This is a genomic window from Flavobacterium selenitireducens, assembly GCF_014748335.1.
GTDB lineage: Bacteria > Bacteroidota > Bacteroidia > Flavobacteriales > Flavobacteriaceae > Flavobacterium > Flavobacterium selenitireducens.
Map to the genome: position 1 here is coordinate 288,357 of NZ_JAAVIY010000001.1, position 230,686 is coordinate 519,042.

183 protein-coding genes, 1 tRNA gene and 2 other RNA genes (1 of these 186 running past the window's edge) are annotated in these 230,686 nt (G+C 49.5%); 104 read left to right on the forward strand and 82 right to left on the reverse strand.

Going from position 1 to position 230,686, the window contains the following annotated elements:
• Positions 1–138: 138 nt before the first annotated feature.
• From HC229_RS01335 to HC229_RS01345, 3 genes are read right to left on the reverse strand one after another with little or no spacing between them, the layout of a single operon-like run.
• A complete protein-coding gene (locus tag HC229_RS01335; RefSeq protein ID WP_191018634.1) occupies positions 139–1,044 on the reverse strand; it encodes a tetratricopeptide repeat protein in 906 nt (301 codons plus the stop codon).
• Positions 1,041–1,457 (reverse strand): hypothetical protein, encoded by a 417-nt coding sequence (locus tag HC229_RS01340; RefSeq protein ID WP_191018635.1) that lies wholly within the window; start codon positions 1,455–1,457, stop codon positions 1,041–1,043. The genes HC229_RS01335 and HC229_RS01340 overlap by 4 nt, the downstream gene beginning before the upstream one ends.
• 2 nt (positions 1,458–1,459) lie before the next feature.
• Positions 1,460–3,796 carry an ATP-dependent helicase gene (locus HC229_RS01345; protein WP_191019075.1) on the reverse strand — a complete coding sequence of 779 codons (2,337 nt, stop codon included), beginning with the start codon at positions 3,794–3,796 and terminating at the stop codon, positions 1,460–1,462.
• 253 nt (positions 3,797–4,049) lie between these two features.
• On the opposite strand from HC229_RS01345, the gene HC229_RS01350 reads away from it, so the two are divergent.
• On the forward strand, positions 4,050–4,571 hold the full coding sequence (locus HC229_RS01350) for a DUF7935 family protein (protein WP_191018636.1): 522 nt from the start codon (positions 4,050–4,052) through the stop codon (positions 4,569–4,571).
• 348 nt (positions 4,572–4,919) lie between these two features.
• Here HC229_RS01350 and HC229_RS01355 read toward each other — a convergent pair whose 3' ends face one another.
• From HC229_RS01355 to HC229_RS01365, 3 genes are all read right to left on the reverse strand, one after another.
• Positions 4,920–6,671 carry a hypothetical protein gene (locus HC229_RS01355; RefSeq protein ID WP_191018637.1) on the reverse strand — a complete coding sequence of 584 codons (1,752 nt, stop codon included), beginning with the start codon at positions 6,669–6,671 and terminating at the stop codon, positions 4,920–4,922.
• A 159-nt stretch (positions 6,672–6,830) separates the two neighbouring features.
• A complete protein-coding gene (locus HC229_RS01360; protein ID WP_191018638.1) occupies positions 6,831–7,736 on the reverse strand; it encodes a patatin-like phospholipase family protein in 906 nt (301 codons plus the stop codon).
• Entirely contained in the window at positions 7,733–9,796 is a 2,064-nt protein-coding gene (locus tag HC229_RS01365; protein ID WP_191018639.1) for a M1 family metallopeptidase, read from the reverse strand. The genes HC229_RS01360 and HC229_RS01365 overlap by 4 nt, the downstream gene beginning before the upstream one ends.
• A gap of 286 nt (positions 9,797–10,082) precedes the next feature.
• Between HC229_RS01365 and recG the strand changes: the two genes are divergently transcribed.
• The 6 genes from recG to pheT all read left to right on the forward strand — a co-directional run bounded on the left by recG (position 10,083) and on the right by pheT (position 22,978).
• Positions 10,083–12,182 (forward strand): ATP-dependent DNA helicase RecG, encoded by a 2,100-nt coding sequence (gene recG / locus HC229_RS01370; protein ID WP_191018640.1) that lies wholly within the window; start codon positions 10,083–10,085, stop codon positions 12,180–12,182.
• 1,585 nt (positions 12,183–13,767) lie between these two features.
• On the forward strand, positions 13,768–14,832 hold the full coding sequence (locus tag HC229_RS01375) for an efflux RND transporter periplasmic adaptor subunit (RefSeq protein ID WP_191018641.1): 1,065 nt from the start codon (positions 13,768–13,770) through the stop codon (positions 14,830–14,832).
• The gene (locus HC229_RS01380) at positions 14,829–17,936 is read left to right on the forward strand and encodes an efflux RND transporter permease subunit (protein ID WP_191018642.1); all 3,108 of its coding nucleotides are present in this window, start codon (positions 14,829–14,831) and stop codon (positions 17,934–17,936) included. Before HC229_RS01375 ends, HC229_RS01380 begins: the two co-directional genes overlap by 4 nt.
• Positions 17,933–19,231: a TolC family protein gene (locus tag HC229_RS01385; protein WP_191018643.1), complete on the forward strand. Its 1,299-nt coding sequence runs from the start codon at positions 17,933–17,935 to the stop codon at positions 19,229–19,231. The genes HC229_RS01380 and HC229_RS01385 overlap by 4 nt, the downstream gene beginning before the upstream one ends.
• Positions 19,232–19,319: 88 nt before the next feature.
• Positions 19,320–20,183: a bestrophin family protein gene (locus HC229_RS01390; protein ID WP_191018644.1), complete on the forward strand. Its 864-nt coding sequence runs from the start codon at positions 19,320–19,322 to the stop codon at positions 20,181–20,183.
• Between the two features lie 368 nt (positions 20,184–20,551).
• Positions 20,552–22,978, forward strand: coding sequence for a phenylalanine--tRNA ligase subunit beta (gene pheT / locus HC229_RS01395; protein WP_191018645.1), 2,427 nt, complete (start codon positions 20,552–20,554; stop codon positions 22,976–22,978).
• A gap of 237 nt (positions 22,979–23,215) precedes the next feature.
• On the opposite strand, the gene HC229_RS01400 is transcribed toward pheT, so the two are convergent.
• Both HC229_RS01400 and HC229_RS01405 read right to left on the reverse strand, forming a co-directional pair.
• On the reverse strand, positions 23,216–23,776 hold the full coding sequence (locus HC229_RS01400; RefSeq protein WP_191018646.1) for a fasciclin domain-containing protein: 561 nt from the start codon (positions 23,774–23,776) through the stop codon (positions 23,216–23,218).
• Positions 23,777–24,114: 338 nt separating this feature from the next.
• Complete coding sequence (locus HC229_RS01405; protein ID WP_191018647.1) at positions 24,115–25,098, reverse strand: phosphotransferase; 984 nt, start codon at positions 25,096–25,098, stop codon at positions 24,115–24,117.
• 370 nt (positions 25,099–25,468) lie between these two features.
• Between HC229_RS01405 and HC229_RS01410 the strand changes: the two genes are divergently transcribed.
• Positions 25,469–26,452 (forward strand): endo alpha-1,4 polygalactosaminidase, encoded by a 984-nt coding sequence (locus HC229_RS01410; RefSeq protein ID WP_191018648.1) that lies wholly within the window; start codon positions 25,469–25,471, stop codon positions 26,450–26,452.
• A gap of 67 nt (positions 26,453–26,519) precedes the next feature.
• Here the strand turns inward: HC229_RS01410 and kdsB are convergent, their stop codons facing one another.
• The 3 genes from kdsB to HC229_RS01425 are packed head-to-tail and all read right to left on the reverse strand — an operon-like array spanning position 26,520 to position 29,245.
• Positions 26,520–27,251, reverse strand: a complete 732-nt coding sequence (kdsB, locus tag HC229_RS01415; RefSeq protein ID WP_191018649.1) for a 3-deoxy-manno-octulosonate cytidylyltransferase — start codon at positions 27,249–27,251, stop codon at positions 26,520–26,522.
• 45 nt (positions 27,252–27,296) lie between these two features.
• Entirely contained in the window at positions 27,297–27,818 is a 522-nt protein-coding gene (locus HC229_RS01420; protein WP_191018650.1) for a MepB family protein, read from the reverse strand.
• A 2-nt stretch (positions 27,819–27,820) separates the two neighbouring features.
• Positions 27,821–29,245: an ATP-dependent DNA helicase gene (locus tag HC229_RS01425; protein ID WP_191019076.1), complete on the reverse strand. Its 1,425-nt coding sequence runs from the start codon at positions 29,243–29,245 to the stop codon at positions 27,821–27,823.
• A 146-nt stretch (positions 29,246–29,391) separates the two neighbouring features.
• Here HC229_RS01425 and HC229_RS01430 point away from each other — a divergent pair, with 146 nt between their 5' ends.
• Together HC229_RS01430 and rsmD are read left to right on the forward strand one after the other, a co-directional pair.
• The gene (locus tag HC229_RS01430; RefSeq protein ID WP_191018651.1) at positions 29,392–30,213 is read left to right on the forward strand and encodes a DUF3822 family protein; all 822 of its coding nucleotides are present in this window, start codon (positions 29,392–29,394) and stop codon (positions 30,211–30,213) included.
• Positions 30,210–30,773 (forward strand): 16S rRNA (guanine(966)-N(2))-methyltransferase RsmD, encoded by a 564-nt coding sequence (gene rsmD, locus HC229_RS01435; protein ID WP_191018652.1) that lies wholly within the window; start codon positions 30,210–30,212, stop codon positions 30,771–30,773. Before HC229_RS01430 ends, rsmD begins: the two co-directional genes overlap by 4 nt.
• A 159-nt stretch (positions 30,774–30,932) precedes the next feature.
• On the opposite strand, the gene rnpB is transcribed toward rsmD, so the two are convergent.
• Positions 30,933–31,241: RNase P RNA component class A (rnpB, locus tag HC229_RS01440), an RNA gene on the reverse strand.
• Between the two features lie 216 nt (positions 31,242–31,457).
• Here rnpB and HC229_RS01445 point away from each other — a divergent pair.
• The 3 genes from HC229_RS01445 to HC229_RS01455 all read left to right on the forward strand — a co-directional run bounded on the left by HC229_RS01445 (position 31,458) and on the right by HC229_RS01455 (position 33,582).
• Entirely contained in the window at positions 31,458–31,769 is a 312-nt protein-coding gene (locus HC229_RS01445; protein ID WP_191018653.1) for a hypothetical protein, read from the forward strand.
• Positions 31,770–32,846: a DNA topoisomerase IB gene (locus HC229_RS01450; RefSeq protein WP_191018654.1), complete on the forward strand. Its 1,077-nt coding sequence runs from the start codon at positions 31,770–31,772 to the stop codon at positions 32,844–32,846. It begins immediately after the preceding gene.
• A gap of 106 nt (positions 32,847–32,952) precedes the next feature.
• Positions 32,953–33,582, forward strand: coding sequence for a hypothetical protein (locus HC229_RS01455; protein ID WP_191018655.1), 630 nt, complete (start codon positions 32,953–32,955; stop codon positions 33,580–33,582).
• Between the two features lie 103 nt (positions 33,583–33,685).
• Here HC229_RS01455 and HC229_RS01460 read toward each other — a convergent pair whose 3' ends face one another.
• Positions 33,686–35,296, reverse strand: a complete 1,611-nt coding sequence (locus tag HC229_RS01460) for a Na+/H+ antiporter (RefSeq protein ID WP_191018656.1) — start codon at positions 35,294–35,296, stop codon at positions 33,686–33,688.
• Positions 35,297–35,453: 157 nt separating this feature from the next.
• On the opposite strand from HC229_RS01460, the gene dnaX reads away from it, so the two are divergent.
• Together dnaX and HC229_RS16560 are read left to right on the forward strand one after the other, a co-directional pair.
• A complete protein-coding gene (gene dnaX / locus HC229_RS01465) occupies positions 35,454–36,539 on the forward strand; it encodes a DNA polymerase III subunit gamma/tau (RefSeq protein WP_191018657.1) in 1,086 nt (361 codons plus the stop codon).
• Positions 36,476–37,183, forward strand: coding sequence for a DNA polymerase III subunit gamma/tau (locus HC229_RS16560; protein WP_223845489.1), 708 nt, complete (start codon positions 36,476–36,478; stop codon positions 37,181–37,183). The genes dnaX and HC229_RS16560 overlap by 64 nt, the downstream gene beginning before the upstream one ends.
• A 9-nt stretch (positions 37,184–37,192) precedes the next feature.
• Here HC229_RS16560 and HC229_RS01475 read toward each other — a convergent pair whose 3' ends face one another.
• The 5 genes from HC229_RS01475 to HC229_RS01495 form a co-directional block, all read right to left on the reverse strand.
• Positions 37,193–37,744 carry a hypothetical protein gene (locus tag HC229_RS01475; RefSeq protein WP_191018658.1) on the reverse strand — a complete coding sequence of 184 codons (552 nt, stop codon included), beginning with the start codon at positions 37,742–37,744 and terminating at the stop codon, positions 37,193–37,195.
• Positions 37,745–37,852: 108 nt separating this feature from the next.
• The gene (locus tag HC229_RS01480; RefSeq protein WP_191018659.1) at positions 37,853–38,875 is read right to left on the reverse strand and encodes a proline iminopeptidase-family hydrolase; all 1,023 of its coding nucleotides are present in this window, start codon (positions 38,873–38,875) and stop codon (positions 37,853–37,855) included.
• A 9-nt stretch (positions 38,876–38,884) separates the two neighbouring features.
• Positions 38,885–39,775 carry a Ppx/GppA phosphatase family protein gene (locus tag HC229_RS01485; RefSeq protein ID WP_191018660.1) on the reverse strand — a complete coding sequence of 297 codons (891 nt, stop codon included), beginning with the start codon at positions 39,773–39,775 and terminating at the stop codon, positions 38,885–38,887.
• 91 nt (positions 39,776–39,866) lie between these two features.
• Positions 39,867–41,987: a polyphosphate kinase 1 gene (gene ppk1, locus HC229_RS01490; protein ID WP_191018661.1), complete on the reverse strand. Its 2,121-nt coding sequence runs from the start codon at positions 41,985–41,987 to the stop codon at positions 39,867–39,869.
• Complete coding sequence (locus HC229_RS01495) at positions 41,968–42,471, reverse strand: SixA phosphatase family protein (protein ID WP_191018662.1); 504 nt, start codon at positions 42,469–42,471, stop codon at positions 41,968–41,970. The genes ppk1 and HC229_RS01495 overlap by 20 nt, the downstream gene beginning before the upstream one ends.
• A gap of 745 nt (positions 42,472–43,216) precedes the next feature.
• Between HC229_RS01495 and HC229_RS01500 the strand changes: the two genes are divergently transcribed.
• Genes HC229_RS01500 through HC229_RS01515 form a run of 4 tightly spaced genes read left to right on the forward strand, consistent with a single transcriptional unit; the run spans position 43,217 to position 57,504 of the window.
• A complete protein-coding gene (locus HC229_RS01500) occupies positions 43,217–43,729 on the forward strand; it encodes a hypothetical protein (protein ID WP_191018663.1) in 513 nt (170 codons plus the stop codon).
• A gap of 24 nt (positions 43,730–43,753) precedes the next feature.
• A complete protein-coding gene (locus HC229_RS01505; protein ID WP_191018664.1) occupies positions 43,754–54,574 on the forward strand; it encodes an HYR-like domain-containing protein in 10,821 nt (3,606 codons plus the stop codon).
• 56 nt (positions 54,575–54,630) lie between these two features.
• Complete coding sequence (locus HC229_RS01510) at positions 54,631–55,542, forward strand: PorP/SprF family type IX secretion system membrane protein (RefSeq protein ID WP_191018665.1); 912 nt, start codon at positions 54,631–54,633, stop codon at positions 55,540–55,542.
• Between the two features lie 12 nt (positions 55,543–55,554).
• Complete coding sequence (locus HC229_RS01515) at positions 55,555–57,504, forward strand: OmpA family protein (RefSeq protein WP_191018666.1); 1,950 nt, start codon at positions 55,555–55,557, stop codon at positions 57,502–57,504.
• Between the two features lie 57 nt (positions 57,505–57,561).
• Here HC229_RS01515 and HC229_RS01520 read toward each other — a convergent pair whose 3' ends face one another.
• From HC229_RS01520 to pyrR, 7 genes are all read right to left on the reverse strand, one after another.
• On the reverse strand, positions 57,562–58,080 hold the full coding sequence (locus HC229_RS01520; RefSeq protein ID WP_191018667.1) for a CAP domain-containing protein: 519 nt from the start codon (positions 58,078–58,080) through the stop codon (positions 57,562–57,564).
• Positions 58,081–58,415: 335 nt separating this feature from the next.
• The gene (locus HC229_RS01525; protein ID WP_191018668.1) at positions 58,416–58,916 is read right to left on the reverse strand and encodes a CAP domain-containing protein; all 501 of its coding nucleotides are present in this window, start codon (positions 58,914–58,916) and stop codon (positions 58,416–58,418) included.
• 280 nt (positions 58,917–59,196) lie between these two features.
• Positions 59,197–59,841: a pyridoxamine 5'-phosphate oxidase gene (gene pdxH, locus HC229_RS01530; RefSeq protein WP_191018669.1), complete on the reverse strand. Its 645-nt coding sequence runs from the start codon at positions 59,839–59,841 to the stop codon at positions 59,197–59,199.
• A gap of 3 nt (positions 59,842–59,844) precedes the next feature.
• On the reverse strand, positions 59,845–60,750 hold the full coding sequence (locus HC229_RS01535; protein ID WP_191018670.1) for a ribonuclease Z: 906 nt from the start codon (positions 60,748–60,750) through the stop codon (positions 59,845–59,847).
• A 145-nt stretch (positions 60,751–60,895) separates the two neighbouring features.
• Positions 60,896–61,225 (reverse strand): ribonuclease Z, encoded by a 330-nt coding sequence (locus tag HC229_RS01540; protein WP_191018671.1) that lies wholly within the window; start codon positions 61,223–61,225, stop codon positions 60,896–60,898.
• A 145-nt stretch (positions 61,226–61,370) separates the two neighbouring features.
• Positions 61,371–62,309: an aspartate carbamoyltransferase catalytic subunit gene (locus HC229_RS01545; protein ID WP_191018672.1), complete on the reverse strand. Its 939-nt coding sequence runs from the start codon at positions 62,307–62,309 to the stop codon at positions 61,371–61,373.
• Between the two features lies 1 nt (position 62,310).
• A complete protein-coding gene (pyrR, locus tag HC229_RS01550) occupies positions 62,311–62,856 on the reverse strand; it encodes a bifunctional pyr operon transcriptional regulator/uracil phosphoribosyltransferase PyrR (RefSeq protein WP_191018673.1) in 546 nt (181 codons plus the stop codon).
• A gap of 164 nt (positions 62,857–63,020) precedes the next feature.
• Between pyrR and HC229_RS01555 the strand changes: the two genes are divergently transcribed.
• From HC229_RS01555 to HC229_RS01565, 3 genes are all read left to right on the forward strand, one after another.
• The gene (locus HC229_RS01555; RefSeq protein WP_191018674.1) at positions 63,021–64,451 is read left to right on the forward strand and encodes a sensor histidine kinase; all 1,431 of its coding nucleotides are present in this window, start codon (positions 63,021–63,023) and stop codon (positions 64,449–64,451) included.
• Positions 64,452–64,536: 85 nt separating this feature from the next.
• Entirely contained in the window at positions 64,537–64,704 is a 168-nt protein-coding gene (locus HC229_RS01560; protein WP_191018675.1) for a hypothetical protein, read from the forward strand.
• Positions 64,705–64,761: 57 nt separating this feature from the next.
• Positions 64,762–67,539 carry a T9SS type A sorting domain-containing protein gene (locus tag HC229_RS01565; protein ID WP_191018676.1) on the forward strand — a complete coding sequence of 926 codons (2,778 nt, stop codon included), beginning with the start codon at positions 64,762–64,764 and terminating at the stop codon, positions 67,537–67,539.
• A 158-nt stretch (positions 67,540–67,697) separates the two neighbouring features.
• Here HC229_RS01565 and HC229_RS01570 read toward each other — a convergent pair whose 3' ends face one another.
• The gene (locus HC229_RS01570; protein ID WP_191018677.1) at positions 67,698–69,314 is read right to left on the reverse strand and encodes an ABC-F family ATP-binding cassette domain-containing protein; all 1,617 of its coding nucleotides are present in this window, start codon (positions 69,312–69,314) and stop codon (positions 67,698–67,700) included.
• A gap of 158 nt (positions 69,315–69,472) precedes the next feature.
• On the opposite strand from HC229_RS01570, the gene HC229_RS01575 reads away from it, so the two are divergent.
• On the forward strand, positions 69,473–70,918 hold the full coding sequence (locus HC229_RS01575) for a TlpA family protein disulfide reductase (protein ID WP_223845490.1): 1,446 nt from the start codon (positions 69,473–69,475) through the stop codon (positions 70,916–70,918).
• 86 nt (positions 70,919–71,004) lie between these two features.
• A complete protein-coding gene (locus HC229_RS01580; RefSeq protein ID WP_191018678.1) occupies positions 71,005–71,322 on the forward strand; it encodes a hypothetical protein in 318 nt (105 codons plus the stop codon).
• 130 nt (positions 71,323–71,452) lie between these two features.
• Here HC229_RS01580 and fsa read toward each other — a convergent pair whose 3' ends face one another.
• Both fsa and HC229_RS01590 read right to left on the reverse strand, forming a co-directional pair.
• Positions 71,453–72,112 (reverse strand): fructose-6-phosphate aldolase, encoded by a 660-nt coding sequence (gene fsa / locus HC229_RS01585; protein ID WP_191018679.1) that lies wholly within the window; start codon positions 72,110–72,112, stop codon positions 71,453–71,455.
• 238 nt (positions 72,113–72,350) lie between these two features.
• Positions 72,351–73,151, reverse strand: coding sequence for an SDR family oxidoreductase (locus HC229_RS01590; RefSeq protein WP_191018680.1), 801 nt, complete (start codon positions 73,149–73,151; stop codon positions 72,351–72,353).
• 165 nt (positions 73,152–73,316) lie between these two features.
• Here HC229_RS01590 and HC229_RS01595 point away from each other — a divergent pair, with 165 nt between their 5' ends.
• Complete coding sequence (locus tag HC229_RS01595; protein ID WP_191018681.1) at positions 73,317–73,562, forward strand: DUF3276 family protein; 246 nt, start codon at positions 73,317–73,319, stop codon at positions 73,560–73,562.
• A gap of 404 nt (positions 73,563–73,966) precedes the next feature.
• Here HC229_RS01595 and ffs read toward each other — a convergent pair.
• Positions 73,967–74,065, reverse strand: an RNA gene (gene ffs, locus HC229_RS01600) — signal recognition particle sRNA small type.
• An 89-nt stretch (positions 74,066–74,154) separates the two neighbouring features.
• On the opposite strand from ffs, the gene HC229_RS01605 reads away from it, so the two are divergent.
• From HC229_RS01605 to HC229_RS01615, 3 genes are all read left to right on the forward strand, one after another.
• Complete coding sequence (locus HC229_RS01605) at positions 74,155–75,204, forward strand: glutaminyl-peptide cyclotransferase (RefSeq protein WP_191018682.1); 1,050 nt, start codon at positions 74,155–74,157, stop codon at positions 75,202–75,204.
• A gap of 149 nt (positions 75,205–75,353) precedes the next feature.
• Positions 75,354–76,205, forward strand: coding sequence for an alpha/beta hydrolase (locus HC229_RS01610; RefSeq protein ID WP_191018683.1), 852 nt, complete (start codon positions 75,354–75,356; stop codon positions 76,203–76,205).
• 171 nt (positions 76,206–76,376) lie between these two features.
• Positions 76,377–77,084, forward strand: coding sequence for a carboxypeptidase-like regulatory domain-containing protein (locus HC229_RS01615; RefSeq protein WP_191018684.1), 708 nt, complete (start codon positions 76,377–76,379; stop codon positions 77,082–77,084).
• Between the two features lie 92 nt (positions 77,085–77,176).
• Here the strand turns inward: HC229_RS01615 and HC229_RS01620 are convergent, their stop codons facing one another.
• A complete protein-coding gene (locus HC229_RS01620; RefSeq protein WP_191018685.1) occupies positions 77,177–77,770 on the reverse strand; it encodes a hypothetical protein in 594 nt (197 codons plus the stop codon).
• 99 nt (positions 77,771–77,869) lie between these two features.
• Between HC229_RS01620 and HC229_RS01625 the strand changes: the two genes are divergently transcribed.
• A complete protein-coding gene (locus HC229_RS01625) occupies positions 77,870–78,460 on the forward strand; it encodes a hypothetical protein (RefSeq protein WP_191018686.1) in 591 nt (196 codons plus the stop codon).
• The gene (locus tag HC229_RS01630; protein WP_191018687.1) at positions 78,457–78,969 is read left to right on the forward strand and encodes a PsbP-related protein; all 513 of its coding nucleotides are present in this window, start codon (positions 78,457–78,459) and stop codon (positions 78,967–78,969) included. Before HC229_RS01625 ends, HC229_RS01630 begins: the two co-directional genes overlap by 4 nt.
• Positions 78,970–79,185: 216 nt before the next feature.
• Here the strand turns inward: HC229_RS01630 and dnaK are convergent, their stop codons facing one another.
• Positions 79,186–81,081: a molecular chaperone DnaK gene (dnaK, locus tag HC229_RS01635; protein WP_191018688.1), complete on the reverse strand. Its 1,896-nt coding sequence runs from the start codon at positions 81,079–81,081 to the stop codon at positions 79,186–79,188.
• Between the two features lie 292 nt (positions 81,082–81,373).
• On the opposite strand from dnaK, the gene HC229_RS01640 reads away from it, so the two are divergent.
• The 3 genes from HC229_RS01640 (at position 81,374) to HC229_RS01650 (ending at position 84,940) form a co-directional block, all read left to right on the forward strand.
• The gene (locus tag HC229_RS01640; protein ID WP_191018689.1) at positions 81,374–81,865 is read left to right on the forward strand and encodes a hypothetical protein; all 492 of its coding nucleotides are present in this window, start codon (positions 81,374–81,376) and stop codon (positions 81,863–81,865) included.
• Between the two features lie 150 nt (positions 81,866–82,015).
• Positions 82,016–83,440, forward strand: a complete 1,425-nt coding sequence (locus tag HC229_RS01645; RefSeq protein WP_191018690.1) for an L-serine ammonia-lyase — start codon at positions 82,016–82,018, stop codon at positions 83,438–83,440.
• A gap of 153 nt (positions 83,441–83,593) precedes the next feature.
• Positions 83,594–84,940: a GH1 family beta-glucosidase gene (locus HC229_RS01650; RefSeq protein WP_408610239.1), complete on the forward strand. Its 1,347-nt coding sequence runs from the start codon at positions 83,594–83,596 to the stop codon at positions 84,938–84,940.
• Here the strand turns inward: HC229_RS01650 and HC229_RS01655 are convergent.
• Positions 84,932–86,182 carry a flavin monoamine oxidase family protein gene (locus HC229_RS01655; RefSeq protein WP_223845491.1) on the reverse strand — a complete coding sequence of 417 codons (1,251 nt, stop codon included), beginning with the start codon at positions 86,180–86,182 and terminating at the stop codon, positions 84,932–84,934. The genes HC229_RS01650 and HC229_RS01655 overlap by 9 nt on opposite strands.
• Before the next feature lie 78 nt (positions 86,183–86,260).
• A complete protein-coding gene (locus HC229_RS01660; RefSeq protein WP_191018693.1) occupies positions 86,261–86,704 on the reverse strand; it encodes a glycine zipper 2TM domain-containing protein in 444 nt (147 codons plus the stop codon).
• Between the two features lie 195 nt (positions 86,705–86,899).
• Between HC229_RS01660 and HC229_RS01665 the strand changes: the two genes are divergently transcribed.
• The gene (locus tag HC229_RS01665; RefSeq protein ID WP_191018694.1) at positions 86,900–87,352 is read left to right on the forward strand and encodes an NUDIX domain-containing protein; all 453 of its coding nucleotides are present in this window, start codon (positions 86,900–86,902) and stop codon (positions 87,350–87,352) included.
• 14 nt (positions 87,353–87,366) lie between these two features.
• Here the strand turns inward: HC229_RS01665 and HC229_RS01670 are convergent, their stop codons facing one another.
• The 6 genes from HC229_RS01670 to kdpA all read right to left on the reverse strand — a co-directional run bounded on the left by HC229_RS01670 (position 87,367) and on the right by kdpA (position 95,987).
• Positions 87,367–89,076, reverse strand: a complete 1,710-nt coding sequence (locus HC229_RS01670) for a HAMP domain-containing sensor histidine kinase (protein ID WP_191018695.1) — start codon at positions 89,074–89,076, stop codon at positions 87,367–87,369.
• Positions 89,073–90,188: a sensor protein KdpD gene (locus HC229_RS01675; protein WP_191018696.1), complete on the reverse strand. Its 1,116-nt coding sequence runs from the start codon at positions 90,186–90,188 to the stop codon at positions 89,073–89,075. Before HC229_RS01675 ends, HC229_RS01670 begins: the two co-directional genes overlap by 4 nt.
• 74 nt (positions 90,189–90,262) lie before the next feature.
• Positions 90,263–91,579 (reverse strand): outer membrane beta-barrel protein, encoded by a 1,317-nt coding sequence (locus tag HC229_RS01680; RefSeq protein ID WP_191018697.1) that lies wholly within the window; start codon positions 91,577–91,579, stop codon positions 90,263–90,265.
• A gap of 36 nt (positions 91,580–91,615) precedes the next feature.
• Positions 91,616–92,170: a K(+)-transporting ATPase subunit C gene (locus HC229_RS01685; RefSeq protein WP_191018698.1), complete on the reverse strand. Its 555-nt coding sequence runs from the start codon at positions 92,168–92,170 to the stop codon at positions 91,616–91,618.
• 42 nt (positions 92,171–92,212) lie between these two features.
• Positions 92,213–94,261 (reverse strand): potassium-transporting ATPase subunit KdpB, encoded by a 2,049-nt coding sequence (gene kdpB / locus HC229_RS01690; protein ID WP_191018699.1) that lies wholly within the window; start codon positions 94,259–94,261, stop codon positions 92,213–92,215.
• A 1-nt stretch (position 94,262) separates the two neighbouring features.
• Positions 94,263–95,987, reverse strand: a complete 1,725-nt coding sequence (gene kdpA, locus HC229_RS01695) for a potassium-transporting ATPase subunit KdpA (protein ID WP_191018700.1) — start codon at positions 95,985–95,987, stop codon at positions 94,263–94,265.
• Positions 95,988–95,991: 4 nt separating this feature from the next.
• On the opposite strand from kdpA, the gene HC229_RS16785 reads away from it, so the two are divergent.
• Entirely contained in the window at positions 95,992–96,147 is a 156-nt protein-coding gene (locus HC229_RS16785) for a hypothetical protein (protein WP_456298487.1), read from the forward strand.
• 14 nt (positions 96,148–96,161) lie between these two features.
• Here the strand turns inward: HC229_RS16785 and HC229_RS01705 are convergent, their stop codons facing one another.
• Positions 96,162–96,443: a DUF7674 family protein gene (locus HC229_RS01705; RefSeq protein ID WP_191018701.1), complete on the reverse strand. Its 282-nt coding sequence runs from the start codon at positions 96,441–96,443 to the stop codon at positions 96,162–96,164.
• A 246-nt stretch (positions 96,444–96,689) separates the two neighbouring features.
• Between HC229_RS01705 and HC229_RS01710 the strand changes: the two genes are divergently transcribed.
• On the forward strand, positions 96,690–97,025 hold the full coding sequence (locus HC229_RS01710; RefSeq protein ID WP_191018702.1) for a potassium transporter KefB: 336 nt from the start codon (positions 96,690–96,692) through the stop codon (positions 97,023–97,025).
• A gap of 37 nt (positions 97,026–97,062) precedes the next feature.
• On the opposite strand, the gene HC229_RS01715 is transcribed toward HC229_RS01710, so the two are convergent.
• Entirely contained in the window at positions 97,063–98,406 is a 1,344-nt protein-coding gene (locus HC229_RS01715; protein WP_191018703.1) for a sigma-54-dependent transcriptional regulator, read from the reverse strand.
• Between the two features lie 56 nt (positions 98,407–98,462).
• Positions 98,463–98,897, reverse strand: a complete 435-nt coding sequence (locus HC229_RS01720) for a Cif family virulence factor (protein WP_191018704.1) — start codon at positions 98,895–98,897, stop codon at positions 98,463–98,465.
• 288 nt (positions 98,898–99,185) lie between these two features.
• Here HC229_RS01720 and panB point away from each other — a divergent pair, with 288 nt between their 5' ends.
• The 7 genes from panB (at position 99,186) to ypfJ (ending at position 109,485) form a co-directional block, all read left to right on the forward strand.
• Positions 99,186–100,004 carry a 3-methyl-2-oxobutanoate hydroxymethyltransferase gene (gene panB / locus HC229_RS01725; RefSeq protein ID WP_191018705.1) on the forward strand — a complete coding sequence of 273 codons (819 nt, stop codon included), beginning with the start codon at positions 99,186–99,188 and terminating at the stop codon, positions 100,002–100,004.
• Between the two features lie 117 nt (positions 100,005–100,121).
• Positions 100,122–100,811, forward strand: a complete 690-nt coding sequence (locus tag HC229_RS01730) for an RluA family pseudouridine synthase (protein WP_191018706.1) — start codon at positions 100,122–100,124, stop codon at positions 100,809–100,811.
• Between the two features lie 86 nt (positions 100,812–100,897).
• Positions 100,898–102,244, forward strand: coding sequence for a hypothetical protein (locus HC229_RS01735; RefSeq protein WP_223845492.1), 1,347 nt, complete (start codon positions 100,898–100,900; stop codon positions 102,242–102,244).
• 39 nt (positions 102,245–102,283) lie between these two features.
• Entirely contained in the window at positions 102,284–103,612 is a 1,329-nt protein-coding gene (locus tag HC229_RS01740) for an aldehyde dehydrogenase (RefSeq protein ID WP_191018707.1), read from the forward strand.
• Between the two features lie 45 nt (positions 103,613–103,657).
• Positions 103,658–104,452 carry a DUF2189 domain-containing protein gene (locus HC229_RS01745; protein WP_191018708.1) on the forward strand — a complete coding sequence of 265 codons (795 nt, stop codon included), beginning with the start codon at positions 103,658–103,660 and terminating at the stop codon, positions 104,450–104,452.
• 144 nt (positions 104,453–104,596) lie between these two features.
• A complete protein-coding gene (locus HC229_RS01750) occupies positions 104,597–108,607 on the forward strand; it encodes a PAS domain S-box protein (protein ID WP_191018709.1) in 4,011 nt (1,336 codons plus the stop codon).
• A 20-nt stretch (positions 108,608–108,627) separates the two neighbouring features.
• Positions 108,628–109,485 carry a KPN_02809 family neutral zinc metallopeptidase gene (gene ypfJ, locus HC229_RS01755; protein WP_191018710.1) on the forward strand — a complete coding sequence of 286 codons (858 nt, stop codon included), beginning with the start codon at positions 108,628–108,630 and terminating at the stop codon, positions 109,483–109,485.
• Here the strand turns inward: ypfJ and HC229_RS01760 are convergent, their stop codons facing one another.
• Positions 109,486–111,018, reverse strand: a complete 1,533-nt coding sequence (locus tag HC229_RS01760; protein WP_191018711.1) for a YifB family Mg chelatase-like AAA ATPase — start codon at positions 111,016–111,018, stop codon at positions 109,486–109,488.
• A gap of 240 nt (positions 111,019–111,258) precedes the next feature.
• Here HC229_RS01760 and HC229_RS01765 point away from each other — a divergent pair, with 240 nt between their 5' ends.
• The 4 genes from HC229_RS01765 to HC229_RS01780 all read left to right on the forward strand — a co-directional run bounded on the left by HC229_RS01765 (position 111,259) and on the right by HC229_RS01780 (position 113,885).
• On the forward strand, positions 111,259–112,458 hold the full coding sequence (locus tag HC229_RS01765) for a sensor histidine kinase (RefSeq protein WP_191018712.1): 1,200 nt from the start codon (positions 111,259–111,261) through the stop codon (positions 112,456–112,458).
• A 90-nt stretch (positions 112,459–112,548) separates the two neighbouring features.
• Positions 112,549–112,926 (forward strand): PH domain-containing protein, encoded by a 378-nt coding sequence (locus HC229_RS01770; RefSeq protein ID WP_191018713.1) that lies wholly within the window; start codon positions 112,549–112,551, stop codon positions 112,924–112,926.
• 289 nt (positions 112,927–113,215) lie between these two features.
• Positions 113,216–113,695, forward strand: a complete 480-nt coding sequence (locus tag HC229_RS01775; protein WP_191018714.1) for a hypothetical protein — start codon at positions 113,216–113,218, stop codon at positions 113,693–113,695.
• On the forward strand, positions 113,685–113,885 hold the full coding sequence (locus HC229_RS01780) for a helix-turn-helix transcriptional regulator (RefSeq protein WP_191018715.1): 201 nt from the start codon (positions 113,685–113,687) through the stop codon (positions 113,883–113,885). Before HC229_RS01775 ends, HC229_RS01780 begins: the two co-directional genes overlap by 11 nt.
• A 74-nt stretch (positions 113,886–113,959) precedes the next feature.
• Here HC229_RS01780 and HC229_RS01785 read toward each other — a convergent pair whose 3' ends face one another.
• From HC229_RS01785 to HC229_RS01795, 3 genes are all read right to left on the reverse strand, one after another.
• The gene (locus HC229_RS01785) at positions 113,960–115,984 is read right to left on the reverse strand and encodes a protein-disulfide reductase DsbD family protein (RefSeq protein WP_191018716.1); all 2,025 of its coding nucleotides are present in this window, start codon (positions 115,982–115,984) and stop codon (positions 113,960–113,962) included.
• Positions 115,981–117,294, reverse strand: a complete 1,314-nt coding sequence (gene tilS / locus HC229_RS01790) for a tRNA lysidine(34) synthetase TilS (protein ID WP_191018717.1) — start codon at positions 117,292–117,294, stop codon at positions 115,981–115,983. The genes HC229_RS01785 and tilS overlap by 4 nt, the downstream gene beginning before the upstream one ends.
• Positions 117,295–117,539: 245 nt before the next feature.
• Positions 117,540–118,844, reverse strand: coding sequence for an anthranilate synthase component I family protein (locus tag HC229_RS01795; RefSeq protein WP_191018718.1), 1,305 nt, complete (start codon positions 118,842–118,844; stop codon positions 117,540–117,542).
• 196 nt (positions 118,845–119,040) lie between these two features.
• Here HC229_RS01795 and HC229_RS01800 point away from each other — a divergent pair, with 196 nt between their 5' ends.
• Positions 119,041–119,994 (forward strand): DUF4349 domain-containing protein, encoded by a 954-nt coding sequence (locus tag HC229_RS01800; protein WP_191018719.1) that lies wholly within the window; start codon positions 119,041–119,043, stop codon positions 119,992–119,994.
• A 277-nt stretch (positions 119,995–120,271) separates the two neighbouring features.
• Here the strand turns inward: HC229_RS01800 and lpdA are convergent, their stop codons facing one another.
• Positions 120,272–121,678 (reverse strand): dihydrolipoyl dehydrogenase, encoded by a 1,407-nt coding sequence (gene lpdA / locus HC229_RS01805; RefSeq protein ID WP_191018720.1) that lies wholly within the window; start codon positions 121,676–121,678, stop codon positions 120,272–120,274.
• 327 nt (positions 121,679–122,005) lie between these two features.
• Here lpdA and HC229_RS01810 point away from each other — a divergent pair, with 327 nt between their 5' ends.
• The 7 genes from HC229_RS01810 to HC229_RS01840 all read left to right on the forward strand — a co-directional run bounded on the left by HC229_RS01810 (position 122,006) and on the right by HC229_RS01840 (position 126,681).
• Positions 122,006–122,617 carry a hypothetical protein gene (locus HC229_RS01810; RefSeq protein ID WP_191018721.1) on the forward strand — a complete coding sequence of 204 codons (612 nt, stop codon included), beginning with the start codon at positions 122,006–122,008 and terminating at the stop codon, positions 122,615–122,617.
• A 42-nt stretch (positions 122,618–122,659) separates the two neighbouring features.
• On the forward strand, positions 122,660–122,956 hold the full coding sequence (locus HC229_RS01815; RefSeq protein ID WP_191018722.1) for a winged helix-turn-helix domain-containing protein: 297 nt from the start codon (positions 122,660–122,662) through the stop codon (positions 122,954–122,956).
• Between the two features lie 43 nt (positions 122,957–122,999).
• The gene (locus tag HC229_RS01820) at positions 123,000–123,638 is read left to right on the forward strand and encodes a DUF1361 domain-containing protein (protein WP_191018723.1); all 639 of its coding nucleotides are present in this window, start codon (positions 123,000–123,002) and stop codon (positions 123,636–123,638) included.
• 2 nt (positions 123,639–123,640) lie between these two features.
• The gene (locus tag HC229_RS01825) at positions 123,641–123,967 is read left to right on the forward strand and encodes a hypothetical protein (RefSeq protein WP_191018724.1); all 327 of its coding nucleotides are present in this window, start codon (positions 123,641–123,643) and stop codon (positions 123,965–123,967) included.
• Between the two features lie 48 nt (positions 123,968–124,015).
• Positions 124,016–125,350 carry a cell envelope integrity protein CreD gene (gene creD, locus HC229_RS01830; RefSeq protein ID WP_191018725.1) on the forward strand — a complete coding sequence of 445 codons (1,335 nt, stop codon included), beginning with the start codon at positions 124,016–124,018 and terminating at the stop codon, positions 125,348–125,350.
• A 148-nt stretch (positions 125,351–125,498) separates the two neighbouring features.
• Positions 125,499–126,251 (forward strand): ferritin-like domain-containing protein, encoded by a 753-nt coding sequence (locus HC229_RS01835; protein ID WP_191018726.1) that lies wholly within the window; start codon positions 125,499–125,501, stop codon positions 126,249–126,251.
• Positions 126,252–126,333: 82 nt separating this feature from the next.
• Positions 126,334–126,681: a hypothetical protein gene (locus HC229_RS01840; RefSeq protein ID WP_191018727.1), complete on the forward strand. Its 348-nt coding sequence runs from the start codon at positions 126,334–126,336 to the stop codon at positions 126,679–126,681.
• On the opposite strand, the gene HC229_RS01845 is transcribed toward HC229_RS01840, so the two are convergent.
• Positions 126,682–127,140: an Lrp/AsnC family transcriptional regulator gene (locus tag HC229_RS01845; protein ID WP_191018728.1), complete on the reverse strand. Its 459-nt coding sequence runs from the start codon at positions 127,138–127,140 to the stop codon at positions 126,682–126,684. It lies immediately after the preceding gene.
• 155 nt (positions 127,141–127,295) lie between these two features.
• On the opposite strand from HC229_RS01845, the gene HC229_RS01850 reads away from it, so the two are divergent.
• Positions 127,296–128,510: an aminotransferase class I/II-fold pyridoxal phosphate-dependent enzyme gene (locus HC229_RS01850; protein WP_191018729.1), complete on the forward strand. Its 1,215-nt coding sequence runs from the start codon at positions 127,296–127,298 to the stop codon at positions 128,508–128,510.
• 192 nt (positions 128,511–128,702) lie between these two features.
• Here HC229_RS01850 and HC229_RS01855 read toward each other — a convergent pair whose 3' ends face one another.
• The gene (locus HC229_RS01855) at positions 128,703–130,391 is read right to left on the reverse strand and encodes an amino acid permease (RefSeq protein WP_191018730.1); all 1,689 of its coding nucleotides are present in this window, start codon (positions 130,389–130,391) and stop codon (positions 128,703–128,705) included.
• A 256-nt stretch (positions 130,392–130,647) separates the two neighbouring features.
• Between HC229_RS01855 and HC229_RS01860 the strand changes: the two genes are divergently transcribed.
• The 10 genes from HC229_RS01860 (at position 130,648) to ribB (ending at position 139,719) form a co-directional block, all read left to right on the forward strand.
• Entirely contained in the window at positions 130,648–131,283 is a 636-nt protein-coding gene (locus HC229_RS01860) for a peroxiredoxin (protein ID WP_191018731.1), read from the forward strand.
• A gap of 162 nt (positions 131,284–131,445) precedes the next feature.
• Positions 131,446–131,760, forward strand: a complete 315-nt coding sequence (locus HC229_RS01865) for a thioredoxin family protein (protein WP_191018732.1) — start codon at positions 131,446–131,448, stop codon at positions 131,758–131,760.
• Positions 131,760–132,017 (forward strand): DUF6952 family protein, encoded by a 258-nt coding sequence (locus tag HC229_RS01870; protein ID WP_191018733.1) that lies wholly within the window; start codon positions 131,760–131,762, stop codon positions 132,015–132,017. Before HC229_RS01865 ends, HC229_RS01870 begins: the two co-directional genes overlap by 1 nt.
• Before the next feature lie 392 nt (positions 132,018–132,409).
• Positions 132,410–133,006, forward strand: coding sequence for a hypothetical protein (locus HC229_RS01875; RefSeq protein WP_191018734.1), 597 nt, complete (start codon positions 132,410–132,412; stop codon positions 133,004–133,006).
• A gap of 71 nt (positions 133,007–133,077) precedes the next feature.
• Positions 133,078–133,575, forward strand: a complete 498-nt coding sequence (gene tpx, locus HC229_RS01880) for a thiol peroxidase (RefSeq protein WP_191018735.1) — start codon at positions 133,078–133,080, stop codon at positions 133,573–133,575.
• A 2-nt stretch (positions 133,576–133,577) separates the two neighbouring features.
• Entirely contained in the window at positions 133,578–133,952 is a 375-nt protein-coding gene (locus tag HC229_RS01885) for a diacylglycerol kinase (protein WP_191018736.1), read from the forward strand.
• Positions 133,953–133,973: 21 nt separating this feature from the next.
• Complete coding sequence (locus HC229_RS01890) at positions 133,974–136,466, forward strand: DNA translocase FtsK (protein WP_191018737.1); 2,493 nt, start codon at positions 133,974–133,976, stop codon at positions 136,464–136,466.
• A gap of 1 nt (position 136,467) precedes the next feature.
• Positions 136,468–137,109, forward strand: a complete 642-nt coding sequence (locus HC229_RS01895; protein WP_223845493.1) for a LolA family protein — start codon at positions 136,468–136,470, stop codon at positions 137,107–137,109.
• A gap of 8 nt (positions 137,110–137,117) precedes the next feature.
• Complete coding sequence (locus HC229_RS01900; protein ID WP_191018739.1) at positions 137,118–138,611, forward strand: LptF/LptG family permease; 1,494 nt, start codon at positions 137,118–137,120, stop codon at positions 138,609–138,611.
• Positions 138,595–139,719: a 3,4-dihydroxy-2-butanone-4-phosphate synthase gene (gene ribB, locus HC229_RS01905; RefSeq protein WP_191018740.1), complete on the forward strand. Its 1,125-nt coding sequence runs from the start codon at positions 138,595–138,597 to the stop codon at positions 139,717–139,719. The genes HC229_RS01900 and ribB overlap by 17 nt, the downstream gene beginning before the upstream one ends.
• Before the next feature lie 147 nt (positions 139,720–139,866).
• On the opposite strand, the gene HC229_RS01910 is transcribed toward ribB, so the two are convergent.
• From HC229_RS01910 to HC229_RS01930, 5 genes are all read right to left on the reverse strand, one after another.
• A complete protein-coding gene (locus tag HC229_RS01910; RefSeq protein ID WP_191018741.1) occupies positions 139,867–141,276 on the reverse strand; it encodes a glycoside hydrolase family 125 protein in 1,410 nt (469 codons plus the stop codon).
• 205 nt (positions 141,277–141,481) lie between these two features.
• On the reverse strand, positions 141,482–143,992 hold the full coding sequence (locus HC229_RS01915) for a T9SS type A sorting domain-containing protein (protein WP_191018742.1): 2,511 nt from the start codon (positions 143,990–143,992) through the stop codon (positions 141,482–141,484).
• 405 nt (positions 143,993–144,397) lie between these two features.
• On the reverse strand, positions 144,398–149,884 hold the full coding sequence (locus HC229_RS01920; protein WP_191018743.1) for a YDG domain-containing protein: 5,487 nt from the start codon (positions 149,882–149,884) through the stop codon (positions 144,398–144,400).
• A gap of 142 nt (positions 149,885–150,026) precedes the next feature.
• Positions 150,027–153,362, reverse strand: a complete 3,336-nt coding sequence (locus tag HC229_RS01925) for a hypothetical protein (RefSeq protein ID WP_191018744.1) — start codon at positions 153,360–153,362, stop codon at positions 150,027–150,029.
• Positions 153,363–153,479: 117 nt separating this feature from the next.
• Complete coding sequence (locus HC229_RS01930; RefSeq protein ID WP_191018745.1) at positions 153,480–154,106, reverse strand: MCP four helix bundle domain-containing protein; 627 nt, start codon at positions 154,104–154,106, stop codon at positions 153,480–153,482.
• A 196-nt stretch (positions 154,107–154,302) separates the two neighbouring features.
• On the opposite strand from HC229_RS01930, the gene HC229_RS01935 reads away from it, so the two are divergent.
• The 6 genes from HC229_RS01935 (at position 154,303) to HC229_RS01960 (ending at position 160,161) form a co-directional block, all read left to right on the forward strand.
• Entirely contained in the window at positions 154,303–155,295 is a 993-nt protein-coding gene (locus HC229_RS01935) for a TerC/Alx family metal homeostasis membrane protein (protein WP_191018746.1), read from the forward strand.
• 4 nt (positions 155,296–155,299) lie between these two features.
• Positions 155,300–156,391 carry a sensor histidine kinase gene (locus HC229_RS01940; protein ID WP_191018747.1) on the forward strand — a complete coding sequence of 364 codons (1,092 nt, stop codon included), beginning with the start codon at positions 155,300–155,302 and terminating at the stop codon, positions 156,389–156,391.
• Between the two features lie 5 nt (positions 156,392–156,396).
• Positions 156,397–157,728 (forward strand): sigma-54-dependent transcriptional regulator, encoded by a 1,332-nt coding sequence (locus HC229_RS01945; protein WP_191018748.1) that lies wholly within the window; start codon positions 156,397–156,399, stop codon positions 157,726–157,728.
• A 339-nt stretch (positions 157,729–158,067) separates the two neighbouring features.
• Complete coding sequence (locus tag HC229_RS01950; RefSeq protein WP_191018749.1) at positions 158,068–159,357, forward strand: Glu/Leu/Phe/Val family dehydrogenase; 1,290 nt, start codon at positions 158,068–158,070, stop codon at positions 159,355–159,357.
• Between the two features lie 10 nt (positions 159,358–159,367).
• Positions 159,368–159,772: a GreA/GreB family elongation factor gene (locus HC229_RS01955; protein WP_191018750.1), complete on the forward strand. Its 405-nt coding sequence runs from the start codon at positions 159,368–159,370 to the stop codon at positions 159,770–159,772.
• Positions 159,769–160,161, forward strand: a complete 393-nt coding sequence (locus HC229_RS01960) for a hypothetical protein (RefSeq protein WP_191018751.1) — start codon at positions 159,769–159,771, stop codon at positions 160,159–160,161. The genes HC229_RS01955 and HC229_RS01960 overlap by 4 nt, the downstream gene beginning before the upstream one ends.
• Positions 160,162–160,394: 233 nt before the next feature.
• Here HC229_RS01960 and HC229_RS01965 read toward each other — a convergent pair whose 3' ends face one another.
• On the reverse strand, positions 160,395–161,534 hold the full coding sequence (locus tag HC229_RS01965) for an alpha/beta hydrolase (RefSeq protein ID WP_223845494.1): 1,140 nt from the start codon (positions 161,532–161,534) through the stop codon (positions 160,395–160,397).
• A gap of 172 nt (positions 161,535–161,706) precedes the next feature.
• On the opposite strand from HC229_RS01965, the gene HC229_RS01970 reads away from it, so the two are divergent.
• Positions 161,707–162,237, forward strand: a complete 531-nt coding sequence (locus HC229_RS01970; RefSeq protein WP_191018752.1) for a DUF421 domain-containing protein — start codon at positions 161,707–161,709, stop codon at positions 162,235–162,237.
• Between the two features lie 39 nt (positions 162,238–162,276).
• Here HC229_RS01970 and HC229_RS01975 read toward each other — a convergent pair whose 3' ends face one another.
• Positions 162,277–162,711 carry a hypothetical protein gene (locus HC229_RS01975; protein WP_191018753.1) on the reverse strand — a complete coding sequence of 145 codons (435 nt, stop codon included), beginning with the start codon at positions 162,709–162,711 and terminating at the stop codon, positions 162,277–162,279.
• Between the two features lie 192 nt (positions 162,712–162,903).
• Here HC229_RS01975 and HC229_RS01980 point away from each other — a divergent pair, with 192 nt between their 5' ends.
• Positions 162,904–163,212: a hypothetical protein gene (locus HC229_RS01980; RefSeq protein WP_191018754.1), complete on the forward strand. Its 309-nt coding sequence runs from the start codon at positions 162,904–162,906 to the stop codon at positions 163,210–163,212.
• A 6-nt stretch (positions 163,213–163,218) separates the two neighbouring features.
• On the opposite strand, the gene HC229_RS16750 is transcribed toward HC229_RS01980, so the two are convergent.
• Entirely contained in the window at positions 163,219–163,584 is a 366-nt protein-coding gene (locus tag HC229_RS16750) for a GNAT family N-acetyltransferase (protein ID WP_191019082.1), read from the reverse strand.
• 90 nt (positions 163,585–163,674) lie between these two features.
• On the reverse strand, positions 163,675–164,580 hold the full coding sequence (locus tag HC229_RS01990) for an EamA family transporter (RefSeq protein ID WP_191018755.1): 906 nt from the start codon (positions 164,578–164,580) through the stop codon (positions 163,675–163,677).
• 83 nt (positions 164,581–164,663) lie between these two features.
• Here HC229_RS01990 and HC229_RS01995 point away from each other — a divergent pair, with 83 nt between their 5' ends.
• Entirely contained in the window at positions 164,664–166,094 is a 1,431-nt protein-coding gene (locus HC229_RS01995) for an aminotransferase-like domain-containing protein (RefSeq protein WP_191018756.1), read from the forward strand.
• Positions 166,095–166,154: 60 nt separating this feature from the next.
• On the opposite strand, the gene HC229_RS02000 is transcribed toward HC229_RS01995, so the two are convergent.
• The 3 genes from HC229_RS02000 to HC229_RS02010 form a co-directional block, all read right to left on the reverse strand.
• Positions 166,155–166,574 (reverse strand): Ohr family peroxiredoxin, encoded by a 420-nt coding sequence (locus HC229_RS02000; protein ID WP_191018757.1) that lies wholly within the window; start codon positions 166,572–166,574, stop codon positions 166,155–166,157.
• A gap of 30 nt (positions 166,575–166,604) precedes the next feature.
• On the reverse strand, positions 166,605–167,003 hold the full coding sequence (locus HC229_RS02005) for a cupin domain-containing protein (RefSeq protein WP_191018758.1): 399 nt from the start codon (positions 167,001–167,003) through the stop codon (positions 166,605–166,607).
• Positions 167,004–167,269: 266 nt separating this feature from the next.
• Positions 167,270–167,725 carry a hypothetical protein gene (locus HC229_RS02010; protein ID WP_191018759.1) on the reverse strand — a complete coding sequence of 152 codons (456 nt, stop codon included), beginning with the start codon at positions 167,723–167,725 and terminating at the stop codon, positions 167,270–167,272.
• A gap of 184 nt (positions 167,726–167,909) precedes the next feature.
• Between HC229_RS02010 and HC229_RS02015 the strand changes: the two genes are divergently transcribed.
• The 11 genes from HC229_RS02015 to HC229_RS02065 all read left to right on the forward strand — a co-directional run bounded on the left by HC229_RS02015 (position 167,910) and on the right by HC229_RS02065 (position 179,974).
• Positions 167,910–168,185 (forward strand): hypothetical protein, encoded by a 276-nt coding sequence (locus HC229_RS02015; RefSeq protein ID WP_191018760.1) that lies wholly within the window; start codon positions 167,910–167,912, stop codon positions 168,183–168,185.
• A gap of 103 nt (positions 168,186–168,288) precedes the next feature.
• Positions 168,289–168,792, forward strand: a complete 504-nt coding sequence (locus HC229_RS02020) for a peptide-methionine (S)-S-oxide reductase (RefSeq protein WP_191018761.1) — start codon at positions 168,289–168,291, stop codon at positions 168,790–168,792.
• Positions 168,793–168,817: 25 nt separating this feature from the next.
• Positions 168,818–169,264 (forward strand): peptide-methionine (R)-S-oxide reductase MsrB, encoded by a 447-nt coding sequence (gene msrB, locus HC229_RS02025; protein ID WP_191018762.1) that lies wholly within the window; start codon positions 168,818–168,820, stop codon positions 169,262–169,264.
• Positions 169,265–169,308: 44 nt separating this feature from the next.
• On the forward strand, positions 169,309–169,800 hold the full coding sequence (gene msrA, locus HC229_RS02030) for a peptide-methionine (S)-S-oxide reductase MsrA (protein ID WP_191018763.1): 492 nt from the start codon (positions 169,309–169,311) through the stop codon (positions 169,798–169,800).
• A 187-nt stretch (positions 169,801–169,987) separates the two neighbouring features.
• Entirely contained in the window at positions 169,988–170,800 is an 813-nt protein-coding gene (locus HC229_RS02035) for a mechanosensitive ion channel family protein (protein WP_191018764.1), read from the forward strand.
• A gap of 291 nt (positions 170,801–171,091) precedes the next feature.
• Entirely contained in the window at positions 171,092–174,229 is a 3,138-nt protein-coding gene (locus HC229_RS02040) for a T9SS type A sorting domain-containing protein (RefSeq protein WP_191018765.1), read from the forward strand.
• 79 nt (positions 174,230–174,308) lie between these two features.
• Entirely contained in the window at positions 174,309–175,823 is a 1,515-nt protein-coding gene (locus HC229_RS02045; protein ID WP_191018766.1) for a tetratricopeptide repeat protein, read from the forward strand.
• Positions 175,824–176,084: 261 nt separating this feature from the next.
• The gene (locus HC229_RS02050) at positions 176,085–177,224 is read left to right on the forward strand and encodes a glycosyltransferase (protein ID WP_191018767.1); all 1,140 of its coding nucleotides are present in this window, start codon (positions 176,085–176,087) and stop codon (positions 177,222–177,224) included.
• The gene (gene glf, locus HC229_RS02055; RefSeq protein ID WP_191018768.1) at positions 177,221–178,369 is read left to right on the forward strand and encodes a UDP-galactopyranose mutase; all 1,149 of its coding nucleotides are present in this window, start codon (positions 177,221–177,223) and stop codon (positions 178,367–178,369) included. Before HC229_RS02050 ends, glf begins: the two co-directional genes overlap by 4 nt.
• Entirely contained in the window at positions 178,369–179,580 is a 1,212-nt protein-coding gene (locus HC229_RS02060; RefSeq protein WP_191018769.1) for a glycoside hydrolase family 1 protein, read from the forward strand. The genes glf and HC229_RS02060 overlap by 1 nt, the downstream gene beginning before the upstream one ends.
• Positions 179,534–179,974 carry an adenylyltransferase/cytidyltransferase family protein gene (locus tag HC229_RS02065; protein ID WP_191018770.1) on the forward strand — a complete coding sequence of 147 codons (441 nt, stop codon included), beginning with the start codon at positions 179,534–179,536 and terminating at the stop codon, positions 179,972–179,974. Before HC229_RS02060 ends, HC229_RS02065 begins: the two co-directional genes overlap by 47 nt.
• A gap of 38 nt (positions 179,975–180,012) precedes the next feature.
• On the opposite strand, the gene pgl is transcribed toward HC229_RS02065, so the two are convergent.
• Genes pgl through tkt form a run of 5 tightly spaced genes read right to left on the reverse strand, consistent with a single transcriptional unit; the run spans position 180,013 to position 186,190 of the window.
• On the reverse strand, positions 180,013–180,753 hold the full coding sequence (gene pgl, locus HC229_RS02070) for a 6-phosphogluconolactonase (protein WP_191018771.1): 741 nt from the start codon (positions 180,751–180,753) through the stop codon (positions 180,013–180,015).
• A gap of 1 nt (position 180,754) precedes the next feature.
• Positions 180,755–182,275 carry a glucose-6-phosphate dehydrogenase gene (gene zwf, locus HC229_RS02075; protein WP_191018772.1) on the reverse strand — a complete coding sequence of 507 codons (1,521 nt, stop codon included), beginning with the start codon at positions 182,273–182,275 and terminating at the stop codon, positions 180,755–180,757.
• A gap of 30 nt (positions 182,276–182,305) precedes the next feature.
• Complete coding sequence (gene gndA / locus HC229_RS02080; protein WP_191018773.1) at positions 182,306–183,715, reverse strand: NADP-dependent phosphogluconate dehydrogenase; 1,410 nt, start codon at positions 183,713–183,715, stop codon at positions 182,306–182,308.
• Positions 183,716–183,725: 10 nt separating this feature from the next.
• Complete coding sequence (locus HC229_RS02085; RefSeq protein WP_191018774.1) at positions 183,726–184,187, reverse strand: RpiB/LacA/LacB family sugar-phosphate isomerase; 462 nt, start codon at positions 184,185–184,187, stop codon at positions 183,726–183,728.
• Between the two features lie 2 nt (positions 184,188–184,189).
• Positions 184,190–186,190, reverse strand: a complete 2,001-nt coding sequence (gene tkt, locus HC229_RS02090) for a transketolase (RefSeq protein ID WP_191018775.1) — start codon at positions 186,188–186,190, stop codon at positions 184,190–184,192.
• Positions 186,191–186,520: 330 nt separating this feature from the next.
• Here tkt and HC229_RS02095 point away from each other — a divergent pair, with 330 nt between their 5' ends.
• From HC229_RS02095 to ligD, 3 genes are read left to right on the forward strand one after another with little or no spacing between them, the layout of a single operon-like run.
• A complete protein-coding gene (locus HC229_RS02095) occupies positions 186,521–186,712 on the forward strand; it encodes a DUF3606 domain-containing protein (protein WP_191018776.1) in 192 nt (63 codons plus the stop codon).
• Between the two features lie 16 nt (positions 186,713–186,728).
• Positions 186,729–188,318 carry an FAD-dependent oxidoreductase gene (locus tag HC229_RS02100; RefSeq protein WP_191018777.1) on the forward strand — a complete coding sequence of 530 codons (1,590 nt, stop codon included), beginning with the start codon at positions 186,729–186,731 and terminating at the stop codon, positions 188,316–188,318.
• Positions 188,308–190,362: a DNA ligase D gene (gene ligD / locus HC229_RS02105; RefSeq protein WP_191018778.1), complete on the forward strand. Its 2,055-nt coding sequence runs from the start codon at positions 188,308–188,310 to the stop codon at positions 190,360–190,362. Before HC229_RS02100 ends, ligD begins: the two co-directional genes overlap by 11 nt.
• A gap of 101 nt (positions 190,363–190,463) precedes the next feature.
• Here ligD and HC229_RS02110 read toward each other — a convergent pair whose 3' ends face one another.
• The 4 genes from HC229_RS02110 to HC229_RS02125 all read right to left on the reverse strand — a co-directional run bounded on the left by HC229_RS02110 (position 190,464) and on the right by HC229_RS02125 (position 195,983).
• Positions 190,464–191,264 (reverse strand): SDR family NAD(P)-dependent oxidoreductase, encoded by an 801-nt coding sequence (locus tag HC229_RS02110; RefSeq protein ID WP_191018779.1) that lies wholly within the window; start codon positions 191,262–191,264, stop codon positions 190,464–190,466.
• A 193-nt stretch (positions 191,265–191,457) separates the two neighbouring features.
• Positions 191,458–193,137, reverse strand: a complete 1,680-nt coding sequence (locus HC229_RS02115) for an FAD/NAD(P)-binding protein (RefSeq protein ID WP_191018780.1) — start codon at positions 193,135–193,137, stop codon at positions 191,458–191,460.
• A 322-nt stretch (positions 193,138–193,459) separates the two neighbouring features.
• The gene (locus HC229_RS02120) at positions 193,460–194,782 is read right to left on the reverse strand and encodes a hypothetical protein (protein ID WP_191018781.1); all 1,323 of its coding nucleotides are present in this window, start codon (positions 194,780–194,782) and stop codon (positions 193,460–193,462) included.
• A gap of 193 nt (positions 194,783–194,975) precedes the next feature.
• Positions 194,976–195,983, reverse strand: coding sequence for an SDR family oxidoreductase (locus tag HC229_RS02125; RefSeq protein WP_191018782.1), 1,008 nt, complete (start codon positions 195,981–195,983; stop codon positions 194,976–194,978).
• 415 nt (positions 195,984–196,398) lie between these two features.
• On the opposite strand from HC229_RS02125, the gene HC229_RS02130 reads away from it, so the two are divergent.
• The 4 genes from HC229_RS02130 to HC229_RS02140 all read left to right on the forward strand — a co-directional run bounded on the left by HC229_RS02130 (position 196,399) and on the right by HC229_RS02140 (position 199,222).
• A complete protein-coding gene (locus HC229_RS02130; protein WP_191018783.1) occupies positions 196,399–197,235 on the forward strand; it encodes a helix-turn-helix transcriptional regulator in 837 nt (278 codons plus the stop codon).
• A gap of 102 nt (positions 197,236–197,337) precedes the next feature.
• Complete coding sequence (locus HC229_RS16755) at positions 197,338–197,796, forward strand: MauE/DoxX family redox-associated membrane protein (RefSeq protein WP_408610240.1); 459 nt, start codon at positions 197,338–197,340, stop codon at positions 197,794–197,796.
• A gap of 16 nt (positions 197,797–197,812) precedes the next feature.
• Entirely contained in the window at positions 197,813–198,865 is a 1,053-nt protein-coding gene (locus HC229_RS02135; protein ID WP_191018784.1) for a hypothetical protein, read from the forward strand.
• 81 nt (positions 198,866–198,946) lie between these two features.
• A complete protein-coding gene (locus HC229_RS02140; RefSeq protein ID WP_191018785.1) occupies positions 198,947–199,222 on the forward strand; it encodes a DUF6520 family protein in 276 nt (91 codons plus the stop codon).
• Positions 199,223–199,275: 53 nt separating this feature from the next.
• Here the strand turns inward: HC229_RS02140 and HC229_RS02145 are convergent, their stop codons facing one another.
• The 4 genes from HC229_RS02145 to HC229_RS02160 all read right to left on the reverse strand — a co-directional run bounded on the left by HC229_RS02145 (position 199,276) and on the right by HC229_RS02160 (position 208,761).
• Positions 199,276–201,792 (reverse strand): alpha/beta hydrolase family protein, encoded by a 2,517-nt coding sequence (locus tag HC229_RS02145; protein ID WP_223845512.1) that lies wholly within the window; start codon positions 201,790–201,792, stop codon positions 199,276–199,278.
• 5 nt (positions 201,793–201,797) lie between these two features.
• Positions 201,798–203,222 (reverse strand): RagB/SusD family nutrient uptake outer membrane protein, encoded by a 1,425-nt coding sequence (locus HC229_RS02150; protein WP_191018787.1) that lies wholly within the window; start codon positions 203,220–203,222, stop codon positions 201,798–201,800.
• Between the two features lie 11 nt (positions 203,223–203,233).
• Complete coding sequence (locus tag HC229_RS02155; RefSeq protein WP_191018788.1) at positions 203,234–206,257, reverse strand: SusC/RagA family TonB-linked outer membrane protein; 3,024 nt, start codon at positions 206,255–206,257, stop codon at positions 203,234–203,236.
• Positions 206,258–207,066: 809 nt separating this feature from the next.
• Positions 207,067–208,761 carry a tetratricopeptide repeat protein gene (locus HC229_RS02160; RefSeq protein WP_191018789.1) on the reverse strand — a complete coding sequence of 565 codons (1,695 nt, stop codon included), beginning with the start codon at positions 208,759–208,761 and terminating at the stop codon, positions 207,067–207,069.
• A 292-nt stretch (positions 208,762–209,053) separates the two neighbouring features.
• Here HC229_RS02160 and HC229_RS02165 point away from each other — a divergent pair, with 292 nt between their 5' ends.
• The 8 genes from HC229_RS02165 (at position 209,054) to HC229_RS02200 (ending at position 216,861) form a co-directional block, all read left to right on the forward strand.
• Positions 209,054–209,767, forward strand: a complete 714-nt coding sequence (locus HC229_RS02165; RefSeq protein ID WP_191018790.1) for a hypothetical protein — start codon at positions 209,054–209,056, stop codon at positions 209,765–209,767.
• 282 nt (positions 209,768–210,049) lie between these two features.
• Positions 210,050–210,586, forward strand: a complete 537-nt coding sequence (locus HC229_RS02170; protein WP_191018791.1) for a helix-turn-helix transcriptional regulator — start codon at positions 210,050–210,052, stop codon at positions 210,584–210,586.
• Positions 210,587–210,766 (forward strand): helix-turn-helix domain-containing protein, encoded by a 180-nt coding sequence (locus HC229_RS02175; protein ID WP_191018792.1) that lies wholly within the window; start codon positions 210,587–210,589, stop codon positions 210,764–210,766.
• A gap of 924 nt (positions 210,767–211,690) precedes the next feature.
• Positions 211,691–212,341 carry a GIN domain-containing protein gene (locus tag HC229_RS02180; RefSeq protein ID WP_191018793.1) on the forward strand — a complete coding sequence of 217 codons (651 nt, stop codon included), beginning with the start codon at positions 211,691–211,693 and terminating at the stop codon, positions 212,339–212,341.
• A 528-nt stretch (positions 212,342–212,869) separates the two neighbouring features.
• Positions 212,870–213,778, forward strand: a complete 909-nt coding sequence (locus tag HC229_RS02185; protein ID WP_191018794.1) for a helix-turn-helix domain-containing protein — start codon at positions 212,870–212,872, stop codon at positions 213,776–213,778.
• Positions 213,779–214,237: 459 nt separating this feature from the next.
• Positions 214,238–215,758: a T9SS type A sorting domain-containing protein gene (locus HC229_RS02190; RefSeq protein WP_191018795.1), complete on the forward strand. Its 1,521-nt coding sequence runs from the start codon at positions 214,238–214,240 to the stop codon at positions 215,756–215,758.
• A 59-nt stretch (positions 215,759–215,817) separates the two neighbouring features.
• Positions 215,818–216,264 carry a GNAT family N-acetyltransferase gene (locus HC229_RS02195; protein WP_191018796.1) on the forward strand — a complete coding sequence of 149 codons (447 nt, stop codon included), beginning with the start codon at positions 215,818–215,820 and terminating at the stop codon, positions 216,262–216,264.
• A gap of 72 nt (positions 216,265–216,336) precedes the next feature.
• Positions 216,337–216,861, forward strand: a complete 525-nt coding sequence (locus tag HC229_RS02200; RefSeq protein WP_191018797.1) for a dihydrofolate reductase family protein — start codon at positions 216,337–216,339, stop codon at positions 216,859–216,861.
• Positions 216,862–217,040: 179 nt separating this feature from the next.
• On the opposite strand, the gene HC229_RS02205 is transcribed toward HC229_RS02200, so the two are convergent.
• The 4 genes from HC229_RS02205 to HC229_RS02220 are packed head-to-tail and all read right to left on the reverse strand — an operon-like array spanning position 217,041 to position 219,868.
• A complete protein-coding gene (locus tag HC229_RS02205; protein ID WP_191018798.1) occupies positions 217,041–217,409 on the reverse strand; it encodes a DUF4406 domain-containing protein in 369 nt (122 codons plus the stop codon).
• A 22-nt stretch (positions 217,410–217,431) separates the two neighbouring features.
• Positions 217,432–218,403, reverse strand: a complete 972-nt coding sequence (locus tag HC229_RS02210) for a nitrilase family protein (RefSeq protein ID WP_191018799.1) — start codon at positions 218,401–218,403, stop codon at positions 217,432–217,434.
• Between the two features lie 22 nt (positions 218,404–218,425).
• Complete coding sequence (locus HC229_RS02215; RefSeq protein WP_191018800.1) at positions 218,426–219,244, reverse strand: AraC family transcriptional regulator; 819 nt, start codon at positions 219,242–219,244, stop codon at positions 218,426–218,428.
• A 42-nt stretch (positions 219,245–219,286) separates the two neighbouring features.
• Entirely contained in the window at positions 219,287–219,868 is a 582-nt protein-coding gene (locus HC229_RS02220) for a GrpB family protein (protein WP_191018801.1), read from the reverse strand.
• 448 nt (positions 219,869–220,316) lie between these two features.
• Between HC229_RS02220 and HC229_RS02225 the strand changes: the two genes are divergently transcribed.
• Together HC229_RS02225 and HC229_RS02230 are read left to right on the forward strand one after the other, a co-directional pair.
• The gene (locus tag HC229_RS02225) at positions 220,317–220,787 is read left to right on the forward strand and encodes a DUF1572 domain-containing protein (protein ID WP_191018802.1); all 471 of its coding nucleotides are present in this window, start codon (positions 220,317–220,319) and stop codon (positions 220,785–220,787) included.
• 239 nt (positions 220,788–221,026) lie between these two features.
• The gene (locus HC229_RS02230) at positions 221,027–222,640 is read left to right on the forward strand and encodes a T9SS type A sorting domain-containing protein (protein ID WP_191018803.1); all 1,614 of its coding nucleotides are present in this window, start codon (positions 221,027–221,029) and stop codon (positions 222,638–222,640) included.
• Positions 222,641–222,712: 72 nt separating this feature from the next.
• On the opposite strand, the gene HC229_RS02235 is transcribed toward HC229_RS02230, so the two are convergent.
• The 4 genes from HC229_RS02235 to HC229_RS02250 all read right to left on the reverse strand — a co-directional run bounded on the left by HC229_RS02235 (position 222,713) and on the right by HC229_RS02250 (position 225,114).
• The gene (locus HC229_RS02235; RefSeq protein WP_191018804.1) at positions 222,713–223,072 is read right to left on the reverse strand and encodes a site-specific integrase; all 360 of its coding nucleotides are present in this window, start codon (positions 223,070–223,072) and stop codon (positions 222,713–222,715) included.
• Positions 223,073–223,090: 18 nt separating this feature from the next.
• Complete coding sequence (locus HC229_RS02240) at positions 223,091–223,726, reverse strand: phage integrase SAM-like domain and Arm DNA-binding domain-containing protein (protein ID WP_191018805.1); 636 nt, start codon at positions 223,724–223,726, stop codon at positions 223,091–223,093.
• A 423-nt stretch (positions 223,727–224,149) separates the two neighbouring features.
• Positions 224,150–224,234, reverse strand: a tRNA-Ser gene (locus HC229_RS02245).
• Positions 224,235–224,397: 163 nt separating this feature from the next.
• Positions 224,398–225,114 carry a LexA family transcriptional regulator gene (locus HC229_RS02250; RefSeq protein WP_191018806.1) on the reverse strand — a complete coding sequence of 239 codons (717 nt, stop codon included), beginning with the start codon at positions 225,112–225,114 and terminating at the stop codon, positions 224,398–224,400.
• A gap of 373 nt (positions 225,115–225,487) precedes the next feature.
• Here HC229_RS02250 and HC229_RS02255 point away from each other — a divergent pair, with 373 nt between their 5' ends.
• A protein-coding gene (locus HC229_RS02255) for an Ig-like domain-containing protein (RefSeq protein WP_191018807.1) crosses the window boundary here: on the forward strand, positions 225,488–230,686 show its 5' portion. Its footprint extends 1,827 nt past the window's final position; only the first 5,199 of its 7,026 coding nucleotides appear in the window; its start codon is at positions 225,488–225,490; the stop codon falls past the right edge of the window.

Genomic DNA, 230,686 nt, shown 5'->3' on the forward strand with positions numbered 1-230,686 from the left:
CTGTCCGCATTAGTCCTCGCCTCAAATCCCATTTTGCAGGCTTTTGGGGCGCTTCCTGCGGTCGCGCCCCAAAAACGGCAAAATCAGGTCTTTTCGGCTGCGGGCTAATTGGCTCCCATCCGGGCCGCACGCGCGCCATTATTGCCCTGATTTCAGCTTTTCGATACGCGTCTCTGCGTAGGCTTTCGTCTCGTCATTTCCTGCGTCCGCCATTTTTTGATAATAGGCGATCGCGTTCTCCTTTTGCCCTTTTTCGGTATAAACCAACGCGAGATTTCCCAATATTACCGTATCGGCGGGAGCGAGTTTCTCGGCTTTTTTCAGCAAAACGAGCGCTTCGTCATATCGTTTTCCGATCACTTTCAGAATCGAAAGGTTCGACAAGTTCATCACGTCATCGGGATAATGCCGCAGGACGGCTTCGGCAATGCGCTCCATATTTTCCAAAAGGCCGTCGTCACCGGTTTCATACAATTGGTTAAAATAACCCTGAATGCTGCCGAGCATGAAATTCTTGGCGTCGTCTGCAGGTTTGCCGTCTGTCCATTGCCATTTGTTACCGATCTTATGGGATTGATCGATCGTCGAGATAATTTCCTCGGTAAAGCGCCGCCAGTCGTGCATCTCGCCAAGGGCATAGATTTTCCCGAACCTCATATCGAGCCGCTTCGGAAACCTGGAGATCGCCCCGTCGATGATCCTGATGGCGCGTTCGGCTTTCGCAACGTCAAAACCCACTTCGCCCTGGCTCAAAAAACTCACGGAATTTCCCGCTGAGTCCCTTACGACCAATGCATCTTTCCCTTCGGGATTTTCGCCGAGGTGCAACGTCTCCACCTTCGCATTGAAAAAAAAATGGTTGAACCAGGCGATCGAAAGCTCGGGATCTCCGCTTTTCGTCTTCTCCCATTCTCTCAGCAATTTCAGTTGGGCAACCGTGTCGCGGCTTTGGAGGGATTCGTTAAAGCGTTGGCGAAGGTCCTGGGCGAACCCTCCGTTTATCCAAAACAGCAAAATCAGTAAACCCACTACCTGAGGCTTCATTCCGATGGGGAGTTTTGGAGTTTCGATGTTACCTGGAGCGTTTCTATGAAATTCCGCAAAACCGGCAGCGATCGCGCGTCGACCCAATTCGGGTTCACGTAGGCTTCTTTGTCCCTGTTGTATTTGATGATCCAATCGCCTGCGAAATACTTGATTTCGTTTATCTCTGAAAACCTGATCGTCTTCGACAAAGGCGCATCGTATATCTTGAGGAAGTCATTTCCAACAGCGATGTAGCCAAAAAAATATTTGTGGAGCCCGATGCCCATCCAAATCAACCCTATCCCAAACAATCCGACCAACTGGTTGTGCCCGAAAATCCACGACAGGACGGCGCAACTCATCGTAAGCCCGCCGACACCCAAGTTCAGGTACAATTGACTCTTTTTAAAGCGAATTAGGGTATTTTCCATAACTATCCGATTACGTCGAGCTTGGCGAAACGCAACAGCAGCTTTTTGATGCCGCCCACCTCAAACCGTATCTCGGCCTTGCGGTCACCTCCCACTCCTTCGAGATTTAGGATTTCGCCTTTTCCGAAGCGCTCGTGCATCACGACATTGCCGGGAACAAGTTTCCCATCGAACAGATTGGCGCCGTCGTTTCCGGGTTTGTTCGTTCCGACAGACTTGAGTTTCCGGATGTTGATGTCCGGCTTCGGTTCGTTATCGGTTACCCATTTTGGCGGTTTCCCTGCAACCGGCTTCGTTTGCCTGAGCCTCGATTTGTCGACGTCGCCAAAAATGTCAATGTCGATCATCGGTTTGTATCGGTAGCCGCTTTCCGGCTGCGTCAGGTATTCTATATATTCGGCTTTTATTTCTTCGATGAAACGCGAAGGGTCGCTGTCGGTAAGTTTTCCCCAGCGATAACGCGATTGGGCGTACGTCAGGTAGGCTTGTTTTTCGGCCCTGGTCAACGCTACGTAAAACAGTCGCCTTTCTTCCTCGAGCTCGCTTCTCGTGTTCATGCTCATCGCGCTCGGGAACAAGTCTTCTTCCATCCCAACTATAAAAACGTAAGGAAATTCAAGCCCTTTGGCGAGGTGTATCGTCATGAGTGCCACGCGGTCGTCGTCTCCGGTGTCTTTGTCGAGATCGGTAGCGAGCGCGACGTCTTCGAGGAATTCCGATAAGGCGCCTCTCGCTCCATCCACTTCTTTCTGGCCCTCGATGAAATCCTTGATTCCGTTGAGGAGTTCTTCTATGTTCTCAATGCGCGCAATCCCTTCCGGTGTCGCATCCTTCTTGAGTTCCATGACCAAGCCGGTCTTCTTGGTGACGTGCTCGGCAAGGTAAAATGCATCCTGGGTTTCGTTGATGACCTGGAAACTCTTGATCATCGTCACGAAATCGTCGAGTTTTTTCCTGGTTCCGGCGTTGAGCTTCAAGTCGATTTTGCCGATGTTCTCCATGACCTCGAAAATCGAGCGCTTGTAGTGATTGGCAGCGACGGTTAGTTTTTCCACGGTAGAATCTCCGATGCCGCGCGCCGGATAATTGATCACGCGTATCAGGGCTTCCTCATCCTTCGGGTTGATGACGAGCCTCAGGTAACTCAGAACGTCCTTGATTTCCTTGCGTTGGTAGAACGACAGGCCGCCGTAAATGCGGTACGGGATGTCGCGTTTGCGCAAGGCATCTTCCATGGCGCGCGATTGGGCGTTCGTGCGATAGAGGATCGCAAAATCCCCGTTGTTCATTTGCTGGGACATTTTCTGTTCCCAGATTTCTCCGGCTACGAAACGGCCTTCTTCCCCATCTGTGACCGACCGGTGCACCTTTATCTTCGCGCCGTCCTCGTTGGCCGTCCAGACGACTTTGTCGAGCTTGGTCTTATTCTTGTCGATAATGGAATTCGCAGCTTCGACGATGTTGCGCGTCGAGCGGTAATTCTGTTCGAGGCGGTACATCTGGACGCCTTCGTAATCTTTTTGGAAGTTGAGGATGTTGTTGATGTTGGCGCCTCGAAACGCATAAATCGACTGGGCGTCATCTCCTACCACGCAAATGTTCTGGAAACGATCCGATAGGGCACGCACGATAAGATATTGCGAATGGTTCGTGTCCTGGTACTCATCGACGAGAATGTACCGAAAGCGATCCTGATATTTGGACAACACTTCGGGAAACCGGGCCAAAAGCTCGTTCGTCTTTAACAATAGGTCGTCGAAATCCATCGCGCCCGCCTTGAAACAACGGTCGACGTAATTCTGGTAAACTTCCCCGAGACGCGGCTTCTTCGACATAGCATCGGCTTCCTGCAACTCTGGATTGTTAAAATATGCCTTTACGGTAATGAGGCTGTTCTTGTAAGACGAGATCCTTCCCAAAACCTGCTTGGGTTTGTAAATGTCCTTATCGAGCTGCATCTCCTTGATGATCGCGCCGATGAGCCTTACGGAATCCTGTGTATCGTAAATCGTAAAGTTCGACGGATAGCCGAGTTTGTCCGATTCGGCTCGCAAAATCCTGGCGAAGATCGAGTGAAAGGTTCCCATCCAGAGATTCTTGGCTTCGTTGCTGCCGACGATTCCAGCTATTCGCGATTTCATCTCGCGCGCGGCCTTGTTCGTGAAAGTGAGCGCCAGGATGTTGAACGCATCGACGCCAAGCGACATCAGGTAAGCGATCCTGATGGTGAGTACGCGCGTCTTTCCTGAGCCCGCGCCGGCTATGATGATCATGGGGCCGTCTTTGTGCAACGTCGGGGCGCGTTGGGCGTCGTTAAGTCCGGAGATGTATTTTTCTATGGGTTCCAAGTGCGCAAAATTAGAGTTCATACGGGCAATATCCAAGCGGTAAAGTGCTAAAAGAATTCAATTCGTGAAAAGATTCGGGTTTGTTTTTATCAACAATCCGGATTTCAATTAATAATTAATAATGAACATGACGTGTGGAAGGTGATCGAGGAATTGTGGCCGCAGCAGGAAATGCCGCGCTGAATAATAGAATTTGCAGATTCGCGTTTAATTCCGACTTTTGCTACCTAACTTTTACAGCGCCATGAACGAGGACAAACTTTTCGAACTGCTTTTTTACTGCCTTCCGGCCGCCATCACGGCAATCGTGGTCTACGGAATTTTCAGCAAATTTTCACAAAACGAGGACAACAAACGTCGCTTTTCGCTGTTGAGGCAAAACCGCCAGGATGCGCTTCCGCTGAAGTTACAGGCCTACGAGCGCATGACGTTGTTTTTGGAGCGCATCGATCCTGCGAAGATCTTGATTCGCGTTGCGCCCATTTCCGATAAGAAAGAAGATTACGCCAATTACGTCGCGGCCCAGATCGAACAGGAATTCGAGCATAACCTGACGCAGCAGATCTACATGAGCGACGAATGTTGGGGCGTGGTCTCCACCGCAAAAAATGCCACCGTCCAATTGTTGAGGCGGTATGCGTCACAACCGGAGGTCACAGATGCGGACAACCTGCGCGAGAGCGTCATCAAGGACTCGTTCGACAACCCTAGCCCGAGTACGGCGGCTCTGGCGTTTATCAGGAACGAGGTGAGGAGTTTGATTTGATGTTCATTTGTTTATTCGTTTAACTTTTTATCGAGGTTGTTCATTGGTCAGTTGAATAGGCACAAAAGTCCGAATTGTTGCGTGTACTTAAATTCGCTAATTCACTTTTAGCCTTTATTATTGATTTTTGTTGAGTCGATTAATCGTCGAGTGTTTATTTGAGGATGCTTGTTCATGTGTCCCTTTTGAACAGCGGATCGGGAAATTTCACGTCTGATTTTCTAATCATCCAATTATTTCATTCGCTAATTCGCTAATTCGCTAATTGTCTAATTCGCTAATTCGCTAATTATCTAATCATAAAAAAAGCCCCACCAACAGGCGAGGCTTCTTCCGGACTCTTTTTCACTAATTCGCCCTAATGGCATGCGCTACACCAGTAATGGTACGCGTTACGCCGTCAAAATCTTCGTATGTCCCACTGAATGTCAGGTCGATATATTCGCCAATCGCACCTACGCTCGTGACGGTAAATACCAAATCGTTCGTAACGCCCGACGTCACGTATCCTAGCGAGCCCTCGAGCGCAAATTGAGCCGTTGTGTAAACTCCGGGCGCGGTAACGCCGTTGCCCCAGATGTGAAGCGATTCCCCATTCGACGTTCCCCCATCGTTCCAGCCGCTGACGGCCAATCCGCCCTGAGCGGTCGAGCCGGAAACTTCCTGGATCAGCATAACGGTAGGCTGATTGTCGATCTGGTACGAAATGAACTCATCAATCGCGTTACAGGCTTGCAGGTTTCCGACATTGGTTACCGGAGTGGTGAACGTATAGGTTATCGAATCGGTTTGCTGAAGGCTGTCGTAATCGCCTCCTTCCAGTGTAAAGGTTTGGCCGGGAGTACAGACCAACGCGGAGAAACTGAAACTTCCGTTGGTTACCTCCGCGAAATTATAGACGCCGCCGAAATGCATCAACACATAGCCGTCGGTCACATTCGAGCCGTCGCAGGTGAGCAAAGTCCCTTGCACGAGAGCCGTTTGCGCGGAGCCACCTGAAGCGGTGATTGCGATATTGGAATCTGACGTGAACGGTCCTTGTGTCGAAGTGGAAACCACTTGGTGGCACATATTGTAGACGTTGATCGTAAGGGTTTCGTTGGACGGAACCAATCCGCTGACGACGCCATCGGCATTCGTGTAGCCCATCGTCGGCCAGTTCGAGCCTGAGAATGAAATGCCGATCCCGGTATGTCCGATCGGATTCCCGTCAGCATCGGTCAACGTGATCGTAAGTTGTACAAGCGGGAACGGCGCATCGCAGTTCCACCATGAAAAATGAGAAGCTTGCCCAACGTATTTGTTGCCTTGGCGGATGGCCACACCGTCTTCTTTCCACCATCCTTTTTCAGCGTCGAAATGCCAAAGCGGAATGGTTGCGGGAGCAGTGCCTGATTGTGTTGCATCGATGGCAACTTCGATTCCGGCAGGATGCCCTTCAGCAGGCTGGAGTTTCTGTCCACCGCTGCCGCGAAGCTCCACGTTGATCATACCGAAGGTTTCGAGTGCGGCCTCATTTCCGTTTTCGCGCTCTGCATAAAGCATTCCCGGCATCAGTTGGGAGATGTTGACATCCGATGGTTTCAAATGAAAAACCGATACCGCGACGTCTCCCGAGTAGGCGTTTCCGTTCTCGTCTTCAAACGACCCGTCGAATAGCAACTTGGTTCCCGAATCGGTTGTGACCTCACTTGTCTGCCCTGAAGAGACGGTCGCCGTTGGCGTGTTCGGGACAAGCATGATTTTTACGCTGTTTTTCCCCGAGGTAGGCACAAGCGAGCGCGAGCCCTGGAAATATCCCATTTTGTCGACCGTGACATAAGCGAATTTCTGCTTGACCGATGCGTCGTTCACGAAAAACATTCCGTTGGAATCCGTCTGTACGGTAGATGATCCGATCTTTACAGTCGCGCCCTGAACCGGCTGGTTGCCCATGTCGACCACTTGTCCGATGAAATCGCGGGAAACCGATGAACCGAAGTTTTGTTCGAAATTGGAATCAGACGGGCCGTTGCCGCCGCCATTGTTGTCGTCTTCATTACATCCGACGAAAAGCCCCGCGGCGCAAAGTAAGGTTAAGAGTAATTTGGTCTTTTTCATACTGTATGGTTTTAGTTGATGTAACCGAAACAGTTGAAAATGCAAATACCCTACTTTTAGCTATTTCATTCACTGGCGCTGCTCATAATTCGGCGCTCCGCGTGTTGATTTACCGACTTGGCTTGGCCCATCGGCTTTGCCCTTTTGACCGTCTCCCGACTAAAAATCGTGCACCTCACTCATGATCTCACTCTTGTTCTGCGCGTATTCGTAGCCCTGTTCCCACCATTTTTTCATTGCCTCTTTATTGAAGACCAGCGCATTTGTGGTAAGTGACGTGGGCGTATAATACATATTGAGCTTGACGTTTTTGTTCTTGGCGGCGAGTTTTCCTATCGTAATGTCGTGTTTTTCGACCTGGTCGAGCAGCGTCCCGAAAAGGTCGAGCATCAGTGAAAACGGGTTTTTCCCGACCGCGCGGGGCGAAGTCAGGGTTTCGGTTTCGAGCACGACAACATCTACTTCGGTGGCGCCTCGCTGTATGGCCTCGCGTATAGGTACAAGTGCCGAGAATCCGCCGTCGCCGAATACCGATTTTCCTTTTTTGACCAGACTCATGAACGGTACGTAATTACACGAAATCCATATCCAGTCGCAAAACTCATCATAGGTAAAGTCGCGCAGGCATTTGTATTCGCACTCGTTCCTCGAAAGGTTGGTGACCGTGACCACGATGTCGCATTTCGACGATTTGAGTTCGTCGAATTCCTCGTGGGTAAAGTTCTTGCGGATGTATTTCCTGAGTTTTTTGCTTTCGCCGAAGGTTTTCCGTCCGCGCAAAAACTGCCAGATCACGTTCAGATGATTGATGGCCACCGATTCTATCCCGTTGCGCTTCTTGACCACGAACGGGTTCACGTTGAATATTCTGTCCATTGAGACATTCGTATAAATGCCGTGGATCTTTTCGACTTTTCCCAACGCAAGATGCGGGATCAGCAAACTTCCCGTGGAAGTTCCGAGCAACAAGTCATATTTGCAGCCCTTGACCTCCATTAAATATTGGGCAACTCCACCTGCGAATGCCCCTTTGCTCCCACCTCCGGATATGACGAGCGCCCTCATTTCTCGTCGAGCAGTCGTTGGAGTTGGGTCTTTTCGTTTTCGGGCAATTTCGGGATCAGGTCCTCGAAAAATTTGCGATGGTTCGGCAACTTCAGTTTTTCGCGTATGCGATCGCGTCCGAATTTTGAAAACTGCCATTTGTGGTGCACCGTCGCATTGATGAGCAACGGCAGTATGTTCTGGTCGCCTTTGTCCAGGAAAAGCAGTTTTTCGATGGCGTTCTGCCGAACCGAAGCTTCCTCTCCGGCTTGGGCGTAAGCCAGCAATTCGTCGTAATATGCGGCCTTTTTTTCCAGTCGGTAATCGCGTGAGGATAATGCCAGGGCAAGCCACAACAGCCGGATGTTCTTGTCGTTCATGCCGATGCGTCCGTCCATTTTGTCAAGGTATTTGTGGCGGTTTTCCTGGAAATCACGGCATAGTGCATTTAACGCGATTTCCTGGGTAATGTAGGATTTGTCGTCGAGCAGCGTCTCGTACTGGCTCTTGAATTCAACGGGAATTTTTTTCGTGGTACGCGCCACGGCCTGCCTCACATCGGGCTGGTCCGTTTTCATGGCTAGGTCGATCAATTCGGCTTTGTCGGCGTAAGCCACATTTCCGGCGAGATAGACGATTTGCTCTTTTATGGGGAAATACGCCTCGGACTTCATGAGGTTTTCAAATGCCGATTTAGTGTCGGCGAAAGCCTTGTCGCCCATTTCGGCGGTCTCGAAAAATTGCTTCATGAATTCGCTCTTTCGCAACAGACCGATCGCCTCCTCGACCTCGAACTTTGCACTTTCGAGCCAGCGTTTTTTATAGGCTTTGACGTCGAATTTCGAAAGTTTGGTGATTTCGTCGAGGAAGTCGTCTGTCTCGACATTTTTGAACTGGTGTTTTTCGAGATAGGTTTTGACGGCTTGGCGAAAGACATCGGGACCGACATTTTCGCGCAAAATGTGGAGCGCCCAGGCTCCTTTCTGGTAAAAACTCAGCGAGCTCGCCTTTTCGTTGAGTATCGGGATCGTATCGGTTTTGGACGCCTGTTGCAGGTTGATGGCCATGTCGTACAGTTTATAGTGAAAATAGTCGTCCCCGAACACTTCCCTCTCGGCCAACAACGCATAGTAGGTCGCGAAACCTTCCTGCAGCCAGTGATGTTTCCCGGTTTTTGCCGTGACCAGGTCGCCAAACCACTGATGGGCAAGTTCATGGCCGTTGACGTTGACATAATTGCGGTCGTTAAAGGCAATTTCGTCACATACATAATCGCGCGTGAAAAGTGTCGCCGTGGTGTTTTCCATGCCTCCGTAAAGGAAATCACGCACCGGGACCTGCTGGTAGACTTCCCACGGATACGCCACTTGAATTTCCCGCTCGAGGTAGTCGAAAATTTCTTTGGAATACCGATAGGTCGCTTCGAATTTATGGGTGTCCTCGGGTTCGATGTACAAATGTTGGGGAACGCCCGAGGCGGCCTTTAACTCATGTTTTTCGAACTTTCCGATGGCGAGCATGAGCAGGTAGGAACTCATGGGGCGTTTCATCTGGTAATTCCATTTTTCAGCGCTGGCCGAATTGGACTTCGACTGCAGGACGCCATTTGAGATGACGTGGTATCCTTTATCGTAACTGACCGACAAACCGAAAATTACCTTTTCGTTGACATCGTCGAAGCTCGGGAACCAGTGGCTCGTGTATTTGCCCTGTCCCTGCGTCCAGATTTGTTGGTCGTTCCCGTCGGTGACAAAATACAGCGTTTGCTTTGGTTTGGCCGAATATGAAAATTCAAGTTTGTTTTTGCCTTTTTTGTAGCCTTCGAAGAGCTTTAATTCCTTGGCGGATGTCTTGAACTTTACCGGTTTACCGTTGATTTTAACATCAGAAAACTGCATGTGATGGGCGTCGAGACGTATCGTATCGGGTTTTTTAAGGACGTCGAATTCGTAAGCCGCCGAACCCGAAATCGAGCGGTTCGCATAATCAGGAACGAGATCGCCATGGGCAGTTCTGAAGTCGACAAATTGGGCTTGTTGTGCAAAACAAAACCCGGAAAGCAAAAGGAAAACGTATTTCATGTTAAGGCAGGTAGGCGCCCAAATATACGAAAATCAAATTTTGGAGTCTTGGATTAATGCGGGTTTTGGAAACGCAGAAAGCATTTTGCCGGGCGTTTGGCGGCTCCGCTTCGCTGCGCCTCTCCTTCCTAAAAAAGTCTCAGCCCTTCGCTCCGTCCGCATTGAATTGAAATTTGACCCGATTGAAAAAGTACACTTTTCCTGTAACAGTTCCAAAAATAGATTTCCGAAATTGGGCATTTCGCCATTTTTGCAATAACCCTTATATTCGCGTACAATTCCCGCCATGTCGTCCATCCTGCAAACACCAATCGAATTCCTGAAAGGCGTCGGCCCGTCCCGCGCCCAGCTTTTGCGCAAGGAATTGGGAATTGCGACCTACGCGGACCTCGCCAATTTTTTCCCGAATCGCTACATCGACCGCACGCGATATTACAAAATAGGCGAACTCAACCAAAGCAGCGCAGAAGTCCAAGTAATCGGTAAAATCATACACGTCAAAACCGTAGAAGGCAAGGGAAAGCGTCTTGTGGCGACATTTGCCGACGAGACCGGCCAAATGGACCTTGTGTGGTTCCAGGGCATCAAATGGATTCGCGAAAGCATCAAGATAGGCGTTCCAATCGTCGTTTTTGGCAAAGCTGCCGCGTTCGGAAATATGCACAGCATGGCGCATCCGGAAATCGAGTTGTTGTCCGAACACGAGCAAAGCCTGCGAACGGTGCTGCAACCGGTGTATCCGTCTACCGAAATGCTTTCGAACCGCGGTATCAGCAACCGTGTCCTGGTTCGCATGGTCCATCAGCTGTTTGTCGAAACACAGGCAAATTTTGCGGAAACGCTGCCGCCAGACCTGATTCGGAATGCCAACCTGATCCCTAAGAAAGCGGCCATGTTCAACATTCATTTCCCAAAAAGTTCGGAAGCGCTTGCCGTGGCCCAATTCCGGCTGAAATTCGAGGAATTGTTCTTCATCCAACTGCAACTGATCTCGAAGAATCTCATTCGGAAGCACAAGATCAAAGGGCATCCGTTTAAACAGGTCGGGCGGTATTTCAACGATTTTTACCAGAACCACCTCCCGTTTGAGCTGACGGGCGCGCAAAAACGGGTAATCAAGGAAATCCGCAACGATATGGGCAGCGAAGCCCAGATGAACCGAATGCTCCAGGGTGATGTCGGATCGGGTAAGACGATGGTCGCGCTGATGTCGATGCTGATCGCCCTCGACAACGGTTTCCAAAGCTGCCTCATGGCTCCTACCGAAATCCTGGCCAGCCAACACTTTAAAGGATTGAGCGAGATGGCAAAAGGTTTGGGCGTCAATATCAGGATCTTGACGGGATCGGTCAGGCCGAACGAGCGCAAAGTGATACACGAGGAACTCGAAAACGGGACGCTTCACATTTTGATCGGGACGCACGCACTTTTGGAAGACAAGGTAAGGTTCCACAACCTCGGGCTGGCCGTTATCGACGAGCAGCACCGCTTCGGCGTGGAGCAGCGTTCCAAACTTTGGAAGAAAAACGACATACCGCCCCACGTTTTGGTCATGACCGCCACGCCTATCCCAAGGACGCTGGCGATGAGTCTTTACGGCGACCTCGACGTCTCGGTAATAGACGAGCTTCCGCCGGGCCGCAAACCCATACAAACCGTCCACCGATTGGATTCCAACCGCCTCAAAGTCTGGAAATTCATCAGGGACGAAATCGCGAAAGGCCGCCAAATTTACATCGTCTATCCGCTTATCGAGGAATCCGCCAAGCTGGATTACAAGGACCTGATGGACGGTTATGAAAGCATCTCACGCGATTTCCCGTTGCCCCAATATTCGGTTTCTATCGTACACGGCAAAATGAAACCCGCTGACAAAGATGCCGAGATGGAGCGTTTCTCGAAAGGCAAAACCAATATTATGGTGGCCACTACCGTGATTGAAGTGGGTGTCAACGTCCCGAATGCCTCGGTAATGGTAATCGAGTCGGCCGAAAGGTTCGGACTGTCCCAATTGCACCAGCTTCGAGGTCGCGTCGGGCGTGGTGCCGAACAGAGCTACTGCATCCTGATGACAGGCCACAAGCTTTCACCCGATTCCAAAACCCGTATGGACACGATGGTGCGCACGAACGACGGCTTCGAGATTGCCGAGGTCGACCTTAAGCTGCGCGGGCCGGGCGATCTTATGGGAACCCAACAAAGCGGCGTGCTCAACCTTCGCATCGCCGATATTGTACGCGACCGCGATATCCTGGCCCACGCGCGGGCTTTTGCCATCCAGGTGCTACGCGAAGATCCCACGATGGAAAAACCGGAAAATGCCGCGATGCGTCACGTCTACATTGAAATGACCCGAAAGCAGAATATCTGGAATTACATCAGTTGACGGCCGGAATTCTTTGTTGACTTCGAATCGGGAATTCTTGGAATGGGGAAATTAAACGCAAATTAAACCCGATATTTCTACACCTTGACAGAGTTATAAACCCTGTCACCCGTTTAAGTGACAGGCTCGCTTTAGCGAATGCCAAAAACTTAATCGTCGAAAATATAGATCTTGCGGTTACCGAAATCCATCAAATTCGAGAATTCGCGGCGATAACCTTCTGTTTAAAAAGACCGAAAATTCGCGAATTCGCGGCAATAACCTTTTTACTCGCTTTAAAGAAGAAAAACTCTCGAATTCGTGGCAAATAGTAGCTTCACCGAAAATCCATCAAATTCGCGAATTCGCGGCAATAACTTTCTGTTTAAAAAGACCGGAAATTCCCGAATTCGAGGCAATAACCTTCTGTTTAAACAGCCCAAAAATTCCCGAATTCGAGGCAATAACCTTCTGTTTAAACAGCCCAAAAATTCCCGAATTCGCAGCATAACCTTCTGTCTAAAAAGACCGAAAATTTCCAAATTCGCGGCAATAACCTTCTGTCTAAAAAGCCCGAAAATTCGCGAATTCGCGGCAATAACCTTTTTACTCGCTTTAAAGAAGAAAAACTCTCGAATTCGTGGCAAATAGTAGCTTCACCGAAAATCCATCAAATTCGCGAATTCGCGGCAATAATATTCTGATTAAAAAGCTCTAAAATTCGCGAATTCGCGGCAATAACGTTCTGCTTAAAAAGCCTGAAAATTCCCGATTCGCAGCAATAACCTTCTGTTTAAAAATCACGAAAATTCCAGGATTCGCGGCAATAACCTTCCGTTTAAAAAGACCGAAAATTCGAATTCGCGGCAATAACCTTTTTAATCGCTTCAAAGTACCAGAAATAAAGAAAAACTCTCGAATTCGTGGCAAAATAGTAAGCGTCAAAAAACCAACTACTTCGCCTTACTGGGTTATAAACCTGTTACCCTTTTAGAAAGAACAAAGTTCGTTTTAGCGAATGCCGAAAACCTCGAAAATGCGTAAAACATCGCAAATTTAGATCTTGCGGTTACCGAAAAGCCCTAAAATTCGCAAATTCGCGGCAATAACCTTCTGTTTAAAAAGCCTGAAAATTCGCGAATTCGCGGAAATAACTTCTTTATTCGCTCAAAGTACCAAAAATCAAGAAAAAACTCTCGAATTCCACGTAAAAAGTACCATCCAAACCCGAATTTCGGCACCCTGACAAAGTTATCCCACATTATTTTTTGCGTCCCATACTTCCCATCCCATAACATTATATCTCCTTCCCCGAAAATACTCCATCAATTTTAGCTATCGATAAACGTTAAAAATCCACAGAACGCACCCGCGCCACGCTTTATTTTTGCGTTAAAAGACAAATTCCGTTTAAACCTTTTCCATTGCATTGATTCCATCCGAAACATTATTGACCAATCCAGCAAAATACGCTACTCTTCGTCCAATTAATCCCTGATTTTTTGCACGGTAAAATCGTTGTTTGGACGGTTGTTAAATAAAAATTAACAGTTCCGGAAACCACTGCGCATTCACTTAGATTTGCAGCTACCCATTCGCTCAAAAAATGAAAATAAAATATATAGTTTACGGTCTTTTGGCTCTTGGCATCGGGGCGCTCGTCTTTTATCGGATATCTGCCAACAAGGAAGCGAAAAAAGACGATAAAGGCCCTAAAAAAGCCCAGGTGGTTTCGGGTATCGTCGCCCAGCCGCAGGATTTTGAAAACAACTTGTCGTTGTCGGGCTCGATTGAAGCCAACGAATCCGTAGATATCAGGAGCGAAGTTTCAGGGATCGTCGAAAAAATCTTTTTTAACGAAGGCACGGTCGTGAGTAAAGGCCAGGTGCTTTTTAAGGTTAACGACGTCGAACTGCGCGCCCAGCTTTCCAAAGCCAAGACCGCTCAACAGCTCGCCAGCGAGAACGAGAGACGCGCCAAGCTGTTGCTCGAAAAAGAAGCCATCAGCCGGGAGGAATACGACATCGCGAGTGCCGATTTCAAATCTGCGAAAGCCGAAAGCCAGCTGATCCAGGCGCAATTGGGCAAAACCGCCGTACGGGCTCCGTTTTCAGGCAAGATCGGACTGCGCAACATTTCCCCGGGAACCTACCTGACAGCCGAAACCATTGTCGCCAAACTCGTCAACAGCGCTGAAGTCAAGATCACCTTTTCGGTTCCGGAAAAATATGCTCCCCAAATGAAAATCGGCTCGATCATCAACTTTACCGTTGCCGGGACAACCGATGAATTCTCTGCAAAAATTTACGCCATAGAGCCCGAAATTACCGTCGATACGAGAACACTTCGCATGCGCGCCCTCGCCCGCAATCCCAACGGCCGACTGTTGCCGGGCACATTTGCGAACGTCGGGCTTCCGCTGCAAAAGATCGAAAACGCGATCGTCATTCCGACCGAGGCCGTGATCCCGGTCCAGGACGGTAAAAAAGTATTTGTCTCCGATGGCGGGAAAGCCAAGGAAGTCAAAGTGGAAACCGCCACGAGAACAGCCTCCGAAATCCTGATCTTGTCCGGACTTAAAGCCGGGGACACCGTGATTACGACCGGCGTGATGTCGCTCAAGGCGGATGCGCCCGTAAAAGTCAAAATCCAAAAAGCCGCCAAATCATGAGTTTGTCCACGCTCAGCATCAAGCGCCCCGTGCTGACGATCGTCATGAACCTGGCGATCATACTTTTTGGCGTGGTAGGATTTACCTATCTCGGCATACGCGAATTCCCTTCGATCGACCCGGCCCAAATCTCGGTCAGGACAAGTTACACGGGCGCTAACGCCGACATCATCGAATCCCAGATAACCGAGCCGCTCGAGAAAGCCATCAACCAGATCGACGGCATCCGCAACATTACCTCTTCGAGCAACCAGGGCTCGAGCAACATTACCGTAGAATTCGAACTTGAGAAAAACCTCGAGGAAGCGGCCAATGACGTGCGCGACAAAGTTTCTCAGGCGGTTCGCAGTTTGCCCCAGGACATCGACGCTCCGCCGGTGGTTTCCAAAGCCGACGCGGATTCCGAACCGATCATCACGATGACCGTGCAAAGCGATTCCCGCGATCCGCTTGAGCTCAGCGATTATGCCGAGAATGTGATCGCAGAACGCTTGCAGACGATCCCCGGCGTTTCGTCGGTCCAGATTTGGGGACAGAAACGCTATGCAATGCGCATTTGGCTCGATCCGATAAAACTTACCTCTTACGGCGTTACGGTCTCGGACGTGAGAAACGCGTTGGATGCACAAAACATTGAACTTCCGTCAGGAAAACTGACCGGAAAAAACACCGAATTGCTCGTCAAGACGATGGGAAATCTCTCCGAACCGGAACAATTCAACAACATCATCATTTTGGCGGCCGGCGAACGCATCGTGCGCCTTAGCGACGTCGGTTACGCCGAACTCGGTCCTGAAAACCTCGAGACAAAAATGACCTCTTCCGGGTTGCCGCTCGTCGGTTTGGCCATCGTTCCGCAACCGGGAACGAATTACATCGACATAGCCGACGAATTCTACAAGGAATACGACCAGCTCAAAAACACGCTTCCGAAAGATCTGCAACTCAACATCGCCATCGACAACACGGTCTTCATCAAGAAATCGGTTATCGAAGTCGTCGAGACCCTGGCGATCGCGCTCGTGCTCGTGATCCTGATCATCTATTTGTTTTTCCGCGATTGGGCCATAGCGTTCCGTCCGCTCATCGACATTCCGGTTTCGCTTATCGGGACGTTTTTCATTATGTACTTGCTCGGATTTTCAGTAAACGTATTGACGTTGCTGGCCATCGTCCTGGCTACCGGGCTCGTCGTCGATGACGGTATCGTCGTGACCGAAAACATTTTCAAGAAAGTCGAGGAAGGCATGTCGCCCATCGAAGCGGCGATTCGCGGATCAAACGAGATCTTCTTCGCGGTAATTTCCATTTCCGTTACGCTCGCTGCGGTTTTCCTTCCGATCATTTTCCTCGAAGGCTTTGTCGGGCGGCTCTTCCGGGAGTTTGGCGTCGTGATCGGGGCGGCGGTGCTCATATCGGCATTCGTATCGCTGACGCTTACGCCGATGCTCAACGCATATCTGATGAAGGCGGATTCGGCTCACAACAAATCGAAGTTCTATACGTGGTCTGAGCCGTATTTCGTCAAAATGAACGAAGGTTACGCCTCATCCTTAAAGAAATTCATGGGCCGCCGCTGGTTGAGTTTTCCGATCATCATCATCTGCCTCGGGTTCATCGTGCTTTTCTTCTCGATCCTGCCCAAAGAAACCGCGCCTTATGACGACCGCAGTTTTGTCGGCGTCAACGTCACAGGACCTGAAGGTGCGACGTACCAATATATGGATCGCTTCATGACCGAAATGTCCGAGCTCATTGACGATTCCATTCCCGAAAAGAAAGTTTCGCTCGTGATCACTTCGCCCGGTTTTGGTTCGGCAGCCGTTAACAGCGGACGCATCCGGATCGCGCTCGTCGAACCAGAAGATCGCGACCGCGCACAAAAAGACATAGCCGCTGACCTTACCAAATGGACCAAGCGCTATCCCGAAGCCCGCGTCAATGTGTCGGAATCGCCAACGATTGCCGTCAACCGTCGCGGCGGATTCCCGATACAATATATCATCCAGGCCCAGAATTTCGAGCAATTGCAGGAAAAGATTCCGCAGTTCATGGAAGAAGTCGGCAATGACGAAACGTTTTCGAATTCCGACGTCAACCTCAAATTCAACAAGCCGGAAATCAACATTACGATCGATCGCGAAAAGGCGGAAAGCCTCGGCATCTCGGTCATGGATATCGCCCAGACATTGCAACTTTCGCTTTCCGGACAACGTTTCGGCTATTTCATGCGGAATGGAAAGCAATATCAGGTCATGGGACAATTCGAGGAAGTCGACCGCTCGAAACCGCTCGACCTCACCTCTATGTTCGTCAAAAACGCAAGCGGTCAACTGATCCAGCTCGACAACGTGGTAAGTGTGAACGAACAGAGCAATCCGCCTCAGCTTTACCACAACAACCGCTATATGTCGGCGACGGTTTCGGCCGGACTCGCACCCGGAAATTCGATCAGCGACGGCATTGCGGCCATGGATCGCATCAAGGCCAAAGTGCTCGACGATACCTTTACTACCGATTTGGGAGGAGAATCGCGCGATTTCGTGGAAAGTTCCTCCAATACGTTGTTCGCCTTCGGATTGGCGCTGTTGCTGATTTACCTGATCCTGGCCGCCCAGTTCGAAAGCTTCCTCGATCCGTTGATCATCATCCTGACGGTTCCCATGGCGGTTGCCGGTGCGTTGCTTTCGCTTTGGCTTTTCGGACAGACGTGGAACATTTTTAGCCAGATCGGGACGGTGATGCTCATTGGGCTCGTGACCAAGAACGGTATCCTAATCGTCGAATTCGCCAACCAGTTGCGGGAGCAGGGACGCGATAAGACCGAGGCGATCCTCGAGGCTTCCGAAGCCCGTTTGCGCCCGATCCTGATGACGAGTCTTGCGATCGCGCTCGGCGCCCTGCCTATCGCGATGTCGCTCGGAGCTGCGGCCACAAGCCGTATGGGCATGGGAATCGTGATCGTCGGCGGAACGGTTTTTTCGTTGGTGCTCACGCTTTATGTCATCCCGGCGATCTATTCGCTCTGGTCGAGACAGCGCGTCCACAGACCCGAACTCGACAACGCCGAACAATACGAAAAAGAAAGCCAGTCTTCATTATGAGAATACTATTTTGCTTGCTTGGGATTTCATTTGCTTTGGCGGCCAACGCCCAGGATTTGCTTACGCCAGACGAGGCCGTCAAGATTGCGATCGAAAACAATTACGACATCCGGATCGCGAAAAACGACCTAAAGGTCGACCAAACCAATAAAACAATAGGGAACGCCGGAATGTTGCCGAGCGTCACGGCCAGCGTCATCGACAACAACAGCATCCAGAGCAGCGAACAGATCCGCAACGACGGCACACAGCAATCGTTGGACAACGCCCGAAATTCCAACCTCAATTACGGGGCTGCACTCGAATGGACAGTATTTGACGGCTTGGGAATGTTCGCCCGTTACGACCAGCTCAAGGAGATCGAGAAACAAGGTCAGGCCGAATTCCAGCTGATGGTGATGACGCGTGCCTCAGACGTGCTCACGGCTTATTACGATCTTGTACAGCAAAAACAGCAGCTCGCAGCGCTTGACACCACGTTGATCATTTCGCGTTCCAGGGTCGATCTGGCCCAGAACCGGTTTACGATCGGAAAATCGAGCAAGCTGGAAGTGCTCAACGCAGAGGTCGATTTCAATACCGACCAGACCAACCTGTTGCGCGCCAAGGAAACCTATGCAAACTCCAAGATTGCGCTAAACGAACTGATGGCGCGCGACACCAAGACGGAATTTGACGTGATTGACGAAATAACTGCCGACAACACCTTGTTGCTGCCGGATCTGGAAACACTCGCCCAAAAACAGAATCCGGCGTTGCAGGTCCAACTGATCAACAAGCGCATAGCCGAATACAACCTTCGGGCAGTGAAGGCCCAGCGTTATCCGGTGGTCAGCGTCAGTACGGGCTATAACTTCGTCGAGACGCAAAACAGCCTTGGGTTTACCCAGCGTACTTCGTCCAATGGTTTGGCATATGGATTTTCGGCCAACCTGAACATTTTCAACGGTTTCAACCAAAACCGCAACGAGAAAGTCGCGAAATTGCAAATAGAGAACTCCAAGCTGCTGATCGACCAGCAAAGCCAGGCCATAATGTCCCAATTGGGTTCGGCTTACCAGACGTACCTGACGAACATCAGCCTGATCGACCTCGAGTCGCAAAATGAAGAAATCGCCAAAGAGAACCTCTACATCACGATGGAAAAATACCGCATCGGAACGATTCCCACGATCGAATACCGCACGGCCCAGCTCAACTACGTAAACGCCCAATTGCGACACAGCGTAGCCAAATACAACGCAAAGATCTCGGAAATCACGCTTCGGGAACTAGCGGGGAATTTGTCGTTTTAGTTTATTTTTGTTCAACGTTTACTGTTCCGCCAACTTTAAACTTTAAACTTTAAACCTTAAACTTTAAACTCCACCAACACCTCCAAAAATGCGTTCCTACAATACCAAAGACTGGTTTTCGTTCATTTTCCTCGTCCAGCGTTCGGACACGTTCCACAAACTTTGGCCGCTGATGCTCGGCATTGGGCTGTATTCCGGCTTTATCGGATGGTTGGAGGTCGAGTATTGGAAGCTGGCGGAGTCGAATTACATCCGGAATATCAACACGATGCACAGCATGTTGGGCTTCGTGATCTCGCTTTTGCTCGTCTTTCGCACCAATACTGCATACGATCGTTGGTGGGAAGGGCGAAAACACTGGGGATCGTTGGTCAACAACAGCCGCAACTTAGCGTTAAAACTGCGGTCGATTTTGAAATCTGAAGAGGACCATGCCTTTTTTCGCAAACTGATTCCCGATTACGCCGCGGTGTTGGCCACCCATCTTAACGACAAGGAAACCGGCCAACAACTCTTTGACGACCTCGACCTCGCGATCGACCACCACAAACACAAGCCCAACCAAATCGCCGCCCAGCTCTTCGATCGCGTGAATTCGCTTTACGGGCAAGGGAAAATCACGGGCGACCAACTCATCATCATCAATGCCGAAGTACAGTCCTTTACCGACATTTGCGGCGCCTGCGAACGCATCAAAAACACTCCTATTCCCTACTCCTACAGCGCTTTCATCAAGAAATTCATTTTTATCTATGTGCTGACACTGCCGTTTGGGTATGCGTTCAGCCTCGGATATTATGTCGCGCCCGTCGTGGTTTTCATCTTTTACGTGCTGGCGAGCCTTGAGCTTATCGCCGAAGAAATCGAGGAACCGTTCGGGGATGACGAAAATGATTTGCCGACCCGGAAAATATCCGAAAATATCCGCCGCCACGTCTCGGAGCTTATCTGATCGCGTTTACCGATTTCATGCGTGAGGGATCGCAGCATTGTTTGAGCTCTTTTCAACAACCTCAAAAGTTTTCACGCCGATGCCGCTTCGTGCGGGAATTCATATGGGATTGGCGGCCATGCAATGAACCTTTGAGGTTTGGAAAAAGCGAGTGCGAGAGCCCGACGGCGGCCTTCGAAGTTGCCTGAATCCCAAACTGGTTCCAAGCTGGCGAAATCACGATTGGAACCTGCCGCCGGCACGCCCAAAAAATACGCTTATTTAGACGAATTCGGGCAACATTTGACTTTTGACATTCGGCCAACCTTAGTATCTTTGCCGCTTATCTGAGGCGACATGCCGAATTGAACGAAGTTAAAATTTCCCATATGAAGATCTCTTACAACTGGCTAAAGCAATTCATCAAAACCGACTGGACGAGCGAGGAAACCTCTGCACTGCTCACTGACCTCGGGCTTGAAGTGGAAGTCGTTGACAAATACCAAACCGTCAAAGGCGGCTTGCAGGGCGTCGTGGTCGGGCATGTATTAACGTGCGAACAACACCCGAATGCCGACAGGCTCAAAGTTACCACCGTAGACCTTGGCGACGGCAATCCCGCCGTACAGATCGTTTGCGGAGCCGCCAATGTCGCCGCCGGACAAAAGGTGGCCGTAGCGACCATAGGAACGACGTTGTACACAAAAGACGGAGAATCTTTCGTCATCAAAAAAGGCAAGATACGCGACCAGGAAAGCTGGGGCATGATTTGCGCCGAGGACGAACTCGGCCTTGGGGAAAGCCACGACGGGATCATGGTGCTCGACGAAAGCCTCAAACCGGGAACGCCGGCTGCACAGGTGTTTAAAGTTGAGAACGATGAGATTTTTGAGATCGGGCTCACGCCGAACCGGGCCGATGCGATGAGCCATTGGGGCGTCGCACGCGATTTGCGCGCCGGGTTGCTGCAGCGCAACGTACATGTGGAGATGATCACGCCATCTGTGTCGGCGTTCCGTATAGACAAACGCATACTGAAAATTGACGCGGTCGTAGCCGATGCGAAACTCGCCCCGCGATATTGCGGCGTGACCATGTCCGGGCTTACCGTAAAGGCGTCACCCGAATGGTTGCAGAATCGATTGAAGGCGATCGGGCTTACGCCGAAAAACAACATTGTCGACGTCACCAATTACGTATTGCACGAGCTAGGTCAGCCGTTGCACGCGTTCGACGCCGCCAAGATAAACGGCAAGGTATGCGTGAAAACGCTCGAAGCCGGGACAAAATTTACGACGCTTGACGCAATCGAGCGCACGCTTCACGAAGAAGACCTGATGATTTGCGACGACAAAGGCCCAATGTGCATAGCGGGTGTATTTGGCGGACAAAATTCGGGCGTGAGCGAAACCACGACTTCAATTTTCCTTGAAAGTGCCTATTTCAACCCGGTTTCGGTGCGAAAGACGGCCAAGCGGCACAATCTCAATACCGATGCTTCTTTCCGTTTTGAACGCGGCATCGATCCCACGATCACCGAATATGCATTGAAACGCGCGGCCTTGCTGATCAAGGAAGTAGCCGGAGGCGAAGTGACATCGGACGTGATCGATTTGTATCCGAAAAAAATCGAGGACTTCCAGGTCGTGTTGAATTTCGGAAAAGCAACGAAACTGATCGGACAGGAATTGCCGAAGGAGACGATCAAGAAAATACTGGCTTCGCTCGACATCAAGGTCAACAGTTCATCGGACGCGAACCTCGGGCTTACGATCCCGTCGTACCGTGTCGACGTGACGCGCGAAATCGATGTGATCGAGGAAATCCTTCGCGTCTATGGTTACAACAACATCAATTTTACCAAAAAGCTCAACGCCACGGTTTCGAATTCCGCCCGTACCGAAGACCATAAACTGCAAAACATCATCGCTTCCCAATTGACGTCCCAGGGCTTCAATGAGATGATGGCTAATTCGCTGACGACGCCGGAATACATTCAATTGTCGGATTTGTTGAAGGATGAAGCCAACGTGACGATGCTCAACCCGCTTTCGAACGATTTGGCCGTAATGCGGCAATCGCTGCTTTTCTCGGCGCTCGAGGCAGTCTCGTATAACGTGAACCGCCGGAATGCGGACTTAAAATTGTTCGAGTTCGGAAAGAGCTATCACAAAGTCCTGTTGGGCTATGACGAAAAAAAGCACCTGACCCTGACGATTTCAGGGAACCGCTCGGCCGAAAGCTGGACTGCGGCACAAAGGCCTACGGATTTTTTCGTGTTCAAAGGATATGTCGGCGCCATATTGTCCCGACTCGGAATCGAGAAAGCCCAGACGAAGCCGGTTGTTTCGGACATGTTTTCTGAAGGGATTTCGCTTGCCATAGGAGAAGACGTGATCGTGGAATTCGGAATCGTTAAAAAATCGGTGCTCAAACATTTCGACATCAAGCAGGAAGTGCTTTTCGCCGATTTCAATTGGGATGCCGTGCTCAAATACGTGACGAACAAAATCAAATTCACCGACATACCGAAATATCCGGAAGTCAGGCGCGACCTTGCGCTGTTGGTCGATGACTCTGTTGGCTTCGACGCGATCTATAACCTGTCGAAACAAACCGAAAAGGCATTGTTGAAGAACGTCAACCTTTTCGACGTCTACCAGGGCAAGAACCTTCCGGAAGGGAAAAAGTCGTATGCGGTCAGCTTTACGTTGCAGGACACGACCAAAACCTTGACGGACGAACAGATCGACAAGATCATGGGGAAACTGCTCAAAAGTTTCGAAGGGCAGTTGGGTGCCAGTTTGAGGGGATAACCTTATTTTATTTTTTTGATATTGGGCTGTTTCGTTTTGAAGCAGCTTTTTTTTTTTGCCGTTCGGAATCGAAAGTTTTTTGATATTCGACCTCCTTGCGCTACTGATAAATCGCAGAAGGAACGACTTTTTATGTTGGAATTTGTGATCGGACGGCCTTTGGGGAAATAAAAAAAGGAGCCTCCGTTTCCGGAAGCTCCTTGCCCAATCAAATCAAATCAAATCAAATCAAATCAATCATTTGTGCATCAACACGCCATCGACGACATGGATGACGCCGTTTGACTGGTTGACATCGGCGATCGCAACGGTAACCTTCATTCCTTTTTCATCTTTCAGCACTAGCTTTTTCCCATCCATCATCGCCCAAAGCTTGCCGCCCTGGACGGTTTTAAGTTCGGCTTTGCCACCGCCTGTCTTGATCGCTTTGGCGATGTCGCTCGCGTTCCATTGACCGGCAACGACGTGATACGTCAGGACGCCTTGGAGCATTTTTTTGTTTTCTGGTTTTAGCAGGGTTTCAACCGTTCCCTTCGGAAGCTTGTCGAAAGCCGCATTCGTAGGCGCAAACACCGTAAATGGCCCTTTTCCCGATAGCGTTTCGACCAATCCGGCTGCTTTGACTGCCGCGACCAAAGTCGTGTGGTCTTTCGAATTCACGGCATTCTCGACGATGTTTTTGGATGGATACATCGCGGCCCCGCCTACCATTACCGTTTTTTCCTGGGCCGAAGCCGTAACACTTACAAACAAGGCCATTGCGGCAATTGCACCTGTAATAAATTTTGATGTTTTCATGTGATGTTATTTAGATTGTTATGGTGGGATGTACGGAATGATGACCGATTTGGTTTTTCGGCATGATTTGTTTGTTGTGGAAAGGTGCGTGATGGTGATGGTGTCTGCCCTGCAGGACTTCGTTGCCGCGGAGCACTTTCGGGCGGAGGATTCTTTCGCAGCTACGCCTAATCGTCGGATGAGGAAACCGGAATCCGCTTATCATCCGCTTCACTGCGGACAACGAGGCCGCGGGACCAATTTTTTGTGAAGCGATTTGTGCCAGTTTCCAGTTGTGGCTTCGGGATGTGGTTTGCTTCGGCAGATTGCGAAAGCAGCTTGATTGTTGTTGCCTGCAATTATTGTCTGCCATTGTGATAACCAACCCAATCTCTTATTCTTCCAACAAACATTTTTAGGTAGTTTTCGGTAAAAAAGATATTCGACCAATCAAATCTTTGTGCTTGCACGCCGAGGTAGAAGACAAAAACAGCCGCACCGGCTTCCGGGATCAATTGCAATTCGCCGTTGGAGAGCTGCCTTATTTTTTGATAACCGCTTAAAAAGCTTTTTGCTTTCGATTCATATTGTACTTTATCGTGCTCAATAAAGAACAGCTGTTTGCAAAAATATCCGACATCCAGAATCAGCGGACCATTTCCGCAGTTGTCGAAATCGAAAACAGTGATCTCGTTTTCATTATTGACACTTAGATTGTCATACCAGATATCGAGATGTACGATTCCATTTTGACTTTCCGTTAAATTACCGGCCTCGAATTTCCCGGATATTTTGGATCTTATTGCCTTTACGAACTTCATTTCGTCCAAATCCTCAGAAAAAAATGGCCTTAACCTTTCGTACGATTGATACAAAAGGATTTCAGGGCCGTAACTTATTCTGTCGATTTTCTTGCGTTCGGTTATGTTGTGGATTTTCGCCATTAGCGAACCGATATGAAAACAAGTTTCGTTCGACATAAAACGCATTTTTTGGCCTTCGGCAAACGAAAAAAGTACGGCATATCGGATGCCTTCAGGGGCGTTGATTTCCTGAATAAGACGTCCGTTTTTATCGGGAATTGGAAAGGAAATGGAAATTGAATTTTCTCTAAGTAGGTTCAGTAGGCCTAATTCCTGCTCAATTTCAGTTTTGGTCCGCCATTCAAAGCAGTAAACCCTGACGACGAATTTTTGCTTGCCGTTGGAAATGAAATACGTATGATTTACGCCGGTCCTGAATAATTTGCAGTCAAAATCGTCGGCGAGCCGGTATTTTTCTTTTATAAAATTGCCTAGTTCCACTTCTGATAAAGTGGACGCCGTCACAGGAAAAGTTGTCATCGGATGGAGTTTTAAAATAAAGGCGAACCCTAGGCGCCGGGATGTTCCCGCAAATGCGAGCGAATTTAGGAAAAAAGTTCGTTCGAATCCCACTAAAACAAAATGGGCGATCGCGACCGATTTGATTTGAGGTAGCCTGCATCAAGGACGGAGCATGCCGAGGAACCGCAGCATATGATAGGCGAATCCCAATTTGGACTATGCCGTACCGAACTCCATCCGGACAAAAAGCAAGCGTTTCGTTGAGAGATTTGCGTCGATTGCCGATCTGATGCGCGAATTTCTCACCAAAAGAATCTTCGAACAAAAACACGATCCGATAGCGAACCTTACGCCTTAATCCCTATTTTTGAGCGTTTAACCCTACTTTATGAAACGCATCGCCGCGTCCCTATTTATATCTATCCTGACCATCGGATCCTGCAGCAAGAAGGAAAGCCCTACCACTGCTCATCGGGACGAGCCCAGAAATGAAGCCGAGGCCGGTCTTGCCATGCAACAGTTCGTCACCCAGATCTCGAAGTCAGCCAAGGCGATGAAGCCCGGGTTCAACATCATTCCGCAAAACGGTGCCGACCTCGCCTATACGAACCTGAACCCGAGACAGGGAAAGAATTACCAATACATACAGGGAATTGATGGATTCGGCGTCGAGGAATTGTTCTATACTGAAGACGGCTCGATCGATTCGGCCCGCGTCGCGATTTTGTCCGCATTGAAAAATGACCGCAAGATTCTGGTTTCGGAATACATTCCCGATACGCCCCAAATCAACAAAGTAGCACAATACAACCTCGAGGCCGGGTTTGTCCCGTTCATCAGGATGAAGTCCAATTACAGTTATTCACACATTCCGGAACGCATCCGCAACCAAAATCAGGATGATGTCACCGAAATGGACCAGGTGCGCAACTATCTGTATTTGATCAATCCTAAGGAATTTGAGACGAAAGAGGCGTTCCTGGAATCGCTTTCCCAAACGAACTTCGACCTGTTGATCATCGATTTGTTCTACGACCAGCAACCGTTGACGAAATCCGAACTCGACCGCCTCAAAACGAAGGCCGACGGCGGGAAGCGGCTTGTGGTTTGTTACGTCAACATCGGTTCGGCCGAAAAATGGCGCTACTACTGGAACAAATCCTGGAAAATCGGCAAACCGTCCTGGCTCAGGAAAAAGTACGAAGGATACGACGAAGAATTTTATGTCGCGTTTTGGGATCCGGAATGGAAAGGCATCGTTTACAGCGGCCCCGATTCTTACATCAGGAAAATAATTCACGCAGGGTTTGACGGGGCTTATCTCGACAATACCGAGGCGTACCACTACTTGTTCCACGAACACCAGGAATAAAGCGCATTGTCTGTCACGAACTCAAACATTTAAAAAACTTTGAGGTTTCTAAAAAACGCCTGCCGCATCATCCCTTGAGCAACTGTCTCGCTTTTTGAAGGTCTTCGATCGTGTCGATGCCAATCCCGGCGTGTCGTGTTTCGATCATCCTGATGCGTTTCCCGAACTCGAGATAACGCAACTGCTCCAATTTTTCGGTGGCTTCGAGTGACTTCATAGGAAGTGCTGCAAAGTCCAGGATCGCCTGTTTGCGGAATGCATAGACGCCAATATGCCTGAAATATCGCGCGCCCGCTTCCCTGTCGCGCGCGAACGGGATCACCGAGCGCGAAAAGTAAAGCGCAAACCCGCTTTGGTCGGTAACGACTTTGACGATGTTGGGATTTTCGATGTCGTGCTCTTTTTTGATTTCGATCATCAGCGAGGCCAGGTCGACCTGCCTTCCGGGATCGTTGCGGAACACCTCAAGCACTTCGGCAAGCGGTTCTCCGTTTATGAACGGCTCGTCTCCCTGGACATTGACCACGATGTCGCAGTCGATATCGGCCACGGCTTCGGCTATCCGGTCACTGCCGGACTCGTGCTGCTTTTGGCTCATGATGGCCTTGCCTCCATTGACAATAATTTCGTTTTGGATGAGTTCCGAATCGGTAACCACAAAAACATCGTCGAACAACTTCGTCGCCACGGCTGCTTCGTAAGTTCTCCTGATGACGGTTTTCCCGCAAAGGTCCTGGAGGAGTTTGGCCGGAAACCGGGTTGAGGCGTAACGGGCGGGAATGACGGCGATTACTTTCATGGGAGGTTAGTTTGAGGTTTAAGTTTAAGGTTTAAAGTTTGGAGTTTAAGGTTTAAGGTTTGTTGAATGCAGGATTGGATCGATTATCGTCCTGAATTTCGCTTTTGCGGAATCCGGGTTCGCAAGATCGACAAAAAAGTCCTTCATCCAGCTTTTCGTGGATTGCGCCTGTTTGCTCAACGTGATGTCGAAATCACTGTAAAGCCGGAAGCCGCGTTTGCCTGGTTTGCGTCCGGAACCGATGATGCCGTGGCTGGCCAAAACCTGTTTGGGAAACACAAAAATGCCAAACTTTTCATTCTGTTCGACGGCGATTATACAACAGTCGAAATCATCGTCGAGGTGGTAAGGCGTCGTCTTGTTTTCGTGGTTTCGCTTCCAAAGCGTTGCGAACTGCCCTGTTTTCCTGGGCGTGATTTTGGCTTTCCGATACAATATCCGACAACTGTCGAGCGCAAACACGCAACCGTCGTATTCCCTGGACCCGACATCGGCTTGTCCGTCCGAAAAAATAAACCCAAGCGGGTTCCAGATTTCGCTGTCGATCCTGTACAAATCCTGCATCATCGTCAGTGTTCAAAAAAGTCGTCGGGAAACCCGATAAGGTATAATTTGTCCTGGGCGCGCGTCACGGCGGTATACAACCATCGGATGTAGTCGCGCGAAATGCCGTCCGGAAGATACGGCTGCTCGATAAAAACGGTATTCCATTGGCCTCCTTGTGATTTGTGGCACGTAATGGCGTAAGAAAACTTTACCTGCAACGCGTTGAAGTATTCGTTTGCCTTGACCTTCTGCAGCTTTCGATACTGGGCGCGTTCGTCTTCATAGTCCTCCATGACAGCCATATACAACTTGTTGGCTTCGTCGTATGTAAGCGATGCCGATTCGCTCGTGAGCGTGTCGAGCAGCAAAACGGTCTCGAACGGGCGCTGGTTCGGATAGTCGATCATGCGCACCTTTGCCTTGGCGAACTTGAATCCGTAAAGTTCCTTGATCCCAAACATTTCGAGTACTTCAACGATGTCGCCGTTGGCAATGAATCCGGCCTCGTCTGAATCGTTCAGCCAAAAATAATTGTTTTTGACGACCATCAGGTAATCCCCTACCGAGAGTTCGCTGTCCTTGTCGAGTATGCGTCCGCGGATTTGCTGGTTGTACTGGTTGGCGCGTTTGTTCGATCTCACGATAAAGGCGGTGTCTTCGATCGAAAAATTTCCGTAAGCCGAGTGGATCGCATCCTGTATGTCGTAACCATCTGTCAACCTGACGATATCCTTGAACGATTTGACGTCGAACTTGAATTCGGTAAAAAAATCGTCGTCGAGCAGTTCGCGAAGTTGGGTGGCGTTGTACAAAATCCCCGATGCTTCGGCCTGGCGCATGACCTCGTCGAATTCGATATGCGGAATGTCCATGCCATAGGAATTGATGAGGTTGTTGACCTCGAGGGCCGGGCTCACATCCGAATTTACCGGTGGCAGCTGGGCCGTGTCGCCGAGCATCAATATCTTGCAGTTCTTTCCGGTGTAGACGTATTCGATAAGGTCGTCGAGAAGCGAGCCGTTTTCGTAAAATTTCGAGTCCGAACCTGAATCGCCTATCATAGAGGATTCGTCCACGATAAAAATCGTATTGACGTGCTTGTTGGGCATCAGTTGGAACTGCACGCCGCCTCCGCTTCCTTTTTTGGGATAATAGATTTTCCGGTGGATCGTTTGGGCCTGTTTGCCTGAATATCCCGAAATCACTTTCGCCGCGCGTCCCGTGGGAGCGAGCAAAACATATCGTTTGTGGATCAAGGGCAAGGCGTTCACGAGCGTCGAAATCACCGTGGTCTTCCCTGTTCCCGCATATCCTTTGAGCACGAACATTTCATCCGGCTTCGAATTCGTGGCGAAATCAGCAATCATCTGGAAAAAGATGTCTTGCTTTGCCGTGGGCTGAAACGGGAATTCGCGTAGGAGGATGTGGTAGAAGGACGTCAATTGGATAATTAGATAATTAGACGATTAGATGATTAGATAATGAGTGACGCGATTGCAAATTTCGTGTTTAATTGATCGCTACCCAACACTTACCGCCATTATCTCATTGTCTCATTATCCAATTATCTAATTAAATTCCTAACTTCGCCCCAATGCTAGTCAACCGACCCAACATCACCGAAAAAAACTACCGCAAACTCAGCCTGCGCGTGCGGCCGGATGGTTTTTCGTATTGTACGACCGACACGTTGTCCGGCGCTGTCGTCGGGTTTGAGGAAGTTCGTTTTACCGATGTGGGCACGGGCCATAATGCGGAGGAGTTTTTTGTAAAAGCATTCGCCGACCGGCCCGAACTTCAGCAGCGTTTCGACCAGGTCGTGGTCACGCACGAAAACGGCCTGAGCACTTTTGTTCCGAAGGCTTTGTTCGACGAACATTACTTGGGCAGTTACCTCCAATATAATGTCAAGGTTTTCGAGACCGATTACGTGGCTTACGACGAGCTTCCGAATTACGAAATGAACAATGTGTACCTCCCGTTTTTGGCGATTAATAATTTCGTGGCCGACAAATTTGGGAACTTCGAGTACAAACACCTGAGCAGCGTGCTGGTCTCCAAATTGCTCGAGGGTTCCAAAAACAACGACGAAAAACAGGTGTTCGCGCATTTTGCGGACCATCGTTTCGAGCTCGTGGTTGCGCAAAACCAAAAGCTGTTGTTGTTCAATTCGTTCGACTACCGTACAAAAGAAGATTTTATATACTATTTGCTGTTCGCGGCCGAACAACTCAACCTGAATCCTGAGTTTTTCAAGTTGCATCTGCTGGGCGATATCAGCGAGGATTCCGATTGTTACCAAATCGCCTATCGCTACGTGCGCAACGTCTCGCTTCTCGATGTTTCGAGGCTGCAGTCGCGCAATGCGCTTTCCGAGTCTGAAAACCGCAAACACTTTATTCTTTTCCAATCGTGAGGATCATTTCAGGACAGTTCAAGGGGCGTCGCATATCGGCTCCCAAAAACCTGCCGGTGCGCCCCACGACGGACATGAGCAAAGAATCGCTGTTCAACATCCTCAACAACCATTTTGACTTTGACGGACTGCGTATCCTGGACCTGTTTTCAGGAACGGGCAATATCTCTTACGAATTCGGGTCGCGAGGCGCGGAACACATCGTCTCGGTCGATGCTGATTTCGGATGTGTGAAGTTCATCAAGCAAACCGCTGCCGAATTCGGTTTTCCGATAACGGCCATCAAGGCGAGCGTCCTTTCTTTCCTTGAAAAGGCTTCGGGTCAATACGACATCATCTTTGCCGATCCGCCTTACGATATGGCACAAAAAGATTTTGAGAAAATCGTCCTGGCTGTTTTTGAAAAAGGGCTTCTGTCGGAAGAAGGCATGATGGTCATCGAACATTCAAAATACACGCTGATGGACGCCCTGCCGAACTTCAGCTTCCAGAAAAATTACGGTGGATCGCGCTTCACGTTTTTTGAATTTCCCGGCTCTGAAGAAGAATCCCGGGACTGACTTAGCCCGGATTGAAGCGAAAACCCTTTTGACGACAAACGGCGAATTTTGCCGAATTGGGGCGGCGACCAACGGAAGCCGGCTCGATTTGCTGCAAAATGGCGTTTGTTGAAAAAGGTTGAAGTGCAAAGCCGGATCAGCTCCTGATCACTTCGACATAAAAAAAACAGGCCTGTAAGCCGGGTTCTGTACTCAAAAGAGCCCTTATCATTTATCTGGATCGCACATTGCTGGACGATTCTATCTGCCTACCCTCCGACAACGGGCGAGCAGCCCTTAATTGCCGGTATACTTGACATTTCACCGCATAGAGTTTACCTGGTTTCACTACAGCCGAACTGTACTTGCTTTCTGTTGCACTTGTCCTCCGCAACGTTGCCGATGCGTGACGGGCGTTACCCGCTATGCTGCTCTATGGTGCCCGGACTTTCCTCCACTCTTGCGAGCAGCGATAAGGCGGCCTGTTGCGCAAAAATACGACAATATGCGGATGATGCAATCTTTCTTTTTAAAACTGTAAATAGTTCAGAAGGGGGAATTTTAACTTTATAATTGGCAAATGGGAATTAGCGAATTAGCGAATTAGATAATTAGATCATTGGATAATTAGATGATGAAATTCCTGCGGCACGAAATAACCGGATTGACAACAAACAAATCAACAAAAAATAAACAACAAACATTATGGAACGCAACATGTATCACTACGCCACCGTCTCGAAAGCACTTGAAGAGTTGGCACAGAAAGGATTCACTACAGATTTTAACCTTGAGGAAGAACGCATTACGGGAAATCCCGATGGTTTCGAAATCGTACACATTTATCGCTATGAAGGCGAAAGCGATCCGGGAGACGAAGCTACGGTTTACGGAATCCGCTCCAATAAAGGTGAAATGGGCGTTTTCGTAGCCGGGGATTTGTCGATGGATGACAAGAACGCCACGAAGGTTTTGCACGACCTTAGCATCAAAGGGCGTGAGCAACAGCAGAATTAAATGGACAGGTTACAGACAAAACTTGAAAAGATTGGCCGCGACCCTAAAACGACTGCGAAAGCTGTCGGATTACGGTACGCGGCTTTTTCAGGAAAAGGCTATTTCAGGAAGCGCAAAGGCGACGGCTTTTTCTATGTCGATGAGAATGGAAGCAAGGTCAATTCGGAGGCAATTCTCGATCGCATCAAAAAATTGGTGGTCCCTCCTGCTTGGGAAAATGTTTGGATATCGCCTTTCGAAAACGGTCATTTACAGGTTACGGGAGTCGACAAACTCGGCCGCAAGCAGTATCGCTATCACCCGGATTGGAACAAGATACGCAACCAATCGAAGTTCTTCCGGTTGCGGAATTTTGCCAAGGCGCTGCCGACGATACGCAAACAGGTTGAGAAAGACCTGAACCGGAAAGGGCTTCCGTACGAAAAAGTGTTGGCGCTTGTTGTAAAACTGATAGAAGACACGAACATCAGGATTGGGAACGACGCCTATAAAAAACTCTACGGTTCGTTTGGGTTGACAACTTTGCGCGACAAGCATGTCAAGTTCGAGAAGTCGGGAGTCAAATTCGAGTTCGTCGGAAAAAAAGGCGTTCGCCACAGCATCTCGCTCCAGAGCCGCAAACTCGCCAACCTGGTCAAGAAGTGCAAGGACATTCCGGGTCAGGAACTGTTCCAGTATTACGATGATGACGGAAGGCATTGCACGATTGGTTCGTCCGACGTCAATTCTTACCTTAAAGAAATCACCGGACAAGACTTTACGGCTAAAGATTTCAGGGCGTGGTCAGGCAGCGTGACGGCATTGCAATGCTTTCGCGAAATCGGCCCATCTGAAACCAAAACCGAGGAAAAGAAAAAAGTGGTGGAAGTCATCGATTGCGTCGCCCACAAACTGGGTAATACGCGATCGGTTTGCCGTAAGTATTATGTGCATCCGACGGTAATCGCGGCTTATGAGAATGGTCGCATCGACACCTACAAAGTGAGGCAAAACATCAAGAACAATGAACTCGATGCCGAGGAGGAAGCGTTGGTGCGGTTGCTAGAAAATGAGAAAATCGCGGAAGTATTGGGTTAGGTTTCGCAGGAATTTCTGATGCAAGAATTTCCAAAGGTAAAAATCCTCACGCCAACTACCAATAACCTCTCCATAATTTCCGTTAACGTCGATCAAACTGTCAACCATGAAACGATTCCCAATAATGGCCGCCCTGTTTTTTGTCGCACTCTCGGTTTCCTGTAAACGGTCGGAGCCGGAATCAATAGTTCACGCTATTCCAACCGACACCACAAACGTTCCCATCGAACGGCCGGCCCCGAATACTTCCGTCATCGCCGGGAAATCAATCGGGAACATCGAACTTGAAATGGACGCCCAACGACTCGAATCCCTGCTCGGCGCGCCCGATTTGTCCGATTCGGCTATGGGAAAATCGTGGATGACGTGGTATTCCGATAATTCCGAAGCCGTTTCCGGAAAATACGAACTCAATGTCTTTACCGCCTACAAAGACGATGCGATGGACGAAAGAGTCGTGCGGCTTGTTCGCGTGACCTCTCCCGAATTTACAGTGGATTCCATCGGGACAGGCAAAAAGATGTCGGACGTTACCTCTAAATTTCCCGCCATTGCGAACGTAGGGGATTACACATTCGGCAAAACCAAAGGATTCGTATCGCTATACGACGATCAGGACGGCGGTGTTGCCTTTGAATTCTTGAACGACAGTTGCATCGGGATCATTATCCATCCGAGAGGCCAGGACGTCACCTTGGATTACCGCACGTTTCGACCTGACATGACGTTAAAATGATCCAATCCCAGCCTAAAAGAAAGTTGTCGGTAAACTTTAAACCTTAAACTTTAAACTTTAAACTTTAAACTTTAAACAAACTTTAAACCTTAAACTTTAAACTCTAAAAATGAAACTGGCGCACCAACTTTGCCTCGTCGAGATCGAGTTGCAGTTGCGCTTTGCGGATTTCTTCATCAGAGAAGAAATGTTCCCGTCTCAGCATCGACAATTCCTGTCGTTGCGCGGCATACAAATCCTGTAGGATCGCGCGATATTGGTCGAGTTCCTTGACCTGCGCCCCCTCTTGCAACGGAGAAGTCAGCTTGCGCGAAATGACTTCCACCTGGTTTTCAAGGTCACGGTGCAAAAAACCGACGAGTTCGTTTTCGATCATTTCGTTTTTGTATTTGCGGTTGAGCCGTGATAAGGCGGCGTGTTTCAGTCGCAGCCGGATGCCGGCTTGTTGTTCTTCTTCCGGCAGGATGGGATCGATTTCGCGCAGCTTGATCAGCCGGACGATCAGCGGAAGCGTCAATCCTTGAAAAACGAGGGTCACCAGGATCACGACAAACGTGATGAACAGGATCAGGCTCCGATAAGGAAAGGCGTCTCCGTTGGAAAGCGTTACCGGAATCGACAAGGCCGTTGCCAACGAGACCACGCCGCGCATTCCGGCCCAACTGATCACAAGCGGGCCCTTCCAGCCAGGATGCGGTTCCTTCCTGACCTTGGCGCTCATCATCCTGGGAACGTAAGCCGCCGGAAAAACCCAGATGAACCGCAATACGATGATGATGCCGCTGATCAGCAGTCCGTATTTGATGCCTTCCCCTATCGAGTATTCTCCCAAACCGTTGACGATATGCGGCAATTCAAGTCCGATCAGGATAAAGACCAACGTGTTCATCGCAAAAATCAACGTGGTCCAGACGCCGAGCATGTTGATGCGTGTGGTGCCAGTCACGAAAATCTCATGCGAGCGGAACGAGATGAAAAGTCCGCCGCTGACGACCGCCATTACGCCCGAAAAGTGGAAATGTTCTGCCGTAAGGAACAATATATATGGTGTCATCACGGTTAGGGTCGCGTCAATCGCGGGTGTAGTGGGCAGAAATTTGTGGATGGCATACATCACATGGGCGATCACCAATCCCACGACGACACCCATTCCGGCCACGAGGAAAAATTGTCCGACGGCCACTTCGAACGAAAAAAATCCGGTCATGACCGCGGCAAGGGCGAACCGAAAAACGATCAGTGAGGACGCATCGTTTACGAGACTTTCTCCTTCAAGGATGGTCAGCAGCCGCTTGGGAACCGGCAATCCTTTGAGGACGGTAGCCGCAGCAATGGCGTCAGGTGGCGAGATGATGCCGCCGAGCAAAAATCCGAGCGCCAATGTAAAACCCGGAATCAGGGAGTTCGTAAAATAGGCCACCGCCATTGAGGTAAAAAACACCAGTCCGAACGCCAGGAGCCCGATTGGCCGTCTCCATTTCCAGAAATCTTTCCAGGACGTATACCAGGCCGCTTCGAAAAGCAAAGGAGGGAGAAAGATCAGGAAAATGACCTCCGGATCGAGCACGGTTTCAGGCATACCCGGAATAAGGCTTACGCCGAGCCCCGAAAGCACAAGGAAAATCGGATAGGCGACGTTGAGTTTTTTGGCCAGCATCACCAACAACATGACGACGAACAAAAGACCGAGAATCAAAAGCAAATCGTGGTGCATGCTAAAACTGGATGTTAAAAAAGAATGCCCAAAAGTACATATTTTAAACAAGCCTCACGATTGTTGATAACTGCCTATTTTGTGTATTTTTTGACAGCTTAAAGTTTTCCGGACACCAAAAAATACAACTATATTTGTGCTCTTGCCCAAAGTGCCAATGGAACAATTCGTAGTATCAGCCCGCAAATATCGACCGCAGACGTTCAAGGACGTCGTCGGGCAACAGGCCATTACGAATACGTTGCTCAATGCCATCGAAACCAACCATTTGGCCCAGGCGTTGCTGTTTACGGGTCCGAGAGGCGTCGGAAAGACGACATGCGCCCGCATTCTTGCGCGCAAGATCAACCAGCCGGGTTATGACGATCCCAATGAGGATTTCGCGTTCAATGTATTCGAGCTCGATGCGGCCTCGAACAACTCCGTAGACGACATCCGCAACCTGATCGACCAAGTGCGGATCCCGCCTCAGACCGGTCAGTATAAAGTGTACATCATCGATGAGGTACACATGCTGTCGACTTCTGCTTTCAACGCTTTCCTCAAAACGTTGGAAGAACCGCCGAAGCATGCGATTTTCATCCTGGCCACGACCGAAAAACACAAAATCCTTCCGACAATCTTGTCGCGCTGCCAGATTTTCGATTTCAAGCGCATTACGGTAAAGGACGCCAAGGAGCATTTGGCGGAAGTTGCCCAAAGCCAAGGCATTACGGCGGAAGACGACGCATTGCACATCATCGCCCAAAAAGCAGACGGTGCCATGCGCGACGCTTTGTCGATATTCGACCGCGTCGTGTCTTATTGCGGTACGAACCTCACGCGGCAAGCCGTTACCGAAAACCTCAATGTACTTGACTACGAGACTTATATCCAGGTTACCGACCTTATCCTTGAAAATAAGATTCCGGAATTGCTCGTGACGTACAACGACATTCTTGCGAAAGGTTTCGATGGACATCATTTCATCGCCGGACTTGCTTCCCATTTTCGCGACCTGCTCGTGTGCCAGACGCCGGCAACATTAAAATTGCTCGAGAAGGGAGAAACCGCCCAGCAGTTGTACTCGAGCCAATCGTTGCGCGCCGACCGAAATTTCCTGATGAAGGGAATAGAATTGGCCAACGACGCTGATTTGAAATTCAAAGTGAGCCAAAACCAGCGCTTGCTTGTCGAACTTTGCCTGATGCAATTGGCCTCCATCACTTACGATGGAGAAAAAAAAAAGTTGACGGCTTTATAATTCCAGCCAATTTCTATTACGGACGCGTCAAGGAAATCGAAGTGGCCACGCCGGAAATCGTGATTGCGCCTCCTCCGGTTGCCGAGGCCCCGAAACAAATCCTTACCCAGGAAATTACGAGTGTCGAAAGAGTGGCAGTTTCAGATGGGCGAACTTCAATCACCCAGACCACTGTCGTGAAACAAAACGCCCCGGTTTCGGCCTTGTCGCTTTCCAGTATCCGCGCCAAACGCGAGCTCGAGCAGTCGCAAAAATCGATCGTGCGCGAAACCGTACACCTTACTGAAGCGTTTACGGAAAACGACATGTTGCTGCAATGGAACAAATATGCGCAACGTCTTTCGGACAACGGACAAAAAATCATGGAAGCATTGTTGTTGATAAACGATCCGAAGCTTGAAGGCACGACTATCGTCCATGAACTGCCGAACGAAGGGTCGAAGCTCGATTTTGAGAGCGGTCTGCACGATCTCGTCGGATATTTAAGAGGTAAATTGCACAACCACGATCTTTCGATCCGTATCGTCGTCAACGAAAAAATGGAAACCAAAAGAGCTTTTACGCCCCAGGACCGCTACAACAGGCTGAATCAGATCAATCCCAATCTCGATACGCTGAGACGGACATTCGATCTCGATTTTTAATCAGACAAATTATATCGGAAACGTAAAACCGACAGCGGCTGCACCGTTGAATTGATCCAGTTTGTAATGCTCGAAGTAGGTAAGCTTGATTTCGATGTTGTGTTTGCGTCCGACCGCGACACCCAGCGAAAACGGAAAATGTGGCGTCAACCCGCTTTTTTGTACATCGATAAGAGGTGTGCGTGTTTCGAAATATCCGGCGGACATACCGAACCCTGCCTCGACAAAAGGAGCTACATAAGGAATGGGAGCCGCAATCCTGACTTTTGCCCCAAGCAAAAAAGCGTTGGATTTTACGCGGGCTTCGATCGGTTCTTTCTCTACGTTTTCGCCAGATGAGAAAATCATACCGGCATAAGGCCTCACGCCAAACCAGCTCAACGGGCTCCAAACGTATTCCGCCTGGGCGTAAAAGCCGGAGGAATTGACCTCGATATCTTCTGAAGTATACACATAGCCCAATCCCGCGGAAGCGGTGATGAATTCTCCTTTTTTTGGTTGGGCCAATACAGAAAAGCCGGTAAGGCAAAACAGGGCAGTGACAATGACAGTAAAGCGCATGAGGTAGTTTTAAAGCCGCAAACTTAGGTTATTTTTTGCAAGCATCACACGCGGCGATCGTTAAATCATACACACAAAAACAGTCAAATGGCTGCGACGCCTAGGTGATTATTTTACGTCGATGATGAACTTCGTGAGCCCGTCAAAATAAGTTTTCTGATCGTCATACAGGCTCATGTGGCTGCCATTGGCACAATACAAATACTGGCCTTTTGGCAATTGCTTCGACATCCATTCCATATAGGTCGGATCCATCGTGTCGTATTTGGCGCCAATGACGAGGGTCGGTATCCCGATGTTTTTGAGGTCTTTGCTCCTGTCCCATTTTTCGAGCTTGCCCGAGATCCCGAATTCACTTGGGCCCTGCATGGTTACGTAAAGCGATTGGTTCATCTTGCCGAGTCCTCTGTTTACAGGGTCGGGCCATTCGGCAGCCGGCATGCGCAAAACATGCTGCTCGTAAAAATTCGGAAGTAAAAGTTGCATGTATTCCGGGTTTGAAAAATCTTTCCGGGCCTCGATCTCACGCACTCTTTTGAGCACTTCCGGTTTCATTTGTTTTGCAAGGACTTCGGAGTATTTGCCATATTCGGGAGCGCTCGCCATCATATTGGAAATGACCAGGCCTTTGAGTTGTTGGGGATATTTGAGCGCATATTCGATCGCCAGAACGCCGCCCCATGAATGTCCGAGCACGAAAAAATTTTCTTTGGAAAGTTGCAGCGCCTTGCGGACTTGCTCCACTTCTTCTACATACCTTGGCAAATCCCAAAGTGTCGTATCGTTCGGATTGTCCGAAAAGCCGGTTCCGAGCTGATCGTAATAGATGAACTCGATTTCCTTCTCCGGCAAGAAGTTTTCCATGCATTCGAAATATTCGTGAGAAGCGCCCGGCCCGCCGTTGAGCAGCAACAATTTCATTTTCGGATTGTTTCCGAAGCGTTTCGTCCAAACCTTGAACCTGCCTTTTGGCGTCTCAATCTCGATTACCTTGACATTTCCATTTTGAATACCGTCCGTCGTCCTGGCAAAATAAGATGATGCCGTCTTTTTCTCGGGAGTTTCCGACTGGTTTTGGCAACCGAAAAGGGAAACGCAAAACGCCAGCGCGCCAAAAGCAAATGTTTTCATACTAAAAGTTTAAATCTTACCGAAATATAACGCTTTTATGATGCCATCCGACAGTCCGATCTTGGGTACGTAAATGTTGCGCGCCCCGCTCCACTTCATCGCGTTGAGATAGATCTGTAGCGCTGGGATGATGACGTCGGCACGGTCTGCGTTGAGGCCAAGTTCTGAGATCCGCTGCTCGTAAGACATCGCGTTCATAACCGAATATTGCGAATTCAGGTACATATACGAAAGCGGTTTTTCCTGCAACTTTCCGGATAATTTGAAGATCTTGTTGATGTTTCCGCCCGACCCGATAAGACTGATATTTTCGTATTCGGCCGTGTTTTCGCGAACCCACGATTCAATTTCGGCCCAAACCGACTCGTGCACCATGTTGTTGATGAAGCGGACCGTCCCGATACGAAACGACTTGGAAGCCACGATCTTTCCGTTTGAAAACAATGAAAATTCAGTGCTCCCGCCGCCAACGTCTACATATAAATAAGTATTGTCGGTCTTGAGCAGGAAATGCAAATCGGTCGAGGCGATGATGGCGGCCTCTTTTTTGCCGTCGATGATTTCGATCTGTATTTCCGACTCTTCAGCGATGCGTTCCACGACTTCTTTTCCGTTGTCGGCCTCGCGCATTGCCGAAGTCGCGCAAGCCATATATTTTTCGACCTTGTGCACCTTCATCAATAATTTATAGGCTTTCATCGCGTCGACCATGCGCACGATGTTTTCCTCTGAGATTTCGCCTTTAGTAAACACGTCCTGCCCCAATCGGATCGGGACGCGCACGAGCGAACTCTTGCTGAACTGTGTTTCTTTGCCGGCCTCTTCAATAATGTTGGCCACGAGCAATCGAATGGCGTTGGAGCCAATGTCTATCGCGGCGTATTTTCTGATGGTAATCAATTTTTCGTCGAGTTGTTTACTGTTTGTTTTTTTGCGAGCTGCGCCCCATCGTTTTGGGTCCGCCTTGAGGGACTTATTTTATCAATAATTTTTAATTATTAATCGAAACCTCGGTTTCTGCAATCATGTCCTGATAATAACGGTACATTTCGAACTGGGCGCGGAACACCGGGTTTTCTCCTCTCGGACGGTAAATATTGTCGAGTTTTTCAGAATGCAGGCGGGCCTTTACATTTCCTTTCCATCCGATCTCAAAGGTTTCCATCAGTTCTCTTTTTATTTCCTCGTCGTAAATCGGGCACGTGACTTCTACCCTTGCGTCGAGATTGCGTCGCATGAGGTCGGCCGATCCGATGAACACTTCCGGACGGTCGTCGTTGCAAAAAACAAACAATCGCGAATGCTCGAGGAAATTGTCGACGATGCTGATGGCTTCGATATTCTCGCTCATTCCCGGAACGCCCGGTATCAAGGCGCAGATTCCGCGTATCTGCAAACGCACTTTGACGCCCGCTTTCGAGGCATCGTACAATTTGTCGATCATCGGGAAATCCGAAAGGCTGTTCATTTTCATGTCGATATAAGCCGGGCGTCCCAACGTTGCATTGAGGATCTCGCGATCGATCATCTTGCCGAACTTCGTGCGCGTGTAGTGAGGCGAGACGATCAGGTGCTTGTAACGGTGCAACCTGTAATTGACCTCGAAAAAATCGAACACTTTCGAGGCTTCTTTAAGGATTTGCTGATGGCTCGTAAACAATGTGATGTCGGTGTAAAAACGGGCCGTTCCCTCGTTGAAGTTGCCTGTCGAAATAAAACCGTATCGCTTGAGTTTGCCTTTTTCGATGCGGTCGACCACGCATATTTTGCTGTGGACTTTTAGGCCTTTGATGCCGAAAATGAGGTTGATGCCCTCGGTTTGCATCTGTTCGGCATACGAAATGTTGCTGGCCTCGTCAAAGCGGGCCTGAAGTTCGATCTGGACGGTGACCTTCTTGCCGTTTTTCGCCGCGTTGACCAGAGAGCTCACGATTTGTGAATTCTGGGCCAATCTATATAAGGTGATTTTTATGTTGGTCACGTTCGGATCCAGGGCCGCCTCGCGCAGGAATTTGATCAGGTACGAAAACGACTGGTAAGGCGCATATACCATATAATCCTTATGGGCGATCTTGTTGAGAACGCTTCCGTCGAGGCCGAGACCTTTCACGGGAACGGGAGGCTTCGTCTTGTAAAGCAAATCGTATCGGCCCAGGTTCGGGAAGTCCATATAGTCGCGACGGTTGTGGTAGCGTCCGCCGGGAATGATGGAATCCGAGGAGTCGATCTCGAGATGCGTCAGGAAAAATTTGAGCGTGTCCTTGCCTATCGATTGATCGTAAACGAAGCGCACGGGTTCGCCTATACGCCTGTCCTTAACGGATGTCGCGATTTTTTCGAGCATGGATTTCGACATATCGGAATCGATGTCGAGTTCCGCATCGCGCGTAATCTTGATCATGTGCGCCTTGACGCTTTTATAGTCGAAGATATTGAACAAACTGTCGAGGTTATATCGGATGACGTCGTCGAGCAACATCACGAACTGTTTGTCGTCAACCTGGGGAAGCACCACAAACCGGTTGATGGTCTTTGGCATTTCGATCAACGCATAACGCACCTCGCGCTTGGACTTCATGAGGTTCAGCAACGGATTCTTGTCGGCTGGCGAATTCAGCACCAGTTTCACCGCAAGGTAACCGGCGGTATCTTTGAGCAACGGGAATTCCGCAAGGTCGTTGAGGATGATCGTGACAAGAGCCGGGCTTACCTTCTGGATAAAGAAGTCCTTTATAAACGTCTCCTGTTCAGGTGTCACTTCCTTTTCGTTTATCATGAAAATGTTCTCTTTGGCCAACTGGCTTTCGATCACATTGAGGATACGCAAACTCTCGGATTGCTGCCGGATCACGATCTCGGTGATTTCTTTGAGCAACTGGTGCGCCGATGCGCCGCCGAGCAACTTTTCACCCGATTCACCGGATAGCGCCAAACGCCGTATCGCCGCAAAACGCACGCGGAAAAATTCGTCGAAATTATTTGAAAATATGCCCAGGAACCGAAGCCTTTCAAGCAAAGGGACAGTTTCGTCCCCGGCTTCCTGCAACACTCTCGCATTGAACGCGAGCCAACTTTTTTCTCTGTCTAGATACCTATATTGGTTTGAATTCATTCTTTAAATCTCTTGGGAAAAGCACCTTTCGCGTCCGGCCTTTGGCGATTCCGCTCCAGTGGTCGGAATCAAATGTAAGCGAGACGACGCCCGAGGTGGTTACATTATCGATAAAGATATCCCCAAATTTATTGACAAAATTCGTGATGGCCTCGTTATGCCCGAAAAGAATAACGTTATCGTAATCGTTGTTCAGGGCGCGCACGTTATTTTCAAGCTGGCGCCCATCGAACGTATACAGCTCGTCTATATATTGGATGCTTTCTACAGGATAGGAAACGTTCTGTGCGAAAATTACCGCCGTCTCAGACGCTCTTTTAGCAGGACTGCTCATGATCACGAAGGTTTTCGGAAGCTCCTCTACCAAAGAGGCAGACACCAGGTGCGCATCCATTATGCCACGTTGCTGCAACGGGCGGTCGATATCGCGTAAAGGTGCATCCCAACTGGACTTCGCGTGTCTAACGACGATTAAGTTCTTCATAATAAAGGATTTAGTTGTGAGCTTCAATTTAAGAAAAAAACAACGACGCCCAAACTTTTTAGGGCGATTTTAAAAACGGTTGGACGTTTTTCGTTCGACGTTAAACCAAACGTTCGGAACCGCGCTCCAATTTAGATTTTATAAGAAGTTTCTGAAGCAACTCGTCCAAAATTTCCGTTTACCGACAAAAAATCGATTGCTTTACGATTAAAAACACATATAAACGACGAACTACTTTTTTTGTCCGAATGTTAACGATCGACAAAATGTTATTAACAACCCGCTGTTTATTGATTTTGTAAGAAATTAAACTCAGAAAATCCAGATAAATGCATTTTATCGATATATTTTTACCTTTTGTCGATGTTTTATTTGGTAAGTATTTTTATTACATATACTTTCGACGGGGTAAACTCCTAAATATTCGCAAAATTGATAAGAAAACACGTCCAAATTTTATTCAAAATCAGTAAGTATTTTATTATAAAAATGCCTGTTTCGATCGAAATCAAGTGAGCCGAAAGTCACAAAAAATGTCTTTGAACGACTTTTCGGGTCATTTACAGAGGAAATGAAACAAAATTAGACACAGTATCTAATTTAGCCCACCGATTCGTCGACCACCTCCAACATGTGCCGACATTCGAAAAGTGAAAACGCATTGAAAATGAAAAACAAGATCCCAATCAGATTAACTAACCGAACAGACAACGTTTCGCTGTCTGAAACACAAATCCAATTTATGATGAGAATGCTACTCCTTTTGGTGTTTGTCTTTTTTGCGATGGACCTTTCCGCCCAAACGGACAAAGGTACCAGGACGGCCTCGCCTTCGCAGCAAGAGTCAAACGGTAAGGCGATCGTCCACGTAGACCAGTTTCTATCCGGCCAACAAGCCAGATCGGGAGCCGCTCAGGTGCGAAGCCTTATGAATGACGTCCAACCTTCCACTTACGTAGAGTCCGGAAGCGTAAAAACGTACGGGGACGACCCGGTATGCCTGTATACGGATGTAAAATCGTTTTCCAGCCTCGCAGCACTCAATGTGTCGCAAGAGGTGCAAATGATTACCGTAAAGTTCAAGAGTGCCGGTGACCTTTCCAGCCCGCTGGATTTTTCGGTCTTGTCGGCATTTCCAAAGTTGCAATACGTTTACCTCGTCAGCGAGACCAATGTAGCGGGCCCGAGATTGGCCTCATTGGTCAAAAACAACGATCCGAGATACAATGTTTTCTACAACATCCTGATCACTCACTAAGCAGCGATATAAAAAGCAGATCATATGAAAAACATATACTTCAAATCTGAAATTGCGACTCCCAAAATCCTGATGCTCGTCTTGACGGCATGGTTGGGATTCACCTTTGCTGCAAGTGCACAGGTCCGTGTGCCGTTCAACCAGCGCACCTCGCAATACACTCCTACCAAGAAAATTTACAACGTAAAAGGTGATTTTACCATGATGGGTAACACCAACCTCACGTTGCAGAACTATGGTAACCTGACTGAAAACGGCTACAACTCTATGGTTTACGTAGATGTGGACGCGGCAACCGCAACCGGATTGGGAGGGACACGAACGTTCAACTCCTCATCAGCTACGTTGACACTTTCAACCGAGAACGGGGCTGTACCGTCTTGTTCCACCATCGTCTATGCAGGTCTTTACTGGACAGGGCGCGCCTCCAACGGCAGCTCGAGCAGCAACACCTTCAACGTGACCAAGAACGGCGTTACCAAAACGTTCAACAAGAGAAAGATCCAGTTCCGCGGGCCGGGTGCGGCGGGTTATACCGAATTCACCGCCAACGCGAACGACATCTACTATCCTGAATCCCAGGATGACTTCATGTATTCGGCTTATGCCGAAGTCACCGATTATGTCAAGACACACGGTCTGGGGCAATATACCGCTGCCGACATCGCGCTTGTCGAAGGCAACGGAGGCGGTACCGGATTTTACGGTGGCTGGGGACTTATCGTAGTATACGAAAACTCCAAGATGAAATACCGCGATGTGACGATATTTGACGGACACGCCTATGTTATCGGCGGTACGGCTAGCAACAACTTGCCAATCAGCGGATTCAACACCGTCCAGAACGGGCCTGTCGGCATCAAGTTAGGTTTGATGGCCGGAGAAGGTGACAACGGTATTTCGGGAGATTATTTCCAGATCCGTCGCCAGGACAACAACCAATGGCAGAGCCTCAACCACAGTGCCAACTCTGCGACCAACTTCTTCAATTCGAGCATTCAGACGCCGGGAACCCGAAATCCGAGCCTTCTCAACAACACAGGACTCGATATCAGCATGTTCAACCTGCCGAATACGGGCAACGGGTTGATTACAAACAACCAGACGTCTACCACGTTCCGATACGGCTCCACCCAGGATACCTATATCATTTACGCCATTGCGATGGCCGTCGATGCTTACATCCCGGAAGTCGAAGGAAATCTTGCGGCCGTCAGCATCAACAATACTCCGGTTCCTTCGGTCGGGCCTTACACGGCTTTGCCAGGACAGGAAATGGAGTTCAGGGTCCAGGTGCGCAACCGCGGAACCGAACCGGTCAACAACGCCCAGTTGAGCATCCCTATTCCTTACAACACGGAATATGTGAACAACAGTGCGACGCGCCAGGTCTTCTTCAACCCTGCTCCTACGCCTAACTCTTTGACATTCAATCCGGCCATCGGTTCCAATGGATCGATTATCTGGAACATCGGAACGCTTCCGGTTCCAGCCAGTCCGGATACGGTTTTGGGAGAATTGGTCTTCAAAGTATCCGTCACGACAGATTGTGAACTACTTAAAAACGCCAACTGCCAGAACATCGTAGCCGTAAACGGATCATTCACCGGGACAGGCGCCATAACCGGCATCGCCTTCATCGACAAGGATCTTATCCAGGGCTACACCCAGGACGGGAACTGTCAGGGCACGGCCATTTCGGCACCATTGCTCGTCAATGTCAACGCTACCGAATACGTAAACGCGAACTGTCAGTCGACACCACCGATCACGGCCTTCACGTTCTGCAGCACCGGCACGGCAATTCCAATCACTGCAGTTGCAGGAAGTTTCCCTAACGGATCGACTTTCTACAACCAATATCCTATTGGGCCGAACGCCACGCAATACACGATTAACAATCCGTTCCCGGCAACCGTTGGTACCTTGACGTATTACGCCGTTCCTCCGGGCGCCCTCCAGGGTTGTTACTTCCAGTTTACGATCACCGTTACGACGATCAACTCTACACCGACCGTCAATACGCCTCTCGATTACTGTCTTAACGCTCCGGCCCAGCCGCTGTCTGCGACGCCTAGTGGACCCGGTTTGACGCTTTACTATTTTACTTCACTTAACGGACAGCCACAGGTTTCGATCACGCCATCTACCGCTACGGTAGGTTCTGTTACCTATTATGTAGCCGAAGCGGCAAGCCCTACCTGTATCGGGCCAAAAGTACCGATCGTGGTCAACGTTTATCCATCGGCTCAACTTACCGCTCCTGCAGCCTATTCGTTGAACGCCTGCGGACCTGCCGCCATCGTAGACTATCCGTATAGCGCGACGCCGGTTGTGATCACATTGGCTCAGTTCCAGCAAATGGGCGGAACTGTTTCAAATGCCAACGGTCTCGGAAGTTACACGATTACTTATTCCGATACCCGAACCGGAAACTGTCCGGTAAAGGTCACGCGTACCTTCACGTTGAACTCTGCCTGCGGCACTACGACTGCAACGCAAATCATTACGATCAGCGACAGTACGCCGCCAACGATCTCCGGTTTGCCTGCAACGCCGACCACGACGGAATGTTCGGGAGTACCGGCATGGGTAACGCCATCTGCTACCGACAATTGCGAAGGTGTCGTAACCTTGACGCATGCCGACGCTACCACTCCTGGAAGCTGCGCTAATTCCTACACGATCACGAGAACCTGGACGGCTACCGACCTTTGCGGAAACGTGGCAACGGCAACTCAGGTGTTCAATGTGGTCGATACAGCAGCCCCTGTGATTTCGGCATTGCCTGCCGCTTCGACAATCGATTGTACGGCGACGCCATCTTTCGCGACTCCAACGGCTACCGACGCTTGCGGCGGAAATGTAACGCTTACCTCTCAAGACCAGCAAATCGCAGGTTCTTGCCCTAATACGTATTCGATCGTCAGGACTTGGACGGCGACCGACGTTTGCGGAAATAACGCTACGGCTTCGCAAACGATCAACGTCCAGGATATTACGGCTCCGGTAATCACTACCCAGGCCCAAAACCTTGCGATCCAGTGCAGCACGGGAAGCCAGAACACATTGAACCAATGGCTTGCCTCAAATGGTAGCGCCGTTGCCAACGATGCTTGTGGCGCCGTGACCTGGTCAAATGACTTCAGCGGCATCGGGAACGACTGCTCGACTGCCGTTACGGTAATCTTCACGGCTACCGATGCGTGCGGAAACGCTTCCACGACATCGGCTACCTTTACACTTAAGGATGATGTGGCTCCGGTCGCACCGTCTGTACCGGCCAATCTGAACGTACAATGTGCGTCGGAAGTTCCGGCAAACGTTTCACTGACGGCTACCGACAACTGTGGCGGCAACATCACCGTTCAAGGCGTCGATGTCACGACTCCGGGCGCTTGCGCAGGATCGTTCACTATCGTGCGCACCTGGACGTTCGTCGATGCTTGTGCCAACACTTCTTCGGTTTCTCAAACTATCACTGTAAATGACACGATCGCCCCGGTCGCTCCTGCAGCTCCGGCCACGGTCTTCGTTTCGTGCGCATCGGAAGTTCCGGCCAACCAGACCTTGACGGCTACCGACAATTGTGGCGAAGTCATCACCGCTCAAGGTGTAGACGTGACCAATGCCGGTAACTGCCCAAATACCTTTAAAATCGTCCGTACCTGGACATTTACAGATTCTTGCGGAAATTCATCATCGGTTTCCCAAACCATTAACGTAAGCGATACGGTCGCCCCGGTTGCTCCTGCTGCTCCGGCAAATGCGACAGTACAATGTGCCGCCGACGTTCCAGCCAATGTCGCCCTGACTGCCCAGGATAATTGCAATGGCGCTATTACCGCTCAAGGTGTCGATGTAACCACGCCTGGTAATTGCCCGAATTCGTTCACGATCGTTCGCACCTGGACGTTTACCGACGCTTGCGGAAACGCTTCATCGGTTTCTCAAACCATAAATGTCAACGATAACGTAGCTCCGGTCGCTCCTGCGGCTCCGGCCAACGTGACGGCGGCTTGCGCTGCTGAAGTTCCGGCCAATGTCACTTTGACGGCCCAGGACAACTGTTCTGGCGCCATCACGGCTCAAGGCGTCGATGTGACGACTCCTGGTGCTTGCGCCGGATCGTTCACTATCGTAAGAACCTGGACATTTACTGATGCCTGCGGAAATACAGCGTCGGTTTCGCAAACGATCAGCGTCAACGATAACGTAGCCCCGGTTGCTCCTGCAGCTCCGGCCAACGTAACGGCCGCCTGTGCTTCTGAAGTTCCGGCTAACGTAACTTTGACCGCTCAGGATAACTGTTCGGGAGCGATTACTGCACAAGGTGTCGATGTCACGACTCCAGGCAACTGTCCGAACTCGTTTACGATCGTTCGTACCTGGACGTTTACCGACGCCTGCGGAAATGCTTCGTCCGTTTCACAAACCATAAACGTGAACGATAATGTCGCTCCGGTGGCTCCTGCAGCTCCGGCCAACATTACGGCGGCTTGCGCTGCTGAAGTTCCGGCTAATGTAACCTTGACGGCCCAGGACAATTGTTCGGGTGCGATCACGGCACAAGGTGTTGACGTGACGACTCCTGGTGCTTGCGCCGGATCGTTCAACATCGTAAGAACCTGGACATTTACCGACGCTTGCGGAAATACCGCTTCGGTTTCTCAAACGATCAATGTCAACGACAACATCGCTCCGGTAATTTCACAATTGCCGGCGGCTACCACAATAGATTGCCCGGCTACGCCATCGTTCGCCACGCCAACCGCTACCGACAACTGCGCCGGTAACGTGACCTTGACTTTCGAGGACGTGACGACCCAGGGCGCTTGTGCGGCATCGTACTCTATTACCCGCACCTGGACGGCGACCGACGCTTGTGGCAACACGGCTCTGGCTTCCCAAACTATAAATGTCCAGGACATCACGGCTCCGGTAATTACTGCCGAGGCTCAAAACCTGACCATCCAGTGTGGTGCCAACCAAAATGCGTTGAACGAGTGGCTGGCTTCCAATGGAGGTGCTACCGCTACCGATACTTGCTCTGCTGTAACCTGGTCGAATAATTACAACGGAATCGGCAACGACTGCTCGGCTGCCATCACGGTAGTATTTACGGCTACGGACGCTTGCGGAAACGCTTCGACCACATCGGCTACATTCACGGTATCGGACACGACTGCTCCGGTTGCCCCTGCGGCTCCGGCCAACGTATCGGTTCAATGCGCCGCCGACGTTCCTGCGAACATCTCGTTGACTGCTACAGACAACTGCGCAGGTGAAATTACTGTTCAAGGTGTCGACGTCACTACGCCTGGTGCCTGCGCCGGATCGTACACCATCGTTAGAACCTGGACCTTTACAGATGCTTGCGCCAATACGACTTCCGTATCCCAAACCATTTCGGTAAACGATACGACTGCTCCTGTTGCGCCATCGGCTCCGGCCAATGCGAACGTAGCTTGTGCATCTGAAGTTCCTGCCAACATCGAATTGACTGCAACCGACAACTGTCAGGGTGCCATCACGGTTTCAGGTGTCGATGTAACGACTCCGGGCGCTTGTGCGAACTCGTTCACGATCGTTCGTACCTGGACATTCGCGGACGCTTGCGGAAACACTTCGTCCGTCTCTCAGACTATCAATGTAAACGACACCATTGCTCCGGTAGCTCCTGAAGCTCCGGCAAACGTGACCGCTCAGTGTTCATCTGAAGTTCCGGCCAACGTAACCTTGACGGCTCAGGACAACTGTTCTGGCGCCATCACTGCCGAAGGTGTCGATGTGGTGACTGCAGGAAACTGCCCGAACTCGTTCAACATCGTCAGAACATGGACCTTTACGGATGCTTGCGGAAACACTTCTTCCGTATCCCAAACCATTTCTGTAAACGACACGACGGCTCCAGTTGCGCCACAAGCTCCGGCTGACGTGACCGCAACCTGTACTGCCGAAGTGCCTGCCAACATCGAATTGACTGCACAGGACAACTGTCAAGGTGCGATTACCGCTACTGGCGTTGATGTAACTACTCCAGGTGCTTGCGCCGGGTCGTTCACGATCGTCAGGACCTGGACTTTCGTCGATGCGTGCGGAAACACTTCTTCCGTATCCCAAACCATTTCGGTAAACGACAACGTTGCTCCTGTCGCTCCTGCAGCTCCGGCTGACGTAACTGCGGCTTGTGCTGCTGAAGTTCCTGCAAATGTTACTTTGACGGCAACCGACAATTGTGGTGAAGTCATCACGGCTCAAGGCGTCGATGTGACCACTCAAGGAAACTGCGCGAATTCGTTCACTATCGTTCGTACCTGGACATTTGCCGATGCGTGCGGAAATACGTCATCTGTATCCCAAACGATCTCGGTAAACGATACTATCGCTCCGGTAATTTCGCAATTGCCTGGCGCAACCACGATCGACTGTCCTGCAACTCCGGTATTCGCAACCGCTACGGCAACCGACAATTGTGCCGGCGACGTAACCCTTACATTCGAAGACGTAACGACAGCGGGAACTTGCGCGAATTCTTACGCTATCACCCGTAACTGGACTGCGACCGATGCTTGTGGCAACACGGCAACCGCAACCCAGACGATCAACGTTCAGGACATTACCGCTCCTACAATTTCGACTCAGGCTCAAGACCTGGCGATCCAGTGTGGTGCCGGTAACGAAAATGCCCTTAACGAGTGGCTTGCAGGCAATGGTGGCGCTACCGCTTCCGATACTTGCTCGGAAGTCACCTGGACCAATAATTACAACGGAATCGGAAACGACTGTACATCTGCGGTAACTGTGATTTTCACGGCTACGGATGCTTGCGGAAACGCTTCGACTACTTCGGCTACGTTCACTGTATCGGATTCTACTGCTCCGGTTGCTCCTGAGGCGCCTGCTGCCGTTGCCGTTCAATGTGCTGCTGATGTTCCTGCGAACGTGACACTTACTGCAACTGACAACTGTGCTGGCGACATCGCGGTTCAAGGTGTAGATACCACGACTCCGGGACAATGTGCTGGTTCTTACGTAATCGTACGCACCTGGACATTCACTGACGCTTGCGCGAATTCCGTTTCGGTTTCACAAACGATTACCGTAAACGATACTATTGCCCCGGTCGCTCCTGAAGCTCCGGCTACTGCAAACGTCTCTTGTGCTTCCGAGGTTCCGGCCAACGTGACACTGACTGCCCAGGATGCTTGCCAGGGCGCTATCGAAGCCCAAGGTGTAGACGTGGTGACTCCGGGTTCATGCCCGAATTCATTCACTGTCGTACGTACCTGGACGTTCACGGATTCTTGCGGAAACAGTGCATCCGTATCGCAAACGATCAACGTAAACGACACGGTTGCCCCGGTTGCTCCTGAAGCTCCGGCTAACGTAACGGCTCAATGTACAGCCGATGTTCCTGCAAACGTGACGCTTACCGCTACCGATAACTGCGGAGACCAAATCACGGCTCAGGGCGTTGATGTGACTACTGCTGGTGCTTGCGCCGGATCGTTCACCATCGTTCGTACCTGGACGTTCACCGATGCTTGCGGAAACGCATCATCTGTATCGCAGACGATTTCCGTAAACGATACGACGGCCCCAACCGCTCCTGAAGCTCCGGCTGACGTGACCGCGACTTGCGCTGCCGAAGTTCCTGCAAACGTGACGTTGACCGCTACGGACAACTGTGGCGAGACCATCACCGCTGAAGGCGTAGATGTTACGACTGCCGGAGAGTGTGCCAACGCATTCACTATCGTCCGCACATGGACTTTCACTGATGCTTGTGGCAATACGTCATCGGTTTCGCAAAACATCAACATCAATGACAATGTTGCTCCGGTAATTTCACAATTGCCGACTGCTTCGACTATAGAATGTCCTGCAACTCCTGAGTTTGCACAGGCAACGGCTACCGACAACTGCGCCGGTGAAGTGACCTTGACGTTCGAAGACGTAAATACGCCTGGTACTTGTGCCGGATCCTATTCGATCACACGTACCTGGACCGCTACCGACGCTTGTGGCAACACCGCGACGGCTACGCAAACTGTAAACGTACAGGACACAACTGCGCCGGTTATCACGGCTGAGGCTCAAAACCTGGCGATCCAATGTGGTAACGGAACAGAGAACACGCTTGAGCAGTGGCTGGCTTCGAATGGAGGCGCCACGGCAACGGACGCTTGTTCCGATGTGACCTGGACAAATAACTACGACGGAATCGGAAACGACTGTTCGGCTGCCGTAACGGTGATCTTCACCGCTACCGACGCTTGCGGAAACGCTTCGACTACTACCGCCACATTCACGATTTCGGATACTGTGGCTCCGGTCGCCCCTGAAGCGCCTGCTGCCGTAACGGTAGCTTGTGCCGCGGATGTCCCGGCAAACGTGACCCTTACCGCTACGGACAACTGTCTTGGTGAGATCAGCGTTCAAGGTGTAGATGTTACGACTCCTGGTGCCTGCGCCGGAACGTACACTATCGTTCGTACCTGGACTTTTACCGATGCTTGTGCCAACACGACTTCGGTTTCGCAAACAATCAACGTGGTTGACGACATCGCCCCTACCGCTCCAACGGCTCCGGCTGACGTGACGATCCAATGTGGAGACGCCCTTCCGGCAAACGCCACTCTGACTGCCACTGACAACTGCGGAACAGCGATCAGCGCTCAAGGTGTTGACGTGACGACTCAGGGCGAATGCGCCGGTACATCGACTACCGTTCGCACCTGGACCTTTACCGATGCTTGCGGGAATACGTCATCCGTATCGCAAACGATCAACGTAATCGATACGACTGCACCAGTTGCTCCTGCAGCTCCTGCCGATGTGACCGCTCAGTGCGCGTCTGAAGTTCCTGCTGCCGTTACCCTAACAGCGAACGATGCTTGTAGCGGAGAAGTTGTGGGTGTCATGACAGAAGTAAACACTCCGGGAGCTTGTCCTAACGCGTTCACTTTGGTTCGCACCTGGACATTCACCGATGCTTGCGGAAACGTTTCAACGGTTTCCCAAACTGTAAATGTAAACGACACTACCGCTCCTGTCGCTCCTGAGGCTCCTGCCGATGTGACAGCTTCATGCGGAGGCGAAGTTCCTGCAAACGTTACTTTGACAGCGACTGACAACTGCGGTGGCGAAATCTCCGCTCAAGGTGTCGACGTTACGACTCAAGGTGCCTGCGCGAATGCTTACACAATCGTCCGTACCTGGACGTTCACTGATGCTTGCGGAAACGCATCTTCGGTTTCACAGAACATTTCTGTTGGCGACACGACGGCTCCGGTACTTCCGGACAACGTTCCTGCTGACGTGACGGTCTCTTGTGCTTCTGAAGTTCCCTCTGCGATCACGCTGACCGCTACCGATAATTGCGACAGCGCTCCAATCACGGCTCAGGCTGTGGATGCGGTCGTTGCCGGAAGCTGTGCAAACTCGTTCGTCACCACACGTACCTGGACTTTTGTCGATGCTTGCGGAAACACATCTGTGGCAACACAAACGATCACGGTTAACGATACGACGGCTCCGACATTCGATCAATCGGCTCCTGCAGCCGTGACGGTAGAATGCACGCAAATTCCTGCCGCCGCTACGTTGACAGCTACGGATAACTGCGGACAAACCGCTGTTGCCGTAACGATGACCGAAGCAACGACTCCGGGAAGCTGCGCAGGAACATACACCCTTGTAAGGACTTGGTCAGCTACCGATGCGTGCGGAAACGTAGCAACGGTATCCCAAACCATAAATGTGGTCGACACCACGGCACCTGCTTTTGTCGAGCCGTTGCCGGACAGTACGATCACCGCAGAATGTGGCGCGGTTCCAGCTCCGGCGATCCTTACGGCACTGGATTCGTGCAACAACACGCCGGTTCAGGTAGTATATGCCGAGAGTAGCGTCGCGACATCATGTCCGGTTGTGGAAGTCATCACACGTACCTGGACGGCTACCGACTCTTGCGGCAACGTCGTAACACACACGCAGACCGTGAATGTCCAGGACACTACCGCTCCTACGCTCAATGAGACTTTGGAGCCTGTGGTCAACGTCAACTGCGACGCTGTTCCTACAGTTCCTGTCTTGACATTCGCCGATTCCTGCACGGAAGTCCAGGAGCCGGTGTTCACCGAAACGATCTCGGAGGTCGTCGAAGGAAACTACAGCATCACATGGAGCTGGACGGTATCTGACGAGTGCGGAAACGAGGCAACGTTCACACAAGTAGTCAATGTAACGGTCAACGACAGCCTAATCGTCGTCGAAAACGAGCAGTGTAACGAAGATGTTAGTGCCTCTATCGATCTTGTCACTATATTGCCGGCCGGAACGCCAGCAGGCGGTACATGGGTGAACGTCGACAACGTCGGCGGGCTTAACGGCAGCGTCTTCCAACCGAACCAGATCCCGAACGGAATCTACAACGTGGACTACGTGATCAACGATCCGGTTTGCCCAAGAACTGTGAGAATCAGACTCAATGTAAACGAGTTGTTCTGTGAAGTGGATCCTGCTTGTACCGTAACGGTAAACAATGCGTTCTCACCAAATAATGATGGTATAAATGAGCATTTCAACATCAATGGTTTCGAAACTACCGAATGCGTCGTGTCGAACACAGTTGAAATCTACAACCGTTGGGGAGTTTTGGTCTTCGAAATGAAGAACTACAACAACAACGACCGTGCATTCCGCGGAGTATCCGAAGGCCGGGTGACCTTGAAGAAGGATGACGAACTACCTACTGGTACGTACTTCTACATCATCACATACAAGAAAGCTGATGGCACAAGTGGTAAACAAGACGGATATTTATACCTTTCAAGATAAGAAAACCAAATCTAACGCCCGGGGCGTCACCTCCCCGGGTAAAAAACAATAGACTAATGAAAACAAGATTTTTAATTTTCGTTTTGATGTTGGCAGGGTTCTCATCGTGGGCGCAGCAAGATTCGCAGTATACCATGTACATGTACAATACCATCAACATCAACCCGGCATACGCTGGTTCGAGAGGCGTGATGAGTCTCTTCGGATTACACCGCTCCCAATGGGTCGGGATGGACGGAGCTCCGGTAACCAACGCCGCCTCGTTGAACTCCCCTATCGGGGAAAGCAACCTGGGTATCGGTCTTTCGTTCGTGAACGACCGCATCGGGCCAACGACAGAAAACCAGTTCAGCGCGGATATCTCCTACACGATCCGTACCGACGAGTTCCACAAACTCTCGTTCGGTATCAAAGGAACGGCCAACATGTTCGGCCTTGACCGCGGCAAATTGACGCCGGAGGAGCAAAACGACCCGTCACTCCAGGCCGTCAGGAACGACTTTTCGCCTAACATCGGCGCCGGTGTCTACTGGCATACCGATAAATACTACATCGGATTGTCGGTACCTAATTTCATCGAGAACAACAACTGGGCAGAAAACGATCGCGCCATCAACAAAGAACGCATGAACTATTACCTTATCGGAGGTTACGTATTCGATCTCAACCCGATGTGGAAACTCAAGCCGGCGGTGTTGACCAAAGCGATAACCGGAGCCCCGTTGCAGGTTGACGTTTCATTGAACACGTTGTACGACGACCGCTTTATGCTCGGTGCGGCCTACCGCTGGGACGCAGCGGCGAGTTTGATGGCCGGATTCCAAATTTCCCAAGGCCTTTTCATCGGCTACGGATATGACATGGAAACGACCAGGTTGCGCCAATACAATTCCGGTTCACACGAAGTCTTCTTGCGCTACGAGTTCTTCAGCAACAAAAACAAGATCATATCCCCTAGATTCTTCTAATACGAAACAGTCATGAAAAAAGTACTACTTAGTCTACTATTCAGTCTCCTGGCCGTCTGCAGTTACGGACAGGTCGGTTTGAAAAAAGCCGACAGGAACTATGACCGTTATGCGTACATAGATGCCATCAAAACCTATGAGCGACTTGCCGACAAAGGCTACAAGAACGCCGAAATGTTCAAGAAACTCGCCAATTCCTATTACTTCAACGCCCAGTTCGACAAGGCCGCCAAGTGGTATGACGAATTGTTCGCCATGACCACCGACGTAGAGCCGGAATTGTATTATCGATATTCCCAAAGCCTCAAGGCGACGGGCAACTACGCAAAGTCGGACGACATGATGAACGCGTTCACGGCCAAGACGAGCGAGGATTTGCGTGGCAAGAATTTTTCCGAAAAGAAAGATTACATGAAGCAGATCGAGGCCAACTCAGGTCGTTACGAGATAGGGGATGCGGGCGTAAATTCCCAGTATTCAGATTATGGAAGCACCGTTTACGAAGGCCAGCTCGTTTTTGCGTCGGCCCGCGACACCGGGAATTTCGTCCAGCGCAAACACAAATGGTCGAACCAATATTTCACGAATATGTATTCGGCGGCGATCACCGGCGACTCTGTCGGGAAATCCTTGAAATTCGCAAAGAACATCAACACCCGTTTTCACGAGTCGACTCCGGTTTTCTCGAAAGACGGCAAGACGATGTTCTTCACCAGGAACGACTTCAACGACGGAAAGAAAGGCAAGAATGGCGAGCGCATCACGCTTCTCAAAATTTACAAAGCCACAAAAATCGTCGAGAAAAAAGAGAAAGACAGCACCGTGAGCTGGACCAACGTTGCCGAATTGCCGTTCAACAGCAGCAACTACAGTGTGGCCCACCCATCGCTTAGCGCGGACGGAAAATGGTTGTATTTCGCTTCGGACATGCCCGGCGGAAAAGGACAATCCGATATCTGGAAAGTAGAAATTACGGGTGACAATTCATTTGGGACACCTGTAAATCTCGAAGCGATCAACACCGAAGGAAAAGAAACTTTCCCGTTCGTAACCAACGAAAACGAGTTGTATTTCGCATCCGACGGCTACCAAGGCCTTGGCGGTATGGACATCTACATGTCGCGCATCAACCAGGACGGAACGTACGAAGAGCCGCAAAACGTGGGCGCTCCGGCCAACTCCAAAATGGACGATTTCGCTTACTATATCGACACCAAGACACGCAAAGGTTTCCTGACCTCGAATCGCGAAGGCGGAGCAGGATCTGACGACATCTACAAATTCCTCGAGACGCGCAAATTGGTCTGCGAACAGGAATTGTCCGGCATCGTGACGGATCTGGCCACGGGAGAAGTGCTTCCGAACACCAGAGTCACGCTGTTCGACGAGAAATTCAACAAGCTCAAGGAAGTCGTTTCCGATGACAAAGGATTCTACGATTTCGGGACCGTCGATTGCGGAAAAGCGTATTACGTTCGTGCCGAGAAAGAGGAATACGAAACCAAGGAGCAAAAGATCACGATTTCTAAAGACACAGGAAAAACCGATTTGCCGATACAGCTCGAGCGCAAAATCAAGGCGGTTACCGTCGGGGACGACCTTGCTGATGTCTTCGGAATCAATTACATCTATTTCGATTTGGACAAGTGGGACATCCGTCCGGACGCCGCGGTCGACATCGCAAAAGTACTCGACGTGCTGAACCAATATCCGACGATGAAAATCGACATCCGTTCGCATACCGACAGCCGCGCTTCCCACAAGTACAACCAGAAATTGTCGGAGCGGCGCGCCAAATCAACATTGGATTGGTTGAGAGCCAACGGCATCTCTGCAGACCGCCTGACTTCGAAAGGTTACGGCGAGACACAGCTTGTCAATGGTTGTAAGGATGGCGTAAAATGTTCCGAAGAAGAACACCAGAAAAACCGTCGCAGCCAATTCATCATAACGGCTCTGTAAAAAGCTCAAACACTAAAACCAAATAGAAAAGCATCCGCCTCAAAACGGGTGCTTTTTTTATTGTGGGATCGAAACGAATAGGGCCGTGTAATAATGGCGCCCGCCAGCATCGGCCGAGATCGACAGTCCGATATGCGTAAAACTGCCTTCCACCGTCGCCCTATGGCCCTCGCTGTCGAGCCAGGCTTGTAACGCTCCGCTCGGCGCCTGATAGTTGAATGCGACATTTTCGCCAATGTTGAAAGCGCCGATCGTTTCCCTCAACTCGTCGGCACGCTGCTCAAAAAAATCGTGGTTCATAACATCATTGGCGATCATATAAGCATTGTGTCCCTGAGCCAATGTCGACGCGTAAGGGTGAAGCGACAGCTCGGACTTCCCGACACTTTGACGGTAATCGTTGATCAGGCTCGCCAATTGTCGTTCGTCGGCGCTGTAAACATAAGGCGTTTGCGGCTGCGTAACGGGTTGGGATGGTTGCTGTGGTTGGGATATGGCTTCGGCATCCTGATCTGGGGAGCAAGAGATCAGCGCGGCGATAAAAAGCCCAAGTCCGAAAATTGACATTGCCTTCATGATAGACGTTTTGGAAACAGCCAGGAACATTTTCCACGGAAGTTGTTTGGTTATTTCCGTAACGGTTTATCGGTTGAAATATTTGAAACAATCGACGAACTGCATATTATCAATTATTTTTAGAAGGGATTTCTTATAAGTGTTGATAATCTTTTCGCATCCGGACAATTCGCCGTGACGCTGACTGCTATATCGTTTTTCAGCAGAGAAAGCGCCCGATCGTTCTTTGTTTGACCGAATACGTTGCGACCTAAGAGATCACTACCAAACAAAAAAACCGCCCTTTGGGAGGCGGTTTGTCGTCAAAACAAAAACAAAGTTTAATTCAACTCAATTTATTTTTTAATGAAGATATTCGTGTAGTATTTTTTGCCACTGGTTTGATCTACGGTGACCGAAATCCCAAAATGGGTAAACGATCCCTCGATGTTGGCCTTGTGTCCCGGGCTGTTGAGCCAGGCCGTTACCGCGCCTATTGGCTGCTGGTAATTATAGGCGATATTCTCGTTGACTTTCATCGCACCTACGTTTTGCATGATGTCCTGGGCACGCTCGTTGAACTGGTCGTGATTGACGACTTGGTGTTCTATCATGTATTCGTTATGCTCTTCTGATTTTACCGATACATAGTTGATGAGTTCCAACGGATTCAACCCTTTACTCACACGGTAATCGTTGATGAGCTTGGCCGTTTGGAGTTCGAGTTCGGTGTACGAATAATCGACGACGAGCTCCGGTTTCGCCGCTGCGTTCGGCTCATCGGTATCGGTCGAGCAGGAATTCAAAGTCAATACGAACGCGCACAGCAAGGCTGTTTTGAGTAGCTTTGTTTTCATAAACATAGTAGGTTAAGTCAAGGCAGATGTGGGGCAAATGTCCTGGTGTTTTTATTTTTGGAATTTAAAGTAGATTGTGGGGCAAACTGCTTTAAGGGTGTAAGAACGTCTGTTTGATTTCTTGGGTCAATATTACAGCAAACATCGTTTAAATGCCAAATAAAATCGATGAAATGCGCGTTTTAACTTTAAACACATATAATTTTCTTACATTTTGTTCTATTTTGGACATAAAAAAACCGCCAGTAAATTTGGCGGTATGTTACATCCTGATATTTATTTATGGTGAAATTCTATCCCGTTGCCAACTTAAATTCCCATTGAGATGGTATCTAATGCGATCGTGGAGGCGATTCGGACGGCCTTGCCAGAATTCCATCTCAACGGGACGTACGAGATAGCCGCCCCAGTACTCCGGACGCGTGATCTCTTTTCCTGCGCATTCCGTTTCCAGCGCCTTGAGCTTTTTTTCAAGAAACGCTCGCGATGGGATTACTTCGCTCTGGTTAGATACGACCGCTCCAAGTTTGCTGCCCTCGGGACGGCTCTCAAAATAGCCATCGGAAATATTGGCGGCCACTTTCTCGGCGGTTCCTTTTACGATGACCTGACGTTCCAATCCGGGCCAGAAGAACGAGAGGCAAACATTCGGATTGACGGCAATGGCTTTTCCTTTTTCAGATTCGTAATTCGTATAAAACACGAAACCCTCGTACGTATATTGCTTGAGTAGCACGACCCGGGATTTCGGGAAGCCGTCAAGACCGATTGTAGAAACGGTCATCGCATTGGCCTCGGCAACAAAATCCGACGCGTCCGCCTCGTGGAACCATTGCTTGAAAAGTTCCATAGGCTCAAAGGTCAGCCCGCTTTCAATGAGCTCGCTTTTCTCGTACGATTGGCGGTAGTCGCTTAAATCTTCCATAATCTAAAGGTCAAAGGTGAAGCCGTCTTCGGACAGCAAAACATTGTCAAATTCAATCCGGGCTTCGTCCCTGAATTTTTCCAGGTCGTCGTAACGCGTCGAGTAATGCCCGAGCAGCAACTTTTTCACGCCGGCAAGTTTGGCGATGCGACCGGCTTGTATCGCAGTCGTGTGCATGGTTTTCGCGGCCAGTTCCGCTTCGGATTCAAGAAACGTCGACTCGTGGTAGAGAACGTCCACGCCACTTATTGCATCCAGGATGTCCTCGCTGTATATCGTATCGGAACAGAACGCATAGCTTTTGGGCGGAACGGGTTCGGTTGTAAGTTGCGAATTGGGGATTACGGTTCCGTCGTCCAATGTGATGTCTTTTCCCAACGCGATGTTGCGGTAATAGAGCTTGTCTATCCCATGCCGTTCGGCTGCGGCAGCGTCGAGTTTGCGCAATCCTACTTTTTCGCGGAACAGATAGCCGTTGGTATAAATGCGATGCTTCAACGGGATCGTCGTCACCGCCACTTTGTCGTCTTCGTAAATCAGTTCGCTTTCGGTCGAAGTCAATTCGTGGAAATACAGGTTGTATCCGGTAAACGAGCTGGCCAACCGAAGTTGCAACAATATGATCTCCTTGATGCCTTTGGGGCCGTAAACGTGAAGGTCAGCCGTGCGGTTGAGCAATGTGAACGAGGAAATCAGTCCGATCAGCCCGTAAAGATGGTCGCCGTGAAGGTGGGAAATGAAAATGTGCTCGATCTTGGAGAACTTGATCTTGTTGCGTCGAAGCTGCACTTGGGTTCCCTCTCCGCAATCGATGAGAAACAGCCGGTTCTTGATTTCCAGGACCTGGGCCGTCGGATTGGAAAACGTCCTGGGCGTCGCGGCATAGCAGCCGAGTATCGTTAATTTCATTTAGTAAAATTAATGTAACAATGAATAACGAATGATTGATGACGGTTAGCGCAAGCGCCTAAACAGATGAACCTGGCTTTTGCCAGTCTAACCCAACTATCAACCATCAACCATCAACCATCAACTATCAACCATCAACTATCAACTAAAACCCAAGATCCCGCTCAATCTCGTCCATCTCAATCATGTCGTGGGCTTCCTGCACGGTCGGCACGACGACGAGTTTCCCCTGTACTTTATTGAAATCGATGTCGGCAACGATCACAAACGATTTTTTGCCCTTGATATGTGTCTTTGAAAGAGCGGAAAAGGCGTTTATTTCCTTTATCGCCAGATTTTTGTAGTGGGAAATGTCCAGTATCAGATTGCAGTTCCCGAACGTTTTATGCTCGTGTGTCAATTTCATAAGGAACGCCGTCAAGTTGTCCTGGGTGTCTTTGATGATGCAGGTATTGCCTTTGTGCTCGACTTCCATACTGCGTAATGTTGGTTTACGCAAAGATAGTCAGAAGATATTTTCGGGAGAGCGCAAATCGATCAGAAAATGGATACCGTGTTGCAAAACCAATTGCGCAAAGCGGACGTCGAACTTCCATCCGCAAAACGCAAAAATGGCCTTTTCAGCTGTTGAATCCTTTTATTTTGGACGCGAGCAGGTAGATTACCGCCATGCGCACCGCCACGCCATTCTCCACCTGGTCCAATATCACCGATTGTTGAGAATCCGCTACGTCCGAAGTGATTTCCACGCCTCGGTTGATAGGTCCCGGGTGCATGATCACGACTTCTTTGTCCAACGAATCGAGAAGCGCTTTCGTAACGCCATATTGTTGGGTGTACTCGCGTGTCGTCGGGAAGTAACTGAAATCGAGGCGTTCGTTTTGTACGCGCAGCATATTGGCCACGTCGGCCCATTCGAGCGCTTTTCTCAAATCAGGTTCGACCTTCACGCCAAGCGATTCGATATGACGCGGAATCAAGGTCTTGGGCCCGCAAACCCGGACTTCGGCACCTTGCATCTGCAATGCATAAATATTCGACAGGGCCACTCGCGAATGCAAAATATCACCCACGATCACGACTTTCTTACCTCCTACTTCGCCCAATTTCTCGCGTATGGAAAACGAATCCAACAGCGCCTGTGTCGGATGCTCATGGGCACCGTCGCCGGCGTTGACGATAGCAGCCTTTGCGTTCCGGGACAGGAAATAAGCCGCCCCGGGGCTGGAATGCCGCATGACGACCATGTCGACCTTCATCGCCAGGATGTTGTTCACCGTATCGATGAGCGTCTCCCCTTTTTTAACCGATGATTGTGCAGCCGCAAAGCTGATCACATCTGCAGAAAGCCTTTTTTGTGCCAGCTCAAACGACAATTTGGTACGCGTACTGTTCTCGAAAAAGATATTGGCGATGGTTATATCACGCAACGACGGCACCTTTTTTATCGGTCGGTTGATGATTTCCTTGAAATGGTCGGCGGTCTCGAAAATCAGGTCGATATCGCCTTTATTGATGTACTTGATCCCTAAAAGATGGTTTACGCTTAACTCGGCCATTCTAATTGTTGTTGTTTACGAGGTACACGATGTCTTCCCCTTCGTTCTCGACCCAATTTACCCTGACTTTATCGTCGTTGATGGAATCCACCTGTCGTCCGCGGTAGTCGGGCTGTATCGGCAAATGCCGGCTGAAGCGCCTGTCGATGAGCACCAAAAGTTCCACTTCGCTCGGACGTCCGAACGATTGCAAAGCTGTAAGTGCCGCATTGATGCTGCGCCCGGTGTACAGGACGTCATCCACAAAAATCACTTTCTTGTTTTCAACGATGAAATCGATGCGCGTCGTATTGGCCTCGAGCGGTTTTTCCCTGCGTCGGAAATCGTCGCGAAAAAAAGTGATGTCGAGATAACCCAGGTTTACTTCCTTGACGCCGTAATGGCTTTCCAGCATCGTTTTGAGACGGTCGGCGAGAAAGGAGCCGCGCGGCTGGATTCCGATAAGCAACGTTTGGGAAAAATCAAGATGCTTTTCAATGAGTTGGCAAGCCAGGCGATGCAGGATGATATTGACTTCCTTTGAGGTGAGCAATACTTTCTGACCCATAATGAGGAGTTGTGTTCGGGGCGTAAAGTTAGTTTTTTTTCAAGTGTTGCGGGCAATTTTTTAAGCAGATTCGGAAATGAGTTTTTAACACTTGTGATAATTCTCTACCTTCGCGCAGCGCTTTCCGATACCGGATGCGCAACGATATCCCAAATCGCGCTCAATTGGACAACATCAGGACCAACCGCATCCGAATCATCTTCATCTCGTCCGCAGTATTGCTGTTGTTGTTGTCGGTGCTTTCATATTACAGGATCAATTCCCTCCACAAAACTTCGGAACTCGTCACCCATACGACCCAGGTAAAACTCGATCTCGAAAACATTTACACCTCTGTATCCGAGGCCGACTCGCGCATGAGAGGTTTCATTCTTACCAAAGATTCCACCTACCTCAGGCGTTTCGAGACGAGCCTTAACATATTGGAAATCCAAACCGACAGTCTCGAGAGCCACATCGCCGACAATTATTCCCAACGCACCAACCTGATAAAACTCAGGCAAACCGTCAAGAAACGCCTCGATTACATGCACTTTTTGCTCGGCCAGTCCGGAAGCAAAAAAATCGATACGCCCCAGTGGCTGGAAGCCCGCAAGATCATGACCGAGCTGCGCACCGTGATCAACCACATGAGCACGGAAGAAGACATGTTGCTCAAATTGAGGCGGGCGACCTTAAGCGAAGAATTGTTGGTAACGCCTTTGTTCACGGTATTTCTGACGGTTGCCGCACTGTTGGTCCTCATCGCTTCCTATCTTATGGTAAACCGCGAACTCAGTACGTCGAACCTGCTCCGGAACGATCTCGTCAAAAGCCAGGAACAGTTGCAGGAGCGCAACGCCATGCTCGAGGAACGCAACCTGGCGCTCGATAAAATGAATAAGGAGCTCGAGTCATTTACCTATATTTCAAGCCACGACTTGCAGGAACCGTTGCGAAAAATGCAGACGTTCATCAGCAGGATAATGGATAAGGATAGCGAGCAATTGTCCGAGACGGGCCAAAATTATCTCAAACGCACCCAGGATGCCGCCAATCGTTTACAGAACCTGATCCAGGACTTGCTTGCCTATTCGCGCGTGAACAAGGAAATTTTTCCGTCGAAGGACGAAGACCTCTTTTTGTTGGTCAATGAGGTGAGGGACGACCTTAACGAGGAAATCCAGGCTTCGGACGCCCTGATCGAAGTGGCCGGCAAGAAACAGGTGCGCATCATCACCTCACAATTCCGACAACTCCTGATCAATTTGGTATCGAACGCCATAAAGTTTACGGCACAGGGTACGCGCCCGCATATCGTCATTACACATTCGCAGGTGGAGGAATTCGAAATTCCCGGCTCGAGAAAAACCGATGCGAAATTTTCCAAAATTACCGTTTCCGATAATGGCATCGGGTTCGATGAAGCCTATAAAGACCGGATTTTCGAAGTGTTCCAGCGCCTCCACACCAGGGAAGAATATTCCGGCACGGGGATCGGGCTTGCCATCGTGAAGAAAATCGTCGAAAATCATGGCGGTTACGTAACGGCAGACGGACAACCGGGGAAAGGCGCTACTTTTACGATCTATATTCCGTCGGGCCAACCGGAATAATTCTGCAAAATATCTTGCGAATACTGTAAAGGCAAGCCATGGCACTTTTGTGACCTTTGTAAGGAAACCTAAAAACAACTTAGCCATGAAACGTTTTTCACTTTACTCCACCTTAATCGTAATATTAGCCGTCACGCTGACCAGCTGCGAATTGATCGGCGATATTTTCCAGGCCGGAATGGGCGTCGGGATTTTTCTGGTGATCGCAGTGATCGCCGTCATCATCTGGATCATTTCGCGATTCCGGAAATAGGCCGTCACGAGGTTTCTCAATGTGAAATTTGGCTATCTTTGCAAAAATTTCGTTACATTGAGAAAACTCTATTTTTTACTGCTGCTTGCAGGATTATCGGCTCACACGCAAAACTATCAGTTTGACGAGGCATTCAATCCGCTTAACAACCCGTCGTATTCCCAATACGTGGGCGTGAATGCCGTGCCCCTGACAACGGGAAAGTTTTATTCGGTCGATATCGGGTACAATACCGTAGATTATAAAATCATGAGATTCAATGCAGACGGCAGTAAGGATGATACTTTCACTCCTATTGTTCCGCCTGCCGGATCGGGTTCTGCCAAGATTGCGGCCAATAGTTCCAATTCGGTCATTACGGTTCGCTTCGGCAACATCGCGATGTTTGATGCCAACGGGCAAGCCGTTCCAACATTCAACCCTCCGCTTTTAGAGCCACTCGGCGAATATTTTGACGATTTCCTACATGCCATTTATCAGAACGATGGTAAAATATTGCTGTACGGAACGCTGAAATCGGTAAACGGGACATTGAGTCGCGGCATGGCCAGGCTTAACGCAGACGGCTCGCTTGATACGTCATTTTCAGTAGGGACGGGTTTCAACCATTACGTTCACAGCGTGAAGCAAATGTCCAATGGCAAATATATTGTGGTTGGAAGATTCACGGCGTATAACGGCGTCGGTAAGTACAAAATACTGAGGCTTAACGCCGACGGCAGCCTCGACACAACATTCCACAGCCCGGTCACCATTGGCACGGGCGGAAATGTAAACACGGGTTTTGACCATGAAATCCGCAATGTTGCCGTACAGGCAGACGGGAAGGTAATCACAACCGGAGGCATCTATTACCTGAACGGCACACTCTACAGCGGTGTAATCCGGCTCAACCAAAACGGCACACGCGACACCAGCTTTGTCATTCCGGTACAATACAAATCGGTTCTGTTCGACAATATAACGATTCTCCCCACCGGCGCAATACTGATAAATGCAGGCGTCGGAATTTTAAAGTTGACTACTACAGGCGCGCTTGATCCGACATTTTTGCACAATATAAACTTCAAGCAAACTGGTGCGACCGCAGGCGACCGTAAAATGTATGAGCTCGCGGACGGAAAGATTTTGTACAACCGCACCTATACCTCGAATAGCGGCATTACGCGTATGTTCATCCACCGGTTGCTCGCCAATGGCACGATGGATATGACCTTCAATCCCTCCAACGCCGGAAATGGCGGAATTTACGGCACATATTCCGCTGTTCCATATTCCGGCGGCAGTGCAGCGGCATTGTCGGACGGGAGATTGCTGATTTGGGGACGGAACACTTCATTCAACGACCAATCTTGCGGCAATGTCGCCAAACTTACGGAACAGGGCGAACTCGATCCATCGTTCAGCCTTGACACCCAGCTTACATTTACGAATGGGGCTTCCCTGACAAAAATAATCGAACAATCTGGCGGAAAAATAGTCGTGATGAGCAACGCGCAGCGCACCGCGACCGATGGCCCTCCGATTCCTTTGCCGGTAATGCGGCTGTCGTCTGACGGAATGCTTGATCCCACATTTAACTTTACGTTTGCCAATACTTCCACCAAATTAGTTTCGACCTCAGGTGATAAACTTCTTGCGAGCGGTACCGGATCAGGGTTCGAGCAACCGGCACCATCCAGCGGTGGTTATCGTATCCTGAGATTCAATGCCGACGGATCGCCCGACGCGGGATTTAACTGCCCGTGGATTCCGGCAGATGCGGGCTTGCGTATTTTGGGTGAGGTAAACGGTAAGATCTATTTGGTCGAGCTTTCGACATTTGTAACTTACTATAACCGTATCCACAGGCTCGACTCAGAAACCGGCGCATTGGACACGACGTTTCCGTTTACGGTTTGCCAAACCGCGTTTTTGCAGCCGGACGGAAAATTGCTTGTAAAACAAGGTGTGTCGGGAGCAGGCCCCATGTTTCGCAGATTGAACGGGGACGGAACCCTTGACCCATCTTTTCATCAAAGTCCGGTAAGCCATTACACGGTGTTTGCTTGTCTTGAAAACGGAAAAACAATCCTCGAGCTGCCGGTCGGCACTTCTGTTACGCTACCGTCAGCGTTCGACGGGCACGTTACCCAAGGGATCGTCGTGCTCGATGAGAACGGGAATTTCGAACAGACGTTTTGTGATAAGAGAGATGTTAGCCTGTCGCTTCAATATTGTAAGAATCTGATAGTTTTCTACGACGGGGAAACAATAGACGGCCATTCACAACACAGCATTGTGAGGTATTCAGACGGTGCATCGGACCTTGTACCCGCCCCTACCGGCGAGGCCAAACAGTCCTTTTCAACCGGCGCCACATTGGCCGACCTCGCGGTGACAGGCGAAAACATACAATGGTATTCTACCCAGAATATTTGCCTGTCCAATGTTACCGGCCGGAACGCAACTGCGAGTATTGTGGCTTCGAACGCGATCTTGCCAATTAGCACTTTACTTACCGACGGCACGACATATTTTGCCTCACAAACCGTTGATGGCGTCGAAAGCTTTTACCGGTTGGGAGTTACAGTGGAATCCCAGCTTTCTGCTCCGGATGCCGTTCGTAAAAATTTCATAATATACCCCAACCCTGCCGGGAACGAGTTGCACGTCGATTCTGAAGAAGGTATCGATCGCATTGAGATTCTGAATTTGCTCGGGAACCTGCTTTATTCGGCAAACGTTTCAGGAGGCAACGCGACCATTTCCACAGCGTCGCTTTCAACTGGGATTTACATCCTGAATGTCCATCGTAACGGGCAATCGCAACAGACAAAGTTCATAAAAAAATAAAAAAATCCCGATTCTAAAATCGGGATTTTTTTGTATCATATCATCACTGAAGCGATCAGAGCACCAGTTTTTGTTACCAGACAAAGTCGAACTTCAAACTTTAAACCTTAAACTTCAAACCTTAAACTTTAAACCTTAAACTTCAAACCTTAAAACCTCTACGCATACATCTTCCCTCTCAACTCCTTTATTTTTGGATCATCGAGATAGTCATCGAAGGTCATGTAACGGTCGATGACGCCTTTTGGAGTAAGTTCCAGCACGCGGTTCGCGACCGTTTGGGCGAATTCGTGGTCATGCGTCGTGAACAATACCGAACCTTTGAAGTTCTTGAGTGAGTTGTTGAACGCCGTGATCGATTCGAGATCGAGGTGATTCGTCGGTTCATCGAACATCAGGACGTTGGCGCGCTGCATCATCATTTTAGACGTCATGCACCGCACTTTTTCACCACCTGATAAAACGCGGGCGGATTTGAGCGCTTCCTCTCCTGAAAAAATCATCTTTCCGAGAAAACCGCGAACATAGACTTCGTCTCGCTCCTCTTCGGTCTTGGACCATTGGCGCAACCAGTCGACAAGATTCAGGTCGACTTCGAAATACTCATGGTTGTCGACGGGTAAGTAGGCCTGGGTTGTCGTGATGCCCCAGTCGAACGTGCCGGCATCGGCTTTTTGCTTTCCGTTGAGGATTTCATAAAACGCGGTCGTCGCACGCGAATCCTTGGAGAACACGACGATCTTGTCGCCTTTGGCCATATTCAGATCCACGTTAGTGAATAGCGCTTCACCATCGACCGAAGCCGCGAGATCCTTGACGTTCAATATCTGGTCGCCTGCTTCGCGCTCCTGTTCCCAGATAATGGCCGGATAGCGACGGGAAGACGGCTTGATATCCGATATATTCAACTTCTCTATCATCTTTTTACGAGAGGTTGCCTGCTTTGATTTGGCTACGTTTGCGGAAAAACGTCGGATGAACTCCTCGAGCTCCGCCTTTTTCTCCTCGGCCTTCTTGTTTTGCTGGGCGCGCTGTTTGGCCGCCAACTGGCTCGATTCGTACCAGAACGTATAGTTTCCGGAATAATGGTTGATCTTCCCGAAGTCGATGTCCGAAATGTGCGTACAGACGGCGTCGAGGAAGTGACGGTCGTGGGATACGACGATCACCGTATTTTCGTAATTGGCAAGAAAATTCTCCAACCACGTAATCGTCTCCAAGTCGAGGTCGTTGGTCGGCTCATCCATGATCAGCACGTCCGGGTTCCCGAAGAGCGCCTGTGCAAGCAACACCCTGACTTTTAGCTTGGCGTCAAGATCGCCCATCAATGTGTAATGGTGTTCAGCGCTGATGCCAAGGTTGGACAACATCGTGGCCGCGTCAGAATCGGCGTTCCAGCCGTTCATTTCTTCGAATTGCACCTGGAGTTCGCCGATACGGTCGGCATTCTTGTCGTCATAGTCCGCGTAAAGCGCATCCATCTCGGCCTTGACCTTGAACAGCGTCTTGTTGCCCATCATGACCGTTTCCAGGACGGTATGTTCGTCGAACATGTTGTGGTTCTGGTTGAGCACCGACATACGCTTGCCCGGCTCGAGGAAAACATGGCCGGAAGTAGCGTCGAAATCGCCCGAAAGTATTTTGAGAAAAGTTGATTTTCCAGCACCGTTGGCCCCGATCACGCCGTAGATGTTACCATCTGCAAAGACGGTATTTACCTCGTCGAACAAGATCCGTTTACCAAATTGTACCGATAAATTATTTACTGTTAGCATCTTGAGTAATGGCTTTTAAAAAATGTTGCGCAAAAGTAGCAAAAAAAACGCGGCTAACCTTTATCGCAACCCGCTAAAAATGGGCAAATTACATTTAACTATGCCTTAACAAATTCTTTAAGTCCGCGCGCATATTTTTGTTGCACATCCCTTGATTTATGCCAGATTTGAAAGTGTTTCGCACATTAGCCGTTTTGTGCGCCCCAATGTTGATGATGATGTCGTGTGACAAGAAGTACGGACGCAAGGATTACACCGCTTATTTTGGAGGCGAAGTGCAAAATCCGGTGACGCGTTACGTGTTATTTTGCAAGGACGGACAAGTGATGGACACGATTCCGCTCAAAAGCGACAATACTTTTTTCAAGACGTTCGATTCACTTGCTCCCGGATTGTATTCGTTCCGACACGACCCGGAATACCAATATGTCTATTTCGACAAAAACGACAGCCTGATGGTGCGCGTCAATGCCCGCGATTTCGATGAGTCGATCGTTTTTTGCGGACGGGGCGACCAAAAGAACAATTTCCTGATGGAAATGTACCTGCGCAACGAATCCGATAAAAACCAATTTTACCCTATCTTCGACCTTGACGTAAAAGGTTTTGAAAAGGCTACCGATTCTTCGTATTTGGCATCCCAGGCGTTTTACGAGAAGAAAAAGTCCGAGATCCAATGGAATGAAGACTTCGACAAGTTCGCCAAGGCGGCGCTCGATTTCCACCATTTCGCCAAGAAGGAAATTTATCCGACGGTCCACCGCGTGCGAACCGGCCAGGATCTTACCGACGAAATCCCGGAGTCGTATTACGCCTTCCGAAAAGACGTCGATTTCAACGACAAAGAATTGTCCGCATATGCGCCCTATTTGAATTATTTGTCCCATATGCTGGGAAATATGGCTGCCATCAACTATCACAACCACTTCACCGAGGCCGATCTCGCGCTCAAGACCAACATCAACAAAATCCAGATCGCCGATACGCTGATAAAGGATGAAAAAGTCAAGAACGTCATCCTGAACAATATTGCGTTCACCTATTTGCTCGAAGACCAGAATATCGAGAACAATCATAAGTTCCTGGAGATTTTCCACAAGTATTCGACCGATGACGACAAGAAAAACGAGATCAGCAAAATCGGACAGGCGATCCAACGTCTGAAAACAGGAAGCACGCTGCCGGAAGTGGATCTCGTCGGCCTCGACGGGAAAACGATCGCTTCAGGCTCATTCACAGGCAAAAAGACCGTATTCTTTTGCTGGACGGAAAAACTTGAATCGCATTTTACCGCGGCGCATAAAAAGGTAATGGACTTTAAAATGCGTCATCCCGAATACCAGTTCGTCGCAGTCAACGTCGACGACGATCCCGAGAAATGGGCCGAAATCCTTTCCCAATATAGATTTCCCGGCGTCCTGGAAACCCGTTGTTCCGATTTCGAGGATGTGAAGGACAAATGGGCGATCACCAAGATTCACCGCACGATAATCGTAAATGCGGACGGCACGATCAGGAATGCGTTCGCCAACCTCTTTGATGTTAATTTCGAAAAAGAACTCGAAGACGGTTCTTTTGAACACGCTGTAACAATCAATAATTAATAATTGTATTACATCAGGGTGTGTTTTGCGCTGTCAGTTATTAGTTAGCGTGAAAAATTTTGGAGTATAAAACTAATCCTGACATTATGAAGAAAATTACACTGTTACTGCCGATCATCGTCGTTTCGTTTTTTTGTCAGGGACAAGTCCCAGTGCATTCGGAATCGTTATTGGATAAAAAAATCAGGTTCACCTCTTTACCGTCAGCCAAAACAGAAAATGTTTTTAAAACTCGGGCGGAAATCGAAAAAACTCATAAGGTGGTAGCGGTCATGCCTTATGAAAATTTAGGTACGACAAAATTCAAACTTCAGCTGCAGAGCGCCGAAAAAGGAACATTTTATTACGACTACGATCCAAGATACGACCAACGCTATATTTTGGACGTTGTTGGAAGTTTATAACCAGGCATGACGAGGTCCGAACCTACCTATCGGCACCATCATCCTCAAAGCAAAAACAAAAAGGCAGATTCTGATGAATCTGCCTTTTCACTTTCCCAATAATTATTAATTGTTGATTCTCAATTATCAATTACGATTTATTTCCTTTTTGGTAGTCAGCCACAAATTGCGCCAAACCAATGTCCGTCAACGGATGCTTGAGCAACCCGAGGATAGCCGACAAAGGCCCGGTCATCACGTCCGCACCGATCTTCGCGCAATTTACGATATGCATCGTGTTGCGAACCGAGGCCGCAAGGATTTCGGTCTCATAACCGTAGTTGTCATAGATTTCGCGGATTTCGGCAATCAGGTTCAAACCGTCCGTCGAAATATCGTCCAAACGCCCGATGAAAGGCGAAACGTAGGTCGCTCCGGCTTTCGCAGCCAAAAGCGCCTGTCCCGGAGAGAACACCAACGTAACGTTCACTTTTATCCCTTTGCTGGAAAAATATTTACAGGCGCGGACGCCGTCCTTGGTCATTGGCAATTTCACCACGATGCGCTCGTGAAGTTCGGCAAGTTCCTCCCCTTCCCTTATCATGCCGTCATAGTCGACCGAATTGACTTCCGCACTCACGTCGCCATCCGAAATATTGCAGATGTCGACATAGTGCTTGAGGATGTTGTTCGTTCCCGTGATGCCTTCCTTAGCCATAAGCGAAGGGTTCGTCGTCACGCCGTCGAGCACGCCAAGTTCCTGGGCTGCCTTGATTTCACTGAGATTAGCGGTATCGATAAAAAATTTCATATATAAGAAGATTATTGTGTGTTTATATTTGGGCGTTACGGCGGCTGTCTTTCATTTGGGTCAATCAACCTCCGGATTTGCCGCCGTCGGGCTTTCCACTGCTATCGGTTTTGCGGCCTCCGCTGCGCTGCGGCCGCAAAACCAATATCCGTTGCAATCCCTAACGCGTACTGCGAAAGTACGACATATTTCCCAACCGATACCAATGGCAACAACACCTCACAAAAACGCATTTCACTTACAGTCGATAGTGTTTCATCAGCATCTTTTCGTACGTTTTATCGGGAAGGATACGCTTCAACACGATAGAGAACTTCGATAAGAAAGGCCCTACCTTATAATGTATCTTCGGATCTGGCGTGTTGATGATCTTCTCGATCTCATACGCTACCATTACGGGATCGTCACCGCCGCTTACCTGCTGGTTGATCAGCTCAAGCGTTCGCCCATAGACTTCGGCATAAGCCGACGCAGGCGACAGTTCGGTGTAATAACGCCTTGAGGCAATATCGGTTGCGAATTCCCCGGGCGCCAGGTTGCACACTTTTATACCGAACGGCCTGACTTCCATGCGAATGGCTTCCGATAGCAGTTCCAAAGCGCCCTTCGAAGCGGAATACGCGGCCCTAAACGGCAATCCCGTATAACCCGCAATCGAGGTGATGTTGACGATATGCCCCGCCCCTTGCCTTCTCATATGCGGAATCACAGCTTTCATGACCTCTACCGGACCGAAAAGATTCGTCTCGAAATGCTTTCGTATCTCGTCTCCCGGAATTTCTTCCAGCGGCCCCATGATGCCAACGCCGGCATTGTTGACCAGGACGTCGATACGGCCGGCGATTTCGATAACTTTCCCAACGCAACGTCCTATCGTTTCGGGTTGGTTGAGATCAAGCGCCAGCAACGGAAATGGGGAATTCAACACCTTTTCCGGATGGCGGCTCGTGCCAAAAACGTTGTATCCTTTGTGAAAAAGGTATTCACCTATCGCTTTTCCAAGCCCCGACGAAGCGCCGGTAATCAATATGGTTTTCATTGCCTCATAGAGTTTTCCTATCGCAAAAGTCCGAATAATTTTCTAGAAATGCCTTTATTGGCTGCTCTCTTAGAAATACACATTTAACTTTTTTTACAGAAAATCTGTAACGAAGGTCGGTTTGGCAATTTTAAATTTGGCACAAGACACCTGAATTTTTAAGCCATGTCCAACAAAGAAATCTTTACCAAAAAAATCAAAGCGGGTTCGCGCACGTATTTTTTCGATATCCAGGAAAGCAAATCGGGCGACCTTTACCTTAGAATTTCCGAAAGCCAAAGGCAAAATGCAAAATTTGAGCACCGCAGGGTCATGGTATTCGAGGAAAACGTCGACAATTTTGTGGAAATGCTCAACTATGCGTTCCGGAAATTCAAATCGTTTCAGTCAAAAAAAACCAAGGCGAACTAGAAGAATTCTGTTCAGGAAACCGTTTCAGTCTCACGATTCGCTGCCTGTCTAATCAGACTCGCACCTTCCTAACATAAACTAAGGCTTAAAACAAGTAAGGCCAGAAAATCCGTGACGTTTTGAGCAACATTCCACACGGCGGTAGTCAGCCGGGTGATTGGCCGATCAGAAATCATTGGCCGTCGGTTTTATACTGGGGATGCGCATCCGGCATACGCCCTGATTCCAGTAAGGTATGACGTAACTGCAAAATAAAAATCGGATCAGGTTGGGAGTTTGAAAGGCTAAGTTGCACTTTCCGGTTGGTGTCGCGACTTTTTGAGCCGATGTGACCAGCGTTCCCGCACACTGCTACGGCATAAAACAAAAAATCCCCAAAAAGGAGATCTCTAAATAAAAGAAAAAAATGGCAAGCGACCTGCGTCGCACCGCTACAACCACATACCCTTGCTATGTTCCCATCCTGGGGGATTCTGCAGGAGCTGGTCGCGCAGGACTTGCCGTTGCAAATATACAATCTTTTCGTATTTTCGCAAGTGAGCCACGTCAATAAATACGGTATGTGCGCCCTAAATCTGAAAAAAAAACTGATATGAAGTATAACGTTTTGGCTGCCATGTTTTTAGCTCTGGCAATGAACAGTTGCGACAATCCGAAACCGGGCGAAAAATTTTTCTCTTTCGACGATTCAAAGTTTAAGTCTACTTACAAAAACGGTGAAAACGTGTCGCTCGGGATCGAAAATCCGCAGGGAAAAGCCATCGACAGCATCGCGTATTTCGTCAATGGGAAAAGGACAGCTTCCGTTAAAGGTGGTGCAAAATCCGAATATGTGCTTACTAATGCCAAATTCGGATACCAAAACCTGAAAGCCATCGTCTATTTCGAAGGGGAAACTATCGGGCAGGAAATCGAAAGCCGTGTCGAAGTCGTTTCACATATTGAGCCCAGACTATTGAATTATACCGTCGTGCGCACCTATCCCCACGATACGGTTTCGTTCACCGAAGGCCTCGAATTTTACAACAATTCTTTATACGAAAGCACCGGGCAAAACGGCAAATCCTATGTGCGGAAAGTCGATTTGGCGACGGGAAAGGCATTGCTGCAAGCCGATCTCGAACAGCAGTATTTCGGCGAAGGCATCACCATTGTCAACCACCAGCTTTTTTACCTTACCTGGCAGTCGAACGTCGGTTTTATCTATGATCCCGAAACGCTAAAGCGCGTGAGCACATTTTCTTACGACAAAAAAATCGAAGGCTGGGGCATGACCAACGATGGAAAGGTCATCTATCAATCGGATGGAACCGAAAAAATCTGGACGATGGATCCAAAAACCCAAAAAATGCTCGATTTCGTCAATGTCTACTCGACCTCAGGCAAGATCAAGAGCGTGAACGAGCTAGAATATGTGGATGGGAAAATTTACGGCAATATTTGGCAAAAGGATGCCCTTGCGGTGATCGATCCGAAAACCGGAGCGGTCGAAGCTATCGTAAATCTCGTGAATTTGCGAAAGGAACTCAAAAATCCCGCGTCGGAAGTGCTCAACGGAATCGCCTACAATAAAAAGACCAACACTTTTTTTGTGACGGGCAAGAATTGGGATAAGATGTTCGAGATAAAGATTTTCGAGTAACTGATGATCGAACGTATGACCGGCTGCTGAACAAGTAATGAAAGCCAAAAACCAATGTGGAACGCTACAAAGCACAAAAGCAGGTTAAGAGCCTGCTTTTTTTGTACGTAAATGCGTAATTTATCGTTAGTTGATTAAAATTGTGAACCATGAAATCGTATATGACCTCCCTATTTTTCATTTTTCTGTTTAGTGTCGGATGCAATTCGAGCGACAGCCCGTCTGACGATGTGGCGAATTTGCCTGCGCGGGATATTGCGGGCGTTTCATACGGCAATGATCCCGAACAAAAAATGGACGTTTTTCTACCGGCTAACCGAACCTCGGCTACCAAAGTAATCGTCCTGATTCACGGAGGCGGCTGGAGCGGCGGATCCCGTGCTGATTTTGCCTACGCGGTTCCGTGGCTCAGGGCATTTTTTCCGAACCATGCCATCGTAAATCTCGATTACAGGTTAGGTACGCAGCAAAGCCCTGGTTTTCCAAAACAGATTGAAGATATCACAAAGGCGCTCGATTACGTCAAGGCGTCCGATTATCAGGTATCGGACGATTACGCGTTGATCGGAGCCAGCGCCGGGGCACATTTGGCAATGCTTTATGCATACGAATATGACCAGGAACAACAAGTCAAAGCCGTCGCCAGTATCGTCGGCCCTACTGATTTTACCGATCCGGCCTATGTCGGCAATCCGCTGTTCCAATACGGTTTGACCGCTTTGGTAGGCAATGCCAGTTATCAGTCCAATCCCGAGATTTTTATCGAAGTGAGTCCTAGAACGCACGTAACTGCGCAATCTCCGGCGACGATACAGTTCAACGGCGGACAAGATCCTTTGATTCCGGTAACCCAACAATCGCGTTTGAAACAAAAGCTCGACGAGGCCGGTGTCTACAACGAGGCTTATCTTTATCCGCAGGGCGGACACGGCAATTGGGACGCTGTCACGAATGCTGATTTCCAGGCAAAACTGGTCGCTTTTCTGCAAAATCATTTCTGATTCGGCATTCACTCCCAACTTTTTTAAGCGGATGTGCATCTAAACGATAAAGCACCGATCCAATGCGTTTTCCATAATTCGTTTAGCGCCCGACGCCCGTCATCGCGATACTCCGCAAGTCCGATGAAGTGTTTGGGCGCTTTCGTTTTGTTTAAATCCAACTCATTCGTCATGAAACATATCTCTATCCCTAAGCCCTGCCTTGAAAACTGGAACGCGATGACGCCTGTCGACCAAGGCCGGTTCTGCGCGTCATGCGAGAAAACGGTTTACGATTTTACCCGCTCGTCCGACACCGAAATCCTTAACGTCATGTCCGGTTCAGGCAACGTTTGCGGACGATTCCTGAAATCCCAGCTCGGGCGTGAACTCATCGCACACAAAGAAAAATCGAGTTCGTGGGCAATCGCGGCATCGGGAATCCTGGGAATGTTATCGGTCGCATCGGCTCAGGCGCAAGCAGAGAATCCATCTGCCGTTCTTATGATTGGCGAATCTTTTTCGGAAGTTGAAACGGCGAGCCAACCTACACTAAAAGGAGAAATCGACAATTCCCCAAGTTGGATTTCGGGCGTGGTTTCGGATCCGAGCGGACCACTGCCCGGCGCTATAGTAAAGGTCAAAGAAACGGGAGCCGGGACGCAAACCGACGTAGACGGAAAATATGCAATAGCAGTATTCGCCGGACAAACGCTAGAGTTTTCGTTTATCGGTCTGGCCGATGAGCACGTACGTATCGACAGTAGTAAAACCTGCGATGTACAACTGCGGGAAAGCGCTATCGGACTAGGGGAAATCGTGGTGTCGGGAAAAAGCGTCTTTGAACGTCCTAATCTCGTGAAGCGGACCTACTATCGCATTCGCAACTGGTTCAGATGATAACAAACTGAATCCGTACGTCCTAGATTTTAAACAATATCCGGATCCGATCCAACAAAAAAGCTCCCGTTTCCGAGAGCTCCGATTCAAATTTATTTTTTGGCGACGAACTTTTTGGAGCCCGCGTCGTAAACGAGCTTGGTTTGGGTCGATTTGTTTTTGAGTACGACCGTACCGTCCGGTTGCAATGCACACTCAAAGCCTTCCCTCCTCACCTTTTCCTGGGTTTCGGAAACGTATTTGTCCGAACTCAGGTAGACTTTTTCAGTTATATGGTTCGCGCTTTCGATATTGGCGAGCACTTTGGTCTTCGAATCCACATCGACGATCATAGTATGTTTTTGGGTGATGTCTTCAAGTTTCGATTTCGCATCGCCTTGTTTCTTTTTTTCCGTCCAGGTCACGAGATAGAGCTTGCTGCCGCCGCAATTGATCGACTTCAGCGCGACATCGGTCGGATCGCTCAATCCGTTGCGTCTAAGGTCTACGGTATCTTTTGAGGCCAACGTCAGAAATAAATCGTTTTTCACATAATTTACCGACATATTATCGGCGCTCGCCAATGCCTTAGGACCCGAAACCGCCGATTTTGCCTTGGCTTTTCCTTTGGTTTTCTTCGATTTTTGTGCCGTTGCGACCGAAGCGGACATCAGCAGCATCAGTGCAAAAAGGATGGTTTTTTTCATGGTTGTGTATTTTGGGCAAAATACGAAATTTCTCATAGGGCGAATGTTAATTTGTTACCTTCGGATTTCCAATTCCGGATTATCAAAAATCGTTTCATCATGAAGTTTTTCCTGCGCCTCAAACACTGGCAGCTTTTCCTGATCGCGTTTGCCATTCCTTTTTGCGTTTATATCGGCATTTTCGTGTGTTCGTTCGTTCTCTATCAGGATCCGACGTTGCTCTTGCAACTGTTTCCGCTAATCCTTGTCCTGTCGCTTTTCGGGCAATACGGATGGATTTTTAGCGTAGGCAAGCTATTGAACGCCCAACTTCCCAACGATGCCGGCCTAAAACTCGGGCATTTTTATTTCTTCTTCTTTTTTCCGTTGGTTTATATCTTCGTGTTCGCGTTAGGTGTAGGCTCGGTCTTTTCCGCTTCGCCCGAAATGATGGAGCCGCACTTGTTGCCGTTTCTGCTGCTCGTGGTCTTACCGATCCACTTTTTCGCGATATTCTGCATGTTCTACTGTCTTTATTTTGTGTCGAAAACCATTCGGTCGGTAGAATTGGGCAAGGAAGCCGTGCTCAGTGATTACATAGGCGAATTCTTCATGATCTGGTTTTTTCCTTTCGGATTATGGCTGCTCCAGCCGCGTCTTAACAAATTGATTTCCCAAAACGGGAACATCGAACAAACCACGATCGTATGAAAAAAGCGCTGATTTTACTGATGCCTCTTTTGTGTATTGGGGCAATTGCCCAACCGCAATGGAGCAAACACATCGATAAGAATCTGGGTATCGAGATTTCGTATCCTCGCGATTGGAAACCGAATTACAAAAACCCGAACAAATCCGTTTCGTTCACCGCCGCTAAGATCCGCAATGGCAAGACCTCCGCGTCCCTCTGGATACACATCAGCGACGTGCCTGGCAACGAAAGTCTCGATTCACTAACCTTGGATTACATGAAAACGCTGCGGTCAGATGGCAACTTGATTCATGGCGGGAACGAGCTTGTAATGGACGGCCGCAACGCTTATTCTTTTCATACATCCGTCGAAAATAACGACCAATCGAAGATTTCCGATTTTTATCTTTTAAAAACCGATTCCAAATTTTACATCCTCGCCCTTATCGTTTATCAACGCCGTGAGTACGATTCGTATAAGTCCGATTTCCAAAAAATCATTGAAAGCCTCAAAATCAACAATCCATAAAAAAACCGGACAGTTTCCCATCCGGCTCATTATCTAATTATCTGAATCAACTAATTATCTAATCATCTCAATCGACTCATTATCTAATCATCTCAATCGACCAATTATCTAATTATCTCAATCGACTCATTATCTAATCATCTCAATCGACCAATTATCTAATCATCTCAATCGACCAATTATCTAATTATCTCAATCGACTCATTATCTAATCGATTATTTCACTTCCTCATAATCCACATCCTGGACGTTGTCGCCCTGATTCGCTTCACCTTGAGGAGCATCTTGCTGAGGCTGGCCCTGAGCGGCTTCACCCTGCTTGTACATATCTTCGGAAGCTGCTTTCCATGCCGCGTTTACCTTGTCAAGCGCAGGTTGGATCACATCGACATCTTTTGATTCGTAAGCCGCCTTCAATTCCGTCAAAGCAGATTCGATATTCGACTTGTTCGCATCAGAAAGTTTGTCGCCAAGTTCCTTCAATTGGGATTCCGTCTGGAAGATCATGCTGTCGGCCTCGTTGAGTTTTTCAACTTTCTCTTTCGCCTTTTTGTCGGCGTCAGCGTTAGCTTCAGCGTCTTTGCGCATTTTCTCGATTTCTTCCTGGGTCAAGCCCGATGAAGCCTCGATGCGGATATCATGTGATTTTCCGGTTCCTTTATCTGTAGCCGAAACCTTGATGATACCATTGGCATCGATGTCGAACGTAACCTCGATTTGAGGAACGCCTCTCGGTGCAGGCGGAATGCCATCGAGGTGGAAGCGACCGATTGTCTTGTTGTCGGTTGCCATCGAACGCTCTCCTTGCAATACGTGGATTTCCACGCTCGGCTGATTGTCGGCGGCAGTTGAAAATACTTGTGACTTCTTCGTCGGGATCGTAGTGTTCGACTCGATAAGTTTGGTCATCACGCCGCCCATAGTCTCGATTCCGAGTGAAAGAGGCGTCACGTCCAAAAGCAATACATCTTTTACGTCTCCGCTCAAAACTCCACCTTGAATTGCAGCTCCAATGGCCACTACTTCATCCGGGTTTACGCCTTTCGACGGCTTCTTGCCGAAGAACTTCTCTACTTCTTCCTGGATTTTCGGGATGCGTGTCGATCCTCCAACCAAAATGACTTCGTCGATATCCGACTTTGACAAACCAGCATCTTTCAACGCCTTTGCCACAGGCTCCATTGAACGTCTGACCAAATCATCGGCCAGTTGTTCGAATTTTGCTTTGGTCAATGTTTTTACCAAGTGCTTAGGCCCGGAAGCCGTAGCCGTAACGTATGGCAGGTTGATTTCAGTCTGTGCAGACGATGACAACTCGATCTTAGCCTTTTCGGCAGCTTCTTTCAAACGCTGCAACGACATCGGATCCTGGCGCAAATCAACACCTTCTTCGGACTTGAACTCATCCGCGAGCCAATCGATGATTACCTGGTCGAAATCATCACCACCCAAATGCGTGTCTCCATTCGTAGACAATACTTCGAAAACGCCGTCTCCCAATTCAAGGATGGAAATATCGAAAGTACCGCCACCAAGGTCGTATACCGCGATTTTCTGGTCGATCGCTTTTTTATCCAATCCGTAAGCCAAAGCCGCAGCCGTTGGCTCGTTGATGATACGCATGACTTTCAAGCCCGCGATTTCACCCGCTTCTTTTGTAGCCTGACGTTGTGCATCGTTAAAGTAGGCCGGAACGGTAATGACCGCTTCGGTAACCGATTGCCCAAGATAGTCCTCGGCTGTCTTTTTCATTTTCTGAAGCGTCATCGCTGACAATTCCTGAGGCGTGTACATGCGGCCGTCGATGTCGACGCGGGCCGTATCGTTATCGCCTTTCACTACTGTGTACGGGACGCGCCCGGCTTCTTTAGAAGATTCCGAATATTTGTTACCCATGAAACGCTTAACCGAAGCGACCGTCTTTTTAGGATTGGTCACTGCCTGGCGTTTTGCCGGGTCGCCCACTTTGATTTCACCGCCTTCGACGAAAGCGATTACCGAAGGCGTGGTGCGTTTTCCTTCCGAGTTCGGGATTACCACTGGCTCGCTACCTTCCATTACGGCAACGCAGGAGTTGGTCGTACCCAAGTCAATTCCGATTATTTTTCCCATAATACTTTGTTTTATTTTGTGTGCGTGTTTTTAACTTTCGGCGCTCGTTAGTCAATTGTTGTGCCAGTCGGGAAATTGTCAGTCAGGTATGACAAGATGACATTAGCTTGCCGTCTGGAAATTTTTAGTACTTTGCGCACGTCTTGTAATTACTAAACAGCAAATCCTTTACATGAAGCACTTCTTTCTCCTTTTGACTTTAGTTTCGTTTACCTGATCTGCCAAATTCGTTTCCTGTACGCTTCACTTCGTAGACGGACAATCGCGCAACGGATTCGTCTTCCCTCCGGAAATGACTGAAGAAAAATTTGTCACATTCAAAGAGTCCCAGACAGGAGAACCGTCAAAAATAGACAGCGATGAATTGTACAGCATCGATCTTCATTATACCGATGGAATTGCCCGGATTTTTAGGCTTTACGGAGTCGACTATATGTTCAACAAACCAAAAAAGGCGGATAAGAAAACGTGGTTCGGCAGCGTCTACGATGGCTCGATCATTTGGCTGACGCAGGTCAACAACGGGGATATACGCATCAACAATGCCGGGACAGGCTACTTCATTCACGATCCGGGAACCTCGGAAGCTTACTTTTTTTGGACAAAATTCGCCGGTTCGGTCAAGGCTTTTGGAGAAAAGAAAATGTTCAAAATCCTGATTGAGCGCCATTTCGCGACGCGTTGCCCGAAAATGGTGGAAGAAAACAAATCGGGAACCTTCAAGACAACCGACATCGAAGAAGTGATCGCCTACTATAAATCGAACTGCGATACGAAAAAGTAAGCCGTTGCATTGAGTCCGATCCTGATCGTTGCCGTGGCATCTGCGTCTAAACATCCGTCACAACATTTTGGACCAACGCAATCGATTTAGCATCTTCCATTACTATATTTGCACCAAAGCTCCAACCTGCTTTACTTTTGCAAAATGGCTATGGAAGAATGCATCTCCGTCTTTGACATGCTCAAAATCGGCGTAGGACCGTCGAGCTCGCACACGCTCGGGCCTTGGCGTGCCGCCGAACGTTTCCTTTCCGAACTTCGCGAAAACGGTATTTTTGATAAGATCGAACGCGTCAAAATTGACCTCTACGGATCGCTTTCGCTGACGGGAACCGGACACGCCACCGATTTGGCGGTAATGCTCGGACTTTCCGGACAGGATCCCGAATACATTCCGATCGACAGCATTTCCTCGATCATAAAAGACATTGAGAACGACAACGAAATCAAACTCGGAAACGAAAAAACCATTCCGTTCTCTTTCCTGATGGACATCGTCTTCAACAAGAACTTCCTGCCATTCCACGCGAACGGATTGATGTTTACGGCCTATTACGGCGACTACCATTACGAGTCGACTTTTTATTCCATCGGTGGCGGATTCGTCGTCAAGGAAGATCGTCCGAACGCCAAGGCAAAGGAAATCATCAAATGTTCGTTTCCGTATCCGATCCAGAAAGCCGACGAACTTCTTGCCTATTGCAACGATTTGGGTAAGTCCATTTCGGAAATCGTCCACGAGAATGAAAAATCGATGCGTTCCGAAGCGGAAATCGACCGCGAACTTATGCGCATCTGGAATACGATGCTCGAATGCATGTACATCGGCAGCCATACCGAAGGCACCCTTCCCGGCGGGCTCAATGTAAGACGACGCGCGTTCGACATGCACAAAAACCTCATTGGCGACAAGCCGTATGCGAATCCCCAGGAATGGCTCGAAACCATCCGGAAGACCGAAGTAAAATTCCGTTCCATCCTCAAATGGGTCAGTTGTTTTGCGCTTGCGGTGAACGAGGTAAACGCCTCTTTAGGGCGCGTGGTCACGGCTCCGACCAATGGAAGCGCGGGTGTGATCCCATCGGTTTTGATGTATTACATGGTCATAGAAAATCATTCGGCCAACAACGAACATATCAAGAAATTCCTGATGGTGGCCGGTGAAATTGGAAGTATTTTCAAGAAAGGTTCCACAATTTCGGCAGCCATGGGCGGATGTCAGGCCGAAATAGGCGTTTCATCGGCAATGGCAGCCGGAGCCCTGACCGAATTGCTCGGCGGAAGCCCTGAACAAGTATTGATGGCGGCCGAGATCGCGATGGAACACCATCTCGGTCTTACCTGCGACCCGATTGGCGGATTGGTACAGATTCCATGCATCGAACGCAACACCATGGGCGCAATAAAGGCGATCAACGCCGCAGAGCTCGCACTCGAAACCGACGCCAAAAATGCCAAAGTGCCGCTGGACAAGGTCGTCGACACAATGTGGAGAACGGCCCAGGACATGAACTCGAAGTACAAGGAAACTTCCGAAGGCGGATTGGCCATTGCCGTCAATATGGCGGATTGCTAACCTTTTTATAACCATTCCGTTACCGAGGCAAAACGCATCCAGCCGTACCTTGCCTAAAAAAGCGCATGGACTTGCTTGTCACACTTTTACCGGCATTTTTGAGAAACTGGCTTTTCAGGAAAGCGTTCCAATCTACCTTCCTACACTGATTGCGTGGATTTGAACCGAACCGACTTCGGAAGCGACTTCCAATGGGGCGTCTCTACAGCTGCTTTCCAAATTGAGGGCGCCCACGATGCGGATGGCAAAGGGCTTTCCATTTGGGATGTCTTTACCGATTCCCGATCTATAAAAGGCGGACATCACGCCCGGATTGCCTGCGATTTCTACAACTGCCATGAGCGCGATCTAGAATTGATCAAACAGCTTGGCATTCCGAATTTCAGGTTCTCGCTGAGTTGGCCGCGTATTTTTCCGAGCGGAAAACGCCCCGTGAATCTCAGGGGAATCGCCTTTTACGATAGGCTCATCGACAATTTGCTCGAACAAGGCATCGAACCTTGGGTCACGCTCTATCACTGGGATTTGCCGCAACTTTTAGAAGCCAAAGGCGGTTGGACGAACCGCGACGTCGTCGAATGGTTTTCAGATTACGCTGCCATTTGCGCGCGCCATTTCGGGGATCGCGTCCCGAACTGGATGGTGATGAACGAACCGTCGGTATTTACGGGTGCCGGCTATTTCCTGGGAATCCACGCTCCGGGAAAACGCGGTTTGCCCAATTTCCTCAAGGCGATGCACCATGCCACGTTAGCGACTTCGGCAGCGGGCAGAGTGCTGAGATCCGAAACAAAAAGCGCGAATATAGGCACGACGATTTCCTGTACGCATATCGAACCGAAGTCAGCACTGATGCGCGATATCGCAGCCGCAAAACGCGTCGATACCCTGCTCAACCGATCGTTTTTGGAACCGCTGCTCGGCATGGGTTATCCTATGGACGATTTGCCCGTGCTGCGCAAACTGCTGCCGCTGCTCTCAGCCGGAGACGAACAAAAGATGGCGTTCGACTTTGACTTTATCGGATTGCAATGTTACACGCGGGAAATTGTCCGACATTCGATCTTTACGCCTTACCTAAAAGCGGCGATCGTTCCGGCAAGCAAACGAAAGGTTTCGTTTACCGAAATGGGATGGGAGGTCTTTCCTGAGTCGATATACCATTTGCTGACGCAATTTTCGACCTATCGGAACATGCCCAAAATCATCGTCACGGAAAATGGCGCCGCCTTCCGCGATGTCGTTTCCGACGGAAAAGTTGCGGACACGGCAAGACAAAGCTACTTGAAGGAACACTTGCGGCAGTTGCATCGCGCAAAATCCGAAGGCGTGAAGGTGGACGGCTATTTCGTCTGGACGCTGACCGACAATTTCGAATGGGCCGAAGGATACAACGCCCGGTTTGGCTTGGTACACGTCGACTTTGAAACGCAAAAACGCACGATAAAGGATTCCGGAAAATGGTATTCGGCGTTTTTGAAAGGCGATGCCTCACTTTAACCGCGCAATTTTTCGCGCGACATAGCGACCGCTTTTCAACGCCGCCTCTACGGTCGCGACATCGCCTGTTCTTTCGAAAGCTTCGCCGGCAAACCATATCGTATCTTGGATGCCGTCATTGATCTTCCGGATCGCTTTCCCGCTTTGCGGCATCGTCCAGGAATATCCGCCGGACGACGGCTGGTCATGCGTGTAACGGTAGACCGCCCTGGCTTTCAACATTGACGGCAAGTCGAAATCCGGGAAAGCATCGGCGAGTTGGGACAGAAGTATGTCCACAAGCTCGTCATCGGATAACCTTCCCATTTCAAACGCTCTGTCATTGCCGATCCATCCGGTGAGAACGGGCCGCCTCAGTTCGAGCTGCGTCCAAAACGTGAATTCCTTGTCGGTAAACAAAAAACCGAGATTCGGATGCGTCTCTTCCCAAAACATCGCATCGAATTCCATCGCGATTTTCAGCACTTCCCCAAACCCGATATCGTGGAACATGCGGTCGTCGAATTTTGGTTCGAATGCAATTTGGCGCTGTTGTAAATTTCCCAGAGTGACGGCAACGACCGCGATATCTGCCGGATAGGTGTCGGAATTTGTCCGCACCGACACGCTTCCTTTCTTCCACTCAATGCCGACTACGCGTTGGTCGAGCACAATTTTGCCGCCATTGGCTATTATTTTTGCGGACAAGAATTCCAGCAAAGGCGAATATCCGGATACCGGGCGATACTGGGTTTCGGAACTCGTCCATTCCTCGCGTATGCAAAATACGCTGAGTTTTTCCGGATCGGCAAGGTCAAGTCCCTGCGCCATTTCCCTGCATTCCTGCCGAAACGACTCGAATTTTGGGCCAGCGAAATATTGCCCGAGGAATTCAGACAACGTGCAGTCGCGTTTAAGCTGGAACACCAGATTTTCAAACGTCGCCCATTGAGCGGAATTAAATGCCGGCTTGAATTTTCTATTTCGGAAAGCGGTCATGTCCATCGAAGCCGGAACCGAGGCTAGTTTCGCTTTTTTCATGAGGTCCAGGGTCAGGGCGAGATTGCCGTGGATGAATTCGGCTCCCGCTTCGATCGATTGGGTGAATCCCGCAGGCACAAACGTACGCACGCGTCCACCTATTCGTGGGCTCGCCTCGAGAATCGAAACGTCTATGCCTTTGCGGGAAATTTCATACGCAGCCATCAGTCCGGCGGCTCCCGCTCCAATTACAAGTACTTTCATGCCACTAATTTCCAACAAAAAACCGGAACTTTCCAGATCCGGTTTCTCGTCGAGTTGAGTCGTGTTATATAGTGGGTTTAGTTGCTTTTGCGCCTGTTATTTTTGAGCGTTCTTCTTTTTGCTCTTATCGTCGATTACCGCACCGGCACCTGCACCTACCGCGGCTCCGCCTAGCGTTCCTACAATTACGCCTTCAGGACCTTTTTTGTCTACAAGTGCCCCTGTAATGGCTCCCGCACCTGCTCCGATCAGCGCTCCTTTTGCGGCACCGCTAAGTCCTTTTTTCTTCGCTTCGGCAGGCGTTGCCGCTGTCGTATTGTTGTTGACTATGACGCGTTTTGTTTGAGCTTCCCGCGCTGCTGCAACCGCATTCATTGAGTCGATCACGCGCTGGCGTTCTTGTTCGGCTTGTTGTTGCGCCATCACCATTTTAATGGAGTCAAGTTCACGTTGCTGATCTTGTTGGGCTTTTTCGGCAGCCATGTCTTTACATCCCGTAAAGGCAAGGGCCGTTATCAAAACTAGTGCTAACTTTTTCATGGTAATTTACTTTTGTTGTTAGGTTATGTGCCAAAATTAGTGCCGTCGCGTTTGCGGTGTGTTATAAGATTTTCAGAAAGTGTTACAAAGCGGTTAATTGTATTTTCCGCCAATCCATCTTTATTTTTGATTGTCGAACAGACTTCGTTTTTCTGTACTATTTTTAGGCCATAATCCAGACACATTAATACGCACATGAAACGATCTGCCGGCATATTGCTATACCAAACGCAACCGCTTTCGTTCTTCCTGGTGCATCCCGGAGGCCCGTTATGGAAAAACAAAGACAGTGGTGCATGGTCGATTCCAAAGGGAGAATTTGCAGACGATGAACAGCCGCTCGCCGCCGCCATCCGGGAGTTTAATGAAGAAACCGGCCAATCGCTCGAAATTGACCTAGAATACAAAAAGCTGCGACCGGTCAGGCTCAAGTCAGGGAAACAGGTTTACGCCTGGGCGCTCGAAAAATATATTGACGCCGAAAACATCGCAAGCAATACGTTTGAGATAGAATGGCCGCCAAGGTCAGGACGCAGGATCGAAGTTCCCGAGGTGGACAAAGCCGCCTGGTTTTCGCTGGAAGAGGGCATGTCTAAAATAAACGGCGCCCAACAAGCGTTCCTGCTCGAAGTGTCCGAAATGGCCTAAGCTGCTTTGCTCGTTCACCCGACAGGCAATTTGAACCAAAATCGGCTGCCAAGCCCCAAATTACTCTCAACGCCGATGCTGCCGCCTTGCGCCTCGATAAATTCCCGGCTGATCGCTAAACCTAGTCCCGTACCGGATTTCGAACGCCCCGGAACCTGGAAGTAGCGGTCAAAAATGCGCGACTGGTAATTTTTGTCGATTCCCTGCCCGTTGTCTTTGACGCTCAGTAGAACGAATTGGTCTTCGCGTTGCGCCCAAATCGAGATGCCTGAATTTTCGTGTGAATAGCGAATGGCATTGGTCAGGAAGTTGATCAGCACCCAGGACGTTTTGTCTTTATCTGCGCGAATTTCGGGCACTTCAAGGTTGTCGGTCGCGATTGAAACTCGTTTTTGCTCGGCTTGCGTCCGGACAGCTTCCACCGCCATTGTCACGATGTCCGAGACGGCGCATTTGCCCATCGCCAACTGAATGTTTCCCGTTTCCAACTGAGACATTTCGAGCAATTCGCCGGTTATTTTTAGCAGGCGGCGGCTGTCGTCGGCGATGCTTTCCACGAGATTGCGTTGGTCGTCGTTGAGGCTTCCCGTAGTTGGGTTCTCGAGTAGTTTCAGGCTGAACTTTATGGCTGCGATCGGCGTTTTAAGTTCGTGGGAAACCGTAGCGATGAAATTCGTCTTTGCGAAATCAAGTTCTTTGAAAGCCGTGATATTCCTCAGGATAATGAAATTTCCGATGGCGATCGCATCCTTCTCTCCCGTCGGCGTGATACTGATGGCTACATTTTCACGCTCGAAATAACTTTCCTTTCCATCGGCAAATATCTTGATCACGGCCGGACCATTGGGTTTACTGACGATCAACGATTGCAACAAGTCGTTCTTTCGGGCAACGTCCGAAGCCTGCTTTCCGATCGCATCGGACGCCGTCAAACCCATTACTTTCAACGCTTCTTCGTTGGCCGAAAGTATCGTCCCACCATTGTCAAGCCCGATTACGGGATCGTGCATATTGTCGAGCAACGCCTCGATGCGCTTTTTTTCGACAAGCAGTTTATTGAGGTTGCTTTCGCTGAATTCCTCGAGTTTCTGAGCCATTACGTTGAACGAATTCGCAAGGTCGCCAAACTCTCCATTGCTGTCGAAATGCACGCGTTCCTTGTAATTCCCTTTTGCGATCTGGCGGATGCTGTCGGTAAGTTCGCGTATAGGATTGGCGATGTGGTGCGGAAGGTTCACCATGAGGTTGAACGCAATCAGGAAGCACAACGTCCCGGCGATCGCAATGACCCAATTTGCGGTTTCTGCCGTGGATTTGGCCAATTCGCTCTTTTTTTTGAGCGCGTCCATATTGAGTTTCATGACCTCGAAAATTCCCTGTCGGATATTGGCTTTTGCAACCAGGTCGTCGGGATTTTGTAAAAGCCCTGAAAAATTGCGTTTGACATCCATTGTCGCATTTTCTTCGCCGGCTTCAGTGATGTTTCCGAGCTGTTTCGCCAGGTTTTCCTCGAAAATCGCGATGGCACCGACATTTCCCGAGTTCAGTCCGTCCAACGCCGACAACATCTGACGTGAATACTCGAGCGTATTGTAATTGGCCTTCAGAATATTTTCTGTGTCCCGCTTTATCGCAAAAATGTAGAAAGCACTGAGTATCGTCAGCAATAGGATCAGCGCCAGCAGCAGGCCCACGGCCAGATTGAGTTTAGTTTTCGTTTTCATGACAGGATGACTAGATCGACGTTCGAGCGCGACAACCGATTGAGCAGGCGGTTAAAGATCGTCGTGCTCAAAATTACTTTAAACAATCGGAAATGTGGCTTGCCGATACAAACTGTCGTGATTTTGCGGTCGGATGCCACTTCCAAAATCCCATCGGCTACATTCCGCCGTTCGATCCTGATGACTTCGGCACCTAATTCCACAGCGAGCTTAAAATTGTTGATGAGATGCCGTTGCTTGTCAAGTGCGATTCTATCGGGATTTTCGACCGAGGTCTGCACATAAAGCACGAACCATTGAGCACTATTGTAATAATTGGCCAGTCGCGCGGTTTTCCGAATTACCATTTTGGCTGTTTTCTCGTTCGAAGAAATGCACGCGAGTAGACGTTCATGCAGGATTCCGGCATTTTGAGGCAATTCGGACTCCACTTTCCGGACGACCTGGCTCGCGACTTCCTTGAGCGCAAGTTCCCGCAATTGCAGGATGTGATCCGGCTTAAAAAAATTGGTCAATGCCGATGCGACCTTGTCCGGAGCGTAAACCTTCCCGTCCCTGAGCCGCTGTATCAATTCGTCAGAAGTCAGGTCGATGTTCACGACTTCATCGGCAAGTCGCAACACCAGATCAGGAATGCGTTCTCTGACGTCGACGCCGGTGATGTGCCTCACATCGGCGTGCAGGCTCTCGAGATGTTGTATATTGAAGGCCGAGATCACATTGATCCCTGATTCCAGGATTTCGAGGACATCCTGCCACCGCTTTTCGTTCTTGCTCGCGCGAATGTTGGAATGCGCCAGTTCGTCTACGATGACCACTTCGGGCCGCAGGTTCAGGATCGCCTGCACATCCATTTCATCGAGGTCCTTTCCCATGTAAAAAATCCGCCGTCGCGGAATGACCACCAAACCGTGCAAAAGCGCCTTGGTTTCCTCTCGCTCGTGCGTTTCAACATAACCAATTTTGACGTCGATCCCGCTTTTGAGCAGCGAATGTGCTTCGGTCAACATGCGGAACGTCTTGCCCACTCCGGCCGCCATCCCGATATAGACCTTGAATTTGCCGCGCCGCGACTTTTGTATGAGTTCCAAGAAATGCTGGGCTTTTGACATGGTAAAAGGTATAAACGGCAATTCCGGAAGCCTAACAACGACTTCCGAAATCACTTACAAACAAAAAAATGAAATCATAGCCTAAAACTCACCGCAAGTGTGATGCGGTTTTCCGATTTTCTCAGGTCAGGACGCCAGGATGTTGTCGGTGTGTCGATCCAGCCGTCTGGGGAAGTCGTGCCGCCAGGACCGGCGAAATACGGGATATTGCTCGAACGGTAGCCATATTCCAATCTAAAAGTGGCGAAATCATTGGGCATTACGTCGAATGTGGCCGTCCCCTGAAACATTTTGAGGTCTTTGCCAGCGGCCAACGCGTCGTTAAAATCGTTGTCTGCCACGGGCGAAGGCGAGAATGCGAGATAAGCGCCGGGATTCGTCAGGATATCGCCTCTTAGCGTCAAAGCGAGTTTGTTTTTGGCGAACCAGACGCGGTTGGCAAACGAGCTGCCGAGCAGGTAATTATCTTTGGCCGTGACGCCGTCCCCGGACTGGAACCCATAATGCGAATTCAGGCTGAACGCCGCCTGGGAAATCCCGTTGCTTGCCTTGTCCCTGAAATAGCGATAAACGACGCTGTTATCGTGGTGGAGACGGGCAACGTCGGAATTTCGGGAATCCTTTCCGTTAAGGTAAAAATTGGCAACGACCTGTAGATTCTCGTTCGGACGCCAATATGTGGACGATCCCAACCCGAGGCTTTGGTTCCAGCTGTTGTAGGACTGCCAGCCGTTGAGCAGCCATATCTCGGTCTTCAAGTACTTCGACGGAAAAAACTGCAGGCGCGCGCCCTGGAAATAGAACGGCGTGAAGTCGCATACCGAGCTGCGTTGATACGACCAGTTTTCTCCCAAGACGTAGCTTTCCAGGCCAATATAGCTCATGAAGATACCTGCCTCGAGATTCAATCCGTAAGCAACGTCGAAATGATAACCGGCCGAAGCCTCGCGAATGTATTTGAGATTGCTGATGTTCGTGTTGCGCCCGTGGCCGACGGTTGCATCCAAATCCTGCACGATCGCGCCCATCTGGCCGTATTGCAGCCACAATTTGCCGAGCACATTCTTGTAATTGGTTTCCAATCCTATGCTCGCCATGTTGATCGTAAACTCGTTCGAGCGCCCGATAGCCGAGGAAATCGTATGGGTGTTGTCTTTCGGGTGATGGAAATCATAATTGTAATACGAATCGACGTACGCCACGCCGGTAAGGATCACATCCCCGTTTTTATCTTTGAGCTGGAGCGGAAAATCAGACTGGCGGTTTTGTCCGTTGATCCAGGTCAGGTCCATTCCCTCGAATGGGATTTTTGAGGTTGCGGTGGAATCGGTTTGCCCCTGAAGGCTAAGTGTGGCGAGCATTGCGCCGGCCAAAAGATGAAATGGTCTCATTTGGATTTTGGAATTTGAGTTTTGGAATTTTCTACATTATTTAAGCTGCAACAGTCCGATGTTCAGTTCGAGAACGTTGACGGTTTCCCTTCCGGCGATCGCAGGAGTATTGATGTGTTTGTTGACGAGAAACCTTACGTCGGATTCTTTGAGCTGGCGTTCCCGAGCGACCCGTTTTACCTGTATCAGTGCCGCTTGAGCGGAAATGTGAGGATCGAGGCCACTTCCTGAAGCCGTGACGATATCGGACGGGATCTGCGATTTTTTGAGATAGGGATGGGCAATCAGGAAAGAGTCGATGCGGTGCTGCACTTGCGCCAAATATTCCGCATTCGACGGCCCTTTGTTGCTTCCGCCGCTTCCCGATGCATCATAACCGATTGCGGATGGCCGTCCCCAGAAAAAACCGGGTTTGTCGAATTTTTGGCCGATGCGTCTGTAACCGACGGTTTTCCCGTCAACGGTCAGTATCTCGCCTTTTCCGTTGTTTGGCGCCGCTTGGGCGATTCCGAAAACGACCATCGGATAATACAAACAGAAGATCGCGGCCAACACCAAAGTCAGCCTTAACATGGATAGTATATTTTTCATTTGGATTATATTTTAGATTGGAAACAGGAGTTTTGCGCCTGGTCACACCCAGATTGATACCATGATGTCGATCAGTTTGATCCCGACAAATGGCACGATGATTCCGCCAAGCCCGTAAATCAGGAGGTTGCGTTTCAGGATCGCGCTGGCTCCTATCGGTTTATACGCCACGCCTCTGAGCGCCAGCGGAATCAGCATCGGGATAATGATCGCATTGAATATTACCGCCGACAAAATGGCGCTTTCGGGAGAATGTAATCCCATGATGTTCAGGCCCCGCAAATCCGGGATGGCCGCGATGAACAGCGCAGGCACGATCGCGAAATATTTGGCGATGTCGTTCGCAATCGAAAACGTGGTGAGCGTTCCTCTTGTCATCAACAATTGCTTCCCGATCTCGATGATTTCGATGAGTTTCGTGGGATCGTTGTCAAGATCGACCATGTTCCCGGCTTCCTTGGCGGCCTGTGTCCCGGAATTCATCGCCACGCCAACATCGGCCTGGGCCAAAGCGGGAGCATCATTTGTGCCGTCGCCCATCATCGCCACGAGTTTGCCTTGTGCCTGTTCGTTTTTGATGTAGTTCATTTTGTCCTCAGGCCGTGCTTCTGCAATAAAATCGTCCACGCCCGCCTTTTCCGCAATGAATTTGGCCGTAAGCGGGTTGTCGCCCGTGACCATCACGGTTTTTACGCCCATCTTGCGAAGCCGCTCGAAGCGTTCCTTCATCCCGGTTTTGATGATGTCCTGAAGCTCGATCACGCCTAAAATTTCTCCGTTTTTGGTAACTACGAGAGGTGTTCCTCCATTTGCGGAAATGTCATGTACCTTCTCGGATGTCGTGACAGGAAAGTCATGTCCGGAATTCCAGGCGATGTTTTTTGCGGCATCCTGCGCACCTTTTCGGATATCGCTCCCATCGTATAGCATCACACCGGAAGTCCTGGTTTCGGCCGTGAAGTTGATCGATGTTGAGATGGTCGACCTCAGGTGCTCAACATCCAACCCGATATCGTGTTTCATCTTGCCGGCCAATTCGATTATGGATTTTCCCTCCGGCGTTTCGTCAGCCAATGAACTCAGCACGGCAGCCTCGACGAAATCGTGAAAACTCACACCTTCTGCCGGAAAAAAATTCGTCGCCTTCCGGTTCCCGATCGTGATCGTGCCGGTTTTGTCGAGCAGCAAAACGTCGATGTCGCCTGCCGTTTCCACCGCTTTACCAGATTTGGTGATCACGTTGGCACGCAGCGCACGGTCCATGCCGGCAATGCCGATGGCCGACAGCAAACCGCCTATCGTCGTGGGAATCAGACAGACGAAAAGCGAGATGAACGCGGCTATCGTAATAGGCGTCCGGGCATAATCGGCAAACGGTTTAAGCGTCACGCAGACGATGATGAAGATAAGTGTGAACGCGGCCAACAGTATTGTGAGCGCGATTTCATTCGGCGTTTTCTGGCGGCTCGCTCCTTCTACGAGCGCAATCATTTTGTCGAGAAAACTTTCTCCGGGTTCAGAAGCAACAATCACTTTTATACGGTCGGACAACACTTTCGTTCCTCCCGTCACCGAACTCTTATCGCCGCCAGATTCGCGAATGACGGGCGCACTTTCGCCGGTGATCGCACTTTCGTCAATTGTCGCAAAGCCTTCGACGATCTCGCCATCCATTGGAATGATATCGCCTGCTTCACATAAAAACGTGTCCCCTTTTTTGAGGAAGGAGGAATTGATTTCGTCGATTTTTCCGTCGGCAAGGATTTTTTTTGCCAGGGTTTCCTCCCGGGTCAGGCGGAGACTGTCGGCCTGGGCTTTACCTCGGGCTTCGGCGATCGCTTCGGCGAAATTCGCAAAAAGCAGCGTCAGCAATAAAATCAAAAAGACGATAAAATTGTAGGTAAAACTGCCTTCGCCCTGGTGTCCGAGTAAAATCGCCACACAGACGACGAACATGATCGCGGTACCGATCTCCACGGTAAACATCACCGGATTCTTGATCATAGACGATGGGTTGAGTTTCGCGAAAGCCTCTATGAGGGCACTTTTCAGTTGATTCCGGTCGAACAGGGAATTGGTTTTTGCGGTCATTTCAGATGTGGTTTAAGGAAAAATATTCGGCAAGCGGCCCCAAAGCGAGAGCCGGAAAAAAGCTCAATGCAGCGATGATGGCGATCACGGCGAAAATCATGACACCGAAAATTGGCGTATCGGTTTTGAGCGTCCCGGAACTTTCCGGTATGAATTTCTTTTTGGCAAGCAGTCCGGCAATGGCGACAGGCCCGATGATCGGAAGGAAGCGGCCGAACCATAAAAGGAAGGCTGTCAAGACGTTCCAAAACGGATTGTTGTCCGCCAGACCCTCAAAGCCGGAACCGTTGTTGGCCGCACTCGAAGTTGTTTCGTAGAGCATTTCGGTAAAACCGTGGGCACCGGGATTGTTGAGCCAGCCTGAAGCGTTTCCGCCGAACCAATAGCCCACTGGCGTATCCGATGAGGCAAAGTGAGCCGCCAGGGCCGTTCCCGACAAGATCAACAGCGGGTGCAGGATCGCGATGAAAGCCGCAATCTTGACTTCGCGCGCTTCTATCTTTTTGCCGAGAAATTCCGGCGTGCGGCCCACCATCAGTCCCGAAATGAAAACAGCCAAAACTATGAACACGTAAAAGTTGAGGAACCCGACGCCGCATCCGCCGTAGAACGCGTTGACCATCATCGCCAGCAGCTGCATCGCACCCGACATCGGCATCATCGAATCGTGCATGCCGTTGACCGAACCGGTAGAAATTACCGTCGTGGCTATGCTCCAGAATCCCGTCATGGCCGGACCGAAACGCATTTCCTTTCCTTCCATGGCGCCGTTTTGGGCGATTCCCATTTGGGTCAACGCCGGATTGCCGTTGATTTCGGACACAACCGTCGGCACTGCCAAAAGCAAAAACCCTATCGTCATCACACCGAAAATTACATACGAAAACCGCTTTCGTTTCAGGTAAAAGCCTAGTGCGAAAAGCATCGCAAGCGGAATGAGAAGTTGCGCCCACAATTCGACGGCGTTCGTAAAATAGGTCGGATTCTCGAGCGGATGAGCCGAATTGGCGCCGAAAAATCCACCTCCGTTCGTCCCCAAATGCTTGATCGCAACAAAGGCGGCAGCCGGCCCACGCGAAACTTCGACCGCATCTCCCTGAAGTGTCACGATGGCGTCTTTTGCTTCAAAAGTCATCGGAGTACCGGAAAAACAGAGCGCGACCGCGATAACCGTCGCTACCGGCAATAGTATGCGCGTGCAGCTTTTGACGAAAAAGTGGTAAAAATTCCCGATCGTCTCCCGCGAGCCTTGCCGCATCGCGTTAAAGACGCCGGCGGCCGCAGCGATTCCCGTCCCGGCCGAAACGAATTGCAGGAACATCAGGAACATTTGGCTCAGGTAACTCAGGCCCGTTTCGCCCGAATAGTGTTGCAGGTTGCAGTTCACGACGAACGAAATGGCGGTGTTGAGCGCAAGATCAGGCGACATGGAAGGATTTCCGTCGGGATTGAGCGGCAGGATTCCCTGGAACATCAGCAGTATATAACATAGAAGCAGCCAGAGGAAATTGAGACCGAGCATGGTTTTTAGAAATTTCTTCCAGTCCATTTCGCGCGTCGGATCTATTGCTGAGAGACGGAAAACGAGGCGTTCCATCGGACTGAAAATACCGTCGGCAAACGTTTTTTGGCCAGCGAACGTCATTGAGATGAACTTCCCGAACGGAATTGCCACCGCGACGGCGAGCCCGAAGACAAGGGCGATCCCCACAAATTCTGTATACATAAAAATGAGTTTAAAAGTTTTCGGGTTTTACGAGCACGTAAACGAGGTATCCGAAAACCAACAGTGCGACAATAAAAAGTGCAGTCATGGCTTACATTTTTTCAAAGACATCGATGGATTGGTAGCAGATCCCGAACATGGTTCCCGCAAGCAGAAGTAATAAAATTGATTCCATCAGACTCCGGAGGTGTTGATTTGCCTGATGTATTCGGATTTCAGCGATTCAGGGAAAAGGTTGGAAATGCGGCAATTGCGCAGTTCCATAAATGTCGTGAGCGAAAAAACGAAGGAGTTGGCGATGGCATTTCGGGTTTTCTGGTTGCCTTCCAAAAAGTGCTTCTCAGCCACCGCCAGGCATTTTTTGGCGCGGGAAATGTGGCCGTTGCGAATAAAGGTTTTGGTGATCTCGGCCAGTCGGTCGGCCTGACGGTAAACGGATAGGATGCGATTTTTCATGGTGAAAAAATTTATTTCGCCCCTTATGCCAAACCACATTCCGAAAATGGATGACGTTAATCAAGTCACACTATATCAAACATTTGGCTCAATACCGTTCAATTTCCGATGACTAGAAAGTCTATCAAAATGATAGGCAATTATTAAAATGGTACGGTACATAAATTTTTAATTTTTTGTCGGACGCATCAAAAAACAACTAACTTTGTATTTCAAAGTACTTTTAACTAATTAATATAGTTTGCCATGAATCAATATTCTTTTACCTCAAACCAGATCGAACCACGCAGATTCGCGCTTTTTGCCCTGGCAGGCGCGGTGGTAGCGCTTGGCGTCATCTCGTTGTTTGTTTTCGGTGCCGACAACCCGAACCCTGACTGGCCGGCCAATTGGAAGGTCAAACCCTTGTTGTTGACACCTGTAGCCGGAGCCGTAGGCGGTGCGTTTTTCTATTTTATGACCTGTGTGAAAGCCCCGAGCCAAGCCTTGAGGATCCTGCGGTCGGTGGTTGGAATTCTCGGTTTTGTCGTGGCGCTATGGATCGGGATCGTGCTTGGCCTCAACGGAACGATGTGGGACTGAATCGTTGCGAACAGGGAAACAGCCAAAAAAGTAATTGCTATTTCTCGAGTCGGTATTCCTCGATCTTGCGGTATAACGTTGCAATTCCAATTTCGAGCAATCGCGCGGCTTCGGCCTTATTGCCTTTTGTGTAGTTGAGGACTTTTTGGATCTGGAGCTTTTCGGCACCGGCGATGGAAAATGCAGAAACGGATCTGGAGGTTGTCGCTTCGGAATTGCGGATTTCAAACGGAAGCAAATCGACCGTCAAGCCATCATCTGAAGCCAAAATCAACGAACGCTCGATGGCATTCCTGAGTTCGCGTATATTTCCCGGCCATGCGTAATGTTGCAAAACCGAAACGAAATCGGGTGAAACGATCGTATTCTTGCGGTTGATTTTTTCAGAAAAGTGGGCAACGTAAAACTCGACGAGGGCCGGAATATCTTTAAGCCGCTCACGCAACGGCGGAATCTGCACCTCGAAAATATTGAGCCTGAAGTAAAGATCGGATCTGAAATGCCCGTTTTCGCTTTCGGTTTTGAGGTCGCGGTTGGTCGCGGCGATCAGCCGAAAATTCGACTTTTTTGGCGTCGTATCTCCAACCCTTACAAACTCACCCGACTCAAGGACACGCAGTAATTTGGCCTGTAACCCGAGTGGCATCTCCCCTATTTCGTCGAGGAAAAGCGTTCCGCCGTCTGCTTCCTCTATAAATCCTTTTTTGTCTTTGACCGCTCCGGTGAACGCACCTTGCTTGTATCCGAAAAGTTCGCTTTCGAGCAAATCTTTCCCGAATGCACTGCAGTTCAACGCCACGAACGACCGATCGCTTCGTTTGCTGTTTTGATGGATCGCGCGCGCAAAAACCTCTTTTCCGGTTCCGGTTTCACCAAGCAGCAATACCGTCGAATCGGTTACGGATACTTTCCGGGCGAGATCGATCGCACCACTTATCGCCCTGGATTTGCCGATGATCGCGTCGAATGAATGTCTGTCGCCAAGTTGCGCTTGCAGATAGTGGACTTTCTCACGCAATCGGGAACTTTCGGCGGCTTTGTACAACAGCGGAATGATGCGGTCGTTGTCGTCCCCTTTGACGATGTAGTCGAAAGCACCGTTCTTCATGGCCTGGATGCCGTCCGGAATGGTACCGAAGGCCGTCAGCAGCAAAATCTCCACGGTGGGAAATGCAGATTTTACCTTGCGGACGAAATCGACGCCGCTTCCGTCAGGCAATTTCACATCGCAAAGCACGACGTCAAAGTGTTGCTGTTCGAGTTTCCGAAAACCCGATTTCAGGTCCGCCGCCTGCGTCACGGAGAAGCCTTCGCTTTGGATGATGCGGGCCAGCAGTCCGCGCAATTTTTCTTCGTCGTCTATGATAAGGATGGAAATCATGCCGCAAAGGTAGGACGAATTTGGAAGTAGCGCGACCGAAAATTTCGCGTTTCCTCCTAAAGCTTTCTCCTGGTGTCGACGCAATACAGGATTTTCCAACCGTCGGACGCTTTGGCGAGGGAAAACGAATTGACACCTCCGTGGCTTAACTTCCCGTTGATGTGGAATTCGTATTTCGTCCAGACGTGGGCCATGCTGCCGTCTTGTTTGATCTCCCACGAAAGCAGTTTTTCTTCGAATTTCACGTTGGAAGGCGTCGTCGCGATCGATTTGAAGAATTCGGGTACCGATTCCACGGTGATCTTCGGTTGCCCGCTTCTTTCGCTTATGGAATGCATCGCAATTTCCTTTGCCAACGTTTTTCGCAGGGCGACGGTATCATGGGCGTGGAAAGCGGCAAAAAAGTCCTCTATCGTTTTTTTGATGGCCGGATCCTGGGCAAACGTAATTTGGGATAACAGGATTGCCGAAAGAATAAAAAATTGTTTCATGATGATTGATTTAGACGTGGTTAGTAGCCGTTTTTGGTTAATGTTACAATTTCCGCATCAGGTGATGTCGCGTTAGGGATTGGAGCGATTGCCTGAGCTCTTTGTGCGAAAACCTCAAAGGTTTTTAACCCGAAGCGAACCGAATTGTATGCAGCGCAGCGAAATAAAACCTTTGAGGTTTGGAGCGCAAAAGCGAGTGCGCAAAGCCCGGCCGCAGGCAACGCCAAAAAAAATCGCCGATTGTCGTTTGTCATCATTACCTTTACATTCCTCATTAAAAAAAACAAAATGTCAGTTGCCAAAAAAGACTACAAGCGCATCACTACGCAATCGCTGATCGAGATGAAACACAACGGAGAGCGCATTTCGATGCTTACCGCTTACGATTTCACGATGGCCAAAATGGTCGATACTGCGGGAGTCGACGTGATACTCGTGGGAGATTCCGCCTCGAATGTCATGGCGGGTCACGAAACGACGTTGCCGATTACGCTCGACCAGATGATTTACCATGCTTCGTCTGTGGTTCGCGCCGTCGGACGCGCATTGGTCGTGGTCGATTTGCCTTTCGGAAGTTATCAGTCCGATCCTAAAGAGGCGCTTCGTTCGGCCATTCGCGTAATGAAGGAAAGCGGCGCCCACGCGCTGAAACTCGAAGGCGGCATCGAAATAAAGGAATCCATCAAGCGCATCCTGAACGCGGGAGTTCCCGTAATGGGACATTTGGGGCTGACACCGCAATCGATTTACAAGTTCGGTACTTACACGGTTCGCGCAAAAGAAGAAGCCGAGGCGCAAAAACTCATGGAAGACGCCCAATTACTTGAAAAACTGGGATGTTTCGCCATCGTTCTCGAAAAAATTCCGGCTAAGCTCGCCGAGCAGGTCGCAAAAAGCGTGAGCATCCCGATAATCGGAATCGGAGCCGGCGGCGGTGTGGACGGACAGGTACTCGTCATACACGACATGTTGGGTATGAACAACGAGTTCAGCCCGCGTTTCCTGAGACGTTACCTCAATTTGTGGGATGATATGATCAAGGCGCTCGGCAACTATCACGAGGACGTCAAAAGCGGAAATTTCCCGAGCGAAAAAGAACAATATTGATTGATCCTGATAGCGCTTTGTAGTTAGGTTTTATCGGCGGCTTATGCTGTTGCCAGGTAATTTCCAAACCTAAAAAGTTTTCAAAGCCAGGCTCTCCTCTCAAAACGCGACCGTGTCATGAAGACCGTATCAAACAAGCACAACCTCCAAATACTTTACGAAGACAACCACATCATCGTCGTCAACAAGCGCGTGGGCGACATCGTTCAGGGCGACAAAACCGGAGACAAGCCGCTTTCCGAGGTCGTCAAGGAATACCTAAAGGACAAATACGAAAAGCCGGGCGAAGTGTTCCTTGGCGTGGTGCACCGCCTCGACAGGCCGACTACGGGAATTGTTTTGTTTGCCCGAACATCAAAAGCGCTCGAACGCATGAACGAGATGTTCAAGAACCGGGTCACCCAAAAAACGTATTGGGCCGTGGTGAAGCAGCGTCCTCAAAAAGATGCGGCCGTGCTCGAACATTTTCTCAAGCGAAACGAAAAAAACAATACGTCCAAAGCGCATCTCAAAGAAGTTTCGGAAAGTAAAAAAGCGATTCTTGACTATAAAGTAATAAAAGAACTCAACAATTATTACGCTCTGGAAATCAATCTGCATACGGGTCGACATCACCAGATCCGTGCCCAACTTTCGGCCATCGGTTCACCTATAAAAGGCGATCTAAAATACGGCTCGGACCGCAGCAATCCTGATGGCGGCATTCATCTTCACGCCCGCAAACTTCAGTTTCTACATCCGGTGAAAAAAGAGCCGGTCACCATTATTGCGCCGGTTCCTGACGATGTTATCTGGAAAGCGGTGTAACATATCCGTTAAATTTTGCAATGGCTTGCGACAATAGCCGATCGAGCCGGAGCGTTCTAACCCATAGTTCACTTAAAATACAAACTATGAGAACGTTAGCCCTTTTGTTGCTTTTCGGATTACCAACTTACGCCCAACTTCATTTTGGTGGTGCCACCACGTCTCAACGCGTAGGCTTGATTCACGCAGGGAACAATCCGGCTGAGCTCGCGAACCTGAATTCGCGATATGAGGTGCAACTTTTTGCGGTAAGCGCAAATGCCAACAACAACAAGATCGGGTTTGGCGACTTGTTTGGAAGCGAACGTTTTGAAAACCTCCTTTTCAGCGGTACCGAAGCGGTCGATCTGCGGTTCGACGGCGAAATCTACGGGCCCGGCTTCGGTTACAAATCCGGCAGATGGGCTTTTGCATTGGCATCGAAAGCATACGGAAGACTGGATTTGGTCGATGTGGACGTCAATATAGGAGACGCGCTGACCACTGCTACGATAAATGCACTCATCACAGGAGTCACGACGATAGACAACAATTCCAACCAACGCCTCAACGGCACGACCTGGGGCGAGATCGGCTTTGGAAGCGCCTATACGTTTTTGGATGACGGCACTCACAAATTCAGCGGTGGCGCGACATTTAAGTTACTTTTTCCAGGCTCCTACGCCAATTTCGGGGCCGATCGGTTCTCAGGAACGATCAGCAACAACCTTGGCGATGTCACCCTGACCGACGCGCAGGCCAATCTTAACATTGCCTATTCGGGAAATCTCGGAAACGAATTCACGAAATTCGGCGATTATGCCCGTTCCCTTTTTGGAAGGCTCGGCGGTGTCGCAGCAGATTTTGGCGTGAATTACAGGTTTACGGATGAAGCCGATCCCGGCAATTATCGGATAAACGCCGGGCTTTCGCTGCGCAACCTCGGTTCGATGAAGTTTCGGTCAGCAAACAATTCCGATACGAATTATGTCCTTTCCGTCCAGGGAGTTGAGTCTCTTGACCTAAACCAATTCCAGAATGTGGAAAGCCTTGAGGAAGTGGAAGATTTACTGCTCGCAAGCGGCTATCTCAACCGCACCGAGAACACTAAAACCGATTTTAAAGTGAAGTTGCCGACGGTTTTTTCCGCTTACGCCGACGTAAGGATCGTCCCGAAGTTTTACGCCTCGGTATATCTGCAGCAAAAGCTTGGTCAGGACGATGCCAACGACCAGATCACGTACCAAAATACGATTTCGGTCACGCCCCGTCTCGCGCTTGAGGATTTCGAGATTTGGTCCAATTGGACGCGAAACGAGATTTCGGGTGTCTCAGGCGGCATCGGATTCCGGGCATACGGCTTCTATGTCGGTTCGGGATCGATCATCACCAACCTGCTGAGCGACAACAAACAGGCAGATGCGTTTATCGGATACGGCTTCGGTCTCGACTGATGCGCAAATTCTGACTATATTTGGGTAAAACCACCCGATATGGAATCCCGGCCCACCGTCTCACAGCGAAAGGAAACGCTCAAAAAACTGCTTCACGTCCTGTCGCTGCGCGAAGACGCCATCATACAAGCCCTGCGTGACGATTTCGGAAAGCCGGCGTTTGAGACCGTTCTAAGCGAAACTTTCATCGTGTCCTCGACGTTGAAATCGACGATACGCAATTTACGTAGTTGGGCCTCGGACGATTGGGTGTTTCCGTCTGTGTTGAACTTTCCTTCTTCCGATCGCATCGTAAAGGAACCTTACGGAAAAGTGTTGGTCATTTCCCCTTGGAATTACCCGTTCCAGTTGGCGCTGCTGCCCGTGATAGCCGCTTATGCAGCGGGCAACTCGGTTATCCTGAAACCCTCTGAGCTCACACCGAACACTTCCAGCCTCATATCGAACATCGTCTCGGAAGTATTCGACCCTGTCGACGTCGAGGTCTTTCAGGGCGGATCGGACGTAGCAGAGAAATTGCTCGAAAGGCGTTTTGATTATATTTTCTTTACGGGAAGCGTGGCTACGGGCAAAAAAATCGCCGAAGCCGCAGCCCGAAACCTGACGCCGGTCACATTGGAACTCGGCGGGAAAAATCCATGCATCGTTACTTCAAGGGCAAACCTCAAACTGTCGGCCCGGCGCATCGTTTGGGGAAAATTCCTCAATGCGGGACAAACCTGCATCGCGCCTGATTTCCTGTTGGTCGAAGCGTCCGTAAAGTCCAAGTTCATTGCGATGCTCAAAGCAGAAATCACAGCGGCGTTTGGGGACGCTCCGGCAAATTCCCCGGATTTGGCACGCATCATTTCCGACAAACACTGGGAACGGCTCGTTGGCCTGATCGACGCGGAAAAGGTCGTGCACGGCGGGCAATCCGACAGGGAATCGCGTTTTATCGCGCCTACGTTGCTCGACGAAACCGACGGCGAAAGCCCCGTAATGCGGGAAGAAATTTTCGGTCCCATCCTGCCCGTGGTCGGATACGACAACGAATCTGACCTGGATGCCATTATCGGACGGTATGAAAAACCGCTGTCGCTCTACGTCTTTAGCGACGACAGAAGTGAATCTTCCCGGATCATGCGACAGTTTCCTTTCGGAGGCGGCTGCATAAATGATGTCGTCTGCCATTTTGCGAATGAGCGGCTTCCGTTCGGAGGCGTCGGACATTCCGGTATGGGCGCCTACCACGGAAAGCGCAGTTTCGATACGTTTGTCCACAAAAAATCGCTTACCCGAAGAGGAACCTGGCTCGACATCCCACTGCGCTACGCTCCCTATGAAAACAAAGTCGAATTCTTAAGAAAATGGTTCAAATGGCTGTAATCCCGGCTAAAAATCCTTAAACTTGTATTCCAAAAAAACATCCGGATGGAACGCACCCAAAGACGCCTCGAAGAAATTAAGACAGAAGGATATCGCATCGATTTTTCCGATGCATTCAACGACGCATTCGAAATTTATAAGCGGGTCGCTTTAATGGCCGGGCTTGCTTTTATCGTGTGTATCATCACGATTGCGCTTCTCGCTGGTGGCATCGCCTCGGTGTTTGCCATCACTTCAGGTACGGCCAATTATTTCTCGCCTGAGGATATCGCGGCGCTGTCTGGTGTCAACCTTATCATTTACATTTTGTCGACGGTAGTGCTTTCCGGTTTTGTAAGCCCGTTTTTGGGCGGACTTATGGTTATGGCCCGAAATGTAGACGCCGGTGAGGATGCCTCGTTCAGCGATGCGTTTTCGTGTTTTCGACAGCCGTACTTCGTGCCGTTGTTCGTCCAGAGCGTTTTGATATCGGCCGTTAGCGTAGGTGTTTCCCAGATAATCCAAACCTATGCGCCGGGAATCGGGTTTTTAGGCACGCTGTTCAGCCTGTTTGTTTCGTTCATCACGATGATGACCGTGCCATTGGTTGTTTTTGGGAATATGCCGCCCGTTGAGGCGATACAGGGTAGCGTGGTCGTAGTGATGAAAAGTCCGGGAACGCTGTTGGGCCTTGTGATTTGCGCCGGATTGCTGTCGCTGGTCGGACTGATCGCATTTTGTATCGGTATTTTCTTCACGGTCCCGTTTTTATATGTGATGTATTATGTGATCTACAAACATTCGGTAGGGATTACCGTCCACGACGAAATCGAGGATATAGGCGAATCTGACACTTTTTAACTTCCATTCCTGAATAATATCTCAAAGCCACGGTCGATCCCGTGGTTTTTTTATGGATTATGTGAGGTGCGACTCAGGATTTTTTTACACCCTTGTTTTATAATTCGCATATTTTCATATTTTTAACTCGCAAAAAATAGCTTTATGCCCGCATTGGGATGCTTCCCTCTTTTTGTTTTCCCTTCTGTGTTACGACCTTTGCTTTGGCTCGAATCCATCGCGGGCCGCGACCGTTTTTATTCACAGGAATGGTTCCTTGCACTCATGCTCGTGTTGACCGGGGCGCTGCTCTATCTGACTTTTAACCAGAAGACGAGGTTCAACAAGGACTTTGTGTCGAACTATTCCGAAATCGATTCCAATCCGGACCAGTTCCGCCTGTACTTGCTCTTTTTCGGGATTATTTTCTCGGTAACCGAACTCTTTCTCGAATTTTTCAACGTCCGGCTCGAAAGCGAATTGCTAGAAAACATCATTTTCAGCACCGTGCTGATCGGATTGTATTACGCAAGCGGCAAGTCGGCGTTTCTTTACCGGAATATCCGAAAGGTTTTCCTGATCGCCTTCAACGGCTATCTGCTTTACCTGACATACCAACTCACGAAAGGACCGTTTGAAGTGATCACCATCACGGAATTCCTGCTGACGTATTTTTTCTCGTTCAGCGTTTTTAAGACCATCCGGCACTACCTGACGTTCGTCGTAGCTACTTTCGCGTTGCTGTTCACGCTTTTAATTACCGAAACGCTGGACGAGCAAACCGTCGCCATACTCTTTAACGGGTGCCTGATCACGACGGTCTTCCACTACACCAAACACATAGGGCAACTCAACGCAAAAGACAAATTCCTGTTCGCCAACGAGATCGTCAACAAAGGAAATTCACTTATCATTGCCACCAACCGGAAAGGGGAATTGTTGTTTTGCAGCGAAAGCGTGAGGTCTATCCTCGGATATGAGCCCGAAGAAGTCATGGGTCTCCAATTCTGGAAACGCACCGAAGACGCCGATTTCATCGGGGAATCGTATCACGACGATTACATAGACGGTCGGCTTTACGTCCGGAAACTGCGCTGTTCCAACAGGGAATTGCGATACATCCAGTGGAAGGACAAAAAGTACTCCGACAACCTGTTCATCGGAATTGGCCAGGACATCACCCACCACGTCCAAATCCAGAACCAGTACAAAAACCTGATCGAATCGGCTTCGGACATCATTTACGAAACCGACCGCCACGGCAATTTCACCTACGTCAACCCGTTTACCGAAACGACGCTTGGCTTTTCGGCAGAGGAATTCTACGAGCGCCATTACAGCACGATGATTCGCGATGATTATCGGCAAAGCATCCGCTCCCAATACGATCGGGCGCCGAAGAATCGCAGCTCCTATCCTATCCAGGTATTTCCGTTTGTCCGTAAAAACGGCGATAGCCTTTGGGTGTCCCAAAGTGTCAACATCAAACGGAACGACCTTGGGAAAATCACTGGATTTTCGGTCATCGCACGCGACATTACGCTGGTCAAGTCGCTTGAGGACGAGAAAATCCTGAAGGAAAAAAAGGTCATACGCTACAACAACACCCTTAAAACGTTGGCCGCCCAGCGCTTCACGGATCTCGAGGAATTGGAGGACGTATTGGCCCAAATCCTGGAAATGTCGGCGAAAAGCCTCAATGTCGACCGCGGCGGATATTGGACGTATAACAAGGAAAGCATCGTCTGCATCGCGCTATTCGATACGGAAAACCAATCGAATGCGCCCTATCTGTCATTGGAGCGCAACGAATATCCGCAGTATTTTACAGCATTGGAAAACGAGCGACAGGTCGTGGCGTCGGACGTCACCAAAAATTCCCAAACCGCCGAACTTTGCCGCAACTACATTAGGAGAAACGGTATCAAATCCCTGCTCGACACTCCGATTTTTATCAACGGGGAGATTTCGGGCGTGATTTGCTTTGAGACGTTGCACAAGCATTGCGATTGGGACAATGAGGACATTACTTTCGCGAGGTCCGTTTCAGACCTTACCGCAATCGCGATCGAATCCCACATGAGGCGACAGGCCGAGAAAAACCTTGCCTATAAAAGTGAAATTTTGACCGCGATAACGCACAACACGGGCAAATTCCTGATGAGCCGCAACACGGATGAGCTTTTTGCAGGTATCCTGAATTCCGTCGGGAAAGTAACCAATGTAGACCGCATTTCGTTCTTCGTGAACAATGAGCGCAACCAGACGATACAGCAAAAACACCGTTGGATGGGACCCGTGGAAGGCGTCACCCTGCCGAATCCTTCACTCGAGGCTTTGCCCCACGAAATGGTCCGGGACATCATCGATGCCATGCGAGAGAATCGCCCGTATCACTCGGTGGTGCGCAAGATTCAAAATCCTGTCACGCGCGAATTGCTCGAAAAACTCAATTCGACGTCTCTGCTTTCGCTTCCGCTGTTCATCAAGCAAAAATTGTACGGCATGGTCGTTTTCGACGTGACCACCGAACGCGAATGGACGCGCGATGAGATCACGATCCTGGAATCGCTTGCAGGCAATATTTCGCTCGCCATCGAACGCAACATCAACGAGACGATCATCAACGAAAGCGAAGAAAAATTCCGGTTGCTTGCCAATAATATCCCGGGAACGGTCTATTTGCTCAACGCGGACGACTCCGTGGAATACCTTAACGACGACATCGAAAAACTTACCGGATATTCGCGTGAGGCGTTCTTGTATGAAGGTTTCAAGTTCTATTCGTTGCTACACGAAGACGATGCTGCCGAAGTCATCCGCCTGAGACAAGCGGGTGCCGACAAACGCGAGCCGTTCCATCTCGAGTATCGCATCCGGAAACGGGACAGTTCAATTGCCTGGGTCGAGGAATTTGGGGACGTGATCGTGCGGCAAGACAAACTGGAATTCGTCGAAGGCATACTGCTCGATATCACCGAGCGCAAGAAAAACGAGAGCGCGGTAAAGGAAAAGGAATTGGCCGAGGCCGCAAGCCGTTCCAAGTCAGAATTTTTGGCCAACATGAGCCACGAGATCCGCACGCCGCTCAACGGCATCATCGGGTTTACCGACCTCCTGATGAAAACCAATCTCGAAAACATCCAGCGCCAGTACATGAACACGGTCAACCAATCGGCAAATGCGCTCATGGAAATCATCAACGACATTCTCGACTTCTCGAAAATTGAGGCCGGAAAACTGGACCTGACGCCGGAAGAAACCGATCTGTTCAAACTCTGCCACCACATCATCAAGCTCATCGAATACGAATCGCGCATCAAACATCTTGACGTCATCCTCTCGATTGCCGACGACGTGCCAAGATGCATCGTCGTGGACGAAATCAGGCTCAAGCAAATCCTGATCAACCTGATGAGCAACGCGGTAAAGTTTACCGAAAAGGGCTATATCAAGCTTTCCGTTAAGGTTGGAGAGCGCTCGGACGACAAAGTAAAGTTGCATTTTTCGGTTACCGATACGGGAATCGGCATCCGGAAATCGAACCAGGAAAAAATATTCGACGCGTTTTCCCAGGAAGACAGCTCCACGACCAAGAAATTCGGTGGCACCGGACTGGGATTGGCCATATCGAACAAGCTACTAGGGCTGATGAACAGCAGACTCGAACTCAAAAGCGCATTCGGCCAGGGAAGTATGTTTTATTTTGATGTGGAACTGGGACTTTCCGAAAGTTGCGATTTCGAGCCGGTACTATCGGTTGAGGACCAGCTCGATTTGCCCGGCCTGGAAAGGGAATCCCCGCGCATACTGATCGTGGAAGACAATAAAATCAATATGTTGCTCGCGCGCACCCTCGTCAAGAAAATCCTGCCGCAAGCGGTCGTATTCGAATGTTCTAACGGCCAGCAAGCCGTGGCAGACTTCCGCAACCTCGCTCCCGACCTCGTTTTTATGGATGTCCAGATGCCGGTCATGAACGGGTATGAAGCTTCGAAAGAAATCCGTAAATTTAACGGGGCGGGCGTTCCAATAATTGCCTTGACGGCTGGTACGATCAAGGGCGAACGGGAAAAATGCCTCGAGGCCGGCATGCACGATTACATTCCAAAACCTATCGTTGAGGAAGATATACGCGAAATTTTGTCGGTCTGGCTTAGAAAAAAAGAAGTGTAAACCAAGAAAAAACAAATCACATGAAATGGCAAGGTCGTAGCGGAAGCGGAGGAAATCTCGAAGACAGACGGGGCATGTCCGGAGGAAAAGTTGCCGCAGGTGGCGGAATCATAGCGGTGATCGCAATCATTGCCCAAATGTTTTTTGGCGGTGACTCCGACGCAGGCCAGCTAATAAACGAAATCCAGAATCAGAGCGTACAGACACCAACCGAGCAGCGCGAACTTACGGCCGAGGAGAAAAAAATAGGGGAAATGGTTGACGTGATCCTCGGCGATAACGAAGTGGTCTGGAAACAGATTTTCGCCGAAAACGGCATGACCTACAAAGAACCCAACCTGGTCCTTTTTACAGAAGCCGTCGAAACTGGTTGCGGCAGCGCGACATCTTCGGCTGGGCCGTTTTATTGCCCGACCGATCAAAAAGTCTATATGGACATGGCGTTTTTCAAAGAGTTGCAGGACAGGTTTGGAGCTAAAGGCGGTGATTTTGCGATTGCATACGTGATCGGGCACGAGATCGGACACCACGTACAGACATTGCTCGGAACTTCCCAAAAAGTTCGTGAAATGCAACAAGGCATGAGCCAGTCACAAGCCAACAAACTTTCAGTGGCACTCGAGCTCCAGGCCGATTTTTACGCCGGCCTTTGGACCCATTACAACGAAAAACGCGTCCAGATGCTCGAACCGGGAGATATCGAAGAAGCCATGAGTGCGGCTCAAGCCGTCGGAGACGATGCGATACAAAAGCGAATGCAAGGGCACGTCGTTCCCGATTCGTTCACGCACGGTACATCCGAGCAGCGAATGAAATGGTTCATGAAAGGTTTCGAAACCGGCGACATAAAGCAAGGCGACACTTTCGAGAACCTTTAGTTACCCGAGCCAACCCTCTCGGTCCAGGCTCCTGTACTGGATGGCCTCCGCAATATGGTGCGGCAGGATTACATCCGAATCATCGAGATCGGCGATCGTACGCGAAACCTTGAGAATGCGGTCGTATGCCCTAGCCGAAAAATTGAGACGGTCCATCGCAGTCCCTAATATCTGTACGGATGCATCGTCTAGCCGGCAGAACTTACCGATGTGGCGCGCCGTCATCTGGGCGTTGTAGTGAACGCCGTCGATCTCCTCAAAGCGCGCGGTCTGGACTTCTCGGGCCTTTGATACGCGAAGCCGTATTTCCGAACTGCTTTCCGCTTTGCGCTCCTCGCTGAGTTTTTCGAACGGCACCGGCGTTACTTCTATATGCAGGTCAATGCGATCCAGGAGCGGTCCTGAAATCTTGTTCAGGTAGCGCCTCATTTCGGACGATGTATTCGATACCGGAGCCGATGTTTCCATAAAATAGCCGCCAGGACTAGGATTCATGCTCGCCACAAGCATAAACGACGAAGGATACGTGATCGTGAATTTGGCGCGCGAAATCGTGACTTCCCTATCCTCGAGCGGCTGGCGCAATACTTCGAGCACCTCCCGCTTAAATTCCGGCAGCTCATCGAGAAACAGTACGCCGTTATGGGCCATGCTGATTTCCCCAGGCTGCGGAAAGCTGCCGCCTCCAACCAATGAAACAGACGAAGCCGAGTGATGCGGGCTCCGAAAGGGCCGCTGCCGCATCAATCCGACGTCCTTAAGTTTTCCTGCAACACTGTGGATTTTAGTCGTTTCCAAAGCTTCACGCGTAGTCATGGGAGGCAAAATGCTCGGGAGCCGCTTGGCCAGCATCGTTTTTCCCGCTCCCGGCGGACCGATCAATATGATATTGTGTCCTCCTGCGGCCGCGATTTCCATGCAGCGTTTTATGGATTCCTGGCCTTTCACATCCCGAAAGTCGAAATCCGGAAATTCTGGTTGTACGAACGTCGTCCTGCTATCGATGACCGTGGGTTTGAGACTGCCCGTTCCTGAGAAGAAAGCGATGACCTCGGCAATGTCCGACGCCCCGTAGACATCAATTCCGGAAACGACGGCCGCCTCCATCGCATTTTGGGCCGGCAAAATAAAGCCTTTGAAACCTTCCTGTTGGGCTTTGATCCCGATCGACAGCGCTCCTTTTATGGGTTGGAGCTTACCATCGAGAGACAATTCACCCATGATCACATAATGACTTATGTCGTCTGGTTTCAGTTGTCCGGATGCGACAAGAATGCCCAATGCGATCGTCAAATCGTAAGCCGATCCCTCCTTTCGCAAGTCGGCGGGCGCCATATTGATCGTGATCTTTTTTCCGGGAAAATGGAGATTGTTGTTTTTAAGGGCGGCGGCAATGCGATAGGCACTTTCCTTGATCGCGTTGTCCGGCAATCCGACAAGATGGTATCCGATACCCTTGTCGGTATGGACTTCTATCGTTATGGTCGTGGCTTCAAGGCCGAAAACGGCGCTTCCGAATACTTTTACTAACATGGCGTGTACTTTTTTAAATGGCTGATATTGGTAAAGTTATAAAAAAAATATAAAGCCGAACCCGGGAATCGCACAATTTTCACGAGCCGGTTACCGACGCCGTTTCGCCCAAAATCGTAAAATTTGCCGCTATATTTTTGTTAATCAGTTCGAGCAGTTGCAAACGAATTCTTAAATGCGGGTTTCCGCATCCGACAGACGAATTTGTGCGTATATCTTTGCAAAACCAAATTTAACCAAATGATTACCGCCCCAATACCGCCCAACGACAGAGAGCGCCTCGATGCTTTGCTCAGCTATCGCGTACTCGATTCCCAACCTGAGAAAGATTTTGACGACATCACCAAACTCGCCGCCGAGATTTGCGGGACATCCATTTCGGTCATTACGCTGTTGGACGAACAACGCCAGTGGTTCAAATCTTCGGTAGGGCTTGACGTAGCCGAATCGGAAAGGGAAACTTCGTTTTGTGGCCATGTCGTGGCGCAACCCGACCAAAACCTGATCGTGGAAAACATGCTCGAAGATGAGCGTTTCCACGATAATCCATTCGTTGCCGAGGGAGGCGTCCGGTCGTACGCCGGGATCCCAATCGTGAATTGCGACGGGTACGCCCTTGGTGCGTTGTGTGTGATCGATCACAAGGTCAAAAAGCTCGCGCCATTCCAGATCGACGCACTGGAAAAACTGGCGAACCAGGTCACAAAGCTACTGGAACTCAGGCGCAACAATTACAGGCTTGTCGAAAGCCATAATGCGCTTGCCCAGCGATACCAGGATCTCGAGCAGTTTTCCCACGTCGTTTCCCACGATTTGAAATCGCCTCTGAACAACATTACGCAACTTGCTGCAATGTTCTCGGAATCATATGGCGCGCGTCTCGACGACCAGGGAAGGCAAATGATCGGGTATATCGGGCAATCGGCAAAAGAACTCAAGGGCCTTATCGATGGGATCCTGGAACATTACAAATACGATACGGTCGATGTCACACAACGGGAGAAAATCCGCCTGAGGGAATTTTCGGAATATATCGTGGCACTGCTCCATCCAAATGCAGACTTCGAATTTATCTTTCCGACCGACGATTCGCGGTTGCGGTCGAACAAAATGGCGCTTGGTCAAGTGCTGTACAATCTTGTCGCGAACGCCGTCAAATATAACGACAAGGAAAAAGGCGTAATTGAAATCGGATACGAACAGGTCGGTGAAAACGTCGTTATCTTCGTGAAAGACAACGGGCCCGGCATTCCCGAATCCCAGTTCAGGAAAATTTTCGAGATTTTCGGCACCCTCGGCAAAACCGACCGCTGCGGCAACAAAGGAACCGGAATCGGTTTGTCGACCGTTCACAAACTCGTCTCCAAACTCGACGGTCGCATTGATGTGCAGTCTGAAATGGGAATCGGCTCTACATTCAGGATAACGCTCAGGAAATGACAACAAATCGCAGCTTTGAATTAATGTTTTGTGAAACCGGACGCAGGACATTTGCCAAAGTTTTATCTTTAGTTCACTAAAAACAACATCATGGGACTATTCAACGCCATATTGGGAAACGCATCCGAGGTTTCCATTGAAGCTATCACAAAAGAGTTCGAACCGATCATCGTGCCCGGTGAAAACATCGAAAAAGCTTTCCGACTCGTCAAGGACATGTTCATTTTCACGAACAAGCGGCTGATCCTCGTCGAAAAACAACTCGTGGGCAGCAAGACCGGATATACTTCGATTCCGTATGCCAACGTGATCAAATTCTCGAAAGAGAGCGCCGGAATCCTCGACCTCGATGCGGAACTCAAGATCTGGATCAAGGACGAAATCCAACCGGTCAAAAAGACATTCGGCAAAGGAAGCGACAACATCAACGAAGTCTATCGCATTTTGGGCCAGCACATCCTCAAATAAAGTAGGCTATATTTTTTTTGGGCGCGACGGCGCGGCAGATCGAATCGTTAAAAACAACATTCGGACTGCCGCGCCGTCGGGCTTTGCGCTGCTATCTTTTGGCGGCCTCCGCTGCGCTGCGGCCGCCAAAAGGATATCCGCTCCAATCCCTCGCGCAATCAAATTAAAAAACACATGCCGTTTCAAATGAAAAAGACAAACAAACAAAACTTTTTGTAAAATAATTTAGTCAATATGTAAAATATACTTTACATTTGGTTTGAGTTTCAATATCATTAAATCAAATCAAATGAAAACACATTTCTTATTTCCGCAAAAGTTCGACATCATCGGCTGGTGTCTTTTTGTCCCTGCTTTGCTTGTCGCCATTGCCGCAATGGTTTCCGATCTCCAGTTAGACGATGCCGTCACCGCAAAAGTGTACGCCATTGCAGACAACGGCCTTTTCGCTCCCAATGGTTTCTTCCGCTTCAACGAAAATTCGATTGGAGACGAAATCCTGTTGAGCTTCCTGATCGCCGGCGGCCTTTTTATCGGCTTCTCGAAACAAAAAAACGAAGACGAACTCATCGCACAAATCCGTTACGAAAGCCTTGTCTGGGCGACCTACTTCAACTTTACGGTCATGCTCGTGGCCACATGGCTCATTTACGGCCTGTTTTATTTTGAAGTGATGGTGGCCAACATTTTTTCGCTGCTGTTGTTTTTCATCATCCGTTTTCACATCAAGCTCTACCAACTCAAAAACTCCGTGCGCGATGACGAATAACCTCAAAGTACAGCGCGCGATCAAGGACATTTCCCAGGAAGAGCTCGCCAGGCAGATCGGCGTAAGCAGGCAAACCATAAACGCTATGGAAAAGGCCAAATACGTACCGTCAACCGTACTTTCCCTAAAGATCGCGCGGTTTTTCGATGTAAGAGTAGAGGACATTTTTACGCTCGAGGATACGGACTGATATTGGTTCGGCCATCGCAAAAACGCAAAAGCCGGCCCTTTAGAGACCGGCTTTCGCAGTGAAAATCGTTTATATTATTTCTTGAGCCCGGCTTTGAGCCACGCGAGGTATTCGTCTTTGCCGACGTAGCTTATCGTAGGCGAAATATCCTTTCCGTCAGGGCCAAGCAAAACGTAAAGCGGTTGCGTGTTCGTGTTGTAGCGCGTAATGGTCAGGTTCGTCCATTTGTCGCCTATTGTTTCGATATCTTCACCTTCAGGCGTCGTGTATTGCTCAGATTCCGGGAGTTCACGTTTGTCGTCTACATAAAGTGAAATCAACACCAAATCATTTTTCATGATTTCGTGCACTTCTTTGTCCGTCCAGACGTTCGCTTCCATTTTGCGGCAATTGACGCACGCGTGTCCGGTGAAGTCAAGCATTACCGGCTTGTTCACGGATTTTGCATAAGCAAGCCCCTTGTCGTAATCATTGAACGTGATCATATCGTGGGCCAATACCGCACCTTCCGGGAGCGTCTTATCGTTCATTACGGTTCCCGTCGCTCCCACTCCATGCGGGCTTTCGCTATAATGCAAAGGAGGCGGGAATGCAGAAATCAACTTCAGCGGCGCGCCCCAAAGCCCGGGAATAAGGTAGATGGTAAACGTCAGCGTCAGCAAGCCGAGCATGATGCGCCCGACGGAAAGATTGCCGGCAGGGCTGTCGTGAGGCGTCTGTATTTTTCCGAAAAGGTAGAGTGTCAACGCTCCGAAAATCGCGATCCAGATACAAAGGAACACTTCTCTTTCCAGCAAATGCAACTGCAATACAAGGTCTGCATTCGACAGGAATTTGAAGGCGAGCGCCAATTCGAGGAACCCAAGGAAAACCTTGACGGTGTTGAGCCATCCGCCTGATTTTGGGAGCGAATTCATCCAACCCGGAAAGATCGCGAACAACATAAAAGGCAGAGCTAGCGCCAGCGAAAACCCGAACATTCCGATAAGCGGGCTGATGCCGCCTTCGCGGGCCGCGATCACCAACAGGTTTCCGATAAAAATTCCGGTACATGAAAACGAAACGATAGCCAGGGCCAACGCCATGGCCAGGATCCCGATGATGCCACCGCGATCAGCCTGACGGTCGACTTTGCTCGCCCATGAATTCGGTAAAACGATCTCGAAGGCGCCCATAAACGAAATGGCGAAGATGACAAGCAGGACAAAAAAGATGACGTTGAACCACACATTGGTTGCGATCGCGTTGAGGGCGTCGGCACCAAAAATCGCGGTAATGATCAGCCCGAGCGTCACGTAAATGACGATGATCGATATTCCGTACAGGATCGCATTGCGGATTCCCGCCGACTTATTCTTGCTTTGTTTGGTGAAAAAACTCACCGTCATTGGGATCATCGGAAAAACGCAAGGCGTGAGCAATGCGGCAAACCCGGCCCCGAAAGCCAGGAAGAAAATCGTCCACAGACCTAAGTTTTCGGTAGAATCAGGATTGATCGGATGCGAGGTAAGGTCTTTGGAATCTATGGTTTCCTTAGCCGAAATCGTGTCCTTAACCGCATCCTTTTTAGCCGTGGCGGAGTCCGAAGCCACAGCAGCATCAGGCGTTTGTGCGGCAGCAGCTTTCGTCGGCTCGTCTTCCGCAACCGGTATTTTGGGAAGTTTGAACGTAAATTTCGCATCGTCGTTGCTACAGACTTCCTTACAAACCTGGTAATCGGCCTTGACCTCGATCGTTGTCAGCTTCGGGTTGATGATTTTAACGCGTTGGGTAAGCGTAACTTTTTTCTCCCAATAGTATTCGTCTACCTCGAAAACGTCGTTGTATTGCTTCTTATAAGGACTTTCTTTCGTTTTCCCGACGAGCTCGTAATTGAACCTTGCATTTTTGTACTCCAATGTCAACGGAAGCGGGCCGTCGGCTGGAGTGAATTGGGAATACATATGCCAATTGTCGTCGATCGCGCCTTCCATGATGAGATTGAACTCGTTTCCGGATATTTTTTCGAGGCGCTGTGTCCACTTTACAGGTTTGACGATTTGAGCGGAAATGCCCGAAATGCTTAGCAATGCGAGCAGCAGGAACAGAACTTTTTTCATTCTTTGAGTGCGATGTTCAAAATGTTTGTCGTAGTTGATTGGGCGCCGAAGCGTTCGTCCGCGCGATGGCCGACGATCCAGATGATGTCGTCCCGCGAACACAAAAGCCACGCATGCTCTTTATCTCTCAACGAGAATTTCCCGTCCTTGAAGAATTTGCTGACTTTTTTGGAGTTTCCGTTCATGCCGAGAGGGTAAAATACATCGCCTTCCTTCCACCTCCTGAGCACCAGCGGAAACCTCAATTTTTCGGCGTCGACAAAGATAGCCGAATTGGATTGCCTTCCAATGGCTTTCACAAATTTTAGGCTCATTTTTAACGGAAATTCTATTGTTTCCATCCCGTTGTAAATTTTGTACTCTCGATCGGGAACCTCGTCGGTCAAAGGCGAAAGCACAAGGGCATCGCGGTCTTTGAGCAAAACGTGGCCCGGGGCAAAAACCTGTTTGCCCGATTGGGCGTCGACAAGCGCATAGATATCGCTCCAGGCCGTGAAGCCGAAGCCGCTGAGCCATTTATAGAGATACGCCTGGAAATTCGGGAGTTTTTTTAGTTCCGGCAAATCAAACCGGATTTCGGTCCCAAATGTTTTGGCCACTTTTTGGAAAACCAGCACAGCCGCGTCATCGGCCAGGGATTGGGTCTGCCGCAGAAAATCCTGGGTCGCCGCAAAGGTCTCAAGCAAATCAGGCCGCACTTCCTTTAGCGCGGGAACGAGTTGATGCCGTATTTTGTTCCTGAGGTATTTTTCGGAAGCATTGCTGCTGTCCTCTCGCCATTCCAGCCCGTTGGATTTCGCATACGATTCGATTTCGGCTCTCGTAAAGTCGAGCAACGGCCTCACGATATTGCCATTCTGCAAAGGGATTCCCGTCAGGCCTTCGATTCCCGTGCCCCGCGTAAGGTTGATGAGAAACGTTTCGAGGTTGTCGTCGGCGTGGTGGGCGGTCAGGACATAGTCGTATTTCCCGGCTTCCAGTATCTCGCCGAAATAGCCGTAGCGCAATTTGCGGGCAGCGAGCTGTATCGAAAGCTTGAAATCGTGAGCGAATTGTTCGGTATCGAATGTGGCGATGTGAGCCTGTAAATGGTTCGCAGCCGCGAATTCGCGAATAAAGCTTTCGTCTTGGTCGCTCTCTGCTCCCCTGAGGTTGAAATTGCAATGCGCTATCCCGACTTCGTAACCGGATTTCCGGAAGAGGTCGAGCATGACCATGCTGTCGACTCCGCCACTGCAAGCGAGCAGCAGGCGTTTGCCTTCGAGAAACGGGAATTTGCTTTTAAGGTGGGTTCTGAAACGGGACAACATCACACGAAGTTACTTAATAATTGACAATGAATAATTAATTAATGAGGATGCCATCAGCGACAAATGCCCTAGCCCGGGTTGAAGCGAAAAGCCCGCAGGCCGGAAACCGCTGATTTTTACAAGGCGGCCCAGCGACCGCAGGAAGCTCGGGCCGGTGCGACAAAAATGCGGTTTTGGGGCGAGGACTTGTAGCGGAAAACCGGAATTGCTTTAATCAATAATAAACAATGACCAATTGAACGTTCTCAATCCTCCTGCCGCTCGAGGACTTTGCGCATCGCTACCGCTTTCAGCAGGCATTCTTCGTATTCCCGCAGCGGGTCCGATGCCGCGGTGATCGCGCTACCGACCGAAAACGAAACGTAATGCCGTTTTGCGTTGTACAGAATGGTGCGGATAACCACGTTGAAATCGAAATTGCCTTCGGGCGTGAAATAGCCGAGGGCGCCGCTGTAGAGCCCGCGTTTGGTTTCCTCAAGGGCTTCGATGATGTTCATGGCCGCGATCTTGGGCGCTCCGGTCATGCTTCCCATCGGAAATGTGGTCTGGAGCACGTCCACGGCCGATTTGCCCGGCGAAAGTTCAGAAACTACGGTAGAAATCAGGTGGTGCACTTGGCGGAATGAATACGGTTGGCACAGTTCCTCGACGTGAACCGACCCTTTCGAGGCGGTTCGCGACAAATCGTTGCGCACCAGGTCGACGATCATGATGTTTTCCGATCGTTCTTTTTCGTTGGAAACTAGCTCTCGCCTGATCCGGGCGTCCTCGTCCGGGTTATCGCTGCGCCGCGCCGTTCCCTTAATAGGCTGGGATACGATCTTGCGGCCTTGCTTCTTAAGGTAACGCTCGGGCGAGGCCGACATCAGGTAATCGTCCGCATTGCGGAAAAAAGCGGAAAACGGCGGCTCGGAAATCGCGTTGAGGCGGCAATAGGTTTCGAGCGGATCGATCTTGGCGTCTTCGGAATAGAATTCCATACAGAAATTCGCCTCGTAAATGTCGCCCCTATGGATGTAATCGAGCATACGCCCGACCTTTTTCAAATAGTCTTTCTGGGAAATGCGCTGGGAGATCGCAAGGCGTCCGTTGGCGTGCGGCATTTGCGTATCCTGGTTGACGATGGCTTGGTAATCCTGTTTCATTTCGTCGTCGGCCATTGGCAGATAGTGCATTTCCAACTGATTGCCTTTTAGCAAAAAAAGCCGTTTGGGCTGAAAGAAAAACATTTCCGGGAAGTCAAGGCCGTCCGCGTTATCGGATTGCAGCTTTTCGACATCGTTTTTGAGGTCGTATGAAAGGTACCCGAAAAGCCAATCCTGTGTGGCTTCCTGCAATTCGCGCAGATCCTGGAAGGCTTTGTGATGGTCGGTACTGAGCGACAAAAAAGCGTCGACGGCCAGCACGCAGTCGTATTCCTGATATTTCTGGTAATAGCCGTTCCCGTCCAGAAACGTCGCCTCGCGGAAATCTTGGGCCCAATGCAGCAACCTGGCCTTGAAATCCTCAGGGTCGTTTATCGTGTGATGAGCAATCGTTCTTGTGGGCATATCGGTTCCGTTTTTCGATCGCAAAATCGATCGTTTCTGGCACGATCAAAATTACGACAAAACAATCGTCGGGACGTCTAAAAATTTTGGCACGGTTGTTAGTGAGCGTCGAATCGACAACTTCATAAGATTTACAGTATTTGACAAAAAACTACCTCACCTTTTTGAGTATTAACCTTTTAAAACCACAAATTTTATGAAAAAAATCCCATTATTCGGAATGGCGTTGCTGATGATGCTTTCCGTTTCCTGCAAAAATGAATCCGGCGGGTACGATGCGGAAGCGCCAGCCGAAGAAATAATGCCGGTGGATGCGGCAAGTAGCGAAGACGCCAAGTCTGTACAGGCCGATTCAACGGCAGCCCCGAACGCCCTGTCTTCTTCGGCGGCGGTTGAAAAAAACGACGGTAAGCACAAATTTGTCCGCACGGCCGACATCCGGTTTAAAGTGCGCAACGTGGCGCAGTCGACTGCAAAAGTCGAGGACGCCGTCTCCCAGGCGGGAGGTTTTGTCGTCAATACGGAGCTGAAGAGTTCGGTCAGCGCGACCAAGGACGTCAAGAAAAGCCAGGACAGCATCGTGCGTACGACGGTTTACACGGTGCACAACGACATGGTGATCCGGGTTCCGAATTACAATTTGGACGCCACGCTGAAAAATATTTCCAAAGAAGTCGGCTACCTCGATTACCGCATCATAAAAGCCGAAGACGTGAATCCGCAGCTCAAAGCCAGCGAGCTCGAGCGCAACCGTCTCGCAAGGTTTACCAAACGCGTCGAAACCGCGGTAAGCGACAAGGGCAAGAAACTCGTCGACATCAACGATACCGAAAATAACTTATTGTCCAAACAAGAATCCTCGGACGCCGCTTTGCTGAAAAAACTGGAACTCGAAGACAAGATCGCCTACTCTACCGTGGCGTTGCAATTGTATCAGGACGAAGCGGTAAAAAGCGTAACCTTGGCCAATCTCGACAGCGGGACGTATCGCACAAGTTTTGCGACCCAGGCTTGGGACAGTTTGAAATCCGGATGGTATATTTTGGAAGGAATTTTGGTGGTCGTGTTGAATTTGTGGCCATTTGTACTGATCGGAGGCGTACTTTTCGTCGCATGGAAAAAAATGAACCGCAAGAAATTGGCGGCTTAATAGTTTTGACGTATGATAATTTTTGAACCATTAAGGACATTAAGTTATCGAAACTAAAGAATTGGTCTGTTTCATACTAAATCCTTGATGCCTCATTGCTCTTAATGATTTGAATTCATTACGTTCAGCGCTTATCCCATCTGACGCCTTCAACGGTTAAACAAGTAAAGTCACCAAACGGCATCTACAAAAAAAGCCCGCTCAAAACGAACGGGCTTTCTTTTTCTAATAATCTAATTTACAAATTCGCTAATTCGCTAATTCGCCAATTCGCTAATTACATGTGTATCGGACGGTTCTCACTCGCCGCCAACGCCGCTTCCTTAACGGCCTCAGCATAGGTCGGGTGAGCGTGCGACATCCTCGAAATATCTTCAGCGGATGCACGGAATTCCATGGCGGTTACCGCTTCGGCGATCAAATCGGCTACCCTTGCTCCAATCATATGGACACCCAATACTTCGTCCGTCTTGGCATCGGCCAGGATTTTCACAAAGCCGTCCGTGTCGCCGCTTGCGCGTGAACGACCCAACGCCTTCATTGGGAAACTGCCCGATTTGTATTCGATTCCGGCTTCTTTCAACTGCTCTTCGGTCTTGCCTACGGCCGCGACTTCGGGCCACGTATAGACCACACCCGGAATCAGGTTGTAGTTGATATGAGGCTTTTGCCCGGCCAACGTTTCGGCTACGAAAACGCCTTCTTCTTCGGCTTTGTGGGCCAGCATCGCGCCTTTCACGACGTCTCCGATCGCGTAAATGTTTGAAACGTTCGTTTGCAAATGATCGTTGGTTTCCACGATACCACGGTCTGAAACCTTGACTCCCGCTTTGTCGAGGGCCAATCCGTCAGTGAACGGGCGACGTCCGACCGAAACCAAAGCGTAATCGCCTTGCAAGGTGATCGTTTGCCCTTTTGCGTCGTCGGCTTGTATCGTCACGCCTTCCCCGTTGTTTTCAACAGATTTTACCTTGTGGGACGTGTAAAACTTCATGCCTTGTTTCTTAAGCACTTTGGTCAATTCTTTCGACAATCCGGCGTCCATTCCGGGAATGATCCTGTCGAGATATTCCACTACCGAAACCTGGGCGCCGAGACGCAGGTAAACCTGTCCGAGCTCGAGCCCGATGACGCCTCCGCCGATGACGATAAGGTGTTTTGGGATTTCCTTGAGCTTCAAGGCTTCGGTCGAGGTGATCACGCGTTCTTCGTCCAATTTGATAAAAGGCAGGGACGACGGCTTGGAACCCGTTGCGATGATCGTGTATTTGGCTTCGATGGTTTCGGATGAACCGTCGGCTTTGGAAACTTTCACATGAGTAGCGTCCTCGAACGAGCCAAGGCCTTCGAAAACGGTGATCTTGTTTTTATCCATGAGGTATTTGATGCCGCTCACGTTTTGATCCACTACCGAACCTTTGCGCGCGATCATCTGCTCAAAATTAACCTTGATCTCTCCCGGGATCTCAATGCCGTGCTCCTTGAAATGGGAAATGGCGTCGTGATAATGGTGGGAGGAATCAAGCAATGCTTTGGAAGGGATACAGCCTACGTTGAGGCAGGTTCCGCCAAGGGTTGAATATTTCTCTACGATGGCAGTCTTGAAACCTAATTGTGCGCAACGGATGGCGGCCACGTATCCTCCGGGACCCGATCCTATGACGGCAACGTCAAATGAACTCATGGTGATTGGTTATTGATTTAGTCACACAAAAGTACGAAAGCGATTCTTATTTAGGGCAAGTTGGCATGGTGAATTCAAATTTGGCCACGACCGCAAGGGTCAAGCTCGCCCCACTTATTTTTAGAAACCTCAAAGGTTTATCCGATAAGACAAATACCCGGACGTAGCTGAACTGTACAAAGAAAAATCGGATATCGCTCGCGCAGAACCCAAAAAGGCCAAGCGGGCAAAATCGCCCGGCTCTCAGGAAAATCAAAAAAAAAAAAGCATTTTGCTATTGCAGGTTAACATCAACTTCATTTACTTTGCAATTCAAAGTACTTTTGTATGGAAGATCACAATTATCTCGACGACATCCGCGACATCAAGCAAATGATGAACCGCTCGACCCAATTTCTTTCGCTAAGCGGATTGGCGGGCGTCATGGCTGGAATCTATGCGCTGATCGGGGCGTTTGGCGCGGCGAGGATCATCGATTCACACAACGGCCAATACATCACGCTCGAAAGTGCAGCGTTTACAGCTATCGTCGGGATTGCGTTTGGCGTCCTGTTGATGTCCGTAATCACGGCCCTGATCTTGTCCCACAAAAAAGCGAAAAAACGCGACGAGCAACTTTGGAACAATTCCTCCCGCCGACTGCTTGTCAATTTCCTGATCCCAATGGTCACGGGCGGCATTTTTACCCTGCTGCTATTGAGGCACGAGGTCTACGGCCTCATCGCCCCGGTAACGCTGATCTTTTACGGACTGGCCTGCGTCAACGCGAGCAAATATACGCTCAGCGACGTGCGCTACCTTGGCATTACCGTGATCATCTTAGGGTTGCTGTGCACGGAATTTTCAGGTTATGGTTTGCTGTTTTGGGCGTTGGGATTCGGATTTTGCCATATCCTCTACGGTTCGCTGATGTATTTTAAATACGACCGGAATGCGTAATTTGCGCCGTCCGATCTCGACTTTTACTTTTGACTTTCGACCTTGAAAAACATCATACAAAATATAAACAAAGCGTTCGACCATCGCATCAGGCTCGGCATCATGAGCGTGCTTATGGTAAACGAATCGGCCGATTTTTCGACGCTCAAGGAATTGCTCGGCGTTACCGACGGCAACCTCGCCAGCCATGCCAAGGCACTTGAAGCGGAAAATTACATCGTCGTCGAAAAGCAGTTCATCGGGAAGAAGCCCAACACGAGTTACAAAGCGACGAAATCCGGCAGGCAGGCCTTCACGTCCCACATAGACGCGCTGGAAAACCTGATACGCAAGACCTAAATTTTTTTACCGTTAAACTTTGAAATACAAAGTACTTTATATTATGAAAATAGCAATAAACAATTCACTATACGTCAGCGTCTTACCGTTAGTCGGATTCAATTTCCTGTTGATCGCCTTCCGGATGTTCGTCACATCGGGAATCGGGTTCGGTTTTCTCATCTGGAACCTGGTGCTGTCTCTCGTGCCTTTGTGCATCAGTCTTTACCTGACCTCGCGCGGGACGTCCACCTTAAAAATCGCCATCGGATCGCTTATCTGGCTGCTGTTTTTGCCGAACGCGCCTTACATCCTGACGGACTTTCTGCATTTCCGGAAAATCAACCTGACCATGCCGGCTTGGTTCGACCTGCTCCTGCTCGCCTCCTACTCGATCAGCGGCTTGCTCTTCGGATTGCTTTCGATGTGGCAGATGCACCAGGTCTGGAAAAAATCGTTTGGGAACATTTCCGATCTCATGATCCCGGCAAGTGCGTTACTGTCCGGTTTCGGCATCTACCTCGGGCGGTACGAACGCTACAACAGCTGGGACGTCTTGTCCGATCCGATACGCATACTACATGACTCCGCGGTGCTGCTTATTGAATTACGGACCATCGGATTTACGATTGGTTACGGGACGCTTTTGCTGCTGGTTTATTACTTCATCCGACTCAATTCCCAACGCGACCAAAACCCATAATCATGGAAAACAGCCTTCAAATCCGCTATGCCGCCTACCTCAGGGCAACCGGAGAACTTTCTTCGAAAATCGCCTTTGCCTCCTTTTTACTGGGAAGCCTGTTGTTCGTCCTTTTCAAAATGGACACATTCGACGACGATGGTTACCTGCTGGCGTGCGGTTTCATCTATGTCCTGCTCGCGGCGATGCTCAACATGCTCGTATTGCTGAATTTGATGATCCTGTTCCTCTCCGAACCCAATAACCGCGAGTATTTCGCCATCAAAATACTGATCGTCCTGGCCAACATACCCGTCGTGATCTTCTATCTGAACAATCTCGATGGATAAACCAAAACTTTAAACTTTAAACCTTAAACTTTAAACCTTAAACTTTCAATGGAAACACCTATCAAAACCGGATTCTTACAATCCAACACCGCCCGCCTCGTCATGGTCGGGATCCTGACGCTGATCTTACTCATACCGCTCGCGCTCGTACAGGATCTCATAAACGAACGCGCCTCGAGGCAGCAACAAGTCAACCAAAGCATCACCTCGAAATGGGGAGGCGACGTGTATTTATACGGGCCTGTCGTGCGCATTCCGTATGTTGTGTATGAGGAAACCGTAATCGTGAATGAAAAGACGAAAGCCGCCGTGACCGAGCGAAAGCCGATTACCGAATATGCCTATTTTTTTCCGGAAACCTTGAACAACAAGACATCCGTCACGACCGACAAGCGCAATTACGGCAATTATGAAGCGGTAGTTTATACCTCGAAAATGAAATTCGACGGCACGTATTCGGCTCCCGATTTCTCGACGCGCGATATTCCCGATGCCGACATCCAATGGGACAAGGCCTCGGTCGTGATCAGGACGACGAACCTAAAAAGCATACAGGATGAAGTCAGGATCGACATTGGCGGCAAACCGATGACGTTCGAGCCGGTTTTCAATACTTCGCAAAACGATTCGGTCGACGCCCTCGAAACCGGATATTTCGATGCCCGGATTTTAAAGGAATCGGGCAATGTCGCGTTCAAATTTGACATTTCCTATCGCGGCAGCAACCAATTGATGATGGTCCCGATTGGCAAAACGACATCGGTCAAGATGGATTCCAACTGGAACGACCCAAGTTTCGACGGCAATTTTCTTCCCGAGACGAAAGGACCGGGCGACGGCTTTCCGGCAAGTTGGAAAATCCTGCATGTCAACCGGCCTTTCGGCCAGCAAACCTTTGGCGACCTGCCCGATTTGGCGCGGTTTGCGTTCGGCGTCAAATTCGTCATTCAGGTAGATGAGTACCAACAAAACGAACGCGCCTCTAAGTACGGTTTCCTAACCATCGGGCTTACATTCCTGATTTTTTTCCTGATCCAGATGATCAGCAAGGTCCGCATCCACATTTTCCAGTACACGATGATAGGGTTGGCCCTGGTGATGTTCTACACGCTATTGCTGTCGATTACCGAACACAGTAGTTTCTTGACGGCCTACCTGATAGCCGGCGCTTCGGTCGTGGCGCTGATCTCGCTCTATTCCTTATCGATCTTAAAGAAAGCGAAATTCTGCACGTTCATCGCCACCTCGCTTTCTGCGCTTTACGGATTCATCTACGTGATCATACAACTTGAAGATTATGCGCTATTGTTCGGCAGCATCGGACTGTTCCTGATCCTTGCCGCGGTAATGTACTTCTCCCGAAAAATCGATTGGAACAGCTAATCTTTGCAGTTGATTTGTCGAATTGATCGCTGCCAATTCACAAATTGCCTTTGGTCCGTTCAGCTATGCCTCGGGTGAGTAATTCGCTAATTCGCTAATTATCTAATTATCCAATCATCCAATTATCCAATCATCTAATTATCTAATCATGTACACACATTCTTCCCAATACTGGACCAACCATTTCACCCATAACGCCACGTTCGAGCGCGTCGACTGGGCAATCCAGCCCCAACTTTCCGACGGACAGCGCAAACGCATCCTGAAATCGCTGCAGGCGTGGCAACTGGGCGAAACATCCGAAGGCGCTCATTTAATCGCCGCCGCTAAAAAATACGCCAACCGCACCCATGACTTCATTTTTCCGATAGCCGTCGAATTGTTCATCAAAGAAGAGCAGAAACACGGCCACAACCTCGGGCGCTATCTCGATCTCATCGGCGAAAAGCGCATTGAGCAGGATTGGGGCGATTCCTTGTTCCGCAAGATACGCTACTTTAACACGAGTATGGAGCTGTGGACGCTTGCCGTGATCACCGTTGAAAGCTCCGCGCAATTGTTCTATCAATCGCTCAAGGATGCTACGGGCTGCCCGTTGCTCAAACAGATTTGCGACGACATTTTGATCGACGAGGAGCGCCATATCGACTTCCAGGCGGAGCGCATGCTGGCAATCTACCGCTCACACCATTGGTCGATCCGATGGTTCGCATTCCAGATTTACCGCGTGTTTTTCTTTTCTACGGCGGCCGTCGTTTGGTTTGGCCACCACAAAGTTTTAAGCGTCGGCAGCCCGACTTTTGGACGCTATATGAAAGATATGGGTCGGAAATTTGCCGACACGTTCGGGTTGATCCGCAAAGAAACCGAAATCGCCAAGCATCTCGTTCCCATGCGATGAGATTTGGCGGTGCCGTGAGTCCGTCCGGTTGCGATCTCCGGGCGGATCTTTGACCAAGATCATGACTAAAGACTTAGAAAACATGAAAAAAATCATTCTTATCGGACTTATTCTTTTCGGATACGCCTGCCAACGTGAAACCCGCGAGGTTCCCCAAATTCCGTTCGACAAAGCGAAATGGGACATGACGGGCGAAAACGGCTATCCTTACCGCGACAATATGCTTTCCGATCTGATGGACGACCAAGAACTCAAAGGGCTGACGCGCGAAAAGCTTTTTGACAAATTGGGTCAACCGACGCGCACCCAGGACGATTATGTATATTATCGCATTTTGGAACAAAAATTAGGCTTTGCCACACTGCACACCAAAACGCTCGTGCTGCATATCGAAAACGACGAGGTCAACAAAGTCCTGATACACGAATGATCACAGCGAAAACGCCGTCGTATTCTTGACTTCGGCAATCATGAACGAACTTTGGGTACTGCCGATGTGCTGCAGCGTGGTGAGTTTGGTAACCATGAATTGGCGGTATTCTTCCATATCGGACACGCAAACCTTGAGGATGTAATCGTAATCGCCGCTCACATGGAAACACTCCAACACTTCGTCCAGTTTCACGACCTCGTGTTCGAAACGCGTGAGGAATTCCCTCGAATGCTGCAACAGTTTGATGTGGCAGAACACAATGAAATTCTTGCCGATGCTCTTTCGGTCGAGCAACGCTACGTATCTGGATATCACGCCTTCCCGCTCCAGTTTCCGGATGCGTTCGTAAACCGCCGTCGCGGACAAATTAAGTTTTAGGGACAGGGCTTTGGTAGTGTCTGTGCTGTCTGATTGCAACAGCGAAAGCAACTTTTTGTCGGTAGAATCAAGTGGCATGTGATAAAAAATCTAGGTTGGTTCGCAAAATCGATTTATTTCGGTTATATATTCTGATTTCATCCCCAAATTAAGATAATTTTTCCGCATTTGTAATTATGTGTTGATTTTTTATCCCAGACCCGCTTCATTTGTAAGATCAAAAATTTTGTGATATGAGTTTCAACCCTGCTGACAACATACAGGATTTACAGTATTTCGGAGAGTTCGGAGGCGTCAATCCATCGATATCGGATTCGTCCACCTACACCTTCCTTTCGGCCAAGACAATGTTCGATACTTTCGAGGGAAATGCCGATGGCTGCTACCTCTATTCGCGACATTCCTCGCCAAGCAATCTGTACCTCGACAAAGCGCTCGCTTCGATGGAAGGTACCGAAGCCGCATGTGTGGCCGCATCCGGAATGGGCGCGATCACTTCGACGTTGTTGCAGTTATGCGCTTCGGGCGACGAAATCGTATCGAGCCGTACGATTTACGGCGGGACGTATGCCTTCCTTAAAAATTTCGCGCCCAAGTTGGGAATCAGGACGACGTTCTGCGATTTTACAAAGGCGGAAGTCGTGGAAAAGGCCATTACGGCAAACACCAAATTATTGTATTGTGAAACCGTGAGCAATCCGCTGTTGGAAGTGATCGATATCGCCGCCATGGCTGAAATCGCCAAACGACACAACTTAAAGCTCGTCGTCGATAACACGTTTTCGCCATTGTCGATCGCTCCGGCAAAAATGGGCGCGGACATCGTGATCCACAGCCTTACAAAATATATCAACGGAAGCAGCGATACCGTAGCCGGCGTGACCTGTGCAAGCCGCGAATTCGTGAATGACCTGAAAAATGTCAATACCGGAGCGGCGATGTTGCTCGGCCCGACGATGGACAGCCTGCGATCGGCAAGTGTGATGAAAAACATGCGCACGCTCCACATCCGGATGAAACAGCACAGCCACAACGCGCTTTACCTGGCGCAGCAATTTGAGAAAATCGGGCTCAAAACAGTATATCCCGGGCTTAGAAGCCATCCCGGACACGAACTCTTCCAGCGCATGATGAACGCGGAATACGGTTTTGGCGGCATGCTGACGATCGACGTCGGATCGCTTGATAAGGCGAACGAACTCATGGAGTTGATGCAACAGCGCAACTTGGGCTATCTCGCGGTAAGCCTCGGGTTTTACAAGACGTTGTTCAGTGCTCCCGGAAGTTCGACGTCATCGGAAATTCCTGTGGAAGAGCAAGCCGAAATGGGCCTCACGGACGGTCTTATCCGATTTTCGATCGGGTTGGACAACGACATCGAGCGGACGTTCCTCAACATGAAATCGTGTATGGAAGACGTCGGTGTGCTTCTAACAACGAGGGCGTAATCTACATTTGTATTCCAACCAGTCTGATCGTGGCATTTCAGGCTGGTTTTTTTGTTTAAGGTTTGAAGTTTAAAGTTTAAGGTTTAAAGTTTAAGGTTTAAGGTTTAAGGTTTGATTCGTTGGACCATTAAATTAAAAGCGTGAAAGCTTTCGTTATTAAGGTGTAGGTTCGGAAGCTTGGTTGTTTAGGGTTTAAGGCTGAGTGGAATTCAACTTGCTTTTCCGGTATCCGTAACAGAAGTAAAACACCAAACCGATCACGAGCCAGACGCCAAACCATTTCCAATTGCTGGGCGCCATTCCGGTAAGCAGATAACAGCAGGAAATGAGGCCCAAAAGCGGGATCAGCGACAGGTTTTTCAGAAATGCCAGCACCGCCATCACGATGCACAGGATCAGGAATACAATCATCGAACAGTTGGTAATGACGTTATCCTCGGTAAAGCGGAAGACATCTTTAAAAAACGTCGGGAACAAGTACTGGATCAATGCCGCGGAAACCACCACGATCGCAGGATAAATGAATTTTGAGTTGATATACGGAATCCGGAATTTGCCACTCGCCTTTCGCTCGGCCATCTCGGCTTCACTTTGGGGAGAAAGCACGAGCACGCCTCCGCAGACAAGTACGAACGCGAACAAGGTCCCGATGCTGGTGAAATCGAGCACGAAATTTTCATCGGTGAAGAAGATCGGCACGCCCACGACGAGGCCGGTCACAATCGTCGCAAATCCAGGCGTCTTGAACTTAGGGTGTATGCTCGAGAATTTCTTCGGCATCAGCCCGTCACGACTCATGGTCATCCAGATGCGCGGCTGTCCGAGCTGGAACACGAGCATTACGCTGGTCATGGCCACGACGGCGGCGATCGAAACGATGAAAAGCATCCACTTGACGCCTTTAAGCGCGAATATTTCGGCCAACGGATCGCTTACGCCAAGCAACGTATAGGAAACCATTCCGGTCAGGACGAGCGCCAGTATGATGTAAAGCACCGTGCAGATGACAAGCGACCAGATCATGCCGCGCGGCAAATCACGTTGGGGATTTTTGGACTCCTCGGCCAGCGTCGAAACGGCATCGAATCCGATATAGGCAAAGAAAACCGCCGAGACGCCTCCCATGACGCCTCCGAAACCATTGGGCATGAACGGCGTCCAATTGTCGATGTCGACATAAAGCGCGCCGACGACGATCACCAAAGCGATGATGACAAGCTTTACCACGACCATGATGTTCGAGAAATTCTTGGATTCTTTCGTTCCCCTGTATACCAGATAAGTAATCAGTACGTTGATGGCGACGGCGGGCAGGTCAAAGATAATGCGCAGGCCGCCCCACATCGGGGCATTGTTCCAAGCGGCGATTCCTTCGGCTCCCTTGCCGGCTTCAATGGCGTCGCGCGCAGATTGGTAGTTGATCGTAAGCCATGCCGGTAAATGGATGTGGAAACCTTCTTCCAGCAAATTCGTAAAGTAACCGCTCCACGAAAAGGCGATGTAAATGTTACCGATGGAATATTCCATGATGAGCGCCCATCCGATGATCCAGGCGAACAATTCCCCGAACGAGACGTAGGCATAGGTGTAAGCACTTCCCGAAACCGGCACGCGAGAGGCGAACTCGGCATAACACATGGCCGTAAACCCACAAGCTATGGCGCAGATCACATAAAGGATGACGACACCCGGCCCGCCCGAAAAACAGGCATTTCCGATGGCGCTGAACGTTCCTCCGCCGATAATGGCGGCAATCCCGAAGAACGTCAGGTCGCGCACGGTAAGCACGCGGTGCAATCCGCCGGAATGCTCCTCCGCGTCTCCTCCTTGCTGCAATATCGTGGTTGTGGACTTTCTGCGGAACAGTTTTGATAAGGACATGTAATGGTGTTTTGTTCGGTTGTAAAAAACAAATATAAAAACCTTGAAACGCTTTTTGGGAATATCCGAAAAAAATCGACCGAAATATATCGGTTACTCAATTCAAGTCCCAAATAAATGACGCTTCTCCAATTTTAACTGCGCTATAGTCAGACCTTATTCCGAAATCAAAACATATAATGAATCTTGATTGAATATTCGTACGGGTCGCGCCTATTTTTGCAGCACTAAAAATAACTTATAAACCGAAATAATTATGTCATTCGTAGGTAAAAAATTTCCTAGCATCAATGTGGACGCCATCTCTGAAATGGGCGACAACCTTAAAATCAACATCTTCGAGGAAGCGACCAAAAACAATAAAAAAGTGTTGCTTTTCTGGTATCCGAAAGACTTTACCTTTGTTTGCCCAACCGAACTTCACGCCTTTCAGGATGCCCTTCCCGAGTTCGAGAAGCGCAACACTATCGTAGTAGGTGCATCTTGCGACACGAACGAGGTTCACTTCGCCTGGTTGAACACACCAAAGAACAACGGCGGCATCGAAGGTGTTACCTATCCGATCCTTGCCGACACCAATCGCAATCTGTCTAACATCCTTGGTATTTTGGATATCGAATCGACGCAATTTGACGAGGAAAACGACGTCCTTCTGGTCGAAGGCTCGAACGTGACCTACCGCGCTACTTACCTTGTCGACGAAACCGGGAAGGTTTTCCACGAAAGTGTCAACGACATGCCACTGGGACGCAATGTAGGCGAATACCTCCGTCTGATCGACGCCTATACCCACGTACAAACCAAAGGCGAAGTTTGCCCGGCCAACTGGGAAGAAGGCAAAGAAGCGATGTTCGCTACGCGCGAAGGTGTGGCGAATTACCTTAATAATTAATTAGCGATTTTTATAATTAGCGAATTAGCGAATGACACGTTACCATAACGTCTCAATTGTCCTGACTGACCAGATGGCTAATTTCATCCACTAATTCGCTAATTGACCATTCGCTAATTGCCCATTCGCTAATTCGCTAATTTCCTAATTCGCTAATTTCAAATGATAATAGAACTAACAACCGATACCCTTGCCGAGGTAATTTCCCAAAACGAGAAAGTCGTCGTGCAATATTCCGCTTCCTGGTGCGGCAACTGCAGGATCATGAAGCCGAAGTTCAAGAAATTCGCATCGGAAAACGAAAACGTCACCTTCGTGATCGTCGATGCCGAGAATTCACCGGAATCGCGCAAGCTCGCCAACGTTTCCAACCTGCCGACGTTCGCGTCATTCAAAGGCGGACAGCTGCTCAACGAAACCCAGACGAACAAAGCCGAGATTTTGGGCGAGCTCGTCTCTGAAATTTCCGCAAACTGATGAAGCTGCCTGTAATCAAACAGCTGACGGAATTCATCGAGGCCAACGACCAGGATTATGTGATCGAGGCCGTCGAAGTGCTCGAAGCGTTGACCGAAGTGCCGTCGTTAAAAGACGAAGAACTCGACGTGATCGGGGAACTTATCTCGAACATGTATGGCGCGCTGGAAGTCAATAAACTGGTAAAATCGGGGATGCCGAAAAAAGAAGCGCTTAACAGCTTTATGCAGCGGGTTTTAGGCTCGATAGACAAATAAGCTTCGGCTTGTGATTGATTGGACAAAAACGCCTTCCGGTTTGGAGGGCGTTTTTTTATTTCTATATTCGTCGGCATCAAATAAAACCCAATGAAATCCCATCTCTACTTCCTGCTATCGATGTAGCTTTTTTTGTCTGAAATCAAAAACGGTTACAGGTTTTGTTACAAAAATTTACTTTGGACAAAAATTGTAACACGGCCTCAAGTCCAAATTAAATCGAGCGTGACCGCTGGTAGCCACAATTAACTTTGAGCGTTTTAATCGCAGGACTTTGGAATTTCGAAGGACGATTTTTGATTTTCCGAACTGTTTATTACTTTCTTCAAAACTTATCAAACGGATTTCCGGCAAACCTCAAAACCTTTTTATCTTGCATCAAATTTAAGCATATGAACACGAAATTTACAGCGGTTTTTCTACTTGCTTTTTGCGGATGTTTCGCCCAGGATGTGATTTACACGCGATACAACGCCGCGATACAGGCCGAAATCAAATCCGAAGGCAAAGCCACCATCACATATACGAAACCCGACGTTCCCGGTAACAACTATGTGATCGACAAAGGCGATGTCAAGGAAATCAAATACCAGGACGGGCGATTTGCGGAATTCCCTGCCGATCTTTACGAAGGTTTGAGCCCCGAGGAAACCGCGGCCGCGATCAAAAAAGTCGCCGAGGCCTATGCTTACGACAACGATAAGGACCGCAACCGCTTTAAGATCGAGTTTAAAGACGCCAAACTACACGTCACGAAGGAATCGGATACGAGAATTTACGATTTCCGCGATGTGAAGTCGTTCATGCCCGTTTCCAAAAAAGAAGGCGACAAGGCAGCCATCGGCATTTGGGTGATGACTGCTGCAAATAAACAGGCTACCAAATGGGAAAAGGGAAAATTAACGATTTACGTCGAAGGCCAGGACAATGCCTACGAGTTGTATAACCTGCTCAAGCACCTCAATAAGGCGCTCAAAGCCCAAAAATAAAGGCATCTGCAAATTTACGACGGACGCCGGCTGCATTTTTCGTAATTTCGGACTTTAAAAACACATCACAAATGTCAACGATAACACTGGGCGGCAACGCCATCCATACGAACGGGTCATTGCCACAAAAAGGCGAAACGGCGAAAGATTTCGCGCTTGCGAAAGACGATCTTTCCACGGCAAGCCTTTCGGACTACAAGGGCAAAAATATCGTACTGAATATTTTTCCGAGTGTCGACACCTCTACCTGCGCGACCTCGGTACGGGTCTTCAACCAAAAGGCCGCGGGGCTTTCCGACACGGTCATCCTTTGCATTTCGCGCGATTTGCCGTTCGCCCAAAAGCGATTCTGCGGAGCCGAAGGCATCGAAAACGTATATTGCCTTTCGGATTTTAAAGACGGTAAATTCGGAAAGGATTACGGACTTGAAATGACAGACGGCAAACTCGCCGGGCTGCATTCGCGTGCCGTGATCGTGATCGACAAAAACGGGACGATCGCATACAGCGAACAAGTACCCGAAATCGCAGACGAACCGAATTACGAAGCCGCGTTGGCCGCCATCTGAAAATGAGTTTCGAAAAGGACAATACGTTTTTCACGGGAAGGCTCAAAAGTGTGAAGTATGCGTTTTTGGGTGCCGTCAAGCTGCTTACCACCGAACACAGCGTGATGGTGCAGTTTGCGATCGGGATCGGAATGGGCATTCTCGGGTTCGTCATGCAGATTTCGGCCTTCGAGTGGATCATGCAAATCTTCGCGATCGGCCTCGTGATGAGCGTTGAGGGACTGAATACCGCCGTCGAGAAAATCGCCGATTTCATCCATCCGCAGTTCCACGAAAAGATCGGCTTCATAAAAGACATAGCCGCCGGAGCCGTTTTCTTCGCCGCCATGACCGCAATTGCGATAGGATTGCTTATTTACGTCCCAAAATTCATTTAGAATATCACCAGCCTAAAACCAATGGCCAAAACAAAAAAAACCGCAACGTCCGACAAAAACCAACCGAAGAACAAAATCAAAATCGGCCGCAGGCATGAAATCCTGATTGGGTCGCTGCTTGTGTTGCTTTCGATCGCGCTGCTGCTTTCGTTCATTTCGTTCTTCATTTATTGGAGGGAAGACCAAAGCACACTGGTTTCCTGGGCCGACAGAAGCCTCAAGGCACGCAACTGGCTCGGCAAATTCGGGGCGTGGCTCGCTGATTTCTTTATCTTTAAAGGATTTGGGGCCGCTTCTTTCCTGTTCGTAAAACTATTTTTCCTGACCGGATCGTTTTTGGTGCTCGACGTGCCGCTGCGCAAATTGAAAAGCATCTGGTTTTGGGATTTGTTCGCCCTTGTGGTGTTGTCGGTTTTGTTCGGATTTTTTGCCGATTCATTGCCCGAACTCGGCGGAACCGTTGGATACGAGATGAACGTCTTCCTCCAGGATTACATCGGAAGCACCGGAACTTTCCTCGTGCTCGCTTTCGGAATTATCATTTACCTGGTGTACAAAATCAAAGTTTCTCCCGATGCGATAAAAGGCTTTTTCGAACGCAAAAAATCGGAAATCAACGAAGAATTGGCCAAAATGAAATCGCCTGCGGTTCCGGTTGCCGACAATGCCGGCGATGCCTACAATCTCGAGGAATTTGCCGTGACTGAGGAAAATCGGGCGTTTGCCGCCGAAGAAGACGAGGAAGAAATACCCGAACCGGTACTCAAGGTCGCATCGAAGTTCGAGATCGACAAGGATGCGTTGCGTCCGACGATAGAACATCCGTCAGAGATTTCGCTCACTCCCGATTTCAAGCACGAAGCGAAGCCCGATCCGCTGCCGACACCTGTCGCCGCCGCGCATATCATCACGACCGATGACGAGGCGTTCGTGATCGAGCAGGCGCCAGAAGAAGATATCGTAGAGGAAAATCTTGCCGCGCGACTGGTAGAGGATTTCGGCTTGTTCGACCCGACGCTCGAACTTTCGAATTACAAATTCCCTACGATCGACCTGTTGAAGGATTACGCAGGCGGAGGCATTACCATCAACCAGGAAGAGCTCGAGGAAAACAAGAACCGAATCGTCGAGACATTGCGCAATTACAAGATCGACATCGCCCAGATAAAGGCGACGGTCGGCCCGTCGGTAACGCTTTACGAGATCGTGCCCGAAGCCGGTATCCGAATCTCCAAAATCAAAAGTCTTGAGGACGACATCGCCCTTTCGCTTTCGGCTCTCGGCATTCGTATCATCGCGCCAATTCCCGGCAAAGGGACGATTGGTATCGAGGTTCCGAACCAGAAACCGACGACCGTTTCGATGAAGGCCGTTATCGGATCCAAGAATTTCCAGGAAGCCGAAATGGAACTCCCGATCGCGCTCGGAAAGACGATCTCGAACGAAACTTTTGTAGTCGATTTGGCCAAAATGCCGCACTTGCTCATGGCGGGAGCAACGGGACAGGGAAAATCCGTCGGATTGAACGCCGTCCTGACTTCCCTACTCTACAAAAAACATCCGGCCGAGGTAAAATTCGTGCTCGTCGACCCGAAAAAGGTCGAACTGACGCTGTTCAACAAGATCGAGCGCCATTACCTGGCCAAACTTCCGGACACCGAAGACGCCATCATTACCGACAACACCAAAGTCGTCCACACGCTGAATTCGCTTTGCGTCGAAATGGACAACCGTTATTCGCTGCTCAAGGATGCGATGGTGCGCAATATCAAGGAATACAACGAAAAGTTCAAAAGCCGCAAACTCAACCCTGAGGCCGGCCACCGTTTCCTTCCATACATCGTGTTGGTCGTCGACGAATTTGCCGACCTGATCATGACCGCCGGAAAAGAGGTTGAAACGCCTATTGCCCGTCTGGCACAACTTGCGCGTGCGATCGGGATACATTTGATCATTGCCACGCAGCGCCCGTCCGTCAACGTCATAACGGGTATCATCAAGGCGAACTTCCCGGCCAGGATCGCCTTCCGCGTGACCTCAAAAATCGACTCTCGTACTATTTTGGACACGCAAGGTGCCGACCAACTCATCGGTCGAGGCGATTTGCTGTACTCGAACGGCAACGACGTGATTCGCGTTCAGTGCGCATTCGTCGACACTCCGGAAGTAGAAAAGATCACGGAATTCATAGGCGCGCAAAAGGCGTATCCGAACGCCTACATGCTTCCTGAATATGTTCCGGAAGGGGAAACTGGCATGAATCTTGAGTTCGACATTTCGGAAAGAGACGCGCTTTTCAGGGAAGCTGCTGAAGTTATCGTATCTTCGCAGCAAGGCTCGGCCTCGCTCCTGCAACGCAAACTGAAGCTGGGTTACAACCGCGCCGGAAGGCTCATCGACCAATTGGAGGCTGCCGGCATCGTCGGTCCTTTCGAAGGAAGTAAGGCCAGAAGCGTAAACGTACCTGATTTGCAGGCTCTCGACCAGTTTTTCGCAAATGAACAAAATGAATAAGATGAAAAAAGTATTCCAGATCGCATTCCTCCTTTTGATTGCCTTCCCGGCCCAGGCCCAGGACAAAAAGGCGAAAGCGCTGTTGGACGAAGTGACTGCGAAAGTCAAGAGTTATAAAAACATCACGATCGATTTCAAGTATTCGCTCAACAACGCCAAAGAGAACGTAAACCAGGACAGCAAGGGAAGCGTGATCATGCAGGGCAATATGTACGTGCTCAACTTTATGGGCGTCACCAAAATCTTCGACGGAAAGAAAACGTATACCATCATTCCAGAAGACGAGGAAATCACCATCTCGAAATACAGCGAAAAGGACGAAAACGCCATCACGCCGAACCGCTTGCTGACGTTTTTCAACTCCGGTTATAAATATTCGTGGGACATTACCCAAAACGTCAAAGGCCGCAAAATCCAGTATATAAAATTGACGCCAATTTCGTCCAAAGACCAAAGAAAAGAGATTCTACTGGGCATCGACAGCCAGACCAAACACATCTACAATCTAATCGAAATGGGCAAAAACGGCACCAAGACGACACTCACTGTTAATTCTTTTAAAACCAATCAGCCGTTGTCGAAAAATCAGTTTACTTTTACCGAGGGTAAATACCCGAATTACTACATCAACAAACTAGACTGATTCCAGGAGTGAAAATCCTTGATCGTTATATCTTAAAATCTTTTGTGATTACGTTCGCCACGGTGTTCGTAATCCTTTTTTTTATATTCATTTTACAGACCGTTTGGCTCTTCATCGCCGAATTGGCCGGTAAAGACCTCGACTTTTTCCTGATCGTCAAATTCCTGCTGTTCGCCATGCCGAGGATCATTCCGTTGGTATTGCCGCTTTCGGTGTTGCTTGCTTCGATCATGACGTTCGGAAGCTTCGCCGAGAATTACGAGTTCGCCGCGATGAAGTCGTCCGGGATTTCGTTGCAGCGCGCCATGCGAAGCCTTATGGTTTTTATCGGATTGCTGGCCGTTGCCTCCTTCTTTTTCGCGAACAACGTCATTCCATATGCCGAGTACCAGTTCATCAATTTCCGTGCGGACATTGGGAAAAAGCAACCTGCGATGGCCATTACCGAAGGGCAGTTCAGCGATGTCGGATCATTCAATATCAAGGTCGATAAAAAATCGGGAGAAAACGGCAACCAATTGACAGGCGTTACGATCCACAAAAAATCGGGGACGGGCCAAGGCACGACTACCGTCATCCGATCCAAGACAGGCGAGCTCATGACGAGCGAGGAATCCAATATCCTGAAACTGATCCTCAAGGACGGCGATTATTACGAAGACCTTACGCCCAAGCGATACGAAGACCGCAAAAAATTGCCGTTTGCCAAAAGCGAATTCAAGCGCTATATCATCAATATGGATTTGGGCAAACTCAATAAAATGGACGAGTCTGAAGAAAAGGTGACCACCAACAACATGCTCAACGTCAACGAGCTGCGCTACACGCTGGATTCCCTGAACAAAGACTACGACAAGAACATTATCTCGTTTGCCGATAATATTTACCAGCGCACCGGAATCCTGTCCAATGCGAACCATATAGTGGTAAAGAATAAAGTAGACACCGCCTCTGCTCCTGCCGTCAAAACGGAACTTCCGAAGGATTTGTTAGGTCAGTTCGACAATACCGACAAACTCGCTTTGCTCAAAATCGCCTCGGGCAATGTGGAAAGTACGAATTTTTCGATCGATGGTTCGGTCCATGAAATGCAGGACAGCATTAAGAACATTAACAACCACGAGCTGGCGTTTTACGATAAGTTCGTCATTGCGTATGCGTGCATCCTGATGTTTTTTATCGGAGCCCCGCTTGGTGCGATCATTCGCAAGGGAGGCGTCGGTTTGCCGATCGTTTTCGCCGTACTGATCTTCATCACCTTCCATTTCATCAATACTTTCGGAAAGAAAATCGCCCAAAGTGACGGATTGCCGCCATTTGCAGGTGCCTGGATGTCATCGTTTATCCTGACGCCATTCGCCGTAATGCTCACATATCGCGCCACGAACGATATCGGACTCTTCCAGCTAGACAATCTCCTGGAGCCCGTCGGAAACCTTTTCCGCAAGATTTTCAAAAAGAAAGAAGCAGCACAAACACAACAAAATGTCAATCAAGCTTAACACGATAGAGGAAGCCATAGAGGATATCCGACAAGGAAAAGTCATCATTGTCGTCGATGACGAAGACCGCGAAAACGAAGGCGATTTCCTGGCCGCAGCCGAAAAGGCGACACCCGAGATGATCAACTTCATGGCTACCCACGGCCGCGGACTCATTTGCGCACCGCTTACCGAAAGCCGTTGCAAGGAGCTCGATCTCAAGGCGATGGTCACCAACAACACCGATCATATGGAAACCGCCTTTACCGTTTCTGTCGACCTCAAGGGACGCGGTATCACGACAGGGATTTCTGCCGATGACCGCTCCAAAACCGTGATCGCCTTGACCGAACCTGATATAAAGCCATACGATTTTGCTCGTCCCGGCCACATTTTCCCGCTGATCGCCAAACAAGGCGGCGTCCTGAGAAGGACCGGACATACCGAGGCAGCAATCGATTTTGCCCGCCTTGCCGGTTTCAAGCCTGCGGGCGTCATTTGCGAGATCATGAACGAGGACGGTTCCATGGCGCGTTTGCCTGAGCTTGTGGAAGTCGCCAAACGATTCGACCTGAAACTGGTTTCGATCGAAGACCTCGTGGCGTATCGGATGCAACACGACTCACTTATCGTAAAGAAAGAAGATTTCGATGTGGAAACGCGTTTTGGCACGTTCCGATTGAGGGCATATGTACAAACGACGAACAAACAAGTCCATATCGCCTTGACGAAAGGCACCTGGAACGCAGGGGAACCGATCCTGACACGCATCAATTCCTCACAGGTCAACAACGACATATTGGGAACCCTGACCAACAACGCGGACCAGCGGCTCGACGATATGTTCCAGCTCATCAACGACGAAGGAAAAGGTGCGGTAATTTTCATCAACCAGGACATGGAAGCTTACGGGCTTTTGAACCGCATTTCCGAACTCAAGGAATTGCAGTCGAATGGCGTTTACAAAGCACCGAAAATCGTGATCGACAGCAAGGACTTCGGGATCGGCGCCCAGATTTTGCACGACATCGACATCTGTAAAATTCGCCTGGTGTCCAACACCCAACAAGGAAAGCGCGTCGGTATGATCGGTTACGGACTGGAGATTACTGAATACGTCGGGTTTTAAGTCATAAGCATAAACGATTAGCACCAACTTCAGGACAGTATCGGCATATCCTAATTAAGTAGCTTCCGACTTCCATCCCTCGCAGCATTAACATTCTCGACCTCTTTATTTCGAGGCTCGGGAAAACATTTCTGCAGACTCATCGTGCTAAGGCGTGAGCAAATGCGGCTTTTCGCGCTGCAATTTCCATATCAATTCTCCGAACAACGTATTGGCCCAGGCGAACCAGGATCGCGTGTATTTTTTAGGATCATCTTTGTGAAACGATTCGTGCATGAAGCCGGTTCCCCCATGCGTCGTTTTCAATGTTTGCACGCATTGCCTGATTTCGGCCTCGTCGACACTTGTCAGCGCCTGCATGATCAGCCCGATGTGCCAGATGTAATGTTCCGGCGTGTGCGGCGCACCTACTCCATTGGCCGCTTCCCCTTTGTAATAATACGGATTTGAATCACTGAGCACCATTTTGCGAGTGCTGACATAAATCGGATCGTCTACGTCGCAACTTCCGAAATACGGCATCGATAGCAAACTTGGGGCATTGGCATCGTCCATATACATTCGGTTTCCGAATCCGTCCACTTCATAGGCATACACTTTTCCGTAAACCGGATGATCGACGATCGCGTACTTTTTCAGCGCATTTTCAACTTCGGATGCCAATGCCGTACATTCAATGCTGAGCCCTTTGTCCTGGAGGATTGCCGAGGCCATTTCGCTCAACTGACGCAGCGAGACGACGGCGAAAAAATTGGAAGGCACCAGGAACGGAAATACCGTTGCGTCGTCCGATGGCCGGAACATAGAAGCGATAAGCCCGACAGGTTTTATGGGAAAACCATATCCGTCAAGCGGAGGCGTGTCGATGCTTCTCGGGGACGACCTCATGAAACTGTATGGCCCTTTGCCATCCTTGCGCTGCTGCTCGCGAAACGTATCGAGAACCAGGCGCATCGCTTTTTGCCATTGGGCATCGAAAGGCGTCGTGTCTTTGGTTTGTTTCCAGTAATGGTAGGCCAATCTGATCGGGTAGCAAAGCGAATCGATTTCCCATTTGCGCTCGTGCAGCTCGGGCTTCATCTCTGTTATATCGTTCGGAAAATCCTTGCTTCCTGTGGCTTCTTTATTGAAAGCGTTCGCGTAGGGATCGATGAGGATGCATTTCGCCTGACGATAAATCACGCCCGTCAACATCTCTTTCAACCGACGGTCCTGCTTTGCCAGTGCGAGATATGGCATGACCTGGGCCGTGCTGTCGCGCAACCACATTGCGTGTATGTCGCCCGTGATCACGAATGTATCGGGTTTGTTGTTCCGGACCGAAAAATCGACCGTCGTATCGAGCGTGTTGGGAAAACAATTCTCGAAAAGCCATGCCAACTCCGGGTCCTGTAATTTGCCCTTCATCTCTATTATCAGTCTCTCTACCGCAGCACTGTTGAACTTACGTCGGGACTTTGGGACGCGGACAACGGGAAATCCGTCCGGCAAGAAGTCGTAGAAATACGCGCCCAACGTAGCGAGCGTCGAAGCCTGTAAAAAATATCGTCGATCCATGTCCCTAAATTTACCTAATTTTTGTGTGGCATGGTGTTTTACAAACGGCTAAGGTTCTAAAAACCTTTGAAGTTAACTAATGCCCATTAACGAAAAAAGCCCCCTTTCGGAGGCTCTTCTCTTACCTTGTCGGCCGAAAGTTATTCCGTAACCAACATTTGCTAATTCACAAATTCGCTAATTCACCAATTCGCTAATTCGCTAATTATCTCTTAATGACCCTTAGCGTCTTGACACTGGCGCCTTGGGTAAAGATCACATTGTAAACTCCGGAAGGATATTGCTCCCCGAATTGCTGGGCTTCGATAGCGTCCGCCGAAACTTCACGGTTCTCCACCAATTTGCCCACCATGTCATACACTTTTACCATTACGTTCTCCTGAGAAGACAAATCCGCATCAATGGCAAAACTTTCCGTATATGGATTAGGATAGACGACGGCACGCAACGCGACCTCATAGTTTTCATCGGCCTGAGCCTCGGCGATCACGCCTTTTGCAACGCCAGACGTTCCAGGAGCGGTTATGAAACAAGCCTCGCTATAATCTGACCAGTCACCGGCCGTCATGATTGAAACCGAAACCGCATACTCGGCTCCCGGCTTAAAGCCAGGCACGTTATTGAACGAGAAATAGTTCTTTGTCCGGTCTACCACGATCGATTCGAAATTCTGCATATTGGTCAACTGGAAGCGGTAAGACGTCACCCTGTTCAGGCTCGCCGTAGCGATGAGTGTGCCTTTGGTAGCGATCACCGCCCCACAATTGGTAAGTTGCGGAACGCCTGGTGCGGCCACGGTGCACGGTTGTCCGTAAGCCGAAAACTCCCCGTTTGCCGTCTTCACCGAAACCTCGATCGAATACGTCCTTCCGTAAAGGAATTTCTCGAGCATGGTAAGGGAAAACCAGTGGTATTTGCGCTCGATGATTTGAACCTCGTTGGTCGCAACATCCGTCACACGAAATTTGTAAAGCACGACATTCGGGATACTCGTGGTAGCGATAAGCGTGCTGATGCTCGGCAAGGTTATCCCACATTGGGATGGGCTGATGGCCGCCGCTCCGCCCTGATCGAGGATAGCCGGAGTCGAAATCTGGCAAGACGGGCCGTAATAATTGAGCCACAAGCCGTTTCTTCTCAATTGGACCGATACATTATACGTGGCGGCATAGTCATAAACCGCCAGTTGGGTAAGCTGGAAATGAGGCACGGTGCGATCGATTACCTGTTCGACACCCGTTGCGGCATTCACCACTTTAAAACGGTAGCCGTCGATTGGTCCGCCCATGCTGACCGCTCCTATTACCGAGGCGATCGAGCCAAGCGTCGTCCCGCATTGAGCCGGCAAAATTTCAGAAAGTATCTGGCTACCTTCATCGATGGTCCCGTCGCAATCGTCGTCTGTTCCGTTCAACGGGATTTCACTCGCATAAGGATGGATCGACGCGACCGAATCGTTACAGTCGATTGCCGTAATCTCGGTCAGATAACCCTCGGGTACGTTCATCCCGTAGCATACCGACTGCTGGACACCCGAAGTGTATCCGTCTTTGTCGGCATCGACATAAAGCATGGCGCTTCTCCAAAGGTTGGCATCGCCGTCGTTGCAATCGGCTCCAAGCGAAGTCGTCTTAAAACCTTGAGGCGCGGTATTACCGAAACAGGCAAAAGCGGTTCCGTTGGTGTAGCCGTCGTTGTCGGCATCGATAAAGAACTCCGCGGTACGCCAAACCTGGGCGTCGGCATCGTTGCAATCTGTCGCATTCGACACGTATCCTGCCGGTTGGCTACACGCCTGCACAGGGCTTGCCGCGTTTCCGAAACCGTCTCCATCCGAATCTGCATAGTAGGTATTCGGAGCCAGGATCGTGATGTTGAACACACTCGTGGCCGAACATCCCTCGGGAGCTCCCGGATGGTTGAAGATGTAAAGTGTCGTCGATTCGGTAATCACGTCGCCGGCCTGGTAGGCGATACCGTCTCCGTTAAGTTCACTGAAATACTCGCCGTTCGCAAGCTCCTGAAGCGTGAACGAACCGCAGGAAACAACGTCCTGAAGGTGGTCGACGGCAGGCTCGGCCGTTACGATCAACTGGAAACTCGTCACCGCTGCGCAAGACGAAGCCGCGTTGTTTCGCACCCTGGCATAAACCCACGTTCCGTTTGGAGCCGAATAGGAATTCACGTTCGAGATCAGGTTGGTATTGTTGGTGGCCCCGTTAAGCGAGCTGTGGTAGCTCACGGTAAACTGGGATGGCGATTGCCCGTTCAGGACGACAGGCGTTTGCTGCGGCAGATAGAACGTACCGAAGGCAGATGGCGTACAAACCTGTAAATTTTCCGGTTGGGTCGCCGTCGGAAGGGCGTTGACCGAAATATTGCCCGGGTTGGCGCTGCCCACGATTTGCGGATTGGAACTCGTGACCCTGATGCGGTACGAAGTTCCGGTAGCAGCCGAGGCCGGAATCACAACCGAGATCGGCATAGCCGAAGTGGCGCTTACCGAACCGATGACCGTCGCGTTTGTAAAGTCTCCGAAAACGTCGCTCAACTGTACGCTGAAGGCATTCGATGGATTAAAAGTGCCGCTTGCGCCAAACGTCACGGTAAAGGTCGCTCCTTTGCAAAATGCGAGGTTGGCCGGGTTGTTCGTCCCTATGTTTTGAGCCGACATTCCGAAGGCGGAAAGCAGTAAAAAAAGTAACAATTTCTTCATTTCTGTAGTTGATTTTATTTTCAAGGCGCAAAAGTAGTCCCTTACAAATCATATCCGTATCACGACAAATAGTGATTTCGATGAAACCGATCAAATACTCGTCATATGACATCTTTTTTGTTACAAGCCCTTTATTCATAGGCTTTCGCGCCATTTTGTCGAAATTGTCCCGTTTGAAACCATAACTGGTTGACAGTCAAAATTCTTACAAATTCTATTTAGAAAATATTAACAAAACGTTACGTGTTCTGCTGTCAAAATTACCTTTGTATCAAATGTAATCTTCCCGACGATCATCCCTGTCATCGACAGCAAATCGCTAACCGACCGTCATCGGACACATTGTTATCAACAAAAAAAAGGCCTCCAAACGGAAGCCTTTTCAGTCATTCTAAATTGCAATTGCTATCTCTTGATCACGCGCAGGGTTTTTACGTTTACACCTTGGGCAACGACCACATTGTAGACACCCGAAGGATAGCTTTCGCCAAATTGTTGCACTTCGATCGCATCGGACGCGAATTCGCGTTGCTCTACCATTTTCCCGACCATGTCATACACCTTGACCGAAACGGTTTCCTGTGTCGGAACGTCCATGTCGATGGCGAAACTTTCGCTGTACGGGTTCGGGTAAAGTACCGCCCGGAATGCTACGTGATATGTCTCGTCGGCCTGGTTGGCGGCAACTCCCCTCGATATTGTCGACGAGCCCGGAGCCGTGATAAAGCAGGCTTCTCCGAAATCGGACCACTTTCCTGAAGTCATCAAGGCGACGCTTACCGAATACTGAGCACCGGCGACGAATCCTGGTACGTTGTTGAACGAGAAAAAGTGCAGTGGACGGTCGATGATCGTCGTCTCAAAATTCTCGAGGTTCGTCAGCTGGAAGCGATAGGACGTTACGCGGTTCAGGCTTGTCGTGGCGATCAGCGTGCCTTTTGTAGGGATGACGGCGCCACAGTTCACGATTTGGGGAACGGCAGGCGTCGTGACGTTACACGGTTGTCCGTATGCGGAATATTGTCCGTTTGTCCGCACGGAAACTTCGATGGCGTAGGTTCTTCCGTAAAGGAAATCCTCAAGCATCGTAAGGGAAAACCAATGGACGTTTCGGTCGATGGTTTGGAATTCGTTGCTCACGACGTCGGTTATTTTAAAGCGATAACCCGTCACGCCCGCGATGCTGGTGGTGGCGATCAGGCTGCTGATGCTTGGCAAAACACCTCCGCACTGGGACGGATTGATCGCCGCGGCACCGCCCGGGCTAAGGATTGCCGGAGTCGACAGCTGGCAAACCGGACCGTAATAATTGAGCCATTGGCCGTTTCTTCTCAATTGCACGGAAACGTCATACGTAGCAGCGTAATCGTACTGTGCAAGTTGCGTCAGAAGGAAGTGAGGGACATTCCTGTCGATAACTTGTTCGACGCCGCTGGCCACGTTGACCACCTTGAAGCGGTATCCGTCGATTGGCGCCCCAAAACTCACGGCTCCGATCACCGAAGAAATCGTACCCAAGGTTGTGCCGCACTGGGAAGGCAAAACCTGTGAAAACACCTGGCTTCCTTCGTCGATGGTACCGTCGCAATCGTCGTCTATGCCGTTGAACGGAATTTCCGTAGCATTGGGATTGACCGACCCGCGGGCATCGTCGCAATCCAAGTCGTTTGTCGAAAATCCTGAAGGTGGCGTATTGGCATTCGGCGCGCAAACCAAAACTTGCTCACCGGCCCCGAATCCGTCAAAATCGCTGTCGGCATAAAAGCCATATTGCTGATTGACCGTGACAGTCGCAGATCCGGAAATTCCCTGTCCTTCCAACCCGTTGGCGTCCGTAACCGAAACGATCGTGTACGTCGAGGTCGCAACCGGTGTTACCGAAACGGCGCTTCCCGAAACATATCCGCTCAAACTGAACACATTGATTCCGTCCGAATAAACGATCTCAAAAGGAGAAGTCCCGCCAGTCACGGCAATGCTGAACTGGGCCGTTTCTCCCACGCATAGGGTTGCGTCACCCGAAATGACGGCAGCCGTCGGAGCTGATGCAAGCGTGAAAGGCGCCAGGTCGAATTCGATCGTACCGCTTGAGGCGGCAGTCTGCCAATTCTCCTGGTCGGCGACCAATACTTTGTAGGCGGCAAACGAAGTCCGTCCGTTGCGTGGCCCGACATATTGTCCGCGTGTCGCTTTGGAGGCAAACGCCATGTTGCCGAATGTGACGTTAAGATCGGACGGGAGATAGGACGAATTCGAGCTTACGGTCCCGGATGACATCCAGCTTTCAAGGTTGCTCGAGCCCTGGACGTAAATTCCGTAGAGCATTTCGCCTAAGAATGTCGACGGATTGCTTTGGTTGCTGAAATCAGGAAAATTACCTGAGGTAGCGGCTCCCTGGTAAGCGAAAATCGTGTCTCCGCTTGCCGATAAACCGTTGAGGTTGCCCGATACTACCGCTCCTAAGGAAGCCGTCGCCGGGTTAGACCCGTTGAGATTTTCAATCGAGATTACCGTTCCGGCCGCAATGGTTTGCCCATCGTTTTTCCAGATCAGGTAATTTTCGCCTCCCCTTACGTTGTTCGCCGTATTCGAAGCCGCCGTAGAAAGGAAGCCGTTGTCGGTAAACTTGATGTATGTATCGCTTGAGATGTCGACCCAGGCCACGAACGAAAACGTGTCAGGCGTATTGAATTGGAACCCAAGAATGGCGAGGTCGCCTATGGCCAATACCGTCGGTCCTTCGAGGATGTCCGCGCTAAGACCAGACGGCTGAGGATCGATGACGTAGTTTGAAGCATCGGCTCCGGTCAAAGTCGAAGTTGACGTCACGGCTATGTCGCTCCCGATCGCCGATGACGCAAAAATCCCGCTTCCGACCAACGTCACAGCATCTTGAGCCAGAATACCGGATAGCGTCCCGGTAACAGTCGCCGAAACGTTGCCATCAAAAGCTTTGTCAAGCGCCTGGGCATTAGTGATCGTCAACGAAGCTGGCGTGATATCGGCGAAAAGAGTCGTTGGCGCGACAGCAGTGTAATTCGCCGCCTGTGCTCCTGAAAGCAGTACATTCGAAATCACGATCGGTTTGCCGTCCGCGACATTTTTGTCCGCAAAGGCCGCAGTTGGCATTCCGGACACCGTCACGTCGTCCTGGGCGAGCAAGCCTTCGATTTGCGGTGTCCCGGAAACAGTGGCGTTTGTTGTGGCATCGTAAATCTTATCGGATGCCGTCAATCCTGAAATCGCGACTTCAAGCGGCGTGATCTCAGCCGAAAGGTCGGCAGGTTGTGCAATGGCGTAATTGGACGCACCGGTTCCGTCGAGGACAAAATTGGAGGCGACCGAAATGTCGTTTCCAACGTTGACCGATACAAATGTAGCGGGCCCGCCAAACAAAACCACGTCTTCATTGGCGATCACGCCTTCGAGTGCACCTCCAAAAACCGTAGCGGAATTCGTCGCGTCGTATATTTTATCAGATGCCTGAGCTCCCGTGATCGTAAGCAGTTTGGGCGTAATATCGGCAAAAAGTCCCGTAGGTTGCGCGATCGTATAGTTGGCAAGATCGTTACCCGAAAGTTGCAGTTGGGCAGTGACTTCAATCGCGTTTCCGACGTTTGCCGAAGCGAAACTTCCGTTTCCGTCGACGTTCACCTGGTCATTCCCGACGATTCCCGCAAGCGTTCCCGAAATTTGGGCGCTTGTCGACGCATCGTAAGTTTTATCCTGGGCCGAAGCCGAATCAAGGGTAAGCGTTTTCTGACGCACGTTCAACACCTGTAAAACCGGCGCTGCGGCATCATAAGTCAAATCTCCAGGCTGGGTTGCCGCAATCGTTGCGGTTCCCGCGTTGTGGATCACGACTTCATTTCCGTTTATCGAAACGATATTTTCGTCGGAACTGGAATAAACGACTTCCAAACCGGAAGTTGTCGTAGCCGAAAGGCTGAAATTAGCATCCCCATAAACGACGTCAGCCAATTCGCCGAACGAGATGGTTTGTTCCAATAATGCTTCCGCAGAAATATTCGCATCGAGACCCGTTGGCTGCTGCAAGACGTAATTGGCGATATCGCCGGTAATGAAACTCGTCGAAGTTACCGCGATGTCCATCCCGACTTCGGCCGAGGCAAACGTTCCCTGAAGCGTAAGGACCACTTCATCCGGGGCGATGACGCCATCGAGCGTTCCCGTGATCTGGGCGTTCGTATTGCCGTCATACACTTTGTTTTGGGCCACTGCATTCAGGATCACAAGGTTTTTTGGCGCGATGTCCGCCGTGACGCCTGTGACGGGCTCGAGCGTGTAGTTGGCGACGTCGGCACCGAAAAGATCGGCTGAGACCGCAACCGGGATATTCTCCCCTGCAAACGGACTGGTAAAAAAGCCGGATACATTGACCAACACTTCGTCAGGCGCGATCACGCCATCGAGGCCGGCGGTGATTGTGGCCGAAGTTGTCTGGTCGTATACTTTGTCACCTACCGCCACGTTGGCAAGCGAAATGGCTTTTGGCGTGATGTCAGCCGTCAAACCGGTCGGCTGTGTGAAGGTGTAACTTGTAGCGTTCGTTCCGGAAAGCGACAAAGAGGCCGTTACGGCAACGTCTTGGTCGGCGTCGAAACTGGCGAACGTTCCGCCTCCGGTAACCGAAATCACATCGTCATTGACCAAGCCCGTGGCGACTGCACCAACGATTGTCGCGTTGGTCGTTCGGTCGTAAATTTTGTCCTGGACGGTCGCTCCTGTCACCAAAATGGATTTTGGAGAAACCGTGCTGTTCGGGATCGATTTGGTAACCGTAGCCGTTCCCGAAGCCAGCGCGACATTTCCAGAGTATGTCCCGGCAGTCGTCGTGGCTTTCAAACGCACGTAAACCGGCACGTTCGTGAACGATCCGCTTGTCGGGATAAGCGATTGCGTAGAGGCGAACCCGGTCGTAGCCGAAGTTTTGGACACCTCGAATCCATTCGGAGGCGTTACCGTCACGTTATTCGTAAGCCCGGTAGCCGTGACGTTAAAAGTGGTCGCAGCCGACGCCGTTCCGTAAGTTGTATTCACCGCGACTGTTGTTCCGGTTGTCGAGATCGATGGGCCGGTAACGACGGTAAAATTCCAGGTTGGGAATGTCGATTGGCTTGAACCGTTTCCGAACCAGTTCGACTGGGAAGCGAACAGAGCCAGCAATTGGGCCTTTGTACCACTTACGGTAACCGTATTGGTCGACGTGGACTGATTGGCGAAATACGCGTTTTCATAGGTTGCCGCCGACATGCTTATAAATGTCGTTCCCAGGGTAAGCGCCGCCGGGACATAAGTATTATTTGAAGTAGCCGAACCCGACGAGATAAGGCTCGCATTCGTGTTGAGGCCGTAAATCAGCGTGATGCCGCTCTGGTTGGCCCAATTCGCCTGAGCGCCTTGGTAAACGAAAAGTTGGTCGCCATCGCCGCTCAACGCGAAATTGGATGGGTTGTTGCTGTTCCAGCCCGTTCCGGACACGTTCATTCCGTTGAACCAGGTCAGGACCGTACCCGCTGATTGAGCCGATGGAGCCGTGTATGTAAGATGCCCTTCGTTGGCGCGTCCCGTCGTCGGGGATGCCATTCCGCAGTCGGTAATCCGGAAAACGGTCCCGGATACGATATCTTTCAAAAGCACTACCGAAAAACGGTCCGTACTGGCGGTGTTCATGCCAATGATGGCGACGTCCCCGGCAGCGAGCGACGTGCCCTGTCCAAAAGTTCCTGACGTAAAGCCCAAGGCCAGCGTCGTCAAAAATAAGGCGATAAAGCCGCTTAGACTTTTGCGCCAATCGTTGCCCGGCGAACCGAGCGAACGAGCCGGAAAGGAGTGTTGCTCCTGTCCCGAATCGGGTAAATTTGATCTCATTTGTACTAAAATTTATTGTTTGTCCGGATAAAGTTATCTCCTGTGAATTCCGTGTCAGGTAAGTAAAAGTTATGGCTTCGTTAACAAAAAGTGAGGATGCATTTGGTCGCTTTTTAGATGTAGTTCGTCGATAATAATCGGGTTAGAATATCACTTTTTTAGTGAGTCGGACGCCGTCCTCGGTGATGACCTGAACTAAAATCGCCTGGTTCGTGACTTCGAACGGGAACCGGATCCCGGCTGCGCTGACGTTCTCAAATCCGACAAGTTTTTTGCCGTTCACATCAAACAGTGAGATGCTGGAAATCACAGCCCCACTTACTTTGACATTGGCGCTTCCGCCTCCCCCAAACACGATGAGGTCGGCCGGTTGGATATCGTGCGTCGGATTTCCGAGGTTGGAACTGGTATATCGAATCCTGAAGCGTCCGTCGAACGTTCCGGCCGAAGTTTCAAACGAATATGAAGACGCTTTGAGGTCGTGCACGAGGCCGAGCTGGAGGTCTTCGAGGTAAATGCCCTGGCTCTCGAAAATGCCTTCGGTTTGCATCAGGTCGATGCTGAAGGTTCCCGGTGTATGCGCCCGGTAGCCCAACGGCACGATGTCGGCGTCGCTGAAATTCCCGCTTTTGCCCTGTATCGAAAATTTCTGGGATCCGATAAGCGAATAGAAATTGACGGGAACGGCATTGTCGAACAATAAGGCGTCAAATCCGGCGTCAACTCCGTCGGTGGCTTGGGGCATGTATCCGATAAGGGCTTGCTTGTAATACCCTTGGGCATTTTTGAACTCGAGCCAAAACCTGTTTTTCGGTGAGGAGGCGTTTTTGAAAAACTGGTCGTTATGGCCCGAAACACGCATCGAATTTTTGAATTTGGCAAAGCCCGTGGCCGCTCCCTTGATAAAAAACGCCTGTCCGGAAGCTATAAATCCGTTGGGAATGCTTGTGTTGGCGCCACTCGAAGGGGAAGTGCCCGTCCCGCCGGTGTAATTATAAGTAGCGTAGTCACTAAACACATATTGAAGATCGGTTACGTTCGTGTTGTGCGTCCAAAGGTAGATCGTGGTTCCCGTCCCGAGGGAAGCGGCGTTGTCCGGGTCAGACATCAACAGGTCGGCGTCGATCGCGCTTGGATACGGATTTCCGAGAAGGTTAAAATCGTTGGCGCCGTTGACGAAGACCGGAACGGTGATTTCCCCGTTATTCGGGACGCCTTCAAAATTGGCGTGATAGACCACAGGCATGGTTTGGCTGTAATCGTTCGGCCCTCTCAAGATGTAGCCCTTTCCCGATTCCATTGTCGTCGTGGCTGCATCGGCATTGACCCAGCCGTAAAGTTGTGCATCGAACCAGAAAAATTTGTCCGAACGCGTCAAAGGCGAAACATTCAGCAGCAACTCATTTTGGACGGGAGACGACCAATACGTATAATCGAATTTTCGAATAGGTGTCGTATCGCGTTTGTAGACGATGCTGCCGGAATTCGTCACGTCGTTGAGCTGGACAAGGCTTGCATTGTTTTCGAACGTCAGATTGCCCGAAACGACCCGCAAATCGTTGAGCAGTCGCATCGTGTCCTCGGGCTGGAAGTTCACGCTACCCGAATTGACGATACACGCACAAGCGCTCACATCACCGCCGGAGGTATAATTTCCTTCAAAGATCATGGTTTTGGTCGCATCCGGAAGGCCATCGCTCCAGGCCGTTCCATTCCAGGTCGTGAACCGGACGGCGATTTCGGCCGCATCGGAAAACACTTCCCCGCAAACCGCGCTGCCCAAAACCGCGCGAACATAGGTCGTTTGATTGATAGGACCGAGTGCCGCAGAGGCAAGCGTCGCATTTGAATTGACGATATCGGCAACGTTGACCGAAAAGGCAACATCTTCAGCCTTTTGCCATTTGACGATCGCACCGGTATGCCCGGACAGGATGATGTCCGATGCAAAAGTCCCGGCGCAAACCGTCTGGTCGCTGTTGACCACACCGCCGGTCGCTGCCTGTCCGACGATGAACGCGCCGGAAACGTTGCTTCTTACCGCAGGGGCGCAACTTCCGTTTAGCTGCACGTAATAATATAGTGTACCGACGTCATTCGACAACGGCAGATAACTATTGGTTTGGGAGCCATTGCCGATGTGGGCCGCAGTCGTCAGCGCAGTACCGCCAGAGGTTGTCGGCGTGTTATTGCTATACCACTGATAGGTCAATCCCGTTCCGGTCGCGGCCACGGAAACAGGCGCGAATGCATTTCCCTGGCAAACAGATTGCACGGCAGTAGACGGTTGGCTGGAAACGGCGATCGGAAGATTTCTCGTGAACGTATACGGGCCCGCCGTTCGCGAACAGCCATTGGCATTCGTATACGTATAGGTAAACGTGGTCGACGGACCCGAATAGGGATTGGCAATGCTGTAAGTTCCTCCGGAGGGGAAGCCACCTGTCAGCGCAACGGCTCCGGTCAGGCAGGTGGAAAGATTGGTTGCCGAGACCGTCGGCAGCGGGTTTACCGTTATGACCGCGTTGCCGGAGTTCCCTGTACCTAACGCACCGTTTGCGCCGGTCACCGAAACGATGGAATACGTTGTCGTGGCCGTTGGTGCAACTACTATGTTGGCATTACTTGTATAATTGTTCACCGTGAAATTCGCACTGCCGTTGGTGTAGACGAGCGTGTAAGGCGAGACGCCTCCGGTAACCTGGACGCGGATATTGGTCGAGCTTCCGGTACAAATCGAAGCCGTTCCGCTCATCACGGACGGATTCGGACCTACGATGGGCGTTCCCGACAGGTTCACATTGTCAAAACGCCAGGTCCCGGTGGCCGAAGCTTCCGTTCCCGGAGCATTGACTCTCCTGAATTCGCCCGTATTGCGATAGTGTGCGGCCAAAAGCCGGACGCCAAATGATGCAATATTGTTTACGCCGGTAATCGCGGAAAGGTCTACCCGCACCCGTCGGTAAATGTCGCCGGTATCGTCGGTCTCGAAACGGCCGTTGTTGAGGGCGCCGTTGCAAAAAGTAGTGTTAGCGGCGGTCATGGGAAAATTCGTCCAGGTCGTCCCGTTGACGGTGTACTGTAATCGGACCGTATTCGGAGCCGTGTTCGACCAGCGTTGCTCCCAGGTCAAGACGATGTTCTGGTAGCCGACCGTCGAAGCAGAAAAGCGAGCCCCGTTGCGGTCGGTGGCGGTTCCCGGATCGAAAGGCTCGAGCGCCCATGCCGACTGGCCCGAGGTTTGGGCGCCGCATCCGCTACCGGTCATTCCCGTGCGGATTTGCGTATCGATCGTGCCTCCTCCGGTGTTGACGACCGCGGAAGTCCCGTTCCCGATATTGGGCATCGGATTATTTAGGCTTCCCTGAAGCGGCTCATACGTCCACACCGCGATTTGCGCATTCGAAATCTGAAAAACTGAAAGTAAAAATATTACATAAAATAAGCCCGGTATTCCTTTGGGTAATGCTGCTTTCATTTGCCTAGGGTTTGTGCGCAAATGTAAGACGGCAATGTTGCGGCACTTTGGCCTAAAAATTATCCTATGGTTACGGAAAGGTTAAATATGCAGCTGCACTTTGTCGATAGGGAATTTTCAATTCAACGACATTCTCGTGGTGGCGGATTCCTTGAACTTCCTCGATGTAAAGACCAACGATTGGATAATCAGGGCCACTACGACGAGCATTCCCATTTCGAGTTGGGAGTACAGGCTTGAAGCCGAAGTGATTTTCCCTACATTGTCGATTTGTACTTGCCCTTCCGAAAGCTGGATGGCCGACAGTGCATCGAGTATGTCGAGGCTTTTCGTGCTCATTTGCGCTACACCGTCAAGGTTGCCGCTATTGGTCAACCCGGAAATGGCGGCGCAGTTCTTATGGAATTCCGAGAAGTGCTCCTGCTCGCTTTTCGTAAGCACGGTTTTTAGGTAAAGTGCATCGAGTTGGGCAATTTTGGAAGTTTCGGTTTGTATCGACGCTATTTTTGCCGATTCGGACAGCGCACCGTTGGCAACCGTCTCCTTGATGTGATGCAAATGGCGGTAATACTGAAAGATATACGATTCGACCACGAGCCTGTCTTTGTAAAGTGACGAAGCGGCCTGGCTGATTTGGTTGGAGTGGCGTTTTTCAGCTTGGTTGGTGACGATCAGCACCGAGAATACCACAAGCAAAAACACAGACGCAGTAAGTTTTTTCTGGATAATTTGTAAACCTTTCATAGCAGACGGGATTTGTGGGGCGTTATTACCCATCACCTGATGCGTATTTCCCCGGTTTTTTTGTAATTTAATTGCCAATTCGGTTTAAACCAATGTAAATCAAACGGATAAAACCCTGTAATAAGCTGTGGCATAGGCTTTGTTCCTCCGACGCGCATTGGCCGTCCTGGCCTCAAATCAAAATAATCCTCAAGGAATGTACCAACTAAATGACCACCCGGCCCTGTTATTGTTTTTTACCGTTTCAGTGCTTGGTTTGCTATTGCTCGATCTGGGCGTGTTTCACAAGACAAGCAAACCCGTAACCAACAAATCGGCCCTGATATGGTCGATCGTATGGATAGGGTTGGCCATGTTGTTCAGCGGATTGATCTACCACGTAGCCGGTTTGGAAAAATTCAGCCAGTTCCAGTCGGCATACTGGATCGAAAAAACGCTCTCGGTAGACAACCTGTTTATCTTCATCCTGATTTTCAATTATTTCAAACTTCCAAAGGAATTCCAGCACAAAGCCCTGTTCTGGGGCATTCTCGGAGCCATCATCCTAAGGGCGATCTTCATTTTCGTCGGCATCGGACTGATCCAGGTCACGTATCTTCCGGCAATGGAAATCTTCGGTAAATCCGTAAAGATCAACCTTGTGCTGACCGTTTTCGGATTCTTCCTGATCTACGCCGGGGCAAAATCCTGGTTCAGCAAACACGAAGACCAAAAAGATTTCGGGCATTCCGCACCGGTATTGCTCATGCGAAAGATCTTCCGCATCAGCGACGAATACGATGGGGCAAAATTCTTTACGTTCAGGAACGGGAAAAAATACGCGACCCGTTTTCTGCTCGTGGTAGCCGTGATCGAATTTACGGACCTGCTTTTCGCCATCGATTCCATTCCGGCGATCTTTGCCATCGCGCCAGACGACCCGTTCATCTTATACACGTCGAATATTTTTGCGATACTCGGATTGCGTTCGCTCTATTTCCTGCTGGCCAATTCCGTGCATTTGTTCAGCAAACTCAAATACGGCCTTGCGGTGATCCTGGCCTTTATCGGGATCAAGATGATCGTCGCTCCGTTCTATCACGTGCAAACCACGCATTCGTTGCTGTTCCTGATGTCGGTACTGGTTATTTCGGTAGTGCTTTCGCTGGCTTCGAGGAATGCGGGACACGATGTAAAACCTTTAACCTGATCTCATGGCTGCGATAACCATCGAAGAAAAATTGCGCGAACGGGTCAAGGAACTTACGTGCCTTTACGATATCACATCGATCATTTTGTTGCACGACGATTCTCCGGCAAGGACGTTAGCCGATATTTGCCAGATCGTAAAAAATGCCTATCTGCACGCCGCCGACGCCATCGTGGAACTCGACGTCCTGTCGCACTCCATCGCAACGGATGATCTCCCTGTTCGCAGTGTCAGCCAATCGGCAAAGATAGAGCTGCCGGACGAAAGACAGGGCCTTATTCGCGTGCACTATCCTGCGCCTCAATACGATGCGGACGATTTCCTTGAGGAAGAACACCAACTGCTTCAAAAGGTAGCCAGTGAAATCAGCGGTTTTTTCGACAAAATCGACAGCGCCGAAAAACAACTGCAGATGCAACGCAGCATCGAAAGGGCCGACCGCCTGACCATCCTAGGGGAAATCGCGGCCGGAATCGCACACGAGCTCAACACGCCTTTGGGCAACATCCTCGGCTTTGCGGAACTCATCCAGAAACAGAACAAAAACCATCAGATCGACCAGGATTTGCTCAAGATCATCAACGCAGCCATACACTCGCGTGAAATCGTCAAGAAAATGATGTTCTTTTCCTGCGAAATGCCCCAACGCCTTGAACAGCTTGAGATAACGCCGGTAATACTCGAAGCCCTGGCACTACTCGGTCCGAACTTCAAGAAAAAGCAATTGCGCTATGCCTTCAACGCTCCCGACGCCGCGATCAAGTCGACGATCGACAGCATACAATTCACTCAAGTGTTGTTCAACATCCTGATAAATGCGATTTACGCCTCTCCCACCCAGGCTACCATCTCTATCGACGTCGTAAATGAGCAAGGGAACGTGCTTATCAAAATTTCCGATTGCGGTCCCGGCATTCCGCCTGAACAAAAGCCGCGCATCTTCGAGCCGTTTTACACGACCAAACCCATAGGTGAAGGCACAGGTCTTGGTTTGAGCGTCGTACACGGCATTTTAAAGTCACACAAGGGAAGTATTTCCATAGCCGATAATGTCCCATCGGGCGCTATCTTTGAAATCCGGCTTCCCACAATCTGAAACCCATGCCACTTAAAAAAGAAAATATCCTGATAGTCGACGACAATTACGACATGCTCGAGTTGTTGCACCGCAATTTGAAGGCGCTTGATTTCCACACCTACAAAGCTTCTTCGGTAGAGGAAGCCTACGCCGTTTTGCAGGAAAGTCCCATCGATCTTTTGATTACCGATTTGCAGATGCCCGAAAAAAGCGGACTCGAACTGCTGCTTCACGCCAAAGAGCATTTTCCGGAAACGCCCACGCTTGTCATTACCGGTTTTCCTACGATCGACTCGGCCGTACAGTCCACCAAGCTCGGCGCCCAGGAATACCTGATCAAGCCGTTCACGTCAGATGAGCTCAGGAAAGCGATACAAACCGCGCTGCCGACACAACGCAAAACGCTCGAGGCGAAATCGGCGGAGTCAAAAGTGCAGGTAATGCAGTATTCCGGAATGGTGGGCAGCTCGCCCAACTTCCACCAACTCATCGACACCATCGAACGGGTCAAGGACAACCGCGCCACCGTGCTCATAAAAGGCGAAAGCGGGACCGGAAAGGAACTCATTGCGCGGGCCATCCATTACGGAGGTGCGTTTTCCAAAATGCCGTTCGTGGCCGTAAACTGCGGCGCGTTGCCCGAAAACCTCATCGAATCCGAGCTGTTCGGGCATGTCAAAGGTGCATTCTCAGGCGCGAACGAAACGAAGATGGGGCTGTTCGAAGCCGCCGATTCCGGAACCATCTTCCTTGACGAGATCGGCACGTTGCCATTGGGCGCACAAACCCGCCTGTTACGCGTGCTCCAGGACAAGGAAATCCGGAAAGTAGGCGCCCACCATCCACAAAAAATAAACTTAAGGATCATCTCCGCCACAAATGCCGATATCCCAGATTTGGTAAGCAAAGGGCTGTTCCGGGAAGACTTGTATTACCGGCTCAATGTCGTGACCATCGACAGTGTCGCGCTTCGGCATCGCAAACAGGACATTGCTCCTCTGTCCCAATTGTTTCTCTCCAAGTACGGATCGGAATACGGCAAACCGGAAATCGCCATTTCCGACAAGGCGATGCAGGCGCTTAAAGCCTATCACTGGCCGGGCAATGTGCGCGAACTCGAAAACTTGTTGCAGCGCCTCATCATTTTGAGCGACGCCACAATCGAGGTTAAGGACATTCCTTCGGCTTTGACCGACGCGGGTCGACCCAGTTGCGAAGACGGAGTGCTGCTTTCGTTGCGCGATGCCGAAGTGGCGCACATCAGGAAGGTTTTGGCGGCAGTCGGCAACAATAAGACCAAAGCTGCAGAGATTCTACAGATCGACCGGAAGACGTTGCGCATCAAATTATCCTGAGTAAAAATGCCCCGAATACCGGGTAAAATCTCCTCACTACCGAATTCAAAACAGCAATCATAATTAACTTGCGCGCTGTCTGTCAGTCGGTTAGAAATATTACGCAGAGTTGGCACGCATGTTGACTTTCGCACGGCACATTTAATTACGACATGAATTTTTGCTTAAAGCGGATGCCGCTCCCGGCGGTTACAATACGCCCTTCTCTTTCGTCCCAATCGAACGAAACCGAATTATCACTTCCTTTCGCCCGACCACAAATTTCCGGCATTTGTTGCAACTGCAGGAATTTGGGGCGTTGCGCATGGACACAAAACAATAAAACCTTCTGCGAACATTATGAATAACCTGATCCCCACTATGGAGGCACCAAAGAAAAGCATGTACGAAACCGTACTCGACCAGTTCAATTCGACGGCCGACGCCATCCAGCTCAACCCAGACATCAAACGCATCCTCTCGCTGACCAACAACGAAATCATCGTACACTTCCCTGTGAAGATGGACAATGGCGAGATCCGAATTTTTAAAGGATACCGCGTCCAGCACAACAATATCTTGGGTCCTTACAAAGGCGGCTTGCGATATCATCCGTCAATGGACATCAACGATGCAAAGGCACTCGCGATGTGGATGACCTGGAAAACCTCTCTTGCCGGGCTTCCCTATGGAGGTGCAAAAGGCGGCATACAGATCGACCCGCGCGATTACTCGGACGGGGAACTCGAACGCATCACACGCCGTTTCACGTTCGCGCTTGGCGAAAACATCGGGCCCGAATACGATATCCCCGCCCCTGATGTGAATACGAACGAACAAACGATGGCCTGGATCGCCGACACGTACATGTCTACCAAAGCGCCTTCCGTGCGCGCCAACAACAAGCACGTCGTGACAGGAAAACCCATTGGCACCGGTGGTTTGGCCGGTCGCGACAGGGCTACGGGTTATGGCGTTTACCTTTCCTTGAAGTTGTATTACGCCAACTTGGGCGAAGCGATATCGGGAAAAACTTTTATCGTTCAAGGCTTCGGAAACGTAGGCTATTGGGCTTCCCATTTCCTGACTAAAGAAGGAGCCAGATTGATATCGGTACAGGATGCCCATGCGACGATTTACAGCAAAGATGGTATCGATGTTGAAAAATTATCGGCTCACTCCAAACCGCGGATGAATTCGGTACAAGGCTTCGGAAGCGCCATGGAAATCCCGGCAGCTGACTTCTTTACGCTCGATTGTGATTTTATCATCCCTGCGGCCCTGGGCAACCAGATTACTGCCGCGAACGCTGCTTCGGTAAAGGCAAAAGTCATTGCCGAAGGTGCCAATGGCCCCACCGACAGCGCCGGAGAAAAAATCCTGCTTGAAAAAGGCGTAGTGATCATTCCCGATATCCTGTGTAACTCAGGAGGTGTGATCGGAAGTTATTACGAATGGCTGCAGAACCGCAACGGTGAGATCTGGTCGATGGAAGAAGTGCTTGTCAAAATCGAGAAAAAACTCTCGGAAGCCTTCGCCAAGGTTCACCAAATCACGCTCGAAAAGCAGATTGACTGGCGAACAGCAGCTTACATCCTGGCGATCCAACGCATAGAGACCGCCTATTTGCAAAGAGGGATTTTCCCATAAATTATCTGAAATGAAATACGGAAAACTTATCGCTGAAAAGCACGAAGTCGAAATCGTCAAACGCCTGCTCGCCACCAAAATGGAAATGGGCGATGTCGTAAGGCGCTCCTCTGTGGGTACTCTGGCGCGAGAGCTCGAAACGGCCGAGACTTTTGAAGACGCAAACATGCCGGTCGATATCGTCCGGTTGAATTCGATCGTCACGATACGGTCGACGTTCAACGGCGAGCAAACCTTCCAGATCGTGTTGCCTTCCCACAGCGACATCGCTCAAAAAAAGCTGTCGTTGCTGGCCCCGATGGGAATGGCGCTTTTCGGATACGCCATGGGCGACAAGGTTTCCTGGATGTTTCCATCGGGAACGCACGATATCAGCATAGTAAACGTAGAACAACCAAACGACGTAGAAGCATGACCGGGATACAACCTAAATTTCCGAATGAAGACATCCCGATCCGATATATCCTGACCGATATGGACCGCTGGAAGGATGAAATCGAGACAATGTTCGTCGAATTGTCGTTCTACGGTGATTTGCTTTCGGCTTTTACCGACTCCGATAAGATTGCGGAACAACAAACGCATTTAGGACGCATTCGGTCGATCGAGGAAGACACGAAATCGATCAGGCAGGAATTCCTGAAGTTCTCGAACCGTTTCGAAGGTATGATGGAATGTGAAGACGTGCAATGCGAAACCCATTTTTTCAACGCGTTCCGGGAGTTCAAAATTACGGCCGAACAACATCTGTCGCACTACCGAAGTTATAAGGCGACGTTGCTCGCTTACCTCAAAACCGATTGATTATTGCTTTGTTTCTCACAATGCGTTTCACCGGATTCCCTCGTTAACGCCCAGGTAGTGACATAACTGGTGACGGTTTCCGGTGGAGCATTGTTTGTTTCGGAAGCTTAGCAATTCGTTTCCGATAAGCAAAAATAATAAAGTTTAAGCCGCCCCAAACTTCCGGCCAAAAAAAAGGTGGATTCCAACAGGATCCACCTTTTTTGTTTCATGTCTTCAGGTCGGCTTACCCATTACATACCGAAAGCCGATTTGAGCTTGTCGGCAGCAAGTTTCTGGGCGTCGGCAGCCTGAGGCACCACGGCGGCCATCCCGAAAAATTCATGGGTCACGCCATCGTATAGTTTGTAGGTTGTTTCCACTTTCGCATCATTGAGCTTGTCGGAAAGCAATTTGCCTTCGCTTGCCAGCGGATCGATTTCCGCACCGATGATCAACGTAGGCGGCAAACCGGAAAGATTGGCTTTTACCAGGTTAATCCTTGGATCGGCGGCTGTCGCGACCGACGGCAACGCATTTTTTACGAACCATGCCATCATCGCCTTATTCAGCGGTTTGGCGTTGGCATATTTTACGTAACTCTCGGAGTTCATGTCGTTGTTGGCAACCGGGTAAACCAACACTTGGTAAAGCGGCATTTGGACTTTCTTGTCTCTCGCCATAATGCTCACATTGCACGCCAGGTTTCCGCCTGCGCTTTCACCGGCAACGGCTACTTTCTTAGGATCGCCTTTGAAAGATGCAGCGTTCGACAATACCCATCGGTAGGCGTCAAAGGCGGTTTGGTGGGCCGCCGGGAATTTTTTCTCGGGCCCTTTCGGATATTCCACAGAAACGACAATACTTTTCGTTTGTTCGCACAAGCCCTGGGCCCCGGCATTGTAAACTTCGATATCGGCAATCACGAACCCGCCCCCGTGGTAATACACGATGACCGGATAGGGAGCCTGTCCTCCTTTTGGCGTATAAATACGGACGTGCGTTTGGCCGCCACTCACCGGAATTGCCTTGCCGATGGTGTCGCAGGTAGGCGTCGGCGGCGTCATGTTGTGATCGGCCATGACGGCCTTTACCGCGTCGGTTGGCGTCGGCTGTTTACGGGCTTCCTGGGCCGAAAGCGTTTCGATTGGCTTTCCGCCCAACGCGCCGAGCTTTTCGATCACGACCGCCATCTCATCTTTAATTGTCGGGCCCCAGTCCGGAGCGTCACCTGTCGGTTTTAGTGATTTTGTGGTATCGGTATTTTCTTTTTGGATGCTATCGGCTTGCTGCTGTTGGGGCGCGTCGGCTTCTTTCGGGTTTTTGTTACAAGCGAACAACAGTGCCAAACTGAGCATCGAAATCGCTTTTGGAAGAGTACGGTCTTGAATCATATTATATTGGATTTGGACGCATTGCGTCGGTTACAATTCAAATTTGCCTCAATCCGACGCCTCGTTTGTTACAGGATTCCAAACAAAGATTTGACGATTTCATTTTAATTCGCTTTGTTGGAATTGTGTAAAGGACGAACTGGAAAAAGCCATTACATTAACTAGAAAATTTATGATGATTTCCGATTGGTTACTCGACGACTGGGACACCGTCCATCACACCGCAGCCTGCACCGCCATTGCCTTTGTTTCGCTGTTTTTGTTCATCCGCATATCCGGCAAACGGACGCTTTCCAAACTCAACGCATTTGACTTTGTGGTTTCGGTCTCCATGGGATCCACACTTTCCTCAATGATCCTGGGTAAGGTAACACTCGCAGAAGGTTCGACGGCGCTGATCGTAATAATTGCTCTTCAGTTCACACTTGCGTGGATGGCAACGCGTTCTTCCAAACTCGAAAAAGTAATCAATTCGGAACCTTCGCTGCTTTATTACGAAGGCCGATTTCTTCGGGAGACGATGGAGCGTGAATACATTACCGAAAGTGAAATCATAGCCGAAATCAGGAAGTATCGCATCAACCGCATCGACCGGGTCAAAGCGGTGGTGCTCGAGCTCAATGGCGAAATGACGGTGGTCCGAAAATCAGATGGACCGGGCCCTACTTCCACAGACGAATTCTTCCGAACCGACAAACCATAAAAAAACCGGGTACATACCCGGCTTTTGTTTTTGACGCCCTTATGCCTTCATCGCCTTGAGCAAGGCCGCCGTGACGAGCGCACCGAACACATAATACCCTACGGTCATCACCTGCTTTTGGGTAGAACCGGCTACCGGCGCATCGTCGAGCCCCATCGGCTCCGGCAACTTTACCGCCCCGATTCCCGCCGTAAGCCCTAATGCGATCGCGCGTGGCCATATGTTAGCGGTGCCGCCCGCCCCAATCGTGGCATAGTACATTGTGTTGCTTACGATATCCGCACCAAGAGTTGCGGCATACAGCGTATCTTCGTTTTCGATCTCCTGCCCTATCGGCTCTAAGCCTTTTTGTAACGCTTCTTCCCCTAAGAGGTCGATGCGCGGTGTTCCTTTTTTGTGCTTGAGCGACTCATGAAGAAGATTCAGTGCGATCGCGCCGCCTAACCCGGCGATAATGTTCTTTATTGCTGCCATACTATTGCTGATTTGAATTATTGTCCAATCTGAACACTTGAAATTACCCAAAATCCAAATCTGTCGCATAGAGTTTAACGTTGGCTTATGACTATCCGAAAATAAATTGAGGAAAATGGCAAATAGCTGTAAATCATGTAAGACGTCGGTTTAAAAGATAACGTAACTTGTAATTCCCCAAAATCTATTGTCATGAACGATTCCACTTCCATTGAGGTGAAATGCGATTGTAAAATTCCGTTTCACTCCGAACTGGTGGCCCATCTCAAAAGGATGTTCGTAAAGCAAGGCCGCAAAACTGAATCCGATAATCTAATCCTGAACCAGGAAGAAATAGCCGACGCTCTCAAAAGCAAGACGGTGTTCATACGCGTGGCTTTCCCTGAGCCCGTTAAGAAAATTAGCCCCTTCGTCATGAAGTCGATAAAAAATATGCTGCGCAAAGACATCGTAGGCGTGATCCGGGTTGGGAACGACGAAATCACGTTGGTTTTGCTGTAACGACACTCACCGGATTTCCAGCTCCATTTTAATATTGGCCCTGTTGTAAATGCCAGGCTCCAATGGAATCTCCACAAATCCTGTCTCCCTGTAGATATGGATCGCATTCTCAAGAGACCGGCTTGAATAAAGGATGATACGGCTGGCATTTCTCCGGCATGCTTCCTCTAAAGCCAGGCTGCACATCCTTTTGCCCAGACCTTTTCCACGCATCGTCTCCGCGACGGCCATTTTGGAGAGTTCGTATTCCCGTTCTCCCGTCTTGTGGAGCGCAAAGGTTCCCGCGATGACGCCATCAGACTCCAGAAAAAAACAGCTCCGCCTTTGTCGATGATGTTGCGCTGAGGATCGTCGAGCAGTAGCCTGTCGGATTCCTCAACTTCAAAGAGCGTGCTGATCCAGGAAAGGTTGAGTTGTTTGAAATGTTCGGCGAGATCAGCCCGGAACGGAATCAATTTAATGTCATTTTTCATCTTGTTTCGCTTTTTGGGTGCCGCGGTTCACGAGCCACACTCCGGCCAATGTCGCCGACAACGCGGTTAGGGTAATCGGCGTGATCTTTTCGGACAACAGCGCCCATCCCAACACGATCGCAATTACCGGATTCACGTAAGCATAGGTCGAAACCAGCATCAGCGGCAATTTTTCCAGTGCGTATAAGAAACAAAGATACGCTACGATCGATCCGAACAACGTCAGATAGGCAAGGCTCCACAAACTTTCGACCGTCACTTCGGACAGCGTTGCGTAATCGTCAAAAATAAGCGACAGCAGCATCAGCAAAATTCCGCCCGAGGTAAATTGCAATGCGGCGTTGGTAAGAGCCGGAGTGGAAAATTTGTTGCGCTTCATGTAGACGCTTCCCACTGCCCACGAAAGGCAGGCAAGGAACGAAGCGATGACGCCCCAGAAGTAATTGGGATTGGAAAGGTCGCTGAGATTGTCGCGAAAAATCAACGCTATGCCGCCCGCGCCCACAAGAATTCCGGAAATGGCCAGCAGGTTAGGTTTTGTGCCTTTGTCCAGGAACAGGTTGATCAGCGTGACATAAACGGGCATTATCGCTACGATAAGCGCCGCCAGTCCGCTGGGGATGTAGATTTCGGCCCAACCGATCACGCCGTTCCCAATCGTGATCATCAGCACGCCCGGAATGGCCTGTTTGCCTATGTCGGCCCACGTCAGTTTCGTGAGCCGGCGGGTCGCTGCCAGAAAAAGTACTAGCAATAATCCTGCGCTTACCTGTCGGATGCCCGAAAACAAAAATGCCGGAAAGCCCGCCACTCCAATGCGGAGCGCGTAATAAGTAGTTCCCCAGATCAGGCAGACCGCTACCAGGGCCAGCAACGCTTTCGGATTTTGTTTCATGACGCTTTTTTTTACAAATTTCAAAAATCGGAAGCAACCAATACAGATACAATTTTTATATTTTTGACCGATACAGATTGCTTATGTTCCAACCGTCCGAAGACTTTATTTACCGCAACATAGCCAACAACCTCGAAAAAAAGATCGCGGATGGCGTGCTCATGCTCGGAGACAAATTGCCTTCGGTTCGCACCATAAGTTCGGAACACGGCGTGAGCATCAGTACCGTGCTCCAGGCCTATTATCTGCTCGAGTCGAAATCACTCATCAGGAGCAAACCCAAATCGGGTTATTTCGTCACCTACTCGCCAAAAGGATTTCCCGACCCTGTCACACCGAGCCGGCCCGCTCAAACGGCGAGCCCAAACCTCACCGAAGACGTGATAAGCCGGGTGTATTCCCAAATTGGGCGAAAAGAAAATTTGGCGCTTTCGTTGAGCGTCCCGGCCATGGAACTTCTTCCGGTGGCCAAACTCAACAAGGCCATGACCCAGGCGATGCGTTCTCTCGAGGATAGCGGTACTTCCTATGAAATCGTCGAAGGAAATCCAAAACTCAGGCGACAGATCGCGCGCTACGCCTACACCTGGGGCGGCAATCTCAACGAAGACGATATCGTGATCACTCCGGGTGCTATGGGTGCGTTGACCTATTGTCTCAGCGCGCTTGTCAAACGGGGCGATACGATTGCCGTGGAAAGCCCGGTGTATTTCGGGATTTTACAGCTGGCGCAGGGACTTGGCCTTAACGTCCTGGAACTTCCGACCTGTGCCGATACCGGAATCGATACCGTCGCGCTCGAAAATCACCTTAAGGAAGGCCGCATCCAAGTGTGTCTGCTAGTGAGCAATTTCAGCAATCCGCTGGGCAGCTGCATGCCCGATTCCCACAAAAAAACCGTTGTGGAATTGCTCGATTTCTACGGCGTCCCACTCGTCGAGGACGATCCTTACGGGGATGTGTATTTCGGGAGCCATCGCCCAAAGTCGTGCAAGTCGTTCGACCGCACGGGCAATGTGCTCTGGTGCGGATCGTTTTCCAAGACCTTGGCGGCCGGCTACCGCATCGGATGGGTCGCGCCCGGCAAATACAAGGAAAAGATCATCAAGGCCAAAAGTTACCAGACGATCGCCACACCTACGCTTCAACAGGAAGCCATTGCAAGTTTTCTAGACAGCGGGCGTTACGAAAGCCATTTGCGAAAGCTGCGATCGGTATTGCACGCCAACAGCCTTCATTTCCTGCGCGCGATAGCCGAATATTTCCCTCCCGACACCAAAGTGACCAGGCCTCAGGGCGGTTTTATCCTTTGGCTGGAGCTCAACGAAAAGGTTGACGGTCTTGGATTATACGAAGAGGCGCTCAGACACCGCATCTGTATCGCGCCCGGACGCATGTTCACGTTGCAGGACCAATATCACAATTGTATACGGCTGAGTTACGGAATGGGCTGGAGCGAAACTGTGGAAACCGGTTTGAGGACGCTCGGAAAGATCGTCAGGGACTGGCGTTGACTTGAGTGCGGTCTGCAATAATCATTGAAAAAATAGGCCCCGACGAATCAGGGCCATTTTTCAGATCAAATTGTAAACGGTTTTCACATTGCCCTTGACTGCTTTTGAATACGGACAGGTGTCCTGAGCCATGTCGATCATTTGCCGGGCTACGTCGGGTTCGATTCCAGGCAAGCTGATGTTGAGCCGTGCCTCGAGCGAATAGCCGTCCTGGCCTTGCACAAGGTCGATTTCCGCATCGACGTAATGTCCTTCCGGAAGTTTAGTGTTGAAGTTGCTCGCCGCCTTTCCCAAAGCGCCGATGAAACAAGCCGACCAACCCGATGCGAACAATTGTTCGGGATTGGTTCCTTCGCGGTTGGAACCAGGCGAGGAAAGTCTGATGTCGAGTTGTCCGTCAGAACTGCGCGATTCGCCAATTCGTCCGCCTGTCGTGTGAGTAGATGCGATGTATGACACCTTTGCATGTTGCGTTTCCATCTTAAAGAGTATTTGAATTAATAATCGTGTTTACTTTTTCATGACAAGCAACGGCTTGTCTTTCTTTACCAAATAAGTCGCGAGCTCGGCGGCTTTGACTTTTCCCGTGTTTTGAGTAATTTTTCCCGGCGGGTACAAGAGCACTTCCGCGGCTTTGAGCGTAACCGGTTGCCCGCTTTCGATCTCGTATTCGAGCGTTCCTTCTATCACACAGATGATCTCTTCTCCAAGACGGGAATGCATCCCGAAATGAGTGCCGGGTTCAAAGTCGATCCGGGCCAGTATGGCTTCGTGTCCGGGGAAATTGACGTCGTGACGTTGACGATCGGTCATGGTAACACCTGAATGCTGGGCATTGGCGTCGATCGCAAAAAAGGAACCTATGGCGATAAACGCGAGGCCCAATATTAAATTTTTATTCGTTTTCATTTTGTATAGTTTGCAGTTGAACGATGTTTCGGATGCGGTGCCCTGAACTGGGCGAAAGACGGTTGTTCGTGCTTTCCAATTGGACAGGCCGGCCTAAATTTAAATGAGATGAAGGGCAATCGTTAACTGCTTGGCGCGGATTTCCGGAATAGATGTCAAAGGTGGCCAGATCAACCGAAGTTGGGCGGCTTGCCCAGCGCATTCCGCGTTGCGCTAAATTTGTAGTACCGATACCGTCACAAATACGACATCACTACATCACTACATCACAGGTTTCGTGAGGATGTGGTCATAGATCGCGAATCCGGCCTGCGCAGCACCAACATATACAAAGCCGCTCCACAAATCACTCCCGCAACGGTGGCCATAATGTCGTTCGGGTCGTAATGAAGCCCTGTTCCCGTCTGGAAGATTTCGTGCAGGATCAAACCGGCAAGGGTCACGGCAGCGACGGCACCAAGCAGCAACAACTTCCTGCCGGGCCTAATTTCGATAGTGGTGGCGGCACGCATCAGCAATACGAAGGCCAATCCGAACGTCATGCATCCGAAAGCAGCCAGGAAATTTGGCAACCAGCCCAGAATGTCGCTTGCCCAGCCATATTGCGATTTTCCGTAGACGGGGCGTACGAACGTCCGGATGGCTTCGCTTCCGATAAAAACGATCGCAGGCAGTGCCAGAAAAAAACGGGTTGTTGCGTTGTTCATCTTCGTTATCGCCATAACGTTGCGCTTTTCGTCCGGACTTTACGTGTAAAAAGCCGAGGCACTACGATTACCTCGGCTTTCACACACCCAATCCTATTAACTTAGGATGCCTAAAGATACGCCATACGATAGTTCAACACACGTTAATTAACGCAACATCCTAATAATAAAAATTCAATGGTTTTGCGTATTTTTGCAGATGGACAAAAAACAATTGAAGCATCACGCCGCGCGGCTGGAAAAAGCGATGGAAAGTTTGGCTACGCTCGATGATACGCTGATCGAAAAAGCCAGGGAAGCCAACCTGAGGCTCGATTTTGTAAGAGCATGGACGATTGCGCCCCGATCGAAAAAAGAAAAACCGATGCCGCCCATCACACTTTACGGGACTTCGCTGGTAACGGGTAAGACTTCCGCGCTTTCCAAACTTGAGAAAGATCTCGCCAACACATTAAAAAACATGGAGCGGCTCTGAACAATCTGCTTTGCAGTCCACAAATCTTTCATTTCGATTGACTACCTTTAAGGGTAGTAAAAGTTATCGCAACGACGATACGGATACGCTCAGATCGCATTAAATGTTTCCATCGGAAAATAAGAATCGCATTGGCTTTGGCGGAGGCTGCCATTGGTGCACCGAAGCTGTTTTCGAGTCGCTCAAAGGCGTGGTCGAGGTACGTCAGGGTTGGATCGCGTCCTGCCCTCCGAACGAAGCGCTTTCGGAAGCCGTCATCGTTACTTTCACCGACGAAATCCCAATCGAAATATTGATTGAAATCCATCTGATGACGCACAGCAGCGCAAGCCGGCATAGCATGAGGCAAAAATACAGGTCGGCTGTTTACTGGTTCGACGAAAAAGATGCCGAAGCGATAAGGCGCCATATTGCCCGCCTCTCTCAGGCCAACGGCGTTGATTACATTACCGAAGCACTTCAGTTCAAGGAGTTCAAATTAAATAAGGAAACGCAACTGCATTACTATTCAAAAAATAAAACCGCCCCGTTTTGCCAGACGCATATCAGCCCGAAACTCGCCCTGTTGCGCCAACGATTCGGAAAGCACGCCAAACAGGATTTTTAGAATGTCAACTTAAACAACCCATCGTATGCTAAACTGGAACGATATCATCAAATTTGCCTCTCACGCCAATCCCGAACCGCCCAAAACAGTGCGCAAATCCGAAGAAGAATGGAAGGCTCAACTCGACCCTGACGTTTACGTGGTGACCCGTCAAAAAGGAACCGAGCGCGCCCATAGTTCGGAAATGTGCAATTTATTTGAACCCGGACAATACAGTTGCGTATGTTGCGGCACTCCCCTTTTCGATTCGGGAGAAAAATTCCAAAGCGGCACGGGCTGGCCATCGTTTACCCAGCCGGTTTCGGTAAATAACGTAGCCTACCACAAGGATGTGAGCTACGGAATGGTGAGGATCGAAGCACTCTGCAATGTTTGCGAGGCACACTTGGGACACGTTTTCCCTGACGGACCCGAACCCAGCGGACTGCGTTACTGCATCAACGCCCTGTCGCTCGAAAAAACAATGAAATAATACGAACGGCGTCGGTAACGAAGTCGTCACAATTAAATTCAACTATGGAAAATCAAAAAAAAGCCTATATAGCCGGCGGCTGTTTCTGGGGAATGGAAGACCTGTTCCGATTGCGTCCCGGCATCATCGACACAGAAGTCGGATACATCGGCGGCCAAAACGAACATCCTACGTATCGCAACCATCCCGGTCATGCCGAAGGAATCGAGATCACGTATGACGCCAACAAAACCTCATTCAAGGAAATCCTCGACTATTTTTTCCGCGTGCACGACCCAACGACCGTAGACCGTCAGGGAAACGATCTGGGATCGAGCTACCGTTCGACGATTTTCATCCAGGACGAGCAGGAAAAGGCCGACGCCAAGGAAATCATCGAAATCGTAAACGAGTCCGGGCGTTGGGACAATCCAGTCGTGACTACGCTCGAGCCCTATTCGACATTTTGGCCCGCCGAGCCGGAGCACCAGGATTATCTTGTAAAACATCCCAACGGATACACTTGCCATTTTGAACGGTTCGGCACGTATCTGTAAATAAGATGGAAGTTTTTCCCGACAAAACGACGAGAGTAGGATCGCTCCATCGCCGGGAAAATCGTGTAAGACGATGCGATGCTGATTTGCAAACCTTATAATTCTGTGGGCAAATATTGTAAAACGCAGCATATTCCGCATGGTTAACTTTATCGGATCGCATTATGCCCCGATAATTTAGTTTAACATGAACGAATTCTTTCACGACCTTATCCGGAACCTAGAAGGTTATTACAAGCAAATCGTAGACATCACGCCAAAATTTTTGCTTGCGATCATCGTAATCGTCATCGTGTGGCTGATTGCGACGCGCGTACGCACTTTTACGGACAGACGGCTAAAAAGCCGCATGCACGACCCGTTACTGGCCACCTTCATCGCCAATCTGGTAAAAGCGGTTTTGCTGATCGTGGGTGTTTTCCTGATGTTCCGAATCATCGGGCTGACCACGATGGCGAGCAGTTTGCTTGCCGGAGCCGGAATTTCGGCTTTCGTCATCGGGTTCGCATTAAAGGATATCGGGGAAAATTTCCTCGCCGGAATCCTGTTGGCCTTCAAGCGGCCGTTCAGCGTTGGGGATATCATCGAAAGCAACGGCGTAAAAGGCAAAGTCCTGGCGCTGAACCTTCGCGATACGCAAATCATCAGCGACGGAAAAGACATTTTCATCCCCAATGCGCTGCTGATCAAAAGCACGCTGATCAACTACAACCGAGGCGGATTTTTACTACAGGATTTCACTGTCGGCCTCGAATTCGGTTCCGATTATCGCAAAGCGATCAGCCTGGTGAAAGAACTGCTCAAGCAGGACATCTCAGTGACCGACGGACGCGAGAATATCGTCGTCATTTCGGGCATCGTCGGGACGGCTCCTCAACTCAATGTGCGCTATTGGGTAGAAACGGACGACAAAATCAGCAATGGCCGCGTGCGTTCCGAAGTACTCATCAAAATTCTGGAAGCGTTAAAGGAGAATGGTTTCGTAGTCAAAAAAGACTAACCCGTCTTCAGCATATCTTAACTATCGGGCAATCGTTTTCCATCTCGTCACAATCCCTAACAAAAGAAATAACGCAAGGTCGATCCCGGCTTTTTGTGTACTCGGTCGTATCGGAAATCGATCCGCTTCGATTCCGCTTCAATCATCCAGGTTAAGGCGACCATTTTTGTTACATGTCAACGCATTTGTCAACATGAATTTCTGGCTGTGGAAGCGGCTTTGCGTTAAATTTGGTAGCCTATGTCAACCCGGCTAAGTGGGTTTGACCGACATCAACCAAAATTTCCAAGCATGAAAACGAAACTACTACGCCTAGCCTTTTTGCTGGTCACCACCTCGCAATTGTGCGCACAACAACAGCCTGTCGAGTCCTTCCACGGTATATCGCATTCGCGTACGATGGGACTTTTATCGAAGATCCAAGAACAAAAAACACCTCCTGAGAATCTGTCGCGCGCACGATTGTCCCAGACGCCGTTTTACGGGAGTCGGGTGCAGGCGAATGCCAACGAACCGCAACGCCGGGCTTCCGATGCGGATTACGGTTTCAATTCATCCGATTACCAAGGCTTGAATATTCCCATGAAAAGCGTGGCCGACGCTTCAGGCAATGTCTATACGACCGGAATCAGCGCCGACGCCGAGAATCCCAAAGGAAATTTCGTCACGATAAAAACCGATGCTGCCGGAACGATCGCATGGTCGACCCGAAAACCCGTCGTTGATTTCGCCGTGGAATATGGTACGGCCATCGCCATCGACGCCTCGGGCAACCCGATCGCAGTGGGCATGCACTGGAACGGCACCAACATGGACGCCCATGTCGAAAAACTCGATGCCGCCACAGGAACCGTGATCTGGCAGTCGAACTATGAAGGCATTGGCAACGGAATCGATATTCCGATGGCGGTAACCGTCGATGCCTCGGGTAATATTATCGTGGCAGGGATCACATTCGCCACGACAAGCATTCGCTATATGGTTTTGAAATACGATGCGGACGGCGCCCTGCAATGGTCGTTCGCCGACACCAACCTCGTGGACAACGTCTGGAACGAGCCTTCCGCGGTCGCAGTCGACGCCTTGGGCAACATCGCCGTTACGGGATTCGGGTCAACGTCGGATTATTATCAGACGTATTACACCATAAAACTCGACGCCAACGGCAACAAACTCTGGGGAAGAGATTATGCTTTCCAGGTGCCATCCGATCCGGGCGATCCCGACAGCGAACCCGTAAACGCCAATGCGGTGGCCAGCGATGTCAAATTCGATACTGAAGGGAACTGCTACGTCACCGGGACGCTCGACACCGGAGCCGGGACCATGGGCACGCTCAAATACGATTTGGACGGGAACCAATCATGGCTGTCCGTCCACAAATCAGGGATCGATCACACGAGCGCGCACCAGTTGGAAATTACCTCCGATGCGATTTACGTTTCGGGACGCCATATGGGCGACTGGATAGAAGACGGATTGGTTTTGATCTCGTACGATTTTGACGGAACCGAAAACTGGATAAGCGAAACCACGAATCTCGCCGACACGAAAGTGCCTTACTTACTGCTTGACGATTCGGGACGCCCGGTGATTTCGGGATATGGGTATGACGACAACAACAATATGCTGTGCTCCACTTTGCGGTACCAGCCTGACGGAACCATTGTAACCGAGACGAATTTCCTCATCGAAGCCGTCCCGACCGAAAGCCTCAACGGACTCGTCGGATTGTCGCTCGACCAAAGCGGGAACCTTACCTTTTCGCTTGCCTACACTTACACCGCGCTCGGAAACGTCTTCCGCACGACAAAAATCCCATTTGCAGCGGGCGACCAGCAACCCATCTGGAACGCGAACTTTTCCGGGACATCGCGCAACAACAAGCGGCTGCTTTCATCTGTGGCCGGACAAGACGGCAATGTCTTTATCGCCGGGAGTTTCGGACAGATCGAAGGCGAATCGTACATCGTGAACTATTATCTCGAAAAATATGCAGCTGACGGATCGGTCGCCTGGCAAAAAGCGTTCAATCCGGCAAACGGGAATGATGTCAACGGCATACAATTGCAGGTAGCACCAGACGGCAATGCCATCGTTTACCTGATGCCGTACGGTTTTGGGGATCCTGTGCGGCTCAAAAAATACGATGGTGGAGGCAACCTGCTTTGGGAATACGAAAAGACGGTCGCCACGCCTGGATTCGGCACCTTCTTTCTCGACGGTTCGGGCAACAGTTATCTCAGTGGTGCTTCGCGAATTGCCGAGACGGACGAGCAACCGGTGTTCACGACAATCAAAGTCTCAGCCTCCGGACTCGAACAATGGACGACCCATACGCCGTCTGCAAATGCCGCTGACAACATTTACGAAATCAATTCGGGCACCAGTGATGCCGATGGGAACATCATCGTATCGGGCGCGGTTGGATCCGGCAGCTTTTTCTCCCAAAATGTAGACGCCGCCCTTCTCAAATACGATCCCGATGGCGTGCTGCAATGGTTTTCCGCGACGCCGGCCTCCGGAAACAATTCGGCATTCGCCAGCATCTTCACTCAGGCCGACGGCAGCATCATTGCCAATGGCGCACTGAGTTCACCCGATACCGGGCAGGAAAAGATGCTGTTGCGCAAATACGACGGCGCCGGGATCCAACAATGGGAAGCTGTCGTGGAGCAGGATGGACGCAACGTAAGATCGTACAAAACGGTTTCGCTGGACAATGGAGAGTTGGTTACAGCGGCATTCAGCGTGATCTATGGCGTGGAAAACAAAATATTGGTAACCCGATTCGACGCCCAGGGAAACCAACTGTCGATGAGTGAGACCGCATTGGCGCATTTTTACCGCGATATTACTACGGACGGTCAGGAAGTTTACCTGCTTTCCCAATATTACGATACGACGATGCCGCACCGCCTTTTCAATTCGTCTGGATCGTTCTATGCCGGAAAAGTCTCCAAAGTGACTCCGGGAGAAATGCTTGACGAAAGCCTTGTCGGGCCGGAATTGTCTCCATTCGATCCCGGAAATTTCGTCATCGACGGCCAGCGCCTGCTCATTCCGGGCACTTTGGAGAGTGAAGCCGCAGTTTTTCAGGGCGTTTATTTTTTCGCATCCGATTTTGAAATGTTGGGAACCGACGATCCCGTGACGTCTTCTCCCGAAGCGGACTGGCTCGGACAAAACTATCCGAATCCGGCCAAGGGAACCGTTTCCATCCCGATCGATTTGCCGTATGCCTCCAACGTCGACGTGACGCTTTACGATACGACCGGACGTCGCATTGGCCAGGTTCACAACGGAAATCTGCCGCAAGGGCCATCTGAAATCTCGTATTCCGTAGCCGGTTTGGCCAGCGGTATCTATTTCTACCAGGCTCGCACGGCAAGTGGAAAAAAAGCCTCGCGAAAGCTTGTCGTCGAATAAGGATCGGCGGTAATCGCGACGGCAGATGGTGGTTTCCGCAGTCCCGTTTTTGTAAATTAGCCCGAAATTGCATCGGTACATGCCAACTTTTAGATTCCGACCGAAAACCAGCCTGACGCCGATTCTTTTGGCGATTGCCACAATGGTCATCTCGTGCCGGGAGCAGGATCGCGAAGTTTCCGGTTCGTCAACGGCAAGTCGTACCGATAAAGAAGTCGACCAAAGCGTCGCCCTAAATGACAAGGCTATCGTAGCCTGGCACAAAGGCGATTTCCAGACCGCGTTGCAGTTCATCAAACAATCGGTCGAAAACGCCAGGCGCAACGGTGACGAAAAGGAAATGGCGCGTGCCCTCAACAACCAGGGGCTCGTGAATTGGAGCCTCGAAAATTCCGATGTGGCCCTCGAGTGTTACGAAGAATCAGGGCGCCTCGCCGAAAAACACGACATGTCCAAGCTTCTGGGCTTGACGCATACCAACCGCGGCCTGATCTACAAGGCGCGCGATAAATTCGAAAAGGCGCTAGAACACAACGACAAGGCGATCGCCATTTTCAGCAAGGACAGCAATTACCGGGAACTTGCCATTGCCCTGAACAACCAGGGCCAGATCTACAAGCGCCAGAACAAACCCGGCGTTGCCAAAAGCTACTATTTGCAGGCGCTGGAAAATTACCGAAAGGAAAATTACCAGGCCGGGATGGGCGCTACCCATTACAACCTTGCCGAGATTTACAAACAGGAAAACCTCAAGGCCGAGGCCCTTGCCAATATCAGGGAAAGTATCCGTTTGGGAATGGCGGCCAACAATCGGGTACAGATCAACGACGCCTATAAAATGCTGGCCGAAATACACGAACATTTCGACGAGCAGGATTCGGCATTGAAATATTACAAGATATACACTGAGTTGAATACCAAGCAATTGCTGAGCAACCAATCGGACAAGATCGCAGCTTACCAGGCTGAACTTGGAGCCGAGGTCAAAAACCTTCGCATTGCCAACCTGCAAAAAGAGCAGCAGCTTTCCCAGAGCAGGCTTTGGCTCGTGGCGATCGTCTCGGTTTCGCTGTTGCTTCTGGCATTGTTGGTTTTCTACCGCTATTTTCTCAGGATCCGATACCGCAAACAAAGCCTTGAACTCGAATTGGAAAGTTCCAGGCACCTTGTCAAAGTCAGGGAACAGGAACTCAAAGACTACATTCTTGACCTGTCGGAAAAAAACCGGACCATCAACGCAATGCAGGACCAATTGCGACTACTCAATACCGAAACCCGCGAAAGCATCGGATTCCAGCAATTACTCGAGCAAAAAATCCTGACCGATGACGACTGGCTGGTCTTCAAAGACAAATTCAAGAACATCTATCCTTTGTTTTTTACGCGCATCAAGCAATCCAAAGTATTGCTATCGGAAGCCGAAATCAGGATCATCATGCTGCTGCTGCTGAATCTCACGGGAAAGGAAATGGCAGCCACGTTGGGCATTTCGGACCAAAGCGCAAGAGTCGGGAAACTAAGGCTCAAGAAAAAGTTGCAGTCGGAAGGCTTTCCTGAAATCGGCGACTTCATTCCCTTTTTGGTCAGTAAATAACCAGTTGCCGACCTTAGCAACTGTTTGAGACTGTTAGCGGATCCTATATCGGATAGTGAACCGTCGCATCCGGAATCAAAGCCGACGCAATATCGCCAGCATCAAGCATCGGACGAAAACTTCTCGCTGCGAAAATCCGGTCACTTGTTTGACCGACGCGCGATTGCCGACCGTAATTGTACGTGCGAAACCTCCAATTGTGTAAGCCGAACCATTCTCTTGCGACGACCTTTGACGTTCTAAAATCCCAACAGTTTCAATATGGAAAAGAATACTTCAACCAAGCAAGGCGATGGCGCCGTTATGCCCAAAGAGGAAGTCGAGCAACAGCAATATTACGACATGGTTGTGTTTTGCCACCTCAGATGGCAATTCGTTTACCAACGTCCGCAACACATCATAAGCCGCTTTTCAAAATCGATGAAAATCCTTATGGTAGAAGAGCCCGTTGGCTTTAATAACGAGGATGAGGCAACGGCGATCTTTACCGAGGTCAATCCCAACCTGCATATCCTTCAGCCCAAAGTGCGCGATATAGAAGCGATTGCCGAGGTCCTGAAAGATTACGTGAAAAACGGCAGCATTCCTGTCGGATGGTTTTATTCTGCAGCGTTCAGCCCGTTGCTGTCGGCGTTGAAGTTCGATACGGTGGTGTATGACTGCATGGATGAACTCGCGTTGTTCAAAGACGCGCCGCAACTCATCATCGACCAGGAAAAATACCTGCTCTCGAATGCCGACATCGTGTTCACAGGTGGGAAATCCTTGTTCGAATCCAAGCGCGAGATGCACGACAATGTGTATTGTTTTCCCAGTTCTGTAGACGAGGCGCACTTTGCCACGGCCCTTAACGGAATCGAAATCCCTGCCGACATTTCCAATTTACCCAAACCTGTCGTGGGTTATTTCGGCGTGATCGACGAACGTATCGATCTTGAGATGATTGCCGAGACGGCCCGCAAAATGCCCGAAGTTTCGTTTGTGATGATCGGACCACTGGCCAAGATAAGCCAACACGACCTTCCCAAGGAGGCCAACATCCACTACACCGGCATGAAAAGCTATGTGGAACTTCCGAACTACCTCAAAGGCTTCGATATCGCCATGATGCCGTTCGCACTCAACGATGCCACCAAATTCATCAGCCCGACCAAGACACTCGAATACATGGCCGCCGGAAAAGCGATCATCTCCACGCGTATTACGGATGTTCTGCGCGATTACAGCGAATGCGTAAAGTTCGCAGACGACGCCGATGAATTCAGCAAGCACATCTCGAATTTGCTGGCCACACAGGACCAACTTTCGACCATTTCCCAATACCGCGAGATCCTCGACAATACCTCATGGGACGCTACGGTTGCCAAAATGCAGTCCATCATCAAAACGTTCGCCTCATGAAACATTGCGACATATTGATCATCGGAGCCGGAATTTCCGGAGCCGTGCTTGCCGAGCGCTATGCGAATCTTGGCAAAAAAGTACTTATCGTTGAAAAGAGAGACCACATCGCGGGAAATTGCTATGATTTCATGGACGCGAACAACATCCTGGTTTCGAAATACGGCGCCCACCTTTTCCACACGAATTTTGAGGAAGTCTGGGAATATGTCAACCGCTTTTCAAATTGGTACGATTGGGAACACAAGGTCATCGCGCGCGTTGGCGACAAGACGGTGCCGATCCCGGTCAACATTACTACTGTAAACACGCTTTTCGGAACCTCGATCTCCAACAAAGCGGAAATGGCGGAATGGCTCGAAGCGAACCGCGTGGCTTTCGAGAAACCCTCAAACGGGGAAGAAGCCGTGCTCAACCGCGTCGGTGTGGAATTGTACGAGAAAATGTTCAAGCATTACACGAAAAAGCAGTGGGACAAATATCCTGCGGAGCTCGACGCCTCAGTGCTCGAGCGCATTCCCGTGCGACAGGACTACGACGACCGCTACTTTTCGGACAAATACCAGGCGCTGCCCAAAGGCGGATACACCCAACTGTTCGAGAATATGCTTTCCCACGAGAATATCGAGGTTTGCCTCGACACGGATTTCTTCGACGTACGCGATACGATTCAAGGCTATGAGAAATTGTTTTACACCGGCCCGGTCGACCGCTATTTCGAATTCAAGCACAGTTTGGTTGAAAAGCTCGAATACCGCTCGATCAATTTCGTAACGGAAATGCACGATGTGGAATTCTACCAGGAGAACTCGGTTGTGAATTATCCGGGGACCGAAGTCGACTTCACCCGGATCATCGAATACAAGCACTTCGGCAACCAAATATCCGATCGCACCACCGTCGTCAAGGAATTTACCGTGGACGAAGGCGAGCCCTACTATCCGGTTCCGAATCCGCGCAACCAGGAAATCTATTCGAAATACAGGGAAGAGGCGGAAAAGCTGACCGACGTACATTTCGTCGGACGACTGGCCAACTACAAATATTTCAATATGGACCAGGCCTTCAAGAATGCACTGGAATTGTTCGAGTCGCTTGAACCGACGATGACCGAGATTCCGACGACCCTAAAAACAGCTGTCTGATGGCGATTTTCAAATCATTCCTGATGGGCGGCTTCGAATGCGCCGACCACGTCAACCGATCGGGTGACCGCATCAATTTGCTAAAGGAAACCCAGCACGACCTGCGCGTCGAAGACGATTACATTGCCCTGACCAAATTGGGGATCAACGTAGTTCGCGAAGGCATTTGCTGGAGCGCTGTCGAACTTGCTCCGGGGCTTTTCGATTTCTCGGAAGTCGGAAACCGTATGAGTTGCGCCGAAAAACACGGCATTCAGCAAATCTGGGACCTGATCCATTTCGGTTATCCGGACGGCCTCTACCCTACCCATCCGCATTTTTGCGACCGTTTCGAGCAATTGTGCATCGCTTTCGCGGATTTTCATTCGGCGTTTTCACAACAGCAACTGTTTGTAGTTCCCATAAACGAAATCAGTTTTCTGTCTTGGCATTCGGGCGATGCGCGGGGCACGGTGCCTTTCGCGGTGAACAGCGGCTGGGACATGAAATACCACTTGGCGAAAGCTGCCATTTTAGGGATTCGGGCGTTGAAGGAAACGGTTCCGGATTGCCGCATCGTACTCGTGGAGCCGCTCGTCAAGATCCATGGAACCCTGGGTCAGGACGCCCTTGAGGTTTTCGAGATGAACGAGCACCAATTCCAGGCCATGGATATCATCGCGGGCCGCATTTGTCCCGAACTTGGCGGAAGCGAAGATTACCTCGACATATTGGGCTTCAACTATTATTGGAATTGCCAGTGGGAAATCGGGACGGGATCGCTGCCCTGGCCCGAGGAAAGTTTCAACCGTCGCACGGATCTATCCCAGTTGCTTGGCCTGGCTTACGCCCGATACCAAAAACCGATGTTCCTTTCCGAAACGGGCCATTTCGGGATCGGGCGCGTCGAATGGCTGTCGGAAATCCTGGCCGAATGCCACAAGGCCATCCGGGCCGGTGTTCCCTTGCTTGGAATGTGCATTTATCCTGTGATCGACCGGCCCGATTGGGACGATCTGTCGGTGTATTTCGACTGCGGCATTTACGATCTCGACCGCAATAAAAACCGTATTCCGCACGAAGGGTCGCTCAAGACGATCCTTCTTATGCAGAAAATGATCGGACATCAACAGTCACACTATCCCGAAGACCAAAACGCGTCTGCAAACACAAAAATTGATACGAATGGAACTGACCAAGACAATTACCGGAATCACCTTCAGCACATTTGACCTCCTCCATGCCGGACACGTCCAGATGTTGCGCGAGGCCAGGTCGATGTGCGACTACCTCATTGTGGGATTGCAGACCGATCCTACGATCGACCGACCTGAAAAGAACAAGCCGACGCAATCTGTCGTAGAGCGCTATATCCAGCTCAAAGGCTGCAAGTACGTAGACGAAATCATTCCCTATGCCACCGAAGCGGACCTCGAAGACATCCTGAAATTACTCCACGTCAACATCCGCATTCTTGGCGACGAATATAAAGACAAGGATTTCACCGGCAGAAAATACTGTGAAGCCTCTGGGATAACCCTTGTCTACAACAGGCGCGACCACCGTTTTTCAAGTAGCGGGCTCAGGCGGGAAGTGGCGCAAAAAGAGGGTTTGAAGAAGGTCTGACCTTAGATCAGGCGGCTACCGTCCAAACTGAAATATTGTTATCCGTTCGCCTCCACATCCGGCGGCAATTGCGCAGCGGCGGCTTCGTCGACAAGCCAGATCAGTTCGCCCGAGACAGGTTGCAAAAGTTGGGACGGATAACGCTCCGGGTCGCGATCACCGGAAATGACTTGACCCAACGCATGCGCCTTATTGGCTCCGAAAGCCATCACCACGTTTTGCCTGGCCTTGTTGAGCAATGGCGCGGTAAGCGTGATCCGGAACATTTGCTGGGGCTCGAGATAGTAAGCGGCGACCCATTTGGTTTTCTCGTGCAGCACCTCGGTCCCGGGAAATAAAGAGGCCGTGTGGCCGTCATCGCCCATTCCGGAAAGGATGAGGTCGAATTCGCCCGAAGGTCCCAAATGTTCGCGCAACAGGTTTTCGTATTGCCCGGCTTGCTGAGCAGGTTCGAGTTTTGCGTTCCACATCGGGAAGACGTTTTCTTTTGGGATCCCCACCTTGTCCAGCAGCAGCGCATTGGCCATTCCGGCATTGCTTTTTTGGTCTTCTATCGGAACCCAACGCTCATCTCCCCAAAAGACAAATGTGTTTTGCCAATCTACTTTTTCAACATGGTCGGCATCAGATAGCAGTTCGTACAACTTCGCCGGTGAGGAGCCACCCGTCAGCGCCACGGTAAACTTTCCTTTATTTGCCATGGCTCGCTGTGAGGCTTCGATAAAAATTTCGGCTGCCGCCTGGCTCAATTGCAAAGGGTTTTCAAATATACGGATCATCTTATTTTTGTTTTTTTTGCGTCGTATGCGCATTAAGCGACCAAACGTGTCCTTGCCTGGCAATCAGGGCTTCGGCACTCTCCGGCCCCCATGTTCCGGCAGCGTAGTTCGGGAAGTCCAGCGAATCGCGGCTCTCCCACGCTTCGAGGATCGGCGTGATCACGTCCCAGGCTTCCACAACCTGGTCGGAACGCATGAAAAGCGTCGTGTCTCCCTGCATGGCATCCTGTAAAAGGGTTTCATAGGCTTCGGGCGTCTGGGTCGAACAATTGTCGTAGTCAAAGATCATTTCCGCCGGATTCAGGTTCATTTCCAACCCGTGCTTTTTGGACATGAACCTCAGCCTGATATCCATCGACGGCTGGATGTTGATCGTCAATCGGTTTGCCATAAGGCTGTCTTCCTGGGTTTTCGAAAACGTGGAGTGAGGCACGGGACGGAACTGGATCGTGATCGACGATATCTTCTCCTGCATCCTTTTCCCGGTGCGCAAATAAAACGGAACATCCTGCCAGCGCCAGTTGTCGAGATAAAATTTGATCGCCGCGAATGTTTCCGTATTGGAATATTCGTCAACCTGTGACTCCTCTCGGTAACCCTTTACCTTGTTGCCCTGCACCCAACCGGCGTCATACTGGCCGCGTACGGCATAGCGATGCACTTCCTCGGGACGTATGCGGCGAACCGCCCTCAACACATCCACTTTCCTGTTCCGGATTTCTTCGGCGTCGAACGAAACCGGCGGTTCCATTGCGACCATGCACAAGATCTGCAACAAATGGTTCTGTATCATGTCGCGCAAGGCTCCGGCTCCCTCGTAATAGCCGCCGCGTTCCTCCACGCCTACTTCTTCGGCAACCGTAATCTGGACATAATCGATGTAGTTGCGGTTCCAAAGCGGTTCGAATAGCGTATTGGCAAACCGGAACGCGAGGATGTTCTGGACCGTTTCCTTGCCGAGATAATGGTCAATACGGTAAATTTGTTGCTCTTCGAAGGTCTTGACGAGCAATTTATTGAGTTCGATCGCCGTCTGTTTGTTGTGCCCGAACGGCTTCTCAATGATGATCCTGTCGGTTTTGGGATGGTCGGCGAGTTTTGCCTTCTTGATGTTGACGCTGGCGGTTTCGATGAATTGGGGCGATACCGAAAGATAGAACAGCCGTTCGGCCCTCATGCCCCATTCCTTGTCGATGGCGTCCATTTTCATGGCGAGCGCCTTGTACGATTCCAGGTCGTTGATATCGGATACGAAATAGCTCACCGATTTTTCGAATTGTGCCCATTTTTCGGGATCCGGCTTGCCCTTTCGTGAAAATTTGCCAAGGCTTTCCAACAAATGATCGGCATAATCGGAATCTTTCAATTTGGTGCGCCCGAGTCCGATAAGGGCAAATTTCTCGTTCATCCAGCCGTCGAGGAATAAATTGTAGAAAGCCGGAATCAGTTTTCGGTTGGCAAGGTCTCCTGTACCGCCAAAAATGACGATGATGGTAGGATTGGTGTGTTTAGCGGAAGGCATTGTCGTGTTTGTTGGTTTAAGATATTGTGGTTACTCCCAAATGGTGTGGAAGAAACCTTCCTTATCGGTGCGTTCGTAAGTATGGGCACCAAAAAAATCGCGTTGCGCCTGGATCAGGTTCGTCGGAAGGACGGCGCTGCGGTATCCGTCGAAATAACTCAGTGATGACAGCAAGACCGGAGCCGGTATGCCTTTGTCGATGGCGAGTTTTGCAATCGTGCGCGCCGCGTCCTGGCGATCGAGAAGCGTCTTTGCGATATCGGAATCCAGCAAAATATTCTGCAATCCAGGGTTGTCGCTAAAAGCTTTGCGGAAGCTCTCGAGGCAAGCCGCCCGGATAATACAGCCGCCGCGCCAGATCTTGGTGACTTCCTGCAGGTCGATTTCGTACAGGTATTCTTTCGAGGCGGCAGCCAATTGCGCCAAACCTTGTGCGTAAATGGTGATCATCGCAAAATAATACGCCTCCTGCAGCGACCGGAAAATCGGTTCGAGATCCGTCTTTGTGTCGTCGGATGCCGCGTTTTGCAACAATTGGGAAGCCAGCAATCGCTCTTGTTTGTGGGCCGAAAGATTTCGCATGCTCACGGCAGCGTCTATCGAAGGAACGGCAACCTGTAAGTCCATCGCGTTTTGGGACGTCCATTTTCCTGTTCCTTTGGAGCGCGCCCAGTCGGAGATGACGTGAACCAGCAAACTACCGGTTTCCTCATCTTTGAATTTGAGGATTTCCGCTGTAATTTCGATCAGGAACGATTGAAGTTCGCCTTGGTTCCAATCAGCAAAAAGCTGTTGGATCTGTTCATCATCGGCTCCCAATCCACGCTTGAGCAGGTCATAGGTTTCGGAAATGAGTTGCATGATCGCATATTCGATACCGTTGTGCACCATTTTGACGTAATTCCCTGCCGAGCCGTTTCCGAGGTAGGCCACGCACGGCTCTCCGTTGACTTTTGCGGCTATCGCCTCGAAAATCGGACGCAGTCTTTCATAAGCCTGTTTGTCGCCACCCGGCATCATGCTTGGGCCAAAACGAGCACCGCTTTCGCCTCCTGAGATTCCCATCCCGAAAAAATGGATGCCTTTCTCTTTTAAGGCCATAAATCGGCGGTTGGTGTCGGTAAAATAAGAATTGCCACCGTCGATGACGATATCGCCCGTTTCAAGGTGTGGCAACAGGCTCTCTATGGCCATGTCTACGGGAACGCCTGCCGGGACAAGCAGCATGATGGCCCGGGGCGTCGTCAGCGACTGGGCGAAAGCTTCGGGTGAGATCGTACCAAAAACGGATTGACCCGGTTGTGCGGCGGCCTCGAACAGCGCGGCCTTTTCGGGATTCAGATCGAGTCCTGCGGCGGAAAAACCGTGGTCGGCGACATTCAACAGGATATTGCTTCCCATTACGCCGAGGCCTACCGTCCCAAAATCGTATTGATTCATGTGATATGTGTTATGTATTATTATTGTGTTTGTTTTCTAAGGCGATCACCTTGTCCAATCTGCGTTGGAAGCGCTCGCCTCCGTCGTATTTCGCGTGGAGAAAGGTTCGGATAAGTTCGGAAATCAAAGCCGCGCCCAAAACCCGTCCGCCGAGGCAGATCAGGTTCAAATCGTCGTGCTCGACACCTTGGTGGGCCGAATAGGTTTCGGTTATCAAGGCTGCGCGGACACCCTTGAATTTATTTGCCGCGACCGAAACGCCTACGCCGCTTCCGCAGATGGCGATCCCTTTCGCCACTTCTCCCGAAGCAACGGCAGTGGCCAACGGTATGATGATGTCAGGATAGTCGTCCTGGGCGTCATAAGAAAACGCACCGTAATCTTTGACATCAAATCCCGCGTCCAAAAGTTCTTTGAGAACCGTTTGTTTCTGTTCGAATCCTGCGTGGTCGGAGGCGATCCCTATCTTCATGGTCAATTATTGAGTAATGCCTTGGCTCTTTTGTACACGTTCTCGGCCGTAAACCCGAAGTGTTCCAAAACTTCGTCTCCGGGCCCGGATTCCCCAAAACGGTCAATGCCGATAACATCGCCCTGCGTCGAAACATATTTGTACCAGGCCTGCGTCACTCCGGCTTCAACCGCCAGACGCTTTTGGATGGACGGCGGCAAAACACTTTCCCGGTAGGCTTTCGATTGCAGTTCGAAAAGTTCAAAACTCGGCAGGCTGACGACACGGGCCGAAATTCCATCCTGTTGCAGTTTTTCCTGGGCCGAAAGGACGAGCTGCACTTCGGAACCCGTAGCGATCAATATGATTTCGGGAGACTTTTCCGAATCGCGCAAGATATAGCCGCCTTTGGAAAGTTGGGAAGCCGATGCGAATTTTTCCTGGTCGATAACCGGAAGCTTTTGTCGCGTCAGGATCAATGCGACCGGCCCTTTTTTGCGATGCACCGCGACTCGCCAGGCAGCTGCGGTTTCGTTGGCGTCGGCCGGACGTATCACCGTCAGGTTTGGAATGGCCCTTAAAGCCGTGACGTGTTCCACCGGTTGGTGTGTCGGCCCGTCTTCTCCAAGCCCGATGCTGTCGTGGGTAAAAATGTAGGTCACGGGCGCTTCTGTCAAGGCCGCCAGTCGGATAGCCCCGCGCATATAATCTGAAAAAGTCAGGAATGTGCCGCCGTAAGCCCGAATGCCGCCGTGTGCCGCCATTCCGTTTAGGATGCCGCCCATGGCGTGTTCGCGAACGCCGAACCAGATATTGCTGTTGCCGTAATGTCCGGCCTGGAAGCTGTCTTCGCCTTTGCCCGGTGTGCTGTTCGAGCTCGCCAGGTCCGCAGAACCGCCAATGACCCAAGGCACGTTCTTCCTGATGGCCTCGAGTACCTTGCCGGAAGCTTCGCGCGTCGCCAGTGACTCTCCTGACTCGAAAGTCGGGAAACCGGCGTCCCAACCTTGCGGAAGCTCGCCATCTAAACTGGTTTGGAATGCGTTTGCTTTTTCGGGATTCGCTTTGGAATAGGCGTCGAATTCAGACTGCCAATCCTCGTATTTTTGCATTTTTGCTTCGACGTGACTGTCGAAAAGTGCTTTGGCTTCGTCGGGAATATAAAACGTCGCATTGGCATCCCAAGCGAAATGTTCCTTGGTCTTTTTGAGATTTTCCTCTCCCAACGGATTGCCGTGGACTTTGTTGGTTCCCTGTAGCGGACTTCCGAAACCGATGATCGTCTTGACGGAAATCAGCGTCGGTTTTTGGGTTTCCTGCTGAGCCGCGCGGATCGCGTTTTCGATTGAAGCCAGATCGTTGCCGTCTTCTACCGTGATCGTATGCCAGCCGTAAGCATCGAACCGCTGCGTTACGCTTTCCGTAAAGGCAAGACTGGTCGGGCCGTCGAGCGAAATCAGGTTGTCGTCGTAGAGGTAGATCAATTTCCCTAATTTGAGGTGGCCGGCAAGAGAGGCCGCTTCCGATGCGATCCCTTCCATAAGGTCGCCGTCGCTTACGATCGCATAGGTATAATGATCGATGATTTCCTTCCCGTATTGTTCAGCGAGAAAAGCCTCGGCGATCGCCTCTCCTACGCCATTGGCAAAACCCTGGCCCAGTGGTCCGGTCGTGACCTCGATCCCCGGGGCAAGCGTAGATTCCGGATGACCCGGCGTTTTGGACCCTAATTGCCGAAAATTGCGCAACTCCTCCATCGGAAGGTCATAGCCGTAGAGGTGCAACAGGCTGTAAAGCAATGCCGAGCCATGCCCCGCCGACAGGATGAAGCGGTCGCGATCTGGCCACGAAGGATCACCAGGGTTGAATTTCAAAAAACGGCTCCAGAGCACATACGCCATAGGCGCGGCGCCCAAGGGTAATCCGGGATGTCCGGAGTTTGCTTTTTGGACCATATCTGTCGATAGGAATCTCAGGGTATTGACGGCTAGTTCGTCATGGGCGGTGAAGTCTGGTTGCGCCATGTTTTGCTTTTTCCCCAAAGTTAAGATTTGCCCGGCGGATAGCCGCATCCGATGCCGACAAATTTTCAATAAGGGCTTCCCAACCCGATCGAACCGACGCCATCGCCTACAGCTTGACTTGGATCCCGATGTCGCGCAATTGGACAATATCCATACAAAACCGACAAGAATTCGTGTTTTTCAATGGAGAAGATGCCGAGGTTGCCAAACGAAATTCTGCACGGAAATAGCGGCACGTTGTAAGTATACAGCCGCGAACAATGGCGAACTTTAGCCAATAGGCCGCATCGCGAAAGCGGACATTTTTCGACAATTAAAAAACACGATATCATGGCAGACAACAAATCAAAAACCGGTAAGGCGGATCGCAACAAAGTGAGCGGTTCGGAAAACTACGAAATCCAATATTTCAAAGAAAAGCTCGGAGTTTCAAGCCAGGCTGTTTCCGGAGCGATACGCGCAACGGGATCGAACGACCGAAAAGTGCTTACTGATTACCTCAAAGCCAAGCACAACAAGTAACTATAACCGAAGACACATGCAAACGAATCCACCTTTTGACAGTAACAAGACCGCCGGCCTTCACCAATCGTATTGGACTGAGACGGCACCATCCTTGGCGTTTGGATCGATTTCAGCCCATGTCGTCACGGAAGTGTTGGTCGTCGGGGCCGGAATTTCCGGACTTACGACTGCTTATTACCTCCTGAAAGCCGGCAAGCGCGTCGTAATTGTCGACGACGGGAACGCAGGCAGTGGGGAAACCGGCCGAACCACCGCTCATATTACGTGTGCCCTCGACGACCGCTACTACGACATCGAACGCATCTTCAGCAAGGAAGACGCTAGACTCGCAGCCGAAAGCCATACCGAGGCGATCCGCCAAATCGAAGCGATCGTAAGCCAGGAAGGTATCGACTGCAATTTCATGCATATCGACGGTTTTCTGTTCCGACACGAAACCGATCCGGCCAAAAACCTCGACAAGGAATTCGAGGCGACGCAACGAGCGGGAATTCCGACCGACTGGGCAGTTCCGCCAGGGATAGACGAAGTTCCGGAAAACCGCGCGATCCGGTTTCCTTCCCAGGCGCAATTCCACGCGATGCACTATTTGAATGGACTCGCCCGGGCCGTAGAAAGGCTCGGCGGCAAGATTTACACGCAAAGCAAGGCGACCGACATCACGTCGAAAGGCGCGAAAGTCAACGGATTCGATGTCGCTGCCGACCAAATCGTCGTGGCTACCAACAGTCCCAGCAACGACATTTTCGCGATGCACACCAAGCAGGCCCCATATCGAAGCTACGTCATCGGCGCCCGCATCAAGAAAGGCGCATTGCCGTATGCGTTGTGGTGGGACACGGGAGACCAGGAATCGAAATGGACCAGCTTTCCCTATCACTACGTCCGTTTGGAACCTCTCGACGACGCATACGACCTGCTTATCTCAGGAGGCGAAGACCACAAAACCGGACAGGCAGCGTCCGAAAACCTGCCCGAAGAAGATCGTTACACCAAGCTTGAAGCCTGGACACGCGGCTATTTCCCTCTAATCGAAGATGTCCGTTACCGCTGGTCCGGACAGGTTATGGAACCCGTTGACTGCCTCGCTTTCATCGGGCGAAATCCCGGAAACGACAACGTGTATATCGCAACCGGAGATTCGGGAAATGGCATTACGCATGGCACGATTGCGGGAAAATTGATTACGGACCTGATTGTCGGCAACCCAAATCCGTACGAAAAACTGTATGATCCTTCCCGTATATCCCTTTCGACCGCGAAAGATTTTATCTCCGAGCAGGCCAACGTAGCCAAACAATATGCGGATTGGTTTTCGAAAGAGGACCTCCAGGATGCCGAACAAATCGCTCCGGGACAAGGTGCGGTAATCGGTGGCAGGCTTGACAAAAAGGCGGCCTATCGCAACGATGACGGTACGCTTGAGGTGTTCAGTGCCGTTTGTCCTCACCTGGGTTGTATCGTAAGGTGGAACAATGACGAAAAAAGTTTCGACTGCCCTTGCCACGGTTCGCGATTCGATACGAAAGGCTGTGTGCTCAACGGCCCGGCAACGAGTGACCTGGAAAAACGGAACATGAAACCAGCATCGGATGGACAATAGCTCAACAAAGGCCAAATCGCTTCAAAGCAACCTCGCTTCGCTGTTGAAAGGAGCGACTGATGCGAAAATGCCGACCGGTATCAAACCCATGCTGGCGACCCTTACCGAGGCCCCTTTCGAAAATCCCGACTGGCGCTATGAGGTCAAGTGGGACGGTTATCGCGCCTTTGCCTACGTACAAAACGGACAGGTCGAACTTTCCTCCCGCAACAATAAATCGTTCAGCGAGAAATTTTACCCGATAACGGAATTGATGTCGAAATGGACGATCAATGTGGTGCTCGACGGGGAAGTTTTGGTCATCGGGAAAGAAGGCAAAGCCGATTTCGGGGCGCTCCAAAACTGGCGCAGCGAGGCCGACGGCGATTTGGTCTTTTATGCGTTCGACATTTTGTGGTACGACGGGAAAAATACGATGGAATTGCCGCTTTCCGAACGTCAGGCTATTCTGGCGGCCATTTTGCCGACAGGTGACGATCGCGTCCGGATCAGCAAAGTATTCGATACGAATGGACACGATTTCTTCGAGGCTGCCAAAAAAATGGGGCTCGAAGGCATCATGGCCAAAAAATCCGATTCGAAGTATCTGCCCGACAATCGGTCGAAAGCCTGGCTCAAGATCAAGGCCAACCAGCGACAGGAAGTCGTCATAGGCGGGTTTACGATCAACGAAGGAAGCAACAAAATGTTCAGTTCGCTGCTGCTCGGCGTTTACGAGGGAAAGAAACTGCAATACGTCGGTAAGGTGGGTACGGGTTTCAACGCTAAGATGCAACGCGAGATGATGGAAAAGTTCCGGGAATTGGTTACCGATAAGAATCCGTTCGAGGTCGTGCCGGACATCAACAAACCGTCGCGCTTCCGACCGAATCCGCCTAAAGCGACCGCTACCTGGCTCAAGCCCGAACTGGTCTGTGAGGTCAGTTTTACCGAAATTACCTCCGATGGCGTTTTCAGGCATCCGTCGTTCGAAGGCATGCGGAGCGACAAGAAAGCCAAAGAAGTCGTCCTGGAAACGGCCGTCCCTGTCGAAAAAGGGACCGGAACAAAAAAAACAAAGGCTTCCGCCCAGGCCAAAAAGCTGGTAACGGCCCCGAACGATGCCGGACGGAGGACGCTGCTGAATCCGAAAGAAGAAACCCAGGTCAGGAAAATCAACGGACACGATCTCAAATTCACCAACCTGAGTAAAGTGTACTGGCCCGAAGACGGTTTTACCAAACGCGACCTTTTTAATTATTACTACCAAATTGCCGACTATATCCTGCCGTATCTCAAAGACCGGCCGTTGTCGCTGAACCGTTTTCCCGGCGGCATCCACGGCAAGAGTTTCTACCAGAAAGACGTAAAAGACAAGGCACCCGACTGGGCAAAGACCTTCCCGTATACGACCAGTGACGGGGAAGACAAGGAATATCTGGTAGGCGACCAGGAAGATACGTTGCTCTGGATGGCCACGTTGGGCTGCATCGAAATGAACCCGTGGTTCAGCACCGTAAAGCACCCTGACCATCCCGATTATTGCGTAATCGATCTGGACCCGGACGAAAATACATTCGAACAAGTAATCGAGGTTGCGCAGGAAGTCAGGAAAATCCTGGACGCCATCGGCATTCCGGGCTATCCCAAGACGTCGGGCTCCACCGGGATCCATATCTACATCCCGCTCGGTGCCAAGTATTCGTACGACCAATCTCAAATGTTCGCCAAACTCATCGTTACCCTGATCCACAACCAGTTGAGCGATTTTACGAGCCTCGAGCGCCAGATCAAAAACCGGGGCGGGAAAATGTATCTCGATTTTCTGCAAAACCGTCCCGGGGCCACTATAGCCGGGCCCTATTCACTGCGACCGAAAATTGGGGCGACCGTTTCGATGCCGCTCGATTGGAGTGAAGTCAAGCCAGGGTTGAAGATGAGCGATTTTACCATTTCCAACGCCGTTGCGCGCGTAAAGTCGGTGGGTGATCTTTTCAAAGGGACGCTGGAAAAGGGTATCGATATGGAAAAAGCGCTTGTTCGCGCCCAGGAAATGCTCCAATAAAAAAAATCCCGACGAAATGCCGGGATTGATATCTGTTGCTGATTGTGCGTAAACTAAAGCTCGTCTGAAAAATTTCTGTAACGAAATCTCTTACGGGAATATCACTTTTGATCTTTTTCGGCAGGCTCCTGCATTTTTTTGAGTTGCTCGGCCTGTATGGTTGCCGGCGTGACGTTTCCAAGGGCGACCTGCACCTTGTTTTTTAAACCTGAAACCACTTTGTCTGAGCCGGACATCAGCGCCTCATAGCCGTCTTTGGCGACGTCAGCGGGATCGGCCATCGCATCCTTGTCCTGGGCGACCTTGCTCGAGAGCATGCCTGCCTTGTTGAAAAAGTCAGTATCGGTCACACCCGGAAGCAGGGCCGTTACGGTAATTTCGGTAGTTGACAACTCCGAACGCAAGCCTTCGGTAAACGATAACACGAAAGCTTTGGTAGCGTGGTAGACTGCTTGCCAAGGCCCGGGTGTCGTACCGGCGATCGAGGCTACGTTGAGGATTTTTCCGCTGTTGCGCCCCACCATTTCCGTGACGAAATGTTTGGTCAGGATGACCGTCGCTGCAATGTTGAGGTCGATGATCGCCAACTCCCTCTCGAGTTCATTGTCCTGGAACAAGCCATATGCGCCCTGTCCCGCGTTATTGACGAGGACATCGACCATTATGCCTTTCGATTGTACCTCATCGATGACCGCCTGTACCTGGTCTTTCTGAAACAGGTCTTTTGCGATTGTGACCACTTCGATTCCTTCGCTGCGAAACTCGGCCGCTTTGCGATCCAGTTCGTCCTTGTTTCTCGAGACGATGATCAGATTGTACTTATCCCTGGCAAAGAGTTTGGCAAGCTCATAACCTATCCCACTTGTGGCACCCGTGATCAGTGCGAATTTTGCATTTGACATATATTCGGTTTTTAATCGTTCGTAAATAGTATCGGAACTCCAAGTTAGCAATCGACAATGCAAAGCGCTTACACTTAAACCGGAAATGCTGGCAGGATAAATGCGATTCGGACATACGGCTTTGCATCCAATAGCCACGATCATGTCAGCCAATACCAAAATCGTGTTGGCGACATTATTTAATATCCCGAACCTAGGACGGAAGAAGCGTCTTGATTACCTTTTCTGATGCCGACTCGCAAAAGTCGAGGCCACTGTAATCCGGGTTATAGCCGCCGATATGCGGCACGGCCATGATGTAGAGATTGGGAATTGCCGCCCCGAAAATATCCGCTACCTGAAAATGGTCGTTGATCGCCGCACCCGGCACTTTTAAAAAGGCTTTATCGGCGTAGTAGAGTACATTATCGCGTGAGGCGGCATTTGCCTTATCTGCAAATTCCACCGTTGCCGGAGCAAGTAATTCGGCCTCGAGCAACCCTTTGAACGGAAAGGCTTCGATGGGCAAATGTGGCTGGCCGGTACAGTCGACGAAAGTCTGGTAATGCTGGCGTACCACGCGTCCGTCGCTTTGCGTAAAGGTTACGGTGGCGCCCGAATGCTCACCCGGTTCGATGGTTCCGTCCTCCCCGACCGCTATCAGCTCAAGCCGGCCCGACTTGTGCAGCGCCAGCAATTCCAGACAGGAGCTTTGCGGAATAAAGGCGATGATTAGCGATATAAGCGGCATCAGTACTTTTTGGAGCCTCAGCATGTCCTCGGCACAAAAATATTTGGCTGGCGGATTCAGTGTGAAACTCAGCACGGCCAACTGCTCTTTCCAAAGAATCGATTCTTTCCGACGAATCGATTTTTCGGCCTGCTCGTACTCGGCTTCAAGCAAAACGAACGGATCGAGCGCCTCGCGAAGTTCCATCATCTTGTCTACGAACGCTTCCAGCGAGAGGTCTTTTATCTGGGCATAGAAGCCAGGATCCTTGTCCTTGAACAATTCCTTGAAGTTTTTTTCGAAGACAAAGTCAAGCGAGATGAAATTGTTGTTGTTTTGGCGGTGTTCGGCGATTTCTGCTTCGCTCAGTACGGACTGGCGGAACAAGTGCGGGTCTTCCAAATGAAACCGGACGGCAGGCAGGAAACCGTTCCTTGTGTGCAGCACCATCTTAAAGTCGTTGCAGTCTTTATTGACCGCATATCGCAACCTGTTTCCGTCTTTGAAAAATTCACCGTTGTGACGCGACAGCGTGCGTATGGCGTCGATGGCGGTCAGCGACGCTCCTTTGATTCCTACGGTGTGGTTGATTTGAAGCGCGAGTTTGGAAGGAGGATAAGGCGAGTCGAAATAACCCGAAGGCAATGAGACATGCGGTGGCCAGAAATGTCCCGAGCAAATTATGGTGTCGGTCGCCACGAAGTCGCCCTTATCCGTTACGATTTTGAACAAACCTTTCTTTTGGGGCAGGATATCGTGCACCGCTGTGTTGAGGTGAACGTCTGTTTTAATTCCTATTTGGGCCGCTTTTTCAAGAAAAATATCGAATTGGTCCGATAGATAGCGCCCAAACAACAGTCGTGGAAAAACTTTGTACGCGCTGAAATTTTGTGGATCGATGTCGTATCGCTCCAGGACGGATGCCGGAGCCGAGCGCAGCCATTCGAGCATCCCCTGGTAAATTTCGGGGATTTCATTTGCCGAAACATTGGTGACGTGCTCCGGATTGGCGCCTGCCGCGCTGTATGGAAGACCCGCGCCGAGCCGATCGTTTTTTTCAAAAATGGCAACCCTGACCTGGTTGTTCCCGGATTCGACGATCCGCTTAAACATAAACATTGCCGCAGGGCCACCTCCTATGATGGCGATATCTTTGGTATTCATGTGACGAAAATAGCCACTTTGTCTCTACCGTCCTTTTTTACATCCCCACTTTTATTTGCATAATTCGCTTGAGAACACGAATCACCGGGTAATGTCATCATCGTAAAAATATTCGCGAAAGTGAGCGCCGGAACAAAGAAAGTATTACCGTTACCCAATCCAGCGGGTTGGTTGCGGTGTGAATAAGGTCATTGTTTGATCAGGAAAATTCATCCGCACTTAAAACCGATTTGTTTTCCTCCGCCAGTTGGAAAAACTACAACGGCATATTTGCTGAATGGCTTACTGGTAACAACAGTAAACAACTTGAAAAAACAACTGCTTACTTTTTGACCGCAGAAGTCGCGAATCCAAAATTCAGCCCGCCTAACGCGATGATATTGTTCACCTCGCTGAAGTTCTTCCCGAACGTCGCGGACAGGAATACGTTGTCAAATATCTTGTACTTCCCTATTGCCGCCAGCCTGAAGTCGGGTTTTGAATCGACGGTAAGATTGAATCGCTGTATGTATTCGAGCCCCAATGTGAATTTTTCGACCTCATAATTATAGCGGACACCGACATCGCCAAGCTTGACGCTTTCCTGGTAGCCATCGAGGATCTCATTGCCGAGATAGCGGATCATGCCTGTAAAACTATTTTTTTCGCTCACATATCGATTGAAATTGACCCAAACGCCCCAACGCGAAAGCAGCACATCGTCGAATGACTGGTTATTGGTTATTCCCGTGATCGCCGCTGCGAAATCGATCGAAAATATGGGATGTTCCAGTATGTTCAGATAGCGCGTCCGTAGTTCGGCGATTTTTTCGCTGTTCCCATCCAAATCTTCGGCGGCCAGCGAATTGATTGTTTTGAGCAAGTCGGTTGCCGTTGCGATGGAATCCTTGTTCCTATGCTCGAACAACCGGGCGCGCAGGCCGGCACTGACCCTTGTCGTATCGTTACCTTTGAGGGTTGCCCCGGACACCGAAATATGCCTCCAAACATAGTCTTGGTTGTTTTCTAGGATTTTCTTGGCCGTCAATTTCGGATGGTCAAAAAGCCAGTATGGGGCGAATTCAAGGGCACCGCCTCCGTTGCTGAGCATCCCGAGCAAACTCGCGCTCACACCTTGGGGCGTCGACGGCTTGGCAATCGATTCCGGCGTTTTGTCAAGCAGGATGAGTCCGGGAGAAGCGGGTGTTTCGAGGTCCTTCAATTCGACGGTTCCCTGTGCCCAAAGAGCGCTCGTCACACCTAAAAGACATAGCAGCATTTTTAATTTGAACAGATATTCTCCCTTAAAGCGAGCGAATCCGTCACTGGAATATTTGCCCTTATCTTCTGTATCCTCATTCAACTGAACGCCATCCTGGTTCGTGAACTTTGTGGTAACGATGGCCCGTGGCCCCATTAATTTAACAACGTTGTGCACCACTTTGTACGTCTTATCCTGCAGGGCGCCTGCCAATCCCAACGAAATTTTTGGCATCAATGCGCCGGAGTGGATTTTTTTGGTGCCGTCGAATAATTGATGTCCGCCGGCATCGCCGTTGCCGATTTCGGCTTCGATAAAGATTTCATCGGTTTCGCTTTCTAAAAAAACGATGCGCGGATTGGGTTTCGATTCGTGTTCTTCAATAGTTAGTGTAGCTTTTGCCATGACTGAATGTTTTTTGGTTTTATCAAATGTAAACTACTGAAAATCAAAAAACAATCGCTGAAATCAGGTATATTCACAACGCGTCAAAGCACCTCATTTATCTTGTCAGCCGCCGCAACTCCGTAGCGCAACTGCCCGGGCGGCAAAATACTGTCCAGCCAAAAAAAAAGCCCGGAAATTTCCAGGCGTTTTATCAGGGATTACCAGAGCCGCCGCTGGCTCCGTAAATCTGTCCGGTGGCATAACTGGCATCATGGGCGGCCAGTTGTACATAAATCGAGGCGAGTTCAACGGGTTGGCCCGGCCTGCCCATGGGTGTCTGTCCTCCGAATTGTTTGAGCTTCTCCATCGTCGCGCCTCCGCTGACCTGTAGCGGTGTCCAGATCGGGCCTGGTGCAACGCCGTTTACCCGTATGCCTTTAGGGCCTAACTGTTTGGCCAAAGATTTTACGGAATTCATGTTGGCAGCCTTTGTCTGGGCATAATCGTGCAGTTCCGCCGACGGGTCGTAGGCCTGCTCCGAAGTCGTCACGATGATCGCCGCACCGGGACGCAAGTGTGGCAATGCGGCCTTGGTGATCCAAAAAGGCGCGTACACGTTCGTTTTCATCGTGGCATCAAAATCTTCAGACGATATGTCGAGAATGGATTCACGCGTTTGCTGACGCGCGGCATTGTTTACAAGAATGTCAAGACCGCCAAGCCCTTTCACGGCCTCGTCGACCAGTCGCTTGCAAAAAACCTCATCGCGAAGGTCACCGGGAATCGCGACGGCTTTTCGCCCTTCGGCCTTGATGAGCTGGACGACTTCTCTGGCATCCTCTTCTTCGGTCGGATAATAATTGATGGCTACATCGGCACCTTCCCGTGCAAAAGCAATGGCAGCGGCGCGACCCATTCCCGAATCGCCACCGGTGACAAGCGCCTTTCTCCCTTTGAGCCTGCCCGATCCTTTATAGCTCTTCTCGCCATGATCCGGCCTGGGTTCCATTTTTGACGCAAGGCCCGGCCACGGCTGGGATTGTTCCTTGAACGGCGGACGCGGATATTTTGAGGTAGGGTCATCGGGCAAGGCAGCGGCAAAATCGTCACTGTCCGGTAACTCGGAAGCGGATGCAACAGGGTTCACGAGCGTTGTGGCCACGATGGCGCCCATTCCGGTAAGCGCTTTTCGCCTGGATATAGCGTTGGTATTTTTCATGGTGTTGGTATTTAATTTGGGAAGCAAAATAATTGGAATTGAAGGTAACCGCGTTACACAAGTTTTTCCACTTGTGCTACTTTTTTGCACTACCGCTCTGTTTACCTTTCGCAAATGCAACTCCCGTTGCAATTTTGTGTCAAAACTCTCGCAAAAAAATATTTGACACAAAATCTGTGTCACCTGTACTTTTTTTTTCATTTTGACACAAAATTTAATATCAACACATTTCCTTTTTTCGAGACGACGAACAGACACAAGATCGCCCCCGCCATACTATCATTCCCATAATAGCTGACTTCGTCCATTGCATTAATAACACTCCCAAATTGCCCGTAATTTTTCCCTAATTGACAAGACGATTTGCGAATAGCCTTTTTATTTTGATGAACTTTACTTAAAACTTTGCAAACCAATGTCGCGTTCAGGGTCAATACACACCATTGAAGGTTTCGAGCGTTGTTTATTTGAAACGGCCTGCCGTCAGTTTAAGGACTGCCGGTCCAACGATTGGTCCGATTCAAATACTATTGTAATGTTCGACAGCGTCGGCTCTGGTAAGTCGGAATCTAAATTCGAATTACTGACATTCATACTCGATCGAGAGTTTCGTATAGAAAGCGCCTCCGAGCAAATTGGATTTCACACACTTTCCATATTGAAAATGCCCTTTTACGAACTGATCGCGACCGAGTCTAAAGCTTTTTGGTCAGCATTGGAAGCGCACATTGTAGCGCGCAAGTATTTCTCCGGTACATTCCAGATCACTTTTGTATCTCAACAAAAAACACTTCGTCCCGCCTTGTGCTCGATAACCCGATTGGGAAATAGCGGACGGACGGTAATCATGGGGATTTTTGTGAACTGCCACCACGCTCTTATGATGGAACCGGTGGTACCCAAAAACACTGTCAACGAGGAACGGCTTCGTATTGAAAATCTCTACCATTATATTTTTGACAACCTCGACGGTCAGCTGCCATCGACGCGGGAGCTGGCCAGGCTGTTCGGCACGAATGATCACACCCTGAAAGAGGGATTTCGCAAGATGTTCGGCACTAGCATCTACCAATTCTACCTTGCTGAAAAATTAAAGCGCGCCCATTTATATATCGAGCAGAGCACGATACCGTTGCACAAAATCGCCAATGATCTTGGATTCGGCACGTATGGGAATTTTACCAAAGCGTTCCGGAAAAAATACGGATACACGCCTTCGGCGGTAAAACGTTGGGAAGATACTGCATTTTGATGCGGCACCCATAATGTCCAATTTTGCACCCTCTTTTTTCCCGATTTGAACTTGAATCCATTTTTGGCAATCGGAACTTTACCAATATTAAAATGAGATTCCATGTTAAAACGAGAAAGGTTAACACGTCTATTTACTGACCTGGTTTGCTCGCTTTACACCTTACTTTTTGTGTATGCAGCATTGAGCAAACTACTTGATTACAAAACATTCATGCTGCAATTAGGTCAATCTCCAATGCTAAGCGCTTTCGCAAACTGGATTTCCTGGTTGGTGCCCTCACTGGAAATAGTGATCGCATTATTACTTTTTATCCCAAGGTTTAAATTGACGGCGTTGTTTGCCGCATATATACTGATGTCGATGTTCACTGCATACATTTACATCCTGCTTAACTACAGTTCCTTTGTCCCCTGCTCTTGTGGAGGAATATTAGACTCGCTGACATGGTCGCAACATATGGCCTTCAATCTCGCATTCGCTCTACTAGCGGTGATTGCCATCCTAGCCTACCCGTACCATAATTCTATGAAACTCCGAAACTATGCAGCTTCGATCTAAAATAATCATTTTGGTTATGGGTGCCTTAGGCGCAGTAGCCACGGTAGCAGGATTGTTCGGAATATCAGAACGAATAATCCATCACCAAAACAATTTCGTAAGGCGCTTTCCACACCATGTGGCGTTTGAAAAAAGCAAGATCGACTTGGTATACAACTCTTACTATTTTGCTGGTTTCGAAAACGGCAAAGCGTATCTCGGGAATTCCACGACTCCGCTTTACATAACGGTAGTTGATTTGAAAACCGGGATTCTTAAAAAATATCAGATCAAGGTAGATGGAAACGAAGTGAAACTTAAAGCGCCCCGGATCAGAATACGTGGAGATGTGTTTTATTTATACGAGGGTTCTGCCCCTTATATTTTCAGAGGGAGCACAAAGGACTGGAAAGGAAATTTAATCTCGAATTCAGGAAAACGATTCACTATTCTTGAACCTACGAATACTACAAACATAGCCCTCCGCTTTGAGAAAAGCGGCAATGGAGAAGGACTTCTGGGCAGGCTTAACACGGAAAAAACGGAAGACCTTTATTTTGCAGAGAATTTGCTCGAAGCACAATTCGACGCTTTTTTCGATACCGATGGTTGTTTGACTTATGACAGGAAAACCGCCAGGCTGATATACACCTATTTCTACCGAAACCAATTTATTGTCGCCAGCGACGATCTTACCTTGGAATTCCGCGGCAATACTATCGACACAATATCCAAAGCCCAAATACATCTTGCAACATTGAAGGACGGCAGAAAAACATTCGCAAGACCTCCGCTTACCGTTAATCGCATTACGGCAGCCGACGGAGGATTATTGTTTGTGAACTCTATGTTACCCGGTCAATTTGAGAACGACGCACTTTGGAAACAGGCAAGCATCGTAGATGTCTATGACCTTAAAGAGCAGACATACCGCTCAAGTTTCCCAATTTATCACGTGAACGGCAAAAAGATGAGAGCTATGCTCGTAGATGGAACAGAGCTTTATGCACTTATCGAAAACCAATTGGTTCGTTATGGATTGAGAGAGAATCTTAAAGCTACTACTAAGAATGAAAAAACGGGCGGATAAACTGCCCTAGATATACCGGCCAGTATCAGGGGATGATCGAAAACCTGGAAAAGAGTAGATCGCAACCACAAATTTATAATTATGAAAACTACTTTGAAAGGCATTGTTATGCCTGTGGCCACCCTTGTACTGGGTGCTGCCGGAGCTTTCGCAACGACCTCAATGGCAAGCGATGAAGCGCCTACCATTATCACCGGGCGCTATTATGTGAGCAGTGCAGATCCCTGCCATCTGTCTGACGTCGAGTGTACCGATGTGTTCAACGACAATGGTGCTTGTACAAGCCCACAGGGAACACTTTGGAAAATGGACTCCCCTGTAACGTGTCCATTGCCGTTGTATAAAATACAACCGTAACACATTCATTAAAGCAATGCAGCGCCAATGAGCGCTGCATTGTCATTTATGGGTTAATGGGGATTCGTCCAGGCGGGCTTCAAACCTCCCTTTAGATAAAAATCAAACCATTGACCCGCTTTGACCGTAACGTCCATTTGTCCGGCAGCATGACCGAAAACGTGAGACTCGCCGGGATAAATCAGCATAACACTCTCTTTTCGAAGGCGGCGCATGGCCAGATGCAATTCCATTGTTTGGCTGACTCCGACCTGAAAGTCATTCTGTCCGACATAAAGCAACAAAGGCGTTTTTACCTTCGCCGCATGCGTTATTGGCGAATTGTCAAAATACCCTTGGGTGTCCTCAAAAAAGCTTTTTCCCATACGCATTTGATTTTCTTCGAAACGCCAGAAATTTGTATTATGGCCTGCGGCGTTTTCCGTGAGATAGCAATTTGCGAGATCTGAAACACCTGCACCTGATACCGCCGCTGCGAACAGTCGTGTTTGCGTGATGATGAAGTTGGTTTCGTAACCCCCAAAAGAATGCCCCATCAGGCCTACTCTATCCCTATCGACGGGAAATTTTTCCAAAACGGAGGCAGTTGCGTTCACAACGCATGTCGTGGCCGAGAAGCCAGGCTCACCAATAATGTAATCGATATCAGGAAAGAGCACAAAATAATCCCGACTGGTGTAGTAAGTAGTATTAAATGCCGCAGGGTTCCGCAGCGATGGATTTACAAATGCACGTCGCCGATGGCTTTGTTGTTCATATACATTTACTATCATAGGGTAGCTGCGGGCCGGGTCGTAATCAAACGGGAAGCAAAGGACACCTTTCAGCTTGCCGTGGTTTCCGTGAAATTCTATTGTTTCAGATTTGGACCACTTGTAGCGGGCAAATTGCGGGTTTGACTGAACAATTACAGTTTTTGAATGTGTGTCAGACAGCACGAGCGACGGCGGCATATCGGAATCCTCTTCAAGATAACTGAAGGCTTTACCGCCCGAGGAAAGCTTCATCTCAGAAATCCGCTTATCGCGATAAACCAAACATCTCGTTTGCCCGTCTTGATTAGTCACGAAATAGCCCGATTGTTGATGGTCGGGTGTATTGGCACGAAGAAGGAGTGGGTTTTTAAAGGAAACGAGTTTGCTTCTGGTATCCAGGCGGAAATTCACGCCGGGCAACTCAGGGGAAATTCTTTTCACCTGGGTCCCGTTAGGATGAACCCGCCAAACGCTGAGCCCGTCAGATAAAAGCACCGCTTTTTCATTCTCTTCCCATGCTACGAAGCGCAGCTGATCCTTTAACGCGGCGAATTCCTTTATTTTATCGATTCGCGCAGTAGTTCCTGTAGCCACATGGATGATATAACCCAACCCATCATTAAAGTATGCTATATGGTTTCCATTGGGACCAGGAACAAAAAGATTTAACCCGTCCGATTGGTTCTTCACCAACAGTTCGCTTTTCCCGTTTGTAAAATCAATAAGATAAATATCGCGGTAATTGTCAGTGCGAAAAGAAAGCTTATACCCCTGTTCTTCGTAACCCAAGCCGTATTTATTTGCTGACAACATGTCTATAGAACGAAATCGGGCGTCCAGCTCAATTATTTTGTCAGTTACCGGTTGCCATACAAACCAGTAATGTCGATTGGTTGCTATGCCCGACCGGGCACTTTCAAGTCGCGTATCGTGTGCATTCCAGATATGAGGGATATCCTTTGCTGGCTTCTCAGAAGTTTGGTTGGCTGTCGTCGTAAATAGAATATGCTTACCATCGTCAGATACCACCAGATGATTTACGTAAAATGCATCAATCTTGCGGTTAAATCTGTCTAAGGCCGTCGATTCCAGTACCGCCTTTTTTTTGGATTTCACATCAAACAGGGTAAGATTTTTAGGAGGTGTCTTTTCGTCGGGTTTCAGAGTAAATGCCACTGTATTACTTTTCCTATTCCAGGTGAGATTGGCAAACAGTCCTTGGTCAGCCTTTGCCATAATTTGGAGGTCTCGTAATTTGTCGACGAGGACTAAACCGGCAATTACTTTCTCGTCACTCTTTTGGCAAAAGGCAACGGCGTTTTTGTTGGGACTTAGCGTCACACTGGCAATGTTTTCGATTTTTTGAATGAGTACGCCATCCAAAGACCGCAACAGAACACAAGAAATACCGCCTTTTTTGTTCGTTGTGAGCATCAAATACCCTTCTCCTGAAAGCACCTCGATGGCCGATATGTTTTCCTCCTCCCATTTTACACCTGTGATAAGATCATACATAACGAAGGCGCCCGTAGACGATAAGCTATAAAAGTGGCCCTCCCCAACGAACTTTCCGGAATTATGTCCTGGCAGCACAAATCCTTTTCCCGTGCGGGCGTGCTTTAAAAATAAACTGTCTTTCCCTTGAACATACGATAGCGTATAAGTTGTCCAGATGCCCGACGGCGATAGTTCCCCATTTGAAAGCGTTGCCCATTTGTCGTATTCCTCCTGTGTGGGCAGCAAAGCCTTTGCAGCCTGTCCTAATACCGGACAGGCACACAAAAGCCCCAAAAAACTAACCCAACTAAATATCATGGCTCTCAATATCCGGGATTTTGAGGCAAAAGGTTCGGATTAAGCAAAATCTCCGCTTCCGGAATCGGCAGTAACGCATCGTCGCTGTCCCATCCGGGTTTGGTTTGCGAGAGTATGGTATCGAGAAGGCCATAACGCTTCAGGTCAAGAAAGCGGTGCCCGTGCTCGCAAAAGAATTCAAGTCGGTTCTGTAACAGGATGTCAGATAATATTTCGCTTTGTGAAACCGCGCCGGTATTACCTACGCCTGCGAGATTTCGGATTAGGTTTAAATCTTCCTTGGACGTGGTCAGTTCACCTAAACGGGCTCGTGCTTCCGCTCGTAGCAGGTACATGTCCGGCAGGCGGAAAACAATTGAATTTTCGGCCACGGTCCCGGAAGTCGCTTTGTATTTATAAGCATGATGCCAGGTAGTGCTTCCATCAGAAATAGCCCTGACCCAGTTTTGCCTTCGCAGATCGCCCGGCGGAAAAGCGGCTAGCAAATCCTGCGTCAAAGCGCCATTGGTAGGCGGGCCCGCGTTGAAGATGAACGTCGAAGCCTCTAGTGTGCCGAAACTGTTGTTTGCCGGGCTGAACTGCCAGATCGTTGCCGCACTTTGCTTGAGGAAGGTTTGAGCTAAATCTTGCACGTTCTGGTACAAGGCCGTTTCGTTAATCACGGCGGAGGCTTCATTTTCGGCCATTTCATAATCGCCGGATGCCAACCCAATTTTCCCTACCAGCGCGCGGGCTGCCATTTTGTTGGGACGGGTACGGGACGGTGCCAGGTAATCCAGCGGCAACAGCGACACAGCTCGATCAAGGTCTTCCAGACATAACGCGCGCACCTGGGCTATCGGCGTACGCGAAACGTGTCGGTTTTGCTCATAGTCTGTTGTACGGATGTACGGAATGGGGCCGAATATTTCAGAAAGGTAAAAATGAAGCATGGCACGCGCAAACAACGCCTCCCCAAGAATTCTGTCCTTATCTGCCGCGGGAAGCGCAGTAGAATTGCCAATACCCTCGACGATGGCGTTACAGCCGTAGATTTGGTTGTACGTGGTATTGAATAAAGTGCGCACTTCCGCAGTGGTCACCGTAACCGAATTTGCATAGTACTGGCCGTAGCCGTTACCTGGGTTGCCGTAATAATCAAGATCATCGGCATAGAGCCCCATCGAAAAAGAAAGTCCCCGGAAGTTCCCGCTGAACAAACCGTTATCACGCATCCGTGTATAGACTTCAGTCATGGCGGCGTGAGCGGTGGCCTTTTCCTCGAATACGTTAGGAGTATTCAATTGCGAATTTGGCAAATCCACCTCTACAAAATCATCGCAGCCCGCAAGCAGCAATGCTGCTATTGCGATAATGACCGCGGACAAAGCGAGCCTGCAGGTAAAGGTACCCGCACCCCAGCAACTTTCAATATTCTTATTTAGTTTCATGGCTGTAGTTTTTAAAATGAAAATTGAATCCCAGTATTCCATATCCGTAGCGGAGGCAAGTAACCAACTACCGTAAATTCAGGGTCGGCTCCATCGTAAGGCGTAATGGTCAACAGGTTCTGAGCCTCGAAAAAGAACCTGAGACTGACTTTCTTTGTCCACTTTGCCGGCACGTTGTAAGAAAGCGAGAGCGATTTGAGGCGGATGAACGATGCATCCTTTATCATTGCATCGCTTTCGATGTACCGCCCGTAGGCGACAGACGCCGCAGTATTGCCGACAGTCGCATACATTTGATGAGACGCGACATCGCCGGGCTGTTGCCAGTGGTCGCGAACGCTCACGGGCTGATTGGACTCCGTCCCTGGCATCCCAAAAAAGCTTTCCTCCCCAAAGTTTTCCTGCTTGACGAACTGGAAGAGAAAATCAAGCGAAATATCCTTGTAGCGAAACTGGTTCTGCAAGCCACCGTAGAATTTAGGGTTGAGATCTGCAATGGTTTTCCTGTCGTCTAATGCCGTGATCTGCCCGTCCCCGTTTACGTCTTTAAAGGTGTAGATACCGGTTTGTGGGTCAACGCCTTCCAAATGATACAGCTTGCGGATGTTCAACGGCTGCCCGATAAGATACGAAGTCGCATAAGGGCTCGACTCGAGATCAGGGAATTCCAACAGTTCATTGCGAGCGACAGTAAGATTAAAAGAAGTGGTCCAATTGAAATTGCGCCCTTTCACGTTCTCTGTACGCAAGGTAAATTCAAAGCCGTTGTTGAGTACCGAGGCATCGAGATTAGCCTGAATGGTTGAAAAACCTGTCGTACTGGGTAACGGAAGGCCTGCGAGCTGGTTGTCAGAAACATTCCTGAAATATCCTGCCGTGAGGAAAATCCTATCGTTAAAGAAACCCGTCTCAAGTGCCACCTCGAACTTGCGGTTACGCTCCCAGGCAAAGTTAGGATTGAACAGCCGGCTTGGGCCCATACCTATAACATTATCGTACCCAATGCCCGAAGACGAATACGTGTCCAGAAATTGGTAATCCCCAATCTGGTCGCTGCCCGTCGTGCCATAGCTTGCGCGAAGCTTTCCGAAGCTTAAAAGATCGCTGTTTTTAAGTAGATTCTCTTTCGAAAAAATCCACGCGAAGCCCGTCGCCCCAAAGCTGGCAAATTGCTTCCCGGGGCCAAAGCGGCTTGAGCCGTCACGCCTGCCCGTAAGATTCAGGACGTACTTTCCCTTCCAGTTGTAATTGACGCGCCCGAAAAACGCCTGGTAACGATACTCGACGATGTTGTCGAGCTGAGTGGTTCGGGTAGTTGCTGCCGCAAGGTTATAGATAAGGCTGTTGCTGGGAAAGCCCGTTGCGGTTTGAACCAACTGCGAACCTGTTTGGCTTTGAAACGTCCCACCCGCCAGGACATCAAGGCGACCTTTTCCGAATTCACGAACCCATTGCGCCTGCGGCTCCATGATCCATGAACTCCTCTTGCTCGATGAGGCCACCACCGACGCCCATTCGGGACCCAATCCCGTCGCGGGGCTGTAAATCGTGGACGGTGATGCGGTATACTCGTCATTACTGATCGAGGTATATCCCAAATTGCTCCTTATTTGTAAGCCTGGCAACACTTCATACGATAGCAATCCGCCCGTAACCAAATCTTTGGTATGAGACACGTATTGCCCTTCGAGTTGGCGCATCGGGTTGTTGAACGTATTGTTTTCCCAATTCAGTTCTCCTGTATCCGTGTAAAGCTCGGGTGAATTGGGAGCCAGGCGTACCGCATCACGAGTCAGGTCAAGCCGCGGCTGGTCGTTCTTCTGCGCCGTATAACCAACATTCATGGTTGCCTTGAACTTTTTGTTAGGCGATTCGTGGTTGACGTTAAGGCGCATCCCTCCTTTTTTGTAGGCGAAATCCTTGATGTAGACACCGGTCTGTTTATTAAAATTTCCTGTCAACACAAACTGCGTCTCATTCGAGCCTCCCGAAACGGCGGCGTCCACATTGGTAAATTCCGCGACGCCACCTAAAAGCTTATCCTGCCAGTCGGTGCGGCGCGTCCGATCCCAGGTGCCGTTAATATCGTAAGCGGACGGCGGGATAGCGCTTCCCGAGTTGAGATAGGCTTCCTCCCGCATTGCAACGTATTCCTGAGTGTTCAGCAGCTTGGTGAACTTGGCAACACTCCCCAGGCCGGAAGCAAATTTTGCCGTAAAACGTGTCTTTCCCGCCTTGCCCCTTTTGGTGGTGACAAGCACCACACCGTTTGCGCCACGGGATCCATAAATGGCGGTAGCATCGGCATCCTTTAAAATTTCAATGCTTTCGATCTGCTCGGGATTGATCGTGCTTAAAGGCGATGGCTGCCGGACCATCACAGGGGAATTAATACCACTCCCTATCCCGTCGGGCGAGATGGGAACACCATCAATGATAAACAATGGATTGTTCCCTGCCGCCCGCAGGCTGTTCTGGCCGCGGATCTTGATGTCGAACCCACCGCCTGGCGTGCCGCTCGTCTGGATGATATTGACACCCGCGACACGGCCTTGCAAGGCACCCAGCATTTCAGTAACAGGCTGATTGTCTATTTCCGATGCTGTAACCCGCGCAATACTCCCCGTACGCTCCTTCTCCTTCACCGAGTAATACCCGGCATTTACAACAACGTCTTGCAATGACAATACATCTTCCTCAAGCAGGATTTTTAGCGACGTGTTGCTCCCCAACGTTATTTCAGCCGTCTTATACCCGACAAACGAAAAAACTAACATTTCTCCGGGTTGGGCATCTATCGAGAAATTGCCCAAGGCATCGGTAGTGGTTAAAACAGTTTTGCCTTTAACGGCGACGGTCACGCCCGGCAAAGGCCCGCGGGCATCGCTAACGGTACCGCCAATGGTTTGCGGCTGTACCTGAATGTGGTTTGGTTTAAGCGGTATGCGCAATTCTGAGGCGTGGGCGCTCACATGCCCAGCCGCGTTTAGCAACAGCAATACAGCCGCTGCCTTACGCAATGAAAAGTTTTTCATACTTTGGTAAGGTTAAATGAAACTTTGTTTTGTTTGCATCGAATGAAAGCCCTTCACGGAAGTTTGGCGACTGAGTGAGGGGCTTTTTTAACTCATTGACACACAATGATTTTTGGTTACGAAATCGATTGCGTGAATTAGGCGTTTTTTGTTAGTTCATCATAGGCAATCAGCTTAATTGGGTTAAAGAGCCTACGCGGTGTGGAATAAAAAAGCGTGGGACTCAGCTTATCGGCTCTATGGCACTGGTATACCTGCACACGAATAAGTGAGCCCACGCCCGGGTCGTGAGCAGGTCACTTGTCCTCCTTGTGCTTGAAATTACCAGTTTCTAGAGCAGGATTCAAAGCGAATGCTTCTAATGCTTTCTGTAAGAAGTATCGCAAAAATATGTAATCAATTGCGAATATAATAAATAATATCAAAACGCGGATAGCTGTCCGAATTTTTTTCTTCGGTAGAGACGAGATTTGCCTTAATGCCTAACCTGAGTCGAACAATATGTGAGTTTATATCCAAAGAATGGATACGCAAGGCCAAGTCCAATCGGGCTTTTGCCATCGAGCACAATATTGATGAGAAGACGGTGAGGCGAATTCTCGAAGATGAACACTACAGTATTACGTTGGAGACTTTGGCCAAGATACTCGAGAGCCGTAATTTGAAGTTGGGTGAATTTTTTACTATCGTGAATTTATAAGAGGCTGGCTGGCATCATCGTGGTTTACCCTGGTCGCCATCGTATAATCGACTGTTTCGTAAAGATCCGTATAATTGCCCCATGATCTTTTCAAAGTCGGTTCTCGCCACTACATTTCCTTAAAGGACTTCGCCGGATCGCCTTTATCCATATCGTTCCTCAACTGTTCGATATAGAAAGGTGTCGAAAATCCGTACCGCTTCCTAAAGGCGCGTCTGAGGTTTTGAGCCGTACCGAACCCTAATGTTTCGGCAAAGGACTGCTGGTCGAAATTCCTGTAAAGGATTTCTTTTTCCAGCAAGCGATAAGCATGTTCCGCTTTCAGGTCATTGATGTAGCGGACGAACATTTTGTTGCGGTACTTCTTGATGATATAAATCAGGTATTTGGTGTTGGTGTTCAACAGTTTGGCTACAGCGAACTGCGTCATGTTGCTTCCCAGATACAAATGCCGCTGCTCAAAATCCATCAGGCTTGCGTACAATTCGGACTCTTTCTCGGGAGTAATTTCCGCGGCGGCATAGGCAATTTGTTCCTTCTTATCGGCAACATCCCCGTTTTGTAGCAGGTCATCGTAATGTTTTTGGAAGCGGCCTTTCAATTGGCGGTTGCGCCGATACAATACGCCACCCGTCGCGCAACTCAAAAATGCAATTGAACCTATCGACCACATTATCATTTGGTTATCCTGTTGCTCCGTCTCCAGATCATCGATATGGGCGTCGTTTGTAGTGTGTACTTTGTTGGACACGTTTTTAAAACTGTTCCCGAGGATGCTGTCCGCCTTCCGCAAGTGAAACGAATAGCGCAAGGCTGTTTTCGTATCACCGATGGATGCGTAATAGTCCGTAAGCATTCCTATACCATCGCGCAAATCGCTACTTGTATAATCGTGTTTCATCAGCGTCTCATCCACTTTCAGCAAATACGGAATTGCCTTTTGCCATTGCCCCAGGCCAACCAGGGATTTTGCGATATAGTAATACGCCACCGCCTCGTTGCGCAAGTCGTTAGCCCTTGTCAATTCGGGAAGTGATTGCCGCAGCTTTACCAAGGCCAGCTCATAATTCTTGCGATGGTATTGGTTCATCCCTTCTGAATGCGCGAAATAAAACACCATATTGTCGTGCCGGGATTTTAAGGATTCGTTCAATCCCAATTCATTTACGGTCGTAGAAAGGTCGTATTTGCCCAACCTGGTGTAACAAAGTCCCAGATGGTGAAGCGAATTCAACCAGGGCGTCCCCTCGTCCTGCTCATAAAACGAGACACAATCTTTCAAAAGTGCCAGCGCAGATTCATACCGGCCAAGGAAATACTTGGTTTGGGCTAAATTATACTTCAGCTTGTGGATCAGGTAATGGTCATCAGATTGCGAAATAAAATAATCGGCAAGCAGGTAATTGTCGAGCGCATCTTTGAGGTTGTTCTGTCCGTAATATGTAATGCCTTTTGTGAGGTAAGCTGAGCCTATCAATTTATCGATATTGGTCTTTCGTGCAGCGTAGATCATACTGTCAGCATACGCTATCCTGACCTCCGGTTTGGAAACATATAGCATACTTTTATAAGCTTCCACCAATTCTTCCCTATCGTTACGCGATTTTGCCTTGGCAAGATAAACGCGCGCGTACAATTGCTGTTTTCCCGAATCCAGATTGTCATCATCGAGTATCTCACGGAAATACAGATAGGTTTTCCCTGCCAGCGTATCAGGAACTGCCGGTTGCTGAGAATAGCACCGAAGCGTAAACACAGCGATAATAATTGCCGGAAACAGCCGCATAAGTACAGGCAAGGCCATCGCGTCATGGGGAATTAGTTAAATGAAATAGTCGGGTGATTCCGAGTTACTAATGTAAAGAAAAATCACTCATAAACACTGGCTTTGCCTGTTATTTAAACAGGTGAAATTCCAAGAATTGAACGCAATAAATTCCCGTAAACGCAACAATTACGGGTTGTACAGCAAAAATCGGCCGAATAGATTTGTCTCGAATTCAAATCAAAACGGCTTGCGCAGGCAGGCATAGTTCAGATCACCCGGGCGAAATGAACTGATCGAAAAGAATCAGTAACCATTTCAAAAACAAACCATGAAACACTTATATCTATGGATGATCTTATTGATCCTCAGTTCCTGTCATTCCGAGGAGGATTTGACGACCCAAACATCACAGACCCATCAATTCTCGAAGTCGATGGCCGGCTATCCGGAAAATAAAGCAAATGCCTTTGACAGTGCCGGCAAGCTTCACAACGAGCTATGCCTGGCTTATGAAATGGCTCCCTCTCCTATTTTATCCATGGGAGACGCCATAGACTTGACCGAGTCGCTTTCGTTAGCGAACGCATCTATGGTTCAACTAACGCCGGGAGGCTTTATACCGCTGTCGGAATCGCGATTGGAGTTTATCTTGGCAGATAGCCTGCAAGCGCTCCAGGTCATCGAACAGTCAACTCTGTCGCTCAAAGCCAAAATCAGTCTGGCGAATTTTCTCTCGGTGCTTGAACTCTATAAATCCCAAGAAAAACAATACGCCCAGATCTATGATTTTATCGTCAACTATGAGGATTCGATAACACAGGATCTAACGTTTTCGAGCGCCGATAAGCAGATCTTGTTTACCACGACTTCCATCGCCCGCTACGCCCATCATTTCGCCAGCCTGCGTAAAAAGAAACCGCCGCGGGATAAAGATTGGGACATCAAGACGGCAAGCATATTATCCGGAACCGACGGAAGCCGGCAAAACACGACTGCAGCCATTCGAATGTCCGTTGCCGCAAGCCTCTACGTGAACAGGTGATGAATCCTAAGTTCGTCTTTGTGCCGCCGCATCTTTCGCGAGGTGCGGCTTTTTTTCGCCTGGTTCATGTTAGCAGGCTAACTGAGTCGTGCATCATTCCCGATCTGACATCACCATCTGATAATTGCGGGTTAACTTAGCGAGAGTATGCAAATTTTGGCCACTATGTTACTTCACGAGGAATCCGGGTCAATACAACGTTTTGGTAACTTGATGGTTACGGTCGCCTGTCGCCAGATCGATCTTACGTTAAACAACACAACGCGCGCGAAGCCTCCATTGATGTTACTCGCAGATTCCTGCATCGGCATTAAGACATCGGGATTGGAATTGATCAGCTTTATATTAGATGCTGACTTCAGGATTGAACATACAGCTGTCCATATAAATCCACGCCTTTCCCTCCTGAAAAAGCCGTTTATTGAGTTGCTTGCGGAGGAATCGCGACCGTTGTGGTTACATGTCCAAGATATACTACCTGGCGCTGACGGGTTTGTCGGGACGTTTCAACTCACACTGATCGACCAGCAAAAGCGCTTTCCGGCCTTATGTTCCGTTAACCGGCTCGTTAACAGCGGTCGGGCCGTGGTAAATGCTGTCGTTTTTGCAGATGTGAGACCGTTTCACGGTAAAATTCCGGAAGAGGTGACCGTCAACCACGAGATGATCCGGCTCGAGAAGTTGTACCACTATATTATCGAACATCTCGACGAGCCGTTGCCATCTGCGTTTGACCTTGCCAAGCTCTTGGGAACGAACGACCACACGTTGAAAGAAAGCTTCCGCCGAACATTTGGCACGAGCATTTACCAATTTTAAATGACAGAAAAACTAAAGCGGGCACATCTCTACATCGAGCAAAGCACGCTGCCGCTGCACAAAATTGCCACCGACCTCGGGTTTGGGACATACGGGAACTTTTCAAAAGCGTTCCGCAAAAAATACGGCTGCGCCCCTTCTGATGTCAAGCGTTCGGACGGGTCGGCTGCGAATGATTGAATTAGAGAATCCTATATTCGAACAGTTGAATGTTATCTATCTCTACTACTAATTTTTTTTTCTCAGAATAGATATATTCTTGAAAGACAGTTTCTAATAAATCCTTGTTTCAATGGTCCGCGGAAGTTACCATTGGCGCTGAGCGAGAGCCTCTCCCTGTCTAATGATGGTTCAAAATCATTACTATTTCAAGAAAGGTAAAAGAAAGACTTAGTTGCGATAAAACAAACGTACTAAACAGTTTGGGTACAATTAATGATAATTCTTCAACTTTTCCATATCTATTTAATGGGATGCTATCTTAACTTTGTTGCTATCAAATGTGTACAAATAATTTTATAACGAACCTCACACTAATTCTGATGATCTGAAGACAACTGCTTTTATTTAATCTTGACCGTCATCATCTTTAAAATATACATGTTTACGCTGTTCAAAATGCAGTAACCTTATTAATTTAGCCAGAAAATTCCAGCACATACGTCATCAAATGTGGTAAACTTTTAATACATTCTCTACAATAGCGAATGCAACTGGCGCTAGGTCAAACTAAGGAAAAGTTGATTTCAAGTAGCTTCTTAGGTTTGGTAGATGTTTTGAAATTTTCCCATTAAGTTTCAAGCGACGCTGCCATTCCGAATCACGATTCGCCTCTCTGGTAATTTCGAAATCAAATGATTTCCTATCCTCTAACTCTTTTTTTAAAGTAGATCAGTAGTCATAAATCCAGTTCCCAATTTTGCTCTATTCCTTTCAACTCAGGCTTACTCAAGAGCTTTTAGCTTATTCTACTTTTAGCGTAAAACGAAATACTTTGAAGGTAAACGAATCCTAAATATACATAGTATTTTCGCACCGCCTTAGATCGAATATTTAAGGATAATCATCAATTATCACGAATCGTTAACCCTTATTTCAATTGCTATGAAAAAGATTTTTTTTGGATTGCTGGCCGCAGCACTACTGACCGGCTGCGATGACGATGCCCTGGATGCCAGTGGCAGCACTGTGACGGAGACCCGTGAACTTGAAGAGTTTAACAGGCTGAACATTAATGCAGGAAGGAACATCAAGGTGATGTATGCTGACCACACCGGGATAACAATTACAGGGAGTGACAACCTGGTCAGGCATTTGCGGTCGGCAGTAAGTAACGGGCAGCTTAGCCTGGATTATGACCAGGACCATATCAATCACGAAGATGTGGAAATTACAATTACGCTGCCTTTTTTTAAAGACCTCAGGCTAAACGGAAGGCGATCCCTTACAACGCATGGCCTGTTTGATCATACGGAAAATATTACCATAGTTAGTCATGGCGAAAATGATCTAAGGTCTGTGGATCCATTCACTACGGGAAGCATGAATATCAGCCTCACCGGCACTGGCAATGCCGATTTCCGTACATTGTCCTGCCAGAATGCTAAGGCGTCGATTACCGGTGATGGCAAGATCTATGTGAAGGCAGAACAATCCCTGAACGCCCTGATTCATGGCAGCGGACACATTTACTATGTTGACCATCCCCAGATAACATCGGATATTACGGGCAGCGGCTCGATTTCATCGATATAGTCCGGACGTGTTTGCCTCGCTGCCAATCACGCCATATCGCTTTCGCCAGTTGGCCTATCTTTCTGATGTAATTGGAGGCTATAAGGCTCTATACGCCGTTAAAACTGAGTCATATCCACGTAAAACATTGCTCCTAAGGCATACAACCTTCCGGAGCAATATTTTTCGGGATAAAATTGTTGTCAAACTTGCCTCTTCATAAATCATCAACCCATACCTCAGGCGCTTTAACCGACATATTAGGCCTTATTGTAATTCATTAAAAAGTGCTATAAAATGCCCATGTCGGGAAATTACCGCAGACAGTTGTTTTGCAGGAAGCTGAAACCAGGCGTTAAGATTACCGGCTATTTGAATGCAAGGTGATGGTCATTGTGGTAGTTTAGTTAATTTTGCCGATTAGTATCACCTACACCCAACATGCTGCCGCCAAGGATTTAATGCTGCTTAGAGATGGCCTGATACTTTTGAATCTGTACGATAGAAGTATTTTTAGTACGGATTATAATCGATATAATCTGATTTGTTATGACAACGTGCAACACAAGGCTGGACGCTCTTTATAAATCCGAAGTGATTACACTTCCCAACATCAAGATCGTTAGCAACGAGAATGTGCAGGGGGAAAATATCATTCTTTATGAAAATGGCGAGACATCACCATTTCACAGGAAAGATGATACGGTGCTGACCTTCCTGGTCGATGGCAAAATCAACTCTTTTTATGAGGGCTTACCGGATCAGTTCCAAGTACGCTCGCGCTCGTGCACGTTTGTTTATGGACCCTGCGACAACGAGCACCATATATTGCCCCATGATACCATTGACAGCATGGCAATAGGCTTTAACAAAAGATTTTTTTATAACCTACTGCAGGAAGACGACAGGTGGATGGAAGGTATCGTCAACAAGATCGAAAAAAATCAACCGTTCAGCTTTTCGCGGGATGCTTACAGACTTACACCTGAAATGTTTGCTATCCTGAACAAAATACGAACTGCACGCTCACTGCCGAGCTTGAGGACCTTGCACCTCCAGAACTTTGTGAATGAATTATTCCTGTTGCAGCTGCAGGAAATCACGGCATCTGAGGAGCCTGCGTATGCAACGGGCATCAGGGAAAATGATCGCAAAAAACTTCAGGGGATGAAGGCCTACCTTGACACCAATTTCCTGGAAGAACTGTCTCTCGCAGAGCTGGTGAAGATTGCAGGATTAAATACCTATAAAATAAAAACCGGTTTTAAATCACTCTACGGCAAAAGTGTTTTTGAATACATACGCTGGAAAAGAATGGAATATGCTCATAGCCTGCTTGCCAATGGGCTATACAACATCACTGAGGTATCGTCAATTATTGGCTACGAGCATGTGCAGCATTTTTCCACCGCATTTAAGAAGCATTTTGGCACCTCACCCGGAAAATATAAATACTAACCCACAATTGTTACAACCTTACGCGTAGTTTATAATACTCAGCGGGTAAGGGCCACTGATTAGTTCCTGATATTTTTGCTGCGCTAATTAAAAAATAAAGCAATGAAGCAAAAATATGGCCCCTACTGCAGCATCTGTGCAGTAATACTTCTATGTGAGGCGGTGGTGGCACAACAGTATTGCACACCTCTTCCGGGCCCTAGCTGCGACACGGACAAAATTATGAATGTCAATTTTGCGGACATCAGTAACCACATCAATCTCGCCTGGCCAGGTTACTACCGGAACATCCTACCCTTTCTCGGTCACCACGGAATTTGATTCGGCAGCGGCTGGTTTTACTACAACCAGGAACGACGGCCACACTAAATGTACAAAACCTTGTAACAGGGATATACATTTTTAAATTTTGACCGAATTAAGGAACCAGTGCCATCAGGTTCATTAAAAATTAATAATATGAAACATTTACTTTTTCTTTTTTCACTACTAGCTTCCCTGCATGCCTCAGCACAACAGGAGGCTAAGAACTGGATATTTGGTTATAATGCAGGTTTGGCATTTAATGCCGATGGTAGTATAACAGCTATATCGGGTACTGCCATAAATTCAGCCGAGGGCGCTTCCTCTATTTCAGATGCCTCAGGAAACCTGATGTTATATACTGACGGCAGGAATGTGTATGACCGCAACCATAACATCATGCCTGGAGGAAATTATCTCTCAGGTACAGGATTGATGGGTGATACCTCCACCACGCAGGCAGCGGTTATTATTCCCAGGCCCGGGCATCCGGATATGTATTATATTTTTACACTGGATGAGCCGCACCACCAGAATGCACAGGCATATCCACTTCCTTTTAACGGAACTTACAGCAACCCTTCCGGCACGATACCGCAGGACGATGACGGGCTGAATAATGGCTTGAATTATTCCGTTGTCGATTTGAGCCTCACCGGCAGCAATGGCAGCATTGGCGATATACAGGTGCGTAACCAGCATCTCATTACCTATAATCCGGCTGTTGTTGATGAGTTAAAATATAAATGCTCGGAAAAGCTTACAGCGGTGCGCAACGCATCAATGTCGGGCTATTGGGTCGTGACACATTTCAGGGACCGTTTTTACGCCTTTGAGGTTACGGCCAGCGGTGTAAACACGCAGCCTGTCGTAAGCCATATAGGGCCCGATGTGTCACTGGGAGGTTATCGCCGAAATGCCATAGGTGCCATGAAAGCATCAAGGGACGGGCAAATGATTGCAGTGGCGCATAACCAAAAAGGAACAACTACCGGTACGGTGGCATTAAATGGTGGCGTATATCTGTATGACTTCAATCCTTCAACGGGAATCGTTTCCAACCAGCGTATTGTAAATACAAACACAACCCCTTATGGCATTGAATTTTCACCGCTTCGAAAGAAACTCTACGTTACCTACGAACATTACAACGGTTTTGGCGGATTGTACCAGTACGATCTCCTGGCGCAGGACATCGGTGCTTCTTTAGTAATGTTGAGCGTCGATGACTATGGGGCACTGCAGCTTGCACCTGATGGAAAGATATATAAGGCCCAGCAGGCTTCTTCTTATCTGGCTGTTATAAATAATCCTGAAGCGGATGGCGGTAACTGCGGCCATGACAGTTTTGGGCTGTTCCTGCCCTATCCGACCTTCTCTTCCGCGGGTTTGCCGAATTTCATTGCCACGGCACTGACGGTGCTTGAAACGCCCGAGCACAGAATCCCCAAATTACTGATCTACCCGAATCCTGTTAAAGGTTCTTTCTCCATTGCCGGAGCTGTTGAGAATATTTTAAATGTTTCACTCCTAGATATGAGCGGTCGCCTCCTGCGGCAGTGGGATGCGCCTGCTATGTCAGAGGCTCTTGATATTTCAGGCATTACATCAGGCACCTATACCGTCTGCATAACTACCCAGACAGGAAAAAACCGTATAAAGATAATAATTGAATAATTTAGATTGTCCATTAAGGCACCCGGTTTCAAGAAGCCGTAGCGTGTTGAATAGCATAAATGATGGCTACATACAATATCGAACCCGCTTCTGTAAATGATTACGACCAGATAATTAATGTCTGGGAAGCATCAGTAAGGGCAACGCACGAATTCCTGAGTGAAAGTGACCTGCTGCTGTATAAGGAATTGCTATCTACAAAGTACCTCGCCATGGTAAAACTATACTGCATCAAGACAGATGGGCAAATAGCAGCCTTCGCAGGTGTTGCTGGAAATTCCATTGAAATGCTCTTTGCACACCCTTCCCATTTTGGTAAAGGTGTTGGCCGGTCGCTTACAGAATTCGCAATCAGGGAACTGGGATGCAGGGCCGTGGATGTAAATGAACAAAACAGGATAGCGCTTTTATTTTACATCAAAATGGGTTTCGATGTGACTGGCCGGAGTGAAACGGATGGGCTTGGAAAGCCATATCCCATATTGCACCTGCAACTGGCCACTTAGCTGGTATGTTTAGCCAACAAATAGGGAGGTAATTAAACAACCGGATTTAAATACAATTTTACTTTTATAAATATGAGAAATTTGATTCTTTACATTTCCTGCTCTTTAGATGGGTATATTGCCAAACCTAATGATGATCTTGGCTTTCTAAATCTTGTACAAATAGAGGGAGAAGATTATGGTTATAACGATTTCATCTCTACTGTTGACACGGTAATACTTGGACGCAGGACATACGATTGGGTTATGGGCGAAGTACAAGAATTCCCGCATTTTGACAAAGAGGTATACGTCATCACTCACCGTGAACAGCCTGCCAAGGGCAATATAAACTTTTATGGTGGTGATTTGCAGAAACTTGTCCTTAAACTAAAGAGTGAAAGTGGCAAAAATATTTTCTGTGACGGGGGCTCAGAAGTTGTAAACCAGCTATTTACCTACAAGCTTTTTGATGAAATTATAATATCTATTGTCCCGATAGTAGTAGGTAACGGCACCAGATTGTTTAAAGACGGCAGGCCGGAGCAGGAATTTAAACATTGCGGAACGAAGACTTATAAAAGTGGATTGGTTCAACTCCATTATAAAATTGCCTAGTCTCATTTGATTAATCCTTTAACCAACTGTTCAACGACGCAAGTCGTGCATCTTATGCACTAAACTATCCTTAAGCCATCCAAATGGAAGAATCATGTTTCGTTATACAGCAATCAAAATAAGAGTCCATAAGGACTCTTATTTATTTACACTATTAACTATCGTACAAACAGTACGTTTTATAGAGGTGGTATCTCCCGGAGGTCGTAAAATATTCGTTTTCCGTATGAAATTCCCGCCTTGATCATTTCATCAGCACCTGTAGATGGCCCGCCAATCCTTAATACTGCATCGCAGTGCTGTATAAGTCTCAGGGCAACGGGATGGAACAGCTCGTTAAAGATGCAGTCGCCTACCGCTTCTGAACCTGCGGCTTCTATCAGGGGGAGCGCAAACCATTCGCCCAGAACCGGCAGATGCCCCATTCTATAAATTTTGAGCGCCGTATCGGTCATCGCCTTGACATTTGCTTCGATAAGCGCCGGATCATCATTCGTGCCTGACCTGTAGGGGCCGGCAACCAGTATCATCATGTTAGATTTTTCCATTAGAAAATTATATGCTTATGACTTAAACATTTCCATCCATAGCATGACCGGATGTAAGCCAGGCTACTTTCTGTTCAGGGGTGTGCTCTGCTGCCAGTATTTTGCCGTACAAATCAGGCTTTCTTGCCTTAATGTAGCGGCTGCCACCGGCTGATTCAAGCTTATCGGAAGTGAGTGTTGCTATCGTGATGTCCGGGCCCAATGCTGTACATTCTGCTATTATTGTCCCGAAAGGATCCAGGATCATGGAGCAACCATTCTTAAGCTGATCATCATCCATTCCTATCGGATTGGAAAAGACACAATATAGGGCGTTGTCAAACGCTCTTGCCGGAAGCCATTTCATAAGCCACTCCCTACCCTTAGGACCATTAAATTCTGCTCTAAGTTGTAAGCTTTCCTGCTCCCGCTTGTACCACAGCTCCGGATCGACAAAACCTGCGCCCGGCCTTGGTGAAGGTGTACACATGGTTACATGGGGCATCAGCAGTATGTCCGCTCCCAGGAGTTTGGTTGCCCTTACATTCTCGATTATATTGTTATCATAGCAGATCAATATGCCAAAGTTCCATCCATACAAGTTGAAAACGCAATAGGCATCACCGGGAGTAAGGTGTGGATTAATAAAAGGGTGAAGTTTCCTGTATCTAGCAACAATGCCTGTTTTGTCAACACACACATAAGCTTTGAAAAGATTATCGTCAGCATCCTTTTCAAATAACCCAGCGCATATGGCGATATTATTTTTTGCTGCTATTTCAGTTAGCGCACATATGCTTGAGCTATCCTGCAGGTTCTCAGCAATTGCAAGCATCTGCTGTTTGTCCAGATGCCTGGCAAAGGTATAACCCGTTATTGAGCATTCATGAAATGTGATAATCCTGGCTCCGCCTGCCGCTGCCTTTTCGGTCAATTTCGTGATCTCGCTAAGATTGTAGGCTTTATCTCCGCTCCTGTTTTCAAATTGCGCTGTTGCGACCTTTAAATCCTCCATTATTCTATTTTTGACCGCAAATTTAAGAGGGTATTGTGTCGAATAATTGTACATTTTCGTCAGGTAGTGAAACTACATTGACCGCGAGGCTGTCATTTTTGTGGTAAGCGCCAGGTGTAATGCCTGTAATTTTTTTAAATTCACGGATAAGATGTGCCTGGTCGAAATAGCCGGCATCATAAGCAACCGGCGTAAAATCTTTAGTTGTTCGGGACTTGCCAAGAAAATAATGCAGCCTTATGATACCTCCCAGCTTTTTTGGGCTAAGCCCAACCACTTCATTGAAGGCGCGCTCCAGTGAGCGTTGTTTGCATCCCACGTGGTCAGAAAGTTCGTTAGATGAAAATTGGCCCTTCTGACGGAGTATCCATTCGGTGGAGGCAGATACAACGGGATGCAGGTTAGCTTTGGACTGACAAGCCAGCCTGGAGAAATAGGTGTCAAGTATAGACGCTGCCTGCCCATGACTTTTAGCAAAATGCAGCTCATCATGAAGGGAGGTCGCAGCTGTACCCATTACCAGGGTGCAATCAATAAGTTTATTTTTTATTGTATTTGCAGGGATATTAAAAAGGCTACTTAACCCGTAAGGGCGGAACACGACTATGACAAGGGATAACCGGCCCATAGTATTAAAAGTCCTGTAGTCAGTTATTGGACCGTATAAAAACGAACTCGGGATTATTTCGTTGTTGTCTCTTAACAAAGAATCCATGCAGAACACGATTCCGGTATTTCCATCGGCAAATATCCGTAGCGTCATGTTTAAAGCCTCTACACTGTCAATAAAGAGGTAATGCTTTATATACGGACGCAACGGTATTGAAGGAAGTATCTGCATGTGTCAAAATTTTTTAATGGACATAAGCGCACTTGCTCACAGCTACTCTGGTGTCCCCTCTTTATTAACGCTTCGAATAGTGTCAATGGCATCCTCGCTGAATCCACAATTCTGCAGCACGCCGGTTATAAATGCTGTTTTTTGCGCCACGTACCACTCTAATGTACGCGCTTTTGAAGCAAGCTCCCGCTTGAGTGTAGCGTATTCTTTTACGGACTCAGGATGAGCACGTAAATAATCCCTGAATTGCAAATGGTTCTCAAGGGAAAGAGAACCATTGATACAGACGTACAAATTATGGGACATACATTTTGCCTCTCCTTTTAAAGGGACATTGGGCTCCTTAGCTGTAAAAGCGTGCCTTCCTGGTAAACCCAAGGTCCCCACGTAACTATATCCGAGGTCTTGCAGGCGATAGATAATCTCAGCCAATTGTGCTTCACCCTCAATGATTATATCAATATCAAGTATTGGCTTTGCAGCCAACCCGTCTACCGATGTGCTGCCCACATGCTGTATCTCCTGAAACAAACCTTCAAGATGCAGCTCGTAAACATCACGTAATTGCTTGTATGCTATAGGCCAGAGAGACGAATAGGGTTCGATTTTGATTAATCTCGACATTTAAAAAAAACAGGTTTTATAAAAATGCAAAGATAAATTTCTAGTTGGAGAGAAGTGACTCTAAAGGTATCATAAGATACGCAGAACGTATAAACTTCAGTTAACCCTAAATGTTTGACAATCTGGCACCTCTGTCTGCTGCTGAAATTTATATGTGATGGGCAATCAGAAACTGTCTTTTATCTATTGCGTAACATAAAATCCCTTCTGAGTAATAGCTCTAAAGTTGAACAGGGTAGATTTGTTGAAAATTTGCTACAATGGGTAAAAAACTTAAAATAGGATTAGTGGCGATGTCGGCTTGGTTCCACATTTGAAACCAACCACAGTGAACACTCCACAATCATCTGATCAGGAGGTAATATCTGCACTTACGACTTGGTATTAATTCAATTTTTAAAGATAAATCTGAGTTTTTAATTTATTGTATAATAGTAATTTTGTCATCATGAGCAAAAATTTAGCAATTACAAACCGCCTCCGTGAAGTTTTACTTGATGGATATTGGGTTGCTAACACCAATTTTAAAGCGCAAATTTTAAGCGTCACTTGGGAGCAGGCAACCCAAAAAATTGGTAATTTAAATACGATTGCCGCCCTAACCTTTCACATTAATTATTATATAAGAGGTGTGTCAGATGTTTTTGATGGACACGAACTGACAATTAGTGATAAATACAGCTTTGATGCTCCACAAATTCAATCTGCTGAAGACTGGAAAAATCTCGTGGATTGCTTTATCAACAATGCTGAAAAATTTGTGAATCAAGTCGAGCGATTACCTGACACAATGCTGGGCAAGATATTTGTAGACGCAAAATATGGTGACTATTTACGAAATATTGAAGGTATAATTGAACATAGTTACTATCATTTGGGTCAGATATCATTGATTAAGAAGATGCTCTCTGATTTGTAACCTTCGCAAAGCTGGTGGACGGGCAGAAGTCCGCAAAATTTAAAGATACGCAGCACGTATTAATTTATGATTATCTATCTACTAATTGAGCACATATAACGCCGTTAAAGTAACATGCCATGATGGATATCGCTCAGGATTGTGTGAAAAGAATCCATCTCTTCGATATCGCGTACTTTTAAATACTTTCTAAGTAATTCGTTTACAATTCCAACTCATACTTTTATAAAAAAAGAATAATGAGAAAAAGAATAAAAATAGGCATCACAGTTGTGATGTTGGTTTGGTGTGCAGCAATATCGGCTCAGAATAGGGAATGGAAGTGGGCCAGGTCATCTCAAAATTCAAACACAGCTAACATTACCACCCTTTCATCTGATCAGCAAGGTAATATATATGCTGGGGGAACTTACGCCCCTCCAATTTTGTCCTTCGGAAGTAATACAATCGTCAACAATAGTCCCGGTACAAACTTTTTCATTGTAAAATATGATGCTGACGGTAATGCGCTTTGGCTCCGAAAAGCGACAAGCTTACAGTGCTTTCTGCACAGTGCCACTACTGATGCTGACGGTAACATTTTTGGTGTTGGCCACTTTTTTAGAGATATAACTTTAGGGAATATAACGCTTAATACGCCGTCTACCTGGTGCATGGTTATATTTATGATGGATAAAGATGGTAACTATATCTGGGCAAAAAGTGTCGGGGATAGCCAAAGGGTAACACCTTCTAGAATAGTTACGGACAGTAATGGTGACTTATGCGTAACAGGTACTTTTTCATGTCCATCCGTGGCATTTGAGGATTTCACTCTGGAACGTGTCGGCATCCAGGACATATTTGTGGCAAAATACGATAACCACGGAAATGTACTATGGGCAAAGAGAGCCGGAGGTACAGCAGGCCAGAGTTCAAACGCTCTTGCTGTCGATGATGAAAATAATATCCTGATAACTGGTGATTTTACGTCATCGATAACTTTTGGAAGCAGCTTGTTGACCAGTTCAGGGTCAGCAGACATTTTTGTGGCCAAATACGATACAAATGGAAATGAAATATGGGCTACATCAATGGGCGGACCCGATTACGATACAGCGTCCAATATAGCCACAGACATGGAAGGCAATGTAATTATAGCTGGTGATTATTATGACGATATTACGATTGGCAACGTTGCTCTTTACCATACGGGACAAGCAGACGCTTCTGATATCTTTATCGCTAAATATGACATGGCGGGATTCCCGGTATGGTGCAAATCCCTGCAGGGTGACCTCAAGGACACGTGCAGCGGTATTGCCACGGATGCGCTCGGCAACATCGTCATTACAGGTTTTTTCCTATCAGGAACGCTACATATCGAGGACAGTACAATCCTGACCAATTCAACAGGCCAACGACAATTGTATATTGCGCAATTCAACCCCGAAGGCTTTTACGGATGGGCCGAAAATCCTGGCGCGCACGGCAATAATCATAGTGCCGAAATAGCAATTGACCATCAGCAAAATATCATTATTGCGGGATCTTATAATGAAGCGTTATCTCTTGGCGACAATATCCTTGGTGAACCAGGAAATAATGCATTTGTCGCAAAATACGGCGAAGCAATTTTGGGAACAGATTACCCAGTAAAAAATGAGGTGCTGCTCTATCCCAATCCAGCTTCCGATACGATATATGTAAGTTCAAACTTTCCTACTGGCGTCGGGTACGTTATACATGACATTCAGGGAAGAACAGTCCAAACAGGATCTATATCCAGTGGCATAGTTGATGTTTCCAAATTATCGCAGGGATTTTACGCACTGTCAATTGGTGATAATGTGTCAAAGTTTATAAAGGAGTAATTTTTCGGGCCGCTCGCATTGACATAGAAAGGATCTCAGGAAATCTGATCTAAAGCCATTTTATATCAATTTTCAGGAATGAACCAACAAATGGCCGGCGTGTTCGGATCCCCGGGCAACAAAGCCAGCCGTCAGGCGACCTGAACTGATACATTTTGGATGGTCCGCATATTTCCTCAGTATTTCTTCAGCGATCGGAAGCAACGGAATTTTTGACGCCGTTTCGGTTTTCTGACGGTTCTTAAATATCCAGCGTTGCCCATCGATGCCAATCCCAATATGATCGGTCGTAAGCTGCTTCACGTCAATGTAAGCCAGTCCCGTAAAGCAGCTGAATATAAAAATGTCACGAACATGGGTCAGTCTCTCGGATATAAATTTCTTGCTATAGATCTTCTGTATTTCCTCCTCGAGCAGGAATTCACGATCCACTTCCCTGGTTTTCCCTTTTTAGCTCGCAAAAGGATCCTCTTTCATCCATTTGTTATCCAGGCATATCTGAATGATCTTTTTGAAATTTTTGAGGTATTTTACAGTCGTATTATTGTTGCATTTCCTGATGCTGCGAAGATAAAAATCATATTCCGCGACAAATTCATTATCGATTTTACTCAAGACGATATCAGATACCTTGTACTTCCATACCATAAACTCCACAGTATGCTTGAGAGAAGTTTCATAGCGTTCCAAGGTCCCCGCGGAATATTCATGTGGGACAAGCACTTTGATTTTGGCATTGTGATCCTTAAAAACATTGATGATTGTTAGTTGCTTGTCCGCCTTACCGGAAAGAATATTGGAAAACGTAGCGACATCAATTTTTTGATCCGTGGCGATAAGCTTCTTTTCTATGGCGGCATTATTTGCAACCAGCGAATCAAGGTGGCTGTTTATTAACTGGGCTAACTCCGAAGCGCCGGACATTCTTACACTTTTAAAGCACCATCTTGCAGGATCGACATATTTACCTGTACTCTTTTCGATTCGTTTACCACCAATAGTTGTACGGTGGTAGATAGGAATAAGTCCGTTGGAGTTGACTTTAGAACGTTTTAGATAAAACAGATTGATAATGACTGCATTCATTTTGCTGAACATTTAAACATTATAATTTAGTTTGAATGTCAAAGCGACGCAAGATGTTCATTTCCTGAACTGCCTAATTTTACTGGGGTTTCCAAGCAATTCGGGTACCTGAGAATCTTTTTGACCTTGGTACTCGAATTCGTACCCCTATCAGGTGCTAAAATTTGATTCAAAATGAATTGCTATAAAATGGAAAACCCTCTAAATCATACGATTTAAAGGGTTTCGGGTTGCTTTAAAAGCTTTTCAGCGGAGAAAGAGGGATTACTTACGTGATCCCAAGAGGGGAAACCTTACAGCAAAAGCGAAATGCTTGAAATGCATTTCTCCTTTTTTATTTACAGTGAGAAGGAGCTTAAGCAAGCTTGCTCCTTCTCACTGTAAATAAAAAAAGCCGGAAACTTTCGTTTCCGGCTTTTGCTGCGGAGAAAGAGGGATTCGAACCCCCGGACCTGTTACAGTCAACAGTTTTCAAGACTGCCGCAATCGACCACTCTGCCATTTCTCCAATAAGGTCTGCTAGCGTTCCCGTTAGCGGATGCAAATATAACAAGGCTTTTCTGTTTTCCAAACATTTTTTAGACAAAAAAATAACGTTTGATACTCCTCAAACTTAAACCCTTTAAAATCAATACTGACGAATTTAAATCGACCAAAATTAATGCAACGCCTCAATCGGTGATTTCATTTTTCTTCATGAATTTATCGATCTTTTTCAGGCTGTCGTTGATAAAACTGACTTTGCTGTCTGAATTTACGTCGTATGACAAAACGCCTTTTACCATCCAAACCTCTGCAATTTCAGAATTGTTCAACGTAACCTCGTTGTAAAAATCGTTGTCGCTGGTCAGCACGTATTGGTCGTCCTTAAAACCAGAAGGCGAAACCCTATTGAGAAAAATTCCCTTGGTTTTCGTCACGATCACAGCTACCTTATTGTCCTTGACCTCGGCCAGAGACGACGCGCTACATACCACAAAAGAGTTCTCATCAATCAGCGGAAACATATTGTTGCTCACCACCTGGAATGCCTGGGAGTTCTTTATGTCGATAAAAGGGAAACTGAATTTTGGCACCAATTCCATCAGTGATTTACGATCGGCACCCGCCGCATATTGGAATTGCACTTCCTTGGTTATCAACGGAGTGGCGCCAGAAATTTCTGTTCCGGATTTTTTGTCAAGGAAAATTTCATTGAGATCCAATTCGTAAAGATCGCATATTGAGATAACCGTCTCATAGTCGAGACTGTTCCTCTTTTTCCATGTGGATATGGTGTTTGGCTTAATGTTCAGGAATTCCGAAAGCTGGATATCCGTCTTTAATTTTAATAACGATTTTAAGCGACTGATAACGTTATTCGCATTTTGTGAGTTTTTTTCTTGCATAATCGCAAAACGTGTGTTACCTTTATCTAACGAGATAAAAATATGGTTATGAATTCTTACTAAAAATTCAACCATATAAATCGTCGGGGGCTACAATTTATACAGCCTAAAGGCCATAACAACCCGGATTTCACGGATCATGTCAGGGTCAGAAACGGAGACATTCGCAATTTGAGAATTTCCGTTTCGTTTTTGAAAATTAATTCACGACTATCTGCAATGTGGTATTTCAGAATTCGTGTGAAAGTGACAAATATAGAATTTTTCATATAGCAATCTATTAAACAAAACAAAAATTTTAAAGCAATTACGAATGAAATAGTTAAATCACACACACCGTCCCACACCTCACTATTAACTTAACACTTTACTTATGAAATTGAATTCTACATTCACAAGGATGTATGTATTCCTGTACATCTTTGCCTTTCTGTTACCGATTTTGTTCTCCCAGGGAGCAATCGCCCAATCGGTAAGGGTCTTTCCCGAAACGATTTCGAGCCAAAGCAATTCCGACAATGTCGCCAACGCGGTAGACGATAATCTCTCGACTTTTGCCCGCGTACGCGCCAGTTCCGGGCTGGCGCTTGGAATCGGTGCCTATTCCGGCCACGTCGAACTTCAGTACGACACCACGCTTCCGGCCAACACCACCTCTTACGTCAAGGTCCGTACAGACGACAATCTCCTGCCCGCACTCTTGGGTGGAAGCCTTGGAGGGCTTTTGTCGAACGTGCTTGGTTCCGTGCTCATCGGCAACCAGGAATTCACGATCCAGGCCAAAAACAATGGAACCGTCGTGCTTCAGGGCGACAGCCAGGACATAGGCGAATTCGCCACGAACCGATTGCGTATCGTGACCGATGAGAACGGCGACTTTTTTATCGCCATCACGCCGGCCCAAGCTTATAACCGCATCCGGCTTACGAATCGCATCGGAAGCCTTCTCGGCCTGTTCAACACCCGAAACCTTGATGTCTACGACGCATTTTATATCGCGACTGCAGACAATTGCGGTCAACCATCCTATACTTCGTTCTCCGGAAGCGGCATCACGCTCGACCTCCTGCAGATAGCCGGTGCCGGTGTAGACGATCCCGAAAACGCAATTGACGACAGTACGACAAATTTTTCACAACTCAGTCTCGGCATCCTGGGCGTTGCAGCCTCTATCGAGCAAACGGTCTACTTCGACGGACTTTCCAATCCGAATGACCAATTCAATGTACGATTGCGCCTCTCGCCTTCCCTACTCGAGGTAGGCGTTGCCAACAACATACAGATCATAGCGCAGAACGGCCCAACCTCCGTCCAGACGATTACGCTGAGCTCGCTGCTCAACCCGGAAGTCATCGGTCTTATCCAAGGTAACCAGATCGTGACGATCCCGGTACAAACTTCCGCTCCGGCCAATCGTATCACTGTGCGGCTTTCCGCCCTGCTCAATGTACAGTTGCAGCAAAGCATCGACCTTTTTGGTGTTACCAGGGTTGCGAGAGCGCCTGTGATTACGGATTCTTTTACGCTTGCGCCGAGAATTTGCGCCGGAAGTACAGCTTCACTGATCGCCAATACCGCGGCGAATTATGAATTGCACTGGTACTCAGCCGCGACGGGCGGGACGCCATTGGCAGTGACCACGTCGGGTCAACCGTTTGTAACGCCGGTCCTTGCAACCGACACCTCGTTTTATGTTGCTGCGGTCAGGATCGGATGCCCCGAAGAATCTTCCCGGGTTCGCATCAATGTAGACGTGGTACCATTGCCGTCAGCGGCCGATATCACTATCGCGTCGCCTCTTTCGGCCTGCCAGGGCAATATTACGCTTACGCCGACGACGGTTCTTGAGAACGCTGTCATCCGATACTATACGAACCAAAACATGACCCAGGAAATCGTCACCGGATTTACCGGAACTCCGGGCGTAACCTATGTCAAGAACGACGCGACGGGCACACTTGCGATATCCGGCCTTTCCCAGGCCAACTCGCCTTACACCTATTATATCGCCCTCGAAGTGGAGGGACTTTGTACGAATGCGACGGGAACACTAAAGGAAGTGGTCGTCAACTATTCGGAACAACTTGTGGTGCAGGCCAATACGACGCTCGAGGGATGCGGATCGGCCAATTTAGCCGACGCCATCCTGAATTTCGACCCGAATAACACTTATCTCTTTTTCGACGCGGCCAACAATCCGGTAGCAGCGGAAGCAGCGGCGAACATTACTACGAGCGGAAGTTATTCCATACAGGCGCAAGGCCCTAACGGAACCTGCGCCTCTGCCTTGGTTACGGTAAACGTAACGATCAACCAGCAACCCGTGATTACCACGGCGGCGACTGCTTTGGTCACAAACGTGGGCAACACCGTTACTCTCTCTGCCACCGCCTCTGCCGGTACGATAACCTGGTACGATCAGGCCGGAACCGCTCTGGCTTCAAACGTAGCCGGCCCATTTGCCACTACCGGAACTTTCGCTTTTACGGGAATCGCAACCGTCGGAAGTTGTACGGCAAGCACCACTATCACCGTAACGGTTCTCGACGCCAATGAGTGTCCTCCACTTTTACAGCCAGCCTACGCTACTACGCAAAGCTCCGGATCGGTGATCACGGGTGGTGTCGCCAACGGCTCGAATGCCGTGGATGCAAACCTTCAGACACATTCCACTATCGTTACAGGACTTGGATTGCTCGGCATAGGAACGACCTGGCAAACGCTTCAGTGGCCGAATACCGTTGCCGCCGGAACGCCCGTCACAGTAAAACTCGGTTCTGAATACAGCGGGTTGACGCTCATCGGAGGGTTCTCTGTCGTCGGCACGAAACGCAACGCCCAAGGAATTCCCGTTGAAATCGGAAATCCTCAACCCGTGTCAGGCTCACTGCTGGACCTGCTGCCGGGACAAAATACTTTTGAATTTACATTCGTTCCGGCTAACGCATCCGGGCCGCAAACATTCGACGGTGTCCGCATCATTGTATCCTCGTTGGTAAGCGTCGCGCAAAACGCAAAGGTGTTCGAAGCCTATTATGCCACGCCAGCCACCCAGGTCGCTTGCGGTGACGATGCCCGCGATGTGCTTTACGGAGCCGTCGATCTTGGAGTCGGCGCCCTGACCTCGACCGTAAGCGTAACGAATCCGTTTCAAGCCATCGACAACAGCCAGACCACGGCCGCGACCCTGTTTAGCGGAGTAGGCGTCCTCGCCGCCGCGGAAATGACCGTCGTATTCAACACACCGTCGATTGAAGGCGACCAGGTCCGCATCCGACTTTCCAAACCCGGAACATTGCTCACCTTGTCGCTGTTGAACGGGCTAAGCGTACAACCTATGTTGGGCAACGCGCCGTCCGGCGGTCTGATCTCAACGGGATTGTTGACGCTACAACTGCTTGGCGGAGGCGAGGCGGCCGTAGTGACGTTCACGCCGACGGCTACCTTCGACAGGTTGAGGATACGGTTTGGAGGTGTTGCAGGCGTCCTCGATCAACTCAACGTTCACGATGTGGAACGACTTGCCAACACTCAGGTTATCGATGCCGATGAGAACAACGAAGTCACGGCTTGCCAGGGCCAAACCATTACTCTTGAAGCCGCTCCTATCGCCTGTACCTCTTTTGTATGGTACGATGCGGAAGTTGGCGGAAACGTCGTGGCCACCGGAAATTCGTTTACAATCCCGGCTAGCTTGCCTCAAGGCACCTATACGTTCTGGATCCAGCCGATCCGCTTCGGGTGCGCGTTTTTGAGCCGAGGCAGCGTAACGGTCAATGTTACTGAGACTGCTCCTGCGGACGCTATCGAATCGGTAACGATCAACGGCGGTTCCGAAACCTCGATTTGTGCTGCCGACGGAAACGTCACCCTTGTCGCGAATCTTGATGCTGAGCTTACTGTCACGGATCCCGTTTTCTATTGGTATTCCTTTGATGGGACGACTCAGACGCTGATTGCCAACCAAACGACGTCCACACTTGCGTTGACCGGACTGGCGCCGGGTTCTTATACGTATTTCGTCGGATTCAGTTCTGCTGAATATTGCCAGACGGCCCAAGCCGACCGAACCCGTATCGATTTTACGATCCTGCCGTCTTCGGTCGCAGCCGATATTTCGGTTTCCGACACTGGAATCTGCCTTGACGGAACCGCCGTCATCACGCCTACAACTACGTTGGCCGGAGCCCAATTCACCTATTATTTCACAAACGACACGACCCAACAGATAACCGATGGCCTTACAGTCGGCGGCGTCACTTACGACATCGCTTCAAATGGCGTCCTTACGATTACAGGACTTGACGAATCGGCCAGCCCGTATACGTATTACGTTGCGGTGTCGAGCAATACGACGTGTATCAACCAAGCCGGAAACCTCGAAGCCGTTACGGTCACAGTGGGTAGTTTGCCGACACCGACGACTGCTGAAACGACACAGAATTTCTGTGCTGCCAACAATCCTACGGTGGCCGATTTACAGGTCAATGAAACCGGCGCCATATTCTACGATGCCGCTATTGGAGGCAATGTATTGGCTGCCGATACGGCTCTAGTAAACGGAGGAATCTACTATGCGGCCTTGTCGGATGGCGTCTGCGAAAGCGAAACCCGCCTGGCCATTACCGTAACGATAGGAAACCCTCCGACACCGACGACCAACGATAACGAGCAGAACTTCTGCGCCGTTGACGCGCCGACCGTAGCCGATATCCAGGTCAACGAAACCGGTGTCGTGTTTTATACGACGCCAGCAGGCGGCACGGCTCTCGATCCCGCTACGCCACTTGCTGCCGGAATTTATTATGCTTCGAGCGTAGACGGCGCCTGCGAAAGCGAAACCCGCCTGGCGATAACGGTCGTAATCGGTGATCCAGAGACTCCGACTACGGATGACGCGACACAGGATTTCTGCGCCGACCTGAATCCGACAGTAGCCGACCTTGCCGTCAATCAAACCAATATAGCGATTTACGACGTCGCTACAGGCGGACAACCGTTGACGCCGGAAACTCCTTTGGCAACTGGAACGTACTACGTGGCGGCAATCGAGGCCGGTACGAATTGCGAGAGCACCGACCGCCTTGAGATCGCGGTTAACGTAAGCAATGTAAATACGCCTTCTACAAATGATACCACACAAGATTTTTGCCTGTCTGCCAATCCGACCGTTTCGGATATACAGGTAAACGAGACAGGTGTGACGTTTTATGACGCAGCCGATGGCGGAAGCCCTTATGACGCCTCCGCCCCATTGGTTTCGGGAACATACTACGCAGCTTTGACAAATGGCGTCTGCGAAAGCGACGAACGCCTTGAGATTGCGGTAACCGTTGCCGATCCGGCCGCGCCGACCACAAACAATGCGACCCAGACGTTCTGCCAGAGCGACAACCCTACGGTGGGCGACATCCAGGTAAATGAGGCGACCGTTGTTTTTTATGACGCCGTTACAGGCGGAACCGCTATCGATCCGTCTACTCCATTGACGGCCGGCACCTATTTCGCAGCCAATGTGGTAAATGGTTGTGAGAGTTCGGAAAGGCTTGAGATCACGATCATCATCGACGAT

Coding starts and splice junctions, on each gene's coding strand:
- HC229_RS01335 (WP_191018634.1), bottom strand. CDS start 1,044: ATGAAGCCTCAGGTAGTGGGTTTACTGATTTTGCTGTTTTGGATAAAC.
- HC229_RS01340 (WP_191018635.1), bottom strand. CDS start 1,457: ATGGAAAATACCCTAATTCGCTTTAAAAAGAGTCAATTGTACCTGAAC.
- HC229_RS01350 (WP_191018636.1), top strand. CDS start 4,050: ATGAACGAGGACAAACTTTTCGAACTGCTTTTTTACTGCCTTCCGGCC.
- HC229_RS01355 (WP_191018637.1), bottom strand. CDS start 6,671: ATGAAAAAGACCAAATTACTCTTAACCTTACTTTGCGCCGCGGGGCTT.
- HC229_RS01360 (WP_191018638.1), bottom strand. CDS start 7,736: ATGAGGGCGCTCGTCATATCCGGAGGTGGGAGCAAAGGGGCATTCGCA.
- HC229_RS01365 (WP_191018639.1), bottom strand. CDS start 9,796: ATGAAATACGTTTTCCTTTTGCTTTCCGGGTTTTGTTTTGCACAACAA.
- recG (WP_191018640.1), top strand. CDS start 10,083: ATGTCGTCCATCCTGCAAACACCAATCGAATTCCTGAAAGGCGTCGGC.
- HC229_RS01375 (WP_191018641.1), top strand. CDS start 13,768: ATGAAAATAAAATATATAGTTTACGGTCTTTTGGCTCTTGGCATCGGG.
- HC229_RS01380 (WP_191018642.1), top strand. CDS start 14,829: ATGAGTTTGTCCACGCTCAGCATCAAGCGCCCCGTGCTGACGATCGTC.
- HC229_RS01385 (WP_191018643.1), top strand. CDS start 17,933: ATGAGAATACTATTTTGCTTGCTTGGGATTTCATTTGCTTTGGCGGCC.
- HC229_RS01390 (WP_191018644.1), top strand. CDS start 19,320: ATGCGTTCCTACAATACCAAAGACTGGTTTTCGTTCATTTTCCTCGTC.
- pheT (WP_191018645.1), top strand. CDS start 20,552: ATGAAGATCTCTTACAACTGGCTAAAGCAATTCATCAAAACCGACTGG.
- HC229_RS01400 (WP_191018646.1), bottom strand. CDS start 23,776: ATGAAAACATCAAAATTTATTACAGGTGCAATTGCCGCAATGGCCTTG.
- HC229_RS01405 (WP_191018647.1), bottom strand. CDS start 25,098: ATGACAACTTTTCCTGTGACGGCGTCCACTTTATCAGAAGTGGAACTA.
- HC229_RS01410 (WP_191018648.1), top strand. CDS start 25,469: ATGAAACGCATCGCCGCGTCCCTATTTATATCTATCCTGACCATCGGA.
- kdsB (WP_191018649.1), bottom strand. CDS start 27,251: ATGAAAGTAATCGCCGTCATTCCCGCCCGTTACGCCTCAACCCGGTTT.
- HC229_RS01420 (WP_191018650.1), bottom strand. CDS start 27,818: ATGATGCAGGATTTGTACAGGATCGACAGCGAAATCTGGAACCCGCTT.
- HC229_RS01430 (WP_191018651.1), top strand. CDS start 29,392: ATGCTAGTCAACCGACCCAACATCACCGAAAAAAACTACCGCAAACTC.
- HC229_RS01445 (WP_191018653.1), top strand. CDS start 31,458: ATGGAACGCAACATGTATCACTACGCCACCGTCTCGAAAGCACTTGAA.
- HC229_RS01450 (WP_191018654.1), top strand. CDS start 31,770: ATGGACAGGTTACAGACAAAACTTGAAAAGATTGGCCGCGACCCTAAA.
- HC229_RS01455 (WP_191018655.1), top strand. CDS start 32,953: ATGAAACGATTCCCAATAATGGCCGCCCTGTTTTTTGTCGCACTCTCG.
- HC229_RS01460 (WP_191018656.1), bottom strand. CDS start 35,296: ATGCACCACGATTTGCTTTTGATTCTCGGTCTTTTGTTCGTCGTCATG.
- dnaX (WP_191018657.1), top strand. CDS start 35,454: ATGGAACAATTCGTAGTATCAGCCCGCAAATATCGACCGCAGACGTTC.
- HC229_RS01475 (WP_191018658.1), bottom strand. CDS start 37,744: ATGCGCTTTACTGTCATTGTCACTGCCCTGTTTTGCCTTACCGGCTTT.
- HC229_RS01480 (WP_191018659.1), bottom strand. CDS start 38,875: ATGAAAACATTTGCTTTTGGCGCGCTGGCGTTTTGCGTTTCCCTTTTC.
- ppk1 (WP_191018661.1), bottom strand. CDS start 41,987: ATGAATTCAAACCAATATAGGTATCTAGACAGAGAAAAAAGTTGGCTC.
- HC229_RS01495 (WP_191018662.1), bottom strand. CDS start 42,471: ATGAAGAACTTAATCGTCGTTAGACACGCGAAGTCCAGTTGGGATGCA.
- HC229_RS01500 (WP_191018663.1), top strand. CDS start 43,217: ATGAGAATGCTACTCCTTTTGGTGTTTGTCTTTTTTGCGATGGACCTT.
- HC229_RS01505 (WP_191018664.1), top strand. CDS start 43,754: ATGAAAAACATATACTTCAAATCTGAAATTGCGACTCCCAAAATCCTG.
- HC229_RS01510 (WP_191018665.1), top strand. CDS start 54,631: ATGAAAACAAGATTTTTAATTTTCGTTTTGATGTTGGCAGGGTTCTCA.
- HC229_RS01515 (WP_191018666.1), top strand. CDS start 55,555: ATGAAAAAAGTACTACTTAGTCTACTATTCAGTCTCCTGGCCGTCTGC.
- HC229_RS01520 (WP_191018667.1), bottom strand. CDS start 58,080: ATGAAGGCAATGTCAATTTTCGGACTTGGGCTTTTTATCGCCGCGCTG.
- HC229_RS01525 (WP_191018668.1), bottom strand. CDS start 58,916: ATGAAAACAAAGCTACTCAAAACAGCCTTGCTGTGCGCGTTCGTATTG.
- pdxH (WP_191018669.1), bottom strand. CDS start 59,841: ATGGAAGATTTAAGCGACTACCGCCAATCGTACGAGAAAAGCGAGCTC.
- HC229_RS01535 (WP_191018670.1), bottom strand. CDS start 60,750: ATGAAATTAACGATACTCGGCTGCTATGCCGCGACGCCCAGGACGTTT.
- HC229_RS01540 (WP_191018671.1), bottom strand. CDS start 61,225: ATGGAAGTCGAGCACAAAGGCAATACCTGCATCATCAAAGACACCCAG.
- HC229_RS01545 (WP_191018672.1), bottom strand. CDS start 62,309: ATGGCCGAGTTAAGCGTAAACCATCTTTTAGGGATCAAGTACATCAAT.
- pyrR (WP_191018673.1), bottom strand. CDS start 62,856: ATGGGTCAGAAAGTATTGCTCACCTCAAAGGAAGTCAATATCATCCTG.
- HC229_RS01560 (WP_191018675.1), top strand. CDS start 64,537: ATGAAACGTTTTTCACTTTACTCCACCTTAATCGTAATATTAGCCGTC.
- HC229_RS01570 (WP_191018677.1), bottom strand. CDS start 69,314: ATGCTAACAGTAAATAATTTATCGGTACAATTTGGTAAACGGATCTTG.
- HC229_RS01575 (WP_223845490.1), top strand. CDS start 69,473: ATGCCAGATTTGAAAGTGTTTCGCACATTAGCCGTTTTGTGCGCCCCA.
- HC229_RS01580 (WP_191018678.1), top strand. CDS start 71,005: ATGAAGAAAATTACACTGTTACTGCCGATCATCGTCGTTTCGTTTTTT.
- fsa (WP_191018679.1), bottom strand. CDS start 72,112: ATGAAATTTTTTATCGATACCGCTAATCTCAGTGAAATCAAGGCAGCC.
- HC229_RS01590 (WP_191018680.1), bottom strand. CDS start 73,151: ATGAAAACCATATTGATTACCGGCGCTTCGTCGGGGCTTGGAAAAGCG.
- HC229_RS01595 (WP_191018681.1), top strand. CDS start 73,317: ATGTCCAACAAAGAAATCTTTACCAAAAAAATCAAAGCGGGTTCGCGC.
- HC229_RS01605 (WP_191018682.1), top strand. CDS start 74,155: ATGAAGTATAACGTTTTGGCTGCCATGTTTTTAGCTCTGGCAATGAAC.
- HC229_RS01610 (WP_191018683.1), top strand. CDS start 75,354: ATGAAATCGTATATGACCTCCCTATTTTTCATTTTTCTGTTTAGTGTC.
- HC229_RS01615 (WP_191018684.1), top strand. CDS start 76,377: ATGAAACATATCTCTATCCCTAAGCCCTGCCTTGAAAACTGGAACGCG.
- HC229_RS01620 (WP_191018685.1), bottom strand. CDS start 77,770: ATGAAAAAAACCATCCTTTTTGCACTGATGCTGCTGATGTCCGCTTCG.
- HC229_RS01625 (WP_191018686.1), top strand. CDS start 77,870: ATGAAGTTTTTCCTGCGCCTCAAACACTGGCAGCTTTTCCTGATCGCG.
- HC229_RS01630 (WP_191018687.1), top strand. CDS start 78,457: ATGAAAAAAGCGCTGATTTTACTGATGCCTCTTTTGTGTATTGGGGCA.
- dnaK (WP_191018688.1), bottom strand. CDS start 81,081: ATGGGAAAAATAATCGGAATTGACTTGGGTACGACCAACTCCTGCGTT.
- HC229_RS01640 (WP_191018689.1), top strand. CDS start 81,374: ATGACTGAAGAAAAATTTGTCACATTCAAAGAGTCCCAGACAGGAGAA.
- HC229_RS01645 (WP_191018690.1), top strand. CDS start 82,016: ATGGAAGAATGCATCTCCGTCTTTGACATGCTCAAAATCGGCGTAGGA.
- HC229_RS01660 (WP_191018693.1), bottom strand. CDS start 86,704: ATGAAAAAGTTAGCACTAGTTTTGATAACGGCCCTTGCCTTTACGGGA.
- HC229_RS01665 (WP_191018694.1), top strand. CDS start 86,900: ATGAAACGATCTGCCGGCATATTGCTATACCAAACGCAACCGCTTTCG.
- HC229_RS01670 (WP_191018695.1), bottom strand. CDS start 89,076: ATGAAAACGAAAACTAAACTCAATCTGGCCGTGGGCCTGCTGCTGGCG.
- HC229_RS01675 (WP_191018696.1), bottom strand. CDS start 90,188: ATGTCAAAAGCCCAGCATTTCTTGGAACTCATACAAAAGTCGCGGCGC.
- HC229_RS01680 (WP_191018697.1), bottom strand. CDS start 91,579: ATGAGACCATTTCATCTTTTGGCCGGCGCAATGCTCGCCACACTTAGC.
- HC229_RS01685 (WP_191018698.1), bottom strand. CDS start 92,170: ATGAAAAATATACTATCCATGTTAAGGCTGACTTTGGTGTTGGCCGCG.
- kdpB (WP_191018699.1), bottom strand. CDS start 94,261: ATGACCGCAAAAACCAATTCCCTGTTCGACCGGAATCAACTGAAAAGT.
- kdpA (WP_191018700.1), bottom strand. CDS start 95,987: ATGTATACAGAATTTGTGGGGATCGCCCTTGTCTTCGGGCTCGCCGTC.
- HC229_RS16785 (WP_456298487.1), top strand. CDS start 95,992: ATGAGTTTAAAAGTTTTCGGGTTTTACGAGCACGTAAACGAGGTATCC.
- HC229_RS01705 (WP_191018701.1), bottom strand. CDS start 96,443: ATGAAAAATCGCATCCTATCCGTTTACCGTCAGGCCGACCGACTGGCC.
- HC229_RS01710 (WP_191018702.1), top strand. CDS start 96,690: ATGAATCAATATTCTTTTACCTCAAACCAGATCGAACCACGCAGATTC.
- HC229_RS01715 (WP_191018703.1), bottom strand. CDS start 98,406: ATGATTTCCATCCTTATCATAGACGACGAAGAAAAATTGCGCGGACTG.
- HC229_RS01720 (WP_191018704.1), bottom strand. CDS start 98,897: ATGAAACAATTTTTTATTCTTTCGGCAATCCTGTTATCCCAAATTACG.
- panB (WP_191018705.1), top strand. CDS start 99,186: ATGTCAGTTGCCAAAAAAGACTACAAGCGCATCACTACGCAATCGCTG.
- HC229_RS01730 (WP_191018706.1), top strand. CDS start 100,122: ATGAAGACCGTATCAAACAAGCACAACCTCCAAATACTTTACGAAGAC.
- HC229_RS01735 (WP_223845492.1), top strand. CDS start 100,898: ATGAGAACGTTAGCCCTTTTGTTGCTTTTCGGATTACCAACTTACGCC.
- HC229_RS01740 (WP_191018707.1), top strand. CDS start 102,284: ATGGAATCCCGGCCCACCGTCTCACAGCGAAAGGAAACGCTCAAAAAA.
- HC229_RS01745 (WP_191018708.1), top strand. CDS start 103,658: ATGGAACGCACCCAAAGACGCCTCGAAGAAATTAAGACAGAAGGATAT.
- HC229_RS01750 (WP_191018709.1), top strand. CDS start 104,597: ATGCCCGCATTGGGATGCTTCCCTCTTTTTGTTTTCCCTTCTGTGTTA.
- ypfJ (WP_191018710.1), top strand. CDS start 108,628: ATGAAATGGCAAGGTCGTAGCGGAAGCGGAGGAAATCTCGAAGACAGA.
- HC229_RS01760 (WP_191018711.1), bottom strand. CDS start 111,018: ATGTTAGTAAAAGTATTCGGAAGCGCCGTTTTCGGCCTTGAAGCCACG.
- HC229_RS01765 (WP_191018712.1), top strand. CDS start 111,259: ATGATTACCGCCCCAATACCGCCCAACGACAGAGAGCGCCTCGATGCT.
- HC229_RS01770 (WP_191018713.1), top strand. CDS start 112,549: ATGGGACTATTCAACGCCATATTGGGAAACGCATCCGAGGTTTCCATT.
- HC229_RS01775 (WP_191018714.1), top strand. CDS start 113,216: ATGAAAACACATTTCTTATTTCCGCAAAAGTTCGACATCATCGGCTGG.
- HC229_RS01780 (WP_191018715.1), top strand. CDS start 113,685: ATGACGAATAACCTCAAAGTACAGCGCGCGATCAAGGACATTTCCCAG.
- HC229_RS01785 (WP_191018716.1), bottom strand. CDS start 115,984: ATGAAAAAAGTTCTGTTCCTGCTGCTCGCATTGCTAAGCATTTCGGGC.
- tilS (WP_191018717.1), bottom strand. CDS start 117,294: ATGTTGTCCCGTTTCAGAACCCACCTTAAAAGCAAATTCCCGTTTCTC.
- HC229_RS01795 (WP_191018718.1), bottom strand. CDS start 118,844: ATGCCCACAAGAACGATTGCTCATCACACGATAAACGACCCTGAGGAT.
- HC229_RS01800 (WP_191018719.1), top strand. CDS start 119,041: ATGAAAAAAATCCCATTATTCGGAATGGCGTTGCTGATGATGCTTTCC.
- lpdA (WP_191018720.1), bottom strand. CDS start 121,678: ATGAGTTCATTTGACGTTGCCGTCATAGGATCGGGTCCCGGAGGATAC.
- HC229_RS01810 (WP_191018721.1), top strand. CDS start 122,006: ATGGAAGATCACAATTATCTCGACGACATCCGCGACATCAAGCAAATG.
- HC229_RS01820 (WP_191018723.1), top strand. CDS start 123,000: ATGAAAATAGCAATAAACAATTCACTATACGTCAGCGTCTTACCGTTA.
- HC229_RS01825 (WP_191018724.1), top strand. CDS start 123,641: ATGGAAAACAGCCTTCAAATCCGCTATGCCGCCTACCTCAGGGCAACC.
- creD (WP_191018725.1), top strand. CDS start 124,016: ATGGAAACACCTATCAAAACCGGATTCTTACAATCCAACACCGCCCGC.
- HC229_RS01835 (WP_191018726.1), top strand. CDS start 125,499: ATGTACACACATTCTTCCCAATACTGGACCAACCATTTCACCCATAAC.
- HC229_RS01840 (WP_191018727.1), top strand. CDS start 126,334: ATGAAAAAAATCATTCTTATCGGACTTATTCTTTTCGGATACGCCTGC.
- HC229_RS01845 (WP_191018728.1), bottom strand. CDS start 127,140: ATGCCACTTGATTCTACCGACAAAAAGTTGCTTTCGCTGTTGCAATCA.
- HC229_RS01850 (WP_191018729.1), top strand. CDS start 127,296: ATGAGTTTCAACCCTGCTGACAACATACAGGATTTACAGTATTTCGGA.
- HC229_RS01855 (WP_191018730.1), bottom strand. CDS start 130,391: ATGTCCTTATCAAAACTGTTCCGCAGAAAGTCCACAACCACGATATTG.
- HC229_RS01860 (WP_191018731.1), top strand. CDS start 130,648: ATGTCATTCGTAGGTAAAAAATTTCCTAGCATCAATGTGGACGCCATC.
- HC229_RS01865 (WP_191018732.1), top strand. CDS start 131,446: ATGATAATAGAACTAACAACCGATACCCTTGCCGAGGTAATTTCCCAA.
- HC229_RS01870 (WP_191018733.1), top strand. CDS start 131,760: ATGAAGCTGCCTGTAATCAAACAGCTGACGGAATTCATCGAGGCCAAC.
- HC229_RS01875 (WP_191018734.1), top strand. CDS start 132,410: ATGAACACGAAATTTACAGCGGTTTTTCTACTTGCTTTTTGCGGATGT.
- tpx (WP_191018735.1), top strand. CDS start 133,078: ATGTCAACGATAACACTGGGCGGCAACGCCATCCATACGAACGGGTCA.
- HC229_RS01885 (WP_191018736.1), top strand. CDS start 133,578: ATGAGTTTCGAAAAGGACAATACGTTTTTCACGGGAAGGCTCAAAAGT.
- HC229_RS01890 (WP_191018737.1), top strand. CDS start 133,974: ATGGCCAAAACAAAAAAAACCGCAACGTCCGACAAAAACCAACCGAAG.
- HC229_RS01895 (WP_223845493.1), top strand. CDS start 136,468: ATGAAAAAAGTATTCCAGATCGCATTCCTCCTTTTGATTGCCTTCCCG.
- ribB (WP_191018740.1), top strand. CDS start 138,595: ATGTCAATCAAGCTTAACACGATAGAGGAAGCCATAGAGGATATCCGA.
- HC229_RS01910 (WP_191018741.1), bottom strand. CDS start 141,276: ATGGATCGACGATATTTTTTACAGGCTTCGACGCTCGCTACGTTGGGC.
- HC229_RS01915 (WP_191018742.1), bottom strand. CDS start 143,992: ATGAAGAAATTGTTACTTTTTTTACTGCTTTCCGCCTTCGGAATGTCG.
- HC229_RS01920 (WP_191018743.1), bottom strand. CDS start 149,884: ATGAGATCAAATTTACCCGATTCGGGACAGGAGCAACACTCCTTTCCG.
- HC229_RS01925 (WP_191018744.1), bottom strand. CDS start 153,362: ATGAAAGCAGCATTACCCAAAGGAATACCGGGCTTATTTTATGTAATA.
- HC229_RS01930 (WP_191018745.1), bottom strand. CDS start 154,106: ATGAAAGGTTTACAAATTATCCAGAAAAAACTTACTGCGTCTGTGTTT.
- HC229_RS01935 (WP_191018746.1), top strand. CDS start 154,303: ATGTACCAACTAAATGACCACCCGGCCCTGTTATTGTTTTTTACCGTT.
- HC229_RS01940 (WP_191018747.1), top strand. CDS start 155,300: ATGGCTGCGATAACCATCGAAGAAAAATTGCGCGAACGGGTCAAGGAA.
- HC229_RS01945 (WP_191018748.1), top strand. CDS start 156,397: ATGCCACTTAAAAAAGAAAATATCCTGATAGTCGACGACAATTACGAC.
- HC229_RS01950 (WP_191018749.1), top strand. CDS start 158,068: ATGAATAACCTGATCCCCACTATGGAGGCACCAAAGAAAAGCATGTAC.
- HC229_RS01955 (WP_191018750.1), top strand. CDS start 159,368: ATGAAATACGGAAAACTTATCGCTGAAAAGCACGAAGTCGAAATCGTC.
- HC229_RS01960 (WP_191018751.1), top strand. CDS start 159,769: ATGACCGGGATACAACCTAAATTTCCGAATGAAGACATCCCGATCCGA.
- HC229_RS01965 (WP_223845494.1), bottom strand. CDS start 161,534: ATGATTCAAGACCGTACTCTTCCAAAAGCGATTTCGATGCTCAGTTTG.
- HC229_RS01970 (WP_191018752.1), top strand. CDS start 161,707: ATGATGATTTCCGATTGGTTACTCGACGACTGGGACACCGTCCATCAC.
- HC229_RS01975 (WP_191018753.1), bottom strand. CDS start 162,711: ATGGCAGCAATAAAGAACATTATCGCCGGGTTAGGCGGCGCGATCGCA.
- HC229_RS01980 (WP_191018754.1), top strand. CDS start 162,904: ATGAACGATTCCACTTCCATTGAGGTGAAATGCGATTGTAAAATTCCG.
- HC229_RS01990 (WP_191018755.1), bottom strand. CDS start 164,580: ATGAAACAAAATCCGAAAGCGTTGCTGGCCCTGGTAGCGGTCTGCCTG.
- HC229_RS01995 (WP_191018756.1), top strand. CDS start 164,664: ATGTTCCAACCGTCCGAAGACTTTATTTACCGCAACATAGCCAACAAC.
- HC229_RS02000 (WP_191018757.1), bottom strand. CDS start 166,574: ATGGAAACGCAACATGCAAAGGTGTCATACATCGCATCTACTCACACG.
- HC229_RS02005 (WP_191018758.1), bottom strand. CDS start 167,003: ATGAAAACGAATAAAAATTTAATATTGGGCCTCGCGTTTATCGCCATA.
- HC229_RS02010 (WP_191018759.1), bottom strand. CDS start 167,725: ATGGCGATAACGAAGATGAACAACGCAACAACCCGTTTTTTTCTGGCA.
- HC229_RS02015 (WP_191018760.1), top strand. CDS start 167,910: ATGGACAAAAAACAATTGAAGCATCACGCCGCGCGGCTGGAAAAAGCG.
- HC229_RS02020 (WP_191018761.1), top strand. CDS start 168,289: ATGTTTCCATCGGAAAATAAGAATCGCATTGGCTTTGGCGGAGGCTGC.
- msrB (WP_191018762.1), top strand. CDS start 168,818: ATGCTAAACTGGAACGATATCATCAAATTTGCCTCTCACGCCAATCCC.
- msrA (WP_191018763.1), top strand. CDS start 169,309: ATGGAAAATCAAAAAAAAGCCTATATAGCCGGCGGCTGTTTCTGGGGA.
- HC229_RS02035 (WP_191018764.1), top strand. CDS start 169,988: ATGAACGAATTCTTTCACGACCTTATCCGGAACCTAGAAGGTTATTAC.
- HC229_RS02040 (WP_191018765.1), top strand. CDS start 171,092: ATGAAAACGAAACTACTACGCCTAGCCTTTTTGCTGGTCACCACCTCG.
- HC229_RS02045 (WP_191018766.1), top strand. CDS start 174,309: ATGCCAACTTTTAGATTCCGACCGAAAACCAGCCTGACGCCGATTCTT.
- HC229_RS02050 (WP_191018767.1), top strand. CDS start 176,085: ATGGAAAAGAATACTTCAACCAAGCAAGGCGATGGCGCCGTTATGCCC.
- glf (WP_191018768.1), top strand. CDS start 177,221: ATGAAACATTGCGACATATTGATCATCGGAGCCGGAATTTCCGGAGCC.
- HC229_RS02060 (WP_191018769.1), top strand. CDS start 178,369: ATGGCGATTTTCAAATCATTCCTGATGGGCGGCTTCGAATGCGCCGAC.
- HC229_RS02065 (WP_191018770.1), top strand. CDS start 179,534: ATGGAACTGACCAAGACAATTACCGGAATCACCTTCAGCACATTTGAC.
- pgl (WP_191018771.1), bottom strand. CDS start 180,753: ATGATCCGTATATTTGAAAACCCTTTGCAATTGAGCCAGGCGGCAGCC.
- zwf (WP_191018772.1), bottom strand. CDS start 182,275: ATGCCTTCCGCTAAACACACCAATCCTACCATCATCGTCATTTTTGGC.
- gndA (WP_191018773.1), bottom strand. CDS start 183,715: ATGAATCAATACGATTTTGGGACGGTAGGCCTCGGCGTAATGGGAAGC.
- HC229_RS02085 (WP_191018774.1), bottom strand. CDS start 184,187: ATGAAGATAGGGATCGCCTCCGACCACGCAGGATTCGAACAGAAACAA.
- tkt (WP_191018775.1), bottom strand. CDS start 186,190: ATGGCGCAACCAGACTTCACCGCCCATGACGAACTAGCCGTCAATACC.
- HC229_RS02095 (WP_191018776.1), top strand. CDS start 186,521: ATGGCAGACAACAAATCAAAAACCGGTAAGGCGGATCGCAACAAAGTG.
- HC229_RS02100 (WP_191018777.1), top strand. CDS start 186,729: ATGCAAACGAATCCACCTTTTGACAGTAACAAGACCGCCGGCCTTCAC.
- ligD (WP_191018778.1), top strand. CDS start 188,308: ATGGACAATAGCTCAACAAAGGCCAAATCGCTTCAAAGCAACCTCGCT.
- HC229_RS02110 (WP_191018779.1), bottom strand. CDS start 191,264: ATGTCAAATGCAAAATTCGCACTGATCACGGGTGCCACAAGTGGGATA.
- HC229_RS02115 (WP_191018780.1), bottom strand. CDS start 193,137: ATGAATACCAAAGATATCGCCATCATAGGAGGTGGCCCTGCGGCAATG.
- HC229_RS02120 (WP_191018781.1), bottom strand. CDS start 194,782: ATGGCAAAAGCTACACTAACTATTGAAGAACACGAATCGAAACCCAAT.
- HC229_RS02125 (WP_191018782.1), bottom strand. CDS start 195,983: ATGAAAAATACCAACGCTATATCCAGGCGAAAAGCGCTTACCGGAATG.
- HC229_RS02130 (WP_191018783.1), top strand. CDS start 196,399: ATGTCGCGTTCAGGGTCAATACACACCATTGAAGGTTTCGAGCGTTGT.
- HC229_RS16755 (WP_408610240.1), top strand. CDS start 197,338: ATGTTAAAACGAGAAAGGTTAACACGTCTATTTACTGACCTGGTTTGC.
- HC229_RS02135 (WP_191018784.1), top strand. CDS start 197,813: ATGGGTGCCTTAGGCGCAGTAGCCACGGTAGCAGGATTGTTCGGAATA.
- HC229_RS02140 (WP_191018785.1), top strand. CDS start 198,947: ATGAAAACTACTTTGAAAGGCATTGTTATGCCTGTGGCCACCCTTGTA.
- HC229_RS02145 (WP_223845512.1), bottom strand. CDS start 201,792: ATGATATTTAGTTGGGTTAGTTTTTTGGGGCTTTTGTGTGCCTGTCCG.
- HC229_RS02150 (WP_191018787.1), bottom strand. CDS start 203,222: ATGAAACTAAATAAGAATATTGAAAGTTGCTGGGGTGCGGGTACCTTT.
- HC229_RS02155 (WP_191018788.1), bottom strand. CDS start 206,257: ATGAAAAACTTTTCATTGCGTAAGGCAGCGGCTGTATTGCTGTTGCTA.
- HC229_RS02160 (WP_191018789.1), bottom strand. CDS start 208,761: ATGGCCTTGCCTGTACTTATGCGGCTGTTTCCGGCAATTATTATCGCT.
- HC229_RS02165 (WP_191018790.1), top strand. CDS start 209,054: ATGAAACACTTATATCTATGGATGATCTTATTGATCCTCAGTTCCTGT.
- HC229_RS02170 (WP_191018791.1), top strand. CDS start 210,050: ATGTTACTCGCAGATTCCTGCATCGGCATTAAGACATCGGGATTGGAA.
- HC229_RS02175 (WP_191018792.1), top strand. CDS start 210,587: ATGACAGAAAAACTAAAGCGGGCACATCTCTACATCGAGCAAAGCACG.
- HC229_RS02180 (WP_191018793.1), top strand. CDS start 211,691: ATGAAAAAGATTTTTTTTGGATTGCTGGCCGCAGCACTACTGACCGGC.
- HC229_RS02185 (WP_191018794.1), top strand. CDS start 212,870: ATGACAACGTGCAACACAAGGCTGGACGCTCTTTATAAATCCGAAGTG.
- HC229_RS02190 (WP_191018795.1), top strand. CDS start 214,238: ATGAAACATTTACTTTTTCTTTTTTCACTACTAGCTTCCCTGCATGCC.
- HC229_RS02195 (WP_191018796.1), top strand. CDS start 215,818: ATGATGGCTACATACAATATCGAACCCGCTTCTGTAAATGATTACGAC.
- HC229_RS02200 (WP_191018797.1), top strand. CDS start 216,337: ATGAGAAATTTGATTCTTTACATTTCCTGCTCTTTAGATGGGTATATT.
- HC229_RS02205 (WP_191018798.1), bottom strand. CDS start 217,409: ATGGAAAAATCTAACATGATGATACTGGTTGCCGGCCCCTACAGGTCA.
- HC229_RS02210 (WP_191018799.1), bottom strand. CDS start 218,403: ATGGAGGATTTAAAGGTCGCAACAGCGCAATTTGAAAACAGGAGCGGA.
- HC229_RS02215 (WP_191018800.1), bottom strand. CDS start 219,244: ATGCAGATACTTCCTTCAATACCGTTGCGTCCGTATATAAAGCATTAC.
- HC229_RS02220 (WP_191018801.1), bottom strand. CDS start 219,868: ATGTCGAGATTAATCAAAATCGAACCCTATTCGTCTCTCTGGCCTATA.
- HC229_RS02225 (WP_191018802.1), top strand. CDS start 220,317: ATGAGCAAAAATTTAGCAATTACAAACCGCCTCCGTGAAGTTTTACTT.
- HC229_RS02230 (WP_191018803.1), top strand. CDS start 221,027: ATGAGAAAAAGAATAAAAATAGGCATCACAGTTGTGATGTTGGTTTGG.
- HC229_RS02240 (WP_191018805.1), bottom strand. CDS start 223,726: ATGAATGCAGTCATTATCAATCTGTTTTATCTAAAACGTTCTAAAGTC.
- HC229_RS02250 (WP_191018806.1), bottom strand. CDS start 225,114: ATGCAAGAAAAAAACTCACAAAATGCGAATAACGTTATCAGTCGCTTA.